Source organism: Hyphomonas neptunium ATCC 15444, from assembly GCF_000013025.1.
In the GTDB taxonomy this organism is placed as follows: Bacteria; Pseudomonadota; Alphaproteobacteria; order Caulobacterales; family Hyphomonadaceae; genus Hyphomonas; species Hyphomonas neptunia.
Window position 1 is genome coordinate 2,715,345 of record NC_008358.1, and the last position, 228,618, is coordinate 2,943,962.

The window sequence follows — 228,618 nt, forward strand, 5'->3', positions numbered from 1 at the left end:
AAGGTCTCAACACGCTGATCGACTTCCGCTACCAGCAGCACTTCAAAGCTGCGCGCGGCGGCCACGGCATGGGCAAACAGCGCACAGGCGCGCGCGGCGAAGATGCTGTTCTGAAAGTGCCCGTCGGCACACAGATCTATGAAGAAGATCAGGAAACGATGATCGCAGACCTCACCGAGGTCGGCCAGCGTGTCCTGCTGGCGCCCGGCGGCAATGGCGGCTGGGGCAATCTGCGCTTCAAATCCTCGATCAACCAGGCCCCGCGCCGCTCCAATCCCGGTGAAGAAGGCGAGGAGCGCTGGATCTGGCTGCGCCTCAAACTCATCGCGGATGCGGGCCTCGTCGGCCTGCCGAACGCGGGCAAGTCCACCTTCCTCTCGGTCGCCACAGCGGCCAACCCGAAGATTGCGGACTATCCGTTCACGACCCTTCATCCCGGCCTCGGCGTCGTCGATCTGGGTACCTCCACGCGCTTCGTGCTGGCAGACATCCCCGGCCTCATCGAGGGCGCCGCCGAAGGCGCGGGCCTCGGCCACCGCTTCCTCGGCCATGTCGAGCGCTGCAAGGTGCTCCTCCACCTGATCGACTGTACGCAGGACGACCCCGCCGGCGCCTACCGCACCATCCGGTCAGAGCTTGAAGCTTACGATGCTGACTTCGCCGACCGCCCCGAGATTGTCGCCCTCAACAAGATCGACGCCCTGACGCCCGAACTCGTCAAGGAACAGCTCAAGCAACTGAAAAAAGTCTACAAGGGCAAACCCCTCCTCATCTCCGGCGTCACCGGCGCCGGCGTCAAGGATGCCCTCTACGCCATCGCGCAGCACCTCGGCTTCAACAACGACGACATCCCCCTGCCCAAACCTTCAAACGCCGACGAAGAAGATCCCGACACGGACCAACCCTGGAGCCCGGTGTAACCGCTCCCCTGCCCCAAACGCCCGCTTCAGGAAAATCTGCTCAATACAGAAACGCCCACGGATGAAACCGTGGGCGCCTGAATAATACTGGCCTGAGAGACGGTCGCCCCGTTTATTCGGCAGGCACGGACCGTTTGGCGCTGCGTTTGGGCTTGCTGACATCCTGAAAGGTCAGCATTTCAAAAAGGCGAAGCGAGGCGCCGTCATGAAAGCCCGCCTCCTCGGGCGCTCGCTCGGGATTGCGGAACGTACCCAGCAGCATGTCAAACCAGGGCACATCGCCATAGTTGAACGCATGGACGTCCCGGCCATGGTGCAGCACATGGCTCTCCGGCCGCGTGATGAAATATCCGAGCCAGCGCGGAGTGCGCAGGTTGGCATGTTGGAACATCGCGCAGAAGGCCGCCATCAGGCTGATGGTGATCGCAGCCGTTACCTCCAGGCCAATTCCGCCCACCAGCGCCAGGCTTCCGATGAACGCAAATCCGGCGGAATCGAGCGGGTGGAACCAGAACGCGCCCCATATATCAACGCGCTCAGCGCTATGATGCATCTGGTGGAACACGCGCCACAAAGGCGTGATTGCGTGCATTGTCCGGTGCCAGACATAGATTCCAAATTGCAGCGCTCCAAATCCCAGAATAATCTGTATCCAGAGTGGAAAGGCCGATGCGTCGAACAGCGTATGCTGGCTGAGCAGGCCATCCCACATCATTGGCGCAGTGAACGCGACGGCGACATAGAGCGCAAAGGAGAGCATACCGCGTACCCGCCAGGCAGGGGATGGAGCAAGTTTCCGGGCGGGGGCAAAGGTATCAATGAGCGCAAATGCCAGAAACATGCCGGCAAAGCATAAGATGAGAAAAGTCACGGGCAGGGTTCCTTGTGAGGGGTTATTCCGGATCAGACCACCAGGGTCGCGATCAGGACGATCTGCTCTGAGGCGCCCAAGGCGAAATCGAACTGGATCGGTATGACCTGCAATGTCTGCAGGATCACGAGCCCCGCAGACGCTATGGCCACGGCTGTCTCTATCCATTGTTTCAGCTTCCGCATGACGGGCTCCCGGAGTAGGATCTGTTCTGCCGCTGCCCGAGAATTCGGGATCAGCGACGCACCAAGGAATGCGCCACCTTGGAATCTGGCGACAGGACCACAGCCCGATGATCTGCCGATGGTTTCCCGATGATGACCTCAGACCCGTCCGAACACCTCCCCCGTATTGACCTGGCCAGTATGCCGAGGTGCCGGATTGGCGCGCTGACCCTTGCGCCGCCGCTTCGGGAAGTCAGCGGACCGGACTGGACAGAGGTTCTCGAGCCCCGCGTGATGCAGGTTCTGATCGCGCTGGCGTCCCCCTCCGCAGAAGTGGTCACAAGAGACGAGCTGATCGCGCGTTGTTGGAATGGCCTCGCCGTCAGTGAGGACGCGATCCAGCGCTGCATCGGCAGGCTTCGGCGCCTCGCGCGGGATCGGGGCAGCTTTGAGATCGTCACCGTCCCGCGGGTCGGGTACAGGCTGCTGCCGGACGCGGCCCCAATGCCGCGGGAAACCTCAGACCGGCTCAAGGGTCATACGCGCAGCCCGGCTCCGCAGCTGCTGGTCGATGTTGAGCCTTTCTCAAATCTCACCCCGGATGAAACCGTCTCGCGCTTTGCCACTCTGCTGTTCGATGACATCGTGATCGCCTTGACCCTGCACAGGGATTTTGTCGTTCGCCTCGCAGGCCCGGCGCAGACGGATGCTTATCGGCTGACAGGAAATCTCCGGCCGGATGGAAACCACATTCAGGTTTCCCTGCGCATCGTGAATTCAGACGGCGCCGTCATCCTGGCGCGCAGATTTGAAGCGGATTGGAACGGGGAGGCGCCGCCCTCCGACGATTTTGTCCTTCAGGTTTCCGGCGCCCTCAGCAGCGAAATCCTCCGTGCTGAGACCGACCGTGCCTTGCGTAAATCAGCCGACCTCACCGCCTGGGAAGCGGTCGTGAGGTCTGTCTCTGCCTATTCCAGCATCAGCGTCGGCAATCTCGACTTCGCGATCTCCGAAGCCCGGCGCGGCCTTGAAATCGATCCCGCCTACGCAGAGGCCCATGCTGCGCTCGCTAATGCGCTGGCCGGAAAATTCGAAGTGGGCGGCGGGCTCGATCAGGCACTCGCCGAACAGGCTGCCCGTGAAATAGATCTGGCCCTTACGCTCGGCCGCGACCGGCCAGATGTTCTGGCCCGCGCCGCAACGGCGCTCTCCATGATCGGCCGCCCTGCTGAAGCATTGCCGTATGCGGAAGATGCTGTCGCGATGAACCCCGGTGGCGGTATCGGCCATCTCTATCTCGGCCGCGTGCTCATGCGCAACGGCGAGCCAGAGAAAGCCATCTTTCACCTGTCCCGGTTTGAACAGCTTTCACCCAGCTCCCCGCTCCGGTACTTTTCCACATTCCAGAAAAGCGTTGCCCTATTCATGCAGGGTGATCTGAAGGGCGCCGAAACAGCACTCGAAAGCACAATCCGGCTCAACCCCAGCTATCCGTTTGCCTGGTTGTCAAAAGCGGTATTGATGAGCCTTCAGGGACGCTCGGATGAGGCCATCGCCGCCGCAGAGCGCCTGATCGGAATTGAAGGCCCCGATGCCCTCCCCCTTCACCTCGCGCGCATACGCGTTGGCTATCCCGGCGGAGGCGATGCAAATCTCCTCACCTCTGCTTTTGAACTCGCCTGGGCGTCGGCGCTCGCGCCAAGGTCCGCAAACCACTGAGGCGCAGCGGAGTGTTCAAGCCCCCGCACTCTCCCGCGCGCTCACCCGCTCATGCCACGCCTTCACATGCCCCGCCCCGTCCGGCACCGGCAGCCCAATCCAGCCGGCAAAATCCACCGTCGACAGCGCGCAAATATCGGCAATCGTAAACCGCTCGCCGGCCACATAATCCCGCCCGGCCAGTTCCCCATCCAGCCACATCAGCGCGCGCTCATAATGCCCGCGGTTTGACGCGCCAAACTCCTGATACTGAGGAACCACCACCTTCGCCGTGAACGGATGAGCATGCCGCCAGAACATGCCCGCCGGGCTCATCAGCTGAAATTCCACCCGCCGCACCCACATGTCGATCAGCGCCGCTTCCAGCCCATCCATTCCAAAGAGGTTCGGCTCAGGATAAACGCTCTCCAGATACCGGCAGATCGCCACTGTCTCGCTGATGCACGTCCCGTCATCCAGCTCCAGCACCGGCGTCTGCCCCAGCGAGTTACGCGCCACGTGATCGGCGCTCTTATGCTCCCCCTTCACCAGCGCCACGTCCACCAGAGGGACCGAAACGCCCTTCTCAGCCAGAAACATGCGCACCCGGCGCGGATTGGGCGCCGGCATCGGCGTATTGTAAAGTTTCAAGGCGTTTCCCCGCTTTTTGATGTTATTTCCCACAGCTTGAAACGCCCGCTTGCGTCCGTCAACCGGCCCGCAGCGCCCCACGCAAAAAGACCTCTCCCTACGGATCAATCCAATTGCAGGATTTAAAATGGAACGATCCGTTCTAAGACGCGTTGGTAGGGTGAGACGCACCTCACAAAGAAGGAGCAGACACATGCAAACTGAGCTTAAAGAGCAACAAGAAGCAGAACATCGCCAGCATATGACCACTCAGGAAGTTACCCAGGCTAAGAAAGTTGGCCTCTGGAAAATACTTGCTGCGTCACTGGTGATCGTCGTGATTGGCTTCATTGCCATTGCCCTGTTCGGCACGCCTAACGGTGCCGGCAGCTGATTTGAGACAGAGCGTATCGCTCGCCACTGAACAATGAATACGCCCCGAAATGCCCTTCCGGCTCGCCGCCGGGAGGGCATTTCGCCGTTTCATAACCTCTCGCCATGGCGTCTCTGGCCGTGTATCGCGGTCAGCCATGACTGCTGACACCCTCTCCCGCGCCAAGCGCATCGTCGTGAAAACCGGCTCTGCCCTCATCGCGGAGGCAGGCGCTCCGCGCCGCGAATGGCTCGCCGCCCTCGCCGCAGACATCGCCGCCCTGCGCCAGCGCGGCAAGGAAGTCATCCTCGTCTCCTCCGGCGCCGTTGCCCTTGGCCGCTCAGCCCTCGGCGCGCCCTATCAAGGCCGCCTGGAACAGAAACAGGCCGCCGCCGCCATCGGCCAGCCCCGGCTCATGGCCGCGCTGGGAGACGCCCTCGCCCCCCACGCCATCGCCTGCGGCCAGGCCCTCCTCACCCCCGGCGACACCGAAAATCGCCGCAGATGGCTGAATGCCCGCGCCACGCTGGAAACCCTGCTGGAAGCCGGTGTCGTCCCCGTCATCAACGAGAACGATACCGTCGCCACCGAAGAAATCCGCTACGGGGATAATGACCGCCTCGCCGCCCGCGTCGCCCAGATGATGGCCGCTGATGTCCTGATCCTCCTCTCGGACATCGACGGCCTCTACACCGCAGACCCGCGCTCAAACCCCGGCGCCCCCCACATCCCCTTCCTCGAAGCGCTCACCCCTGAGCATGACGCCATGGCCACCGGCGCCAACGCCGCCGCCGGTGTCGGCTCCGGCGGCATGGCCACCAAACTCGCCGCCGCCCGCATCGCCCATGCGGCGGGCTGCTCCACCCTCATCACGCTCGGCAACCGCCCCCACCCCCTCGGCGCCATCGAGGCCGGCGAACGCGCCACCCTCATCGCCTCCCGCATCAGCCCCGCCAAGGCCCGCGCCGCCTGGCTCGAAGGCCACCTCAAGCCCGAAGGCGAACTCCTCATCGATGACGGCGCCGCCGCCGCGCTGGCAAAAGGCGCGAGCCTCCTCGCCGTCGGCGTGCGCGGCGTCACCGGCCAGTTCGAGCGCGGCGCCGCCGTCGCCATCCGCGCCCCCGATGGCCGCATCATAGCCAAGGGCGTCACCGCCTACGGCACCGAAGACATCCGCCGCATCGCCGGCCGCCGCACCGAAGACGCCGAAGCCATCCTCGGCTATCGCGGCCGCCCCGCCATCATCCACCGCGACGACATGGTGCGCCTTTGACTGAGCCGCTGATCCGGCCCGCCACGCAGGCTGACATCGGCGCGCTCACCGCCCTGGAAGCCAGCTTCCCCGAAGAAGACCGCTTCGACCGGCGCACCTGGCGCCGCCTCCTCGCCGGCCATGCCAGCGTCCTTGTCTGCGAGGCGCCCCGCGATGGCCTCCTCGCCGCCGCCGTCATGCTCTACCGCAAGGGCGCGCGCGTCGCCCGCCTTTACTCCATCACCGTCGCGCCAGAGGCCCGTGGCATGGGGCTAGCCCGCGCGCTGATGGCCGCGTGTGAAGCAGATGCAACAGAACGCGGCGCCCGCGCCGTCCGCCTGGAAGTGCGCGCCTCAAATAGTTCAGCCACCCGGCTTTACGAGGCAGGCGGTTATCGCGTAATTGCGACCCTTGAGTCCTACTATCCGGACGGAGAAGCGGCGCTGCGGATGGAGAAGTATCTCGATGCGCCCTCTAATGGAGCCCCATGACAGATTGGGTCGTGCTTGTTGAATCGGCAAGCGACATCTCTCAAGCCGAGACGCCGCACAAGGTTCTGCGTATTTCAGACTATATCTCAAAGCCTGCGCTGTTCACCGGCCGCAGGCCCTACATCCTCAATCTTGCGCGCTCCTATTCCTACCAGTCGGAAGGCTATTACGCCTCCCTCTTGGCTGAGGCGCGCGGCCACCGGATCAGCCCCAGCGTCCAGACGATGGTCGAGCTCTCAAAGAAGACGCTCTACAACCACGCCCTGCCAGATCTCGGCGAAACCCTGCAGGAAGCCCTCGCCAAGGGCGCCCCGAAGGTCGAGACCCTGTTCGTCGCCTTCTCGCGCACCGAACTCCCAGCCTATGAACGCCTCGCCCGCGAAGCCATGGACTGGTTCCGCACCCCCGCCCTCGAAATCGAGTTCGACGAGGAAGCCCCCCACGGCATCGGCCGCATCCGCGCCGTCCCGCCCCACAAGCTGAAAGACCAGCGCCGCCAATTCTTCCTGGACTCGATGGAGGCCTACACCAAAGGCCGCGTCAAAAACGAGAAGACCCGCACCCCCGCCAAATGGGCCCTCGCCGTGCTGGTCGACCCCAATGAGAAGACCGCGCCGTCAAAGCCCGCCTCCCTCAAACGCCTGGCCGATGTCGCTGAAAAGATGGGCGTCGAGGTCGAGCTGATCGACCCGACCGACCTGCCATCGCTCGCCGAATTCGACGCCCTCTTCATTCGCGCCACCACCTCGATCGACAATTTCACCTACCGCTTCGCCCGCCGCGCCGAGCAGGAAGGCATGCCCGTCATCGACGACACCCATTCGATGATCCGCTGCACCAACAAGGTCTATCTCAAAGAGATTCTAGAGAAGGCCGGCCTGCCCATTCCGCGTACGGAAATTGTGGACGAGAAGACAGACCTCTCCGGCCTGTTTGACCGCCTCGGCAGCCCGGTCATCCTGAAGACCCCCGATGGCAGCTTCGGCATCAATATGGTCAAGGCCCAGTCGCTCGACGAGCTGAAAACCGGCGCCAAGAAAATGTTCGAGGACACCGCCCTCATTATCGCCCAGGAATTCCGCCCCACGAAATTCGACTGGCGCATCGGCGTCCTGAATGGCGAGCCCCTCTACGCCTGCCAATACCGCATGGCCCGCGGCCACTGGCAGACGGTGAAATATGGTGAGGGTGGCAAATCCACCGAAGGCGGCTTCACCACCATGCCGGTGGAAGACGCGCCGCCTGAAGTCGTCAACGTCGCCGTCCGCGCCGCCAGCCTCATCGGCGACGGCCTCTATGGCGTAGACCTCAAAGAAACCGAAGAGGGCGTCATCATCATCGAAATCAACGACAACCCGTCGATTGACCATGATGTCGAAGGCGCCGTCCTGAAAGATGAAATCTGGAGACGGATCATCTCCTGGTTCTCCACGCGCCTAGAGCGCCGCATGGGCCGCGCGGGCTGAAGAGCCCCCCGGCGAACGCGTTCGCTCTCACCCGCACAACCTGATCCCCTCCCCCAGACATGGGGGAGGGCTAGGGTGGGGGCGCTCTCAACCCGGCAACCCGTCAAAAGAATATAGGGATTTCGTCTAAGCCTTAAAACTTAAACCCACCCGCCAGCAGCTTCTCATACCGCGCTGGCGTCACCGGCGCATAGCCGCCCTCAGCGGGATCATACATCCACACAGCGTCGCCTTCGACCTTGGACGGATCAAATCCCTCGGCCACCAGCTCCACTTTGCGATACTTGAACGTGCCGGTCGTTTCCGCTTCCGGCTGCACACGAATGAAGATCGGCACCGAATAAGACGGCAGCAGCGCGGCAAGGCGCTTGTAAACGCCCGGCATATCCACTGCCCCGTCGAGCGTCACCGCCGCCATACCGGCCTTGCCGTCCGTTCCCGGAACAGGCACGCCATAGACGTTGGCCGTGGCGATACCGTCAATCTTCGACAAGGCCTCGCCCACTTCATTGGTCGAGACATTCTCGCCCTTCCAGCGATAGGTATCGCCGATCCGGTCCACGAAATAGATATAGCCGGCCTTGTCCTTCTTCAGCAGGTCCCCGGTGCGGAACCAGAGATCGCCTTTCTCGAACACATCGCGCAGCAGCTTCTTCTCGGTCGCCTTCTGGTCGTTATAGCCTTCAAAGCGCTGGCGCACATCGTCGCCGATCTTGCCAATCGCTTCGCCCGGCTCATCATCCGCCGCCGGAATACAGAAACCATCCGGCCCTCGCACAGGCTGCTCCGTCTCGATGTCGAATTTCACAAAGCCGACATGCGCAAACTGGCTTTTCAGCCAGCCCGGAATACGCCCGATAGCGCCGGGCTTGCCGTCAAAATTGATGAAGCTGACATTGCCTTCCGTCGAGCCGTAAAACTCTGCGAGATGGGGAATGTTGAACCGCTCGAGAAACTCTTCCCACACTTCCGGGCGCAGGCCATTGCCAAAGCCAGTGCGGATATGGTGCGCGCGCTCCTTCGGGTGGGGCGGCGAGTTCACGAGGTAGCGGCAAAGTTCCCCGATATAAACGATGGCGGTCGCGCCCTCGTCCGTCGCGTCGTCCCAGAAGGCGCTCGCAGAAAACTTCCGTCTCAGGATAATCGTTGCGCCCGTCATCAGCGCCTGGCCAACCCCGCAAAGTCCGCCCGTGCCATGATACAGCGGCAGGGTGATATAAACCCGGTCCTTCGGCGTGATGCGGCACGGCGCAATGAAGCTTTTCATCATGCCCTGCGTGCGGGCCTGCGTCAGGCGCGCGGCCTTGGGCAAGCCGGTCGTGCCGGAGGTATAAACATAAAGGCAGAGATCCTTACCCAGCAGCCCGGCCCGGTGCGACCGGTCCGGCCGCGCAGACGACGCCCCCGCCAGCGCCCCGCCAAGGTCTTCACCCACAGCCCCGCCCAGAGACCACACCTTCGGCGCGTCCTTGAAGAGTCCCGCCGCCCCGGTGATCGCCGCGTCCTGGTCCGCCCCCGTCACGATCAGCTTGGCCTCGGAAATATTCACGCAATGGGCCAGCGCGTCGTTTTCAAGATTGTGATTGATCAGCGCCGTGACGACACCGATCTTCGCAAAGCCCGCCCAGGCCGCCACATATTCCGGGCGGTTTTCCATGAACAGCGCGATACAGTCGCCCGCCTTCAGGCCCTGCGCCAGCGCCCAGTTGGCAAACCGGCTCGCCGTTTCGTCAAACTCCGAATAGGTGGTCGATTTGCCCTCGAAGCGGAACGCGACATTGGCGGAAAACTTGTCCACCGCCTGTTCGTAATCATCCGCCACCAGATGGTCAGAGTCCGGGGAAATGTCCCCCGTCCATTTCTTGACGAGCAGAATATCCTGAAACAGCCGGTATTCGCGGCCAAGTTTGGCAAAAAGGTTCATGTGCGGCGCCTCCCAACGCAGAGGGTCGGATAAGATTTTCGGGTTTTATCAGAAATTAACAGATGGGAGTTTCGCAGACATTGTCAAAGATTTCGCTAACCATAACAGGGAATTTCCGGCAGGTTTGCGTTCTGCGCGAGGTCTGGTAAATGCTGCGCCGCACAAGAGAACAATAAGGAACATAGGCCCATGGCGAAGGACCCGGTTGGAGATCTCCTCACCTTGCTCGATCTCGAGCGCCTCGAACTCGACCTTTTCCGCGGCCAGAGCCCGGACGAGGAAGAGAGCCAGCGCGTCTTCGGCGGCCAGGTCATCGCCCAGTCGCTGGTCGCCGCCTACCGCACAGTGCCCGATGACCGTCTCTGCCACTCGCTGCATTGCTATTTCATCCGCCCGGGCGATCCATCCGTGCCGATCATCTATCAGGTCGACCATTCCCGCGATGGCGGCTCCTTCACCACCCGCCGCGTCGTCGCCATCCAGCATGGCAAGCAGATCTTCAACCTCGCCGCCTCCTTCCATGTCGTCGAAGACAGCTGGCACCACCAGCACGAGATGCCCGAAGTCGACCCGCCCGAATCGGTGGGCGACCGGATCGAATGGCGCCGCAAATTCGCCGAGCAGGTGCCAGAGCGTCATCGCGGCCACTTCCTGCGCGACCGCCCAGTGGAAATGCGCGAGATCGACCCGCTCGATCCCCTCAAGCCCGCCAAGGCCAGCGACCAGCAGAACCTCTGGTTCCGCGTCGCCCGCCCCATCGATGAAGCGCCCTGGCTCCACCATTGCCTGATGGCTTATGCGTCCGACATGGCCTTGCTCGGCACCGGCAACCGCCCCCACGGCATCTCCTGGATGACCGGCGAGTTGATGTCCGCCAGCCTCGACCACGCCATGTGGTTCCACGCGCCCACCAAGTTCGATGAGTGGCACCTCTATTCGATGGACAGCCCCTATGCCGGCGGCGCGCGCAGCTTCAACCGTGGCTCGATCTATGACTCGACCGGCCGCCTGGTTGCCTCCGTTGCCCAGGAAGGCCTGATGCGCCGCGTGGAGCGCAAACCGCGCAAAAGCTGACCGGATCTGTCCCGTTCTGTCCGAATGTGTCCGGATTTGTCCGGGAAGTGTCCCGCGCCTGACCGGCCTTAACCGGCCCTGACCTCGCGCCGGTACGCCCCCGGCGACACCCCGTGCCAACCCCGGAACGCCCGCACAAACGCGCTCTGATCGCTATACCCCGTCGCATGCGCAATCTCGGTCAGCGTCAGCTTTCCCTCGCGCACATAAATCTCCGCCGCTTCCTTCCGCGCCCCCTGCAACAGCTGGGCAAAGTTCACCCCCTCTTCGGCCAGCCTCCGGCGCAATGTGCGCTCCGAAAAGCCCAGCAGCTGCGCCGTTCCTGCCATGCTTGGAGGCACCCGGCCCATCTGGCTGTGCAGGCAGTTGCGCACCTTCTCCGGCAGGCCCACCCCCTCGTGCAGCGCCGCCAGCCGCTTATCCAGCCGCTGCGTCAGCAGGCGCACCAGCTCCCGGTTCTCCCCCGGCAAAGGACGCACCACCAGGTCGGCGCGGAACACCATCATGTCCTCGCGCGCCCCAAACTTCACGCCCTTGCCGAACAGCGTTTCATACACTTCCCGGCTACCCGGCCCAGGGTCACGGTGGCGGAACTGCATCGCCTCAATCGGGCTGCCATGATCGCGCAACAGCCAGAACCCGATGGTCGCATACCCGGCATACACCGCCTCCATCACCCGCCGCATCTCCTCCACCCCCGGCAGCGCCGGCGCGCAGCGAATGCGGGCAAACCCGCCGCTGATCTCCAGGCTCGTGCGCACAACCTCCTGCGTCAGCGCCTGATAATGGGCGTTGATCTCCAGCGCCTGCTTGATCGTACCGGCCGAAGACAGCGCGTAGCCGACATCCAGAAAACTCGCCGGCCGGAACTGCATACCCACCCGCAGCCCGACCGTGTCATGGCCCGTCATCTCGGCGGCCGCGTCCAGCACCCGCACCACAACGTCCCCTGCAAACCGCTCGTCGGGCTGGTCCAGCGCGGCCCGCCCGCCTGGCACCAGCGCGTACATCTGCGCCGCTGGCGCCCCCAATGCGATGCAGGTTTCAACGTAATTGGACAGATAGGCCGAAGATACAGTCGGCACCGGGTCTCCTGTTCTGTTCCCCGCCAGCATCCGCCCCCACGCGGGTACAAGCTGCGCTCTGGCCGCAAAAGACACCGGCCGTGGCCGCAAATGTCAAGACTTGTCCCTAACCAGATGTTTATCTGCCCTCGGGGACGCACGCGGAACCCGGCGGCGCTGACATCGGCGCAGCGGCCACGTGCAAATGGCGGGAGCCAGCGACAGAAGGGGCTTTTCAGCTCAAAATGCCGCTGGCTCCTTCTTTTCCCCCAAAACATCACAGTTTCAGGCCCTAAACACAGCGAAAAGCGCTTGCACGCTGGCCTCATCTGATTACACCGGGACTCCGGAGCGTAGCGCAGTCTGGTAGCGCATCTGGTTTGGGACCAGAGGGTCGTAGGTTCGAATCCTATCGCTCCGACCAATCATTTTTGGGTGCCTCGGGAGGCTCTTGAATGGAAGCGCGGATCTATCGGCCAGCTAAAAGCGCCATGCAGTCCGGACGTGGCAACACGAAGGAATGGACGCTGGAACTGGTAAACCCGGACGCGCACCGCAGACCCGACCCCCTGATGGGCTGGACCAGCATCGACGACACGTCGGGCCAGATCCGGCTCCAGTTCGACACCCGCGAACAGGCCATCGCCTATGCTGAGCGCGAAGGCCTGAATTTCCGGGTCGAGGAACCCCGCGAGCGCAAGCGCCTCGTGAAATCCTACGCCGAGAACTTTTCGGCCGACCGCAAACAGCCATGGACTCACTGAGGCCTGCCGCGTAATCCCACCGGTCACGGCCCCGTAGCTCAGCTGGATAGAGCACTCGCCTTCTAAGCGAATGGTCGCAGGTTCAAGTCCTGCCGGGGTCACCATCCGCTTTGCTCAATCCCCACCGCTCCACCGCGCGGCCCTAACCCCTCTCTCTCAAACAAAAGAGCGCGTAAGCACAACGCCAAACCCCTTGTATGTCATCTTTTGCCCGGCCTGTTATATTTCCGCGGTCGGCAGCGGATGAGAGCACCCCACCCCTGAGGGACACCAAGCCCGTGGGAGAGCGTGTCGCCTCATCCGCCTTGGTCATCAACCCGGACAGTCGCTTGGGCCGGCGAAAGCGAAGCCCGCATGCGCAAGGTCGGGACATGAGCGAGAGATTTGTTGGAATTGATGTGTCGAAGGAGACATTGGACGTCCATGTATTGCCGGAGGGGCGTGCCTTTGCCGTCGCGCGCACTCCAGCGGGGATAGACAGCCTTCTGGCCGCGTTGTCGGAGCTGGGCGCGGACCTGGTGGTGCTGGAGGCCACCGGCGGGCTGGAACGGGTGGTCACCGCCGCCCTGGCCGGGGCGCAGATCCCGGTTGTTGCGGTCAATCCCCGTCAGATCCGGGACTTTGCCCGCGCCACCGGGCAGCTAGCCAAGACGGATGCGATCGATGCGGCGGTAATCGCCCGGTTCGGACAGGCGATCCGGCCGGCCCCGCGAGCCCTTCCGGACGCCGCGGCCCAACAGTTGGCAGAGCTGGTCACCCGGCGGCGGCAGGTCATCGACATGGCGGTGGCCGAACGCAACCGCCGCCGCCTGGTGACGGCCAGGCCGGCCCTGCGCAGCATCGACCGGGTGCTGAAGGTTCTGGAAGCCCAGCTGGCAGACATCGACAGGGAGATCGGGGACCGCATCCATGCCAGCCCGGCCTGGCGGGAGGCAGAGGACCTGCTCAAATCCGTACCCGGCGTTGGCGACCAGACGGCCCGCACCCTGATTGCGGCCCTCCCGGAACTAGGCACCCTTGGCCGCCGTCAGATCGCGGCCCTCGCGGGGCTTGCCCCCTTCAACCGCGACAGTGGCCAGTGGCGCGGCCGCCGCTCCATAACCGGCGGCCGCGCCGATGTGCGCAGCGTCCTCTACATGGCTGCCCTGGCCGGCATCAGGTTCAACCCAGCCCTGAAAGCCTGCTACCAGCGCCTCCGGACCGCCGGAAAACCCGCCAAGGTCGCCCTCGTGGCCGTCATGCGAAAACTTCTCACAATCCTCAACGCAATCCTCAGAGACAAATCCCCATGGCAAACACAAAACGCTTGAAAGCGAACACAGTCGCTCTCCCTCTGGGAGAGGCTGCGAAGGATCAGCGTTTGCACTGCAAACGCCCGGAGCAGGCCATCGCGCAGCGATGGGAGGTGAGGGCTGCGGCAGCGAGGATAAGGCCCGCCCTATCCAACACCCGCCCATCCCTCCCCCCGTCATCCCGGAATTTGCGGAGCAAATGTCCGGGACCCAGAAAGCCCAGCAATACCAAGTCCTCCCTGGGTCCCGGTCTTCGCCTATGGCGAAACCGGGAGGACGCGCGATGAGTTTTCGCAAAGAACTTATCCGCCCCAGTCCCCCTACCGGCATACTCCCCCACATCCTCCTCACAGGAGCCGCGCCGGTACCGTTCGGTTTGTGAGGAGGTCGCCCCGGAGGATGGGACGTTGTGGACGTTACGGCCCACCGCATCTCTAGGGACGTTGATCCAGGCAAGCCGGACCAAAAAGCCGGTAGAGAATCCCCACTGGCCCGCCTTGGTGTTTATCCAAGGTCACGAGAGTTGATGGTAAGTGGTCAAGGCCTGGCAGCGCCGAAGTCATCCCGAATCCTACTGCCCGAAACTCCGGCGGCAGTGCGCGGCGGGCGAAAGCGCCCAAACCGCAACACAACAAAGTTTTCCGGGCGCTGCGGCGCCCGCCGCGCACAGGCTCCAACTGAGGGAGCCACCCGAACACCCCGCAAACCCGGATGGCCCCGCCAGTCCGGCTAAAGGCGTATGGAGAGGGCCCATCCCCTGATGACATCGCCCGCGCATCATCCTAAATGCTCATCATGAGCAATAATCTTCGCATTCTGGCGGCCCAGCTGAACCCCGTTGTGGGCGACATCAAAGGCAATCTGGCGCTTGCGCGGGAGGCCTATGGCGAGGCCCGCGCCAAGGGTGCCCATCTTCTCGTGCTGAGCGAGCATTTCCTGCTGGGCTACCCGGCCGAGGACCTCGTGCTGAAACCGTCGGCGGTCGAGCAGTCGATGGACGCCGTGCGCGCGCTGGCACAGGAAACAAAGGATGGCCCGGCCATTCTCATCGGTACACCCTGGTCTGAAGAGGGCCGGCTCTACAACTCCGCCTGCTTCCTCGGCGGCGGCCTGATCAAGGCGCGCTACGACAAACGCGAACTGCCCAATTACGGCGTGTTCGACGAGAAGCGCCACTACACGCCCGGCGAAGGCCCGCCTCTGGTGGTGGAGCTGCACGGCGTGCGCGTCGGCGTGGCAATCTGTGAGGACATCTGGCTGGAGCGCGTGCCCCGCGCCACCCATGCAGCCGGCGCCGAGCTGCTGATCGTGCCCAACGCCTCGCCCTGGCGCCGTGCCATCCAGGCCGAACGCGCCAACGCCTTCGACCGCTGGGCCGACCTGAAACTGCCCTACCTGTTCGTCAACCAGATGGGCGGGCAGGACGAGCTCGTTTTCGATGGCGCCTCCTTTGCCACCAACGGAACGCATGGCGAGCGCTGCGGCCTCGTCGGCCAGTTCGAGACCGGCACAGCGCTCGTCGAATTTGATCCGTCCACGAAGCAATTCTCCGGTCTCGGCCAGAGCTGCGCGGCAGACCTTGAAGGCTGGCCCGCCGAATATCGCGCCGCCATGCAGGGGCTGGGCGATTATGTGCGCAAGAACCGCTTCCCCGGCGTCGTGCTTGGCATGTCGGGCGGCATCGACAGCGCCATCACCGCCGCCATCGCCGCCGATGCTCTGGGCCCGGACAAGGTCTGGTGCGTGATGATGCCATCGAAATATACCAGCAATGACAGCCTCGAAGACGCCAAAGCCTGCGCGCAGGCGCTCGGCTGCCGCTATGACACGATCAATATCCATCCGGGCGTCGAGGCGCTGGACACGATGCTGGGCGACGTCTTTGCGGGCAAGAAGGCAGACATCACCGAAGAGAACATCCAGTCCCGCCTGCGCGCGGTCACCCTGATGGCGCTGTCCAACAAGTTCGGCCAGATGGTCGTCACCACCGGCAACAAGAGCGAGATGGCCGTTGGCTACGCCACGCTCTATGGCGACATGTGCGGAGGCTACAACGCGCTGAAGGATTTCTACAAGACCGAAGTGTTCGAGCTGTCGAAATGGCGCAATGCGGTGCACCCCAAAGACGCGCTCGCGCCCGCCGGTGAAGTGATCCCGGAACGGATCATCACCAAACCGCCCTCGGCCGAACTGCGCGAAGACCAGAAGGACGAGGATTCCCTGCCGCCCTATGAAGTGCTGGACGACATCCTGCGCGGGCTGGTGGACCTGGAAGAAGACGTGGACGACATTCTCGCGCGCGGCCATGACGCGGCCACCGTGCGGCGGATTGAACATCTCGTCTACATCGCCGAATACAAGCGCCGCCAAGCTCCGCCGGGCGTGAAAGTCGGCGGCAAGAATTTCGGCCGCGACCGGCGCTATCCGATCACCAACCGCTTCCGGGACGATTGAGGCGTTATTCTACCGTTGGCGGCTCGATGGTCGACGCGGTCGGGTCCAGCCCGAAAGAATCGATCGCCATCATTTCGCGCACCGTCTCGACCTCTTCGGGCAGAATATCATGCGCGTCGCCATAGCCTGTGATCGGCGAGGGATAGACGCCCGCTTCCTGCACGACTTCATCAAACAGGAGCCAGGCCTGCTTGCCGCCGAGACAGTTCACGCGGACCCACAGATCCTCTTCATTCTCCAGCGCGCCGATGTCGGTAATCTCGCGCAGCTCGCCTTCGTTGATGTCAAACTCGCGGCCATTGAAGCTCATCACCGTGAAGCCTTCGCCGATATAGCGCAGATAGGTCAGCTGTTCGCCGGCCTTCAGAGGCAGCTTCTCGATGCCGGCCTCGCCCACAAACTCCACCTCGGTGTCCTCCAGAACGGTGACCGGAAGCTTCTTGGTGGCAACGAAATAATCGAGATCGTCGGCCTCGTTGCGAATGTTATTCCACAGCTGGTAATTGGCGTATTGCGGCAGGTGACAGGTGATGTCCTGCGGGTCGGTCGGGTTGGGCCGGGCCCGTGCTGGCACGCGCACATCTGCGTCCAGCACGGCAAAGCCGGGGGGATATTCGCCGGGCCAGCCGGGGCTGAGGAACCAGTTATCGTCATAGCCTGAGAGGGCCGCGTAATCTGTGGGGGGCGCTTCTGCGACCACGTCGCCCGCAGCGCCAGCAGCCGCCGTTTCGGCGCCAGGCACGCCCTCGGCGCCCGATTGATCAGGGGCCCCGCCCTGACCACAGGCCGCTACAAAAAGAGCCGCCGAGAGAATCCAGCCGAATCGCATTTCCTGCTCCCAAACCTTCCGATAGAAATGGAGGTGAACCACAACAATAGCAAGAATATGACCGTGACGCTTGGCTTTTGCCGCGATTTGATGTCTCAAGCCGCTTCCCGGAACGAGAAAGCCGCCGACCATGACCCATCCTGTTGTTCGCTTTGCGCCCTCGCCCACTGGCCGGCTTCATGTCGGCAATGTGCGTACCGCCCTGATTAACTGGATGTTTTCACGCGGGCAGCAGGGTAAATTCATACTGCGCATCGATGACACGGACCTTGAACGCTCCACCGCCGAGCATGAGGAGGCCCTGAAAGTCGACCTCACCTGGCTCGGATTGACCTGGGATGACAGCTTCAGCCAGTCGCACCGTTTCGCAAACTATGACGCCGCGGCCGACAAGCTGCGCGCCCTGCACCTGCTCTACCCCTGCTACGAGACGGCCGAGGAACTCGACGTCAAACGCAAGATCGCCCAGACGCGCGGCCGCCCCCCGGTGTATGACCGCGCCGCTCTCAGCCTTACGGCGCAGGACCGCGCTGATCTTGAAGCCAAAGGGCGCAAGCCTCACTGGCGCTTCAAATTGTCAGGCGAGCGGGTCGAATGGAACGATCTTGTGCGCGGGCCCCAGAGCATCGACACGGCATCGGTCTCAGACCCGATCCTCATCCGCGAAGATGGCAGCTATCTCTATACGCTCCCCTCGGTCGTCGATGACATAGAGGCGGGCATCACGCATGTCGTGCGCGGCGAAGACCATGTGACGAACTCCGGCGCGCAGATCGAGATCTTCATGGCGCTCGGTGGCAAGGCGCCAGAGATGGCGCACACGCCGTTGCTGATCGGCGCGGATGGCGCAGCGCTCTCCAAGCGCATCGGGTCGCTCTCGATGGGCGAGCTGCGCGCACGCGGTTATGAGCCGATGGCCATCTGCAGCCATCTCGCCAAGCTCGGCACGTCCGACAATATCGAGGCGCGCGCCACGCTGGAGCAGCTGTGCGAAGAGTTTTCCTTCTCCAAAATTGGCCGCGCGCCCGCCCGCTTTGATGACAATGACCTCAACGCCCTCAATGCCGCGCTGGTACATGCCATGCCGTTTGAGGCTGTCCGTGAACGGCTGATCACGCTGGATGCGCGCGCAGCCTCCGAGCCGTTCTGGCTGGCCGTGCGCGAGAACTGCACCTTCGTGGCCGATGCGATCTCCTGGGTGGATATGGTCTATGGATCACCCGCCCCCTTAGTCGCCGAGGAAGACCGTGAGTTCATCTCGGGCGCGGCTATGTACCTTCCGGAAGGCGAACTGACCACCGAGAGCTGGAGCGCGTGGACCAATGCCCTGAAAGCCGCCACGGGCCGCAAGGGCCGGGGCCTGTTCATGCCCCTGCGCAAGGCCCTCACCGGCGCCGAGCACGGCCCGGAAATGAGCGCCGTGCTGCCCCTCATCGGCCGCGAGAAAGTGCTGCAGCGTCTCAGCTGACCGCTCAATCGCAGCTGGAGTCCGTCTCGCAGGAAACGCTGGAGCCAGCGCGCCCCTCTGCCAGATCACGCACCCAGTCTGAGAGCCGCACGCCGGCTGTCTGCTCTGTGTAGAAGTGATCAAAGCGAAGCGCGGTGTGCCCGTCTCCCGGTGCCGAGAAGGTCCGGATGCCGGGAATGTCCCTCGCCAGATCCGCATTGTTTGCCGCCAGCAATTCGCGCACCGGCTTGCCTGTGCCCAGAAGGCCGAGGAAGTCCTGCTGCACCTGATCGTCCACATTATCAAATCGCGCCATCTGCATCTCGGGATGGCGCGCCGCCGTTACCCGGAAGAAATCTTCGGTACTGGCCGCCGCGCGATCAAGGGCAGAGAATTCCGGCCAATCGGGCGTTCCCTCAAAAGCGCCCCAGGTTTCCAGCACCTCAGCGATCCCGGCCGCGCGATAGCCGCCTGAACCATCCGCCAACTGCACAATTTCCGCTTCAGGATACTGGTCTGCCACAAGCCCGGCATAATAGGGAGAACCAATGCCCCCGGCACTGCCACCGGTTACAAAAACGCGCTGAGCCGCGGGCCGGTTTGCGTATAGCCAGTCCAAAGCCGCCTGAACGTTGGCCTTGCCCCGGTGATGGATCGTCACCGCCTCTCCGGCCGAGGTCTGGTAGACCACATCTTTCGATCCGAGATGCGAGTCGCCAGTGCAATAGGGTACGAATAACTGTGTCCAACCGGCGAAGGGGTTGGCGGCGTTGGCACTGTCAAACACGCCCTCCAAAAGCTCTGGATCATTCGACGCCATATCAGCAAAGGGCGTGTAGGGTGTCGGCTCGGTGGCCACATCGCAATGATCGCCGCTCCAGCAGGCGCCGCCGCCATTCAGGAAAAGCATCACACGGGACATATCCCCTCCCCGCACATGGAACCGGAACGGCGTACCCGTGGCGCAAAGCGTGTCGCCGCCCGGCTCGATCATGGCCCATTCGGTAGCCGGGATTGCCGGGGCAGTATCTGGCTGCGCGGAGATCGCTTCCTGCGAAAGCCCAGGCCCCGCGCAACTGGCAACAAGCGCAAGCAAAACCGGCGCTGCGGCCAACGCAAAATTTCGTACAGACATCTGTTTCCTCCCCATGGCTCTGCGGCCATCGGGAGGAAGCTTAGGCGGGCACAGGAAGACTGGCAATCGCGATGGTCGCGCCCGCCGTCAGCGCGTCACCACATCCCTCTGCATCGGCGCCAACGCAGCAAGCAGTTTATTCTGCGCACGGAAAGGCACGCTTTCGGCATTCATGGCGTGTTGCAGATTCTCAACCAGCGCATTGAATTCGCGGTTGGTGATGCCGTGGTCCTTGTGGGAAGACGCCATGTCCATGCCGGTATAATCGCACGGACCGGCAAGGATAAAGCAGAACTGCTCCTTCAGTGTCCGACGCAGGCGCACCAGGTCGCTGGCCGCGAAGATGTCGGCGATGCGCGGATCATTGAGGCTGCGCTCCACCAGATCGTCGACAATGCGGCTGACACCTGCTTCGCCGCCGAACACTTCATAGAGGTCTTCATCCGGCAGCGGCGCCGCGCCGGCGTTCTCATTGCTTATCACATAGGGATCGACCGGCAGCTCGCCTGGCGGAACATCCGCCTCCTGAGAGAACGCCGGAGCCGACAGGCAAAATGCTGCGGCGAGCAGGATACGCAGTTTCATGTGTCAGAATCCGATCTGTGCGCTGAGATAGAGCCCGCGCTGATTTTCAAAGGTCGCAATCGAGCCGAGGTCAACATAGCCTGCGGTGAGCGTCAGGTTCTTGTTCAGGGCATAAGCGCCGAAGACGTCAAAATAATCGTCCTCCTGCGCAAAGGCGAGATTGTCTGGCTTGAAGCGGTATTCCCCGCCCACAATCAACTTGCGGCTCAGCATATAGCCAAGCGAGACTTCCGGCTGGAGCTCCATTTCGGTATCGCCCATAAAGCCAAGGAGGCCGGTCTGATTGGCACTGGTGTAGCGCAGAGTCGCATTCGCCAGGATGCTCTCGGAAAGGAATAGCTTGGTCGCGGACGCATAGACATCAATACCCTCATCCTCCTGCGCGCCCAAGGCCTTCACAAGGTCGCCCCGATCAGAGGTCTTGTACTGCAGGCCAACCGCAATCTGTGGCAGCCAGGTGTCCTGTCCGTATACCGCGTCGCCCGCAATCCGCAGCTTGGCGCCCCATATGTCCTGGCCGATCTCATAACCTTCCCCCAGCCCCAGCGCCGCGCCGGCCTCGCGCGTATCCAGTGTCATCTGCGACCAGGAAAGTTCCAGACGGTCGTAGAGGCCGACCGCCGCGCCAAAGCTCTCGACATCAAAATCGGCGACCGCCGCATAGCTGTAATGGGCGCTCGTTCCGACACCGCGATCTGTTCCGTTGCCGGTAATCAGTGCCCAGGGCGTTAACCCACCGCCGCCTGATCCTTCAACGTTAGATATTCCGCGTGTTAACAAAAGTTTTCCGCCCGGCTCAAGCGTCTGCGATGCTGCAACTGGTGCAACGACTACAGTCATGCCCACAGCCGCACAAAGGATAGATGGCGCCCATTTCATTTACGTGTCAGCTCCCCGATAAACCTTCGAGTGTTTTTAAGTTTGTCGCCAAAAAATCACTATAAGCCCATGATGATATTATTATTTTTCCAAGTGATTAATGTGAGCGAAACCATGTTGTGTTTTTAATCGCGCGCATGAAAACGCTTCTCTTTCCGCTGATCTTCGCTCTTTGTTTCCTGATGCTGCCAGCCGGTATGGCCCAGGCGGGGACTGTAACATTCAAGATTGTTGATGCGTCCGGCCATCCGGTTGAAAACGCAGTGGTCATGTCGGCGCCAGGCGCGAAGCCTTCCGTATCCGGCACGTATGAGATGCGCCAGGAGGATCTCACTTTCGATCCTTACGTTCTGGTTGTGCCGGCCGGGGCGGACGTCGTGTTCCCCAATCTCGACCGCGTCCGTCACCATGTGTATTCCTTCTCAAAGGGCAATCGCTTCGAACTGAAACTTTACGGCAAGGAAGACGCCCGCTCCGTCACCTTCGAAACGCCCGGCATCGCGGCCATCGGCTGCAACATCCATGATGAAATGGTAGCGTATATCCGCGTGGTGGACAGCGCCGCCTATGGCAAGACGAACGCGAAAGGCGAAGTGACGCTGAATATACCCGCCGCCGGAAAAGTCACGGTCTGGCATCCCGATGCGATGGGCCGCGAGACCAGCGTAGACGCCCCCGCAGCAGCAGCTGCGCCCATTGCCGTGACCCTGAAGATGAAACCGAAAGCTCATGCCCATTAGGAGCTGGGTCAGCGCCTCCCTCAGGCGGAAGCTTACGGTTATATACTCAGCCCTCTTCGGGCTGATCCTTCTGCTTGTGGCAGGCGCCGTATATCTCAGCATCAAGATCAATGCCGAGCGCACGGTGGAGCGCGAGCTGGCAGCGAGCGTTGCGATCTTCGAGCGCCTCTGGAACATGTCCAGCGAGAATATGACGGCGCGCGCCGAAGTGCTTGCTTCTGATTACGGTTTCCGCGAAGCGGTTGCCACAGAAGACTACCCCACCATCGCGTCTGCCATCGGCAATGTCAGCGCGCGCGCCGAAGGGCTCAATGCCATCGTCGCGTTCCCTGACGGGCGCTATGTTTCTCCAGACGGCACGGAGGGCTCCCTCCCCGACGACATGCTCGAAGCCATGTTCACCATGGGCAAAACCAGCGGTGTGGTGACCCATGAAGGTGCCAACTTCCAGTCAGTCGCTGTGCCGATTGAGGCGCCCGTGCTTGTTGGGTGGGCCGTATTCTGGTCCGATCTCGATGAAGCCCGAATGCATGCGCTGGAAGAACTCTCGCCTATTCCGGTGAAGGCTGAAATCCGCCGGAGCGCAGAGTGGGACGGCGAGGACGGAGAGATTCACAAAACCCGCGGCTGGATCGGTGCGTCCCGCCACATCCGGAATTTCGGCGCGGGCGAGCAGATGAGCCTCGTCATCACCTATCCTTTGCAGGCCGCCATGGCGCCCTACCGGCCAATGATGTGGGCCATCATCAGTTTCAGCATCTTTGGTGCGGGCCTCCTTGTGGTTTCCGGCGGGTTGGTTGCCCGCTCGTTGACACAGCCCATCGCGACCCTAGATGAAGCCGTTCACGCCCTTGCAGCCGGCAACCGCCAGCCAGTTGCCGTGACTGGAAAAGACGAATTCGGCCGGCTCGCCAGCAGTTTCAACATGATGCTGGAAGACCTGGAAGCACGCGAGGCCGCCATTGTCACGCTTTCTCGCGAAGACATGGAAACCGGATTGCCAAACCGGCGCGCGATGAACGATGACATTGACGCGCGGGGGGGAGACGTTGCGGTCCGTATTGCGGTCATACGTGTACTGCGTTTCCGTAAAGTACGCGCGTCCATTGGTCATGCCGCTACGGCCCAGGCGATGAAAATCCTTGCGGGACGCATTCAGGAATTCACAGGCGCGCTGCCTTACCGGATCAACGGCGCCGATCTCGGCCTGATCTTCGAGCCTGGCAGCCGCTTTGCGACGCCCGAGGCCTTGACGCATATCGTGGGCGCCTGCTCGCAACCGGTCATGATCGAGGATGCATCCGTTGACCTGATGCTGTGCAGCGGACTGGCGATCCCCGACGCTGCGGAAGTGCGCCCGCTTGGGCTGATCGACCAGGCCGTTATCGCTGCGGATATGGCGGAAGCCAATCAAGCCCCTTCCGCAGCCTTCGACCTTGCCAGATATGGCAACCCCGCAAGCACGCTCTCTCTGATGAGCGAAATGCTCAAAGCCACCCGCGACGGCGGCTTGTCACTTCATTATCAGCCGAAATTCAGCCTGAAGACGAACACTGTCTGTGGCCTTGAAGCGCTGATCCGCTGGGATCACCCTCAGCAGGGACGCATTTATCCCGACACGTTCATTCCGCTTGCGGAAGAGACAGGCCATATACGGCAGCTTACCGAATGGGTGGTCATCCAGGCCATTGAAGACCAACGCGCGTTGCGTCAAAACGGCTACGAATTGCCCATTTCGGTGAATATCTCCGGCCGCCAGCTGAATGAAGACAGCTTTGCACTTTGGGCCATCGGCAAGATCCGCAGTTCGGGCGCCAAACTCTGTTTCGAGATTACCGAAACCGCCGTGATCAGCGATCCCGACAAAGCCTTGCGGTTAATCAATCTGTTCCGGGCCGCCGGGATCTCGATTTCGATTGATGACTATGGCGCGGGCCTGTCTTCTCTCTCCTATCTGAAACAGATCCCGGCGCACGAATTGAAGATCGACAAATCCTTTATCCTCACGGTGGAGGACGGGAAATCCGATCAGCTGATGATCCAGTCCACCATCGATCTCGCCCATGCCATGGGCATGTCCGTCGTGGCAGAAGGCGTGGAAAACGAACGCGTTGTCGAGTTACTCCGGGCAATGGGCGCCGATACGGTTCAGGGCTATCATATCTCGCGTCCCCTGACTTTGGAGACGACGCTCAGCTTCCTGCGCGCACAAAATCCTCAGCGCGACATCGCCTGAAATGTGTCGTTGCCCGAATTTGAGGCAGCCAGACCTGGCGCAGCATAGTTTCTGAGGCCACGCGCCAATATCGGCATGCACAATGTTGTGTTTCTCGAAACACAAGTTATTCTATCGCGATGAGCGAAGAACTTTCGATATTTGATATCAAGATCCTTGAGCAACTCCAGAAGGATTGCTCGGTGTCGACCGTTGAGTTGGCGGATATTGTCGGCCTGTCCCAGTCGCCCTGCTGGCGCCGCCTGCAAAGGCTGAAGGATGACGGCTATATCCGGCAACAAGTCGCCATTCTGGACCGGGAGAAACTCGGCTACGGGCTCCACATCTTTGCCTATGTAAAGGTGGCGCGCCTTTCGGAGAAAGACCGCGAGGTATTCCTGCGCAAAGTTCAGAATACGCCGGAGATTCTCGAATGCTATTCCATCTTTGGCGAGATGGACCTGATGATGAAGATCCTCGCCAAATCCATGAAATGGTATCAGGAATTCCTGATGGACTTCCTTCTGAACCTTCCGGGTGTGGAGAATGTCAACTCTACGGCAACGCTAGGCGAATTGAAATCGACCACCGCCATCCCCGTGCGCGGCAACATCGCGCTCTGAGGTGAGATTACGGTCTGCTTACGGATTTTCCGCGTAGGCCATGCATTCCACTTCTACAGATGCACCAAGCGCCAGGCCATCGGCGCCGAAAGCGCTGCGCGCGGGCATACGCCCCTTGGTGAAGTAGCCGGCATAGACTTCGTTGAAGGCAGGCCAGTTGCTCATATCCTCCAGCATGACCGTGCACTTGAAAATCTGATCCATGTCTGCGCCTGCCGAAGCGGCAACCTGGCGAACCGAGTCCATCACTTCAACCGCATGATCGCGAAAATCGCTGGAACGGCCGCCTTCCGCGCCGCCGATCTGGCCGGAAAGGTATATGATGTTCCCGACACGCACGGCGCCGGAAAAGGGCAGGTCTTCCGCCTTGATGGGCAGGCCCTCCACGATCATCGGATAATGCTCCACCATTGACGGTGCGTCTGGCGCCGCATCCGGCGATGCTTCAGCGGCAGCAGGCTCAGCCACCACCTCCGGGCCAGCGCGAAGCTGTTCCGGCGGCGAAGCAAAAGGCTTCACGCTGAGCGCCTCGTAAATCTCGGACGGGAAGTAGACGTCACCATTGCGCACCACCATGCGCGGCGCGCGAATTGCGTTGATGTCTTCCAGAGGATTGCCGGACAGGAGAATGAAATCGGCAAGCTTGCCTGTCTCGATCGACCCGAGCGTGTCAGAATATCCCATATATTCAATGGGATTCCACGCCGCGATACGCAGCGCATCAGCTACCGGTATACCGGCGAGCGTATAGAGTTCGATCTCGCGATGCACGGTGAAGCCCGTTCCATCATCCGTTCCCGGCAGAATCGTGATCCCGTCTTCATGCAGCATCTTGAGGGTTTCCAGAACGCGCCGGAACCCTTCCTGATAAGCCTCGTCCTCAGCGGTGTCCGCCAGAGAGACAAAGCTGCGGCGGCGGTAACGCTGATAGGCGATCGGCATGTGATCAAGATAGGCCGCATCCCCCTGCGCAACAGTTCCCGCGCGGCTCAGCATCAGACGCTCAAGGATCACGGCCGTCGGATCGATCGCGGTGTCGTTCTCCTGCATCCGGCGCACCGTAGACTGAACTTTATCCGAATCCAGATCGAGCGTTGCGCCCCGTGCCATACCCGTCAGGCGCAGCGGCGTCCTTGTATCTTCCGACACATCCAGCAGCCAGCCCAGCATCAGCTGATTGATATGGGTTACCTCGTCAAATCCGGCATCAATCATGGCGTCGGCATTGGTAAAGGCCGGAATGTGGCCAATCATGCGCATGCCTTTGGCATGTGCACGTTCTGCAACGGCGGGCATCCATGCAGGGTTCATCGAGTTGTAGGATTTGACATACCCATACCCCTGCTCCGCATACCAATCTACGGCGGCCAGGGCCTCTTCTTCAGACGCCGCAATGATGCCATGGCGCGCCGAGAAGGGGCTGCGCCCTTCAATGAAGCCAGCTGGCGTAATACGCGGCCCGGCAACCTTGTCGGCCTTCATGCGGTCCAGAAGGCTCGCAAGGAAAGTATTTTCATTGCCCATGTCGCGGGTGGAGGTCACACCGGCGGCCAAATAATAAAGGCCTGAATTGGCGGAGGCGTGGGAGTGCATGTCCGCAAGACCCGGCATCAACGTACCGCCTGCGGCATCAAACACAGCGCCTTCTCCTTCGGGCATAACGCCCTCCACATAGGGCGCGACTCCGGTGATCACGTTGCCGCTTACTGTCACCACCGACGGCGCGCTCAGGCTGCCATCGCGCACGTCCAGCACGCGAACATTGAGGATCGAATAGGGCGCGCCGTAACGATGCAGCAGGCGCTGGGCGAGTTTTTCCGTGCGCTCGGCATTCAGATCTCGCGCAAGATTGAGCAGCGGCTCGACACTTCCTTCATGTCCCTTTCGCACAACGGCGGACGATTCCGAAAACGTCGCGAAAAGAGCCCCGTCCGCGTCCAGTGCCAGAAGGCTCGGGCTCATATCGATCCCGGAAAGGCGATAGACCGTAACCGCCTCCACAGACTTGCCGGAAGGCACGTCCATTTCCTGCACGGTTTCGAGCGAAATCTCCCCGCCCGGCAGAACAGGCATGCGGTGGTCCTCATCGCTGAGCAGGGCCCGCGCATACACATAGTCCGCCCACGGGCTTCCATCATTGACCGCATAGAGCGCCGGCGCCGAAAGCTCCTTGCGCCCAGAATCGGCCTGGCTGAGCCAGCGCGCAACACCGTCCGTGATTGCGAAGGACTCCTGTACGCTGGCGCCCATCAGCGAAGTGCCTTCAATCAGCCAGCTGACCGGCACACCTGTCTCATTAATCGTGAGTTCTTCCTGGTGTTTGGGGCCGCGCCCATTGGAATCGACATAATAGTCGATCTCTGCCGAAAGGCCGTTTTCCTCAACCTTCAAATGGCCAACAGATTCGCCATTCTGGATGATGGCATACTCATATTCAGCGCCTTGACCAGAGGCCGCCGGAAAGGCGGAAATGAACAAGGCAGCAGCGCATGTTGCAAAAGCGCGAAAGGTCATTCTGCAGACTCCTGAGCATTTGAAGATGCCGTCATTGCGGCAGATTGAATGAAGGCAAAAAGTTGATCCGCCATACCCGCTTTCAGCGTTTCCTCATCATAAGGCGAATGGCCACCCGGCAACGCGGCGAGCGTTACCCGGTCCTGGGGCAGATCATTGTGGGTCAACGCATAGCGTGTTCCGAGCAGCGTCGTCGCGAGGTCGCGATAACCGGCGAATACGAGCAGCCGGACGCGCTCTTTCTCCTGCATGAACTGCGAGAGGACGGGCGCCGCGCTGACATAGAAGTTCGGCGATTTCGCCGAGGACCGCCAGTCCCAAGCAAAGTTGGCATCCAGATTGAGAGAGCGATACGCCTCGCCTCTCTGAACGCCGGTAACCTCTGAAAGATATTTCGCGATCTCTGACGACAGAATGATGTTCGACCGACCAAGACCCAACGATGGGTCGTTTGCGGCGGCGGGCCGGTGCGAATTGACGTCCGGTGAAGGCAGCGGAGAAGTCACGCCGGTATTCAGCCGGCTGACGAGCAGGCCGTCAGTCGAAAGCACATTCTCCAGAAAGAACTGGATATCAACGCGCAGATCGGCGCCAAGCACATCCCCGGCCGAAAGCCCCGTCATCGACGCTATGTCTGCGGCAACCGCAGCCTTCTCTTCTGGCGCGATAAGGTCACCCTGTTGCAACGCCAGCAGATATCCGGTCTCGGCATATTCCCTTGCGATGTCCCAGGCCTCTGCCTCACTCTCAGCCTCAATTCCCGACCGGCCAAATCGCCATGCGGTGGCCGCCATTGTCGGCAGCGCGAACACATGCCCCAGATCGGTCTGGCCCGCCCCGCTATCAAGCGCCGGCGACACCATCACCAGGCCGCGCACATCCAGATCGTCTACCTCGGCGACGAGATTGGAAAGCCGGGTCCCGCCATAGCTCTGCCCCGCCAGAAGAACGGGCGCCGCGCGGCGGCCGTTCCCGTCGAGCCAGGCGCGGATGTATCGATTTACGGCGTCGACATCTCCTTCAACACCAAGGTAGCGCGCCTTCCCGTCCTCGGAATGGGTCCGGCTGAAGCCGGTGTCCACCGGATCGATGAAGACGAGATCTGCGGCCCTTAGAACGGTGTACGGATTATCTGGAAACTCGCCCTCTTTTCCGCGCGCCTTGGGCCCCATGGAAAAATGCAAGGGAGATGACGAAGCGCCCGGCCCCCCATTGAACAGGAACATCACGGGCCGCTCTGTCCGGTCACAGTCGCAGGCAACCAGATAGGCCGTTCCGGAAATGGTCGCGCTTGTTTCTCCCTGCTCCGGATCAAGTTTCAACTCGCTCCAGGCAACCGAATAGGCGAGCGGCGCCTCGCCAAAGCGGTCCTGCACGCTCTGCGCTGGCCCATCGGCAAATACTGTCCAGACAGGCGCTGCAGGCTCTGCCGAAGAGGCGCAGGCTGCAATCAAGGTGGCCATCGCGGCGGCGGGCAGACGGGTGCAGATTCGAGACATCATACGCATCCTTTAAACTCGCCCCTGTACCGGAAAAATCCTATGCCTATAGGCTGCGCCGATACACCCCAACGGGCACATTCATGCATAATCGCGCCGAGGAATGCATGATCCATTCTCGCCGCGCCGCTATAATGGAAATATGGATCAAGCCGGACTTCAAGCGTCCGGGGCGGAGAAACACATGTCTCAGATCACCCGTCGCAACTGGCTGGCCCTTGGCGCCGCAACGCTCGCCGGAGCCGCTGCCTGCCGCAGTCCGGCTGCTGCCAGTCCTGCCGCGTCTGTCTCGCCTACCGCGGGCAACTTGCCAGATCGCACGAGCTTCAATCTTGGCTCCTCTGTCTATCTGAATGCCGGATCGCAGCACCCAATCAGCCGCCCGGCCCGCGCGTCCATTGACGCCTATCTCGACCACCGCGCCGATCACGCCCCTGGCAGTGATTATGAACTCGGCAGCAGCAACATCATCGAAAAGTTCGCCCGACTCGTAAACGCCGATCCGGACGAAATCACGTTCGTGCAAAGCACCACGGCCGGAGAGCAGATGATCGTCCGCTCGCTGAAGCTTCCTGCATCCGGCGCGCGGATTGTCACCGATACGCTCCACTTCTTCGGCTCAATGCCGATGTATGGAGAATTGGCCAAAGCTGGCTGCGATGTCGCCTGGGTGAAACACCGCGACGGCCGCATCTCTCTGGAAGACATGGACCGCGCGATCACACCGGGAACGCGGCTTGTCGCGCTGTCGCTCGTCTCCACGGTCAATGGATTCCAGCATGATCTGAAGGCTATCTGCGACCTTGCCCATTCGCGCGGCGCGCTGGTGTATGCCGACATCATCCATGCAGCCGGCTGCATTCCGGTCGACCTCCATGCCAGCGGTGTCGATTTTGCTGCCTGCGCCAGTTACAAATGGCTGATGGGCGATTTTGGCCTCGGCTTTCTTTATGTCCGCAAAGGCGCGCGCGACGCCCTGACGCGGACGCAATACGGCTATTATGGCGTCAGCCGCTTCACCAGCCATGTCTACCCCTTCGATCCTCCGGGAGACGACGTGGCAAGCTACGCTTTCGAAGACACGGCCACAGGACTGTTCGCACTGGGAACATATTCCCACACCACGATTTCGCTGCTCAACGCCTCGCTTGACTATATCGCCAGCCTGGGCGTTGAAGCCATTCAGCGACACGCCATCACGCTCACATCGCGTCTCAAGGAAGGCCTGAAGACCCAGGGATATGAGCTGATGACGCCGGAAGAAAGCCAGACACCGCTTGTCGCCTGCGTCTATCAGGACGCGCGCACGCGGCTCGGCCCAAAGCTGAAGGCGGCCGGCATCACGACCACCGTATCAGCTCACCGCTTCCGCCCGTCCGTCTCCGTGTTCAACACGATGGATGATATCGAGCTGTTTCTGGCCGCCATTGGCCCGGCCTGAAGTTCTACTTTTCCAGAAAATCTCGCAGGTCGCTGGAAAACGCTTCAGAGGTTCCGCCCAGATAAAGCATGTGACCGGAGGCATAGTCCGTAAACGTCACGCGGTCCTGCGGCAGGCCCGCCGCCGCGATGGAGGCGCGCGCATCCGCAGGCGTCGTCACGAGATCATAATAGCCTGACGCCACCATCACGCGCAGGTCCGGATTACGCCGCATGGCCCAGGCAAGATCAGTGGCATAGCTCTGCCCCTCGGCGACGCCCTTGCGCTTCCAGTTCCATCCGAACAACAGCTCTCGCCAGCGAATGGACGCATAGGGGCGCCCAAGCCGGACATTGAGATCATCGCGAATCATCTGCTGGAAGGAGGCAATGAAGCCGGGCACATAGCGCGTCATCGCCGGATCATCCGCCACCGGATCACCTCCGCTATTGGCAAGCGGCAGCGTATAACGGCTGTCATACATGCCCACTTCCAGACCCCGTCCGCGCAGCGCCGCCTTCGCATAGCTGCGCTCATCAATATAGAGATCGTCTCCAATTTCACTTTCCGCCAGCCCCGTCATTCGGCTGAGGTCCTGCAACACCTGCGCGCGGGCCTGCGGTGTCAGCGTGCCGGCCAGATGCTGGCGCAATGCAGGCTCATAGCTTTCGCGCGCATACGCTTCTGCCGCCTTGTAGACCGCCGTCACCCCCTCTGCTGGCATATTCACCAGTCCGTGAAAGGCCGATGTAGCGGCGATCCCCGGCAGGGAACGCGCCTGCTTTGCTGCCAATTCGCCGGCAGGCAGATCGGCGCCGCCGGCTTGGCGCGCGTCAAGTGTCGTGCCGAGCAGCACGATGCCGTCCAGCGTAATCCCGCGCATCAGGCCGGTATAGATCGGACTGCCCATGAGCGCCCGAGGCAACACCGCCGCCCGAATGGAACCGTAGCTTTCACCCAGAATGTACTTCGGCGAATTCCACCGCCCATGTTCGCTGAGCCATAATTCGATGAACTGTGCGATCGACTCCGCGTCTTCATCCACCCCCCAGAATGTTTTCGGGTCGGTGCCCTTCAACGGCACACTGAAGCCGGTGCCAACCGGGTCAATAAACACGAGGTCTGCCACATCCAGTATGCTGTTAGGATTGTCTTCCAGTCCGAACGGCGGGACATTTGACGGGTTTACGTCTGCGTCCAGAACCACGCGGCGCGGACCAATCGCGCCCATATGAATCCAGAGCGAGGCTGAGCCCGGCCCACCATTGAACACGAACACGACAGGGCGGCGCGCATCCTGAACATCCGTGCGCAGATAGGTGAACGAGAAGACGCTGGCGGTCGGCTCGCCGTTCATATCGCGCAGCCAGGTATCTCCGGCAATGGCCGTATAGGAAACCGTCTCTCCATTGGCCGTAAAGCTGTGCTCCGTCACGCTGCGATAGGGTGCTGGCTCAATCGCGACGGGCTCGGGAGCCGGCCCCTCTGCCGCCAGGGGCGCCGGCGCCTCGGAGGGTTCGGATACAGTCGATCCTGTCTGCGCGCAGGCATTCAGCGCCAGCGCGACCACGGCCGCACACGCGCCTGCCAAAAGCCTGAACCGCATCATCCAGAATGCCTCCCATGGATCATCTGATAAACATGATAGCCCGAGGCAATATCCTGAACGATATGCCCCAGAGATTTGTATAGTGTTATGTTATCGGGCGTCATCCGGCCGGCCACCTTGCCGAGCACAACCTCACCGATTTCGCCCAGCAGGTGAGCTTCGGTCACGGCGCCGCTCGCAATGGCATGCCGGATCTCCGATCCCTGCGCCAGAACGGATGCCCGCGAGTCTGCGAAATAGCGCGCGGCTGATACCAGCGTGTCGTCAATTTCCCGCGGGCCATCAAAACTGGAGCCTACCACATTCAGATGCGTACCGGGGCTCACCATGGCCGCATCCAGTAGCGGGTCAGCCGCCCCGGTCACTGTACAGATCACGTCTGCACCGGCCACAGATTCGGCAACGTCAGAGTACGCCGCGCACACGATTCCCGTTTGTTTACGGACTTTATCCGCCAGCGCGTCTGCCCGGTCTCGGCTGCGTCCCCAAATCCGGATTTCATCGAAGGGGCGCACGGCGGGCAACGCGCAAGCATGATGCCAGGCCTGTTCTCCTGTACCGAGGATCGCCAGCGTGTGGGCGCCCTCCCGCGCCAGAACATCCGTTGCCATCGCGCTCGCGCTGGCTGTCCGGATTGCCGTGAGCATACCCGCTTCCAGCTGACAGAGTGGCGCGCCGCTGTCTGGGTCAAAAATGACCACAGCGCCCTGATGTGAAGAGGGCCCGCCTTCGGCGCGGTGGGGCATAACCGAAACCAGCTTTGAGCCAAACGGACCGCCGGGACCAAGCGTTCCGCCCATGATGCCGAACATCCGGCCGGCTTCCAGAGGCAGAATCTGGCGCAACATCTGCTGCGTTTTTCCGGCAGAAAGGCGCGCCATCGCCGTCCGCATCACTTCGATACAGCTCGTATAGCTCAGCGTCTGCCGGATTTCGTCTGCGCCGATGAAGATCACTCGCCTTCGCCCATCTCAGCCCAGCCGCGAATCCAGCTGCGTATATCCTCGCCGAATGCCTGCGCAGACCCGTCCACCGAATACGCCATGTGACCGCCGATATAATTGGCACTCCGTACACGGCTCTCCGGCCAATCGGACTGATCAATCAGATAGCTGGCCGCGCCTACAGTTGTCATTGTATCGTGATAGCCGGTGCCAACGAAAACACGGAAATCCGGATATGCCTTGAATGCGGCATCGATCCGCTCTGCATAGGCGAAATGCCCGAAGGGGGACGCCGCGCCCCAGTCCCAGCTGTCAAATCCAGGGCCCGCGCTGAAGGTTTCCTTGTAATCGGTCAGCGAAATATCCTCAAACGTCTCACTGAAATAGGCGGCAAACAGCTTGGAATAGGCCTGTTGCAGAATGCTCGACGGATCGCTCCGGCCATCACCGATGGGGCCGGTATAGCGCCCATCGCTCCGCCCAAGGATCAAACCCTTGTCCTTGAGCAGTTCTACCCGGAACTGCTCCTTGGAAATGCGCAGGCGGCTTTCGATGTAATATGCCGCCGGGATGCCGGTATAGCCTTCGAGTTTCGCGGCTACGTCCGCCAGCTCCTCCGGCGAAATCCGCTGCCCCTTGAACAGCGCGCCCAGATACTCAGTTTCGCCAAAAGCCTGCGCCTGCGCGATGAAGTCCTCAAAGCTACGTCCTCCTTTGTCGACTTCGCCCAAATCCCAGGCAATCGCGGCCAGCGTCGGCAGAGACGCAATATAGCTCAAAATATTCTGTTTACGTTGGGAATACTCGACGATGTTGACCGCCTGCCCCATCAGAAACACGCCTTCCAGGTTCAGCTTGCCCGCCTCGGCAATCTGCCCGGCCGCTTCGGCCGCCCGGTGGGTGCCGTAGCTTTCCCCAAGAATGAAAGCCGGAGCGCCCTCGCGATCATGCTTCTCCAGCCAGGCTTGGGCAAACGCGACAAATTGCGCGGCGTCTGTCTGTACAGAGAAATATTGCGACGCGTCGCCATCCCCGATCACACGGCTGAACCCTGTGGAAGCCGGATCAAAGAATACCATGTCCGCCGCGTCCAGCGGCGAATGAGGGTTTTGCACCAGAGCGTATTGTTCCAGTGGCGCATTCAGATCATCCGGCGCCGAAACCCGCTGAGGCCCAAGCGCGCCGATATGCAGCCAGAGGGAGGCTGAAATCGGCCCGCCATTGAAGACGAACAGGACGGGCCGCTCATCGGTCGCGGCTCCGGCTGCTGCCACATAGGAAATCGCAACAAGGTCTGCCGGCGGCAGCCCCCCGTCCGGCGTAACGCGGAAGGTTTCGATGGCTGCCGTATAGTCGATTTCCGCGCCGCCAAACATCCCGCGCCCTGGCACGGTCGTGTCCAGGACGGCCGCCGGTCCGGCAGAGACCGAAGCCTCTGGCAGAGAGGCATCCGCGGCTGGCGTTGCAGGCTGCGCACTGACGCAGCCTGCAACAAGTGTTCCCGCAGTCAGACAGTAAAGAAGGCGCCTGTAGGTATTTTTCATGGTGGCTGGCGCCTCCTTTTTTATGGCCTTGCGGATGCTACCCGCACATTAGAAGCGATAGTTCACACCAGCAAAGTAGCGGCGGCCGAGAATATCGCCATGCACGAAGGTCGGGTAGGATGGGCCTTCATCGAACATGTTGGTCACGCCCGCGCGCAGCGTCAGCCCTTCGCGAAGTTCGTAGAGCGCTGAGAGAGAGTGGACGTAGTTTGCGTCAATCTCCGGGTTGGGATCGTTCTCGATGGTCGCGTCCGGCCGTGCCAGCACGTCGTCGAGGTAATCCATCTGATAGCTCAGGCGCAGCGGGCCGGTGGAATAGGCCGCGTTGAAACGTGCCGTCCAGTCCGGGCGCTGAACAGTATTGTCCGACCGTGTGAAGCTTGTGCCCGTGACGGACGTATTGAGCTTCGCCATATGCGTAGCTTCCAGGCCGAGTGTCACGTCCCCGGTCGCGCCGCTGAAAAGGTCGTTCAGGTCGAAGCCGTAGTTCACGTAATACACTTCGCCGCGGAAGGTGATTTCACCCGCATTGAATGTCGTCGTTCGGCCGGTTGCTGTCGTGCCGGCCGGGTCAGATCCATCCGCAGCCTGAAGACGTGTGAACGCCGAACAGATAGCCGCTGGCTGAGGCGTGCTGTCATAGCAGGTCGCCATGAAATCAGCCGTGGTGAAAGCCGAGAGGCCGTCGGTCAGATCGATCTCGATCCGGTCTGCCGCAACGGTCAGGCCGGGCACAATGAAGTTGTCCAGAACAACGCCGAAAGTGGTCGTCTCGGAAACTTCGTTCAGCAGGTCGGCATTGCCGCCGGTCAGAACACTGGTCACCGAGAAGTTCTCAGCCGGGTTCTGGAAGGTGGCAAGATCGCCATACTGCGGATTGGCGGCCCATTCGGCTTCGCAATTGGCGCGGCGTGTGGCCGGGTTTGGCCCTGCATCAATGCGGTCTGCATCGCAGGGATCAAATCCGCCATTGGCCAGAACGGTGCTCTGGGGCGCAAACAGTTGCTCCAGTGTCGGTGCCCGGAAGTTCCGGCTGCGGGTCACGCGGAAGGTCACGCCATCGGTAACTTCCCAGCGGGAGCCGAGGCTCCAAACGGACTCTTCGCCCGCAATGGAGTTGTCGACGAAACGATACGTGCCGCTTACGTCGAGCGCCTGCACGCCTGGCAATGTCAGGTCACCGCCGATGATCGGCACAAGCACCTCAGCCGAATATTCGTTCGTGTTGTATTTGCCCGAGCTTGGCTCTTCCATCGAACCGGTGCCTACCAGGCCCAGCTGATTGGCCTCAAACGGGGTGAACGAGGCTTCCTCCCGGCGGTGCTCATAGGCCAGCACCACATCAACGGCGCCGGCAGGCAGCGTGAAGAGCTGGGTGCCGATGGTGGCGAGCAGATCGACCTGCTCGTTGTTGTACTCAAACCCGTTACGCGCCGAAACATAGCGCGAGGCAGCTTCGCTGATATTGCCCGCGCCGAAGGGGTTGAGCGGAGCACAGGAGGGGTCATCATTGGTCGTATCGGCGTCGGCGTTGATTGCGCAGACGATACCGCCTGCCCCATCGCTGACGGCATTTACGGCGCGGTTGAAGTTGGCGAAGTTGGCATCCCAGAAGCTTTCTTCACCACTCACATCCGCGTAGCTGGCCGAAGCGCTCCAGTAGAAGTTACGCCCTGCCGCATCGAAATCGCCTTCCAGGCCGGCAAGCGCGCGCCAGGTGGTCGTCTCATTCTCCTGAACATTGTCCGGAAACAGACCATTATAGAAATTGCGCGACAGCCAGAGCGGCGCGCCCGCGCCAAAGCCCGGATTGGCCGCGCTCAGCGTGTCAATCGCCGACTGCGTCAGGAACGGATTGTTCCGCGTGAACATGATCGCGCCCAGTGACGGGCTCGTCTGGTTCAGCACCGTGCGGGCATAGCCCTGCGGCACGCTTTCGCCTGTTGTCTGCGCATAAAGCAGCTCTGTGTTGAGGCGCAGATTGTCGGAAATGTCGTAATGGCCGATCAGGTTGCCGGTGAAGCGCTCAACGCCGGTCCGAAGACCAGCCAGATCGCTATAGCGCGTACCATCGCCGCCTTCGGCAAACGGAATACCCAGAATGTTGCCGGGATTGTAGGGGATGACCGAGCCGTCCGGCGCAAATTGTGCCGGAGCGCCATTCACCGTGGTCATCAGGAAGGGCGGCGGCGCCGGCGCGTTGAAGATGACGCCATTGCCGTTGAAATTCCAGAAATAGGCCGGGATCACTTCCTGCAGCGAGGGGATGCCGTCGTCGGGGCCGGTATCATCCGGATTGCCCTGTGTAATGCGCGAGCGATTGGATTCGGGGAAATCACTGAAGCGCAGAACCGGTGTCGTCGAAGCTTCCAGGTTCAGCGCAACGTTGCCGCGGCCGCCCCCGAAATTCTTGCCTGCCGTGATGCGGCCCGTGATCTGCTCGTAATTGCCAAGTTCATTGTCGCCATACTGAAGATCGAGCTCAACGCCGTCGAAATCGTCCTTCAGAATGTAGTTCACAACCCCTGCGATTGCGTCAGAGCCATAGACAGCCGCGCCGCCTGCCTGCACCACTTCGATCCGGCTGATGAGCCCGGTCGGAATGATGTTGGCGTCAACCTGCGCGTCACCGAGACCACTGGACGTCGTCGCAAAGCGGCGGCCATTGACCAGCGTCAGGGTACGGCCGGTGCCAAGACCGAAAAGCTCCGGATATTGCTGGCCTGAGCCAGAGCTGGTGCCATCGCCAGCCGCCTGGTTCAGCTGAGGCCGCAGCGAGGTGATCTCGTTGAGCGCATCGCCGGCGCTGACCAGGCCGCGCTCTTCAAACGCCGCTTCGCCAAAGGTCACAACCGGCGCGGGCGTCGAGGCCACATCGCGGCGGATACGCGAGCCGGTAATGACAACCGTTTCCAGCGTCGCGGTCTCGTCCTCGGTTACCGGCAAGGTCGCCGCTGGCTCGTCCTGCTCCTGCGCAACGCCGAGCGGTGCAATCAGGGCTGACGCCAGGGCGGCCAGAGCGCACGTATTCAACAGGCTCTTCACGATCACATTCTTCTCCATCGCTGATCTCCGACATCGCGCCGTGCTCCCCGGCCAGTCCCCCAATGGCGCTGGCTGCTGCACGGCTGTTCGTTGGATCTCACGCTAGGAAACAGATGACGGTTTTTTTATACTATTTGCGACAGGCCCGCCCCGCCTTCGGCAACAATTATTCTCCAACGCCCGGCTGGGGAATATTTCTGCCGGGCAGGGTTAAGGCGCTGTCCCGGCCCCGCGCGGACGCAGATAGAAGAGATAGTAGGCGATCCCCAGCGTGGCCCAGCCCCCCAACAGGACATAGGGGCGCCAGTCAGCCGAAATGCCCAAAAGGATAATCAGGAACCCCAGAACGATACCGGCCCCGGCCAGCGCATAAACAATGTTCGCTGGCAGGCTGAACGAAGCGGCGGCGCGCAGCTCCGGCTCCCGGCGGCAGAGACCAATCGCAGCAAGACAGGTCGCGGCATATTTCAGGATCGTCGGAATGTTCACCGCGAGGAACAGAAAAACGAGGTTCTGCGGCATAAACAGGCCGAGGCAGCAGAGACCAAAAGCGAGGAAAACGGCGTTCTGCGGAATACCCCGCGCCTCATTCGTCTTGCCCAGGAAGGATGGCAGCATCCCTGCCCGCGACATCGCATAGAGAAACCGCGTCATGATGACGAAAGTGGCATTGATCGAGCTGCCAATGGCCACAAAAGCGCAGACCAGAATGAGCGCCCGCCCGCCCTCACCAAGCGAGACCAGCGCCGCGTCCAGCAGCGGCGCAGACGACGCGCCCAGCGCAGCGGCGCCCAGAATGCCGATCGCGATGACCGCTACCCCGAAATAGATCGCCGCCGTCAGTGCCACTGAAATGCCGATGCCCAGCGGGATATTCCGCCGCGGATTGCGCACTTCCCCGCCCACTTCCGTCGCACTCTCAATGCCCAGGAACAGGGAGATCAGCAGGGGAATGGCGGCCAGAATGCCCAGAATGCCCTTGTCCGCGAAGGGCTGGAAATTGGCTGGCTCAACATGCCCCGCCCCGCCAAACACGAATACCGCGCACGTGGCCAGCAGGATCACCAGCATCACGGCCTGGCTGCGCGCCACAAACGAAACGCCTGCCAGATTTATCAGGAATATCGCGGCAAAAATGCCAAACATCACCAGCTTTGTGGGCAAGGCAATCAGGGACGACATGTAGGATACCAGCACCATTGTCAGCACGATCAGCGCTGCTGTGCTGCCGGCAATCCGCATCCAGCTGATGATAAACCCCGCGAAAGGATGCACAAACCGCCGGGGCCATTCAAATGAAGCACCCGTCGCTGGCGCCGCGGCGCCCATGAAGGAATAGATCAGCGCAAAGACAATCATCGGCACAATGGCAATCACCATCGACACCAGCATGGCTGGCCCAGCCACGGCGGCTGCCGGCGCCAGGATCGAGAAGATCGACACCCCCACCGCCGTCCCGAGCCCCAGCGACACAACGCCGAACAGGCCGACATTGCGCTTCAGGCCATCGGCAGCAGGCGGGGCATCAGACATGGTAACTTCCTCAGGCAATATGGCGCTTCTGGCCGCTGGCGCGATACGCCGCAAGTCCGCTGGCGAGGCGCCCAAGCCCTTCGCTCAGCCTTTCAGGCGGCAGACCATAGCCGACCCTAAGGTAGCCCGGCGCTCCGAAACATTCGCCCGGAACAACCACAACGCCCTGCTTGGCCGAAAGCCATTGGGAAAGCGCGCGCGTGTCTTCCACACCAATGAGCTGCGGGAAACAGGTGCACCCCTGCAGGGTAACGCCTGGCGCGATCAGCCCCTGCGCTGCCATCTCGCTCAACGCCGCCGCCACAATCGGGCGCGACGCGTTCATGATGTCATTGCGCCACCGGTCAAACACATCCGCCTTCGCCAGCACCTCGGCAGAAACACAATGAGACAGGCGCGACACGTTGAAATCGGCACGCTCCGAATAATCCCTGAGCCGCCGCAGCAGGCGGCGCCCGGCGATGATCCATCCACACCGCAGCGTGCTCAATCCGAAAATCTTCGTCAGGCTGCTGAGGCGCAGAACATTGTCATGCTGCACCGGGTCAAGGCCCGGCCCGGCATTGCCAAGATAGTCGCGGTAAACCTCGTCCAGCATCAACAGAACACCGCGCTCTGCCAGCGCCCGCGCCAGAGATCCCAGCGTCTCGTCGCTTACATAAGCACCGCTCGGATTGTGCAGGTTCGTCAGCACCACCATCCGTGTGTCGGCGTGCAGCGCCTCCAGAATACCTTCAACCGATATGCCAAAGCCCGGCGCCTCGCGGCGGAAGAAGTCGGCCTGCACACCCACATCGCGCGCCATGTTGGCAAAGATGTCAAAGCCCGGCGCCTCGACCAGTATCCGGTCCCCCGGCGACAGAAGCGCCGTGTAGATCATTGAAACGGCGCTGGTGGCGCCCGTCGTGCAGAGAATGGACTCTTCGGGCACACCATAGCGCGCCGCCAGGTGTTCGCCCACATCCGGATTGTTCCGCATAAAGACGCTTTTATAGGAATCCGGGAACCCGTCGCGAAATGCCGTGCGAATAATATCGCCCAACATGTCGACCGGCTCGGGCACCGAGCTTTCAAACAGAGGGATCGTGCCAGGCTCGCCCGACCGCATCAATGTCAGCATGTCCCGCACCCAATGGGCAAAGCTCAGGACATTTTCGTCGGAACTGTCAGATGCGTCCACTGTGAGATAATCCTTACCCTTTAAATCTTTTATGTTTTCAGGCCGTCACAGGCGCTTTAGGCCATCGCAGTGCAGCGCCATGCCAGCAAACTGACACCCTGAATCGAAATTGTTTATGCAAAGGCCGCGCTGGCGCCCGCCGCCAGCGCATAAATGTTCTTCCACAGCGCGTTCGCCCGCTGGAGAGCATTTTCCGGTCTGTGGCGCCTGGCGTCACGGGCTTCAGTCCGCCGCCATGCTGGCAAAACAGGCTTCCGGCGCCACGCCCTCAACCCGCTCCCACTGCATGCCCTCAAATGTATCGCCTTCGGCCTCCAGCGTCGCAGGCACACCGCGTACACACGCGCCAAACGCGTCGCTCGCCGGATAGATCATCTGCCCGTCGATATGCAGCGCGCGAACATACGCTTCCTCTTCAGCGCCCAGCTCGGCGGAAACGAAGTCGCTCCACGCCTCGATCGTCAGCTCCACATCGCCGCGCTCGCGCAGCGTGAATACCTCGCGCAGCAGCATATCAAGCGTGCGCGCCCCGCCGCTCGCGGCCCGGATGCGCGAATCCAGATCGGCAAAATAAAGCGCGCCGCGCTCATACGGCGCATGCCGGATGCGGCCGTCATTGAACCCCACCTGGCCAATTTCAATCGCAGACATTTCCCGCGCCGGATTGGTATAATATCGCTCGCTCAGCGCGTTGAGCTCAGAGACATATTCCTCCATCGGAACACGTCCCGCACGGAATGGCGCGGTATGCTCGTAATAGGTGGTGAGACCTTCGGAAAACCAGTTCGTCAGCACATGCTCGCCGCTCAATCCGCCCACCCACATATGGATCATTTCATGGGCAAGCGTCGAGCGCGGCGAGTGCCCGCCCATTTCTTCGGGCAAGGCAGGCCCGCGCGACAGCATGAAAGAATTGGCCAGCGCGGTGGCCCCGCCATAAGGCTCGGTATCCAGCTGGCGAAGGAACACACGGTAATCCGGCGCCGGATCGAGATAAGCAAAGAACTCGCCAAAAAAGTCATATAAATCTTTGGCGTAGGCCATCTCGGCGGCCACATCGAAGGGAAAATCGCCCAGCCAATAGGCGCGGAAATGGCTCTCCTCCTCCGCAGGTGGATATTGCCCGGCCTGCCCCGCCATCAGCCAGCCCTGCATCAGGGCGGCAGGCGGCCCGTTAACGGTCACGCGCCCCTCACCGAATGTGGTGACCCCTACCGCACCCGGCCCGAACTCCGTCAGGTCCCACTCAAGAACCGACTGGCTGGCCTCGGCATTCACCGGCACGATCATATAGCCCGCGCCCGAGCCACTGACCCCGCCTTTTGACGGCCGGATGCCAAAGGCCGGCCCGGAAGGTCCCCCCTCAGGCTGGACCAGCGCCCGGTAGCTGATGTCGAGAGGGAATTCGACATCACGGGTCGCCGTCCAGTGCCGGAAGTACGGGAAACCGCCGGGCACTGGGTCGTCCTGCTCAAGGGTGAACGCAACCGGGCCGGCCTCGTCCGTCACACGCAGATCAAGAATTCGATCCGCAATGCCCATGACATTCACATACACAACCGGCGCAGACAGCTTCAGGCGGGTTTCCCCGTCCTTCAGGTCACCATGCAGGCGAGACGTGACGGCGATGGCTTCCACCATCCCGTCCTCGCCCAGCTCGGGCCGGAGGGTTATTTCGTAGGAGGCTTCCGGCCCGGCAGGCGCCGCAGGTGCGGTCTCCCCCGGCGCTGCCTGGCAGGCAGCCGCAGCCATCAGCGTGCAGAAGACCGAGCCCGCCACGCGCAAGGAACGGACGCCACATGCGGCCACGCTCCCTACCCGATACCTCGCGTTTGCCATCGCCAGCCTCTCTCCAGTTCAAGGGGCAACTTTCTTGAAGGATGGCAGAATAGTCCTTTCGATAATGCGCCCGAATAGTGCGCCTCTGCATGAATGCCCCGCCATAGGCCCGCCACCGGGATAGATATTTCGCTGACTTCCACACGCCCCGCCCTATTCGATTAGAGTTCCCCGGGCGGCGCGCTAGTCTCTCCCTGACACGCCCCAGAGGAGCCCGCCTTATGATCCCCGCCCGCTCGACACCTGCCGCCTTCAGCGCCGCCGCGCTCCTCCTGGCCACCCTGCTCTCCGCCTGCGCCGCCCCGGCTGAAACGCCCACGCTCGCCCCCGCCGAAGTGGCGACTCCGACGGACATGGAAATCGCCCTCACCCCCCGCCGCCCCACCGGCGACAAGGTCGAGACCATCGACGTGACGCTCACCATCCGCGAGCCTGCCCTCGCAGCGGGCGACACCTTCCTCTCCATGGCCATCGTTCGCGTCATGGCGCCAGGTGCGCTCAATCGCCCCGAAACACTGATCGCAGAAGACGCCGCCGGCCCGCTGCCCCTCACCATCGAGGAAGACCCCGTCGACCCGTCAGACTTCCGCCAGGACCGACGCTGGCTCGCCGCCCGCGCCACGCAGGGCGACGTCACCGTCCGCTACACAATCGAGCCGCGCGTCATCACATCCGCCACCCGCCCCGGCCCGCTGATCGACACGCGCACAGAGCTCACCGGCTTTTACGGCTCAGGCAACACAATGCTTGCCCTTCCCGTCTCCGGTTGGCCGCGCGAGGTAGCGCTGGACTGGAACCTCGAAGACCTCACCCCCGGCGCCCGCGCTGCCTCCAGCCTCGGCGAAGGCGATGTCACCGCCACGGTCACCGCGCAAAATCTCAACAACAGCTTCTTCTTCGCCGGCCCCCTGCGCAGCCAGCCCGAAGACGGCGCCGGCGACTTTGCCATCTACTGGATCACCCCCGCCGCCTTCGATCTCGACGGCGCCGCCGCCTGGACCCAGGAAGCCTACGCCTATTTCAACGGCTTCTTCGGCGCCAGCGACACGCCCTTCCGCGTCTTCATGCGCACCACCGAACGCTTCCAGGGCGGCGGTGGCGGCGGCTTCAACTCCTTCATCTTCGGCACCGTCGAAGGCGAAGATCGCGACCCCGATGAAGTCCGCGGCCTTCTCGCCCACGAGGCGCTCCACCATTTCGTTGGTGGATATGGCGATGGCGGCGGCGCGGGCGGCCAGCAATGGTATTCGGAAGGGGTGACCAATTACTACACCGTGGTGCTGCCTTACCGCGCCGGCCTCACCAGCCTTGAACACTACATCAACGACTTCAACGGCTACGCCAAATCCTACTACACCAATCCGCAGTCGAACCTTTCCAACACCGAAGTCACCCGCCTCTTCTTTGCCGACGGAAACGCCCAGATCGTGCCCTATAATCGCGGGCCGCTCTATGTCGCCCTCACCGATGCCCGCATCCGTGCCGCGTCCGGCGGAGCGCTCCGCGTGGACAATCTCATCTTCGATTTCATTGACGCACAGAAAGGTGCCGAGGACGGCGTCGCCCTCTGGCATGATCTGGCCGAAGTCTATCTCGGCGAAGAAGGCGGCGCCGAATTCCGCGCCATGATGGAGGGCGCCCCGCTGGATCTACCCTCAGACCTCTTCGGCCCGTGCTTTGTGGCCGAAGACCAGATGTTGCAGAACTTCGTCGTCGGGTTCCGTCCCTATAAGGATGAAGACGGCCGCACACGGGCCGGCCCCATCGTGCCGGGCACCGCCGCCGAAGCCGCAGGCGTCGCGCGCTACGACATCATCACAAACCCCGAAGCCCTCGAAGCAGCCGAAACCGCCGCCCCCGGCACACCGCTCACCCTGAACCTTCAGCGCGATACCGAAACCCTCAGCCGCACCTATACGCCATGGACGTCCCCCACTCCCGGCAAGCAATGGGTCCGCACGCAGGTTCCCGAAACCGACTGCAATCTCTGAAATCAGGTCCGGCAGTCCGGCTACCGGCGCCCCACTCCGACAATGCGTTTGGCCAAACCCCCGATGAAACGGCTACCCGCATTCGTGGCGGTAAACACCCACCGGGCCACGCCCGTCCCGTCCCGCCCGGCGCGCATGCAGTAATCAAAGGCGTAGATCAGCACCATCAGCGACGACAGGATAATCAGCCCATCTGCCAGCGGCGGCAAAAACGGAAACCCGCCCCTGGGCCACAGAACAATGATCGCGTTGCCGATCCCGAATGCAAACAGCGACCGGCGGCCCATCGCCATCAGCCAGCGCGGCGCGCGGTTACTTAGCGGCGCCACCAGCAACACCCACAACAGCAGCACACAAATTCCGCCGAACACGAACACATAGGCCGGATGATTGAGGTTGCGCAGTTGCAAATTGGTCAGCGTATCCCAATCGACCGTGTATCCCGGAATCGAGAACGCATAGACCAGCGCGAGCGCAAACACCGCCGCGAGAGGCAGCTGCATCCTCGCAAAATGCCGCCGGGGGCTGGGGTGCTCACCGCTGCGCCGGATGCTGTCGCCGATCCAGATACCCGCCATCAGCAACACGAAGCTGTGCAGGATTGACGGCCCCGCGACCTCGGGCGCCGCGCCCGCGCCAACGACAAGATCCATGAGCCGCTGCAATATCGGCTGCCCGGCAACCTTGGGCGGTGTCGGCACCATCTTCAACGCCATGAACGCCGCATGGACTGCCAGAGACGCTGCAAACAGGGCCCAGAAATTGAACCGCTTCAGAGCGTAAACAATGGCAGGGATGAGCAGGAACATGATCGTGTAGAAAACCAGGATCTGCGCATAGGGCATGGCCCCAAGAAGCGCCAGAGACCCCAGCGCATACATCCATCCGGAAGGATCAATCACCCAGATAGCAAAAACATTGACCGCATACAGAGCGTAACACTGCAGAGACTTTGTCACATAATCCTGCAGCGTTTCTCCCGGATCGGTCTGAGACGAGCGCGGAATATACAGCAGCGGAATCATCGCCCCGAACAGCACGATCAGCATCGGCGTGGGAATCCGCGATATGAAGGATAACTCTGGCGGCAGGATATAGAACACCTGCGTGAAACTGTGCGCCATCAGCGCCAGGAAGATGGCAATCGTCCGCGCCAGGTCGAGACCCTGGATCGAAACGGAAGGATTGCGCTCCAGAGCGTCTTCGGCGCCCGGCGCCTGCCCCTCCTGCATCGCGACCAGATCGCCGATCGGCATATTGGCCCAGTTATCGGGCACATGTCCGAGAAATCTCTCCAGTGTAAGGACCATCTGGACATAATTGAGCGAGTCGCCGCCCGCTTCGGTAAAACTCCAGCGCGGATCAAGGTTGTCCCGCCCGAGGACTGACGCAATCGCAGCGCCAAGCGTCGTGGCCGCAATCGGTCCGGGTTCCGGGCGATAGCTCCGGATCGTTGCATAGTCGGTCTTGCCCGAAGGCAGGCGGGGGATTTCGCCGACCTCAACCGCCGTAATCAACGAGGCCGGAATACCCAGATCCTGCGCCAGCAGGCCAGGAACGCGCGCTTCGCTGCCCGGCGTCGTGCTGGCGACCACGATGCCGGAATCATCCCCGGAAACCGCCGCGCTCACGCCCTCTGCGGCCAGCCGCCGCTCAATATCGTCAAACCCCAGCCGCAGGCCAAACAGCTTTGCAAACCGGCTGATTCGGCCGACAATCCGGTAATAGCCACGCTCATTGCGCACGGCGATGTCACCGGTGTGGATTTCATCCGTGCCCTGGGGTTTGGCCAGATCGGCGCGGGTCACCGCATACCCCATCATCACATTGGGGCCTTTATAGACCAGTTCACCGGCGCCTTCGGGCAAGCCCTCGGCATCCTCAATCGGCTCAAGGTGAAAGCTGCCGCCCGGCACCGCAACTCCCACGCAATCGGGATAGGCCGCCGCGTCCGCCGGCGGCAGATACGCCATCCGCGGCGCCGCTTCGGTCTGGCCATACATGACATAGAACCGCTTGCCGGAGCGATCAGCCCACTGAGCAAATTTCTGAACGCTCTCGGGCGAGAGCTTTCCGCCCGCCTGGGTGAGGTATCTCAGGCTCTTATGGTCGCGCTCCAGAAATCCGCCAAGTTCAAGCAGCTGATAGCTGTGCGGAACCCCGGCAATGCTGGTCACGCCCTCCCGGTCCACGATGTCCCAGAACGCGGGCTCTGCCACAGAGCGGTCGGTCAGCACGAGCGTATGCCCCAGAAGCAAATGCGTATGCAGGACCGAAAGGCCGAAGGAATAATGCGCCGGAAGGGAGGTAATGGCCCGCTCCCCCGGCTGGAATTCCAGATACTCGGCAATCGCCAACGCGTTGCTGCGCAGGTTTTCATGAGACAGCCGGACGAGCTTCTGGCTGCCGGTCGACCCCGAAGTTGAAAGCAGAACCGCCAGATCGGGCGACATGTCGGCCCGCTCGCGGCTCAACGCGGTCAGCTTCCAGATGCCGCCAGCACAGACATACGCCGCGTTCGGCTTGAACGTCTGCTCAATCGAGTGAACGCCCTCGCCGGCGCTCGCAATGACGACATGCCCAGCGCGCAGAGCGCCAATGTAGAACGCAATCGACTGAACATCATTCTGCATCTCGACCGAGATGAGCGCCCGCTCAGGTCCGATTGCCTGCGCCGCTGTATCGGCCAGCTGGGCAAGCTCAGCATAGGACACGCTGGAGCCATCTTCACGGACAAGCGCGGTCGCGCTGCCAAAACGTTCGATTCCCTCGAACAAACGCCCTATCAGCCGGGCGCCATGCGCCGGTCCTGAGGCCTCGTCATGTCCAATGTTGGGAACCATGCATCGATCTTGTGAGACAAAGCAAACACTTAGCAAGACCTGTGCCGATGTGGGGCGAATTCCGGCTAAGGCCAGTCGCCTGCAACGAGCTGTGCTCAGCCGGGGCCGTCAGAATCAGGTCGGAAATTGCCCATCCGAAAGGCAAAGCTGGCCACCATTTGTGCGTGGCCCAGATCTCTGCATTTCATTTAACTTTGTCTGGAGCGGGCGAAGAGATTCGAACTCTCGACCCCAACCTTGGCAAGGTTGTGCTCTACCACTGAGCTACGCCCGCATCCGACTGGTATGTCCGCCTTCTCAGCGGAGCGGACGGAATATGCGGGAAGCGGCGCCTTTGCAAGAGCCAAATGAGCCCCCGCCTGCACAAATTGTGAGATAAAGCGGCGCGTCCCGTTTCAGCCCCGGAGGACCGCGCGGATCTGATCGGGGCGTACCTCGCGGCCGTCCGCGTCCACGAACGCGGCGCGGATGGCGCCCTTCGATCCGGCCTTGGTGAAGCTGATCGGCGCGGGCTCTCCCTGGCCCAGCCAGACATCGCCCCATTGGGTCAGCCCGATCAGGATCGGCCGCAGGGAAATTCCCATTGCCGAGAGCACATATTCAGGCCGCGCGCGCTTGCCCGGCACCTTGTAGGTCCGCTTGGTCAGCAGCCCGGCATCCACCAGAATCTTCAGCCGGCCCGACAGCACGGTCCGGGGGCATTTCAGCTCCGACTGGAAATCATCAAACCGGCGCACGCCATAAAGCGCGGCGCGCAGAATCAGCAGCGTCCAGCGGTCGCCGATCAGTTCGATGGCGCGGGCCAGGTTGCAGTTTTCCGGCGGAATGGGAGAGCGGCGGGCAAGGGGTATCTGACTCATGATGATAAACCTGAAAGGGTTCGCTTTCTAAATCCAGAGGGGACGGCACACCTTTTCACGAAATGGTCAGACCTTTGTCATCCCGTCGTCCGCATTCACCCCGATAGCCCGTGAAGCGATTCTCAGGAGTATGCCTATGCGTCTCAGCGTGGTTTTGACGGCCCTCTTTGCGGCAAGCCTGATCCCGGCCTGCGCGGCGCCCCAGGATGCCGGCGCAGGGGCCGCGCCCGTCATTGAAACTGTCCCGAAACGTCCTGAAGTGTCCCGATCTGTCCCGGAAGTGTCCGCGCGTGACGGGCTTTGGCGCGCCTCTGACCATGCCGAAACGCTGATTGCCGCCTCCTGCCCGGCGGGCACACGGCGCCAGCAGCCTCTGCCGATTGATCTGGCCGTAACCCCGGTTTCCCTCGGCCAACCCGATCAGATTGCGCGCCAGCTGCCCGAAACTGTAAGCATTTCAGGGGCCTGGGAACTCTCGTCCAGCAACTCCAATCTCGGCGGTCTCTCCGGCCTGGCCCTCTTGCCCGCCTCGCAAGGCGGCGGCCTGCTCACCGTCTCCGATGCGGGCGCCTTCGTCTGGATCGACCTGGAAAACGGCGCCCCCACCGCCGCAAAAATCGCCTATATGCAAGGCTCTGACGGCGCCCAGCTCACCGGCAAGGCAGAAGGCGACGCCGAAGGGCTCGTCTGGTCTGATGGTCTCGCCCTCGTCAGCTTCGAGCGCGCCTTCCGCATCGAAGCCTTCGCCCTGAGCGCCTGCGGATCTGCGGCCCGCGCCGCGCGCGTTGCCACCCTCCCGGATAAGCACGATAATCGCAATATCGATGAAAATCAGGGTCCTGAGGCAATTTTTCTCACGCCGGAAGGCGCCCTCGGCTTTGGCTATGAGGGCATGCTCAGCATCTCGCCGCTCGGCCAGGTAAACGCCAATGGCACCGCCGCCTGGACCGGTGAACGGGCTTCCGCTCCGGCCCTGTATGGCCTTGTCGCCCGCGAGACTGTCACCCTGCCAGACGGATCGCATCGCGCCGTGGAGATGTTCCGCGCCTGGGACCCGATCCGGGGCAACCGCATTCGTCTGACATGGGGGAAAAGCGACGCAGACTCCCTAACGCTCAGCCGCCCCCTGCTGGTGGATAATTTCGAGGGCCTCGCCGCAGAACCCCTGCAGAATGGGGCGATCCGCGTCTGGATAGTGTCGGACAACAACTTTTCGGGCAGCCAGCGAACCCTGCTCTATGCCTTCGATATTACAATCTCACAGAGCTGAGCAGTGTATGCCGCTTCCCAAAGGCATGGGGAGCCACTAGATTTGCAAAGCACAAGGGCTGCTGCGCCCGCATGGGACTGATCTCCGGCGACCTTACTTTCCGTCAGGGAGCTGGCATTCTGGCTGGGGCCGTGGCCCTGGCTCATCTGGCGCCCACCTAGTCTCTAGGTCGACGGGAGTGAAATGTGCCCGGCGGCGACGTGGTTCTTGTGCACTCTTGCCCTTTCTGCCGAGCCCAGCGAGGACTAGGAGGGCCTGTATGAGTATCGAAGCCGACAAGACTGCCCTGCGCCACCGGATGCGCACCCTTCGCGCAGAGGCCGCCGCCCGCGATCCTGACGCCGCAGAGCGCCTCGCAGACATTTTTCCGATGAAACTTCTGGAGCGTTACGGCCCGGTCGTGTCGGGCTATGTCGCCATCAATGAGGAACTTGATCCTTTCCCCCTGATGGAGCGCCTGGCCCGCGCCGGGGCCGAGCTTTGCCTGCCCCGCATGGAGGAAACCGGCATCAGCTGGCGGCTCTGGTCCCCTGGCGAACCGCTGGACCGGCGCCCGTTCGGCCTTTCCGAGCCCTCCGCTGACGCGCCGGAAGTGACCCCAACCCTCGTTCTGACGCCCCTCCTGGCCTATGACACGCTGGGAAACCGGCTCGGCTATGGCCGGGGCCATTACGACGCCGCCCTGGAAAAACTTCGCGCCAAGGGCCGCGCCTTCGCCTGCGCGATCGCCTATGCCGCCCAGCAGATCGACAAGGTGCCCTGCGAACCCCACGACCAGCCGCTCGATTGGGCGATCACGCCCATTGGCTCTGTTCCGCTGTTCATGATGCGGAACCGCAGCTCCCTGACGGCGCCCGCAACCGATGGCGGCGACGCCAGCTGACCCTCGGGGTTTTGCTTAACAAATAGTTGGCGCATAACTTGCTCTTCACGAAGGCTTAACCTTCGGAGGACGTCATGGGTGAGATCGGCAAAGCTGGGTCAAATTTCTGGACCAAGACAGGCCAAAACATCGACGCGCTGGTTGTTTCCTGCCTCATGGCGGTCGCGGCCGGGGGCATCACAGCTCTGACGCCCGCTCCCGCTCCATCGCCTTACACCGGCAAAGCGCCTCAGCAGATTGCCGCCGCCCTGCCCCAGGCGGCCCCGCGCACCTCCGGCACCATGTACTACCCCTGGACTGCGCCAAAGCCCTACACGCCCGACCTGCCCGAGCCCAAAGCGCCTGCTACACCGTTGAATTCTCAGGAATCCTTTCTGACGCGCCTGGAAACACCTGACGCAGACAGCATGCTGTACGCGTCCAACTATGACGTCAAAGACAGCCATTATGGCTGCCATTGGCGGGGCGAGAATGTCGAAAAGACCCCCAGCGGCGCCCTGCTGGCGATCCACCGCGTCAAAGGCGCGTCCCAACCCTGCACCGCCGCCGAAATGCAGACTGCCGGTCATTACAGCTATGGCCGCTATGAAGTGATCATGCGTCCGGCACGCGGATCAGGCCTGGTTTCGTCCTTCTTCACCTATACAGGCGGCTATTTTGGCGACCCCCATGATGAAATCGACATCGAATTCCTGGGCAAGGACACAACCCGAATTCACTTCAACTATTTTCGCAAAGGCAAGACCGGCGCCGACGAGATCTTCGATCTTCCCTTCGATGCCGCCGATGCAGACCGCCTCTATGCGTTCGAATGGACGCCTGAGGGCATCACCTGGTTTGTCGAAGGCGTGCCCTATTACACCACGCCGGCAGAAGATTCCGGCCTGCCGGTTGCACCCGGACGGGTCTACATGAACGTGTGGGCGGGCGAACCCTGGATCGAGCAATGGACGGGCACGCCGACATACCGGTCCGGCGCAGGCGCCCATTACAGCTGCGTCTCATTCGTACCGCTGGGCCAAAAAGGCGCCGGATGCGGCGACGATTATACGCCGCCTGCCGTCCTCAGCCCTTGATATCGTTGATGATCTGCTCGCGGGCGATCGGCAGCAAACGCGCCATTTCTTCCCGGACCTGGGCCTCCGTGCGGGTCAGCCCGGCCTTTTCGAGATCGCCGCGCACCTTGCGCACGACATCATCGTCTCCAGCCTCTTCGAGGTCTGCGATCACCACGGATTTCGCATAGACGTCGGCATCGGCGTCTTTCAGCCCAAGCAGCTCAGCGGCCCAGAGGCCCAGGAGCTTGTTGCGGCGCGCGTTGATCTTGAACTGTGTTTCCTGATCAAGGGCGTAGCGAGCTTCCTCTGCGCGTTCGCGATCATCGAATGTGCTCATGAAGGTGGCCCTTTCGCTTCTGCCGGTCTCTATCGGCGCTGATATAGGGTGGATCATCAGGTGTTCGCAATAATTGTTTCTGTCACGGGTTTCGCGTAACAGTCCGCGCTTCAGGGGAGCGGGGCGAATGATTCCCGTTGGCAACGCATTTCCCTACGAACGCGCAGGAAAGGCCGGACGAGATGAACAAGCGCCGCGTCATCTACGAAGGAAAAGCGAAAATCCTCTATGAGGGCCCCGAACCGGGCACGCTGATCCAGTATTTCAAGGACGACACCACCGCGTTCGATGCGACCAAGAAGGCCGTGCTCGATGGTAAAGGGGTTCTGAACAACCGCATCAGCGAGTTCATCATGACCCATCTGACGTCGGTTGGCGTGCCCAACCACTTCATACGCCGCCTCAATATGCGCGAGCAGCTGGTCCGCAAGGTCGACATCATCCCGCTCGAAGTGGTCGTGCGCAACATCGCCGCAGGATCGCTTTCCACGCGCCTCGGAATTCCCGAAGGCCAGTCCCTTCCGCGCCCGCTGGTGGAGTTCTACTTCAAGAACGATGCCCTGCATGACCCCATGGTCTCCGAGGAGCACATTGCCGCCTTTGGCTGGGCCACCGCCCAGGAATATGACGACATCATCGCCCTCGCCCTGCGCGTGAACGATTTCATGTCGGGTCTCTTCGCAGGCGCCGGCATCCGCCTGGTCGATTTCAAGATCGAGTTTGGCCGCTGGTTCGAGAATGACCACGACATGCCGCGCATCCTTCTGGCCGACGAAATCAGCCCGGACAGCTGCCGCCTCTGGGACGCCAAAACCGGCGAAAAGATGGACAAGGACCGCTTCCGCCGCGACATGGGCGGCGTAACCGAGGCTTATGCCGAAGTTGCCCGCCGTCTCGGCATCATCCGGGAATCAGGCGAAGAGACCGACAACGTCATCCACTTCACCGGCGGGAGCAAATAATGAAAGCGGTCGTTCACGTATCCCTTAAATCCGGCGTGCTGGACCCTCAGGGCAAGGCCGTTGCCGACACCCTCGCCCGCATGGGCTATAGCGAAGTCGGCAGCGCCCGCGTCGGCAAGGTGATCGAGCTGGACCTGACAGGCGCCCCGGACAAATCCGCTGCCGAAGCGCGCGTCAAGGAAATGTGCGAGAAGCTGCTGGCGAATACCGTCATCGAAAGCTACCGCATCGAACTGGTGTGAGCTGCCGTGCAGCGCGGATGTGAAGGGGCCCCTCCGGGCCCCTTTTTGTTTGTGGTTGCCGTCTGGGCCGTCTCAGACCAAAGATAAAAATTGATTAGTGAGCGATTGATCACTTGCTATTACTGCGCCCTCATGCTACATCCGGCCTGAACACACGGGAGCCCCTGCCTCATGGCCGCCAAATCCACCTCTACAAAAGCCAATGGCAAATCCGCAACCCCTTCCAAAGGTGGCGCAAAGAACGGCGAAAAGGCAACCGTCACAAAGCCTGAGGAGCCCATCCGCCGCCCCCGCGTGCGCGATGCCCGGCCGAAAATCGAGCGCGCGGCGCTGGAGCTGTTTGTGACGGTCGGGGTGGACGCTGCCACCACACGGGAGATTGCCGAAAGCGCGCAGGTCTCCGAAGGCGCGCTTTACCGCCACTACAAGGGCAAGGATGAACTCGCCCTTGCCCTGTTCATGGAAACGCACAATCGCCTCTCCGCGATGCTGGCCGAAGCCCTGGGTGGCCAGGGCGGCCTTGATGAAAAGGTCCATGCCGCCGTCGCTGCCTATTGTTCTCTGGCAGACGAGGATTTCCTTCTGTTCTCGTTCCACCTCGTCTCGCTGAACAAATACCTGCCCTATGACAAACGCCGCGCAGACGATCCGGTTTCCATCACGGAAGGGATCATCATGGACCTGATGGACGCTGCCGCCATCCCTAAGGGCGACCCCGCCCTGAAGGCCGCCATGGCGCTGGGCGTCGTCATGCAGGCGGGGCAAAACAAGATCTATAACCGCCTGCCCGGCCCACTCTCGCGCCACGCCCCGGCGCTGGCCCGCGCTGTTCTGGCCGTTCTCAAGTCCAACTGATCGTTCCCTCTACGGAGCATATCCACATGCGCGGCACTCTCTTCCAGGTGGCCTATTGGGTCCTCTCGATCTTCTATGTCCTCGTTTCACTGCCCTTCCTGGCCTGGCCGGGCCACAGCCCCGTGCGGGCGATCATCCGCAGCTACACGCGGGCGATGAACCTGGCGCTGCGCCATATTGCGGGCATCCGCAAGGAAGTGCGCGGACGCGAGCGACTGCCGCAAGGCGCCTTCGTGATCGGCGCCAAGCACCAGAGCTGGGGCGATGGCTTCCTGATCTATCCTGAAGTCAAAGACCTCGCCTTTGTCACCGGCGACCATCTTGAGCGCTTTCCGCTCGTCGGCGGCATCCTCAAGAAGCTCGGCGCCATCGTTATCGACACTTGCGGCGGCGGCGAGAAGAAGGCTTCCTCGCTCGCCGATGGCATGAACAAGGCCAAGGCCGATGGTCGCCGCGTGTTGATCTATCCGGAAGGCCATCTGGCGCCTGTGGGCTATCACTTCCGCTACAAAGCCGGGCTCTGGCACATGGCCGAAGCGATGGGTGTGCCCGTTGTGCCGGTTGCCACCAATATCGGCGTCTTCTGGCAGCAGCAGGAAGCCCCGCGCCGCCCCGGCACCGCTGTCATCGAATTCCTCGACCCCATCCCGCCGGGCCTGCCCAAGGCAGAGTTCCTCGCCCGGCTGACCGAGGCAGTGGAACGCCGCACGGCTGAGCTGGTGGCCGAGGCGACCGGCCAGCCATTCACACCAACAACCCTGATCCCGGACCCGCCCAATGGGTTTGAGGCCTCGCCGACAGCGAGTGATCTTGCCGCCTACAAGAAGGCTTGAGCTCTGCCCCAAACCGCCTATCTAACCTGCACAGGCAGGAGGACGGCCTCCCCCATATCGGGAACGCTTCGGGACGGCCCGTTTACGGGAGCCCCCCATGCCTTGGGTCTTTCTTGTTATCGCCGGTCTTCTGGAAATCGTCTGGGCAACCTCGATGAAGCAATCGGCCGGGTTCACCCGCCTCGGCCCCAGCCTCATTACCCTCGCCGCCATGCCTGCCAGCTTCCTGCTGCTGGCGCTTGCCATGCGCAGCCTGCCGCTGGGCACGTCTTACATGGTGTGGACGGGCATTGGCGCGGTGGGCGCGTTTATTGTGGGCATCCTGTGGATGGGCGAAGCCATAACGCCTCTGCGCGTGCTGGCGGCGGCGCTGATTGCCGGCGGTATGATCCTGATGAAAATCGCTGAATAATTCCGCATTTAATCCGGTCCGCGAGCCCCCGAGAATTTAGGCATATCCAAGTGAGGTTGAGCGGGGCGACGAAATGCCCGCTTTGCTTTGGATCAATTGGCCGCTCCATGGATGCTTGCCAACGCACACCAGGGATTGCAATCTCCTCTTTCAGAAATGGAAGGGGAGATTTTTTATGGTTCGGAAATCGGCTGCCTTGCTGGCCGCATTCGTTTTCTCGCAGGTTTCTGCGGCCGACACTGCCGCGCTTTCCTGGGAACAGCCCGCCGACACAATTTACGCGGTTGATGGCTCAGATGCAGGGACAGGAACCAACTTCTACAGTTTTTCCAGACTCATCAAGGTAAGCGGGGGCACTGGCCCAATTGTCACTTTGAACTGTCAAGCGATGTCCACGGGAGCTCACTCTCTGAACGTTGCTATCCAGATGGACCCGCAAAATACGTATGAGGAAGACCCAAAAGAGCGGCTGCGACTTTTGAACATCAATGTCGCTCTCACCGTTGATGGCAAACGGCAGTTCGAAAAATTCATGATGCACCCCAAATCCACGAAAATTATACCGATCGACAAAGCGGTAGGTAAGCGAATCTACAACGCTGCGGTCACTGGTTCATCCGTGAGCATCAAGGTGCAAGGCAGCACTTATGATCTGGAAATTCCGGACAAAGACGATGCATTCATCGCATTCGCTCGTATCTGCCCGACGACAAACGGTGGCACTTTCGACAACTCAATCTTCGAAAATGTACAAGCACCAACCTGAAGCCGTAACGCCTCTGCGCGTGCTGGCGGCGGCGCTGATTGCCGGCGGTATGATCCTGATGAAGGTGGCGAGCGAATAGGCTCAAGCCATCAGGGCCGCCCGCCACAGCGCGCACTTAGCTTCCAGATTGAGGGATGCGTAGGCGGGGCTCGTGGAGGGCAGGACGACCGCCTCTGCGCTGGCTGGCTGGTGCTGGGCGGCGTGTTTGCGGAAGCTGGCGGCTGCCTTGCCGCCATTGAGGCCTATATGGCGAATGTTTGGATGCGCGGCGAAGAAGGTGGCGAAGTCGTTTGGCACTTCGCCGCGGATAGCAGCGTCCAGGCTGCCCTCGCGCTGGCAGAGCTGCAGCACGTCCCAGACGGCCACCTTGCGCCGCGCCAGTACCCTCACACGGTCAGGATAGGACAAATCGGGACACGCGCCGAACAAAGCGCACATGATCGGCCAGAAGGCGTTGCGGGGATGGGCGTAATACTGGCCCGCCTCCAGAGAGGCGATGCCGGGCATACTGCCCAGGATCAGGATTTCAGCATCGGGGGCAGCAATCGGGGGGAAACCTCGAATCTGCATCGGCGGCGCCAGCGTTTTGGCTATTCAGCCGCTGCCGGCACGATCGTCACGCTCTCGCCGCAGCCGCAGGCATCGGTCTGGTTGGGGTTCCGGAACACGAATTTCTCGTGAAGCAGCGTGGTTTCGTAGTCGAGTTCACTGCCCAGCAGGAACAGCACAGCCTTGGCGTCGATCAGGATGGTGACGCCATTGTCCTCCACCACCTCATCGAGGGCAGCAGGCTCAGAGGCATAGTCCATAACGTATTCCATGCCCGCGCAGCCACCATTGGTGACGCCCACGCGCAGATAGCCCATGCCGCGTTCAGCCATGATGTCTTTGACCCGCTCGGCAGCGGCGTCAGACAGGCGGACAGGTTTCGGACGAGGTCTACGGGCCATGGTCTGTAGATAGGGGCGCGAAGCCCCTCCTTCAATCAAAGCATGTTCAGCGCGAGGCGGGCTTCATCCGACATGCGGGACGGGTCCCAGGGCGGATCGAATGTCAGGGACACCTCGACAGCGGTGATGCCTTCGACGCTCTTCGCCGCGTTCTCTACCCAGCCGGGCATCTCGCCCGCCACGGGGCAGCCTGGCGCCGTGAGCGTCATTTCGATGTCCACCTTGCGGTCGTCATCAACATCAACTTTGTAAATCAGGCCCAGTTCATAGATGTCGACCGGGATTTCCGGGTCGTACACCGTCTTGAACGCAGCGATGAGCTCGTCCGTCAAACGATCCAGCTCATCTTGCGGAATCGCGGAGACAGCATCCGGATCGCGGACGCCGAGCAGGTCTTGGGAGGTCATGTCATCGGCCATATACGTACTTATACCAGCATTTTGCGTGCCTTGGCGAGCGCCTCGGCCAGCGCGTCCACCTCAGCCTCAGTGTTATATAGGGCAAAACTCGCCCTCGCCGTAGCCGTTACGCCTAAATGCTGCATTAAGGGCTGCGCACAATGGTGGCCCGCGCGGATGGCAACGCCGTAGCGATCGACGATCTGGGCGATGTCATGCGGGTGGGCGCCTTCCAGGCTGAAGGCCAGCACGGCGCCCTTTCCGGGCGCTTCGCCATGAATGCGGATGCCGTTCACGCTGCGCAGGGCATTCGCGGCACGTTCATAGAGGCCGTGTTCATGGGCGGCGACCTCCGCCTTGTCGAACTCAGCCAGCCAGCGCAGGGCGGCGCCAAAGCCGATTGCTTCGAGAATCGGCGGCGTGCCCGCTTCGAATTTGTGAGGCGCCGAGTTGTAGGTGATCCGGTCCATCTCGACGATCTCGATCATCTCGCCGCCGCCCTGATAGGGCCGCGCGCGGTCAAGCGCCTGCGCCGTGCCGTAAAGCGCGCCGATGCCGGTCGGGCCATAGATCTTGTGGGCGGTAATCACATACCAGTCGCAGCCAATGGCCTGGACATCGACAGGCAGGTGCACCGCCGCCTGGCTGCCATCGATGAGGATTTCGGCGCCGGCGTCATGAGCGAGTTTTGCGACCGCGGCCACGTCGACCACCGTGCCGAGCACATTGCTCATATGGGTGATGGCGACCAGCTTCGTCTTCGGGCCGATGGCGGCGGCCATCGCGTCCATATCCAGCGATCCGTCTTCGGTCAGCCCCACCCAGCGCAGCACCGCGCCATGGCGTTCGCGCAGGAAATGCCAGGGCACGATGTTGGAATGGTGCTCCATGATGGAGAGCACGATTTCGTCGCCCGGCTGGATACGCGCGGCAAGTGCAGACGCGACGAGGTTTATCCCCTCGGTCGAGCCCTTGGTGAAGATGATAGTATCCGTGGACGGCGCATTGAGAAACGCGCGCACCGTCTCGCGCGCCGCCTCGAACGCCTCGGTCGTCTCGTTCGCCAGTGTGTGCAGGCCGCGATGGACGTTGGCATAGGCGGTCCGCATCTGGCCGGAGAGCGCGTCGATGACGGCGTTGGACTTCTGCGCGCTGGCGGCATTGTCGAGGTAAACCAGCGGATGCCCGTTCACTTCGCGTGAGAGGATCGGGAATTCGGCACGGATGGCGGGAAGGTCGAGCTTGCGTGGCATGGCATCAGACCTCTGACAGCCAGGCTTGCGCCTGCGCCCGCAGCGCATCTTCATGCACGCCCGCATCTTCCAAGGCTTCAGCGATGAAAGCCTCGGTCAGCATTGCCCGCGCCTGGACGAGCGGAATACCGCGCTGGCGCAGATAAAACAGTTGCGCCGCGTCGAGCGCGCCGGAGGTATTTCCGTGTGCGCACTGAACATCGTCGGCAAGGATTTCAAGTTCGGGCTTGGCGAACACTTCGGCGCCGTCTTCCAGCAACAGCGCGTTGTGCTGCATCGAGGCGTCCGTCTGCTGGCCCGCATTGCGGGGCACATGGAACTTGCCCTGGAACACGCCGCGCCCGCCATTCACCACAGCGCCCTTGGTGGCCTGACGCGTGATGCAAGCGCGCGCGCCATGGCGCACATGGCTGGTGAAATCGACATGGTAGCCATCGCCGGCCAGATAGGCCGCGTTCAGCGTAGCGTGAGAGCCTGTCTCCTGATGGACCAGTCGCGTTTCGATGCGGGAAACCTTGGCGCCAAAGGCCAGCACGGTCTGCTTCGTTTGGGCGTCCGTCTCCTGATGAATCAGCGCCGTGATGGCTTGCGCCTCGCCCTTGCCGCCGCGCTGGTAAACCACGCGGTTCAGGCGCGCGCCGGGCTGCAGTGTGAATTCGATCAGCGATGCGGAGAAAGCCGCGCCGCCCAGATGGCTCTCGGAAACCTGAAGCTCTGCCCCCGGACGGACAAGGAAAACAACCCTTGCCGCATTGATGGCGCCGGGGCCGGAAAAGACCATATGCAGGCGCACGGGCGTCTCGCCGCTCACTTCGGCCAGCAGCGTTGCAGGCGCATTCTTCGCGCCGGAAAGCGCAGCCGCCAATGCGCCCAGCGGGGCATCTTCGGCGCCGCTCATCGCCTGAACTTCCTCTTTCGGAAGCAGGCGCAGGCCCGGCGGGAGAGAGGCGGGCGCCTCATAGCCCTGCGGCGTGAATTTTAGCGTAGCGACATCATCTGATGCCAGAGGATCAGCTGCGGGCGGGGTGGCCGAAGCCTCCAGCGCGCCGACGGCGGCCTTGAAGTCCGACCAGCGCCATTCTTCGTTGCGCCGGTGGGGCAGCCCGGTGAGCGCGAAGGCTTCAAACAGGCGTTCCCGGCGCGGGTCCGGCTTCAGGGCGGCGTAGCGCGCGACCAGTTCAAGTTCCGCAACGGTTGGATTGCGGATCATATCCTTCAGGGCGGTGCTCACACAGCCTCCGCGAGCACGCCGTCATAGCCCTCTTTTTCAAGGCGCAAAGCAAGTTCCGGCCCGCCGGACTTGATGATACGGCCCTTGGCCAGAACGTGCACCTTGTCCGGTTTGATATAGTCGAGCAGGCGCTGATAGTGGGTGATGACGAGCATGCCGCGCTCTGGCGCGCGCAGCGCGTTGACGCCCTCGGCGACGGTGCGCAGGGCGTCAATGTCGAGGCCGGAATCGGTCTCGTCGAGCACCATGAAGCGGGGCTCCAGCATCAGCATCTGATAGATTTCGAGGCGCTTTTTCTCGCCGCCCGAAAAGCCGACATTGACCGGGCGCTTCAGCATATCGGCGTCCAGGTTCAGCATCTTGGCCACATCGCGCGACTTTTTCAGATAGTCCGGCGCGGAGATTTCCGGCTCGCCGCGCGCCTTGCGCTGGGCGTTCATGGCGGTGCGCACGAAGGTCATCACCGGCACGCCGGGGATTTCGATGGGGTATTGGAAAGACAGGAAGAGGCCGGCGGAGGCGCGGTCTTCCGGGTCCAGGGCGAGGATGTCCTGCCCGTCGAGCGTGGCGCTGCCGCCGGTGACCTCATAGCCTTCACGGCCGGTGAGAACATAGGAGAGGGTGGATTTCCCTGCTCCGTTCGGCCCCATGATCGCGTGAACTTCGCCCGCAGGCACTTCCAGCGAGAGACCATTGATGATGGTCTTTGCGGCGTCAGGCTCACCAACGGTGGCGCTCAGATTTTCGATCTTCAACATGGCGGGGATTTAGGGCGCCCCGCGATGATTTGAAAGCGCAAAGCGCGGAAAAGCCGCGCCTTAGGGCAGATGACTGCCATGCAGGCCGGGTTTGGCCGTATCAGCCGAGCGCCGAGGCAAGCCACGGCGCCGCAAAAATGGCCATCACCAGCAGCAGATAACCGCCGATTTCCTTGAGTAGTTCTGACATGACTGTGTTCCCTCTTGGGACCGCTCCGGCCCCAGCCATGCCTCAAAAAGCAAGTCTTGTGCCCGGCCTGAGCGGCGCGTCAGCGGGTCGAACAGAAGCGGCCGGGCTTGGCGCCCTTGGCAATCCGGACGACTTCACACCGCCCGCCCCGCTTGGGAGGCTGGCTGCCTGCGCCCTTTACCAGAGCGACTTCCTGGAGCTTGCCCGCCTCGCCGATGCTGTAATAGCCGACCGTCCAGTCTGATACGCCCACGCGCTGCGCAGCCGTAACCATGCCGCCCGATGCCCAGGACATCTGGCTTCCGGAAACCTCGCCGGCATGGGCGAAATCGCCGTCCTTCTGCTGTAGCCACAGGGAATAGGTGACGTTCATGCCATCCACAGAGCGCGGGATGACCACGTCCTGAAGGCCATCGCCATTGGCATCGTGGACTTCCGGATAGGCGTAGAGGCCGTGGGTGATCTCGGCAAAGTCACCGATAGACTGTCCCCGGCGGTTGGTGACGGAGACCGATACAAAGCCCGATGGCCCCAGCATTTCAAACTCGACCGGGTCGCTGGTGACGACGAGGTGCAGGCCCGACGGGCCCGCTTTCAGGCGGCAATCAGGGATATGCGCTGTGCGGTCTGCGGTGATGGTCTGGGCGCTCGCGCAGTCTGGCAGGCGCGAAATGGCCGACAGGCGGGCCTGACCCTGGGCCGATTCCTCAGGCGATAGCGGGGGGTTGGTGGCACACGCCGCGGCAAGCAACAGGGCCGCAAAGCCCAGTCCGGCTGTGAAATTTACCAATTTTACCATGACGTAACACCCTGCGAGCTGGCCGCGTTCCTTCTGCGGCCCTCAGCAAGTTCCATGCCTCTTGCTGCCCCAACACCAGATGAACCGGTCCTGGCGCCTAGCCGACGCTGCCCTCAAGGCTTACTTCCAGAAGCTTCTGGGCTTCGACGGCAAACTCCATCGGCAGTTCCTGGAGCACTTCGCGGACGAAGCCGTTAACCAGCAGGGCGACGGCCTGTTCTTCGGCGATGCCGCGCTGGCGGACGTAGAAGAGCTGGTCTTCGGAGAGCTTGGTGGTGGTGGCCTCATGCTCCAGCTGGGCGTCGGCGCGGCGGTTTTCGATATAGGGCACGGTGTGAGCCCCGCACCGGTCGCCGATCAGCAGGCTGTCACACTGGGTAAAGTTGCGCGCGCCTTCGGCTTTTTTATGAATGGAAACAAGGCCCCGATAGGTGTTGTCAGACTTGCCTGCCGAGATGCCCTTGGAGATGATCCGGCTTTTGGTGCGCTTGCCCAGATGGATCATCTTGGTGCCGGTATCGGCCTGTTGGCGGCCATTGGTGACGGCGATGGAGTAAAACTCGCCCACCGAATCGTCGCCGCGCAAGATGCAGGAGGGGTATTTCCAGGTGACGGCCGAGCCGGTTTCCACCTGCGTCCAGGAGATCTTGGAGCGCGCGCCGCGGCAATCGCCGCGCTTGGTGACAAAGTTGAAGATGCCGCCCTTGCCGTCCTCATCACCCGGCCACCAGTTCTGGACCGTGGAGTATTTGATTTCGGCATCGTCCAGCGCGACGAGTTCAACGACCGCCGCGTGCAGCTGGTTCTCGTCGCGCATCGGCGCCGTGCAGCCTTCCAGATACGACACGTAAGCGGCTTCGTCGGCGATGATGAGCGTGCGCTCGAACTGGCCGGTATTCTCGGCGTTCATGCGGAAATAGGTCGACAGCTCCATCGGGCAGCGCACGCCCTTGGGGATGTAGACGAAAGAGCCATCGGAAAAGACGGCCGAATTGAGCGTGGCATAGAAATTGTCAGACGTGGGCACCACGGAGCCGAGATATTTCTTCACGAGCTCGGGATGCTCATGCACGGCTTCGGAGATCGACATGAAGATCACGCCGACTTTCTTGAGTTCCTCGCGGAAGGTCGTGGCAACCGAGACGGAATCGAAGACGGCGTCGACCGCGACACGCGGCTTCTCGCGGGCAGCTGCGGCGGTATCGGCCGCGCCTTCCACGCCGAGCAACACTTCAGCTTCCCGAAGCGGGATGCCGAGCTTCTCATACGCCTCAAGGATTTCCTTGGGCACGTCATCAATGGACTTGTACTTCGCGCCCGCCTTGGGGGCGGCGTAGTAGTAATAAGCCTGGAAATCGATCTTGGGATAATGGACCCGCGCCCAGGAGGGCTCTTCCATGGTCAGCCAGCGGCGATAGGCCTCCAGACGCCATTCGAGCAACCATTCGGGCTCGTTCTTCTTGGCGGAGATGAAGCGGACGGTATCCTCTGAGAGCCCCTTGGGGGCCATATCCATCTCGATGTCGGTGATGAAACCGGCAGAATAGTTTTCCGATTCAAGGCGCTTTGCCGCCTCGACCGTTCTGGCATCGATGCTGTCCTTCACCTTCACTTCGGTGCAGTCATCCTCGTGCTCATCCATTCCGCCGCAGCAGTCCATCATACGGATTCCTTCAACACAGTTCTCCGGGCAGCCTCCAGCCAGGCGTCGGCGACGTGGCGGAAATCTTCCGGGCGGCTGTTCCAGCCAAAGCTGGTGCGGATCGCCGATTCCGCAAGGGCGTCATCTGCGCCCATGGCCATCAGCACAAGGGATCTTTTCACCTTGCCCGACGAGCAGGCCGAGCCTGCCGAGATGCAAACCCCCGCCAGATCAAGGGCCATCACCTGGGTTTCGGCGCGGAAACCGGCGCGGGCGAAGTTTGAGACCCCGGCGAGACGGGGGCTGCCCTCGCCTATGACAATGACGCCGCCTTCGGCCTTCAGGCGGGCCTCCATCGCGTCACGGTGGGTTCCCAGCGAGACATATCGGGACAAATCCAGGACAGCTTGGGACATCGCCGCGCCAAACCCGGCAATCCCGGCGACATTCTCGGTGCCCGAGCGCAGGCCCCGTTCCTGCCCGCCGCCATAAAGCACGGCTTTCAGCGGCGCGCCCGCCCGGTGCCACAGCGCGCCGGTGCCCTGCGGGCCGCCGACCTTGTGGGCGGAAAGCGCAAGGTAATCGACGCCCAGCAGCGCGACATTCACCGCCACCTTGCCGAGGCCCTGAACCGCGTCACACACGGTCAGCCCGCCGGCCTCGCGTATCAGCGCGGCAGCCTCAGCCACGGGCTGGAGGATGCCGGTTTCGTTGTTGGCCAGCATCAGCACGAGAATGGGGGTGCCTTTGAGGCCCCGGTCCCATGCCGCGAGGCGGACGCGGAGATCGTCCAGGTCCACCTGGCCGGTGGGAAGGATGTAGGCGGTCTCGACCGGTACGCCGGCATGGGCGGCAGCCTTGCTGGCGGCTTCATGCTCGATGGCGGACACAATAAGCGTCGCCGCCCCGTCGAGCCCGGCCACAGCGCCCTGGATGGCGAGGGCGAGGGATTCGGTGCCCCCGCTGGTGAAGACGATGTCTTCGGCGCGGCTGCCGATGGCGGCGCCGACCTCGGCACGGGCCTTTTCGACGACGGCGCGCGCAGCCCGCCCGGCCTTGTGGACGGAGGAGGGGTTCACCGGCCCCAGCTCATAGGCCGCCAGCATGGCCGCCCTGGCCTCTGGCCGCAGCGGGGCGGTGGCGTTGTAATCAGCATAAATCATGACCTCTCTAATATAGAGCCTTTCGATCAATCCCGCACCCTGCAGAAAAATTTGCATTTGAGGACCGACTTGGCCTATCTACGCGCCCTTCTGTGGAAAAAAGCCGAGGTTACCGATGGCCGAGATCATCATTCCGGGCCCCCAGGGCCGAATTGAAGCGCGCTATACGGAGCCGCCATATCCCGGCGCGCCGATCGCGCTGATCCTGCACCCCCACCCCAAAGCGGGCGGAACGATGCAGGACCCGATCACGATCATGCTCTACCAGCTGTTCGAAAAGCACGGCTTTGGCGTGCTGCGCTACAATTCCCGCGGCGTGGGCCGCAGCCAGGGCGCGTATGACCAGGGCATCGGGGAACTGGAAGACGCCGCCTATGTGCTCGACTATCTGGAGAACCTGTCGGAGTCGCCGCGTTTTGTCTGGTGCGCGGGCTATTCGTTCGGCGCCTGGATCACGCTGCAGCTGCTGATGCGCCGCCCGGAGATCGATGGCTTCCTCGCCATCTCGCCGCCGGCCAACCATTATGACCTCTCCTTCCTGGCGCCGTGCCCGGCCTCGGGCCTGATCGTGGCAGGCGACAAGGATTCCATCGCTTCGCCCGAAGACGTGGAGCGCGCGCTGACCAAGGTGCGCGTGCAGAAGGGCCAGAAGGTCGACCGCGCCAAGGTGGCCGGGGCCAACCACTTCTACCAGGACAGCCGCGAAGAACTGATCGCCGTCTGCGAAGCCTATCTGCTGCGCCGCCTCGAAGAAGCCGAAAACGAACTGCGCAAGGAAGCCGATGAGGAAGCCGGCGTAGATGTGATCGTCGAGGAAGAAGACTTCGAGGATTGATCCCAGACCCAGCGGCCCGCCCCAACCGGCGGGCCGTTTTTCTTTGCCGACAGGAACCTACCCCATGGCCAGCATCCGGTTTGCGGGGACGGCGGATACGCCGGTCATTCTCCGCTTCATTCGCGCGCTCGCAGTGTATGAAAAGCTGGAAGCCGACTGCGTGGCCGATGAAGCCAGCCTGCAGAGCACCCTGTTCGGGCCGAAGCCCTTTGCCGAAGTGTTGCTGATCGAAGAGGGCGGGCAGGCACATGGCTTTGCGCTGTTCTTCCATAATTATTCAACCTTCCTGGCCAAGCCCGGCATCTATCTGGAAGACCTGTTCGTGGACCCCGCTCAGCGCGGCAAGGGATACGGCAAGGCGTTGCTTGCCAGGCTCGCCGCAATTGCCGTTGAGCGCGACTGTGGCCGTCTGGAATGGTCCGTACTCGACTGGAACCAGCCCTCGATTGACCTCTACCTCTCTCTCGGCGCGCAGCCGATGGATGAATGGACGGTTTACCGGGTGGACGGGACTGCGCTGGAAACGCTGGCGCGCGCCGGCTGATCCGTATCCTGAGATATTTAGAGCGGTGTTGTCCCTGATGCGCGGCGTGCGTCTGGAGGGGGTAATTATACCTCACCGTGCCCCACCCCATCCCTCCCCACAGTCGTGGGGAGGGGGCCTGGGTCCAATCCGGTAAGATGGGTAACAAAACAGACCGGGGACATGGGTAACAGATTTGCGAGGATGACCATCTGGAGGAGATGGTCATGGGTTGGAGGCGGACAGATCCGATGAACGAGCGTGTTGAGTTCATCGCGGCGTGGCTGAAGGGTGAGGACAGTGTGACAGGGCTGTCTGTGCGGTTCGATATATCGCGCAAGACGGCCTACAAATGGATTGAGCGTTACAAGGCTGCGGGGCCAGCGGGGCTTTATGATGTGTCTCGAGCCCCGCTTTGCCCGGCGGGCGGCACGCCACCGGAGCTGGCGTCCCGTGTGGTGACGCTCCGGCGGGCGCATCCTGCCTGGGGGCCGCGCAAGTTGAAGGCGCGTCTGGAGATGGATGATCCGGGTGTTGCCTGGCCAGCGGCTTCGACGATCGGTGACATTCTCAAGCGCGAAGGGCTTGTATCTCCGCGGCGGTTTCGCCGGCGCGCGGCGCCGATGACAACGCCCTTTGCGCAGGCGCATGCCCCCAACGATGTCTGGTGCATGGACTTCAAGGGCTGGTGGCGTACGGGCGATGGCCAACGCTGTGAGCCGTTCACGGTCTCGGACGCCCTGAGCCGGTATCTTCTGGTCTGCCAGCCTGTCGCGCGCACGGGCTATGATACGGTCTGGCCGGTACTGGCAAAGGCGTTCCGGGACCACGGCCTGCCGCGCGCCATCCGGTCAGACAATGGTCCGCCTTTCGGGTCTGTGGCGGCCGGGGGCCTGTCCCGTCTGGCGGTCAACTTTGTGAAGATGGGCATCTTCCCGGAACGGATCACCCCTGGAAAGCCGCAGGAGAATGGGCGCCATGAGCGTCTGCATCTGACCCTGAAGCGCGAAGCGGCCGATCCGGTCTCCCGCACACTTCGGGCGCAGGCCGCGCGCCTTGTCCGGTTCCGGAAATCCTACAATCATGAGCGTCCGCATGAGGCGCTCGGCCAGAAACCCCCGGCGGCGGTCTATGTGCCAAGCCCGCGCGTATGGGACGGCAAGCTTCGCGCCCCGGACTATCCTGGCGCCACCGAAACCCGCGCGGTCAGGCACGCCGGCACCATTAGATGGCGCGGCGCGGAACCCTTCATCTCCGAAGTGCTGATCGGGGAGCGCGTTGGCCTCTTCCGGACCGGCGAAGACCAATACGACGTCTACTTCGGCCCCATCCTCCTCGGACACATCGACCCGAAAAAACGCATGAACCGCATCAAGCCTGGCAGACCACGGAACATACCATGAAAACTGTAACCCATCTCCCCGGTCTCAAATGTTACCTATGTCCCCGGTTGCACATTGCTTTGTGGGGAGATGTAAGATTTCGGCTTGGAGCGGCCTGACCCCTCCCCACGGATGTGGGGAGGGTTGGGGTGGGGTCGCTCTCGGCAGAGACGGATAGAGAAGCCGCTTAGCGACTTCCGGGATGACAGGGCTAGCCGAGCAGCTTTCCGCCCATTTGCGGCCCTGGCACGCCGGTGGTGCCGGGCCAGCTGAGGGGGAGGCCGCGCAGGGTTCGGGCCGCCAGGAGGGCGAAGGCTTCGGCTTCGATGGAATCGCCGCGCCAGCCGGCCTGTTCGGCGGTGAGGACGGCGCAGGGGAGCTGGCGGGCGAGCGCGGCCATGAAGGCGAGGTTATGCCGCCCGCCGCCGCAGGCGATGACGCGGGCGGGAACTTCCGGGAGCTGACGGATGCCGGCGGCGACGGCGGCGGCGGAGAATTCCGTCAGCGTGGCGGCGCCGTCTTCCAATGAGAGCCCACGCGCCATGGAGGCGTTGAAATCATACCGGTCGAGCGATTTGGGGGGCGGTTCGTCAAACCAGTCATGGGCGAGAAGCTGGGCCAGGAGGCCCTCATGCACGCGGCCGGCGGCGGCGAGCTTGCCGCCAGCGTCATGCGTGCCCTTGCCATGACCTTCGACCCATTCGTCGATGGGGCCGTTGGCGGGGCCGGTGTCGAAGGCGATGAGCGTGCCGTCTGCGGTGCGCGCGGTGATGTTGGCGACGCCGCCGAGATTGAGGACGACGGCAGGCTCTCCGCCGAGGCGGTTCATCAGGGCGGCATGATAGGCCGGGGCGAGTGGCGCGCCCTGCCCGCCTGCGGCGACATCGGCGGAGCGGAAATCATAGGCGAGCGGCACGCCGAGGGCGGCCTGCATCGCGGGCGCGTCGATCAGCTGGAGCGTGGCGCCGGGCTGGCCGGGCTTTGTGCGGCGATGGAGCACGGTCTGGCCGTGGACGCCGGCGAGGACGGGTTTGGGCGCGCCCGCCTGCCCGGTCATCATCGCCCAGGCGTCGCTATGGGTTTTGGTGATGGTTTCGCAGGCCGCCCGGAAAAGCCCCTCGGGGCGGGGGCCCTGCCAGTTCCAGGCGCGGGCCGCGTCGGTGGCGGCCTGGAGGACGGCGCGCTCCTCGGGGGTATATTTGCGCTCAGCGACCGGGCCGAAATCGAGGACATCGGTGCCATCTGTGAGGATCATGGCCGCGTCGACAGCGTCCAGCGAGGTGCCGGACATGAAGCCGGCGACCCATTGGGGGGCGGTTTTTTCAATGGCGGTGTTCAAGGCAGGCCCTTTCCATGCTAGGCGCGCGCATCTCATCGGAGACACGAGAACATGAGCGATTACAAGTCGGAATTCCTGCGCGAGCTGAGCTGGCGCGGCTTCATCAAGGACACGACTCACAAGGCTGAGCTCGACGCCTATTGCAGCAACGGAACGCCGGTCGCTTATGTGGGCTATGACGCCACCGCCGACAGCCTGCATGTGGGCCATCTGATGACGATCATGATGCTGCGCATTTTCCAGCGCCATGGCGGCAAGCCGATTGCCCTGATGGGCGGAGGCACGACCAAGGTGGGCGACCCGACCGACAAGGAAAAGTCCCGCCCCCTGCTGACCGATGACCAGATCAACGCCAACATTGCGGGCATCAAGACCGCGTTCGAGCCGTTCCTGCGCTTTGGCGACGGGGCCAATGACGCCATCATGGTCAACAACAATGACTGGCTGGGCGAGCTGGGCTATCTCGAAATGCTGCGCGCGATCGGCGTCTATTTCACCATCAATACGATGGTGAAGCAGGACACCGTGCGCCGCCGCCTGGAGGCCGAGCAGCCCTACACCTTCCTCGAATTCAACTACCTGCTGATGCAGTCCTACGACTTCCTCGAGCTGTTCCGCCGCCATGGCTGCCGGATGCAGCTGGGCGGGTCTGACCAGTGGGGCAATATCGTGGGCGGGGTGGACCTTGTGCACAAGGCCGAGGGCGGGGACGCCTTTGGCGTGACGGCGCACCTTGTGACCACCTCTTCGGGCGTGAAGATGGGCAAGACGGTGGGCGGGGCCGTGTGGCTGAACGCCGACCGCAAGAGCCCGTATGAATACTGGCAGTTCTGGCGCAACACCGAAGACGCCGACGTGGGCAAGTTCCTGCGGCTGTTCACCGACCTTGGCCGGGAGGAAATCGAGCGGCTTGAGGCGCTGGAAGGCTCAGCGATCAACGACGCGAAGATTGCGCTGGCGAACGCGGCGACGACGCTGTTGCATGGGGCGGCCGCTGCGGCGGAGGCTGAGGCGGCGGCGAAGGCGGTGTTTGCGGGCGGGGCTTCGGCCGATGCGTTGCCGACGGCGCTTGTTCCGCAGGCGGAGCTTGAGGCCGGAATGCTGGTGGCGGCGGCGTGCGCCGCGGCGGGGCTGTCCAAGTCCAATGGCGAGGCGCGGCGGCTGATCGAGCAGGGCGCGATCCGGGTGAATGACGCGCTGGTGTCTGATCCCAATGCCAAAGTCTCGATGGCCGACATGCAGGACGGGGCGATCAAGCTGTCGGCTGGCAAGAAGCGGCATGCGCTGGTGAAGGCGGGGTAAGACCCGCCTAGAACTCTTCTTCCTTCAGCGGGGGCAGCTCTTGCGGCAGGGCCTGGTCCGGCGCGCGCGGCGTTGCCTCCGGGATTTTGGTGTCGGACGGGTTTTCGAAGATGCGGCGGATGACGCCCGGCGCCAGCGCCGAGAGCGGGTTTACCGAGACGTTGGCTTTCTCCAGCGTACCGCGCACGCTGTAGGTGAGCGAGAAGACGCCCTCGCCATCGCGGCCGACGACCAGGTCTCCGATGATCGGGATTCCTCCGAGGGCGGAGTTTACGCCGAAGCTGGGCACCAGAACGCCGTCAATCTCGATGGCCTGGCTGGTCATGTCGATATAGCCGCTGGCGGTGAGGCCAAGGGCTGGCCCCTGCGCCTTGGCGCCGGAGACGATATAGCGCCCGCCCTGCACTTTCATCGGAATGTCGATGCGCGAGAACATGACGCCTTCGCCCGTCAGCGTATCGGCCAGGCCGCGCAGCGAGGCGAGCGAGAGAATCTGCGTCAGGAAGGGCGCATTGCTCATCCGCGCATTGGTGAGCTGCAGCAGGAGATCAGCAGGCGTGTCGGCGGTTTCCAGAGAGCCCGACAGGGCGAGCTCGCCACCGGTGATGAAGTCTGCGCCCAGGAACGCGCTGGCGATGAAGCCGGCATCGCCCGAGGTGACGTCGATCCTGATGGGCGCGGCGCCGCCGGCGGTGAGCTTGGCGCTGAGCGGCGCGCCGCCAAGGGCGAGGCCGCTGGCCTCCAGCGACTGCAGGCCGCGTGTGCCGGTGACAGCGAGCAGCTTTGCCTGGCGCAGGTCGAGCCCCTCGCGCAGGATCAGGCGGTCTACCTGCGCAGATATGGTCAGCGGTGTGCCTTCTTCGGGCTCGCCGCCAGCGGCGTCGGCCATGTCACCCAGGCTGGCGATGAGGCCGGAAATGTCGAGATATTTGCCGCGCAGGTTCAGCGTCAGCCGGTCGCCCGGTTCGCGCTGCACGGCGCCGGAGACATCCGCGATGTTCCGGAAGAAGGCTTCGCGCAGGTCTGCCGAGATCAGCCGGGAATCGGCGCCGAGGGTAAAGTCGCCATCAAGCCGCGCGGTGGGGCTGACGAATTTGATGCTGGAGGTCGACATTTCTCCCCGCTGGGAGAAGACGACATCGGCGCGCGCGGCGTCGCCGGCCGGTTTCACCCAGCCGATTTCCGACATATCGAGACGCGCCGGTGTAAGGTCGACGCCGATGGTGGAGGAGACAAGCGTTTCCCCGTCCAGCGTTGCGGTGACATCGAGGGGCGCCTCGCCCGTCATATAGGCGCGGCCGAGGAGGCCGAAACGGTTGAGCACATCGGCCGAGATTGTCCCGGTCGCGGTCAGGTCTGCCGGGGCGCCGTCATCGGTGAAGCCGTCATACCAGCGGAAGGTGACCGGGGACGGCCCCAGGCGCGCGGCGCCGGTCAGCTCGGCGCCCAGCTGGTCAACCTTCACATCGATGGTGCCGCTGGACAGGTCGATGCCGAGCGCGGCGCCTTTCAGCCCGGCATTGCGCAGCGTGCCAATCGCGGTGAAGCGAACGTCTTCATACGGCACATCATCGAGCGCCGGGCGGAACATCTCGAAGGTCAGGTCGCCCTGGCCCGACATCCGCGTGGGGTCGAAGTCGATATCGAGGCGGGACTCGACCAGCGCCTGCATCAGCGGCTGGGCCGGGCCGCGCCCCTTGGCGAACACCCGGAAATCCTCGCCGCGCGGATTGAAGGCAGGAAAGTCCACAAGTCCCTCGCTCAGCGTCCAGCCCGCAAACCGCCCTTGCGTGAGCTGAACCCGGAACGTGTTGCCGGTCAGGCGCCCGTCACCGAAGGCGTTCTCCACCGCCGGAAGGTCATCAAGGAACCGAACGGTGCCGTCTTCCACGCGGAAGGTCACCTCAAGATGGTCGTTGTTCAGATAACCGGCGGCGAAGCTGTCGCGGGCGAGCGTGATACGGCCGGCCGCGTCGAAGACAGTTCCGGTCTCGATCCGCTGCCGGGCAAAGTTGCGGGCGCCTTCGCCGAGTTTGACGGGCCAGAAGTTCAGCACCGTTTCCAGTTGCATCGGCCCCGGCACGAGCAGTTCCAGCTGGCCGATGACCGGAGTTTCGCCCGGCTGCCTGTCGGGGGTGCGGGCAATGTCGCCTTTGGCATCGAATTTCGCGCCGCCGGAAACAAATTCGGCCCTGGCGCCGCGCACGGCCAGCGCGTCCACATCCGCCTCACCGCTCAGCCGGACACTGGCCAGATCAATCGGGGCAGCGAATGTGGGGGTTAAGTCCAGCGCCAGGCTGGGGCTCTGAAGAACAAAGGGGCGGAAACCTTCTCCGGTAAGCGCCTTTTCAAGCGCGATGTCGGCCGTGCCCTTGAACGGCCCCGCGCCGCGCGAGGACACCTTGAGATTAAGCTGATCTTCGGCGCGATTGTAGAGAAGGGAGAGATCCAGGTCGCGAACCGGCCAAAGCTGATCTGCAACGGAAAGCTGACCCGCGCCGCTTTTGGCAACGAGCGTCACTTCATCAATGCCGCTGGCCTCGGAAAAGTCTGCGGCGAGATTTATGTCAGACGGCAGACCTTCGGTCAGCTCGCGGTCGAGCCCGAGGCGGGCGCCAAAATCACCCAGCGGCCAGTCTGCCAGCGCCAGTTCGGTGCGCAGCGTGCGGGCCTCTTCAGAACTGATGATCGACAGGATGATGCCTGCGGGCATACCCTCGCCAAGGCCCGCCCCGTTGAAATGGAGCGACACGCCGGAAGGGGAGAGGGCAAGGCGCCCGCTCGCCTGCTCGACGGTGCCGATCAGGGCGCGGCCCTGATTGCGCACGCGCAATTCGATATTCTCAAACCCCGCCGCCTCGAAACGCATGCCCGTGCGCGCCTCGCGCAGGGCGCGCAGCCAATCGGGCAGGACGCGGCCGAGATAGTCGATCCAGCCCTGGGGCGTGTCCGGGAGGGTGGTTTCGCGAAACTCCGGCAGCGGATCACCGGCAATCGACCATTGGCGCGCCGACAGCTGGTCAAACGCAATCCAACCATCGCTGAGATCAATCGCCAGAACTTCCACGCCGCCGAAGACGAGCGCCGAGCCCGACAGCTGGATCACAGCATGGTTGGCTTCTGCAGCCGGCCGGCCGGCGCCGTCCAGCAAGCGGACATCCTGAGCGGTGATCTGAACGCGGCGGTTTTCCGGCGACCATTCGAGCTGAAGCGTGCCCATTTCCACGCCCCGGCCATCGCGGGCGCCGGCAATCGCGTCTTCGACTTCATCCCGGAACGGGCCAAGATCAATCGGGCCGCTGGCCAGGCGCAGCATGAGGGCAGCCGCCAGCACAAAAGCCAGCAGGACCAATCCGCCGAGTATCTCGAAAACCACAATGGAAGCGGTCTGGCGGACCAATAGCGGGCTCCTCAGAAAAGTCTCATCTGCCGCAGGTCCACAGGCATCATAAGACTATAAACTTCGTGAACATCAGGCACCATAGGAGCATTACATGACCGACAGGCCGCAGGAAGGGCGCAAAGCCCCCGCCTTCACGCTCGAGACGACGGCAGGCAAACGCCGGCTGGCCGATTATGCGGGCAAGTATCTGGTGCTCTACTTTTACCCCAAGGATGATACGCCCGGATGCACCCAGGAAGCGCTCGACTTTACTGCACATGCGAAAGACTTCGAAGCGGCAGGCGCGGTCGTTCTGGGCGTGTCGCGCGATTCCCTCACCCGTCATGAAAAGTTTGCAACAAAGCATAATCTCACGATCCAGCTTGGCAGTGATGAGGCGGGCAAGGTTTCCGATGCCTATGGAACCTGGGAGGAAAAATCCATGTACGGACGGACTTATATGGGCATGGCGCGGCGAACCTTTCTGATCGGGCCGGATGGCAAGATCATCCGTGTGTGGCCTAAAGTGCGCGTCAAGGGGCATGCCGCCGAGGTTCTGGAAAACATTAACTCCCTGACAGAATAAGAGGCGCTGGCGCTGCAGCACCTGCAACAGATGCCCCGGTTAACAGCAGATTTACCTAATCCTGCTAACATTGCCGAAAAATGTGCTCCCAAGGGGTTTCCCGCCTACGCGAATTGGGTATGTATAACGCAGGGTATGGGAGCGCTGCGGAAACATTTTTCTGCGGTAATCGTAAAAAAGTTTCCAGCTGACAGGTAGCTTGTATGGCGAAGTGGAGTGCCAACCTTAAAGCGACGTTCGACCGCGCTTTTCCGGAACGCCAGATCTATCATCGCAGCGGTGGTACAGTCCGCTATATTTCCATCTCTCCCTGGCAACAGGCGATGATGGCGGCGGGCGTGACCGCCCTCGCCAGCTGGACCATGTTTGCCACGGCAAATTTCGTCGTCGGCGGCGGCCCCGGCACAGCGCAGGCTGGCGAAGGCAAGGAAGTCGCGAAATATGAGCGCTGGGTCCAGGACCTGCGCGCCCGCGAATCCCTTCAGCGCACCCTTCTGGAGGAGCGCAGCAAGGAAACAGCCGAGCTCGAGCAGAAACAGCGCGCGCTTGAAGAACTCCTCAATGAAATGCGCGACGAGGACGGCATGAAGATGTCGGCGCTCGAAGGCGATGGCGCCGCGCTGCTCGTGGAAGCCACCATCGAGGAAGCTGATCGCCGCCAGTCGCGCGATGCCTACCTCACCCTCGCCTCGATTGGCGTACCCGCCGCCCGCGGCACGCCCAAGGCCATCGAGTCTGACATGAACATGCTGTTCAATCAGATGGAAGACCTCGCCGCTGAGCGCGCCGAACGCGCCCGCGGTGTTCTGGAGCTGACCCAGGTGGCCACCGGCGACCGGATCGCTGCGCCACAGACGAACATCGGCGGCCCGCTGGTGTCCATCGGTGCACTGACCTCTTCGGCGTCGGAGCCCGCCATCGGCGGAGATCAGTCCTTCATGACGCGCCTGGCCCAGGCCCGCGCACGCATTGCCGAGATGAAGCATTACGAGCAGATCGTGAACGACCTGCCACTGGGCATCCCGATCAGCGTGCCCTTCCGCTATACCAGCCCCTATGGCATTCGCGTCGACCCCTTCACCAAGCGGCCCGCTGCTCACTGGGGCACGGACTTTGCCGCCTATCGGGATGCGCCGATCGTATCGTCCGGACCCGGCAAGGTGGTTCATGCCGGGCCGCGCGGCGGATATGGCCTGCTGGTCGAGATCGATCACGGCCACGGCTTCAAATCGCGTTATGGCCACCTTCGCTCATATACGGTGAAGAAGGGCGATGTTATAAAGGTTGGGGACCTGGTGGGGCGCATGGGTTCAACGGGGCGCAGCACCGGGGATCACCTTCATTACGAAGTGTGGTACAATGACAAGCCTTATGACCCTATGAAGTTCCTGAAAGCAGGCAAACATGTTCACAAAGAATAACAAAACCCCAGCGGCCCCGCCGCCTGAACCCCAGCAGAAGCCGGTGCCAGCCCAGGACGCCATTCGCGGCGCCGCAACCAAGCCGGCCGCCCGAGCAGCCTCGATCATCTGTGCCGACATGAAGATCAACGGTTCGGTGACCTCTGAGGGCGCCCTGCAGATCGACGGCATCGTGGATGGGGACGTCAGCGCGACCGACATCACCATCGGCGCAAGTGGCCAGATCACCGGCGAAGTGAAAGCTGAAGTGGTCAAGGTCAAAGGCCGCATCAAGGGCTCGATCCGCGCCCGCAAGGTGGAGCTGGAAACCGGCGCCCATGTGAAGGGTGACATTGTGCACTCGTCGCTGCAGATCCAGTCAAACGCCGTGTTTGAAGGCCAGGTGAAGCATGCGGATGATCCGCTGAAGGAAACCGGGCCTGTGGCGGCCGGGTCGTCGGCTTCGGCCAATGACAGCAAGGCCTCGTCGCTCGCTTCGGGCACGCCGGGCCCGTATGCCATCTCGAGTTCCTCGCCGCCGAGCTGATCGCGCGAGGGTCCTGAGGTATAAGAATTTAGGAACGCCGGTGGATTTTCTGCCGGCGTTTTTCTTTGGGCCGGAGCCGGGGGAAGGCTGATTTTTACAGGACTTTTCAGGGTCCCTGCGCGGCCAAACCCTGGTTCAGGCCGGACACTTGGCGGACAAATCTGGACAAAACCGGACAGATCAGGACAGGCCGCGCCGGCGGCATTACCCCGAAATGCAAAGAGCCCCGGACCGAAGTCCGGGGCTCTTGAAGGGTCATTGACACTGCCGTGTCAGCTGGCCGGATCAGACCGGCTGAGCTGCGCGTTTGCACTCTGGCGTGTCGTTGAACTTCGTCTCAGCTGCCTCGATGCGAGCGTCGACGGTTTTGCAGCCTTCGGGCATGTTGTCGCCGAGCGCTGCGAGCTTCTTGCAGATCTTCTCTTCGTTCTGGACGTTGAGAAGGGCTGCCTGAACCTCGAAGCAGACAAGCGCGTCGCTTGTGTACTCTTCGGAGTCCATGAAGGCGAGCCAACCGCGGCCACCGGCATTGTTTGCCTGGCGGAACGCTTCCTTGGCCCCTGCGCGGTCCTTGCGTTCAAACCGGGCTTGGCCGATCCGGACCCAGGCATTGCCCCGGTCTTTCACGCCGCCCATTTCGAGCGCCCGCTGAAGGGCTTCTTCGGTCTCCGGCCATTTGCCGATCTCGCTGTAGGAGGCGCCGAGACGCTCATACATCGCGCCGCCACCGCCCATTTCGGCCGCCTGACGGATCACCGGGATCGCTTTTTCATGCTCACGGGCCACCTGGTAGAAGTCAGCCAGCAGGGACATGCGCTCAACCGTCTTGGAAATACGGCCAGCATTCATTTCCTTCTCGAGCACGCGCGCCGCATGGTAGGGCGCGTTGAAGCGGTTGTAGAAGTTCACGATGCGCATCAGCTCATCTTCGGTCTTCAGCAGACCGGCGAGGTACATGGCTTTCTGGACTTCAAACGCCTTGCGCTCTTCATTGCCCGCGAAATAGTTGCCGGCGATGGCGTCCCAATACTTGCGTTCCTGGGGGTTGCGCTCGACGAGAGCTTCGAGAACCTCGGCGAGTTTCGCCTGGTTGCCCGTGTCGTTGTAGAGGAAGACGAGCAGGTCATAGAGCTGCTGGTCAAACTTGTTGCCATCTTCGCGGCGAACTTCCTCGGCCCATTTGACGGCCTCGGCATTGTTGTCCGCACGCTGGTAAAGCACCGCCAGCTGCCATTTCTGCGAACGGTCCGGCTTACCGCCAGCCTGCATCCAGCGCTTCATATAGTCGAGCGACTGGGTGAGGTTTTCGTCCTGCAGATAGATCTGGGCGATGTTGTAATAGGTCTGGGCGCGCTGATCTTCAGGGATATAGCCCTTGTTGATCGCGTCCAGAAGGTCGCGGACGGCGCCTGCGCGGTCGCCCTGCTCGATCTTGATGTAAGCAGAAAGGCGGATAACCGCGCCTTCTTCATAGCAGTTGAGTTCGCCGTTACGGAGCTGGTTCAGCTTGCCAATCGCTGTTGCCCAGTCCTTGTTCGCCATCGCTGCGGTTTCGGCTTCAAGATAGGTCTGACCCGTCTTGGCGCTGAACTGGGTTTCTTCACAGGCCTGCGCAAGCGCAGTTCCTGCACCCATGACCGCCATCGCCCCCGCTACGATCGCCCCTTTAAGGATTGCCTTGAGTTGCATCGTTTTTCTCTCCTCACCGCCTGGGCGGCATACTGGACCTGATGGGTCGCCGGACAAGCCCATGAGCCCGGACCGGCAACGCCTCCGAAGGGGCTGATGGCCGCCGCTGCCGGCCGCCATCACCCGATTGGGGGCCTACTGGATCTTGAATTCCAGCGGGTAGACCACGTTCCTGCGCTCAACCGCCTGACCGCGGACGATCTTCGGCGCAAACTCCACGCGCGACACCGCGCGTTCAGCTTCCGACTTGAAGATGTTGTCCGAACAGGTGGCCGAGATGTTGTACGGTTTGCCGCGGGTATCCACGTCAAAACGGACATCACATTCGCCCGAAAGACCCCGTTCAGCCGCACGCTGCGGGAACGAAGGTGTCGGCGGACGGATCGGCTGCGCATCCCGGTCGGACACGGCAACCGGATCAATCGCCAGCGAGTTCATCCGGCCCAGATCGAGGTTCTGCGGAACAGCGCCATCGATTTTAGGTGTGGGCAGGTTGATGCTCGACTTGGTGGCCGACTGTTTCGGCGGCGGTGGCGGCTTCTGCGCAGCGTCGATCCGCTTGGGCTGAGACCGTGAACGGGTCCGCACTTCGGAATCCTGCTTCTGCGGAGTGATGGCCGCCAGCGTCCGGTTTTCACCTTCAGCCAACTCGATCTCGTCAACCGAAATGAGCGCACTCATCATGAGGAAGAGGATCACCACGATCGGAATGGCAATGACCACACCAACCAAGAGGCGCATGAATGGATTGTTTAGCATACCGATCCTCCTTAGCCCGTCGTCTTCGCCGAGATGTTGATGACCGTATCCCCATCAATCTTGTTGATCGCTTCCATCACGTCAACCATCACCTGGGCTTCAGCATCGACATCGGTCTGGATTACAACCTCGCCGCGCGGGTTATCCAGGCGCATCTCCTTGATAACGAAGCCAATCTCGTCCTGGCTCACAATCTGTTTATCAATGTAGATTTCGCTGTTCTCGTTGATCGCGATGAGGATGGCGAGCGGCTTGGCCGCTGCCTTGTTATCCACATCCGGACGAACGATCGGCACTCCCGGTTCCTTGATGAACTGGGCGGTCACGATGAAGAAGATGAGCAGGATGAACACGACGTCCAACATTGGCGTCAGGTTCACGTCATCCTCTGCGCTGCCCCCACCCGCTGCCAGGCGTTTTTTTCTAGCCATTGGGTGTCTCCTAGGTCTGCGAAATGACGATGTTCACGCGGTCAGTGAAGCCCGCATTGTACGCTTCGTCCCGGATCTTCACCACAACGCCCGAGCGGGTTTTGGGGTGAGCCTGAATGATAAGCGCACTTTGCGGATTTTCTGCGACCACGCGCTCAATGTTTGCACGCACGGAGCTGATGTCCGTCGGGCGGCCGTTCACAGTGATAAGGCTCGACTCGTCAATGTAAATCAGGATCGCCTGCTGTGCCTCCTGGATCGGTTGATCCGGCGGCGGTGGAGGCGGCGGCGGCTCGAGGCCGATCGCTTCCTCACGTGCAAATGTTGACGTCACGATGAAGAAGATGAGCAGGATGAACACGACGTCCAGCATGGGCGTCAGGTCGACGTTTGCCTCTTCGGCCTGTCTCGATGTACGTCCACGCATCAGCTGATCTCCATATCATCTTCGACCGCCTGGACGGACCGGTTTACACGACGGTCCATGCCCGAGGTGAACAGGATGCCTGACAGAGAGGCAACCATGCCCGCCATGGTCGGGATTGTGGCGCGCGACACACCGGCCGACATGGCCTTGGCGTCCGCACCGGAGGTGATGGCCATGATATCAAACACGGCCACCATGCCCGTAACTGTGCCCAGCAGGCCCAGCAATGGCGCAAGGGCCACCATCGCTTTCGTCAACTGGACGTTCGCTTCTGCCTTGGCGCGCACTTCGGAGACGAGCTTGTCGCGGATCCAGTGAGCCGGCACGGACTTGCGGTCCGTGCGGGCATTCCACTGGGCAATCGCGTCAGCTGCCACCTGCTTGTGGGCAAAGCGGAAGTAGAACAGCCGCTCCAGGATCAGGGCCCACATCACGAATGTTGCGGCCATGATGACGATCAGAACTGGACCGCCACGATCAAGGAAGGCTTGTAGGTCTTGGAAACCCATACCGGGTTACTCCTCGAGCGCTCTGAGGGACGGGCTTATGCCCGGCCCCCGTGAATGGCTTCCATTTTCTCGGCAACAAGACCGGCGGCCTGCTCGTCGAGCAGCTGCTGGTTGGAGCGAGCCATGGCAGAAACGACGGCGTGGATCAGGAGCAGCGGGATAGCTGCAACAAGACCGAACACAGTCGTCATAAGAGCGACCGAGATACCGCCAGCCATCAGCTTCGGATCGCCGGCACCGTAGATGGTGATGGCGGTGAAGGTGATGATCATACCGACAACGGTACCCAGCAGGCCGAGCAACGGAGCAACCGCGGCCAGAACCTTGATGATGTCGTTGAAGCGCTCGATGCGGGGGCTTTCGCGCAGGATCTGCTCGTCCAGCTTCAGCTCGAGGGTTTCAACGTCCGCATTGCGGTTGTTCTCGTAAACTTCGAACACGCGGGCGAGCGGGTTGCCGGTGCCGGCCTGGCGGGTTTTCGCCGTACCGCGCATTGCGCCGCCGCTCGTGAAGAGCGTGAACATTTTGTAGAGACCGATCAGGATACCGATGATCGCGAGAACCGCGATGACGGCGCCAACCTGGCCACCCTGTTGCAGGCGGTCACCGAAGGACGGCAGGTCGCCAAGGATACCGAAGAGGTTGCCTTTGGACGGATCGACCGGAGCCTTGACGACTTCGCCTTCACCGGCGCGAACCAGCGATGCCATGGAGGAAGAGTAGTTGCCTGCAGGCTGCTTGCCGAAGACCTGAAGGAAGGTATCGGAACCCGAACCGCGGACTTCGACGAAGGCGCGGGAATCGGTGGTGGCAGCAGTGAACACGCCGACGCGGAGCAGTTCTGCTTCAGCGTTCGAACCCTCAGGGCCGATGCCGTTGACAGTGGTCGTGAAGGTTTTGACTTCCGACTGAGCGATCATTTCCTGCAGCATCGCCTTGGGCAGACGCTCCAGCTGGGCGCGGGTCGGCAGAACGCGGGCTTCGGCGATCTCGGCGATCGCTTCAACGCGGTCCGGATAGTCGAAGTTGGCGAAGGAATTGGCGATTTCCGGCATCGTTGCGCCGGCAGCCGAACGGAACTGACCGAGCAGCTCCTGGAAGTCGCCTGCCTGTTCGGAGACCTGGGCTTCCAGAGCGCCGAGCTGGGCTTCGTTTGCGTCGAACTCTGCGCTGAGAGCCGCGGCGCGGCCTTCAGCAGCGTTCAGGGCGCTGCGGCCTTCGGCCATGCGAGCGGCCTGGCTTGCGGTGTCCTGCTGGAACTCGCGCAGGCGAGCCTGGTCAGCAGCAGACATCTGCTCGGAGTCGCGTTTCACGGCGGCGAGCACTTCGGAAAGGGACTGGGCAACCGCCGGCGGCGCAGCGAGAACTGCCGTCGAAGCGAGCAGGACCGAAACACCCAGAGCCTTCAGAGAGGATTTGAACTTAGACATGTTTTAAAACCTTTGTTTCTGACGGTTCAGGCCGGTTACTGGACCGTGAACTTCTGGACCGGGGCGAACAGAACAACCTGCTGAGCTTTGCCCTGCGCAACGTTGATGGCACGCTGAACATCCTGGACATAGCTGCCTGGCAGCGCGACCCACTCACCGGTGGCACGGTCGAAACGAGCGGCTTTGCCGTTCGGCGTCAGATAGACGTAGGACACGCGGCCGTAGAGGAACATGTCAACCGTCGTCGGGTTACCGTCGATGGTGATCTCTTCCTGCCAGGTGTCGATCGTGCGGCCGTATTCCATTTCAGCCTGATAGGCTTCCATGATGAGGCGGTACTGCTCGGACGCCGGAACGTTCGGGCTGGCCATCACGCCGTCGAGGGCGTCGAGGCGCATCGTGCGCTCTTCCATTTTGAACGGAAGGTCAGCGGCAACGAAAAGCTTCAGGTCTTCGATCATGCCGAGGAGCATCGGAACCGTTTGAGCGGTGATGTCGTCGATCGAGCCGAGCTGTTCGGTGAGCGAGGCGATCTCTTCGCGCTGGCTCGTGACAACGAGTTCCTGCTGCTTGGCGAACAGCTCTGCTGCATCGCGGCGCTGAAGAAGGGTGCGGTATTCGCGAACCATGTCGGAGCGTTGATCATCCAGCTGGTTGATCTGGTCCTGAACCTGTTCAGCTCTCCGGGTAGCCTGCTCGCCCGTATTCAGTGCCTCGCGGAATTGAGCGTGGGCGGGGATTGCCAGCCCGGCGATCAGCGCAGCAGCGATCACACTGCGCGCGGGTGAAAGAAATTTGTTCATGAGGTCAGCCTCTCAACTCTCCAAACGGTGACGCGCCCTCAAGGGCGCGCAAATCCTGGTTGCGGGCGAACCTGCTTGCGAGGTCGTCCCGATTGTACTGGCTCGCACACACAGAGCCGAAAGTTGACCCGGAAGAATAAGGGAGAAAAACCCAAACACCTTCCCCTGCTTAATTACGGGGCGCTATCCGCCCTCTGTTTTTCTCGAGATGATCCAGCGGCATTCTGCTGCAGATCGCCGAAAGCACTTAGCTGTGAAGCCTAACGGTAACAATCCTATAATTACGGATCAATCAGGCTTTACCATTCATTCAGAAAATATCCTGACCCATCTGTAACGCAACCTGCCCCGCGCAGTTCCATCCGGCGGAAACAAAGCACCGCCGTGGCCCCTCTAGCGATCTAACATGACAGGTTTACGGTTGCCGGTGTGAAAGTTGCAGCCATTTGCGGCAGCGCTGCACCATTCATTGGCATATCTTTTGGCGCACGTCACATAGCGATGACGCAAGCGGCCGCGCGCGGGCGCTGCGGCGCGCCGACAACAGAAACAGCAGGACGGGAGAGAGTTGGCTGGGGTGCTAGGATTCGAACCTAGGGTGGCGGTACCAAAAACCGCTGCCTTACCACTTGGCGACACCCCAACAGTGGAAGCGCCAGATAGCCAACCTTTATTGCGCTGGCAACACCTGCTGCCAGCCTTTTGCACACGGATTTCACCAGAACGCCTGCGGCAAGCCCCCACAGCACAGCAGCTCTTTACATTTTATCGATTATCAACAATATCCATTTTGAACATATTCGCGCATCCTGCGCGCCCCTTATGGAAGGCCTCCCGGAAATGAAAACTTTTCTGCTCTCCATGGCAGGCGCCTTCACGGCGATGATCCTTTTCATCATCGTGGGCTTCTTTTTCCTCTTCACCCTTATCGGCGTCGCGGCGAGCTCCAAGCCGCCCCATCCCGATGACATTATTCTTACGCTTGATCTCAACGCCGCCTATCCCGACCAGGCGCCCGCCGGCGGGCTTGCCGCCCTGTCGGGCACGCCGGGCTTCATTGATCTGCTGCTCAAGCTGAAAGAAGCCGAATCGGACGATTCGGTGAAGGGCCTCTTCATCCGCGGCGCCGATTACGGCTTTGGCACCACCCGCGCCGAAGAACTGCGCGAAGCCATTCAGAGCTTCAAGGCGTCAGGCAAATTCGTCATCGCCCATTCGCAGGGCATGTTCGGCTCCAGCGGCCCGTCGGCCTTTCACTCGATCTCGGCGGCCGATGAAATCTGGATGCAGCCGGGCACCGACCTGATGGTCACCGGCGTGGTTTTCGAGACCGAATTCTACAAGGGCCTGTTCGAGAACATCGACCTGCAGCCGCAGGTCTATCCCTTCTATGAATACAAGAACGCGCCCAACTCTTATAATGAGACGAGCTATACCGAGCCCCACCGCATGGCGATGGAAGCCCTGGCCACCTCGATCTGGACCACGGCGCTGGAAGAGATTGCCGAAGATCGCGGCACCTCTGCCGGGCAGCTGCGCGCCGCGCTGGAAAGCGGCCCCAAGCCGGCCGAAACCGCGCTTGAGCTGAAGCTGGTCGACAAGCTCGGCTGGCCCGAAGACGCTGAAGAAGCCGCCATTGCCCGCGCCGGCAATGACGACGCTGAAATGATTGACCTCGCGGTCTATGCCGCGCCCACCAAATATAACAGCAAGGCTCCGCTGATCGCTGTTGTGGGCGGCGAAGGCCCCATCGTGACCGGCGGCGCCGATGGCGGCTCGCCTTTCTCTGATGCGCCCGCCTTTGCATCCGACACCGTCGCCCGCGCCATTCTGGACGCAGCCGAAGACGAAGACGTCAAAGCCATCGTCTTCCGTGTCGACAGCCCCGGAGGCTCACCGACTGCGTCTGACCAGATCTGGCGCGCGGTGGAACGCGCCAAGGAAGCGGGCAAACCGGTTGTTGTCTCGATGGGCGCCTATGCGGCTTCGGGCGGGTATTATGTCTCGACCGGCGCAGACGCGATCCTGGCCAACCGCGCGACGCTGACCGGCTCGATCGGCATCTTCGGCGGCAAGCTCGCCCTGGATGGCACCTTCAACAAGATCGGCGTCACCTTTGACTCGGTAACGGTCGGCGGCGATTTCGCCTCCGCCTGGGGCACCTCGCCCTTTACCGAAACCCAGGAAGCCGAAGTGAAGGCCAGCCTGAAACGCGGCTATGACCGCTTCCTCAACCATGTCGGCGCCGGCCGCGACATGACCTATGATGAAGTGCATGAAGTGGCCCGCGGTCGCGTGTGGACGGGTGAAGCCGCCCTGCAGCAAGGCCTGGTCGACGAGATCGGCACCTTCATGGACGCCATCGAGAAAGCCAAGGAACTGGCCGGCATCGAAGCCGATGTGAAACCGCGCCTTGCCTTCTATCCCTATCGCAAGACGGGCCTCGAAGCGCTGGAAGACCTGTTTGGCGTTTCCGCAGAAACCGCGCGCGCCGCCGCCGTGATCAGCACGATAGCCGGGGATGAGCGCACGCAGGCGATGCTTCAGGAGCTGGCCACGGCCGAGGCCATGAATGCCGGACAGGCCATGGCCCTTGGCCCGCGCATCCGCGAACGCTGATCGCGCCCGCAATTTATCTATCGCAGCACCCTCGCCGAACTGGCGGGGGTGTTGCAGTTTAAGGGGAATTGATACCCTGCCCTTCACTCCGGCCTCCTCCCGGCCTGCCAGCAGATGAGACTGACATGAAAATCCTCGTTACCGGCGCGGCCGGCTTCATCGGGAGCGAGATGGCGCTGCGGCTTCTCAAGGAGGGCCATAGCGTGACGGGCGTGGACTGTTTCACGCCCTATTATGATCCCCAGCTGAAAGAAGACCGCGCCGCGCGCCTGACGGCGTTTGACGATTTTCGCCTGGAGCGCATCCGCATCGAGGACAGCGAGGCGATGGAGGCGGTGTTCCAGCGCGATACCCCCGAGATGGTGCTCCATTTCGCCGCGCAGGCCGGCGTGCGCTACAGCCTCGACCATCCGCGCGACTTCATAGACGCCAACATCGTCGGCTCGTTCAACATCATTGACCTTTCGCGCCGCCACGGCACGCAGCATCTGGTGATGGCCTCGACCAGCTCTGCCTATGGCGCCAACCAGAAATTCCCATTCGAGGAGCGCGATTCAGCGCCCTACCCGCTGACCATCTATGCGGCGACGAAGCTGGCCAGCGAGTTGATCGCGCACAGCCATGCCCATCTTTATGGCGTGCCGACGACCGTGCTGCGCTTCTTCAGCGTGTATGGCCCGTGGGGGCGGCCGGATATGGCGTTCTTTCTGTTCACGGACAAGATATTCAAGGGCCAGCCGATTGACGTGTTCAATCATGGCGACCTGTTGCGCGACTTTACCTATATCGACGACCTGGTAGAGGCCATCCGCCGTCTGATGGATACCCCGCCGGTTGTCGGCAATCACATCATCCGGGGGGATTCGCTGTCACCGGTGGCGCCCTATCGCCTGGTGAATATCGGCAATGCCAGCCCTGTGCGCCTGATGGACTATATCGAGGCCATCGAAGGCGCCATCGGGCGCAAGGCCGAGAAGAACATGATCGACATGCAGCCGGGCGACGTGAAGCAGACCTTTGCCGATGTCCGCCTGCTGGACGCGCTGACCGGGTATACGCCGGACACGGATTATCGCACCGGCATTGCCCGCTTTGTCGACTGGTATCGCGATTATTTCAAGCCGGCCTGAAGGCCCGCCTTTTCGGCCGCCGCCCTGAAATCCTCCGGCACGGGCGCTTCCAGCGTGAGCGTGCCACCTTCGGGATGGGGCACTTCCAGACGCGCGGCATGCAGCATCACCCGCGGCGCGGTTGCCTGCCCTTCGCCATAGAGCCCGTCGCCAAGGATGGGGCAGCCAAGCGACATGAGATGCACGCGGATCTGGTGCATGCGCCCGGTTTCCGGCGTCAGCTGCATCAGGGCATGATCCTCGTTGCGGGCGAGAACGGCCCAGCCGGTGCGCGCGGGTTGGGCGCCCTTGCGGCTCGGCTTGGCGAGAATCATGCGGGGGCGCCCGCCTTCCTCGACCTTCACAAGCGAGGCATCGATTACCCCATGCTCCGCTGGCGGAAGTTTTCCCTTCACGAGGGCGAGATAGGTTTTCTGTGCGTCGCGCCCGGCAAAGGCGGCCGACAGGAACGCGGCAGCCGGCTGGGTGCGCGCGGTGAGCATGACGCCGGAGGTACCCTGATCGAGCCGGTGGACAAGGCGCGGGCGCTTGCCGTTGGATTTGGCAAACGCCCAGAGCAGGTCATCGAGCGACTGGCCCACGCTGCTGCCCCCTTGCGAGGCCATGCCCGGCGGCTTGTTGAAGCCGAGGATGGCGGCGTCCTCATGGATCAGCAGGCTGCGCGCAAGGGCGGCTGCCTCCGGGCTGAGGGCGGGGATGTCGCGATTGCGGGTCATGGGAAGTCTTTCATCAGGCGCTCGATCATCTTTTCTGACATGTCGCAGCGAAGGGCGTTTTCATAGGCATAGGGGAGGTAAATCACGGCCATCGACAATGCCCAACCCGCGCCGCGCAGCCAGTCTGCATCGTTTGCGCCCAGGGAGGCGCGGAAAACTTCGCGCGCGGGTTCGTCAAACATCGTCCACGCGCTGAGAAGATCGCAAGCCCCATCGCCGACGCCGCAGAGGCCCCAATCGATAATACCGGAAACTTGGCCATCCGTAACAAGAACATTTCCGGGGTGAACATCGCCGTGCAGCCAGACTGGGACACTGGCCGTTTGGGCCCGAAGAGCTTCAGACCAGAGACGCTTTGCCCATCCGGAATCAATATTCGGCAGGCGAGCGAGCGCCTTTTCAAAGGGAGCTGTGCGATAAGTAAGCGGCGCGCCGCGCCAATTATTGTCTGGACCGAACCGGAATTCATCATCGGGCGGAATGCTGCGCAGGAAGATGAAGAAGTCTGCGAGCCGGCAGGCGGCTTCCTGAGGATCGCTGAGCGCGCTGTCTTCAAGGGGCGCGCCGGGCAGCCATGTGAGCACCGACCAGGGATGAGGAAACACCTGACTGGGCGTGCCGGTCCCGTAGACCTCAGGCACCGCGATCGGCGCGCCGACAAAGCGTGGCAACGCGCGCGTCTCGCGCCTTGCGGTACCCACCGCCCACGGAGCTTTCGGGAAGCGGGCGCAAAGATCATCGCCAATACGGACGATATGATTGTCCGTGCCCTTGGAAACCTCAGGGCAGATGTGTCTGCCTGCGAGGCCGGGGAACTGGCTGGCGATCAACTGCCTGGCAGATTGCGGGTCCGGCGGAATCAGGGGCGCGGGTTCACTCATCGAGGCGGGATTTGCGAAGGGCGGCGATTTCTTTCAGCCAGTCAGCGATGGGGCGTTCGCGGCCTGCGCCCTTGGGCGTGTAGTACTGTTGGCGGCCCATGGCGTCGGGGAAGTAGTTCTGGCCGGAGACACCTTCTTCCGTATCGTGATCATAGACATAGCCGGAGCCATAGCCCTGATCTTTCATCATCGAGGTCGGCGCGTTGAGGATGTGTTTGGGGGGCATCAGGCTACCGGTTTCAGATGCGGCGCGGCGGGCGGCCTTGTAGGCGACGTAGGCGGCATTGGATTTGGGCGCGGTCGCCAGATGAATAACCGCGTGGGCGAGCATCAGCTCGCCTTCGGGCGAGCCGAGACGCTCATAGGACCGGGCCGCTTCCCCGCAGATCATCAAGGCGGTGGGATCAGCCAGGCCAATGTCTTCACTCGCCATGCGGATGAGGCGGCGGGCGATGAAGAGGGGATCTTCGCCGCCTTCCAGCATCCGCGCGAACCAGTAGAGCGCCGCGTCGGGATCTGATCCGCGCACGGATTTGTGCAGAGCGGAGATGAGGTTGTAATGTTCCTCACGGTCCTTGTCGTAAGCGGCGGCGCGTTTCTGGAGGCCGGTGGCGATTTCCTCCAGGCTGAGGAGGCCCGGCTCGCCGCGCATGGCGTAGGCCTGCTCGACGAGGTTCAGCAGGTAACGCCCGTCGCCATCGGCCATGCGAATGAGGGCTTCGCGCGCATCGGGCATGGCGGGCAGGCGGCGGCCCATGGCCCGTTCGGCGCGCGCCATCAACTCGCGCAGATCATCATCCTCGAGACGGCGGAGGACCATCACCTGACAGCGCGAAAGCAAAGCGCCGTTGAGTTCGAAGCTGGGGTTCTCGGTCGTGGCGCCCACCAGCGTGACCGTGCCGCTCTCCACGAAGGGGAGGAAGCCATCCTGCTGGGAGCGGTTGAAGCGGTGGATCTCGTCCACGAAGAGGAGCGTGCCCTTGCCGACGCGGCGGCGGGCCTCGGCCTTCTCGAAGGCGGCGCGCAGATCCTTGACGCCGGAGAAGATGGCCGAGAGGGCCTCGAACTCAAGGTCGGTTTCCTGCGCCAGCAGCCGGGCAATCGTCGTCTTGCCCACGCCCGGCGGGCCCCAGAGGATCATCGAGACGAGCCGCCCATTGCGCAGCATGGCGCCGATGGGGCCATCGGGCCCGATCAGATGCCCCTGCCCGACAACATCGGACAATTTCTTGGGGCGCAACCGGTCCGCCAGCGGGCGGGGCGCGTCATCCTCAAGGCCGGCGGCGGAAAAAAGATCGCTCATGGGTGTCTTCTAGGACTTTGGTGGCGGCGTGGTAAGGTGGGGATTGGGAGGAAATATAAAATGACCCTGACTGTTACACCCTCTGATATGGCCTGCGGCGCGCAGGTGCGCGGGCTGGATTTATCGAAGCCGGTTACCACGGACCTGGCGGCGGAAATCCGGGACATCTGGCTGAAGCATCAGGTGCTCTGCTTTCCCGAGCAGAACCTCAGCGATGATGACCTCGAACGCTTTACCCTCGCCTTCGGGCCGTTTGGCGATGATCCGTTCATTGCGCCGATACCGGGGCGCAAACACATCATCGCGGTGAAGCGGGCGGCGGGCGAGACCTCGCCGATCTTTGCCGAGAGCTGGCATTCAGACTGGAGCTTTCAGGTAAAGCCGCCGCAGGGCACCTGCCTTTATGGCATCACCATTCCGCCCGAGGGCGGGGATACGCTGTTCGTGAACCAGTATAAGGCTTTGGCCGAGATGCCGGAGGATCTGCGCCGGCGGATCGAGGGAAAGAAGGCGGTCCATTCAGCGAAGAATGCCTATTCCCCGAAAGGCATGTATGGCGCAGGCGATAAAGGCCGCAGCATGGACATCCGCGCCTCGGACGAAGCGGAGGCGGCCAATACGCACCCCTTCATCCGTACACACCCGGAAACCGGCCGCGAAAGCCTGTTTGGCTGCGCCGGCTATATCGTGGGCGTAGAGGGCATGGAGCAACAGGAGGGCTGGGACCTCATCACCGAGGTTTACCGCTGGCAGACGCGGCCGGAATTCCAATACCGCCACCGCTGGGAAAAAGGCATGCTGTTGATGTGGGACAACCGCTGCACGCTGCACATGGCCACCGGCGGCTATGCCGGGCACGACCGGCTGCTGCACCGCACGACGATCGGGTCCGCCTAAAACAAAAGGCACACATTATAACGAGCCAAGGTCCCGGATCGGCCCTTTGGGCCGTCCGGGATGACACTTCACGGGATCAGGTGCGCACTGTGCCTCGCACCACGCGGCCGTTGCGTTCGATTTCGATGTCCCATTCGCGGGTGTTGGCTTTCAGGACGTCCTGAATTTCCTTCACCGTCTTGGTCTGTTTTCCGTTCACGGAGCGAATGATGTCGCCGGGGCGGAAATAGTTGCGCGAGATGGTGCCACGCGTGACGGAGTGGACATAGATGCCCGAGCCGCGCGTGAAGGGATCAAGGCCATTCTCTTCGGCGAGGCGGGGCGAGAGCTCAATCACGCGGGCGCCGTTGAAGACCGAGCCGTTGGTGAGGAGGACAACATCGGCCTCTGTCGCGCCTGGTGGGGGCTGGACTTGAACATTGATCGTCTGGGCCTTGCCGCCGCGCAGCACGGAGAGCTTGGCGCGCTCCCCCGGATTGCGGATGGCGGCGAGGAATTTGAGGCCCTTTTCATCGAACACTTCGCGGTCGTCGATGGCGGTGACGAGGTCTCCGCGGCGCAGGCCCGCGCGCTCTGCCGGGCCATCAGGATAAACCTCGGTGACCATTACGCCCACCGGGCGATCAAGGCCTTGCGCCTTGGCGATGTCGAAGCTGACCGACTGGGCGGCAAGGCCGAGCCAGGGGCGCACGAAGGTGCCGCCATTGACGGCCGCATCAACGACGCGCTTGACCATTTCGGCGGGGATCGCAAAGCCGATGCCGACCGAGCCACCGGTGCGCGAGAAGATCGCCGTGTTGACGCCGACGAGTTCGCCGCGCGTGTTGACGAGGGCGCCGCCCGAATTGCCGGGGTTCACCGCTGCGTCGGTCTGGATGAAGAACGAGTAGTCGTTGATGCCAACATCCGTGCGGGCGGTGGCGGAGATGATGCCGTTGGTGACCGTCTGGCCGACACCGAAGGGGTTACCGATGGCGAGGACGAGATCGCCCACCTGCGCGTCGCGGGTATCAGCGAAGGGCAGCACCGGAAGGCTGCGGCCGTCGGTGTTGATCTTCAGGACAGCAAGGTCTGTGCGCTCGTCGCCCAGCAGCAGCTCGGCGGGATATTCACGCCGGTCGCTGAGGACTACGCGGAACGTGTCAGCGCCCTGGATGACGTGATTGTTGGTGACGATGATGCCGTCAGCGCCGACGATGACACCGGACCCGAGCGAGTTCTGCACACGGCTTTGTGGGGCAACGCCGAACATCAGCTGTTCCAGCGTCATGCCGCGCTGGGAGACATTCTTCTCTGTATAGACGTTGACGACAGCCGGAGACGCCTGGCGCACCAGCGGCGCGAAGGTGAGGCTGATCTCGGACGTGGAGGCGGGCACACGCTCAACCGGCGCGCCTTCGGGCATGCCTTGGGCAAACACAGGCATGATGGCCATCATCAATGCCATGAGCGCGGCGAGGAAGGCAGCCGCGAGCAGCTTGGAAACGTGTCGGGTCATGTTCATGAGATGGGTCATGATCATGGCTCTATTGCGGAGCGAATTATGGCGCAATCGCGCCCGCATGACATTTCAGACAGGTCATACCGCCGCAGGGAAGTGTTTCTGCTCCCTGCGGCGGCGATAGCCTGTCAGCCTGCATCCTGTTGTGCCTGCCGCACTTTCAGCTTTTCGAGGTTGTCGGCATGGCTCTCGCGGCTGATCCGGTAGAAGCTGATGCAGATGAGCATCAGGGTCCAGGCCGTGATCAGCGAGAGGCCATAGCCCCAGCCGAGCATGCGAATCTCATCCTGAGTCGCTGCCTCGACGCCACCGCCCTGGGACAGGCCGGCCACGGCCAGCACCATCGAGGCCGTGATAACCCCTGCCCCTTGCGAAAGTTTGCGGATGAAGCTGATGCCGGCAAAGAAAATGCCTTCCGAGCGCCGGCCCGTCTGCAACTCCGAATCTTCCACAATATCCGCCACCATGGAGCCCAGCAGCATCTGCGTGGCGATGATGAGGGAGAGGTCGAAGATCGTGATCGAGATGACGATCAGGAACAGCTCGTCCGAGCCATTGGGCGGCAGGAGGCCGAAGAGGCGCAGGAAGACCGGGAGCGGCGCGATGGTGAAGGCGAGCGCACCGATGGTCATGGCGCCGCGCTTCTTGCCGAAGGTCTTGCCGACGAGGGGCGCAATGATCAGGGCAAGGACCGCCGAGATGTAGACACCCATCGTGAGGTTGGCGATCTGGGTGTTATCGAACTCCCAGAAGATGGTGTTGATATACTGGTTAAGCGTCGCCGAGATGCCCGTAGCGATCAGGCCGCAGAGCGTGGCGATGAACAGCGCGCGGAAAGACGGGTTGGAGATCGTCTCGAAGATTTCCGCGAAGATGCGCCCGATGGTGAGATTGCGCGCCGGTGGGGCAGCTTTCAGGTTCGGAATGTGGCTGTGCGTGCCGCCTGCGCAGATGGCGACGGCCAGGAATATGCAGATCGCCGAGATGAAGCCGTAGGTTTTCCAGCCCTCAATGTTGAAGACGCCGACCGGGATTTCCTCCGTAGGCACCAGCAGGAAACGGAACAGCAGGATCTGGATCGTCAGGCCGCCGAACCAGCCGAAGAAATAGCGCAGCGACATCAGCGAGGTGCGCTCGTCATAGTCGGACGTCAGCTCGGCCGAGAGGGCGGAGCTGGGCACATCATAGAAGGTGAAGCTGAGGCGGACGAGGATGGTGGTGGCCACCAGCCAGGGGAAGAGATCGTTACCGTCCATGCCCGCGGGCGGGTTCCAGGTGAGGAAGTATGTCACCGCCGTGGGGATCAGCGCGGCATACATGAAAGGGTGGCGGCGCCCGAAGCGCGTGCGCATGTTGTCCGACCAGTAGCCGACGACGGGATCTGACACCGCATCAACGATCAGCGCAATCAGCAGCGCGAGGCCGACAAGGCCGGCATCGACGCCCATGATGTTGCTGTAGAAGAACAGGAGCGCGTAATCGAAGCCGTTATTCTTGATGCCATCTGCCGCGCCGCCGATACCGAACGATACGCGCGTAAATAGGCCCGGCTTACCGGACTGGGTCACCGCCATTGATTCCTCCCGAAATTTGCTGCGTGTTGCTTCGGCCCTCAGAGGCCGAGCACCATCTTCGCTATGATGTTGCGCTGGATCTCGTTGGACCCAGCGTAAATGGATGTCTTTCTGTAATTGAAGTAGCTTGGCGCGGCAGTCAGCAGATGCTCCGGGGTCGGAGCTTTCACGTTCGAGCCGGGTTCTGCCAGCGCGATTGTGTCCTGCATGAACGGGTTGCCATAGAGGCCGGCGGCCTCAAGCGTAAGTTCGGTGATTTCCTGCTGGCAGTCAGAGCCCTGATATTTCAGCATCGAGCTTTCCGGGCCGACATTCTGCCCTGCGGAGAGCGCCGAGAGCACGCGCTGCTCGGTGGCGTCTATGGCTTCGATGCGCATTTCCAGGAGCGCCAGCTTGCGGGCAAAATCCGGGTTGCGGATGACCGGCTCGTTGCCGTCCACCTCTTTGGAGGCGATCTTCTTGGTCTTGCGCAGCATATTGCGCAGGCCCGAAGCATAGGCGTTGCCGCGTTCGAATTCGAGCAGGTATTTGGCGTAGGTCCAGCCTTTGTTCTCTTCGCCGATCAGCGCATCTTTGATCTTTACCCGGACATTCTCGAAGAAAACCTGGTTGATCTCGTGCTGGCCTTCAGCCGGACCGTCCAGTGTGGGCAGCGCGCGCACGGTGATGCCCGGCAGCTTCATCGGGAACACGATGAAGCTGATACCTTCCTGGGGTTTGCCCTCCTTGCTGGTGCGCACGAGGCAGAAGATCATGTCGGCCCATTGGGCGAGCGTCGTCCAGATCTTGGAACCGTTGAGGACATATTCGTCCCCGTCGCGCACGGCGCTCATTTGCAGGCCGGCAAGGTCTGAGCCTGCGCCGGGCTCGGAATAGCCCTGGCACCACCAGACATCGGAGGTGAGGATCTTAGGAAGGTGTTCCTTCTTCTGCGCCTCATTGCCGAACGCCATGATGACCGGAGCCACCATCGAGACGCCGAACGGGGCAACGTTGGGCGTGCCCGCGCCGGAAAGCTCGGCATGGAGGATGTGGCGCTGGGTGGCCGTCAGGCCGGGGCCGCCATGCTCCTTGGGCCAGTTCAGGGCCATCCAGCCTTTCGCCGCCAGCTTCTTCTGCCACGCGACCTGACTTGCCTTGTCGACATAGCCATTCTTGGTCAGCGCCATTTTGGCGCGCAGCTCCGCGTCGAAGTTTTCCGCGATCCAGTCGCGGGCTTCCTGCTGGAATTTGAGATCGGACGGCGAAAGGGAGAGATCCATGACCGCCGCTCCGCCTATTCTACGATGTCGTAGTATTGAACATCCGGCGCGCCCGCGAGGACAGCGCCGAGCTTGGGACCGGCGGCCTTGAAGTAATCGGTCTGGCCGTGGGATTTCAGGGCATCTGCCGAGGCATACTGCTCCATGAAGATGTATTCGGTGGAGGAGCCCTTGGTCTTGTAGAGCTGATAGGTGAGACAGCCGGGCTCGTTCGCCTTGACCTTGGCCATCAGGTCTTTGGCGACCTGTTCGAACTCGGCCTGCTTGCCGTCCTGGATGTTGAGCTTAGCGACTACACCGATCATCGTTTCCTCCGAAGATTATCGTTCTTCGCTACACTATGGAGTCCCCGGCCTTCGGCAAGCCTCTCGCGAGGTCAGCCTGTTGTGAATTGCATTTGCAGGGATGCAGACGGCAGTTGTCATGGTTAACCGCGCCTTGCATCAACATGGAACGGAACTTGCTGGTTTCACCCATAACCTATGGCCCAAAAGACCGGACAGGCATGCTGACCTCGATCAACACCGCAAGTTTCAAGCCGGCCCCTCTGGGTGTCGATCCCACCTCCATCCTGGCGGTGATCCCGGCGCTGAATGAAGCGCGCCATATAGAGACATGCATCCGCTCGCTGATGCAGGGCAGCCCGCTGCTGCGGCTCGTCCCGCTGACCGTCGCCGATGGCGGCAGCACGGACGAAACCCAGGCAATCGTGAAGCGCCTGACGGCAGAGTTTCCCAATCTGCGCCTGATAGAGAACCCCAAACGGCTGAAATCAGCAGCCATGAACCTCGCAGCCGGCGCTCATTCAGGCCCGCAGACCCGCTGGCTGGTGCGGTGTGATGCGCATTCGGTCTATCCGCAGAACTTCATCCTGCATGTGGCCGAAGCGCTGCAGCGCACCGGCGCGGCCTCGGTTGTGATCCCGATGGACGCTGTGGGCGAGACCTGTTTTGAGAAGGGCAATGCCTGGGTTGTCGATACCCTGCTCGGCTCGGGTGGCTCGGCCCATCGCGGCGGACGCAAATCCCATTATGTCGATCATGGCCACCATGCCGGCTTTGACATCAGCTGGTTTCGCAAGGTCGGCGGGTATGACGAGACCTTCTCGCATAACGAAGACGCCGAGTACGACCACCGCCTTGGCGCCGCCGGCGGCAAGGTCTGGATGGACGCCGATATTCGCATTGAATACGTCCCGCGCGGGTCCATCCGGGCGCTGGCGCGGCAGTATTTCAACTATGGTAAAGGGCGCGCCCGGAACCTGCGAAAGCACAATCGCCAATTGAAACCCCGCCAGGCGGTGCCCATCTTTGCCCTTGTGGGCAGTGTTGGCGGGCTTCTGGCCGGCATATCCTTTCTGCCCGCACTGGCCCTGCCGATCGGCTATCTGAGCATATTGGCCGGGGCGTCTCTGGCAATCGCCGTGCAACGCCGGTCGGTCTGCGGACTGTTTGCTGGGGTGGCCGCCGGGACAATGCACATGGCATGGGCAGCGGGATTCATTTGGGAAAGTGTTTCCGCGAACCGTTAAATCCAACGGCGGATTTCTTGGTTTCATAAGGTTAATCGGGTAGGCTCTCTGCCTATCTGCGGATAAATGTAGAATGGCTCTGACAAGAGGAAAACTTACAGACGCCCTGAGGGCGCGCTTTGGCCAGCTGTCCCGCTCGGCCGATGCAGCGCGCCACAATCTGCTGTCCCAATTCCGCGCGATGCAAGGCGGCGATACGCCGGCAGAGACCCGCGAACCGGCTGTTGCCACCGCCAATCCCCATAGAATTACGCAGGCGCCGGAAGGGGTTTGTCTCTATGCGGTGGGCGATATTCACGGCCGGATGGACCTGCTGACGCGTCTGATCGAGCTGATCGACGCCGATGCGGCGACGCTGCCCGACGGCGTGAAGCCCCAGATCATCTTCCTGGGCGACTATATCGACCGGGGCCTGCAATCGCGCGACGTGATCGAATACTTCGCCAGTGGCGCGCTGGACCGGTATGACCCGGTCTTCCTGCTGGGCAACCATGAAGAGGCCTTGCTCCGCTTCCTTCAGGAGGCCAGCTTTGGCACCCAATGGACCCGCTATGGCGGCGGCGAGACACTTTACTCTTATGGCTTTGCTCCGCCCAATACGCGCGCCAGCCTGAACTCGCATGAAGAGATGGCCAAGGTGCGCGAGGCCTGGAACAAGCTCTGGACCGATTTCCGCGAGCGCCTGCCCCAACCCCATCTCAGCTTCCTGCAAGCGCTCAAGCCCTACCATGTTGCCGGCGATTATCTGTTCGTTCATGCCGGTCTGCGGCCCGGCCTGGCGCTGGATGAACAGACCCAGCGCGACATGCTGTGGATCCGGGAAGAGTTCCTGGATGATGGCGCGCCGTTTGAACACATGGTGGTGCACGGTCATACGCCGGAAGACGCAATCCATAGAGACGACCGCAGGATCGGGCTCGACACCGGCGCCTTCCTCACCGGACGGCTGTCGGCAGCCCGTCTTTTCGGTACAGATGTTGCTTTCCTTAACACCTGAAATCTAGTGAGTATGGCTCCGGGACCCCCGAGATCCTCGCAAACGAATACAGGAGACCCTGCAGTATGCTGACGCTTCGCTCGTTACTGGCCATTATGGCCCTAACTCTTGGACTGATGGTTTCGGCCTGCGGCACCAGCGGCGGGACCGTTGGCGCGCGCGATGCGGGCGTCGCCACACAGGCCCAGGTTGATACATCCTATGCGCTCGGCTCCAGCGACCGGCTCCGCGTTACGGTCTTCGGCCATCCGACTCTTTCGGGTGAATTCGAAGTCGATGGCAGCGGGTCGATCTCGATGCCGCTGATCGGACAGGTTCGCGCGCTCGGCCTCTCGACGGTCGAACTTGAGAACGCGCTCGCCGAGAGCCTCTCGGACGGCTACGTGCTGGACCCGCGCGTCAGCGTTGAAGTCATTAACTACCGCCCGTTCTATATCCTCGGCGAAGTCGGCCGGCCGGGTGAATATCCCTATACCAGCGGCCTGACAGTTCAGAACGCCGTCGCCGCGGCGGGGGGCTTCAGCTACCGCGCCAACAAGCGAGCCGTCTTTATCAAGAGCATCGATAGCAATGAGGAAATCGCCTACGATCTGACGCCTTCGACGGTTGTAAAACCCGGCGACACGATCCGAATCGGCGAGCGAATCTTCTAATTCGCGATTCTTTGGAAACTCTACTTAAAAACGCCGCGTTCTGCGGCGTTTTTTTTTGAAACTTGCCCGGTTTTGGGACACTCGTTGCGTTCCATTCATGTTTAACCAACGATAAACCATTGCAACTGCCTGACCGGGCGGCAGGTGGTGCTTATATTTGCTGAATACTTCGCCTCGATGGAGAAAGTTTCAGAAACCTCTTATTAGCCATTCGTGAAAGTGGTATACGAATTGCAAACGCCAATACATGAGCTCCGCACGGCCCGGTCTAAGGGGACTAAGGCTGAAGAAAAAGTCGCGCGGTCAACAAAGTGTAATCGGCGTAGAGTACAAAGGGGACTACCAATGGAATTCCGGATCACCGACGCGACTGGTGGTGTCGAGGGTGACAACTTTGTCATCAGCGAGCCGCGCCGGCCAAACCCGCGCAACTCTTTCACAGCAAAGCGCGCACTAGATATACTTGCAGCCTCGCTGGGCCTGATCTTCATCGCGCCGCTTCTTCTGATCGTCGGCCTCATGGTCCGCCTTCAGGATGGCCAGGCGGCGATCTTCTCGCACACTCGCTACGGCCAGCATGGACGCACGTTCAAATGCTACAAGCTGCGCTCGATGGTGCCAGATGCTGCCGAACGCCTCCAGGCGCTGCTCGATACCGACCCTGCCGCAAAACGTGAGTGGGACCTGACGCAGAAGCTGGCACGCGACCCGCGCATCACCCCGCTCGGCCGTTTCATCCGCGCCACCTCGATCGACGAACTCCCCCAGCTCATCAATGTGCTGAAAGGAGACATGTCGCTCGTCGGCCCGCGTCCGATCTCGCTTTCGGAGCGTGGCAAGTATGGCGAGAATTTCGCTGACTATTGCAGCGTCCGTCCCGGCATCACCGGCCTCTGGCAGGTCAGCGGCCGCAGCAATGTCAGCTATCCCGAGCGCGTGCGCCTGGATACGACCTATGCGCAGAGCCGTTCTTTCTGGGGCGATGTCGTGATTATCCTGAAGACCATCCCCGCCGTGCTGAAATCTGACGGCGCCTGCTGATCGGCGATAATTAATCCAAAAAAGGCGGCTGGGGGGCCGCCTTTTCTTTCAAAATTCATGTACTAATGGGAACAGGCCCTCGCAGAGCGGGCCTGTCTGAGGGTCGGCATTGATGGGTAGTTGGGCAAAAGCCTTGAGCAGCGGGACCAGCATGAGACTGGGCGCCGTGCTCGGCATCACCGCGATCGGTATTCTCGGCGCAGTGATTTTTGCCGGCCCTGTTTCAAGTTCCGAACAGGAAATCGGCGCCCCCCTGCCCGTCAGCGAAGTGCCCCAATATGAACATCCCCCGCAGATCGCTCCGGATGCGGAGGCAGGCGCCTCCTTCCTGCAGCATTTCAGCAAAGATCATGACCCGACCCGCTGGCACAAATCCAATCTGAGCTATCCGGGCGCCCACCCCGCCTGGCTGTCGCGCCAGATCCACTTCTTTGACGACCGGGTGGAGCTCGAACTGCGCCGCATGCGGGTGGGCGACAAAACACTCGCCGGCGCCGAATATCAACGCCGCGGTTTTTACTCCTTCGGCCGGTTTGAAGTGGTGATGACGCCTGCTCCCGGCTCGGGCACGGTCAGCTCCCTGTTCACCCACACCCATGCGCAGTTTGGCGACCCACATGACGAGATCGACATCGAGTTCCTGGGCAAGGATCTGCGCATGTTTGCGGCCAACTACTTCACCGATGGCGCGCCCCACGACACGATCCCGGTCCGCCTGCCCTTCGATGCCAGCGAGGAAATCCACCTCTATGCCTTCGAGTGGGAACCCGACGAGATCCGCTGGTTTGTGAATGACGAGCTGGTGCATACGGCAACCGCCAAGGACCACCCCATTCCCCAATCGCCGAGCCGGATCATCATCAGCCTCTGGAGCGGCAGCCCCGCCCAGTATGACTGGCATGGCAAACCGACCTTCGAAGACGGAACGCGCGCGGCCTTCTATTGCGTCAGCTTCCAGAAAACCGGCGACACGACCCCACAATGCTCCGACACCTTCGACCCCGTTGCTGCCAATGCAGCCAAAACGGCGAACTGAAGCGGGCGCTGCCTCGGGCACGGCAGGATTTGCCGCGCCTGCGCGCCGTAACGGCGCCCAATCCCGTGTGACACGCCATGACGGGCAGTGATCTCGGCCTCGTGCTTCTGGGTTTCCTGATTGGCGCCGGCATTGAAGGGGCTGCCAGCCGGTTTGCCGGGGAGAGACGCACACTTCGAGACGTCTGGTTGAGCGCGCGCACGGTTTTCACAGCGATTGCCGGGGCGCTGGTGGCCCTCGCCGCCGGGCTCTACGGCTCCAACAACCTCCCGATCTTGAGTTTTACACTGCTGTTCGGGTGGGCGCTTCTTGCTTTGGCCGCCATTGACCTGCGCACTTATCTGCTGCCCGACAGGCTGAACCTTGCCGTGTTTCTGTTGGGCGCGGGAATGATTGCGTTATACCGGCAGGAGGTGTGGCCCTGGCATCTGGCCGGCGCGATCACCGGATATGGTCTGCTCTGGCTGGTGGGCGTGGCGTACCGCCGATTGCGCGGGGTCGACGGGCTCGGCCGCGGTGATGCCAAGCTGCTCGGCGCCATTGGAATGTGGGTCGGCCTGCAAGGCATTCCGCCCGTCCTGTTGATTGCATCGCTGAGCGGCATACTGGCGGTTCTTGCCGGCTCCGCCATCCGGCGCGAGTCTGTCTCCGGACAATCCATGATCGCCTTCGGCCCCTGGATCGCGCTGGCCGGATACATCGTCTGGCTGATGCCGGCGCTTCTGCCGTATTGACCCGCGCAGCGCAGGCTGCGGTATAGCCCCACTCCGCTGAACCTCTTCGCTGAAACTGGCGCCAATCCTGCCCGCTCAACAGGTGTCGGAAGGAAACGCAGGTGCCTCTGGCCATGAAGCCGGCAGCCAGCGGCTCTCCACCCGCCCGGATGCTCGCCAGGATCGCCGCGCATACCCCAAACGCAAAAAAGCCCCCGGTTCCGTTTCCGGAACCGGGGGCTTCTTTAGTTGGGTGCGGGAACAGGATTTGAACCTGTGACCTTCAGGTTATGAGCCTGACGAGCTACCGGACTGCTCCATCCCGCGTCAATTCCGTCTTGTTACCGGTGCATCGCTGCGCCTGAAACAAAAAACCGGCCCGCCGGTATGGCTGGGGCCGGCCCGAGCCACCCTGGTCGTGAGACCGTGATGGCTGACCGCCCGAAAGCGGCCTTCGTGTAAGAGAAAGACGTGTCTGCAAGAATTACAATCAGCTTCTGGTCTCTGCAGACCCGGCAGCGACCTACTCTCCCACGCCTTAAGACGTAGTACCATCGGCGCAAGGGGGCTTAACGACGGAGTTCGGGATGGGATCCGGTGGGGACCCCCTGCCATTACCACCAGGTCGGCGGAAACCAGCTAGCGATTGTAAGAAACCAAAAGTGTCTGTGACTGAACAGTGGAGTGAAAGTCTGAGCTTTCAACTACACATGAGTTTCAGTGATCAAGCCTATCGAGCAATTAGTATCAGTTAGCTTCATGCCTCGCGGCACTTCCACACCTGACCTATCGACGTCCTGGTCTTGGACGGCTCTCAGGGATACCTGGTTTTGAGGTTAGTTTCCCGCTTAGATGCTTTCAGCGGTTATCTAGTCCACACATAGCTACCCTGCAATGCGGCTGGCGCCACAACAGGTCCACCAGAGGTGTGTTCATCCCGGTCCTCTCGTACTAGGGACAAATCCTCTCAAGTATCCAACACCCACGGCAGATAGGGACCAAACTGTCTCGCGACGTTCTGAACCCAGCTCACGTACCACTTTAATCGGCGAACAGCCGAACCCTTGGGACCTTCTCCAGCCCCAGGATGTGATGAGCCGACATCGAGGTGCCAAACGATGCCGTCGATATGGACTCTTGGGCATCATCAGCCTGTTATCCCCGGAGTACCTTTTATCCGTTGAGCGATGGCCCTTCCACTCGGGACCACCGGATCACTATGACCGACTTTCGTCTCTGCTCGCTCCGTCGAGCTCGCAGTCAGGCAGGCTTATGCCATTGCACTCAACGAGCGATGTCCGACCGCTCTGAGCCTACCATCGCGCGCCTCCGTTACACTTTGGGAGGCGACCGCCCCAGTCAAACTACCCGCCACACAGGGTCCCGGCCCCATCCAGGGGCGCGGTTAGACATCAAAGAAGACAAGGGTGGTATTTCAAGGTTGGCTCCACTCCAGCTGGCGCCGGAGCTTCAAAGCCTCCCACCTATCCTACACATATATTCTTTAATGCCACTGTGAAGCTGTAGTAAAGGTTCACGGGGTCTTTCCGTCTGACCGCGGGTACCCCGCATCTTCACGGGGAATTCAATTTCGCTGAGTCTATGTTGGAGACAGTGGGGAAGTCGTTACGCCATTCGTGCAGGTCGGAACTTACCCGACAAGGAATTTCGCTACCTTAGGACCGTTATAGTTACGGCCGCCGTTCACCGGGGCTTCAATTCAATGCTTGCACATCTCCTTTTAACCTTCCGGCACCGGGCAGGCGTCAGACCCTATACGTCATCTTACGATTTCGCAGAGCCCTGTGTTTTTGATAAACAGTCGCAACCCCCAGTTTTGTGCCCCTCAGTACTGGTTGCCCAATATGAGGCCTCCTTCTCCCGAAGTTACGGAGGTAATTTGCCGAGTTCCTTCAACATAGTTCTCTCAAGCGCCTTGGTATGCTCTACCAGTCCACCTGTGTCGGTTTAGGGTACGGTCTAGTGGGGAGGCTATTTCCAGGGACCCCCAGGCTGCATTCACAATCCAATAAGTGAATACAGCTTTCGGAATCCGTCACTCATCCCCTGGCCCACGAATATTAACGTGGTTCCCATCGGCTACGCCTTTCGGCCTGACCTTAGGGGCCGGCTAACCCTGCGCAGATTAGCTTTACGCAGGAACCCTTGGACTTTCGGCGAGAGGGTCTCTCACCCTCTTTATCGCTACTCATGTCAACATTCTCACTTCCGATACCTCCAGCAAACCTCACGGTTCACCTTCATCGGCTTACGGAACGCTCCGCTACCGCTCATTACTGAGCCCGCGATTTCGGCGCATAACTTTAGTCCCGATACATTTTCCGCGCAGGATCGCTTGATCAGTGAGCTGTTACGCTTTCTTTAAAGGATGGCTGCTTCTAAGCCAACCTCCTGATTGTCTCAGCAATCCCACATCGTTTCGCACTTAGCTATGACTTGGGGGCCTTAATCGGCGGTCTGGGTTGTTTCCCTTTTCACGACGGACGTTAGCACCCGCCGTGTGTCTGCCACGTATAACTTCCAGGTATTCGGAGTTTGAGAAGGTTTGGTAATCCGGTAAGGACCCCTAGCCCATTCAGTGCTCTACCCCCTGGAGTCTTAACCGTGACGCTCTACCTAAATAGATTTCGCGGAGAACCAGCTATCAGCAAGTTTGATTGGCCTTTCACCCCTAGGCACAGGTCATCCGAGAATTTTTCAACATTCAACGGTTCGGCCCTCCAGTGCGTGTTACCGCACCTTCAGCCTGCCCATACCTAGATCACTTGCCTTCGGGTCTAATGCTACGTACTCAATCGCCCTATTCAGACTCGCTTTCGCTGTGCCTACACCTAACGGCTTAAGCTTGCACGCAACACTAAGTCGTTGACCCATTATACAAAAGGTACGAGGTCACTCCGAAGAGCTCCCTCAGCTTGTAGGCATCCGGTTTCAGGATCTGTTTCACTCCCCTCATCGGGGTTCTTTTCATCATTCCCTCACGGTACTTGTTCACTATCGGTCGGTAAGGAGTACTTAGGCTTGGAGGGTGGTCCCCCCATGTTCAGACAGGATTTCACGTGTCCCGCCCTACTCTAAAAGGTCTTCATTTTACGGATACGGGGCTATCACCCACTACGGCGTACCTTCCCAGGTACTTCTCCTTATTTCAGACCAGGCCTGGTCCGCGTTCGCTCGCCACTACTAACGGAGTCTCAATTGATGTCCTTTCCTCCGGGTACTTAGATGTTTCAATTCCCCGGGTTCGCTTTTTAACCCTATGTATTCAGGTTAAAATACCTCACTATTGAAATGTCAGACAAGTTGAGCACCGAAGCGCTCAAATTATCCAACATCTCGGAGGTGGGTTTCCCCATTCAGAAATCACCGGATCAAAGGGTGCTCTCGCCTCCCCGGTGCTTATCGCAGAGTGCCACGTCTTTCATCGCCTCTTACCGCCAAGACATCCCCCGGATGCCCTTTTGACGCTTGATCTCATAAAACCCATGTGCAGTGGAAAGCGCAGAACGCTTCACACACACAGAGTTTCAGTCAGACATTTGTTGGTTTCTTGCAGACTGAACCTTTGAAGCGTCCCTGTTGCCAGGCACACTCTATCGGCTGAAGCAGCAACGCCAAAACCCTTGTGAGGCTCATGAGGCGCGCGGCCGGCTCAGTCTTTCCCTTACGATAACAAACATCCCGGAACCCCAATGGGCTCCGGAAACCAGAATACTTCTTTCGTTCGTGAGACAGGTTGGTGGAGCCAGACGGAGTCGAACCGACGGCCTCCTGAATGCAAATCAGGCGCTCTCCCAACTGAGCTATGGCCCCGTGGTCCTGTCGCTGGCTTCCGCCAGTCTTGCGTGCCCCTCATGCCATCATTTCCAATTGGCAGGTTTCGATGGTGGGCCGAGGAAGAGTTGAACTTCCGACCTCACGCTTATCAGGCGTGCGCTCTAACCACCTGAGCTACCGGCCCTTCAGCCAAGCAGGCCAAGGCGGCCGCCGCAGCCAAAGTCGAATACAGGCGCGAGGCGCCCGCGGGGCTCGCTAATTGCCCGCCAGCAACATGCTGCCAGGCATTACGAACGAAGGAAGAGAAACGAAGACGGCGCGATAGCCGCATCTGTTTTGCCTTCAATTAAGAAGGCTTGTCTTAAAGAGCATCAGAGTTTCACGTGAGTAAAACAATCTGTTGCATCCTTAGAAAGGAGGTGATCCAGCCGCAGGTTCCCCTACGGCTACCTTGTTACGACTTCATCCCAGTTACTGATCCTACCGTGGCTCGCTGCCTCCGAAGTTAGCGCACGATCTTCGGGTAGAACCAATTCCCATGATGTGACGGGCGGTGTGTACAAGGCCCGGGAACGTATTCACCGTGGCATGCTGATCCACGATTACTAGCGATTCCACCTTCATGCCGTCGAGTTGCAGACGACAATCCGAACTGAGACAGCTTTTTGGGATTATCCCATTGTCACTGCCATTGTAGCACGTGTGTAGCCCTACCCGTAAGGGCCATGAGGACTTGACGTCATCCCCACCTTCCTCCGGCTTGCCACCGGCAGTTTCCTTAGAGTGCCCACCCAAACGTGATGGCAACTAAGGATGAGGGTTGCGCTCGTTGCGGGACTTAACCCAACATCTCACGACACGAGCTGACGACAGCCATGCAGCACCTGTGTTCTAGCCAGCCGAACTGAAGGAATCCGTCTCCGGAAACCATACTAGACATGTCAAGGGTAGGTAAGGTTCTGCGCGTTGCTTCGAATTAAACCACATGCTCCACCGCTTGTGCGGGCCCCCGTCAATTTCTTTGAGTTTTAACCTTGCGGCCGTACTCCCCAGGCGGAGAGCTTAATGTGTTAACTGCGTCACCGACAGGCATGCCTGCCAACAACTAGCTCTCATCGTTTACGGTGTGGACTACCAGGGTATCTAATCCTGTTTGCTCCCCACACTTTCGCACCTCAGCGTCAGTATCAGTCCAGTTAGCCGCCTTCGCCACTGGTGTTCCACCGAATATCTACGAATTTCACCTCTACACTCGGTATTCCGCTAACCTCTCCTGATCTCCAGACTTCCAGTTTCAAATGCAGTTCCGAGGTTGAGCCTCGGGATTTCACACCTGACTTAAAAGTCCGCCTACGTGCGCTTTACGCCCAGTAATTCCGAACAACGCTAGCCCCCTTCGTATTACCGCGGCTGCTGGCACGAAGTTAGCCGGGGCTTCTTCTTCAGGTACGGTCATTATCATCCCTGACGAAAGAATTTTACAACCCTAAGGCCTTCATCATTCACGCGGCATGGCTGCATCAGGCTTTCGCCCATTGTGCAAGATTCCCCACTGCTGCCTCCCGTAGGAGTCTGGGCCGTGTCTCAGTCCCAGTGTGGCTGATCATCCTCTCAGACCAGCTATGGATCGTCGCCTTTGTGAGCCATTACCTCACCAACTAGCTAATCCAACGCGGGCCGATCTTTCACCGATAAATCTTTCCCCCTAAGGGCGTATACGGTATTACCACCAGTTTCCCAGAGCTATTCCGTAGTGAAAGGTACGTTCCCACGCGTTACTCACCCGTCTGCCACTATATCGTTCGACTTGCATGTGTTAGGCCTGCCGCCAGCGTTCGTTCTGAGCCAGAATCAAACTCTCAAGTTGAGTTTTGATCTGACGAACCATCCATTGGAATATGGACGGTTACTTTGCTGTATAAGCATAAGTATTGCGTTCTTTGACGAGAACCCTTTTAAACAAAAGGAAGACCGAAGCCTTCCCGATGGAAAAAAGAATTCTCAAGAAACACATCGTCGTGATCGTTTTGGACTTCTTGCGAAGTCCGCAAGCCATCACGCCGCCTGCGTTTCTCTTCCTATCTCTTACGATGTCAAACAGCGTGGAACCGAAGCTCCGAATTTTGTGTCCCTCAGAAGCCGTGGCCCCGTCCGGAAGTGGCGGCTTATACAGCCGCCTTTTTTCCCGTCAACCACCTTTTTTCGCTCTTCTGCAGCTGGCCGATTAAGCATCGGTGGCTGCTTGGTTTTGAGCGAACAGAACTCTTTGGCCGATTGTCTCGGCCCAGAAATTCGGGCGTTCAGGAAGCGGCGGCTTATATAGTCGCCGTTTTCCTCGTCAACCTTTTTTATCCATCTTTCTCAGTTTTCTGCCCGGAGGCGGAAGGCTTCAAAAGAGAACAGAACTCCTAGACCGATTGTCTCGGCCCACTTGTTCGGGCGTTCAGAGGAACCGCACATATAGCCGCTGTTCGATGTAAAGGGCAAGCCCTTTTCTTCCGTTCGGCGGCCGCTGGGCGGCCATCGCTTGGCCAGACGTGTTGTCCAGTTCAGCGAAGGCCGCGATGTATCGGGGTCACCGGAGAACCGCAACCCTTTAATCTGCGAAATCCACAGCTTCACTGCGAATTGTGGAGAAGTCTCAGAACTGGGAGGAGAGGTAAGACTTCATCGCTTCGGCCTCAGCCTGGGTCTCCGCGATCTTCCATTTCACCAGATCCCCAATGGAAACAAAGCCCGTCAGCCGGCTGTTGCGGACCACCGGCAAGTGCCGGATGCGCCGGTCGGTCATCAGCTGCAGCGCTTCATCCACCTCGGCGTCTGCGCTGATCGTGATGACGGCGCGCGTCATCGCATTGCCCACCGGCATATCGAGCGCCCCTTCCCCCTGCCGGGCGAACTGGCGTACAATATCGCGTTCTGACAGCACACCGACGATCTCGCCGTCAGCGTCCAGCGTGACAACGGCGCCAATGCGGCGTTCGTCCAGCAGTCTGGCCGCTTCGCGGAGCGTATCATCCGCCCGCAGCGTGATGACCTCGCGGCCTTTGTCGTTGAGAATCTGTTCAATGATCATGTAGTCCTCCCATCAGGCGGCGGCCTTCGGGCCATCTCATCCTCCGTAAGGATACCATAGCGGGGCCAGCGAAGCGACTCCCGTGAAAGTTGCGTTAAATGGCCCTGTTTTGGCTCATATATCGAGCTTGCGTACCGCGTCCCAGATCACCAGGCGCCCGAAAACAGCCCCAGCAATATAGCCGCCCACATGCACTTCCCAGGCAATCGACGCGCCCAGCAGTGACGGGCCGACGAAGGCAAAGATCATGTTTGCGATGATGAAGATGGCGGTAACCGTCAGAAAAGGCCGGCTGCGCAGCCGCGCCGCGGCCCCGTCCCGCATCAGAAAATAGGCCCCCATCAGGCCGCTCAGGCCGCCGGATGCGCCAACCGCAATTGCGCCGGTGGGGTTGTTCAGCAGCAGGTAAACCACCCCGCCCCCGGCCTGCGAAATAAAGATCAGGACAAAGAGGGTTGCAATCACGCCCGCGCCATACCGGCCCTTCAGAACCGTGAGTATTTCAAGCACCGGCTTGCCTATGGCGATCAGGAATACGGCGTTGAGAATGACATGAAACCAGTCGCCATGCAGCAGCGCGCTGAGCACGAAGGGCGCCAGCGCCGCCAGCACACCGGGATAGGCCGGCACGCCGCTGGGCGTCATCACCTGGCCATCGGTCCATCCCCAGAATCGCTCCGGAAACAGCGCGCCATGATACAGCACCTCGATCTGAAAACTCTGCGGCGCGAACACCCGCAAGCCATGCAGCACCACCAAAACTACGGCAAACACCGTCAGCGGGAGGGGCGCATTGATGATCGGGGGGCGTTTTATCTGGCTGTCCATTCGGTTTCTCCGCTCATTGGCGCGCCGATTCGGGCAGCCCCTCGCCTCTTTTATGTAGGCGCGTTCGTTAAATTTGCCTCGCCCGGCGCTGAAACTAGATCTCTCTATATGTACGTGAAGCTGTTTCTCGGGGGCGTCGCAGCCCTTCTCGCCCTCTTCGGCGCGGTCGCGCTCGCCAATCCCATCGGTATGGCAGCCAGTCTCGGTGTGGAGGTCGGTGGCCCCAACGGGGCGTATGAGCTGCGGGGAATCTATGGCGGGGTCAGTCTGGCCGGCGCGGCCCTCTGCGCTGGCGGGGCCTTCAGGCCCTCCCTGAACCTCCCCGCGCTCTGGTTTCTCATTGTATATATGGGCGGATACGTCTTCGCGCGGGCCGCCGCCCTGCTGCTGGGCCCTCCGCCAACGCCTGATTATGTCGGTTTCATCGCTTTTGAGGTGGCCGTGCTTGCCGGGGCGATTCTCTCCCTCCGGGCCAGCCCGCCGCGCTGAGCCACAAAAAAAGCCCCGCCAGTGCGGCGGGGCTTTCCATATATATATATGTGCGACAGACGGATCAGAACGTCTTGCGGACCGTCACGCCATAGCTGCGCGGCGCGCTGGGATACCCCATGATCGAGCCAGCCTGCGCCACAGCCGGGAAAGCCGTGGTGATGTACTCGTCATTGAAGATGTTCCGGATCCACAGCGTCACGCCCAGGCCGTTCTCATTGGTGAAGCCGGAAGAGGCGTTGAACGTGCTGACTTCCTTCTGCTCGCCGATGAGGGCCTGATCGGCCGCGCTGTCGAAATGGTCGACCGGGCTCTCATATTGCCAGTCGCCGCGGACATAGGCGTCCCAGCTGCCGACATCAAAGAAGTAGGTCGCCGCTGTCGATGTGGCGACTTCCGGAATGCCCGCAGGCGTCTGGCCAGACAGGTCACCGCTCGCAGAGTTGGGGAACTCGTCATACACCGGGTCCTGAACCGAACCGGCAACAACCAGTTGCAGGTCGTTGATCGGGTTCCAGGACACGTCGAATTCCACACCCTTGTTGGACTGCTTGCCGGCGTTGGCCAGCGCAAAGCCCGTTCCGGTGAAGACGTTCGACTGGAAGCCTTCGATCGTCTGGTCGAAATAGGCCAGGTTAAAGGCCACGGTCGAATAGACGCCCTTCAGGCCGACCTCAAACACCGCCGAATCTTCCGGGCCGGCATAGCGTGTGCCGCTCGTCAGGTTTGGCAGGGCAAGGCCCGCATCGCGAATCGGCGAGGACGGCGGGTTCGTCACCGGCGAACCGGAGATGAAGTCCCGCGCAAATGGCCGCGAGTCGCGCGACAGGTTCCACGAGGTCGCCTTGAAGCCCGTAGCGTACGAGACATAGGTATTGAGGTTGTCGTTCACGTCATAGGCCAGACGCAGCGTGTACGTCGTCGAAGAGTCCTTGGTGCGGCCGTCTTCGACGACGTTCGGGAAGCCCAGGAACGGCGGCAGGAACTGCAAGGGCTGCAGCGCCAGCAGCGGATTGGAGGCAGGGTCCTGAACCGCCGCCTGGATGGCTGCGAACTCCGTCGGGAACGCCGCCGCAAACGCGCCGACCTGCGCCGGGTCTGTTGCGTCCACACCCACGCCGCCCAGCGCCTGGGCAAAGCCGATGGCCACCAGGTCCAGCGACGACAGCACATCGCTGGCCGCGATGTTGTTGTAAGCGTCCTTCTTGTCCTCGGTGTAGTTCAGGCCAACCGTCGCCGTCAGACGGTCAGTCAGGCGGTAATCCACCGTCCCGAAAAGAGACCAGGCGGTGTTGTCCTGCCCGGCATCATCGCGGAAGCCCTGGCCTTCCTGAGCGAAGGTCGTGCCCACCGGCAGGCCCAGCGCGCTTTCCAGCCCCGCCAGAATGTCGGTGATCGTGCCGGTTGCGGGGTTGAGCCCGCCTGCCAGCGCGTTGGCATAGTTGCGGTAATCATCGCCAAACAGCAGCGCGTTCTCGATCTCGACCGTCTCATCGAAATAGAAGCCGCCCACCATCCAGTCGAGGCGGTCGCCATCGGTGGAGGTCAGGCGGATTTCCTGGGTAAAGGTGTCGATGTCGGTCTTGTTGGAGTTCTCACCCAGCAGGTTGGCGCCGGTAAAGTCGGAGTCCTGATTGGTTTCCAGATTCGAAATCCGGTAAGCCGTGATCGAGGTCAGGCGCATGCCGGAGAAGTCAAAGTCGCCCTGCAGCGAAACCCCGCCATTATCCACCTTGTTCGTGGACGGAAGGTTATACGCCACGCGGTAGCTGTAGGGATCTTCCGGAACAAGCGTCCCGCCGATGGCCTGAATGATGCCGCCCGTCGGCCCATTGATGACATTGCCGGCCGCACAGCACAGCTCGTCGATATTGTCATAGTCGCCCAGCAGGCGGAACGTCGTGTTGACATTGGGTTCAAAAATCAGGTCGCCGCGGATGCCCCAGCGATTACGCTCGTTGGTCTCCGTGCCTGTGCCGATATCGTCCACATAGCCGTCGCGCTTGTTGTAGGTCACGCCCACAGCGCCCGCGAGGTTCTCCGCCAGCGGCCCGGTGACATAACCGTTCGCCCTGTAGCCATTCTCATTGCTCAGCGTCGCGTCGACCACGCCGCCCAGCTCGTATTGCGGCTTCTTGGTAACAACCGAGATCACGCCCGCAGATGCGTTCTTGCCAAACAGCGTCGATTGCGGCCCGCGCAGCACCTCAACCCGCTCGATATTCGGAAGGTCGGAAATCTGCGCCGCCGAACGCGAGCGGTAAACGCCGTCAATAAAGACGCCGACCGACGGCTCGATACCCGCATTGTTCGCGCCGTTGCCAAAGCCCCGGATGACGAAGTTGGTGTTGGCCGAAGATTGCAGCTGGCCCACGCGCAGCGACGGAATGATCGACTGCAAATCGTTGAGGTCAACAATCGCGGCCCGCTCGATGGTCGCTTCATCAACCACCGAAACGGCAATCGGCACATCCTGCAGCGTCTGTTCGCGCTTGGTCGCCGTGATGGTCACGGTCTGCATGGTGCGGGTATCTTCAGTCTCGCTTTCCTGGGCGAGGGCGGGCGCGGCGACAGCCGAAAGAGCTGTGAGGCCAACGCCAAGGCAGAGCATCGCGCGCAGGGCCGTGTGGCCTGCGGATGCCGGGTTCGTATTGGACACTTGGAATTTCCTTCCTGGGAGTTTGCTGGGCAGTTTCGCCATCGCTGCCCTCGGTGAAGGGCAAGGTCTGGCTCCGTTTCTTTTTATTATGACGTGATTGTAATCAGGCGATTCGCGGCTAGGCAAGCGTCTCGCTCAGGCACTGTCCTGGCCCGCTTGTGGTGCAGGGGCGACTGTTCCGGCCTGAAACGGTACCCCACGCCGCTGGCACAGGCACCGCCTGCCCCGGCATCGCCCCGCCCCGATTCTTCCCCCTCCGGGATACGAAACCGGGCTTTGACGCCCGATTATTCGCCAGCCGCGTGAATTCCGCGATCTGCCGCAAACTGGAACAGATATTGCGATTGAGGTTCCCGAACGGGCCGGTGCGGCCCCCCACTTACCGGGAGCAATCCACATTATGGTCGAGCACTCGATCCACCCGAATACCCGCGTTCTTCTGGACGCCTGGCGCCGTATGCAGGACGAGCCGGACGGCCACGCCGTCAATGGCCCCAGCGTTGCCGAACATGCCGACCTGATCGACCGCATCTTTGTGCTCGAACTGATGGACGACCGCGCCTGGCTCGTCCGCACCGCCGGTGACGCGGTCACCTCGCTGGTTGGCCGTCGCCTCTCGAATCAGAATTTCCTCGACCTCTGGACCGGTCCGGACCGCGTCATGGTCAGCGCCTGCCTGGAGGCTGTCCGCCTCGATGGCGGCCCCGGCGTCATTCGTGGCCGCGGCGAAACCATCTCCGGCGCCCGCGCCGAACTGGAAGTCACGCTGATGCCGCTCTCGGCCGGTGCCGCGCGCACCCGCATGCTCGGCCTGTACCAGACCCTCAGCAGCGAAGGTGTGCTCGGCGGCCAGCCGGTCTTCCGCCACCGCGTCTCGATGATCGTACCGCCAGACACCCGTCAGGTCGGCCCGAAACTCCGCCTCGTCGCCTCAAGATAAGCATCTGCCCGCAAGGGCAGGCTGAAGTAGATCTGGCCTTGCCGGGGGTCAGGGGGCTGAGCGCGCCAGAACGGCGCGCATCCCCGGACGGAGCGCTGAGACCTTATAGCCTCAGCGCTCCGTGCCAGGTTTCACACTCTATCTTATTGGGCTGCAGTAAGCGGCTCGATAAGCGAGACATCAATATCTGCCTCGGCCTTGAGCAGGTCATAGCTCATCTGAAGATTCATCCAGAACTCGACACTCGTGCCAAAAGCCCGGGCAAGGCGTTTGGCGGTGTCGATCGTCAGGGCCGTCTCTTCCTTTATCAGCCGCTCAATCCGCGTACGCGGCACGCGGATATGTTTTGCAAGCCGGATCGGGCTGAGGCCCATCGGCTCGAGAAACTCATAGCGGAGAATTTCACCGGGATGGACCGGCACTTTCAAGGTCGTCATCGCCATCTCCTCTCAATGATAATCCACGATCTCAACATCTTCCGGGCCAATGTCGCCCCAGATAAAACAGATGCGCCACTGGTCGTTGATCCGGATCGAATGCTGCCCTGTCCGGTTTCCCTTCAGGGCTTCCAGCCGGTTGGCAGGCGGCACCCTCAGGTCATCCAGCGCATGAGCTGCCTGAAGCATGGCCACCTTGCGCACCGCAACCCGGAACAGATTTGAAGGAAAGCCCTTGCCCGGCCTTCCTTCAAGCACCTGCTCAATCAGATTACCCTTGGTACTCTGTATCACGGAACACTCCGTATCACTCTATGATACATTGCGTCAAGTGGCCTGCAGATCACGCCCGCGCCAGCGCAACCTCTTCCCGTGCCATTGCCGCCCGGCCCAGGATCATGTCAGCGGCTTTCTCTGCCACCATGATCGTCGGCGCATTGGTGTTGCCACCAATCAGCGTTGGCATCACAGAGGCGTCCACCACCCGCAGGCCGTCCACGCCGCGCACGCGCAGTTCGCCGTCCAGCGGGCTGGTTTCATTCGGCCCCATCGAAACGCTGCCGACCGGGTGATAGATCGTCTCGCCCTTCTCACGGATGAACGCATCGATCTCCGCATCGGTCTTCACCGAGGCGCCCGGCAGAATTTCGCCGCCCGTATAGGCTTTCAGCGCGTTCTGGCGGCACACATCGCGCACCATCTTCACGGACTCGCGCATCACGCGGCGGTCTTCTTCCGTGGCCAGATAGTTCGGATCAATCGCCGGATGGGCAAACGGATCAGCTGACGCCAGCATGACGGTGCCCCGGCTCTCCGGACGCAGCTGGCAGGCATGTACCGTATACCCATCTTTCTCCGGGCCGGTATTGCCGTGATCCATCATGATCGCATTGACGAGGTGAAGCTGGATGTCCGGCATCGACAGCCCGCTGCGCGACGACAGGAACGCGCCTGCCTGAAGGAAGTTGTCCGCGCCCGCGCCGGTCTGGTTATAAAGATACTGCATGCCCACGGCGAGCTTCTTCAGGCCCTTCTGCAACGAATAGGCCGACAGCGGCAACGGCATGTCATGGATCACCGTCACGTCCAGATGGTCCTGAAGATTGCGGCCCACGCCGGTGGACTTCACCTTCGTCTCGATGCCGTGGCGCTTCAGTTCTTCTGGATCACCCACGCCCGAAAGCTGCAGGATCTGCGGCGACTGTACGGCGCCCGCCGAAAGGATCACCTCACGGTCTGCGCGGATCTGGCGGGCAATGCGGCCTTTGCCTTCCACCACTTCAACGCCAACCGCCTTACCCTTTTCGATCAGCACACGGGTTACCACGCCCGTCGAGACGATCTTGAGATTGGGGCGCTGGGTTTCGATGGGGCGCAGATAGGCAAAAGAGGCGCTCCAGCGTCCGCCCTTGAAGATCGTGCGCTGATAGCGGCCAAAGCCTTCCTGCTCTGCCCCATTGAAATCATCCGTGACCGGATAACCTGCTTCCTTGCCGGCATTGATGAACGCCTGATAGACCGGCCCGGAAAGCGGGCTCTCGGTCACATTCAGCGGGCCCTGCGCGCCGTGAAACTCGTTCGCCCCGCCCTCATAGTTTTCCGACTTGCGGAAATACGGCAGCACGTCGGCAAAGCTCCAGCCCTTGAGGCCCATCTGGCCCCACTGGTCATAGTCGCCCGCATGGCCGCGAATATACACCATGCCGTTGATGGAGGAGGAGCCGCCCCAGCCCTTGCCGCGCGGCCAGTAGAGGCGCCGGTTTTCCATATGCTGCTGGGGCTCGGTGAAGAAGCCCCAATTGTGATCGTTTGCCTGTTTGATCAGGCCGCCGACGCCCGCAGGCATCTTTACCATAAGGGAGGTGTCTTTCTTACCCGCCTCGATCAGGCAGACCTTGACCGAAGGATCGGCCGAAAGCCGGTTGGCCAGAACACATCCAGCGCTGCCCGCGCCGACAATCACATAATCATAGGCTTCCATAGGTAGTTCCTCCCGCCGGCTCATTCTTTCAGCCCGGCTTTTAACCAGGTCATTGCTAACTGGTTCACGGGCTTGAGCAACCAATTGTCAACATTCATGAACTATCTGAAAGGCGTGACATTTTGCCTACAAAAGCGCTGGGGGGCGCGGTCGGCTAAGCAGGAAGTAGCGACATGACGCGACCGCTCGCCCAATCCCCCGACACCGAAACGGGCAAGAAATCGGGCCGTGACCGGCGCGGCTTCAAACGGATCGAACTCAAACTGGCCGGCCGGTTCCTGATCGGCGACAGCGAAGATCACGTGCTCAGCACGGCCGACATCTCCTGCGACGGCGCCTTCATCGTCTCCTCCGAGCGCCCCGGCCTCGACCAGCAGGTCGTCTGCTATTTCGATGAAGTCGGCCGGGTCGTGGCCAATGTGGTGCGCGTCTCGCCCGAAGGCTTTGCCGTGCGCTTCCACACCTCCCCCCACAAGCGCGACAAGCTCGCCGACCGCCTCACCTGGCTTCTCAACCGCGACAAGCTCGGCCTTGAGGAAGAGCGCGGCGAAGCCCGCTACCAGGCCAGCGGCGAAGCCACCGTGAACCTCTCCAATGGCGGCCACATCCAGTGCAGCGTCACCGACATCTCCCTCACCGGCGCCGCCTTTGAAACCGGCGGCAAGGCCCCCTTCGTCGGAGAGCGCGTCACGGTCGGCAATCTCGTCGGCGAGGTCGTGCGGGTGGCCGGCAACAAGTTCGCCGTCCGCTACATCCACGGCCAGAAGCCCGCCAGCACGAACTGACGCCCTGGGCGTTCGCGTCCCGGCCTGTCCGAGTTTGTCCCCGCTTGTCCGGGCGCTGTCTCAGCCCAGGCGCTTCATGCCCCTGGCGTGACGCTGCCAGTTCTCGACATAATGGATCGCGGACATCTTGATCACCTGAAGCTGCATCTCTGATACATCTTTGACCACTTTTCCCGGCGCACCCATCACCAGCGAGTTGTCAGGGATCTCTTTCCCTTCCGGAATCAGGGCGTTAGCCCCAATGATGCAATTTCGGCCAATCTTGACCCGATTGAGGATCGTCGATCCCATCCCGATCAGCGTGTCATCGCCGATTTCGCACCCGTGCAGGATCACCCGGTGGCCCACGGTCACATTCTTGCCGATCGTCACCGGCGCGCCGATGTCGGTATGGATCACCGTCAGATCCTGAATGTTGGAATTTTCTCCAATGATAATAGGGTCATTGTCGCCGCGCAGCACACAGCCATACCAGACCGAGGCATTCTCTTTCAGCACCACATTGCCCATCACCTCGGCGCTCCCGGCAATCCAGAACTTCCCCTCGTCCGGCAGCTGCGGCGCCACCCCGTCAATCTCGTAAATCGCCATTTCAATCTCCTCCTGCCCCGCAAATCGTTACGCTCACGGAATGTCACTTAATCGTCCGATAATACTGCTATTGTATAGTCAACGTAGATTCGGAGAGGCAATGGCTCGGCTGACGCCCATTTTCACCTCACCGCCGGAAGTGCTCCTTCCGGATACGGGCTCGCCGCCTTCAAGGCCGGCTCCTTTTCCTTCCTACGTTTCACCGGGCCGCTGCGCATTTCTGCCAGCGGCTTTTTTCATGCCTGCAACCAAGGAGGCCTCCCATGGGTAAACGCAATCCTGCCAAACGTCTGAAAGCCGCATCAGAAGTGCGCGGATCAGCCTGGTTCGACGAGCCGGCACGCAGCAGCAAGGGACCCCATCTCCACGCCATCGAAGGCGGCCGCGGCTGGCACCCGGACGACGCCCACCCCGTCACCAACATGGCCCCCCAGCAGGACCGCACCCAGCGCTACCAGAAAACGGTGAAGCCCCGCTCCGAAAACCAGGCCCAGCTCATGGCCGCCATGGACACCCACGCCCTCGTCTGCGCGCTGGGCCCCGCCGGCACCGGCAAGACCTACCTCGCCATCTGCAAGGCGGTCGAAGCCCTGCAGAAAGGCGCGGTCTCCAAGATCGTCCTCTCCCGCCCCGCGGTTGAGGCCGGTGAGCAGATCGGCTTCCTGCCCGGCGGCATGGAAGACAAGCTCGCCCCCTATCTCCGCCCGCTCTACGACGCGCTGTCAGACCGGCTCTCCCCGGCTCAGCTCAAGCACATGCTGTCGGAAGGCGTCATTGAGATCGCCCCCATCGGCTTCATGCGCGGGCGCACGCTCAACAACGCCTTCATCGTTATCGATGAGGCCCAGAACTGCACCTACACCCAGCTGAAAATGCTGCTCACCCGCCTTGGCTGGCACTCCACGATGGTCATCACCGGCGACCCGAACCAGACCGACCTCTTGCCGGAATTCTCCGGCCTGGCCAAAGCTGCCGACAAGCTCGAAGCGCTCTCGGGCGCCTCGGTCATCCGCCTGGAAGCGGCCGATGTGGTCCGCCATCCGCTGGTCGCCGAAATGCTGGACGTTCTGTAACGCCCAAACGGCCCCTGATCGGTTAACCTTGAAGCCGGGTCTCACAGCGAGGCCCGGCTTTTTGATTGGCCTGTTTCTTGCCTGCGGATGAGGCATAGACGTCCCCAGGAGGGAAATATGATCAGATTTAGACCCGAAATCGCGGCCGCCCTGTCGATTCTGGCCCTTGCGGCCTGTGCTCAAACCGGCACAGCAGCGCCCCCGGTCGTCCCGTCCAGCCCCCAGCAGATCGCCGAAGCCGCCCAGGCCCCGGCCGGTTGGCGCCCCTTCTCGGCAGACAGCCCCTGGAACACCAAAATCCCGTCAGACGCGCCGGTTGATCCGGGCTCGACCGAGTTCATGGCCCAGGTGGCCAGCGACAACGCCCTCTATATCAACATCCGGGAATGGACGGTCGCGACCTATTACATAGACGCCAAAACGACGCCCAAGCGCCGCGTCTTCCCGATCTTCCAGACCGTTCAGGGCCGTGGCTTTGAGCCGGGCACGCGCATTCCGGCGCCGGATTTCGCCACGCCCTCCGGCCCTGCCGGCGGCACCGAATTCCTCGCCATGATCGACCCCGAGGCCGGCAAGGCCTGGGAAATGCACCAGCCGCGCATGAACGAAGAAGACGGCAACTGGCTGACCACCTTCGGCGCCGTCATCGACCTTGAAGGCACCGGCGTTCCCTCTCCGTGGATGAAGGCGGAAACGCCCGCGGATGCTGTCGCCTCGCGCCCCTCGGCCATTCCGCTGATCGCGGGCCTGATCCGTCTTGACGAAATCAAGGCCGGCCGCATCGACCATGCCCTCGCCTTCGCCTATCCCACGCCGCGCACGGACCGCTTTGTGGCCCCGGCCGGCGGCGCGCTGGAATCTGGCCCTGACCGCCCGGAAAACCATTTCGGCCTGCCCATGGGCGCCCGTATCCAGCTCGACCCCAGCTACGACATCGAGAACACGCGCCTCTCGGCCAATGCCAAGATCGTGGCGCGCGCGCTTCAGGAATATGGCGCCATCCTCGTTGAGGAAGCGGGCGCAACGACGCTCTTTGCGGAAGGCTCTCCGGCCCAGATCGATGCCTGGAAGGGCGTGCTCTCGCCCGGTGATCTCCAGCTTCTGTTCACGCCGGAAATGATGCGCGAGAATTTCCGCGTCCTCGAACTCGGCGAGCAGATGCCCGGCCGGCCCGAGGCGATGCGCTAGACCAGGCGCTAAGTCTGGTTCAGCTCGGCCGCGACGTATCGTACGGGCTGTCGAGCGAGAAGGCGGGGATCATCGCCACCATCTCTTCGCCCGCGTCATCGACGAGGTCATAGGTGCCCGTCATCATGCCCGAAGGCGTCGCCAGCGGCGCGCCGGATGTATAGCTGAAACGCTGCCCCGGCCCGACCGTCGGCGTCTGCCCGATCACGCCTTCGCCATCGACCGCCTGAAGCCGCCCGGCCGAATCCACGATCCGCCAATGCCGGCGGATGATGGTCCAGGTCCGGTCGCTCTCATTCTCGACCTCCACCGTATACTGCCACATGAACTTGGCCCGCGTCGGCTCGGATTCGTCGTGCAGGAATTTGGGGCGCACACGAATGCGCACGCCATCGGTGATGGCCTCATACTGTGGAGGAGCGGGGCGTCTTGCCATGGGCCAAGCCTTCCCCGGCATAAGTTCACAAGCTGTTAAGCGAAGCGAGAAGATCAGCTTCCAGATCATCTGCGTCTTCAAGACCAACAGAGAGCCGGACCCAGCTGCGGTCAAGCCCCATCGCCGCCTGATCCTCATCACTCAACGCGCGGTGCGTCGTGGTGGAGGGATGACAGGCCAGCGATTTCGTATCGCCAAGGTTGTTGCAGATGTCGACCAGCTGCAGCCCGTTGAGGAAGCGGAACGCCGCGTCCTGCCCGCCCTTGAGCGACAGCGCGAGCAGCGTGCCGCCCGATTTCATCTGGCGCTTGTGCACCTCATAATGCGGGTGATCCTTGCGGTGGGGATAGCGCACGGCATTGACCGCCGGATGATCGGCCAGAACATCCGCCAGCCGCGCCGCCGTGCGGCTCTGCGCTTCCACGCGCAGCTGCATCGTCTCAAGGCCCTTCAGCACTACCCAGGCGTTAAACGGCGAGGCCGCCGGCCCCATATGGCGCAGCCACGGATCATACACATCACTCATCCGCTTGGCGTCCGTCAGGATCGCGCCCAGCAGAACGCGGCCCTGCCCGTCCATATGTTTGGTGGCCGAATAGGCGATCACATCGGCGCCCATTTCCAGCGGCCGCTGAAGCACCGGCGTGGCAAACACATTGTCCACCACCAGCAGCGCGCCCGCCGCCTTGGCGAGCCTGGCGACCGCTTCGATGTCCACGCCGTCGAGCAACGGATTGGCCGGGCTTTCGATCAGCACCAGCTGGCAGCCCTTGTCGATCTCGCGCTTCCAAGCATCAAGATCGGCCCCGTCCACGAACACTGCCTCGATGCCAAACTTCGGCATCTGGTTGGCAATGATCCAGCGGCACGAGCCAAACAGCGCGGTCGCCGCCACCACCCGGTCGCCCGCTTTAAGCGGCGCCAGGATGGCCGACGAAATCGCGCCCATGCCAGAGCCCGTCACCCGGCACGCTTCGGCGCCTTCAATCAGCGCGAGGCGCTGTTGCAGCATCTCATTGGTCGGGCTGCCATAGCGGGAATAGACGAAGCCTTCTTCCTCGCCCGCCATCCGGCGCATCGCCTGCTCGGCCGAGTCGTAAGCGTAGCCGGAGGTCAGATACAGCGCCTCGGAAATCTCCCCATGCTGGGACCGCATCAGGCCGCCGCGTACCGCCTGGGTCGCAGGCTTCCAGCCCTTCTTGTCGCCGCCGGGTGCATCCGCCATGGCTCTGATCCTTGTGTTTCCAGCAGCGGGTCTTATGCCTGAGACCCACAGGGTGCAAGTGATGGCTGATATGAGCGGGGTTATCCCCGATTTCGAGATTGAGGCGCTGCTTCAGAGCGGCGCCATAAGGTGCGATGAGGCGCCCGAGCCTGGCCAGATCCAGCCGGCGAGCCTCGACCTGCGCCTGGCGGTCGATGCCTACCGCCTGCGCGCCAGCTTCCTGCCCGGCAAGGACCGCACGGTCGCCGAGATGTTGCAGGAGCCCGGCATCCATCTCCACCGGGTCGACCTGACCCAGGAAGGCGCAGTTTTAGAGACTGGCTGCGTCTATCTCGTGCCCTTGCAGGAATCCCTGCGCCTGCCCGCCGGCCTCTCGGCCCGCGCCAATCCCAAAAGCTCCACCGGCCGCATCGACGTGTTCACCCGCCTCGTCACCAATCGCAGCCGCGCCTTCGATGAAGTGCCCATGGGCTACTCCGGCCCGCTCTATCTTGAGGTTTCCCCGCGCACCTTCCCGATCAAGGTCCGCCCCGGCGACCGGCTCGCCCAGCTGCGCTTCAAGAAGAAGAAGCCCGAAACCCTGCGCGAGAAGGTCGTCTCGATTGACCTGGAGCCCCCCGCAGGCCAGCCCGCCGGCTACCGCGCCAAGGCCCATTCCGGCGTCGTCGATCTGCGCGGCCTCGGCGCCCATGAGGTCAGCCAGTTCTGGGAACCGGTCTATCCCAAGTCCGGCCGCATCGTGCTCAACCCCGAAGAGTTCTACATCCTGGTGAGCCGGGAGACCGTGAAGGTTGCCGCCAATGAGGCCGCCGAGATGGCCGCCATCGCGCCCGAGCTCGGCGAGTTCCGCGCCCATTATGCCGGCTTCTTCGATCCGGGCTTCGGGACCAACAAGGCGGGCAGCCGCGCCGTCCTCGAAGTGCGCTCACGCGACGTGCCGTTCATCCTCGAACACGGCCAGCCGGTCGCCAAGCTGATCTATGAGCCCATGACGGAAAAGCCCCGGCACCTCTACGGGGGCCAGGGCTCAAACTATCAGGGTCAGGGTCTGAAGCTCTCCAAACACTTCGCCGAGTGACCCCGGAACGCGGTTTCCCGCGTCCCGGTTTGTCCTGAAGTGTCCCGATTTGTCCAAGTTTGTCCAAAGGCTGCCGGGATATGTCCGGCAAATGTCGCCTCTAGTCGCGGATTGGCGGCACCGGTTGAGGCGGCGCATCCGGGTCATCCTCGTGCACATCGATAATGCCCCGGCCAACATGGCTCTTGCCCCGGCTATACAGGAAGTAGACGACCAGACCGATCGATCCCCACACCGGCAGCACCAGTTTCGCCTCGGTCGGCAGGTTGAGGTAGAGCCCCAGCGTCCCGAAAATCGCCAGCGGCGCGACGATCCAGACCATCGGCGTCCGGAACGGGCGATGCCGCTCAGGCTGTTTCCGCCGCAGGATCAGCACCGCAATCGCCACCATGAAGAACGCAAACAGCGTGCCCGAGTTGGAGATGTCCGCCAGCTGCCCCACCGGCAGGAAGGCCGCAAACACGGCCACCACCGAGCCTGTGATCATCGTCACGATATGCGGCGTTTTCCATTTCGGGTGGATTTTAGACAGGAACTCCGGCAGCAGGCCGTCGCGCGCCATCACGAAGAAAATCCGCGTCTGTCCAAACAGCATGATCAGGATCACCGACGGCAGTGCCAGGAAGGCCGCAATGCCGATCATGTCCCCCAAACGCTCATGCCCGATCTCCCGCAGCACATGGGCAAGGGCTTCGCGCGAACACACCAGCGGCTCCTGTCCCATCGCCAGCAGGCTCTGGCACTGGGCGGCAAGGGCGGGCGTTCCCGGCGCCAGGATTTCCCCGGCAGGCCCGTTCACGGGCTGTGAACCCATAGCGCCAATCGCGCCGGCGGCCACCAGCAGGTAGAAAATCGTACAGATCCCCAGCGACCCGATCAGGCCGATCGGCACGTTCTTCTGCGGGTTCTTCGTCTCTTCAGCCGCCGTCGAAACGGCGTCAAAGCCCACATAGGCAAAGAAGATCGAGGCTGCCGCGCCAACAATGCCAAGCCCCGCGCCGTGGCCTGCGCCAAACCAGCCATTGGGCGTAAAGGGCTCGAAATTGGCGCCCTTGATGACGGGGAGGGTCAGGACGATGAACACCGTCAGCGCCGTCACCTTGATCGCCACCAGCACGGCATTGACGCGCGCGCTCTCGGTTGTGCCGATCATCAGCAGGCACGTGATAAGCAGGGCAATCAGCAGCGCGGGAAGGTTCATGATCCCCCCGGCATATGGCCCCATCACCAGCGCATCGGGCAGAACGATCCCCCAACTCGCCAGCAGGCCGACGAAATAGCCCGACCAGCCGACTGAAACGGCCGAAGCCGCCACGGCATACTCCAGGATCAGCGCCCAGCCGACCATCCAGGCCAGCAACTCGCCCATCACGGCGTATGTGTAGGTGTAGGCAGAGCCCGACACCGGCACCATCGAGGCCAGTTCCGCATAACAAAGCGCCGCCACGGCACAGACCGCAGCGGCGATAAGGAAGGAGATCATCATCCCCGGACCGGCTTTCTGGGCCGCTTCCGATGTCAGCACGAAAATGCCGGTGCCGATAATGGCGCCAATGCCCAGCATGGTCAGCTGGAAGGCGCCGAGGGTCCGTTGCAGGCCCTTCTTCTCCGCAGTCGCAAGAATGGCGTCCAGCGGCTTAACCCGATCAAAGATCATGTAAATTGTCCTGAAGTGTCCGAGTTTGTCTTCGAAATGCGCGGTTCGCGCCAATACCTGTCCAGCCGCAGACATTATCATTCCCGTAATCCCGCACAAGATCGTTCCCGCTCAGCGCTACACCGCGGAAAAAAATCCCTGAAAGAAGGGAACAAGCGCACGTAACCTGCGTTAACAGTACGACCCGAAGTGTTTCGGGCTCGCCGTCCCGGCTTGCTTTCTTTCTCCCCTTGGGAGTGCAGAATTGCTTCCGGGATGTTGCGTCAATTATGAAGAGGATTGCCCATGAAACTTCGCGTTCCCGCCGCCATCGCTGCAAGTCTGGCCCTGTCGCTTGCTGCCCCCGTGGCCTTTGCTCAAGAAGCGCCGTCCCCTTTCCGCAGCGTTGAAGCCCAGTCCTTCACCGCCAATGACCTGCAGCGCTACGGCCTCTCCGATGAGCAGATCGCCACTGTCGAGAGCTATCAGCAGCAGGGCTATGAAGTTCAGGTGATGTCGCCCGAAGAAGCAGCCGAATACACCGGCGGTATGACCACCAACAACGTTCTGGCCATTGTCGGCCTGGTCGCCATCGTCGTGGTTGTGGCGTCCGTTCTGTAAATGAGAGTGCAGGCGTTGATTGCGGCGACGCTGACACTCAGCGCCTGCGCCATACATCCCAGTACCGACGCGGCAAGCTTTGCGGCGCGGACAGACAGCAACAGTTTCGAGATGTTCAGCGGCGCCGTTTCGCCGCCTGAAACGCTCCTGCTTCCTGTCGAGCATGACCAACAGATCAACGGCATAGCCTGCGGCGCCCACGCGCTCGCCAGCCTCGTGAATTACTGGCACGGCGCGGGCACGGTCGCCGGAACCGAAATCTTCGCCACCTATCCGCCCGCTGATCAGACAACGGGTTATGCGATGTCGGAGCTTTTACAGCTGGCCGAAACCCAGAATCTCGTGAGCAGTGCCGTCCGCCTGCCAGACGAAGGCCTCAAGGCCGAGCTTGAAGCCGGCCGCCCTGTGCTGGTGCCGGTCGAAGTGCCCTCGATCTTCGTCCAGACATGGCAACTGCCCGGCATGAACGTGCCGGTGCTGGGCCTGCCCGCCGAGTTCATTACCTCACGCGCTGCCTGGCTGTCGGAGAAGACCAACAGCAATCTGCTTAATCACTATGTGCTGGTGTCCGGATATGACGGCGACACCTTCATCGTGATGGAGCCCGTGATGGGCCTGCGCACGATCAGCGCCGAACGCCTCGCGCGTTACCGAGCCCCCTTCGGCAACGCCGCGATCGTGTTCAGCAAACCGGCCTAGCCGCCAAACGCATAGACCAGAGACACACGCGTTGCTGTATCGGTCGGCTCAAAGCCGGACTGTGGGTCGGTCTCATGGCGCACCTCAAACGACACCCGCGCCGACAGGCTCTTGGTCAGCAGCGCCGTCAGGGTCGTCTTGTTGCCGATCTGCGTCGAGGTGTCGGCATAGATGACATTGGTGTCGTTGCCGAACTTCACGGCCTCATTGAACGTATACCCAAACTTCGATGTCGCGATGGCCGAGAAGGATTCTTCAGATTCAGCCGGAACGACCACGGGCGGTGTCCCGGTTGTTGACGCCGAAATCCGGTCAAACTTGATACCGGGGCCCCCTTCAACCGACCAGATCGCCGGCCCATCCTGGAATATTTGCCAGCCAAGACCACCACCGGCAAAGGAGCGGCTGTCGAAGCCCGAAAACTCGTCAACTTCATGCGACAGCCGGCCGAATGCGAACAGCCGGTCACTGAGTGTGCGATCGGACTGACCGGCAAAAAACACACGGTTTTTGGTCTCGTTGCCATCCTCGGTGCCATAGTCTGCGACCAGCTCGACACTGTTGCGCCAGATCTGGCTCTCATGGCTCATCTTCACACCGATCCCCAGATCACTGGTTTCGGTGTTGCCTGTGTTCAGGCCCGCGCTGAGCGACCCTTCGCCTTTCAACTGGCTTTCCTGTTCCTGTGCCTGGGCGGACAGCGCCAGAAAACTACCGGCGGCGATGGTGGCAAGAATGGTCCTCATAGAGGCTCCTCCCTGTTCTGTTTCGACTCATGCGGCAGGCTTTTCCCGCCACACAGGTGTCAGAACTTGAATGGGGGCAGAGAGTCGAACGCTTTTTTCAGTGCATCGCCCCAGCCACTGGAGATTTGTCCGAAATATGGGTCATCTGCCTCGATCCGTTTCGATGCGCCAAGGCAGAGGGCATCTTTTTCGATGAACTGCAGATCGAGCGGCAGGCCCACCGAAAGGTTCGCCTTCACCGTTGAATCGAACGACACCATGAGCAGCTTCACGGCTTCTTCCACGCTCATCGACGGATGATAGGCGCGCACGAGGATCGGGCGCCCATATTTGGTCTCCCCGATCTGGAAGAAGGGGGTATCGCTGCTGGCTTCGATGAAGTTGCCTTCCGGGTAGATCAGAAACAGGCGCGGCTCGATCCCCTTGATCTGCCCCCCCAGGATCATGGTCGAATTGAAGGAGGAGTCCGCTTTCTGGCCGGTCGCAGCGTTGGACTGGATCACATCCCGCAAGGTATCGCCCACGAGCCGGGCGATCTGGAACATTGTCGGCAGCTCGAGGATCGACGGGCGGCGCTCCGAAGGCGCCTTTGTACGCTCTTCAAGGATGCTCACCACGGCCTGCGTGGTGGCAAGGTTTCCCGCCGTCATCAGGACAAGGGAGCGCTCACCTGGCGTTGTCCAGGTAAACAGTTTCCGGAACTTGGACACATTGTCGACGCCCGCATTGGTGCGAGTGTCCGACATGAAGACAAGTCCGCGATCAAGCTTCATTCCGACGCAGTAAGTCATGGGAGAGCCGCTTCAAGCGCCTTCTTATTGTTGTTGTACCTGGATCATGACATCCATCGATTCGGTTGATGCGCCGAACCGCATACCTGAAACAGGCGAGGTCTCTGCATAGTCAAGACCTGTCGCCACGCGAACGTAACGTTCATCGGGAGAGATGGCGTTGGAAATATCAAAGCCAACCCAGCCCAGCCCCGCGACATGAATCTCCGCCCAGGCATGGCCTGCTTCCTGCTCCACCCGGTCGTTCATCATCAGGTATCCGCCAGCATAGCGCGCCGGATAGCCCAGCAGCCGCGCCGCAGCGATGAAGATGTGTGCATGATCCTGACACACCCCATGCCCTGCCTCGACGGCTTCTTCCGCCTTGGTATCAGCATCGGTGCGTCCCGTCTCGTAAGTCACTGCGCCGCGTATGATTTCGGCCAGCGCATGCAGGCGCGGAATGTCACCAATACTGGCATCGGGCACGGCTTTGGCCAGGCGCCGGATATGCGGGCCGGGCCGCGTTAAGGGCGTGGCCCGGCGGAACAGCCATAGCGGCGCGAACCCCGAATGCGGGCCGACCACGCCGGCGGTATCGCGCACGTCGACTTCCCCCTCGCAGGTGATCGTAACCTCTGAATGCCCCGGCTCGATGCTGACGAGATGCACATGGTTTGTGTGCTGATCATCAAACTCGGCCTCGACCTTGCCCCCTTCAATGGTCGTTTTCCACTTCAGCACCTGCTGGCTGGGTCTTGGCTTCGGTGTCATGCGAAGCTGCAGCAGGCCGTAGCCAACCGGATTATCGTAGACCGAACGGGTCCTGTGCAGGATTCGGAGAAGCATCGCCTTGTCCTTAGCTGTTAAACCGGAAGTCCTGCTCGACCTGTTGGGCGAGCATGTTGTTGTTCTGGATGAATGCCAGCAGGAATTCGTGCAGGCCGGTATCCATGATCCGCTCTATGCTGCGATCTTCCAGATCATCGCGCATGGACAGGGCCATTCCCAGGCTCGGCACGCGTGTATTGTAATCTGCACACAGATGTCCAAGATTTCCGGCAATCTTGCGCAGGCAATAAAGAAGCGAGCGCGGCATGCGCCGGTCCAGGATCAGAAAGTCGGCAATCGTGCTTGCCCTGGCCTCTCCGCCATGCAGCCAGCGGAACGCCCGTTCCGCCGACGCAGATCGCAGGATGGTTTCCCATTGCACATTGTCCAGCGTGGACCCCACCAGCGTCACCGAAGGGAGAAGCACGTAGTATTTGACGTCCAGAATACGGGCGATGTTATCGGATCGCTCAATGAACGTTCCGATGCGCGCAAAATTATAGATGTCGTTGCGCAGCATCGTGCCGACAGTTGCCCCCCGCACGAGGGAGCTCTGCCGGCGGATTATTCCCAGAACTTCGGGAAGCTCGGTCTCCTTGATCGGGCGCGCCAGAACATCCTTCAGAACGATCCAGGATTCGTTGACCGCTTCCCACACTTCCCGCGTCAGCGCGGTGCGCACAAGCCGGGCATTGTTGCGCGCCGCTTCGGTGATGGAGATGACCGATGACGGATTGGCCGGGTCGCGCAGCAGGAAGTTCACCACGCTCTGGCCGTCAAACTTGCCGCCAGCGTTGAGGAAGCTCTGGCGCACCGACGCGGTGTCGATGATGGAGGCCCATTCGTCCTCGGCATGGTCGGAACGCGTCAACGCCATGCGGAAGCCCGCATCGACGAGACGCGCGGTGTTCTCACTGCGCTCAAGATAGCGGAACATCCAGAAGAGGCCGCCTGCGGTTTTGCCCAGCATCGCCCTATTCCTCCAGAACCCAGGTGTCTTTTGTGCCGCCGCCCTGGCTCGAGTTCACAACGAGGGAGCCTTTTTTCAGCGCAACGCGCGTCAGGCCGCCCGGTGTGATCTCGACGCCATCGGGCGACACGAGGACAAAGGGTCGAAGGTCCACATGGCGCGGGGCAAGGCCCGCGCGGCTGAGGATGGGCACGGTGGAAAGCGCCAGCGTCGGCTGGGCGATATAGGCTGCGGGCCGGGCCTGAAGCTTGGCGCGGAAGGCCTCGATCTCTTTCTTGGAGGCGGCGGGGCCAACCAGCATGCCATAGCCCCCCGAGCCGTGAACCTCCTTCACGACCAGCTCGCTCAGATGTTCCAGCACATAGGCAAGCGATGAAGGCTCCGAGCAGCGCCAGGTCGGCACATTCTTCAGGATCGGCTTTTCGCCGGTATAGAACTGCACGATCTCGGGCATGTAGGAATAGATCGCCTTGTCGTCGGCGATGCCGGTGCCCGGCGCGTTGGCAATGGTGACGCCGCCTGCGCGATAGACGTCGAATATGCCCGGCACGCCCAGCATCGAGTCCGGACGGAAATTCAACGGATCGAGATACTCGTCGTCAACGCGCCGGTAGAGCACATCAATCGGCGTGTAGCCGAGCGTGGTGCGCATCGCGATCCGGCCGTCGACCACGCGCAGGTCGTGCCCCTCCACCAGTTCGGCCCCCATCTGATCGGCCAAGAAGGCGTGCTCATAATAGGCCGAGTTGTGAATGCCGGGCGTCAGGACCGCGACGACCGGCCGGCCGTTGCAGGCAGCCGGCGCGCAGGCAGAGAGCGAGCGGCGGAGAGATTTGGGATAATCGCTGACCGGCCGCACACGGATCTTCGAGAACAGCTCCGGAAACATGTGCAGCATCGTTTCGCGGTTCTCCAGCATATAGGAGACACCAGAGGGCGTGCGGGCATTGTCCTCCAGAACGAAAAACTCGTTCTCAGTGGTGCGGACCAGATCAACCCCGACGATATGGGTGTAGACCTTGCCAGGCGGCACCACGCCGATCATCTGGGGCAGGAAGGCATCATTGTTCTGGATCAGCTCCACCGGAATGCGCCCGGCGCGGAGAATTTCCTGGCGGTGATAGATGTCGTACAGAAAGGCATTGATCGCCCGGACACGCTGCTCGATGCCCTTGGTGAGCTTCGCCCATTCCTTGGCCGAAATGATCCGCGGCACGATGTCGAACGGGATCAGCCGCTCGTCTGCATCGGCGGCGCCATAGACATTGAAGGTGATGCCGGTACGCCGGAAAAAAGTCTCCGCCTCCCGCGCTTTCCGGCGGAGCCGTTCGGGCGGTTCCTCCGCAAACCAATCGCAATAACGTGAATAAGGGGCGCGGGGTTTTTCACCGCTGCCGTCCATCTCGTTGAAAAACCGTGGAGTTTCAGCCATTGGCGTATCCTTACGCCGTATTTTCTAGCACTCAACGCCCTTCTCTTGGGCGTTTGTTTGCAGCCAAAGCTGCCCAATATTCATGCAAACGCTGCATTGACTGCACAAAGCACCGGCTTTTGCCCTATTGAGCGACCGGAACCAGCGGCCAGAAAATCGGAATCACCACTGCCGCGACCCCGACAAATATCCAGTTGAGCGGCGAACCAAACTTCACGAAGTCCATGAACTTGTAGCCGCCCGCCCGGTAAACCAGCGTGTTGGTCTGATACCCGATAGGCGTCGCAAAGCTCGCGCTGGCCGCAAACATCACCGCCACAACGAACGGTCTGGGATCGATCCCCGCCTGGTTGGCCAGGCCAATGGCCAGCGGCGTGATGAGGATAGCGGCCGCATTGTTGCTCATGATCTCCGTGATGACGGACGTAAACGCATACACGATCACCAGCAGCACCAGCGGCCCAAACCCGCCCGAGACCTGTGACAGCAGCCCGACGACCACTTCGCCCGCTCCTGTCTTCTCCATGGCCGTTCCCAGCGCCAGCATGCCGAAAATAAGCATCAGGATGTCCCACTGGATCGACCGGTAGGCTTCCTGATGGTCAAGGCACCCAAAAGCCACCACAGCCGTCGCCGCGATCAGCGCCAGCCCGGCAATCGGCATCAGCTCGATCGCCGCCAGTCCCATCACCATCAGCACCGCCGCAATGGCGACCGGCGCCTTGTCGCGGCGGATCGCGCGGTCAGAACTTTCGGTGAGGTTGTTCAGCAGCCCCTCGTCAAACATCTCGCGCATGCCGCGCGGCGGGCCTTCCAGCAGCACCGTATCGCCGACCTCAAAGCGCAGCTCGTTCATCTGCGTCGCCATGTTCTCGCCGCGCCGGTGAATGGCCAGAACGTAGACGCCATAGAGGCGCGCCAGGCCCAGCCCCGCCAGGCGGCGCCCGATCAGACGCGAATGCGGCCCGATCACGCCCTCCATGATGACCGTCTCGGTCGTCTGCACCGGCTCGAACGACGCCTGATCGCCCCCGCGCGTCCCGATGGCGATGCTGCCCGCTTCTTTCAGCGTCAGCATCTCCGCCACCGGCGAACGCAGCACGATCCGGTCGCCCGCCTGCAGCACGATCTTTTTCAGATCGGCCCGCAGCGAAACACCCTCGCGGAACACGTCGATGACCGTGAACCCCTTCTCCGCCGTGAAGCCGGTCTCCGCGATGGTTTTCCCGATCAGGTCCGAATTCAGGGGGATCAGGATCTGCGCGATGAACCGCCGCTCCTTATGGTCGGGCAGCATCGCCGCGAGCGTCTCGCGCTTGGGCAGCAGGAAGGGTCCGAGGATCGAGGTATACAGCACGCCGACCCCGGCAAAGATGAGGCCCGCCATCGTGATCTCGAACATGCCGAACGCCGCCATGCCCTGCTTCTGGGCAACGCCGTCCACGAGGATGTTCGTCGAGGTTCCGATCAGGGTGGTCGTGCCGCCGAATATCGCCGCAAAGGACAGCGGCATCAGCAGTTTGGACGGGGCCACATTGATCGCCTTGGCCAGGCGGATCGCCACGGGGATGAGAATGATCACCACAGGCGTGTTGTTGATGAAGGCGGAGAGGAAAATGACCGCCGCCATCATGACGATGACTGCAATGGCTGGAGACCCCGCATTCGCCAGCCGCACAACCACCCGGCCGACATAATCGATCACCCCGGTTCGCTCGAGCGCAGCCGACAGGATGAACATGGCCGCCACAGTGATCGGCGCCGAGTTGGAAAACACGCCAATCGTCTCGTTGACCGACAGAATGCCCGTCAGCATCAACGCGCCCATGGCCAGCAGAGCGACCACATCGGCGGGCATCTTCTCGCGGATGAACCCGAAAAATACAAAGCCGACAAGGATCAGGACAAAGCTGATCTGGAAAACCGAACTCTCGAGGATCGGAGCGAGCATGCTTTGGACCGGGGCTGTTGCAATTGCCCGCAGACAAGCCGGAACTGCGCCAAAGCGCAACCGCCTTACACGTTTGCAATTATGACAGGACTGTTGAGATAAGCGTATGTCACGGCTGGAGCGGGTAGACGGAATCGAACCGACATACTCAGCTTGGAAGGCTGCTGCACTACCATTGTGCTATACCCGCCCGCTGCCGGGGATCGTCATATGGGCGATTATCTATTCAAACAAGCACGACCCGCACATTTTTGCATTGTAAATTTACCCAACTGATAGATGGCACATGTCTTGCTGAAGATGAAGATTAGCCGGCCGTCTGAGGAACCCCGTTAAGTATGGACGATAGTAAACCCGCCGGTATTCTCCACACTCAGGCGCTGAATTCAGCACCGCAGGGGCCGAGATTCATTGTGCTCGATGCAGTGCGTGGGATCGGCGCTTTGCTGGTGATTTTCGGGCATTATCACTTCGAACTCTGGCCGGAAGTGAACAGTTTCATCATCAGCTCCAGCGGTCACCTGGTGGTCGATGTCTTCTTCCTGCTGTCCGGGTTCGTTCTGGCACACGCCTTCTATGACAAGCCGAGCTTCAATTTCTGGGAATACGCCAAAAAGCGCGTTTTCCGTCTCTGGCCCCTGCACGTTGTCACTTTTATCGCCTGCGCCGTCATCATGTTCTGGGCCGGCGACCCGATCAGTGAAAAAGGACTGCTGCTGAACTTCGTCCTGCTCCACAATATCGGCATCGGCGACTGGTCCACGAACAGCTTCAACTACCCTTCCTGGTCCCTGTCGGTTGAGCTTGTGGCAAATATGGTGGTGGGCCTGATCATCCTGGCGATCCCCAATCGCCGCTGGAACAGCGCCATCCTGGCGGGGCTGATCCTCCTCAGCGCCACAATTCTTTTCTTTACGGTCGAAAACCTCGATCAGCATGCCCGCAATGTCCTCGGCGTGGTGAATACGGGCCTGCTGCGCGGCTTCATATCCTTCCCGCTCGGCATTCTGGCCTATCGGTTCTTTACCACTCACAGGGCGTGGTTTGACCGCACGTCCGTCCTGCGCAGCATATGGATCGGCTTTCTGGCCGTCGTCCTTCTGGCAACATTCTGCCTGCCGGTCGCAAACCGGGTCGATTTCCTCTACCTGCCATTCTACGCGTTCATGATCATGGTTCTCGCCAGCCCCGGCGCTTTCTGGGAAGGCGTTCTCAGCCGCTTCAGAATTCTCGGCACGCTGTCCTTCGCCATGTATGTGGTTCACATGATCGTTTTGAAGATCATGGAACAGATCCCCTTCTGGCCGCAGGAATATGTCGCCGGGCTGTTCGTCGCCTGGGCGCTGTCGATCGCGCTGGCCGCGTTTGCCCACTACAAGATTGAGCGGCCCAGCTACGCCTGGCTGACCCGGCATATGTCGAACCCGCCTGCCGGAAACAGCCTGCCGGAAATCCTCCAGCGCAAGCTTGCGCGGCCCACCCCTTCGAGCGCCGAATAAAGTCCGGATTGGAAAAGCACCCCTGCGGGGTAAAGAGGCCGCCGCCGGCGGCGTGCTGCAGGGGTGGTGGAGGGAGCTGGATTCGAACCAGCGTACGCTAGGCGGTCAGATTTACAGTCTGATGGATTTAACCACTCTCCCATCCCTCCACGGGCCCCCGCGAACACACGCCGTTTGACGCCGCCGCGCAGTCGCTTCACAAGGGCAGTTTACCGGCCCCGGCTCCACGCTGGAAGCGGCCTTATAAGGACGAACATCATGGCGCGCAACCACCCAAAGCGGCCCCCGAACACCGATGTGGCAACACGCCCCGGCCGCCCCGAAAACCAGCGCTTTTCGCGCCGCGATGAGGAAGGCGGCCCCGTCTGGCTGTGGGGAACCCATGCCGTAATGGCAGCCCTGGCCAACCCGGCCCGCAAATTCCACACCCTGCTGGCGACCGAAAATGCCGCCCAGAAGCTGCCCGCTGGCGTGATCTCGCCCCAACTGGCAACCGCCAAGGAGATCGACAACCGCCTGCCCCCCGGCGCGGTCCACCAGGGCATTGCCCTGCGGGCAGACCCGCTGGAAGAAGCAATTCTGGAAGATGTCATCGCCGCAGGCGCCACGCGAATCGCCGTGCTTGATCAGGTGTCTGACCCCCACAACCTCGGCGCCATCTTCCGCTCCGCCGCCGCGTTCGGCTTTGAGGGGCTCGTGCTGCAGACGCGCAACGCCCCGCCGATCACCGGAATTGTCGCCAAAAGTGCGGCCGGCGCCATCGAAACGGTCACCGAGATCCGCGCGGTAAACATCGCCCGCGCGCTCGAACAGCTCGCCGAGGCTGATTTCCACACCGTTGGCCTCGCCGGCGAAAGCACGCGGTCTCTGGATGAGGCCGTCAAAGGCGCAGCGAAAGTCGCCATCGTCCTGGGCGCCGAAGGCTCTGGCCTGCGCCCGGCCGTGGCCAAGGCCTGCTCCGAACTCGCCCGCATCCCGATCGCCGCGCAAATGGAAAGCCTCAACGTGTCCAATGCTGCCGCAATTGCGTTTTATGAGGCGAGCCGGGGCAGTTTCCCTGCCCGCTGACTCTGTTACACTGCTCCACACTACGGGCCGGGAGACGCGAGCATGATGCGCTTTATTTCAATCCTTCTGGTGATCGCAGGTCTCCTTGCAGCCGGCATCGGCGGCGCGGCCCTGATGGACACCCATTTGCCTCGGGGTGAGCCGCTCGCCACTGCCTCTGCCCCCGCGCCCGACACGACCGAGACTGCCGCGCCGCCGGACGTCACCTCCGCTGAAGCGCCCCGAACAGAGGCTGCCCCGCCGCCGCCTGCGCCCCTGCCTGAGCCGGTGGTAGAGCCTGATGCGCCGATGCAAGCCGAGCCGGAAGCGCGCAGTGAAACAGCCCCGCTGACCGAAGAAGAATTGAACTTCGAAGTCATGCGCGAAGAGGCGCCTGCCCCAGAAGCTGAAGGCCCGGCCATGCGCTCCATGCGCTCTGCCCCGGAGGGCGCCGAAGAGGCAACCGCCGATACCGCGCCCGAAGCGGTCGACATCGACGACCCCAACGTTACCACGGCCGTCTCCGAATCCTTCATCGACAAGCTGAAGACCGTGCCCGTCGCCCATGAGACGCCGCCCTCGGCCGAATACAAGCGGGCGTTCGACGTCACCTTCGCCATCGACGCCACCGGCGACACCACCGCCGTTGACGCCCTGCCGGGCCGCGGCGTCATCCAGGAAGGCGAAGCGCGCGTGTCAGACCGTGTGGAAGTGCGCGTTTCAGGCGCCGCCTTCACCATCGTGCCCACATCACCGCCCGTTCAGTCGCTCTCGCCGTTGACGGAAAACACCTGGCGCTGGTCGGTCACCGCGCTCAGCGCCGGCGACCATGACCTCACCTTCGAGATCTTTGCCGTCGATGATAATGAAGTGGTGCCACTGCGCACCTATCGCGACACGGTCACCGTGCGCGTCTCCGGCCTCAACCGCGCCATCGCCTTTGCCGATCAGGCAAACCCGCTCTTCGTGCTGCTCGGCGGTCTTGGCTCGATCCTCGCCGGTGTGCTCGGCGTCGCGCGCTTCGTCCTCAAGAAGTAAGCTGCTTTACTTCAGCTCAATCCAGAGCTGCTCGGTCTGCGCCAGGAGTTCGCCGTCAGCGGTGAACAGCGCGCTCGCCGCGCCATGCTTGCGGCCATCGTCGTATAGATGCCAGGCGGCCACGATCAGCGGCGCGCCTGCTTCAGGCCGGCGCAGCACCTGCCCCTTGATCCGCCCCAGGACCATCGGGCGCTCCTGAAAGCCGATGGCAAATGCGCCGGGGCAGTCCAGCGCGGCCCAGATCACCGCCTCGCGCACAAGGCCATCTGCCTCGGCATAGTCGCTACCCGGCGTCCACACATCCGTCACGCCGTCATAGCCATGTGGGCGCCCGGTAAAGATGCAAAGCCCGTCTCGCGTCCGTGATGGTCCGCACACGAAGCAATAGGGGAATGCATGATCGGCCACCGGCGGAAAATTCTCCCGCCCCTGCGCGGCCACCGCCAGCGTAGGCGCCGCAGGCACTGCCCCCAGCGCCTCCACGCCCCGCGCCGTGCCCACCACTGCGTCGCCATGGCGGCACTCACACGCCCCGCCTGCAATCACCAGATCCATCGCCGCCTCAACCGGCGGCGGCGCCCGCAGCGATACTTCAATCGCGCCCTCAATGCCCGCCTTGCGCATCTCGCCGGCAATCAACCCGGCCACATAGCCGCCATTGGCCGTATCGGGTGGCCCGTTGAAACGTTGGGGAATGAATATCTGCGGCATAGAAGGATCGCCTCGCTTTGAATTATCCCCCGCCGCTTACCCGCCCCGCCCGCACGGGGTCAATTGCGCGGCCCGCCTCCTCTCGCGGCAACCGCCGCAGAACTCGCGAGTATGAGGCCGGAAACAGCCGTGTTATGCCTGTGTCAGCACACTATGGGGGAAACATCATGTCACTCGCCGTCATCAGCGCCGGCTTTGGCCGCACGGGCACCATGTCCCTGAAACTCGCGCTCGAACAGCTCGGCCTCGGCCCCTGCCATCATATGAAGGAAGTGATCGAGAACGGACCTGTGCAGGTACCGCTCTGGAACGCCGCGGTGGCCGGCAAACCTGACTTTGACGCCATCTACAAAGGCTACAACGCAGCCGTCGACTGGCCGACGGCGGCCTTCTGGCGGGAACTTGCCGTGGCCTATCCAGACGCCAAAATCATCCTGTCAACACGCTCGGCCGAGAGCTGGTATGACAGCATTTCCCAGACCATCCTTTCATCGGTCACCGCCCCTGAAAGCTGGCCGCCGCCAGCGGTGGAATGGTTTAACATGGTGCTGAAAGTCCTCCACCGCAGTCTGGGACCAGACTTCGACAAGGAGCGCATCATTGCCGCTTTCCACGCCCAGGAAGCCGCTGTCAAAGCCGAGATTCCGGCAAGCCGGCTGCTGGTTCATTCGGCCAAAGACGGTTGGGAGCCGCTGTGCGCCTTCCTCGGCGTGCCGGTCCCGGCCACACCCTATCCGCGCACCAACAGCAAGGAAGAATTCTTCGAGCTGATGAAGGGCGCGGACGGAATGTAGTCCGCCTCCAGATCAATAACTCTTGGGCAGCCCCAGCACGCGCTCGGAGATAAAGTTCAGGATCATCTCGCGGCTGACCGGCGCAATCCGCGCCAGCATCGCTTCACGCATCATCCGCTCAACATGATATTCCTTGGCATAGCCCATGCCGCCATGGGTCAGCACGGCCGTCTCGCATGCGGTAAAGCCAGCCTCAGTCCCCAGATATTTCGCGGCGTTGGCTTCCGCCCCGCAATCCTGCCCGGCATCATAAAGCGAGGCGGCCTTGTAGGCGAGCAGCTCAGCGGCTGAAAGCTCCGCCCACGACTTGGCGAGGGGGTGGGCAATGCCCTGGTTCTGGCCAATCGGCCGGCCAAACACCACCCGCTCATTGGCATAGCGCGTCGCCCGCTCCAGCGCCGCAAATCCAAGGCCGACAGACTCAACAGCAAACAGAACCCGCTCAGGGTTCAGCCCCTGCAGCAGATATTTGAACCCGTCGCCCTCATTGCCGATCAGGTGTTCCTTGGGCACTTCCAGCCCGTCAATGAACAGCGTGTTACACTCCACCGCCTTGCGGCCCATTTTCGGGATCACATTGGCTTCGATCTTGTTGCGGTTGAGATCGGTGTAGAACAGCGACAGCCCCATATAAGGCTTCGCGCACTGGTCCTTCGGCGTCGTCCGCGCAATGATCAAGATCTTGTCCGCACGCTGAGCACCCGTCGTCCAGATCTTCCGCCCATGGATCATATAGCCGGTATTGGTCCGCTCTGCCTTCGTCTCGAGGCTGGAGGTGTCGAGGCCGGAGTTGGGCTCGGTCACGGCAAAGCACATCTTCTCTTCGCCGGAGATGATCTTGGGCAGGCTCTCGCGCTTGAGTTCCGGATTGCCGAATTTCTCCAGCGGCTTCGGCCCGAAGATGTTGAGGTGGATCGCCGAGGCGCCCGAATAGCCCGCGCCCGTGCGCGTCACGGTCTGCATCATCAGCGCCGCTTCGGTCAGGCCAAGGCCTGCCCCGCCATACTCTTCGGGAAACGCAATGCCGAGCCAGCCGCCCTTGGCCATCGCGTTGCAGAATTCTTCCGGCCAGTTGCCCGTCTCGTCGGTCTTGGCCCAGTAAGCGTCGTCAAACGGCTCCAGCGTCTTGGCCACCGCGTCGCGGATGGCGGCCTGATCTTCGGTCATCGGCTGGATAACATGCATGGCGTAAGCTCCCTTTGGCGCCGAGACTTAAGGCGCGAGAGGGGGCACGTCCAGCGTCAGGCCGTCGCGGAATAGGCCCGGCGCGTGGTGAACGCAGCGGCAAGCTCGCCCGTATCCTGCCCGAAAATCTGATCTGCAAGGATCTGGGCGGTCACCGGCGCCAGCAGGATGCCGTTGCGATAATGCCCCGCCGCCACATAAAGCCCCGGCGTCACGGTCTCCCCAAGGAACGGCGCATGGTCAGGCGTGCCCGGCCGCACCCCGGCCCAGCTCTCCGTCACCGCCGCCCCCGCCAGCGCCGGGCAGAGCTTCACGCCCTCCAGCCGCAATGCCTCGATCACGTCGGCTTCGGGCGCGTCAATCACCCGGTCAGGCTCCATCGTTGCCCCGATCACAACATGCCCCTCGCGCGGCACCAGATACACATGCCCCGCGCGCACCACCCGCTGCGGCGCCCCCGGCCCGGCCACCACCGACAGCATCTGCCCGGCATGGCAGTCGATATCGTCCAGCGCCGTGTCCCAGTTTACGAGGCTGTAAAGCTGCCCGCGCTCGTCCACCTTGATGACAGACGTTTCCCACCCCGCCGCCGCCACGATCGCGTCATGGCCCTCAAGATGCACGCGGCCATTTCGGGATTTCAGCGGCGCAGGCCCGCTCACGAAGGTCACGCGCGGGCTCGCCTCCAGCGCCGCCAGCAGCGCGCGCACCGTGCGCCGGTTGTCCACCCGCGTATCGGTCTCCAGCTCCAGCCCGCCCAGCACATCGGGCGACAATGCCGGCTCCATCTGCGCCAGCTCGCCCGCGTTCAGCGCCCTGTGCGCCACGCCGCGCGCCGCCAGCACCTGGCTGATCGCGGCCAGATGCGTCGCCTCGCCTTCGTCCAGCGCCACGGCCAGAGCTGGCGCCGCCTCAAATCCCGATGGCAGGCCCGACAGCCGCTCGATGTCGGCGGCAAAGTCCGGCCACAGCTTCGCGCTTTCCAGGCAAAGATCAAACAGGCGCGGATGCACGCCCTCTTCGGCGGCGGCCTCAAACGCGGGCGCAATCATGCCGGCTGCGGCCCAGCTTGCGCCACGCCCGCGCGTCCGTGTGTCAAAAAGGGTGACCCGTGTGCCGCGCCGGAACACCAGCTCGAACGCCAGGCTCAGGCCGATAATGCCTGCGCCGATGATGGCGACGCGCGGCTGAGAGGATGGTTTGCGGGGAAAACCTCTGAACATGGCCGCCTTCTAGGCGCCCCTTCAGAGGCGGGAAAGTGGCTCAGTACGGAAAATGGGCGACCTGAAGCCCGGTCTCGGTCATCCAGAATGCGCAGAAAGCTTCCGCCATCTCCCGGCTCTGGAAGATCAGCTGCTTCAGCCGCTCGCCTGCTGGCCCGAACGCCGTGCGCACCATCAGGTCCAGCGATGAGGCGTCCCACTGGCCCATGGCGTCCTGCATTTCCACAAATGTATCGATCAGCGCGGTCAGGCGCATATCTTCGTCCGAAGACGCTACATCGAAGTCGACGATGACATCCGTCATTCCCACCACCCGTCTATTCGTTACCAACTCTTTAACAGAGAGGTACACAGCCATGAAAGTCTTTTCGCACTTGCAACAATCCTGCCACGCGAATTCCGGCGGCGTGTAGATCACTGGAAGGGCTGTTTTCGGCAGGTCTGTGCAATTTCCGGGCAAAACGTCGCGACAGGCAATTCTTGCGATTCATTCTCAAACATGGTTTGGTCCCGCCAACCTTGAAGGAACCTCGCTCATGAAACGCATCCTGGCTGTTGCTGGCCCTGTACTTGGCCTGGCGCTCGGGCTCGCGGCCTGCGGAAATCCGGCCCCTCCTGCTGCTACCCCTGAAGCACCCGTTGCCCCCGCCGAAGAGGCGCCCGCCCCGGCCGGCGCCGCGGGCACGATCAATGTTTACTCCGCCCGCCACTATGATTCCGACAAGGCCATGTATGCTGCCTTTGAGGCTGAAACCGGCATCCGCGTGAATGTCCGCGAGTCCGGCGCGCCCGAACTTCTGGAAACCATGCGGGCAGAGGGCGAACGCTCCCCGGCCGATGTCATCATCGCGTCCGATGCCGGCGCGCTCTACCGCTTCCAGGATGCCGGCTTCACCCAGGGCGTCACCTCCGACAAGCTCTCCGCGGTGATCCCGGAAACCCTGCGCGAAAAGGATGGCAACTGGTTCGGCCTCGCCAAACGCGCCCGCATCATCGTTTACGATCCCCAGGTCGTCTCTGCCGATGAAGTCGATACGTATGCAGACCTCGCCGATGCCCGCCTCAAGGGCGAAGTCTGCGTGCGGTCTTCCACCAACATCTACAACCTCTCCCTGATGGGCGAGATCATCGGACGCAGCGGCGCTGAAGCGGCTGCCGCCTGGGCCGAAGGTGTCGTCGCCAACATGGCCCGTGATCCGCAAGGCGGGGATACCGCCCAGATCGACGCGGTCGCCGCCGGTGAATGCGCCGTTGCCCTCGTGAACCACTATTACTGGGTGCGCCTTGCCGCAGGTTCACCGGAGGACCGCCTCAAGACCAACCGCACGCAGCTCTCCTTCCCCGATCAGGAAGGCAATGGCACACATGTGAACGTCACCGCAGCAGCGGTCGCCGCCCATTCCAAATCGCCGGAGCTTGCGATCCAGTTCATTGAATACCTTGCGACCCCGCATGGTCAGGAACTGCTGACGGCAGAAACCAAGGAATTCCCTGTCGTATCAGGCGCCGCCGTTCCGGCCGGTCTGGAACAGATCCCCGGTTTCAAGGAAAGCGACTTCCCGCTGAGCGAGCTGGGAACCCATCAGCCAGAGGCGCAGGCGATCTTTGATCGTGCGGGCTGGAACTGAAACAGGCCACCGCCGCCTTTCCACTCTCCAGACAGATGCCGGCGCTCGTCGCCGGCATCGTCATTGCTGTGCCCGTCGTCATGGTGCTGCTCGCCGGCCTGTTTGACGGCGCGGGCGACGCCTGGACCCACATTCGCGAAACCCTGCTCCTGCGCTATCTCGGCGGCACGCTGTCGGTTCTGGCACTGACCGGCGCGCTCTGCCTGCTGTTCGCCGTGCCATCGGCCTGGCTTGTCACCATGTTCCGCTTCCCGGGCCGCGCCGTCTTTGAATGGCTGCTGATCCTGCCGCTGGCCGCGCCGGGCTATGTGCTCGCCTATGCCTGGGCAGACCTTGCCGGCGTTGGCGGGCCGGTTCAGTCGGCCCTGCGCGAAGCCACCGGCTGGTCGGCGCGTGACTACTGGTTCCCCGACATCAACTCCCTGCCCGGCCTCGCCTTCGTACTGGCTTGCACGCTCTACCCCTACGTCTACCTCACCGCCCGTTCGGCCTTCGTCTCCCAGTCGGTCTGCGCGCTTGAGGCGGCCCGCAGCCTTGGCGCTGGCCCCGGCCGCAGCTTCTGGTCGGTCGCGCTGCCTGCGGCCCGCCCAGCCATCGCCGCCGGCCTCGCCCTCGCCCTCATGGAAGCGGCGGCCGACTATGGCGCCGCCGAGTTCCTTGGCGTGCCCACGCTCACCTTCGGCATCGTGCGTGCCTGGAAAAGCTTTGGTGAGCCGGCCGCCGCGGCCCGTCTTGCCTTTGTGCTGATCGGCTTGATCGCGGTCCTGATCGTCACCGAGCGCTGGGGGCGGGGCCGCGCGGGCAGCCAGCAATCCTCCATCCGCTGGCGCCATGTTTCGCGCACGCAGTTGACCGGATTGTCCGCGATTGGCGCGAGTGTGTCCTGTCTTGTCCTGTTTCTGGCAGCCTTTGGCCTGCCTGTGGGACGCCTTGTCTGGCGCAGTGTCGAGACTGGCCCCGGCGCCGCGCCGATCTGGGACGCGCTCGGCAACTCCATCATCCTCGCCGGTTCGGGCGCTGTCTTTGCCTTTATCCTCGCCCTGATGATCGTGCTGGCCGCCCGCGCCAAAGGCCCCGCCGCCTTCTTCGCCCGCGCCAGCGCCATCTCGGGCTATTCCATCCCCGGCGCCGTCCTTGCGCTCGGCGCCCTTGCAATCATTGGCCTTTTGCCGCTGACACTCTCCGGCGGCGTTGCCCTCATCGCCCTCGCCTGGGTCTATGCCGCCCGCTTCACCGCCGCCGGCACCGAGCCGATGGCCGCCGCCCTCGCCCGCGCGCCCGCCTCCCTCTCCCACGCCGCCCGCAGCCTTGGCGCCAGCCCGTCCCGCCAGGCCTTTGAAGTTGACCTCCCCATCGCCCTTTCCGGTGCTGCGGTCGCCGCCCTCATCCTCTTCGTCGAGGCCTTGAAAGAACTCCCGGCTACCCTGATGTTGCGACCCTTCAACTGGGATACCCTGTCCGTGCGTGCCTATGCCTATGCCAGCGACGAGCGCCTCGCCGCCGCCGCGCTACCCTCGCTGCTGATCACCCTTGCGGGCCTTGTGCCGGTGATCCTCCTGTCCTGGCAGCTCTCGCGCTCCCGTCCCGGTGAAACCCAGTGAGCGCTGCCCTTTCTGCCCATCAGGTGACCCGCCGCTATGGTGACCGCGCCGTCGTTGACGGGGTGAGCCTCACCCTGCCGCCCGGCCAGATCACAGCCCTGCTGGGCGGTTCCGGCGCGGGCAAGTCGACGCTCCTGCGCCTTTTCGCGGGCCTGGAAGGTGTCGATGAAGGCGAAATCCGCATCGGCGAGGAAGTCCTCTCCGCCCCCGGCCGCACCGTGCCCGCCGAGAAGCGCCGCATCGGCCTGATCTTTCAGGACTTTGCTCTCTTCCCCCATCTTACCGCCGCCCGCAACGTCGCCTTCGGCCTCAAACACCTGCCAAAAACCGAAGCCGCTGACCGGGCGCAAGCCTGGCTTGCCCGGCTGGGCCTTGAGCCACGCGCGGGTGCCTATCCTCACGAGCTCTCTGGCGGCGAGCAACAGCGCGTGGCCATCGCCCGCGCCCTGGCGCCGGAGCCTTCCGCCATCCTGATGGACGAACCCTTCTCGGGCCTCGATCCCAGCCTGCGCGACAGCGTGCGGGACGCCGCCCTCGACGCCATCCGCGCCGCCGGCATTCCCGCCCTCCTCGTGACCCATGATCCCGCCGAAGCCCTCGAACACGCCGATCGCATCGCGATCCTCAGCCAGGGCAAGCTGCTTCAGGAAGGCCCCGCCCACGAGATCTACACCCGGCCGGCCAGTGCCGCCGTCGCCGGCGCGCTCGGCCCGGTCAACCGCTTCCGCGCAAGCGCTGTTCCGCCAGGTCTTCTCCACGGGCAAGCGCCGGAGGCGCTGATCCTCGTCCGTCCGGAAGGCGTGCTGATCGACACGGCCTCTCCAGTTCGCGCCACCCTGCTTTCGGCGCGCATGACGGGGCCGCTGATACGGTTGAAACTGGACCTCAATGGCCTCCGATTGACCGCTCTTGTCCCGCCCGTGACCGGAATTGTCCCAGGAATGGAGACCGGCGTCCGCCTCGATCCGGCCCTGACGTTCACTTTCGCGTCAGGCGAACTCTGACAAATCCGTTAGACCGCAGACGGCGCCTCGCCATACGCTTGGCAAAGTCCTAGTCTAAACCGGTCATCGTAATGACCACAGGAGCCGCTTCGTGGCACATAAAGTCATCAAGATTGTAACCGCTGTTGCCGCTTCGGCGATCATGGCGCTCAGCGCATCGGCGCAGAGCATCATCCGCGACGCGGAGATCGAAGAGACAATCCGCGAGTGGACCGACCCGATCCTGGAAGTGTCGGGCCTCGTGCCTGCCGATGTTGGCATCTACATCATCAACGACCCGTCTCTGAACGCCTTTGTCGGCAACGGACAGCGCATTCACATCCACACCGGCCTGATGATAGCCGCCGAGACGCCCGGCCAGATCAAAGGCGTCATCGCCCACGAAACCTGCCACATTGCCTGCGGGCACACCGTCTCGCGCGCCCGCGCGGCGAGCGTGGCCATGCGGCCGGCGCTGCTCTCTATCGGCTTGGGGATTCTCGCCATTGCCGCAGGTGAAGGCGGCGCCGGCGCCGCCCTGATCGGCAGCTCGCAGCAATTTGCCGCCGCGAACTTCTTTACCCACACCCGGCCGGAAGAAGCCTCCGCTGACGCCCACGCCGTCAAATACCTGGCCGCCCTTGGCCAGTCCCCGGCGGGCATCGTCGAGTTCTTCGAGAACTTCCGCTATCAGGAAGTGATGTCGGAAGCGCGCCGCTATCCCTATTTCCGCGCCCACCCGCTGGCATCTGACCGTATCCGCACAACCCGCAGCCTTGCCGAAGCGACCGGCTTGATGGACGTGCAGCCGACTGAGCGCGAGCAGAAGCAATACGAGATGCTGCGCGCCAAGCTGGTCGGCTTCCTGGATTCGCCTCTCAAGGTGCGGCGGGACTATCCGGCAACCGATACGAGCCAGCCTGCCCGCTATGCCAGGGCCATCGCCGCCTATCTGGCAGCAGACATCCAGAGCGCCATGAAGGACATCGACTCGCTGCTCGCCGAGGAACCGGACAATCCGTATTTCCATGAACTGAAGGGCCAGATCCTGTTCGAGAGCGGCCGCGTCGCCGAATCGGTCGAGCCGCACAAACGGTCCCTCGAGCTGAAACCTGGCCAGCCCCTCCTGCTCATCAACTATGGCCGCTCCCTCAATGCCCGCGGCGAAGAGGGCGATTTCAAGCTGGCAGAAACGGCGCTGCGCGACGCGCTCATCGCCGAGCCGGACAATGCCTTTGCCTGGGCACAGCTGGCGATCACGATGGAAAAGCAGGGCCAGCGTCCTGAGGCTCAGTTGGCGACCGCCGAGTCAGCTTACTGGGTCGGCGATATTGTCCGCGCCAATGCATTTGCCCGCCGGGCCGTCGACCAACTTGATCGGGGGACGCCGAATTTCCGCCGGGCCGACGACATTCTGCTGATCACAGATCCGAGCAATCCCGAGAACCGTCAATTCTATGAGCGGTATAACCGGGGGCAGCGCCTCTCGATCGACACATCCGCCAGAGAGATGCCGTTCGGCGACTTTTCGCGCCAGCAACCCTGGTAAAAGGGCGGGTAAACCCTCTGTGAGGATGGGTGGACGCGCCCGGCCCGGTGCCTATAGTCCGGCGAGCTGAAATCAGGGATTCTTCACTATGAACCGTATGCTCCGCTTCACACCCTTTCTCGCGCTCGGCTTTGCGGGCCTTGCCCTGCTGCCTGCCTGCGCGCAGGGCGGCGGTACACCCGACAAGGCCGAAATCGAGACAATCGTGCGGGAATACATCCTCGCCAATCCCGAGATCATTGAGGAGGCGCTGGTCGCCCTCACCGAGAAGGAACGCCTCGCCCAGGCCAGCGCCACACAGGCCGCCATCGCCGACAGCAAGGACGCCCTCTACAATGACAGCAACGATTATTTTGTCGGCCCGGAAGACGCCGCCGTGACGGTCGTCGAGTTTTTTGACTATCGCTGCGGCTATTGCAAACGGTCTGCTGAATGGACTGCAAACCTGCCCGAGACCTATGACGGCCAGGTCCGCGTCGTGTTCAAGGAATATCCGATCTTCGGCGACATCAGCGAGACCGCCGCCCTTGCCGCGCTCGCCTCCGGCCGCCAGGGCAAATACATCGACATGCACCTTGCCCTGATGGCCCTCAAATCAAACGATGAGCTGACAGAGCAGAAGATCGACGAGCTTGCCATGCAGCTCGGCATCGATGTCCAGCGCATGCGCGCAGACATGAAATCGGACAGCGTGAAGAACCAGCTTGCTGACATGCAGGCGCTCGGCCGCACGCTGAATGTTGGCGGCACACCTGGCTATTTCGTCGGCGATCAGGCCATCGAAGGCGCCAATCTTCCCAAGATCGACGAAGTTATCCGCGCCGAAATCGCCGGCTGATCAGACCTTCATATTCCGGTCTGCCAGCAGCGTATCGAAATAGGCGATGGTCTTGGAAAGGCCGTCGCGCAACTCGACCGACGGCTCCCATTTCAGGATTTCGCGGGCCTTGGTGATGTCAGGCTGGCGCTGCTTCGGGTCGTCCTGAGGCAGCGGCCGGAATACGAGCTTTGACCGGGCGCCCGTCAGGTCGATGACGGTTTCGGCCAGCTGACGGATGGTGAACTCCCCCGGATTGCCGATATTGATGGGGCCGGTCACGCTGTCGGGGGTTTCCATCAGACTTATCAGGCCGCGCACAAGATCATCGACATAACAGAAGCTGCGCGTCTGGGAACCATCGCCATAAAGCGTGATGTCTTCGCCCTTCAGGGCCTGAACAATGAAGTTGGAAACGACCCGCCCGTCATTGGGATGCATCCGCGGCCCATAGGTATTGAAGATACGGGCGACCTTGATCCGCAGCGCATGCTGGCGGTGATAATCGAAGAACAGCGTTTCGGCGCAACGCTTGCCTTCATCATAGCAGGAACGCGGCCCGATGGGGTTCACGTTGCCCCAATACTCTTCCGTCTGCGGATGGATTACGGGATCGCCATAGACTTCCGATGTGGAGGCCTGAAGAATTTTGGCTTTCAGGCGCTTGGCCAGGCCCAGCATGTTGATGGCGCCGTGAACGCTGGTCTTGGTCGTCTGCACCGGATCGAACTGATAATGCACCGGGCTTGCCGGGCAGGCCATGTTGTAGATTTCGTCCACCTCGACATAGAGCGGAAAGCACACATCATGGCGCATCAGCTCAAACCGGGGATGGCCCATCAGATGCGCCACATTCATCCGTGTGCCGGTGAAGAAATTGTCGAGGCAAAGCACCGTGGCGCCCGCCTCCAGCAGCCGCTCGCAGAGGAATGAGCCGATAAACCCGGCCCCGCCCGTAATCAGAACGCGCTTCTCAAGATGCATGGTCGTCCAATCCCGAATTCAAACAAATCAACTCTGCGAAAAATTGCGTTTAGTCGATAAAGCAGAGCACAGGAACACAGATCGCCGCAATTCCCTGCGCGCGGGCCGATGCCGGCCTATTCGTCCCCATCCACACTGCCCCTCAGTGATTTGACTTCACTGCGGCGCTTCTTGGCGGCAATGCGGCGGCGCACGCTGCCGGCGGTCGGCTTGGTTTTTACGCGCCGCTTTGGAGGTACGGACGCCTTCAGGATCATCTCGGCCAGACGCTCACGCGCGGCGGTCCGGTTGAGGACCTGACTGCGATGCTCGCTCGCCTCCAGCATCAGGCGCCCGTCAGCCGTGATGCGGCTGGCAAAGAGCTTGGCAAACCGCTCCTTGACCGGCGCCGGCAGGGACGACGCCTGGACATGCCAGGTCAGTTGCACAGCGCTGGACACCTTGTTCACATTCTGGCCGCCCGGTCCGGACGCGCGGACAAACGCTTCGCTCAGCTCCCAGGCGGGAACCGTTATTGCGTCTGAAATCCGCAGATCGCCGAATTCTGCCATGACCCGATTCCTGAAGGCTATGTTCAGCGGGAGTTCAGGCAAACTCCCGCACAAATCAACCTGCAATGCTGGATATCCCAGCTCGCCTGTCACTGGCAAAGGCCTGTGGCCGGAACCCGTAAGATGGAGCAAGCGCCATGCGCCTGAACAAATCCTTTACGCGCCTCATCGCGGCGACCACGGCTGCCAGTCTCATGATCGCGCCGCTCGCTTATGCTGATCGCGACGATCGCGGCCGGGGCAAACGCGGTTATGACCGTGGATACGATCGCGGATATGATCGGGATCATGATCGCGGCTACAAGCGTGGCCATAAGCGCGATCACAAGTATCACTACCGGCACAACTACAAGCCGCACTATCATTACAGCCCGCCACCGCGCGCCTATTATGCGCCGCCGCGTTCGTCTGTGACCGTCACCTACGGGCGCACCTATGGCCCGCATTACTATCGCGGCTATTCCCCGCGTTATGATGTCGGCGGCTATTACGGCTATGCCCCGCGCACGGTGTATATCAACCAGTATGACCGGCATGGTCTTTACGCGCCGCCGAGCGGCTATCACTGGGTTCGCGACAATGACAGCGGTGACGCCATCCTCGCCTCCGTGGCGACCGGCGCAATCATCGGCCTGGTCGTGGGCGCCATCGCGGCAGATTGATACCTGACCCCTCGCCTCGTACCCCTGAACCGAGGCGAAGACATCCGGACCTGGGCCTGCATAGCCCGGTTCCGGGTGTCTTTTTTTGTGCCCGATTTTGTACCTGACACCCGACAGGAGATGTCATATCCGGGACAGATCAGGACAAAACCGGACAGTTCAGGACATCGCCATGACAAAACCTGTCGAAGCCGGCTGCGGCGCGGCCATTCTTGACGCGCAGGGCCGCCTCCTCCTGATCCAGCGCCTGAAACAGCCCGAAGCGGGCGCCTGGGGCCTGCCCGGTGGCAAGATCGATTTCGGCGAGCGGGCCGAAGATACCGCCCGCCGCGAGATCCTCGAGGAGCTGGGCATCGAGATCGAGCTGACAGGGCTCGCCTGCATCGCGGAGACGATTGACGCCGGTGATGGACGCCATTGGGTGGCCCCCGTCTATTCAGCGCGGATCATTTCGGGCGAGCCTGAGGTGATGGAGCCGGAAAAGCATGGCGGCTGGGGCTGGTTTGACCTCGCTGACCTGCCCGATCGACTGACAAGTCCCATCAAAGACTGGCTGAGGGCGCAGGGCTGATCCCATTTCGTAAAGGATAACGCGGGGCCTTCAATTTTGCCCCTTTGTTGTTGAACTTAAAAAACATTCCAATTTCTAATAGATATTTCGGGCTAATCCCTTGCTTCGGAACGTTCCACCAGAAGCTGATGATTCAAATGGCTTTTTTTGCGTGATGCGCTGCAATATATGGGCGCTTGGTAAAAAAAAACAACAAAATCGACCTAAGCACGGCCAAATTTAGGAAATATCATTCTCTGCAAGATAGGAATGCTGGCGTCGGAGCATTAGCCAAGCAGTTTCCTTCTCCGGCTGGGCCAGCGTGTCGATCCACGGAGGAGTGATCAATGCTTAAAATGCCCATGACAGCGATTGCGCTTGTTGCCCTTGCAGCAATTGCGGCCTGCGAATCCAACGGCCACACCCGTTATGCCAGCGTCGGAACCGTCGGTCCCGGCGGCTCAAACGGCGGAAGCGGCCAAAACGGCGGTGACGGGAGCGACGGCTCAAATGGCGGCTCGGGTGTCCCTGTCCCTGGCCCTGCCGGACCGTCTGGTCCTTCTGGCCCAACGGGCCCCACCGGCGCGCAAGGCGAGCAAGGTGAGCCCGGCGGCAACTTTGCCCTTGGAAATACAGGACTGATCGCGACGGGCGGCCTTGTCGGCCCCTCGGGCGTTGGCGGCACCGGCCTCCTTGCCAATCTTGGCGACCCTTCCACCAGCCTCCCGGTCGTGTCTGATGTCAGCGCATCTGGCGGCAACCTCATCACGTCGGTCAGTGCCGGCCTCGATGGCGCGCTCGGCCAGGCAAACCTTCCCACCGAGCTTGCCAGTGTTACCGGCGCGGTGACGCAGACGCTGACGGGCGTTGGCGGCGCGCTTGAAGCGTTCGGTACCGATGGCACCCCGCTTATTGATGGACTGGCCTCGTCGGTGTCTCCGCTCCTGACGGCGGGCCTTGGCGGCGGCACACTTGCTGGCGACGACAGCGGCAGCTCCCTGATCGGGCTCAGCCTTCTGTCACCCGATCAGCAAATGGGTTCGCTGGCTGAAGTCGGCATTGCGTCTGGCACCTCTCTGCTGAACGCCGACCTGTCTCCCGACAGCGACACCGCCCTGAACGTTGCTAACCTGGCAAGCGTTGATCTCGGCCCGGTTACCGGCGCCGTGAACGGCGCGCTGGGCGATGCCGGTCTGTCGGATGTTACCGGTGTGATCGAAGGCGTCCTTGGCGGCGGCGGCGATCTCGGAAGCGTTACAGCCCCGGTTGAAGGGCTGCTCTCCGGCGGTGGTCTGCTGACCGGCGTGACCGAGCCTGTTGAAAACCTGCTTACAGGTGAAGGTGCACTCGGCGGGCTGACAGAGCCGGTCGAAGACATCCTTTCCGGAAATGAAGAAGCCCCCGAAACGCCGCTCGATCCTGTTGTCTCTGGTGTCACCGGAGTTCTGGGTGGGCTGCTCGGTGGCGGTTGGAACTAACCCCCTGACAAAACGGAAGACCCTATGAAGAAGCGCCACGTTCAACTCTCGCAATTCCTTTTGATGAGCGTGGCGCTTTCTTCCCTTTACAGTCCTGCCGGCCTGGCCGCGCCGCAGACACTGCCCGATGAGCGGCTCAATCCCGGCTCGCGCCCTGAAACGCCTGTCATCCAGCCCGATGGCACCGCAGAACCCGAACGCGGCGTGACCGATGTCGCCGCCTCTGCCCCGAGCGCGACCGCCGTTCCCATTCGCGGCATTCAGTTCAAGGGCGCCGACGTGCCGTCTGTGGTCGCCGATGCGACCCAGCCCTTCCTCGGCAGACCCGCAGACACCGAAACCCTGCAACAACTCGCCGCCGTCATGAGCGAGGCGTACAAGAAGTCCGACGTGGCCCTGTTCACGCTGGCCATCCCGGCGCAAGACCTTTCAGACGGCGTGGTCGAGGTGCTGATTGCCGAGGGGCATGTGGCCGAAGTCATTACACGGACAGATGAAGAAATTTCCGACCGCCGGCAGCTGCGCGGCTATCTTCGCCCGTTGCTGGTCGAGCGCCCCGCCACGCGGGAAAGCTTTGAACGCGGCATGACGCTCGCCCGCCGGGCGGAAGGCGTAAAGGTGACGCCGGGCCTGCGAACGTCAGATGTGCCGGGCGCCGTTATCCTGGTGCTGGATGTGGAAGACAAGAAGGACGGCTTTGCGGTCGGCTATGATAACCGCGAATCCCGTCTGATTGATTCCGGCCGCATCAGCGCGTCGGGCTTTCTCTACAGCAAGCTGCGCGCCGGGGACGCCCTGCGCGGACGCATCTCGTCCACCCCGGACGGGAGCCAGTCGCGGTCTGCCAGCCTGCAATACACAACGCCGATCGGTACAGACGGCCTGACGCTGGCCGCCGCCGGCGCCTATCAGGACACCCGCCCCGACGCGATCCCCATCAAGGGCGACGCCAACTTCCTGACGGCGAGCCTGTCCTATCCGATTATCCTGAACTTCAAACAGGAGCTTTCCGTCAACGCCGCGATTGACCGCACAGAGAGCACCAATACCGCCCTTGGCTCGGTGATCGCCAATGAGAACATCTCCGCAGCCCGCCTCGGCGCCAAGGCGTCCTGGGTAGAGGCCAAACGGTCTGCCAGCGCGAACCTGTCGCTCGCTCAGGGGCTGGATTTTGCCGACTCCACCTCCTCCGTCTTCGGATCAGACATTCAGTTCAGCAAGCTCAACGGATCGGGCAGCCTGGTGCAGGTGATCGGAGAAAGCCTCTACCTTCGCCTCAAGGCGTCCGGGCAGTGGACAGATGATATTCTGCCCGCGAACGAGCGGCTGATCATCGGCGGCATCGAATATGGCCGGGGGTTCAGCAACGGCCTTCTGGGCTTTGACAAGGGATACGCCGTCTCGTTCGAGCCCGCCTGGCGCCCGCTGGACGACGGCCTGTTCTCCCGCAGCGAGATTTACGTGTTCGCCGATTATGCCGACGGCACCCTGCTGACCAATGGCGGGTTCGATTTCGATCTCAGCTCGGCAGGCATCGGCACCCGCATCGCTTACAAGGATTTCGCCACGCTGGGTCTGGAATGGGCCGAGCCACAGGCTCTGCCGGTCCGGGGTCTGGACGATGACGGGATCTTCACGGTCACCTGGGCACTACGCTACCAGCCCGACTGAGCCCGGCCTTCTGCGGGCCGGTCCCTGTGCCTGAATGAACCAGTCCCGCACAGGCAGCTTGCCCCGACGCAAGCCAATTTCCGAATGACACCGGTGCCAAAATTTGACAACGGCGGACATCCCTGCCGTTACATTCGTAACTATGCGAAATGCTGCGCCGCAGCCAAATTCGCATGGGCACGGATGTTGCAAAAGCTTCTCACCAAGCGCTAATGACCCCTATGGTGGCAGGGCCGGGGCGCCCTAAGAGTTCGCAAAAATTCGAGGACAGCGTAATGAGCGATACCGTAGCAATCCTGGCCGAGCTGGGTGTGCAGACAAAATCCATTAAGAAAAACTGGAACGAGGCACGCCTGTATGAAACGGCCGTTGCCAGCGGCGAAGCCCGCGTTGCCAAGGGCGGCGCGCTGGTGGTCGAAACCGGGCAACACACGGGCCGCTCCGCCAAAGACAAGTTCACGGTGCGCGACGCGACGACCGAGAAAACCGTCTGGTGGGACAACAATGCCTCGATGACGCCCGAGCAGTTCGACGCTCTGTGGACGGACTTCAAAGCGCACCTCGCCAAGCAGGACATGTATTCGCAGGACCTCTTCGGCGGCGCAGATCTCGACTATCGCCTGCCCGTCACTGTGGTGACCGAGTTTGCCTGGCACTCTCTCTTCATTCGCCACCTTCTGCGCCTTCCGACAACGGATGAGCTCTCTGGCTTCAAGACCGAATTCACGATCATCAACTGCCCGAGCTTCCGCGCCGATCCGGCCAAGCATGGCTGCCGCAGCGAGACCGTGATCGCGGTGAACTTCGCCAAGCGCCTCGTGCTCATCGGCGGCACCTCCTATGCTGGCGAAACGAAGAAGTCGGTCTTCACGATCCTCAACTACCTGCTGCCCAACCAGGGCGTGATGCCGATGCACTGCTCGGTCAACACATCTGACAAGGACGATGCGGCGATCTTCTTTGGCCTTTCAGGCACCGGCAAGACGACGCTTTCGGCAGACGCTTCGCGCACACTGATCGGCGATGATGAGCATGGCTGGTCGGAGAACGGTCTCTTCAACTTTGAAGGCGGCTGCTACGCCAAGATGATCAAGCTGTCGGCCGAGGCCGAGCCTGAAATCTTTGCCACCACGAAACAGTGGGGCACGGTGCTCGAGAACGTCGTGATGGACGCGACAACGCGCGAACTCGATCTCGACTCGGCGGCGCTGGCGGAAAATTCGCGCGGCGCCTATCCGATCGAAGCGATTCCGAACGCGTCGCTGACGGGCCGTTGCGGCCAGCCGAAAAACCTCATCATGCTGACGGCTGACGCCTATGGCATCATGCCGCCGATCGCCAAGCTGACGCCGGCGCAGGCGATGTATCACTTCCTCTCCGGCTATACCGCGCGTGTCGCGGGCACCGAGAAAGGCGTGACCGAGCCTTCGGCCACCTTCTCCACCTGCTTTGGCGGCCCGTTCATGCCGCGTCACCCGTCGGAATATGGCAACCTGCTGCGCGAGCTGATCGCGCGTTACAATGTGGATTGCTGGCTGGTCTCCACCGGCTGGACCGGCGGGCCTTATGGCCAGGGCAACCGGATGCCGATCAAAGCAACGCGCGCGCTGCTGAACGCCGCGCTTGATGGCTCGCTCAACACGGTCGAGTTCCGCAAGGATGAGACGTTCGGCTTCCTCGTGCCGGTTTCTGTGCCGGGCGTGGACGCCAAGATCCTCGATCCGCGTTCGACCTGGGCTGACCCGGCCGCTTATGACAAGCAGGCGGCGAAACTGGCCGAAGAGTTCGTCGAGAACTTCAAGAAGTTCGAAGCCTATGTGGATGAGGCGGTGAAAGCCTCGGCGCCCAAGCCGAAGGTTACCGCGTAACCCCACACACTGCCTCTCGCAAAACAAGAGCCCGCCCGGTAAAACCTGGCGGGCTTTTTTTGATCTGAACTGCCCGTTTACGTCAACGGAAGGCTGGCCTTACGGAAATTCACTCACTAGGGTGCGCCGCACAAAGACGTAAGCATCATCCAGGAGGAAGCCAATGCGTGAAGCCGTAATCGTTTCAACAGCCCGTACTGCCCTGACCAAAGCCGGTCGCGGCGCCCTCAATGACACCCATGGCATCACCATGGCTGGCCACGCCATCAAGGGCGCGCTCGAGCGCGCCGGCGTTGAAGCCGCTGCGGTTGAAGACGTGTTCCTCGGCTGCGCCGCGCCGGAAGGCGCTACCGGCCACAACGTTGCCCGTAACGCCGCGCTCGCCGCTGGCTGCCCGTCCAGCACGTCTGGCGCCACCATCAACCGCTTCTGTTCCTCGGGCCTGCAGGCCATCGCAAACGCCGCGCACACCGTGATCCATGAAGGCGCAGCGGTCACCGTTGGCGGCGGCGTGGAGAGCATCAGCCTCGTTCAGGGTTCGGGCCAGTCCAACCGCTACAAGTATTTCGAGCCGGAACTGGCCAAGACCTGGCCGGCCATCTGGATGACGATGATCGAAACGGCCGAGATCGTTGCCGAGCGTTACAATGTCAGCCGCGAACACCAGGACCAGTATTCTGCCGAGAGCCAGCGCCGCACGGCCGAGTTCCAGCAGAAAGGCTACATGGCACAGGAAATCGTGCCGATGAAAACCAAGATGCGCCTCGTCAACAAAGAGACCAAGGAAGAAACCTTCCAGGACGTGATCGCTGACCGTGACGACTGTAACCGTCCCGGCACGACCTATGAGAGCCTGGCTGGCCTTCCGCCGGTGTTCTCCGGTGGCCAGGTCATCAAGCAGGGCAAGTTCGTCACTGCCGGTAACGCCTCGCAGCTCTCCGATGGCGCCGCGGCTGTGGTCGTCATGGAAGCCAAGGAAGCGGCAAAGCGCGGCCTGAAGCCGCTCGGCCGTTTTGCTGGTTTCAACGTTGCCGGTTGCGATCCTGACGAAATGGGCATCGGCCCGGTCTTCGCAGTGCCGCGTCTGCTGGAGCGTCATGGCCTGAAGGTCGACGATATCGACCTCTGGGAACTGAACGAAGCGTTCGCCTCGCAGTGCCTCTACTCGCGCGATCGCCTCGGCATTGATCCTGAGAAGTACAACGTGAACGGCGGCTCGATCTCGATCGGCCACCCCTTCGGCATGACCGGCGCACGCTGCACCGGATCCATCCTGCTCGAAGGTCAGCGCCGCGGCGCAAAATGGGGCGTTGTCACCATGTGTATCGGTGGCGGTATGGGCGCAGCCGGCCTGTTCGAAATCTACAGCTGAGCCTGATTTCCGGTCTCCGCCGGAAGCCAGACAGACACGTATTGCGAGGGGCGGCTCATTCGGGCCGCCCTTTTGCTTATGGGTGGGTTCAGAATTGCTGCCTTCTTACCGCCAGCCATTGATGGCAGCGTAACCGGCATTACTGGAGTAAAGCCGATGAAGCGTTTCCCCCTCATTCTCGCCGCCGCCCTGATGCTCAGCGCCTGCGGCCCGGCGCCCTCAACCGAGAGCGCGCCCGCTGCAGCTTCGGCGCCCGCAGAAGAAACCGATACCGGCCCCAAGGCGCAGGGCTTCATCACCCAGAACACCGCCCCGCCGACCGGCGCAGCCGATACGAAGGGCGATGGCGTTTACCGCGACAGCTATGGCCGCCCGTTCCAGTATGCGCTCCTCGGCCAGAAGCTGCCGGAGTTTACGGCGCCAACGTCCGATGGTGGCACGTTCAGCTCCGCCAGCATCAACCGCTGGACGGTGATTGATGTGTGGGGCGCCTGGTGCGCAGATTGTGTGGCCGATGGGCCGTATGTCGACGCGCTCGCCCGCGCCATTGCGCAGGACCCGGACCTCGATTTCGTCTCGATCCATGTTCCGGCCAACGCCAACCGGGCAACACCGGAAGAACTGTACGGAAAGTACGGTTCGCTGGAGGCTTATTTCGCCTCCGCCGGCTACACGATCCCGTCTGTCGTCCTCGATACCGATGCCAGCCTTCGCAGCCTGCTGCAGATCAGCTGGACGCCCAGCTATCTGCTGGTCTCTCCGGACCGCGTCGTGCGCGGCTTCCGGACCGACCTGCGTGTGATCGAGGACCAGCCGGTGAAGACCTTCATCCAGGACATCGCCGAAGTGAGAAAAGACGTGAGAGACCTTCTCTCTTCGGAGCCTTCCGACATAGACTGAGGGCATGACCCGCCCGGTATCGCTTGCCCTTGCCCTGATCCTTGCTGCCTGCGGCACGCCCGAAGGCCGGGCCGGGCAGGATGAGACGGGCGCCCCGGCCCACACGATCGGCCCCGAAGGCGCAGGGGGCTTAAGCGCGCAGACCCCCTTCACCGTGCCCGCGATGGAGCGCGCCTTTCCGGAGCTGGAGGTAATCACCCTTTCCGATCCGGATACGCCTGCCTTCCACATCCGCGAAACGGGCGGCGCCGCGCCGCTCTATATCGTGACGCCGGACTGGACGCGGGGCTATGCCGGGGCGGTGGCGACAACCTCTCCCGATGTCAGCGGCCCCGGCCAGCTACGCGCGGGACGCAGCCGCCTCAGCGATGCTCCGGCCGAGCTGACAGCCACCTGCGCCGCGCCCGAGACCGCTGGCGAGATTACGCTCATCTGCGAAGCGGACCGCTTCCGCCTCGAATTCAGCGGGGCCGGAGATAACCCCCTGCTGGCCCGCCAGACATTCCTGCCTCCGGTGCCCTGAAATTGCTCGCCTGTGACGCGAAAGATGGTTGATGAAAATGTAATGCACACGCCTCGCCCTCTGGCGTGGATGCAAGGTTTGAATCTTCTGCGCTGACCGGCTAGTCCTAGGCGCGGTGATGAACAAAAACGGATGAGAAGGCGGGAAAAGAATGCTGCATCCTTCGACCAAGAAACTGATCGACAAGCTCAGCGAGATGACGCGCAAGCAGCGCGTCTCCTGGATCGAGGGCGAGAACGGCACCATCGTGCATGACACCGAGGGCTACCGCGTCGTGCTGACGCCCGAGCCGCACGGCGTGGTGCTGACCGATGCTGTGGGCCGCGAAATCGAGACCTGCAGCCCGGAAGAAATCGCCGACGAGAAAGACAGCGCCGGGCGCCCCTATGCCCAATTCATCGGGGAACTTTTCCGCGAGGCCCACCGCCATGCGCGCGGCGCCGAGAAGGCGATCCGCACGTTGCTCGCCGGGCTGGAAGCGGCTGATGAGCCCCCGCCGGAGGCTGCAGCGCCTGAACCCGAAGCTGAGCCCGAGCCCGAGACACTGACCGATGAGACCGTCTCGATGGACGGCGAAACGGCGATCACGGCGGCCGTTGCCACGCTGGCCGACCAGATCAACAACACTGCGCCCATGGCCGGGCCGGAGATTGCCGCGGCCCCTGAACCTGACCTGATTGCTGCAGAACCAGAGCCGCAGCCGGAACCAGAGCCCGAGCCTGAACCTGAACCGGAGCTTGTCTCTGAACCCGCACCTGCGCCCCTGCCGGCGGCCTATGCCGAAACCGAGGAGAGCGGTGAGGAGGAAGCTGAGCCAGAGGCCGAGGCCGAGGCGGAGGCCGAGCTTGAGGCGGCGCCGGAGGAGACGATGGAGGAGGCCGCTGCGCTGGTGGCGCCTGAAGCTGCACCAGAGCCTGAACCTGTTGCGTTTGCGGCAGATCCCGAGCCTGAACCTACCCCTGCGCAGAGCCCGATGCAGCAGCGGTTTTCGCTGTCGGGCATCCCCTATGGGGTGGGCTTTGCGGGCACGCAAACGATGACGCCGCCAGAAGAAAAGCCTGTAGAAACAGCGCCTTCGGAGCCGCGCGCGCTGGTCATCGACGGGACGGAAGACCTGCCCGAGGGCATGCCGCATCTGGACGATGAGCCGGAGCTGCCGCCGCTGCCGGAAAGCCGGGATGAGGGCGATGAGGAGGGTACGCCGCCGGCGATTCCGCGGCGGTTTAATCCCTGGAATTAAACGGGTTTTTCCGCAGCCTTTTTCGGCGGGCGCGGGCCGACATGGGCCTCTCCCCGCGCTTTGGCGAGGTCGATCTGTTTCTGGCGCTCGGCGAAGCGGGCGCGCTGGGATTCTGTCATCTTATCAAGGCAGTGCGGACACGACACGCCCTCGACATAAGCCGGGTCAGCCCGCGCCGCTTCCGAGACAGGATGGCCGCAGGCATGACACAGGACGTGACTGCCCGGTGACAAATCGGGACAAACCGAGACACGTTCGTCAAACACGAAACATTCCCCGCGCCAGAGGCTGCCCTCCGGGGGCACGGTCTCGAGATATTTGAGGATGCCGCCTTCCAGGTGGAACACGTCGTCGATGCCCTCGGCCTTCACAAAGCTCGTCGCCTTCTCGCAGCGGATGCCGCCGGTGCAGAACATGGCGATCTTGGGCTTGCGGCCTTCGGCTTCGAGTTTGGCGCGGAACTCGCGGAACCAGTCTGGAAACTCGCGGAAGGTTTCAGTCTGTGGGTCGATGGCGCCTTCAAAGGTGCCGATGGCGACTTCGTAATCGTTGCGGGTGTCGATCAGCACGGTGTCGGGGTCTGAGATCAGCGCGTCCCAGTCCTGCGGCTTCACATAGGTGCCGACGAGATCATTGGGGTCGGTGCCGGGCACGCCCATGGTGACGATCTCGCGCTTCAGGCGCACCTTGAGGCGCAGGAAGGGCATCTCGTCGGCTTCGGAGAACTTCGCCTCCAGCGTTTCGGCGCCCGGCAAGGTGCGCAGGGTGTCGAGGGCTTTGCCGATGGCTTCGGGGGTGCCGGCGAGGGTGCCGTTGAGGCCTTCCTCGGCCACCAGCAGCGAGCCCTTGATGCCAAGGCCGCACAGCGTCTGCGCGAGCTCCTGGCGGCGCGTGGCATAGTCCGGGAAGCGGAAGAATTTGTAGAGGGCGGCAATCTGGACGGTCATGGCCCGCCTTATGACAGAAGGCGGCGGGCGGGAAAACGGGGGAATCCCCTATGGGCGCAAAGCCCCTGCCGGTCAGTAAAACTTGGGCCCGGCGTGGGGCGGCGCCTTCGGCTCAATATTATAGCGCTCCAGTATCTTCATCACGACGTCCACCATTTCGCGCGTGCCCTCGTCGCCTTCCATAGACGTGCGGGACAAAGCGTATCTCTTCTTCACCGTTCTGGGAGCGGTGCGGAGGGCCACGTAAAGATCAATGCTCAAATCTGACATGCCGCCACCATAGCGCAGCATTTGCGCGAATGGAACATATGATGAACAAAATTCACAGAAAAAGAATCTCAACCAGCACCAGAAGCCGGACAGGGCGGCGCCCTTCCGGTTTTACCTCGATGTGGCAGGCGGAGGCGGAATGCGCCGCGTGCGATGATGGATCAGTTGGGTTGAGAGATCGCGACGCTCTCCACCTCCGATGCCGGGGCCGGGGAGGCCCCCGCCCCGCGCCGGGGTGATGAACCGGCGTGGGACGACAGAACGAAGCTCGCATGGCGCGCACCCCCGGCGGTTTGGCGCGGCGGGATGGGCGGCGGGCGCGGGGTTTGGGGCGTGGAGAGGCGGAGACTTAAGCCCCTTCTCCCTCGGGGGAGAAGGGGTTGGGGATGAGGGGGAGCCAAGCAGACCACCGCCAGCGTTGCGCCCCCTCACCCCCAGCCCCTCTCCCCAGGGGGAGAGGGGAGCAGAAGGTGACACTCTCCCCGCCCCGCCCTATCCTGCCCCCATGAAACACCTTCTCATCATCTGGCATTCACGCACCGGGGCGGCCGAGGCGATGGCGCGGGCGGCCTTTGAGGGCGCAAGCGGTGATGAGGCCTGCACGCCGCGCCTCTTGCGCGCGAACGCGGCGCAGCCCGGCGACCTGCTGGGGGCGGATGGATACCTGTTCGCGGCGCCGGAAAACCTCGCCAGCCTCACCGGCGAAATGAAGGAGTTCTTTGACCGCTGCTACTACCCCGTCCTCGGGCGGATCGAGGGGCGGCCCTATGCCCTGATGATCGCGGCGGGCTCAGACGGCACCAATGCGGCCCGCCAGGCCGCCCGCATCTGCAAAGGCTGGCGCCTGAAGGAAGCCCAGCCGCCGATGATCCTCTGCACCCATGCTCAGACGACGGAGGAAATTCTCGCGCCGAAGGTGCTGGGGGTGGATGCGCTGGAGAAGTGCCGCGAGTTGGGTGCGGGGATGGCGGCAGGCGTTGGCGCGGGGATTTGGTGAGGGTCCATAGTACGCCGACGTGAACTTAACGTTCTTTGTGCCGGTAACTAACTTAGTTAAGCGTCCTATTTATATGCTCGCTCATTGATCGGTGGATTCGTCATCTGCCTCAGAAGAAGTTGAGCGACCTTTTGCTCGTGTATTGATTTCATCTTCAATCGGCTTCCAGTCTGTCAAAAGAGGGAGGCAGGTAATGTGAAAAATGAACCAGCAAGCGTAGACTACATCCGCACCGTAACAGTGACCGACGGTTAATTTGCCGTGCGCTTGCTCGTGACGCAACGCGGGTCCGAGCCTAGACGCGAACAAAAGATCAAGTTCAAATATGATTTCTTGGCCAAAAATTTCTTCCAGCGAAGAGCGCGAATGTTCAATTAGATTCGAGAGAGACCGGTCTTCTTGGGTCATGTCAGCTTCGATCTTCGAAGTGTCTTTCCCAGAAAGCTTCAATACATGTCGGAGAGAGTTCTCGAGCAACGGCAAAAGAATGCTGCTCGCGGAAATCATGTCGCCTTGAAAAAGTCGTGCAAAACCGAGGGAAAAGACTTCTTCGAAACCGTTTGGAACAAACGGACTGGAATCGCAAATCACCTGAAAATCTTCTTGCTCGATTGTCGTTGCCGCTTGGATGGCACGACGAACTGGCAACCATGCTCCAGATACCATAACGGTTCTATGGTGAGTTAAGTTTTGTGCGACTGTCGAAAGTATCGCTGTTTCGTCGTCTCCGCCACCTATGCCTGGACGGCGAGCAACGGTTTTTCCCTCTCCATCTACTATTTCGCCTCCCATGATTGATGACAACGGAAATTCCGAGATCATTTCTCGGGCTTCTTGTTTTAACTCTTCCGGGTCTCGTGAGAAGGATAACGTAGCAATTTTTGCCAACGCCCGGCCCCAAGAAAGGCCGCTGACGCGGGCGAGATGATGATCAGCAATATCGCTGAGATCAATTTCAGTCGAATGTGATTGCATTTCGAAGTGAATGCGTTCCTGAGCCTCCCTTAGCTTCAGTCGCAGATCTTCGTGCATAAGTCTTGCTGCGGGGCCGCGAGCAAGTCGAACTTCTGAGATAGCAGTTGATAGCCACGATGCTGAAAACATCGCAGAGGTTTTACCTGCATTCGCAATCTCTACGGACTTCTCCGTCTTTGAAAAATGGCATCTATTTTCGTCATCAGGTAATTGAAATCGTCTGTATCCCCGAATTGCAACATCAAGGAGTTCTTTTGCTGCGTGTGGTCCAATGTCTTCCCATTGCGAGCCCGCCTCAGCTTTCTTCGCATAAGAGTGAACATCTCCAATGCTGTAGTCATATGCGAGATTTAGAATTCGAGCATACAGGCTAGCATCATTGTCCAGCTCAGCGCGCTCGGTTAGATCAAGCACCAACTTTACCAACACTTCAGGAAAAGCGTTTTTGCCTTTGACGGCCTTTGAAATTTGAAAAGCTCTTCGTAACAGAGAAATGGTTTGGAAGTTCAGCTCCCCCAATTCGCTAAATTCGTGTCGCCCAACACCCGAAAGAACAGAATTCACACACTCAGCATACGATGTAATTGCCAAGTCTGCCATTTGGCGGTGTCGCCGATTTTGTAGCCACGCAATATCAGAAACCCGAGCACGGATGCCTGCGTGCTCGAAAGAAGTCGCGACTTTGCCAAGTTCGATAACCTGTGCCAACGAAAGATCGTTTGGAATCATGGAGCGCCGGTTTTCTAACACCAACATTGCACCATAGGGAGAGGCAGGGTCTTCCGGGTGGAAACTCATATGCAAAATTGAATTTAGCAACTGGTAGGCTTTCAGTTCTTCAGCCGTTAGCTCTGCATCCAAATTCTTCAACTCCTGAGTTTTGGAGTGAGCGTCTACAACTTCCAAATCCGAGATAAATCTCTCGAAATTGAGTGAGCCGAACGTCTCCGCGGAGATGGTTTCTGCCTCATCTGATGGGCTGGGGTCTTTATCGGTCATGTTTACAGTCTTGAACTTGCTGCCACCGCGTGTGCGGTATTTTTTATTTATCCCGCCAGCACTCTTGGCAATTTAAACGTCACGGTTTCATCCGCCGTCTTCACGGTTTCCACCGTTACCTCGAAGCGGTCGCGGCAGGCTTCGATGACGCCTTGGACGAGGTCTTCGGGGGCGGAGGCGCCGGCGGTGAGGCCGAGGGTGGTGATGCCGTTGAACCAGGACCAGTCTATGTCGTCGGCGCTGGCGATGAGCTTGGCGTCTTGGGCGCCGGCGCGGAGGGCGACTTCGACGAGGCGGACGGAGTTTGAACTCGTCCTTGCACCGATCACCAGAACAAGCTCTGCGCCCGGCGCAAAGACTTTGACCGCCTCCTGACGATTGGTGGTGGCGTAGCAGATGTCTTCCTTGTGCGGCGTGGCGATGCCGGGGAAGCGGGACTGGAGGGCGGCGACTATGTCTGCCGTGTCGTCTACGCTCAAGGTTGTCTGCGTGATGAAGGCGAGGTTGGCGTGGTCGCGGGGCTGGAACGCGCGCGCATCCTCCACGGTCTCGATAAGGGCGACGGAGCCTTCGGGGAGCTGGCCCATTGTTCCGATGACTTCCGGGTGGCCGGCATGGCCGATGAGGACAATCTCGCGCGCGGCGTTGAAATGGCGCTCGGCCTCGACATGCACCTTGGAGACCAGCGGGCAGGTCGCGTCGACATAGATCATGTTGCGGCGGCCGGCCTCGGCGGGGACGGATTTGGGCACGCCATGGGCGGAGAAGATGACCGGGCGGTCATCGGGGCATTCTTCCAGCTCCTCCACGAAGATGGCGCCGAGGGCTTCCAGACGCTCCACCACATGCCGGTTGTGGACGATTTCATGGCGCACATAGACCGGGGCGCCCCACTTTTTCAGGGCCTCCTCGACGATCTGGATGGCGCGGTCCACGCCTGCGCAGAAGCCGCGCGGGGCGGCCAGGCGGAGGGTAAGCGGGGGTTTCGTCGTCATCTGGGGTATTTCTCCTGCGCCGAATGCGTTGCGCGGCGCCCGCAAGGCCTTTAACACGGGCAGGCTTATTAGATGGACAGGCCTTTACACAAGGCCAAGATGGACACGCCGACGCATGCGCAGAATTGCCCTTCTCCTCGCCGCTTCCCTCCTGGCCGCTACGGCGGTGACCGGCTGCCGCAGCCGCCTCGCCCAGAGCCTGGACACAACGCCGAATGCCGGCCCCTGCCCCGTGATCGGGTCAGTGTATGACGCCGCCCGGTATGTGAAATTCGTGGACGGGGCGGGCGAGCTTTACTCCGACATCGAGTTTACCGGCGAGATCACCGATGTGCGCATCTTCTGCCGCTATACCGATGACAACCCGCTGGACGCCGAAATCGAGATCGATTTTGCCTATGGCAAGGGCGCCGGCGCGCGCGGCGACAGCCATGTCTATCCGTATTTTGTCGCCGTCACCCGCCGCAATGGCAAGGTTCTGGCGCGGGAAACCTTCGCCAGCCAGGCTGAGTTTGGCGGCAAGACCCTGACGGCGAAGTCCGAGCGCGTGAACCGCATCACCATTCCGCGCGCCGATGCGTCGATCTCGGGCGTGAACTTCGAGATTGTGGTGGGCTTCGAGCTGACGACCGAGCAGCTGGAATTCAACCGCGCCGGCAAGCGATTCCGCCTCGATGCGGGCACGGGCGTGTCGGAGTAGGACATGACGAGCCTCGCGAAGAACCTGTCCGCGGCCGCTGGCGCCGCCTTTGAGGCAATGGGGCTTGAGGCGCGGTTCGGCGAGGTGCGCCGGAGCGACAAGCCGGAGCTGGCCGATTTTCAGTGCAATGGCGCGATGGCGGCGGCGAAGGCGGCCGGCAAGAACCCGCGCGAGATTGCCGGGGAGATTGCCGCGCGGCTGAAGGAACATGCCTCTGTGCTGTCGGCGGAAGTCGCCGGGCCGGGCTTTATCAATCTGCGGGTATCGGACGCGGCGCTGTCTGCGCGCGCCGAGCACGTGCGCGGGGACGCGATGGCGGGGGCGGAGAAAGCCGCAGACGCCGCCGTGACCGTGATCGACTTTGGCGGCGCGAATGTCGCCAAGCCCATGCATGTGGGGCATCTGCGTTCCGCCGTGATCGGCGATACGCTGCAACGGATCTGCCGGTTTGCGGGTGATGAGGTGACCTCTGACGTGCACCTCGGCGATTGGGGCCTTCAGATGGGGCACCTGGTTACCGAGCTTTATGACGAACAACCCGGCCTCATCTATTTCGACGCCGCCTATACTGGCCCCTACCCGGCTGAGCCGCCTGTTACCATTGACGATCTGGGCCGGCTTTATCCACAGGCCAGCAACAAGGCGAAGGCCGACGCGGCGCGCAATGAGCGCAGCCAGAAGGCTGTCGCCGAAATGCAGGCCGGGCGGCCGGGCTATCGCGCGCTGCTGCGCCATTTCATCGAGGTGTCGATCGAGGCGCTGAAGCTCGACTATGGCTTCCTCAATGTGTCGTTTGACCTCTGGAAGGGCGAGAGCGATGTGGACGGGCTGATCCCCGGCCTGGTGGAGCGCTTCAAGCAGGCGGGCCTTGCCGAGGAGAGCGACGGCGCGCTGATCGTGCATGTGGCCCGCGAGACCGACAAGAAAGAGATGCCGCCGGTGATGCTGGTCAACAGCCGCGGCGGCACGGGCTATCACACGACCGACCTTGCGACGATCCTCGACCGGATGGACACGCTGACCACCACGCCCGAGCGGATGCTCTATGTGGTGGACCAGCGCCAGGCGCTGCATTTCGAGCAGGTGTTCCGCGCCGCCGGGATGCTGGGGCTGATCGCTGAGGACAAGCTGGAGCATATCGGCTTTGGCACGGTGAACGGCGCCGATGGCAAGCCCTTCAAGACGCGCGAAGGCGGCGTACTGCGGCTGGCTGATCTTCAGGCGATGGCGATGGAAGAGGCGGAGAAGAAACTTTCCGCCGCCAACCTGCCCGCAGATATGGGCGATGCCGAGCGCTTTGATGTGGCGAAAAAAGTGGCCGTCGCGGCGCTGCGTTTCTCGGACCTGATGAACACGCGCACGACCAATTATGTGTTCGACCTGGAACGCTTCACCAGCTTTGAGGGCAAGACAGGGCCTTACCTGATGTATGCCGCCGTGCGGGTGAAATCTGTGCTGCGCAAGGCCGCCGAGAACGGCCATTCTGCGGGCAAGGTGGTGGTTACCGAAGACGCCGAACGCACGCTGGTGCTGCAGCTCGACGGCTTTGGCGCGGCGCTTCTGGGCGCGCGCGAAAAGCGGATGCCGCATATCCTGTGCGAACATCTCTACGGCCTCGCCCAGGCGTTCAGCAGCTTCTATGCGGCGTTGCCGATTGCGGCGGAGGCCGATGGCGAGAAGCGCGCGAGCCGGTTGGCGCTGGCCGATGGCGTGCGGCACCAGTTGGAGACGGGGTTGGAGCTGCTTGGGATTGCTGTGCCGGAGCGGATGTAGGGCGGATAGACCCCGGACTTGTTTCAGGCGAAATCTGCCATTGTTGGATATTTGGGTGCGCGTCGGATTCCGGCCTGCGGTCTCAATCCAACCTATGATGCGTATAGCAATCCAGTCAGAGACCAACAATCCAAACAAAATCACCTCATCTGATAGAGTGTCCCGTCATAGCAATCCCCGTCCGGATACTCTTCAAGCGCTTCTTCAAGGTCTCCTACGCAAAGCTTGCTTTTGCCATTAACTTCTAGAACGGTCATTTCTCCATAGTGGTATGTGTAACCATACTCCGAACACTCCCACACATAACCGTTCTTCAGGTTGATGATCTTGTCGTAGTCGCAACCCTCAAAAGTGATGCCGTACCCGCTTTCCATGTAGCTGATGTCGGCGCTTGCACTGCCTGCGACGAACATAAAGCTGATGCTCAAGATCATAGTTCTCATGGACCTGCCCCCAGCTGAAACAAACATAACCGTTAAGCGGAAGTGGCATCGCCAGCAACCCAAAGCAGGAGTACCGAGTCACTTCGCGACTCGTAGGGCGGATAGAGCGAAGCGAAATCCGCCATCCCGGAACACCGCGCTCGTGGTTGTCGGATTTCGGCCTTTGGCCTCTATCCGACCTACGGGGGGTGGCGCTTAATGTGCCCTGCATTCTGGAGGACATTGCTCATGGCCAACCTTCCTGTTCCGGTTCCGGCCTCAACGCCTGCCGTCAAACCTGCCCAGAGGTGGGAGCTGGCGGCGCAGTGGGCGCAGGGGTGGCGGATTTTGAAATGGTCGGTGAGCGCGGTGGTGGTGATCGCGGCGCTGATGGTGATTGGGCAGGGATACCTGTTTTACCGGCTGTTTGATGATGTCCATCCGCTGCTGGGCTATGCGTATATCCTGCTGCTGACGGCGGGGCTGGCGCTGCTGGTTGTGCGGCCGGTGATGGCGTTTCTGTCGATGCCCGTGGCGGCCAAACCGCCGGATATTCTGATTGATCCCAAAGCCCCTGATCCCAAGGCGCTGGTGGCGCGGGTGCGCTATGACATCCGCTATCTGCAGATGCTGGCGGCAAACCCCGAAGTGCAGGCCGAGCGCGCCGCCATTGAGGAGAGCATCGCCAAGGGCCGGGCTCTGATGGCGCGCGCGGGACGGGCGACGCCGCAGGAGGCGCTGGGGATTTCCTCCGAGCTGGAGACATTTGAGCGCGCGCATATCGAGGCGCTGCTCGGCCCGCTGGACCGCCGCGTGAACCAGATCATCCATGCCGAGGCCGTCGGCGTGGGCGTCGCCACAGCGCTTTCGATGAATGGCACGGTGGACGCGTTCATTGTGCTGTGGCGCAATGCCAATCTCATCGCCCGCATCTCGCGCATCTATTTCGGGCGGCCGCATCTGATGGGCAGCCTGCGCATTCTGCGCGATGTGGCGGCCATCGTGGTCGCCGCCCGCGCGCTGGAGGATGTGACCGATCTGACCGGCGATGTGGTGGGCAGCCTGCTCGGCCGGATGGGCGGGCTGATTGCCGGGCCGGTGATGGATGGCGGCATCAATGCGATGATGACGCTGAAGCTCGGCTATCTCGCCAAGCGCCGCTGCCGCAGCTTCAAGGGCTGGACGGCGGGCCAGGCGGCGGCGATTTCCGAGGGCGCGTTGCGCGAAGTGAAGGCCGAATCGGGCTCGGTCATCACGGATCTTCTCAAACGCGTCGGCGGGCTCACCACCCACGCCACCCGCGCCACCGAGCGCGTGCTCGCCGGATCGCGCAGCACCTGGGAGCTGATCCGCAGCTGGTTTGGCGGCGGGCGGCCGGTGGGCAGCTGACGCCATCGTGATCACTGCGTCAGCGGCGCGGATGGACAGCCCTGCCCGGCTCAGTTCAGATGGGGATGGGTGGGACCAAGGCTGACCGGGTGGGTGCACATGTGGCTGCGCAGAAGTCTCGTCTATGTCTCATTGTTAGTGATGCTGGCCGTGCTGTGGCTGGGCGTGGCAATCTTCGTGACGCTGAATGATCGCGGGATACCTGAGCGAAGGGTGGAGGTGGCAGAGCCCCTGCCCGCGGCCGAGGCGCCGCTCAAGCTGATGATCTGGAATATCGGCTATTCGGGGCTGGGCGAGGAATCCGATTTCCAGACCGATGGCGGCAAGATGCTGCGCCCGCCGAGCCGCGAGGCGGTGGAGAAAAACCTCGCCGGCATTCAGGCCGTGCTGCGCGAAGAGGCGCCGGATATTCTGATGATGCAGGAACTCGCCGCGCCGGGTTTCCTCACTCACACTGTCGATGTGCTCTCCGGCGTGAAGGACGCCCTGCCGGGTTATGGCATGGTGTTTTCCTCCGACATCCGCACGCGCCTGCTGCCCGGCCCGCTGGGCCTGCGCCATGGGCTGGGCACGTTTGCGAAGGTGGCGGGGGAGCGCACGAAGCTGGTGCGCCTGACCGAGGAGCCCGAGCCGATCATGGGCTTCATCCAGCGGCGCTATCATGTGCAGGTGACCGAGCTGGAAGTGTCCGGCGCGCCCTGGGTGATCATCAATGTCCACCTCTCCGCCTTTGATGAGGGCGCGGGCACGCGGATGCAGCAGGTGCGCGAGGTGCTCGACCTAGCCCAATCCCATTATCAGCAGGGCAAGGCCGTGGTGCTGGGCGGGGATTGGAACATGCGCCTGGCCGCGACCGACTTTGCCTATCAGAGCGACGAGAGCGCCCTCTTCTGGGTGCATGATTTTCCGCGCGATGCCCTGCGGCCGGGCTGGCAGATTGTCATCGACCCGGCGGTGGCGACCACGCGCACCAATGAGCAGCCCTACAAGAGCGGCGTGAACTATACGACGATCATCGACGGGTTCATTGCCTCCCCCAACGTGACGGTGGAGGCGGTGCGCGGGCTGGATCTCGGCTTTGCGATTACCGATCACCAGCCGGTGGTGGCGACCTTCCGCCTGGCCGGGCCGGAAACAGAAGAGCCCGCTGCGCCGGCTGAGTGAACCTTTCACGGTCGCGGCGTGCAGATTTGCCCGGACGCGCAAGAGACGCGCAAGAATCGGGTCGCAGGTGGCGCGGGCCTCTGGCATCCCCCGCCGCAACACATATGCCAGCTCAAGAGGACGCCCGACATGCCCACCCAGACCGAGAAACTTGCCCAATTTGCCAGCCTCCATGGCGGCGCCCAGCCTCTCGTGCTGGTGAACATCTGGGACGCGGGGTCTGCCCGCACAGTGGCCGCTGCGGGCGCCCGCGCGCTGGCGACGGGCAGCGCCTCGGTGGGCGGGGCGCTCGGCTTTGCCGATGGCGAGGCTGTGCCGCTCGATCTGGTGCTCGATCATGCCGCGCGGATCGTGGCGGCGGTAGACCTTCCCGTCTCGCTCGACTTTGAAGCCGGATATGCCGCATCGGCAGACGGCGTGGCGGCCAACATCCGCCGCGTTGTGGGCACAGGCGCTGTCGGCATCAACCTTGAGGATGGCTATCCCGCCGGCGATGGCGAGGGGGTGCGCGCTATCGGAGACGCCACCGCACGCATCGAGGCTGCGCGGGCCGCCGCCGACAGCCTCCTGCCCGGCTTCTGGATCAACGCCCGCACCGACATCTGCCTGCGCGCCAAGGCCGAGGACCACGCCGCCCATATCAATGACGTGATCGCCCGCGGCAAAGCCTATGCCGAGGCGGGCGCCAGCAGCTTCTTTGTGCCCGGCCTGCGGGATATGGCGCTGATTGCAAAGGTCTGCGCGGCGTGCCCGCTGCCGGTGAATGTGATGGCCGGGCCGGAGGCAGGCGGCTTTGGCGCGCTGGCAGAGGCGGGCGTGCGCCGTATCAGCTATGGCCCCTTTCCGTGGCGCGCGGCGATGGCAACGCTCACTTCTTTTGCAGAGCGCGCCGCCAAGGCAGGCTGACGTGCGGCAGCCCTTGCCGCGCCTCAGAATCCGGGCTAGCTGACCGTCATATATTCTCTTCCGGGAGAGAGCGGCATTCGGTAGCCGCCGCCGAAGGCGCAACCGCCCCGGAAACGCTCAGGCAAAAGGGCCGGAAGAGGATCAACACGCTGGAAAGAGGCTGAAACACGCCTCGCCGAAGGAGCAAGCCTGTCTTTGACGGGCGGAATCTCTCAGGCGCCCGGACAGCGGGGGCGACGGACCAAGGCAGCGCCCTCGCGCGCTGCGCCGTCACTCTATGAAAGGGCGCCATGTCAGAGGCCTCGACTGAAAACCTGAAGCGCACGCCGCTTTTCGACTCCCACGTCAAAATGGGCGGCAAGCTCGTGGCCTTTGCCGGCTATGAAATGCCGGTCCAGTTTGAAGGCGTGATGGCCGAACATATCTGGACACGCACGCAGGCGGGCCTGTTTGACGTCTCGCATATGGGCCCGTGCTTCCTCACGCTGGAAGCGGGCATCGGCGGCGGCGACGCGGCCCATGCCGAGATTTCCGCGCTCGTTGAAACGCTCGTGCCCTCCGACATCACCAGCCTCAAGCCCGGCCAGGCGCGCCTCACGGTTCTGCTGAACGAGGATGGCGGCATCCTCGATGATCTGATCATCACGCGACCCCTCGGCGAGGATGCGCAGGGCACGCTCTACATCGTCGTCAATGGCGCCATGAAGGAACAGGACTGGGCAATCTTCGAGAAAGCGCTGGCCGGCAAGGCCGTGCTGACCCGCGCGGACGACCGCATCCTTTTCGCGCTGCAAGGCCCCAAGGCCGTCGATGTGATGGCCGACTTTTTCCCCGGCTGCGAAGAGCTGACCTTCATGCAGCACATGCCGTTTGAAGTGAATGGCCAGCGCTGCATCGTCTCGCGCTGCGGGTATACCGGCGAGGATGGCTTTGAAGTTCTGATCCCGGCAGAAGCCGGCCTGCCGCTGATCGAAGAGATGTATACGGACGAGCGCGTGAAACCGATCGGCCTTGGCGCGCGCGACTCGCTGCGCCTGGAAGCCGGGCTTTGCCTTTATGGGCATGATCTTAATCCCGAAATCTCCCCCATCGAGGCAGACCTTGCCTGGGTCATCCAGAAGCGCCGGCGCGAGGCGGGTAACTTCCCCGGCGCCGAACGCATCCTCCGGGAACTGAAGGATGGCCCGGCGAAAAAGCGCGTCGGCATCCGCCCGCTGGAGCGCGCCCCGGCCCGCGAAGGCGCTGAAATCCAGATCAATGGCGAGACCATCGGCGTTGTCACCTCCGGCGGCTTTGGCCCGACTTATGACGCGCCCGTTGCCATGGGCTATGTGGCCGCCGCGCATGCCGCGCCGGGCACGAAGATCGACCTTATCGTCCGCGGAAAGGCCCGGCCCGCCGAAGTGGCCGCCCTCCCGTTCGTTCCACAAAACTATAAACGCTAGACCTGCAGGGGCACGCACATGACCACCTACTACACCAAAGATCATGAATGGGTTCGCGTCGAAGGCGACACCGGCACTGTGGGCATCACCTCCTACGCCGCCGGACAGCTCGGCGATGTTGTCTATGTTGAGCTTCCTGAAGCCGGCGCGAGCCTTGCCAAGGGCGACGGCTTTGCCGTTGTCGAAAGCGTGAAAGCTGCTTCGGACGTGTATGCGCCAATTTCCGGCGCCGTTCTGGAATCCAATACCGGTCTTGCCGACGCGCCTGAAAAGGTCAGCGAAGCGGCCGAGAGCGATGCCTGGTTCGTCCGCGTCAAGATTTCGGACACTGCCGAGCTTGAAGGCCTGATGGATCTGGCCGCCTACACTGAATATTGCGAAGGGCTCTGATTACATGCGCTATCTGCCGCTCACGCCTGAGGACCGCGCCAACATGCTGGCGACCATCGGCGCGAAATCCGTCGATGATTTTTACACAGACGTTCCAGACGCCGCCCGCCTGAAGGGCAAGATTGCCGGCCTGCCCGACCATCAGGGCGAACTGGCCGTCGAGCGGCACCTGACGAAGCTCGCGGCGAAGAACCGCTCGGCCTCCTCCGGGCCGTTCTTCGTCGGCGCGGGCGCCTACAAGCATCATGTGCCCGCCACGGTGGACATGATTATCCAGCGTTCGGAATTCCTGACGACCTACACGCCCTACCAGCCCGAAATCGCACAGGGCACGTTGCAGACGCTGTTTGAATTCCAGACACAGGTGGCCAGCCTCACCGCAATGGATGTGGCCAACGCCTCGATGTATGACGGCTCCACCTCCTGCGCCGAGGCCGCCGTGATGGCCGCCCGCGTCACCCGCCGCAAGAAGATCATCCTCTCGGGCGGCCTGCACCCGCATTATGCCGCTGCTACCCGCCTGCTGGCCGAGGCGCAGGGCCTGACGGTGGTTCAGCTGCCCGTCGCCATTGATGGCGAGGGAGAGCTGGCAAAGGCCGTGGACGGAGAAACTGCCTGCGTCATCGGCCAGAGCCCGAACGTCTTCGGCACGGTGACCGATCTCTCTGCCGTGGCGGACGCCGCCCATGGCAAAGGCGCGCTGCTCGTCTCGGTGTTCACCGAAGCCGTCAGCCTCGGCCTCGTCACCCCGCCCGGCGAAATGGGCGCAGACATCGCTGCGGGCGAAGGCCAGTCGATTGGCAATGGCCTCAATTTCGGCGGGCCATATGTGGGTCTCTTCTCCTGCCGCGAAAAGCTCGTGCGCCAGATGCCCGGCCGCCTCTGCGGCGAAACGGTGGACGCCGATGGCAAGCGCGGTTTCGTGCTGACGCTCTCGACCCGCGAGCAGCATATCCGCCGCGACAAGGCGACTTCCAACATCTGCACAAACTCCGGCCTCTGCGCCCTCGCCTTCACGTCCCACATGACGCTGCTGGGCGGGAAGGGTCTGAAACAGCTCGCTGAGCTCAACCATGAAGCGGCCATTGAACTCGCCGATGCGCTCGGCGCCGTGAAAGGCGTCGAAATCCTCACCCCGCGCTTCTTCAACGAGTTCGCCATCCGCACACCGATGGACGCCGAAGCCGTCCTCGCGATGCTGGACGAAGCCGGCGTGGTCGGCGGCGTGCGCGCCTCGCGCCTCTTCCCCGGCGACCATCTGGGCGACGTGATCCTCGTCGCGGCGACCGAATGCACGACGGCAGATGATATTGCTGCCTACACCGACGCTCTGAAGGAGATCATCTGATGTCCATGAACTCCACCGGCCGCCCCACGGCGCCCACCTCCGTCTCCGCCGCCGCCATCGAGACCATTTCCGGCTCGCGCGGGCTTCTTCAGCATGAAGATCTTCTCTTCGAGATCGGCACGCCTGAGACCACCGGCGTTGACCTGCCCAAACCCAAGGGCCTGAAAAGCCGTCTCGGCGGCGTGGCCCGCAAGGTGGATACCGGCCTTGCCGGCCTCTCCGAGCCTCAGGCCGTGCGCCACTATATGCGCCTCTCCCAGAAGAATTATGCCATCGATCTTGGCCTCTTCCCGCTGGGCAGCTGCACGATGAAACACAATCCGCGCCTCAACGAAAAGATGGCGCGCCTGCCCGGCTTTGGCGACATTCACCCCCTCCAGCCACAGGCGACCGTTCAGGGCGCGCTGCAGCTGATTGATGAACTCGCCACCTGGCTGAAAACGCTGACCAATATGCCGTCCGTTGCCATGAGCCCGAAAGCGGGCGCCCATGGCGAGCTTTGCGGCCTGCTGGCCATCCGCCAGGCGCTGATCGCGCGCGGCGAGGGCGATGTGCGCAAGCGGATGCTGGTGCCAGAGTCCGCCCACGGAACAAACCCTGCGACCGCCGCCCAGTGTGGCTTCACGGTGGACGAGATCAAGGCCAACAAGCGTGGCCGCGTGGATATGGCAGACCTTAAAGCGAAGCTGGAAAAGTCCGAGGATGTTGCCGGCATCATGCTGACCAACCCGAATACCTGCGGCCTCTTCGAAACAGACATCCGCGAGATCGCCGACCTGATCCACAAGGCTGGCGGCTATTTCTATTGCGACGGGGCAAACTTCAACGCCATCGTCGGCCGCGTGCGCCCCGGCGACCTTGGCGTCGATGCGATGCACATCAACCTGCACAAGACCTTCTCCACGCCTCATGGCGGCGGCGGGCCGGGCTCTGGCCCCACGGTGTTCTCTGACGCACTGGCGCCTTATGTGCCCGTGCCGTTCGTGACCAAGGATGATGATGGCATCTACCGTCTCGTCGAACAGGTGGACGGGGAAGCCAGCGAGAGCTTTGGCCGCATGGTCGCCTTCCATGGCCAGATGGGCATGTTCGTGCGCGCCCTTGCCTATATCCTGAGCCATGGCGCCGACGGCCTGAAACAGGCGGCCGAAGACGCCGTCCTCAACGCCAACTACATCCAGGCCCGCCTCAAACACGTCATGAGCCCCGCCTTTGACGGCTATTGCATGCACGAGGCGCTCTTCTCCGACGCCTTCACCGCAGACGGCATCGAAACCATCGACATCGCCAAAGCCCTCATCGATGAAGGCTATCATCCGATGACGATGTATTTCCCGCTGGTGGTGCATGGCGCGATGCTGATCGAGCCGACGGAGACCGAGTCCAAGGCCGAACTTGACCGGTTCTGCGACGCGCTGGAATCCATCGCCCGCCGCGCCGCGCAGGGCGACGACACGCTGAAAGGCGCGCCCTACCTCGCCCCGATGCGCCGCCTGGACGAGACCCGCGCCGCGCGCAAGCCGGTGCTGAAATGGACCGCTGAAGACACCAGCAAGGTGGCCGCCGAATAGGCAGCACCTTCTGGCCTCACTCAGACTTCACGAGCACGGCGGCTGTCAGGAAACAGCCGCCGTCTCACAATCCGGAACAGGGTAAGCGCCGGACGCTCGACCAGCATGTAGCCGGTCCAGCCCGCCATCAGCGCGCCGAGGAAGACCGCCACAATGTAGAGAAGGTCGTCCGCAATGCCGGGGCTGCCGAGAACGAAAGGCGCGGCCCAGTCGCCCGCCCCCGCCAGCCATCGCTGCGCGAAGATCACTCCGCCGATGGCAAAGATGTGCCCCAGATAGATGGAGTAGGACCAGTCGCCGATATGCACGCCGCCTGTGTAGAGCGCCTCCAGCGGCCGGCGCAGGCGGTACATCAGCCCCGGCGCGCGTTGCCCGCCCAGCCAGCCGAGCCCCAGCACGCCCGCAGCTGCCACCAGCCCGGCAGCCACCGCCACCAGCGTTGCCCCGCCGCGCAGCGACGCCGCGCTGGCCGGTGAAAGCCCGTGCATCTGGAAGACCGCCGCACACACGATCACCGCCGCCGCCACCGGCACCAGCCAGATCAGCCGCCCGTGATGTTCCAGCCCCGCAATGCCGTAGATCAGCAGAGCGCCGGGTATGCCAAAGGCCAGCACCCGGCCCCATTGATAGGCATAGGGCGTCAGCTCTCCCTGCAGGCAGAGATTTGCCGTGAACCAAAGCGCCGCCCCAAGCGTTATGAACCCAGACCGGGCGACAAAACCCGAACTGACCATCAGGCCGATCATGGCCCCGAAGATGAATTCCATCGTCAGGGGGTGGAGCGCCAGCGTGAGCAGGTCGACCGCGTAGGGCTGAGACAGGCCGGCGAGCGACGCGCCCACGATCACGATGCCCCATGCCAGCAGCGCAAAGGGCAAGGCCGCGCGCGGCAGCAGAAGCAGCCCGGCAAAGACGAGGTAGAAATACATCTCGTGCATCAGCGTCCAGCCAAGGCTGAGCACCGGCAGGTCTATCTGGGGCACGAGGAAAAAGGATTTGAGCAGGAACAGATGTCCGCTGCCATCCTGGATCGCGGCGCGCCAGGCCGGATCGTTCGCATCCGGAACATGAAGGAAAATATAGTAAGCCGCCGCCAGACCCGCCGCCGCCCACCAGAGCGGATAGATGCGTGTTACCCGTGAGAACAGGAACTCGCCCACCCCGGCCATACCCGGCCCGGCGCGCCGGGTAACCCAGACCATGATGAATCCGGAGATAACAAAAAACAGGTCCACCCCGGCATATCCGCTCGCAAATATGCCGCCCAGCAGGGCAGATGCGGAATTTTCAGGGCCGGCAGTGAGGAGCTGTAAACCCCAGGCGTGATAGAACACGACGAGCAGAGCCGCGATGCCGCGCAGAAGCTGGATAGACTGAAGCTTCATGTCCGGCGGGGCCAACTCTCTGTGCGTTCAAGGCTGAAATTATCGAAGGTGTAGCAATGAGGTCACGCCCTTGCCAGACTTTCGACACATCTGATGCGTTACTCTGGTATCCAACAACTCCAAACCTATGTTGATCGCCATGACCCACGAAACAGCGCCCCTCCTCAGCCAACCGGTATATCTGCCGCCCAAGCCCATCCATGTCCTGCGCAACGGTGTGAACGTTGCTGCGCGTCAGGTGCTTGCGGTTTCCGGTCTGGGCATGATCGCGCTGGCCATCCCGGTGGGGGTCGCCACGCCGTTCATTCCGGTGGGTCTGCCGATGGCGATCGTCGGCGTCGTGCTGCTCGGCCGGAACGCCGTCTGGGGCCGCCGCTGGATGGAAGGCGTGATGGCTCGCCATCCGCGCCTGGAACGCATGGCGCCCAACTGGCTGATGCGCAGCGTGTTCGGTCGCGAAAAGCGGGTTGTGTCAGAATAATCTGCATCCGGGCCAAACCTGCCCTCAAGACCTTGCAAGCCTGAGCAAACTTTGCCCTCATAGGGGCTAGGGATTAGCTGACTTGCGGGGCATTCATGAACAAGTTGCTGTTGAGCGCGGGCGCAGGCCTCTGCCTGGTGTTGAGCGCCTGTGGAGGCGCGGGCGGCGGAAAGAAGGATGAGGCGGCCTCCGGCATCTTCGATCCGTTTCCGTCCACCTACGCTGCCTACCCGTCCGGCGCGACGCTCATCACCGGCGCCACGGTGCTCGATGGCAAAGGTGGCCTCATTGAAGGCGGCAAGGTTCTCATCGAAGGCGGCAAGATCACGGCGGTCGGCGCAGACGTGACCGCCCCGGACGGCGCCGCCACGATCGACGCTGCGGGCAAATGGGTCACCCCCGGCATCATCGACAATCACAGCCATTTGGGCGCCTACCCGTCACCGGGCGTGGAAGCCCACGGCGATGGCAATGAAGTCTCCGGCCCGGTAACTGCCGAGGTCTGGGTCGAGCATTCCGTCTGGCCGCAGGACCCCGGCTTCACCCGCGCGCTGGCAGGGGGCATCACCTCGCTGCAGATCCTGCCGGGCAGCGCCAACCTCTTCGGCGGGCGCGGCGTGGTGCTGAAGAACGTTCCTGCACGGACAGTCCAGGACATGAAGTTTCCCGGCGCCCCGCACACGCTGAAAATGGCCTGCGGAGAAAACCCCAAGCGCGTCTATGGCTATGGCCGGGGCACATTCCCCGGCGGCGCGCCCTATTCCCGCATGGGCAATGTCGCAGGCTATCGCACGGCCTGGATACAGGCGCGCGAATACAAGAAGAAATGGGAAGCCTTCGCGGAAGGCGAAGGCGACGAGCCCCTGCGCGACCTGGAACTGGAAACGCTGGCAGGCGCGCTCTCGGGCGACATCCTCGTCCATATGCACTGTTACCGCGCCGACGAGATGGGCGTCATTCTCGATCTCTCCAAGGAGTTCGGCTACAAGGTGGCGGCCTTCCACCACGCCGTGGAGGCCTACAAGATTGCCGACAAGCTGGCAGAGTACGACACCTGCTCATCCATGTGGGCCGACTGGTGGGGCTTCAAGATGGAGGCCTATGACGGCATCCGCGAGAACATCCCGATGGTCCACAATGCCGGCGCCTGCGCCATCGTCCATTCCGACAGCGACATCGGCATCCAGCGCCTCAATCAGGAAGCCGCCAAAGCCTGGTCGGATGGCAAGCGGGCAGGCATCGACATTCCCATCGAAGTGGCCTGGCAATGGCTCTCGCTGAACCCCGCCAAATCCCTGGGCATTGATGACAAGACCGGTACGCTCGAGCCCGGCAAGATGGCCGATGTGGTCGTCTGGTCGGCAAACCCCTTCAGCGTCTACGCCCAGGCCGAGAAGGTCTATATCGACGGCGCGCTGATGTATGACCGCGACGATCCTGCCATCCAGCCCGTCATGGACTTTGAACTCGGCCAGCCTGGCGAAGGAGACCGTAAATGATCCGCCCCCTGATCCTTTCCCTCGCCGCGCTCGCCCTTGCCCCAATTGCATTGGCCCCGGCGGCCCTCGCCGAGCCTGTCGCCATCCTCGGCGAAAAGGTCTGGACCGGAACCGCGCAAGGCACCCTCACCAACGGGGTCGTCGTGATTGATGAAGGTGAGATCGTCTCGGTCGGCACGGGCACAGCCCCCGCCGGCATGGCGACGATCGAGGCCGAATGGGTCACCCCCGGCCTGATCTCCGCCTTCTCGCGCACCGGCATCACCGAAGTGCCCGGCGAACGCTCCGCCAACGACACCGGCGCCAGCGCGTCGCCTTTCTCCGCCGCCCTCAACGCCGCCGATGGCTTCAACCCTGACGCCACCCCGATTGCCGTCACCCGGCTTGAAGGCTTCACCCGCATCGCGGTTGCGCCGGACGCACGCGCGAAACTCTTCGCCGGGCAGGGCTTCCTGGCTGACACCAGCGGCCTGCCCGGTTCGGTCTTCGAGGAACGCGCCTTTGCCTTCCTCGTGTTGGGCGAGCGCGGCGCGTCGCTCTCGGGCGGCTCGCGGCCTGCGGCCTGGACCGCCCTGCGCGGCGCCTTTGACGACGTGCGCTTCTTTGGCGCCCGCTACATGACCCATAATGACGGCAACGTGCTGACCCGCATGGATGCCCAGGCTCTGATGCCGGCAGTTAAGGGCGAGCAGCTGATCCTGATCGAGGCCCGCCGCGCCAGCGACCTGGAAGCCGTCATGGACTTCAAAGAGGAAAACCCGATGCTGAAGGTTGCCATCGTCGGCGCCGATGAAGGCTGGCGGGTAGCCGACCGGCTCGCGGCAATGAACATCCCGGTGATCGTCGACGCGTTCTCAAACCTTCCGGCGAGCTTTTCCCAGCTGGCGGCAACCAGTGAAAACGCTGGCCGACTGGCTGAAGCCGGCGTCACCGTTGCCATCGTGAACCTGGATGATGACAGCCATCAGGCGCGCCTCGCCACGCAGATTGCCGGCACGGCGGTGGCCAATGGCCTGCCCTTTGACACGGCCATGCAGGCCCTGACGACGGCGCCCGCCGAAATCTTCGGCATGGAAGGTCTCGGCGTTCTCGCCCCCGGCGCGCGCGCCGATGTGGTGGCCTGGGACGGCGACCCGCTGGAGGTGACGTCGGCGCCAACGGCCGTGTTCATCGACGGGGTGAGCGAGCCGATGGAGTCGCGCCAGACCAAACTGCGCGACCGCTATCTCAGCCTCGACACAAGCGAGCGCCCGCTGGCCTACAAACATTAAATCCGCCGCCGAAGGCTTCTTGTTCAACTCCCGTAAATGTTGGACGCGCAAGCTTGAGGCGGGTGGACGCTGAGATTGCCTGAAAATGCGCGGCCGGGACTGGCCGCCGCGAAGTTGCCGCAATCTGTCCAGATGAGTTGCCACCGGTAGTGACGGGACGAGTAAATGCTGCTGCACGTTATCCTTGCCTCTCTGTCGATGGCGACAGGCACCGGGCCAATGGATGCCGCGCTGGAGGCAACCGAAGCGCCCGACACGCTGCGCGCCGCGTTCACCGTGGAGCTGCGCTCGCAAACCGCCCGGCACGTCTATTCCTTCGATCCGCGAGACCCCAAAGGCGCCCGCTGGAAACTGCTCATGCGGGAAGGCCATGACGAGGAACTCGACGCAGTGGCCGCCAACTGGGCGAGCGAACCTGCCCCAGATGGCCGCCTCTTCCCGGATGATCTGCGCGCCTGCCTCGGCCAGACCGTTCAGGTGAACACCGAAGGCCATGCCTGGCGCGTCGGCTTCCGCCACCATCCCAATTACAATGACAACGAGTTCGACCGCTGGGCGGCCGAGCGCCTGCAAGCCAATGCCCTGCTCGATCCGGTCGGCGAGCGCTTCCTGCAGATCGACTATACGCTGCCCAAGGCCGTGAACGTGCCCAATGGCGGCAAGCTGACCCGCTATAACCAGACCTATATCCTGAGCACCGAGCCGCGCTGGGGCTTCTCCTACGTGTCCGGCTTTGCCATCGACCTGGAAGCCCGCGCGGCCTTCAAGCGCATCACCCGCAGCTATCAGGCCGAAGTGACCGACGTGCAGTTCTTCTTCGCCAGCCCGGAAGCCGAACGCGCCTTCCTCGACCGTCAGGCCCAGATCACCGAAGTGAGCCTGCCCACTGGATTTGGCGCGCCCCTCCGCTAGGTTGGGTTCATGACGATTCACATGGTGAAACTCTGCGTCGGCGCTGACGACATCGACGACCTGGCCGACTGGCAGGCGCGCCTGATGAAGAAGCTGCCTGCGCCGGTCCACCACACCCGCATGGCCCCCAAGCGCGCCGACGAGATGCTGAAAGGCGGCTCGATCTACTGGGTCATCAAACGCGCCATCCGTGTGCGCCAGCGCATCATCGACATCCGCACCGTCAAGGATGAGGACGGCAAGGACATGTGCGAGCTGGTCTTCGACCCCGAGCTCGTGCGCACCTATGCCCAGCCCAAGCGGCCCTTCCAGGGATGGCGCTATCTGAAACCGGAGGAGGCGCCGCGCGATCTCAATTCGGGCGAAGTGGCGGTTGACCTGCCGGCCGACCTGGATGCCGCGCTCAAGAATGCGGGCGTCTGGTAGCGGGCATTTGCCGGGTCTGATCTGTCCCGATTTGTCCGGTTTTGTCCGGTTTTGTCCGAGTTTGTCTGGGCCCTGACCCGGTTTGCCCCGTTTCTGCGCCTCTTAATGTGTGGAAGTTTGGGGACGTGACACATGAAAATCTGGACCGCACTGGCGCTTGGCGCCGCGCTTGCGCCGCTTCTGGGGGCCTGCGCCACGCCGCGCGCCACCTCGCCGATCACGCAGGATACGCTGACCTATTCCAACGAGGTCGCCACCGCCCAGCAGCGCCAGTTGCTGCTGAATATCGTGAAACTGCGCTACAACGACCCCGTCAGCTTCGTGGAAATCCAGACCCTGACCACCGAGGATTTCTCCGGCCGGGGCGGCAGCCTCACCAGCGCCATCGGCCTGGATGACGGCCCCTTCACCGAAGTGCTCGCCGGGGACGCCGGCTTCCAGCGCTCGGAAACCCCCACAGCCGTCTACAACGTGCTGCGGGGCGGGGCCTATGCCCAGCAATTGCTGCAGCCGGTGGCCCCGGAATCGATCTTCCTGCTCAGCCAGTCAGGCTGGAGCGTGGAGCGGCTGATGCTGTGCTGCGTCGCGCGTATCGGAGACGTGGACAATGCCCGCGCCGCCGCGGGGCCAACGCCGGAAACCGTGCCGGATAACTCTGCGTTCCGCGGCCTCGCCCGCCTGATGCGGCGCCTGCAATTGTCCGGCGATCTGCTGGTGCAGGTGATGAATGATGACGAGGACAAGGCCGCCCGTGTCGTCATCACCTGGCATACCGGATCAGACGATGGCGAAGCGCTGGCCCGCCTGTTCAAAGAACACGATGCGGCCGCCGAGTTCACGGTGGAAGACGGCCTCTATTCGGCAGAGCTTGCCACCCGGTCCACCCGCAAGGGCGACTCGCCCCTGCGCGGGCGCAGCGTGCTCGGCATGATGGCCGCCCTCTCCCACGCGGTGGACATTCCGCCGGAACACGAGGATTTCGTCATCCCTATCAACGGGCCCGATGCGGCGCCCACGCCCTGCGCGCCGGTCGGCGTGTGGACGCATGTTCTGGGCGACTATTTCGGCGTTTCCTGGAGCGTCGAAAAACCCCTGACGGCGGCGGTGTCCGTGCCCTATCGCGGTGTGTGGTTCTCCATCGACGACACCTGCAAATCTGCCAAATCCACGCTGGATCTGATCGGCCATCTCTACGCCTTGCAGGCGGGCCTCAGCGCGGAAGGCAGCCGGGAGACCCTGCTGCTGATCGGCGGGTGAGGCCTTGATAATGGAGCGCCCGTAGTTGAGAGGAGAGGATCAGAGTTTCCGCTTCAGAAAGGCGTTGCCATGCCCCAGTTCGACATGATCCTCCTCACCCCGCAGCAGGCCGAAGGCGCCGATGTTCTTGAGCACACCGCCGGCAAGCCGGTGCGGGAAGGCGGCGGCGACGAAACCCATCGCTGCGGCGCCTGCAAGACCAAGCTGATGATCAACGTCGCCCACCGTGATGTGCATGGCGTCGTGATCCAGTGCGGAAAATGCGGTCGCCTCAATACCGAGGCCCACCACCACCATCACTAGAGATCAGCGCGGCCGGTGCTCGGTTCCGAGGCCGGCCGTGATGAACAGCGCCGTTGCGCTGCCCTCGACATCTGCCGTGTGCCAGACGCCCGGCGCGTTGATGGCGTACTCGCCCGCCTCCAGCGTGACCGTATCTGTGCGCCCATCGGGCCATTCCTGGATCAGCGTCAGGCGGCCTGCCGTGCAGAGCACAACTTCATGGCCCTGCGGGTGCATCTCCCATGAAGTCCAGGGCTCGGTGAAGGTATAGAGGCTGACCAGCCGGCCTTCCCGGCCATCCTCGGCATCGTAACGTTCGCCGTAAGCGTCATACCAGGACATATCGGTCATCTCTGGCTGCGCTATGGCGGTGGCGCCCAGCCCCAGATGGACCGGATTGCGGAACAGGTTGGCTTTGGTCATGGCGCGCTCCCTTGCCTCTTGGCGGGAGTGTCGCCATGGCTGATGAGACGGTCAAGTTCTGGTCAGTCGACAGCGCCGCAACCGGGGGCTAAAGCGCGAGACATGATGGATTTTCTGAGCGCCTATGGCCCCATGCTGATCGCGCTGGCGATTGCGGGCCTGTTTGCAGGGCTCGCCGCCGGTCTGTTCGGGATTGGCGGCGGCGTGGTGATCGTGCCGGTGCTGTTCTTCCTGCTCGATAGTCTGGGCTATACCGAAACGGCAATGCATGTGGCCGTCTCAACCTCGCTCGCCACCATCATCCTCACCTCGGTGCGCAGCGTGATGGCGCACAACAAGCGCGGCGCGGTCGACTGGCGCATCATCCGCACCTGGTCGCCCTGGATCGTGCTGGGGTCGGTGATCGGCATTCTGCTGGCGGGGTACTTCTCCAAACAGGTCATGCTCGGCATTTTCGGCACCGTGCTGATCCTGTTTGCCGCGCAGTTCTATTTCGGCCGGCCCGGCTGGAAACTCGCCCCTGAAATGCCGGTAGGCATCCTGCGCGCCGCTATCGGCGCCTTCAATGGCGCGCTCTCCTCGATCATGGGCATTGGCGGGGGCACACTGGGCGTGACGCTGATGACGCTGTGCGGCATGCCCATGCACCGCGCGGTGGCCACTGCGGCCGGCTGGGGCGTGGCCATCGGCTTTCCCGGCGCGATCGCGGCCATGATTGTTGGCTGGGGGCGGGACGGGCTGCCGCCCTTTTCGGCCGGCTTTGTCAACCTGCCCGCCTTTGCGCTGATTTCGGTGTTCACCGTGCTGATGGCGCCGGTCGGCGCGGCGTTGGCACACAAGCTGGACGCGGACCGGCTGCGCCGCCTGTTCGGCATTCTGCTGGGGCTGGTTTCGCTGCGGATGCTCTGGCAGGCGCTCGGACTTTAGCCGCGCCAGAAGCGGCCTGTCAGCACCACGAACACCGCGACAAATTCCAGACGGCCCAGCAGCATGGCGGCCGAGCAGACCCATTTGGCAAAATCCGTCACCGAGGCGAAGTTCGTGGATGGGCCAACATCCGGGCCCAGTCCAGGACCGACATTCGACACCATCGTGGCGGACGCTGAAATAGCGCCCAAAGCATCCAGACCGGTAAAGGAAAGCAAGGCCGCAACCACCATGAAGGTGGTGAGATACAGGAACATGAACACCATGACCGATTGCAGCGTCTCTTCATCCACCGGCTTGCCCGCATAGCGCACCGGTGTGCGCCGGTGCGGCTGGACCATGCGCTGGGACCAGGCGATCAGTGCCTTGGCGGTAATCTCCAACCGGAACATCTTCATGCCGCAGGAGGCCGAGCCCGCGCATCCGCCCATGAAGGTCGCCAGCAGGAAGATGATGATCGCCGGCTGGCCCCAGGTGTCATAGGCGGTCGAGGCGTAGCCTGTGCCGGTCATGACGGAGACGATGTTGAAGACCGTCTCGGTTATACCGTGGAAGATATGATCAAAGATCGGCGGCTCGACCACAGCTTCATGCCAGATGACGATGGTGGCGGAAAAAAACAGCAGCAGCGCGAAATAAAGCCGGGGCTGGGGATCGCGCAGCATCGGACTGATGCGCCCCTGCAGCACCAGCATGGTGAGCAGCGCGAAGGGCAAGCCGGCCAGCGCCATGAAGAAGATGGCCGGCGCCATGGCGGGCTGAAGGTTTTCATGGCCGAATGAGGCGTCGTAATTGGCAAAACCCCCGGCCGACACCGTCGACATGGCATGCACGATCGCGTCGAACCAATTCATGCCCGCCAGGCTGTAGGAAAAGGCGCAGGCCGACGAGATGATCAGGTAGGTCAGGCCCATATAGGCCGCGATGTCCTTGATACGTGGCAGGAACTTGCCCGTGATGTCAGAGCTTTCGAGCTGGAACAGCTGCATACCGCCGACCCGGAGCTGGGGCAGGATCGCCACGGCCGTCACCACGATGCCGATACCGCCGATCCATTGCAGGATACCCCGCCAGAGCAGCAGCCCGCGTGGCATGTTATCCAGGCCCGAAAGCGATGTGGCGCCGGTTGTGGTAAGGCCCGACACGGACTCGAAGACCGCATCTGTGACGGAAATGCCCGAGACCACGAATGGCACCGCTGCCACCGCTGGCACCAGCACCCAGACCGCTACGGTCAGCAGAAATGTCTCCCGCTGGCCAATCTTCGGGTCCCCGCCACGGGCGAGCACCCAGAGCAGGCAGCCGACGAGTCCGGAGGAGAAGGATGAAAACCAGAAAACGTGGGCTTCGTCGCTTCCATCAGCCAGATCGAGCAGCGCGCAGGGCAGCATCGCCCCGGCAAGGAGGACCGTCATGATGCCGAGAGCAAGGAGGACCGGGCGAAGCTGCATTCGGCGGGCACCTTAAGCCCCAATCCCTGAAAAGGTGTCAATATGATACGGCCTGCGCTGGCGGCGCCAGTTGACGCTTCGGCGCCCACCCGGCTACAGCGCTGACAACCGTTTCAGTTGCAACCATTTCCGGCACATCATGTTTGATCACCCCTCTTTTGACGCCCATGAGGGCGTTCATGCCTTTCACGATGCGCAAAGCGGGCTGAGAGCCATTATTGCCGTTCATTCCACGGCGCTGGGCCCGGCGGCCGGCGGCTGCCGGATGTGGAATTATGCCAGCGGCGACGCGATGCTGACCGACGCGCTGCGCCTGTCGCAGGGGATGAGCTTCAAGAACGCCATGGCGGATCTGCCGCTGGGCGGGGGCAAATCGGTGATCTGGGGCGACCCGCGCAAGGACAAGTCCGAGGCGCTTTTCCGCGCCTTTGGCCGCGCCGTCGAAAGCCTTCAGGGCCAGTATTACACGGCCGAAGACGTTGGCATCGACACATCCGACATGGCGCTCGTGCGCAAGGAAACGCGCTATGTGGCCGGCCTGGATGAAGGCGCCGCCGCCAGTGGCGATCCCTCGCCGATCACCGCCATGGGCGTTTATCTGGGTATCAAGGAAGTGGCCAAGCGACTTTACGGATCAGATGACCTCTCCGGCCGGATCGTGGCTGTGCAGGGGGTCGGCTCTGTCGGCGCGCATGTGTGCGAGCATCTGGCCAAGGATGGCGCAAAGCTCATCATTTCCGACATCGATCAGGAGGCGCTGAAGGATGTGTCCACCCAGACCGGCGCCACAGTCGTTCAGCCTGATGACATCTATGATGTGGAAGCCGACATCTTCTCGCCCTGCGCGCTGGGCGCGGTCATCAACGAGAAGACACTGGAGCGGCTTCAGGTCAAAGGCGTGGCGGGCGCAGCGAACAACCAGCTGGTCGTGCCGGAAATGGGCGAACTGTTGCGCCGCAAAGGCATTCTCTATGCGCCAGACTATGTCATCAATGGCGGCGGGATCATCAATGTGGCCGCCGAAATCTCCGGCAACTATTCGCGCGAATGGGTTGATGGGAAGCTCGCCCGCCTGATCGAGACGCTGGGCGAGGTGCTCGACGAGGCCCTCTCCACCAACCAGCCCGCGAACGCGGTGGCCGACCGGATCGCCCGGAAACGTATTGCGGACGCCAAAGGCCTCGCGCCTAAGTAGACTTCCCTAGTCCGGAACCATGCCTCTGCTGTTACGTTCATGTTATAACTCCCGGCTGGGAGTGGTTGAACAGCAGGAGAGAGCCCATGTCAGTCGTTGCAATGCTTCAGGGCACACCGGAAACGGATGTGGAGACAACCCGGTCAGCGCTCGCCATGGCGCAAAAGCTTGGCACAAGCCTGGTCGGGCTGTGTGCGCTGCCTGATCCCCAGGCCGCCGTCATGCTGGTTACCACGCCGGAATCCACGGGGCTGACCGCAGCAGCGGCCACAAACATCATCGAGTTGCAGAAGGAAATGCTGGAGAAGGCCGAGGCCGCTTTCCGCCAGGGCGTGGGCGTGACGCCCGGCGTTGAGAGCGTATTCCTGCATCAGGTGGCCAATGCCGAAGCGGCCGCGGCGAGCGCCGCGACGCTGGCGGATGCCATCATTTTTCCCCGCAATGCCGCGCGCAGCGGTGAGCCGCTCTCCATCGCGTTTGATCATGTGATGATGGATGCCCGCCTGCCATTGGTTCTGGCGGGCACGGCCGCCTACACGCCCGGCCCGGTCATCATCGGCTGGGATGGCTCCAATGGCGCAGCCCGCGCGCTGCGTTTTCATATTCCGCTGCTGAAAGCGGCCGGAGAAGTCATTATCGCGCAGAACCGCAAGGACGCAGAGCGCGATGGCGCCCGGCCGGGCATCGAGCCTGGATCCCTGGAAGACTGGCTGAAACGTAAGGGCATCAAGTCCAGCGTTTCCCCGATTGAGGGCGAAGTATCTGCCGCCCTGCTGGCGCTGGCCAAGGGCAGTGGCGCAACGCTGATCGTGGCAGGCGCCTACGGCCATTCACGCATCGGCGAACGCCTGTTCGGCGGCACCAGCAAGCGCCTTCTCAGCGCCGATGAGGCCCCGGCCCTGGCGCTTGCCCGTTAATCCACACTGTTCCTGGAGCTTCCCATGTCGCTGATGCGCATATCCCTGCAACTGGCCCTCAACCCCGGCGCCGACGCCGTTTCCGGGCAAGGCTATACGCTGATCGCCCCCCTGGCGGCCGACGGGCGCCTGGATGTGGAGGGATGGCGCGAGAACCGCAAAGACTGCCGTGTCTTCCGGCTGCACCCCGATCCGGCGCAACGGGCCGACGGATGGCTGACCCATCGCGGCAATAACTGGTTCTTCCGCTATGACGAGGAAGAAGAAGGCGACGACGAAAGCGTTCACCGCCTGGGCGATCATATTTTCCGCGAAGGCGAATACATCACTGTCGCGTATCACGGCGAAACACCGCTGACTTACAAGGTGGTCGACATCGCCAGCATTTGACTTTCCCGCACTGGGCGAGCGGCGCGGGAGGGGCGCCCGGAAACCGCTTTTGCCCCTTGAAAAATCCCCGGCCCGGCGTAAACAGCCGTGCTTCGGGCTGGCCAGAGCCACCCGGCGATGGACGGCGGAGTGTAGCTCAGCCTGGTAGAGCACTAGCTTCGGGAGCTAGGGGCCGGAGGTTCGAATCCTCTCACTCCGACCATCGACCCCGATGCGCCAGCGCCGCCCCTAGAGCAGAAGCGACCTGTGAACCATTATGCCCGTCAAGGCACCGTCACCGACAGCCAATGAAACCGAGTGAGGCACATGCGCGGCGTCCCCGCACGCATACGTGCCAGGCACGCTTGTCTCCTTCATGTCATTTCGCCGGATCTGCGTTCCGAAAGGTGTTTCTTCGAGGGCGCAACCGAGTTGCTGCGCAATGGGCGTTGCCGGCGCATTTCGCGAGGCTGTGAAGAGGCCGGCAAACGTTAAGCGTTGCCCGCCTTCGATCACAACCTCTGCCCGGCCTTCGATCCGGATGATGGGCGCCGCCTCGATCCGCACACGGCGGGCTTCCAGCCTGGCGCGCGCCGCGCCGTCCGGCTCAAATACGCCGTTCAGGAACAAGGTGACATCGCCCCATTCCGTCAGGAATTCCGCCTGGTGGAGTGACATGGGACTGGTCGCAATGACGCCGATCTTGCCCTGCGCAAGCTCATAACCGTGGCAATAGGGGCAGTGGAACACATGCTGCCCCCAGCGCTCTGCCAGGCCTTCAATTTCCGGCAATGTATCGCTGACCCCTGTTGCGAAAATCAGGCGCGCGGCTTGATACCGGCCGCCGCTCCAGCTGCGGACATGGAAGCCGCCATCATCCTCAAGTTTAGCCGCCTCAAGCGCTACATCTTCCAGCCAGTCCAGCGTGGGATAGGCTTCAAGCTGTTTGCGGGCCTCTGTGGCAATCGCGGCGGGGTCGGCGCCGTCCTGTCCGAGAAAGCCGTGGGAGCTGCCTGCAAACCGGTTTCGCCGCTGGCCGGCATCAATCACCAGCACTTTCCGGCGCGCACGCAGCAGCTGGAGAGCAGCGGCCATACCGGCGTAGCTGCCCCCTATGACGATCACGTCATGACGCATGGGTCTATCCTTTTTGGAGTTTGTAATCCTTGAACCGCCGCGTGAATTCCGCCGCGAGATCAGCAAGCGTCACCGACGCGAACCGCTCGAGCAGCAGCGCTTCGGCTTCGGCAAAGGCGGAATCGAGCACGGAGTTGACCGATTGTTCGACAAGGCATTCGGGCGTTTCATGCCGGTTGCCGATGGCAAAGACCGTTGGCTCGCCAAGTGCCTCATGCAACTGGCGCAGCGTGAGCCTGGCGAGGTCTGCTTTAATCCGCCAGCCGCCGGAATGTCCGCGCTCGGAGGAGACGAACCCCGCCTCGCGCAGCAGGCCCATGGTGCGGCGGACGACGACCGGGTTGGTCCGCATGCACACGGCAAGTTCGTCGGAGGTCATCGGGCGGTCCTGCTCTGCCATATGCAGAATAGCATGCAGAACGGAGGAAAGGCGGCTGTCTCTTTTCATGTAACTTCATTTATTACTTATTCGGCGATCTTCAAGCCCGCACATGAAAAAAGGCGGCAGGTATCTCTACCTGCCGCCCTGATTTCAGAGAAACGGAGCCCGTTTATGGGCAATCAGCCTTTGAGGGCTGCCCTCACCGCTTCCAGCGCCTCATTGGCCTTGTCGCCATCCGGGCCGCCGGCCTGCGCCATGTCTGGCCGCCCGCCACCGCCCTGGCCACCGATGGCCGCCGCGGCAGCCTTCACCAGCTCAACGGCAGAGAATTTCTCCGTCAGATCTTTGGTGACGCCGATGGCAACGCCGGCCTTGCCGCCATCCACGCCGACGAACACGACGACGCCGGAGCCGATCTTTGACTTGGCCTCATCCACCAGCGCGCGCAGCTCCTTGCCGCCAACGCCTTCGGCAACGCGGGCAATCAGATTGACGCCATTGATGACTTCCGGGCCAGCGGGCGCGCCGCCGCCCCCGCCCATGGCCAGCTTGCGCTTGGCTTCGCTGAGCTCGCGCTCCAGAGTGCGGCGCTCCTCGGTCAGGGAAGCAACGCGGCGGGGAAGATCCTTGAGCGGAACTTTCAGGCTTTCGGCAACGTCCGCAGCGATCTGCGCGCGGCCTTTGAGATAGGCCAGAGCTTCTGCGCCCGTGGCCCCCTCGATGCGGCGGATGCCGGCAGACACACCGCCCTCCGACAGGATCGTGAAGACGGCAATATCGCCCGAGCGGGAAACGTGGATGCCCCCGCACAGCTCAACCGAATAAGGACGCCCACCTTCACCGGCGTCGCCCATCGACAGCACACGGACTTCATCGCCATATTTCTCACCGAACAGGGCAAGTGCGCCTGCTTCGATCGCCTTATCCGGCGTGGTGACCTTGATGCCGGTTTCGATATTGGCACGGATCTGGGCGTTGACCTCATCCTCGATGGCTTCCAGCTGGGCCGCCGTGACCGGGGCGCCGTGCGAGAAGTCAAAGCGGAAGCGGTCCGCCTCAACGAGGGAGCCCTTCTGCGTGACATGAGGCCCAAGCACCTTGCGCAACGCAGCATGCATCAGGTGGGTCGCCGAATGGTTTGCCATCACGGCCTTGCGGCGGGCGGCGTTGACGCTCATCTGCGCCTTCATGCCGGTCTTCACAGAGCCGGAAACAAGCTCGCCGATATGCACATGCAGATCGCCTGCACGCTTTTGCACGTCGCGCACGACGAACCGGGCGCCGTCTTCAAAGACGATCTCGCCATGGTCGCCCGCCTGGCCGCCGGATTCGGCGTAGAAGGGCGTGGCATCAAAAACGAGCTCAGCCGGACCCGCCGTGACCGTTTCAATCAACGCGCCACCCGCAGCGATGGCAATCAACCGGCCTTCGCCTGCCGTGCTGGAATAGCCGGTGAACTTCGTCGGGCCTTTTTCATCGCGGACGGAGAACCAGATTTCTTCAGTCGCCTGATCACCCGACGAGAAGCCGCCAGCGCGGCTCGTCTCGCGCTGCGCATCAAGGGCGGTTTCAAAGCCGTCCACATCCACTTCAATCCCGCGCCCACGCAGGATGTCCTGCGTCAGGTCCAGCGGGAAACCGAACGTATCCGACAGGCGGAACGCGACGTCACCGGGCAGCGCCTCGCCGGGAGACAGCTCCGAAGCGGCCTTGTCCAGCAGGCTGAGGCCGTTGCCCAGCGTGCGCTGGAAACGGGCCTCTTCCTGTTCGATGGCGGCCTCGATGGCCACCTGGGCGCGGCCAAGTTCGGGATAGGCCTTGCCCATCTCGGCGACCAGCGCCGGCACCAGCCGGTGCATCTGCGGCTCGCGCGCGCCCAGCATGTGGCCATGGCGCATGGCCCGGCGCATGATCCGGCGCAGCACATACCCCCGGCCCTCATTCGACGGAAGGATACCGTCTGCCACAAGAAAAGCCGATGTGCGCAGATGATCTGCAATCACGCGGAAGGAGGCGGTTTTGTCTCCGGAGGCCTTTTGTCCATAGACTTCTTCTTCGGCCGCGATCAGCGCCCGGAAGAGATCAATGTCGTAATTATTATGAACGCCCTGCAGAACGGCCGCGACGCGCTCCAGACCCATGCCGGTATCAATCGACGGCTTGGGCAGATTCGTCCGCTTGCCGCCTTCATGCTGTTCGAACTGCATGAAGACGAGGTTCCAGATTTCGATGAACCGGTCACCATCTTCATCCGGGCTGCCCGGAGGGCCGCCGGCAACCTTGTCGCCATGATCGAAGAATATCTCCGAGCACGGGCCACAGGGGCCGGTATCGCCCATCGACCAGAAATTGTCGCTGGTGGCGATGCGGATGATCCGGGAATCGTCAAGGCCGGCGACCTTCTTCCAGATGGCGGGGGCCTCTTCATCCTCGGCATAGACGGTGACCAGGAGGCGTTTGGCGTCAAGGCCATATTCCTTCGTCACCAGCTCCCAGGCGAGGGCGACCGCATCATCCTTGAAATAATCGCCGAAGGAGAAGTTCCCCAGCATTTCAAAGAAGGTGTGATGGCGGGCGGTGTAGCCGACATTGTCGAGATCATTGTGCTTGCCGCCAGCCCGGACGCATTTCTGCGAGGTGGTGGCACGCGGCGCGAAGGGTTTCTCCGCGCCGGTGAAGATGTTCTTGAAGGGGACCATGCCCGCATTCACGAACAGGAGCGTGGGATCGTTCTGCGGCACAAGCGGCGCGGAAGGGCGCCGGGCATGCCCGTTTTTCTCGAAAAAGCCGAGGAAAGTTTCCCGAATATCATTAACGCCGTTCATGTGTCGTTTCTGGCCCTTGCCGGTTCAACAGATGGATATGCCGGAATCAGACAAGAAACCGGCACAAGATTACACCGGCGATATAAAGCCCCCTTTGCGGCCCGCCAAGCTCAGGCGTACCGCAAAGGGGGGAATCTTCCGGTCAGGAGATCAGATAGGGACCGGAAGCTTCGAATGTCAGCCCTCGGCGGCCTCGGCGTCATCATCGCCTTCACCAGCCACCATACCGGCAGACAGGAGCTCTTCTGCGAGAAGACCCGCATTCCGGCGAACCGCATCTTCAATCTCGTTTGCGACCGCCGGGTTATCCTTGAGGAATTGCCGTGCCTTTTCGCGGCCCTGGCCAATACGCTCCCCGTTATAGGAGAACCAGGAGCCCGATTTTTCCACGACATTCGCCTTGACGCCGAGATCCACAAGCTCGCCCGTCTTGGAGATGCCCTCACCATAAATAATATCGAATTCGACCTGCCGGAAAGGCGGAGCCACCTTGTTCTTCACAACCTTGACGCGCGTCTGGTTGCCGATGACCTCCTCGCGGTCCTTGATCTGGCCGATGCGGCGGATGTCGAGGCGTACAGAAGAGTAGAATTTCAAGGCGTTACCGCCTGTCGTCGTCTCCGGGTTGCCAAACATCACACCGATCTTCATCCGGATCTGGTTGATGAAGATGACCATGCATTTCGACTTGGAGATCGAGCCGGTCAGCTTGCGCAGCGCCTGGCTCATCAGGCGGGCCTGCAGGCCGGGAAGCTGGTCGCCCATCTCGCCTTCAATCTCCGCACGCGGGGTGAGGGCCGCAACCGAGTCGATGACCACAAGGTCCACAGCGCCCGAACGCACGAGCGTATCGGCAATCTCAAGCGCCTGTTCGCCAGTATCTGGCTGAGAGATCAGCAGATCGTCCAGATCGACGCCGAGTTTCGAGGCATAGACCGGGTCAAGCGCATGTTCTGCGTCGATAAAGGCGCAGACGCCGCCATTCTTCTGGGCTTCGGCTACACAATGCAGCGACAGCGTGGTCTTGCCGGAGCTTTCCGGGCCAAAAATCTCGATGATCCGGCCTTTGGGCAAACCGCCAATGCCGAGCGCAATGTCGAGCCCCAGCGAGCCGGTCGAAACCGCCTCGATATCCAGGGTTTTCTTGTCGCCGAGGCGCATGACGGAGCCCTTGCCAAAGGACCGCTCAATGTTGCCGAGCGCCGTTTCGAGGGCCTTTTGCTTATCCACACCGGATTCCTTGTCCACGAGAATGAGAGCAGGTTTGGTCACGAGTCGTCTCCTTTGGTCTACCATGAGGGCCGGTTTGGCAAGGCCCCCGAATGCCATCTCAAACGTGGATGTACCATGTTTGTTCTGGAGAACAAAGCAGAAACTTATGAACAGTGAGACTTTCCTTAGCACGCTTTTTCAGGCAGGGTGACTTCATGCTCACACGACCCGGCTCCGACGGCGGCGAAGCCCGTCTCATTTATGGTGATAATGATTTCGAGCAGGTCTCTGCCGGAAGCTATGTGACCTGCGCGGTCACGGGCCGGAAAATCCCGCTGGGCGCCGTGCGCTACTGGAGTGTGGACCTTCAGGAAGCCTATTGGGACGCCGAAGCGGCCTCGCAGAGGCTGGCGCCCAAGCCTTGAGCAACCCGGCGGCGCGTAACGCCATTGCGCAGCATGTCGAAGACTGGATTTCCACCGCAATTACGGTCGCCCCCGCAGGCCATATTCCTCTGCTTTTCCTGTCGGGCGCGCAGGGGTCGGGGAAATCGACCGCGCTGAGACAAGCCGCCGCATCCCTCACCGCGCCTGTGGCCATCGCCAGCCTCGACGATTTCTACCTGACCCGGACTGCGCGCGCGCACCTTGCCAACACCATAAGCCCCCTGCTGGCCACGCGCGGGCCGCCCGGCACACATGATCTTCCCCTGCTGCGCGCCACGCTCGCCAGTCTGCGCGCGGCGAGCGACCGGTCGGCAACGTCCATCCCAGTCTTTGACAAGCTCGCCGATGATCGCGCCGCCTCCAGCGCGTGGCGCGTTTTCCAAGGCCGCCCGGCGGCCATCGTGATCGAAGGCTGGCTGATGGGCGCGCTGCCGGATGCGACTGCGCCATCGTCCGCGCCGCTCAATGAGGTGGAGGCGCAAGACCCTGCCGGCACATGGCGCCGCTTTCAGGAAGAGGCGCTGGCGGGCGGCTATGCCAGGCTATGGGATGAAGCTGATGGTTTCTTCCACATCCTTGCGCCCGGCTTCGATACGGTGCTCGGCTGGCGGCTGGAGCAGGAGGCGAGTCTCTGGCAGGCGCGTGGCACGCCCATGCCGGAAGACCGGCGCGCCTGGGCCGCCCGCTTCATCCAGTACTATGAACGTATCACCCGCCGCATGCTCGAGGGCGGACGCCGTCCGGGGACGGATCTTCTTATTGACGGGAACCGGTGCGGTCTGCCGCCGCCTCCCTGAATAGAAAATTATTGCGGCCTGGCACCGATGATCTCGGCCTGGGTTTGCGACATGGTCGTGGTGCCAGTGTAGATGCCGTTGGAATTGTAGGTGCGCACTTCCACCGTGTTCAGCGAAGATTGAAGCCCCGCCCGCCGCGCGGCGTCCACCCCGGCATTGTGGTCGGCCACATAGGCCGCCAGCGCCGCCGCATCCGCTGCTGCCTTGTTTATACGGTTGGTCTGATTCTGGCAGCGGGCGGTCGAGGTATCGACGATGCACAGACGGCGCAGCGCATAGTCGCTGGTGAGGCCATAATTGTCCGAGAACCAGATCAGCTTCTCGTCCTCGAAAGTGGCGGCGATATATTCCATCGAGGAGATGTCCTCCGGCGTGATAGCGCCGCTGAGATGGCGGCGGTAAAGATTGTCCCAGCTCCCCTGCAGGTCGCGGCGGCGGCGTTCGGCGTCTTGCGCCGCCATCTGCATACGGATGGCTTCGCCCTGCGCGATCGAGGCGTTCATCGAGTCGGTCAGGCCCATGGCTTCGGCATACTTGTTCAGCCAGTTGGCGTCGAGGTCGAGCAGTTTCTGCCCGCTCCGCCGCGTATTCACCAGCGTCTCATACCGCGCCCGTTCGACAGTGAAGCGGTATTGTTCCATCTCCACACTCGAGGCGGGCTCATGGGTGGCCAGCACGATGTCCGGCGGCGTTTTTGTATCGCCGAACGCATATTGGCTCAGCGCCTGCGCGTTGCTCTTGCCGTTGTAGGAGAGCGTGAAGCCGCAGTCATACTGATAGTGGCGGCCCTGGTTCGAGTTTGCACACTGGGTCAGCGCCATCGCCGCCTTGGGGTCGCCTCCGTGCAACTGCCAGTATTGCACCGCCCAGGGCATCGCCAAGGCGAGCGCGGTCGTTCTCTGTAGTGGCGTCGCCCCTGGGGTGCGCTCGCCGAAGCTCTGCGTGGCGCGTACCTTGTAGGGAAAATCCGCCGGCCAGTCCCGGTTATAGCCGAAGCCGGTTTCCAGAAGAATGTTGATCATCGCCTTCATCGCGGCCTTGTCGCCGGTGCGCGCGAGGGCGTCGAGCTTGCGGAAGTAGTCGAACGATCCGCCCTGGAGATAGGCCAGCTCCAGCCCGGCAATCTCGGCCTTTTCAGCCACCGTAAGCGCGCGCGGCGTGATCTTAGGCGCAAACTCGGCGACCACCTCCTCAAGCGATCTCCAGCGCAGCATCTCGTCGCCCGTCGGCGGCGCGACTTCCGCCAGCACCGGCGCTTCGCGCCAGGCCGAGACGGCGCGCTTGAACTTCACCTGCTCGCCAGCCCAGGCATAGCCATGGCAGCGCGCGGGATAGGACTTCTTTTCCGGATTGAACAAGGTCCAGGCCACGCATTGCCGGTTGCCCTCGCAGCTCGCCTTGCAGGCCTGCACATCCTCTGCCTTGAGGCTTCGGTCGATCACCACCGCGCCGGAGAAAGCCTTGCCCTTCACCTGCTTGCCGGGATCGGGAATGGGGGTCTGCTGCGTCTTCAACCCGGAATCGGTATAGATCAGCGGCTTGCGTTCGCCCACGGCGTCTTTGATCCAGCAATAGGACTGTTCATGATTCGGGGGTGAATAGAGGCTCCAGGCCTTGCAGGCGCCGTTCAGGTTGCAGGCCGCTTCGCAGGTCTTCCAGTCATCGCGGTCAACGCCGACGCTGGTGATGTCATTCTCCGAAAAGCCGTGGCCCTGGTCAGGTGCCCCGCCCGCTTTGACGAGAGGGGCTGTGCGCAGGCCACTGTCGATGGTGGCCCAGGGCTCAAACTTGCCTTCAGAATGCTTTAGATAGCAGACCGAATCCCGCTTGCCCTCATTCGACATGATCGACCAGACCCTGCAGGCACCGTTGCCATTACAGAGCTCCTGACAGGCTTTCCAGTCCCCGCGCGAGACCCGTTCGCTGCCATAGTCAAACCCGTGCACCACCTGGCCGGGATAGGGCGGCCCTTCGGCCAATGCCGGCGCCGCCAAGGACAGCAGCGCCAGAAGTGAAACCAGAACCACGCGAAGCAGCAACATGTCAGATCCCCCCAAGGCCGACCATCTGCCAGCGGCGCGCCATGAGGGATCAGCCCGGCAGTTTCGTCAACACCCCTGACCGGGGGGATATGAAGACCCGATCAGGAGTAAGGTCAGGGCGTCAGGATTGTTGCCCCGGTTGTCTTGCCGCTTTCGAGCGCCTTGTGGGCCTCGGCAACATCCTTCAGGGCAAAGCGCTGGCCGATGTCAGCCTTGAACACACCGGCTTTGAGCGCCTCGAACACGAGGCCTGCGCCCCGCGCCAGAGCGCCCGGTGGCTGCAGGAAGGTGAACACGCCGGGGCGGGTCATGATCAGGCTGCCGCCCTGCGCCAGACGTGCAGGCGGGATCGGATCGACCGGGCCGGAGGCATTGCCATAGGTGATGAACCAGCCGCGCGGCTTGAGGCTGCCAAGGGAGCCCTCAGCGGAAATCTTGCCGACGCTGTCGAACGCAATATCAACGCCCTTGCCGCCATTCAGGGCGCGCACCTTTTCCGCCACGCCGTCATAACCCACCACCACTTCTGCGGCGCCGAGCGCCTTGGCCTTGGCGGCTTTTTCCTCGCTCGAGGTGACGCCGATAACGCGCGCGCCCAGATGCGCCGCCCAGGGCGTCAGGATCGTGCCGACCCCGCCGACCGGCGCCCAGATGAGCACCGTGTCGCCCGCTTTCACCGGGCGGATTTCGAACAGCAGCATCCAGGCTGTCAGGCCTTTCAGCATCAGTGCGGCGCCTTCTTCGTCGCTGACGAAATCGGGCAGGCTCACCATCGAGGCGGCCGCGCCGGTGTAATGGGTGGCGTAGGTTCCGCCGGCCAGATAGGCTACGCGGTCGCCTGCTTTGAGATGCGTGACGCCCTCGCCGACCGCCTCAACAACGCCTGCGGCTTCGGAGCCGAGCGTCGCGGGCAGCTTCATCGGGTAAAGGCCCGAGCGGTGATAGGTGTCGATGAAATTGAGGCCCACCGCCGTCTGGCGCACCAGCGCTTCGCCCGCGCCGGGCGCACGCGGCGCTATCGCTTCGGCCGCCAGAACCTCTGGCCCGCCTGTTTTCTGTATACGGATGGCGTAGGCGTTTTGTTCGGTCATGGGGGTATCTCCTGTTTGCGCCGCAATGAAGCCGGTCTACCCGCTCGCGTCAATTTCTCGAAGGCTGCGCTGGACCAGGCTTTTTGTTCATGTTATGTTCAAGCCCTGCCGATTGAGGGAGGAAATCATGATTGGCTATGTAACCGTGGGTGTTCGGGATCTGGACCGTGCCGGCAAATTCTATGACGCGATCGCCGAAGAACTTGGCACGCCGCGCATGTTCACGACGGACACGTTTATCGCCTGGGGCACGCCCGATGGCGCGGCGGGCATTGGCGTGTGCTATCCCTATGACGGCAATCCGATGAGCGTCGGCAATGGCGGCATGGTCGCCCTTCAGGCGAAGGACAAGGCGCAGGTCGACCGGATCTACAATCTCGCCATCAGCCTCGGCGCCACGGATGAAGGCCCGCCCGGCCCCCGCGGCGACACATTCTATGCCGGCTATTTCCGCGACCCGGACGGCAACAAGCTCAATGCTTTCGTGATGGGGTGAAGCAGCTTCCACCGCTCCCGCCGGTTCTCAATTGTGAGATGCCGGTGGGGGCGGCAGGATCATGCCTTCATAGAGGTAAAGGTCGGGCCGCTCCGCATTACCGGGGCGGATTCGCGCAAGCCCGTATCGCGACAACGCAATGCGCCGGGGCGGCGCGAAGACCGTTCCGGGAATGGGATATATCGCTTCGGCAAACGGTTCTCCCTCGACCGATATGAGGCGGGCAACGGCAAACGTCACGCCGCCCGTCTCAACCGGCAGAGGGATCACCACCATGTCGTCCGTCATCAGGTGCCCGTAAACTTCGCCGGGCGTTTCTCGAGGAAGGAGGCAACCCCTTCCTTGTGATCGGCCGATTTGAAGCAGGCGGACAGCGCGGTGACATGGGCCTGCATGTGATCGGCAACGTCACGCTCAAGGCCCTTCCACACCAGCTCCTTCATCCGGCGGATGGAGAACGGCGAGGAGGTGAGATAGCGGCGCGCTTCGGCGCGGGCGGCGTCCAGCAGCGCTTCTGGCTCAGCCACGGCATTGGCATAGCCGATGGCGAGCGCTTCATCCGCCTCCAGGAAACCGCCGGAATACAAGAGCCGCAGCGCCCGGCTCGGCCCGATGATGCGCGGCAGCAGCCAGCTGCCCGCCCCGGTATCGGGCACCAGGCCGCGATGGGCAAAGTTCCAGGCAAAGCGCGTGCGCGGCGTGATGATGCGCACATCGCACTGGCTTGTGAATTCAGCGCCCATGCCGACGGCATAGCCATCAATCGCGCCGATCACCGGCTTCGGACAGGACACCAGCGGCCACCAGATGTCGTCCTGATGGGCTTCCCCGCGCACGCTGCGGGTTTCGCCGGGAATGGTGGAGAGATCGGAAAGGTCCGTGCCAGCGCAGAAGCTGCCGCCCGACCCGGTCACGATCAGCACACGGACGCTGTCATCCTTGCCCACTTCACGCACGGCGTCGATGAAGGTGTGCAGCATCAGATAGGTCATCGCCCCGCGCTTCTCCGGCCGGTCGATGGTGAGGATGGCGATGCCGTCTTCCTCTTTGGTCAGTTTGATATGGTGTGCTGTCATTCAATGTCCTCCCGGTTTTGCGGCGTTCCGGCTGGCCCGGATATTGAGCAGCTCTACCCCCAGCGAGAAGGCGATGGCGAAGTAGAGATAGCCGCGTGGAATGTGGAAGCCGAGCCCGTCGGCCACGAGCGCGACACCGACCAGCAGGATGAAGGCCAGCGCCAGCATCTTGGTGGTGGGATGCCGCCCGATGAATTCGGCGAGCGGATCAGCCGCGACCGCCATGACGAGGGTCGACAGGATGACGGCCGTCACCATGATCACCAGCACATCGGTCATGCCGATCGCGGTAATCACCGAGTCGAGCGAGAAGACGATGTTGATCACGAAAAGCTGGATGACCACGGCCTTGAAGGTGGATTTGGCGGCGGCCTCTTCATGCCCGGCGCCTTCCACGGAGGCGTGGATTTCCTGCGTGCCTTTCCAGAGGAGAAAGAGCCCGCCTGCCAGTAGGATTATATCCTTCATGGTGACCTCGCCGATATGTTCGGCGACCAGCGGATCGCCGCCCGCCAGCAGGATCGCAAGATCAGGCGGCACATGGAACAGGGCGTGGCTTTCGGCCTGGATGATCCAGAAGATCAGCCCCAGCATCAGGACGCGCAGAACCATCGCGCCCCAGATGCCGATGCGCCGGGCGCGCGCCTGCTCGGCGCCCTGCAGTTTGCCGGTGGCAATCGACACAAAGAGAAGGTTGTCGATACCGAGAACGATTTCCAGGAATGTCAGGGTTACCAGCGAGCCCCAGAAAACGGGCGTCATCATCAGTTCGATCATGTTCAGGGAACCTTGCCGATTGAATTCATGCGGGCAGATGACGCGCTGAATCCCTCTCTGGCAAGGGGTGACGCGAGGGTGATGCTTGCCAGACCCGCGCCCCTGACGCAGCTTTGCCGGCAAAGAACCAGGAGGGTAAGCGATGCCGGAATTCCGGATGATTGATGCGGGCGAAGCGAAGATCCGGGTGGCGTTGGAAGGCTCAGGCCCGCTGGCCCTGATGGTGCATGGCTTTCCCGAGAGCTGGTATTCCTGGCGCCACCAGATTGGCCCTATAGCGGCGGCGGGCTTCACCGCGGCGGCGATGGATGTGCGCGGCTATGGCGGCTCTTCCAAGTTCGATGGCGTGCCCGATTTCCGCATGGAAGCGCTGATCGGCGATATTTTGGGCGTCGGCGCAGCGCTTTCCCCGGACTCGCCCTTTGTGCTGATCGGGCATGATTGGGGCGCGCCGCAGGTGTGGAACACCTCGCTGATCCATCCCGATCGGATCGCCGCGGTGGCGGCGATGTCGGTGCCCTATTTCGGGGTGCCGCAGGTGTCGTTTGATCTGGTGATCAAGCAGGTGTGGGACGACAAGAACAAGTTCTTCTACCAGTCCTATTTCCGGGAGCCGGGCCGCGCAGAGGCCGCTTTCGAGGCCGAGCCGCGCCGGTTCCTGAAGGGCTTCTACCATTCGATTTCCGGCGAAGCGAAGACGGGCGATTTCCCTGTTGGCCAGCCATCGGACTTCCCGCTGCTCGAGGGCCTGAACCCGCCCGAGACGATCGGCGCCTGGATGAGCGAAGAGGACCTTGATTACTATACCAGCGAATTCACGGCGTCGGGCTTCTTCGGTCCGCTCTCGCGCTATCGCAACCATACGCGCGACTGGGAATTCCTGCTGCCCTACAAGGACCGGAAGATCGAGCAGCCGGCCTGTTTCATTGCCGGCGACAAGGACCCGGCCTATTCCGGCTTTGGCATGATCGAGGACCCGATTGGCCGCATGCGGAGCGTTGTGCCCAATCTGGAAACGGCGCTTGTGCTGCCCGGCTGTGGCCACTGGACCCAGCAGGAACGCCCGGCGGAAGTGAACGCGGCGCTGATCCCCTGGCTGACATCGCTGAAAGGCCGCGCTCTCTAGAGACGGGCTTGCACAAGTTCAAAAGATATACCAAAGTCTGCAAAGGATATATCAAAGCCCCTGGCCTGCTTGCGTAAGCCGGGGGGCTCAACTTGCTGCAGAAAGGCTCCTCCCATGGCATCTGGTCCCAAGCACCGCGAAATTTCCGGCATCATCAGCTACCAGATCGACGGCCATCCGGATTTTCCTGACCGCACCTGGGGCATCGAGCGCTTTCACATGACCCATCATGGCGACGGGCACCGCGTGATGCGCGCCTATTGCGAGTTGCATGATGTGGCGCTCACACGCGATGTTGTTGCCACCGTGGACGCTGACTTCCATCCCCACGACACCTTCGTGCGCCTGACCAAGGACAACAAATTCTATGGCAGCACCTGGTATCGCTGGACCGACACCGAGGCCGAATATCAGGGCTTCAATGTCGAGCGCGGCCGCATCAGCGAAACGGTCGAGATCGACCGCAATATCCGCGGGTTTGGCACGCACAATCTGACGGGCGATGCCTGGCTGGCCGCCCGCGTTGACCTTACCAAAGGCGAAGGCATCCAGACCTTCAAGAACAACCTCCTGAGCTCGATCGACCATCGCGGGGCGACCGGGCCGGACTTTCAACGCACCACGACCAGCAGCCTGCAATATTCGGGCGTCGAGACCGTGACCGTTCCGGCGGGCACGTTCGAATGCTATAAATTCGCCTTCGTGATGACGAGCAATGACCACCCGCCCTATGAATTCTGGGTGACGACGGACGGCGATTTCCTGTTCGTCAAAGGCACCGTGGCCGAGCCCTATAACTGGACGTTCGAGCTGGAAGAGCTGAACATCATCCGCTGAGGGCTAGTTTTCCAGCAGCTTTGCCCGGCGCAGCCCTTGGGCTGTCCGGCGAAAGCTCTGATCCCCGGTGATCCGGGGGCGGAAAATTGCTTTAAGACGTATCGGGGTGGGCCCTTCCCTTTTGTGAGGGGGCCTGCCCCGATTGCGTTTCGGGCAGGGCGAGGGAGAGCGCCGGAGCGGGCGCGCCGGATGTTTCTTCTTCCGCGCAGGTGGCAGCGAGCAAGTCGCGCGTCAGGCCGGCGGAATAGTCTTGGCCGAAAATTTCGTAAGAGACAGGCGCAGCCTGGCTGCTGGCAAAGTCCGCAGGCAGATGGCGCAGGCGCACGCGGCCGAATTTCGAAATGGTGATCCAGTACGGCACGCCGCGCCCGTAATGCGCGCGCACCCAGTCGCGCAGGGCAATCAGCTGCACGAAGATCAGCGGCCAGAGGAGGCGCTGAAGGAGGCTGAGGCCGGGGAGCGGCGTGGCGAAGGCGTAGTCCATCGCGTGAGGATAGCGGGAGCGCTGAGGGGGGCGGATTGGGTGGGGGGATTTGGGGCGTGTTGTGGTGGAGGTGTGGGGTTTCGGGGGGTGGATAGGGCGAGGTTTGTGCGCGGGTTTTCCGGATGTGATGGCGCGTTTCGCGGAGAGGTGCCCCACCCCGTCATTCGGGCAATCGCAATGCGATTGCTGATCCTCATGACCCCCATAGTCATGGGGAGGGGACAGGTTGTGCGGTTTGAGAGCTGTCATTTCCCAGCAGAGCGACAGCCCCCTCCCCATGACTATGGGCAGGGTTGGGGTGGGGCACGCTGAGGGGCGCGCGCCGTTGGAGTTTTTTTCCGGAAAACTCCAGAAAAACTCCAACGGAGCTCCAACCGTATGAGAGGTTTTACGCGCTCAGCGCGTCTGGCCGCCGTCTACGGCGATGACTTCGCCATTGATGAAACTGGCCCGTTCGGAGAGGAGGAAGGCGGCGGTGTCGCCGATTTCGCGCGGCGTGCCGAAGCGTTTCATGGGGACTTCGCGGCGTATCCAGCGGGCCCAGGCGTCGCCGCGCGGGCCGTTGGCGTTTTTCTCCCAGGTGCTGCCTTCGAAGATGATGTTGCCGGGCGCGATAGTGTTTACACGGACGTTCGTGTCGGCCGTGAAACGGGCAATCGAGGTGGAGAGGTGATTTACTGCCGCCTTGGTGGCGCCGTAGATCAGCGGCGTGCCCAGCGCGGCGAGGCCGGCGATGGAGGAGATGAAGAGGAAACTGCCCCCGCCCGCTTTCGAGATGCGCGGGATGGCGCCGCGCGCGAGGCGGAAGGCGGAGTTGAGGTTCTGATCGAGGCCGGCCTGCCAGTCATCATCGGACACATCGACGCCCAGCGGCGAGGGCGAAAGGCCGACATTGGCGACGGCGGCGTTGATCTGGCCGAAATCTGCGTCGCAGGCGGTGAGCGCAGCTTCGATACCGGCGGTCTGGGTCAGGTCGCCGGCGAAGGACCAGACTTTGTCACTGCCAAATTCGGCAGCGAAATCGGCGCGGGTGGCCTCCAGCGCTTCAGCGCCGCGCGCGGTGAGGGCAACCTTGGCACCCTCTTCCAGCAGGCTGCGGGCGATGCCGTGGCCGATGCCCCGGCTGGCGCCGGCGATGAACACGATTTTGTCTGTGAGGCCGAGATCCATGATGTTTTTCCTTCCCTATGTGGCGCGCATGCTGACCGAGGCGGGGGAAGATGACCAGCCCTTCCTCCGCGCGAGGCCAATGCAGCCCCGATATTGGCAGGCAGTGCCGACTCCTGTTGGGATAATGGGATGAGCGCGTTTCCCCTCATCATCGGCGTGGACGAAGCCGGGCGTGGCCCTTGGGCGGGGCCGGTGACGGCGGCGGCGGTGATCCTGGACCCGGCCCAGCCTATCGAGGGGCTGACTGATTCCAAGAAGCTTTCGGAGAAGGCGCGCGACCGGCTGGCACCGCTGATCCGGGAGCGGGCGCTGGCCTGGTGCGTGGCCGAGGCGAGCGTGGAGGAGATCGACACGCTGAACATCCGGCAGGCGACATTCCTGGCCATGCGGCGGGCAATTCTGGGACAATCCCGGACAGATCAGGACAGATCGGGACAGTTTGAGACAGTTTCGGCCACCGCGGGCCTGATCCTGATTGATGGTAATGCCCTGCCCGGCGACCTGCCCGCGCCCGCCCGCGCGATCATCAAGGGCGACCTCACCGAGCCCGCGATCTCAGCTGCCTCGATCCTGGCCAAGACGCACCGGGACGCGCAGATGGCCTCGCTCTGTAATTTGTACCCTGGCTATGGATTCTCGGGACATAAGGGCTATGGCACAGCGGCGCATGCGGCGGCGCTTACCCGGCTTGGGCCCTGCCCGGTTCACCGGCAGAGCTTTGCGCCGGTTCGCGCGCTTTTAAGACCTTGTTAACCGGGACACCCGAATTTCGCCGCGGGATATTACGGGACGCGGCAGTATGTTTCTTCTGAACTGGTTTCTGTTTGGCTGGCACACCTGGTATGGCGAAAGCGGCCAGGCCTACCGGTTCAAGATCACCCTGACGCGCAAGGGGATCACCGAGGGCAGCGGCGTTTACATCTTCGTGCGCCGGCGCTTCGCGTTCTTTCTGTTCCCGCTTTACATCGGCAAGGCGACGAACCTGAAATCGCGCCTCTACGGCCATGAGCGCTGGTGGGAGGCCTGGTGGAACCGGGGGGCGACGGAGCGGCATGTGCTGATCGTGCGCGGCGGGAGCGACCGGGCGCGCGTGGAAGAAGACCTGATCCGGCGCTATCAGCCCAAGATGAACAACATTCTGGTCCCGCGCGGAGAGCATGACGCGCCCCGCCATGCGCACCTGCGCAAAGCCTGGCGCTGGCGCCGGTGGTGGGCGGAGTTTTTCGCCGGCTTCTTCAGCTTCGGGCGGCAGCGGCGGAATGCGCGCTGAGGCGCGTTAAGGCAGCAGCAGGCAGGCGTCGCCGTAGGAATAGAACCGGTATTTTTCTTCGATGGCATGGGCGTAGGCCGCGCGCATGAGGCTCGTGCCCATCAGGGCGCTGACGAGCATGAAGAGGCTGGAACCCGGCAGGTGAAAATTCGTCATCAGCGCGTCGGTGGCGCGGACGGGATCGCCGGGCTTGAGGAAGATGTCGGTGGGGCCGGTGGCCGCGTGGATCTGGCCGTCTTCGCCCGCGCAGCTTTCCAGCGTGCGCATGGCTGTGGTGCCGACCGGGACAAGACGGGCGCCCGCAGCACGGGCGGCGTTGAGGCGGTCTGCCACCTCCGGCGTGATGCGGCGCCATTCCTCATGCAGACGGTTTTCGCTGAGGTGTCGGTCTTCCAGCGGTTTGAATGTTCCCAGGCCCACATGCAGGCGGACGGTTTCGCGCTTGAGGCCGGCAGCCTCGACCTCCGCCAGCAGGCGGGGGGTGAAGTGGAGGCCGGCGGTGGGGGCGGCGACGCTGGCGGCGTCTTCGCCGGCAAAACGGGTCTGGTAGGTTTCCCGGTCCTCGGCATCGGCCGGGCGGCGGCGGGCGATATAGGGCGGCAGCGGCATGGCCCCGTGGGCGTCGAGCGCGGCGATCATCGCTTCGCCCTCGCAGTTGAAGTCCAGCAGGATTTCCCCGCCTTCGCGGCGCGACGCTATCCTGGCTGAAAAGCCTTCGGCGAAGAAAATCTCGTCGCCATCCTTCAGGCGGCGGCCGGGCCGGGCGAGCGCGAGCCAGAGACAATCGCCCTGACGCTCGACCAGGTTTACATCGACCTCGACATCGCGGCTGGCCCCGTCGCGCGCCGGGCGCACGCCCTTGAGCGCGGCGGGCAGCACGCGCGTATCGTTGAAGACGAGGACGTCGCCGGTGTTGAGATATTTCGGCAGATCCCGGACGGTGGCGTCAATCAGGCGCCCGTCGCCATGCACCACGAGCAGGCGCGCGGCATCCTGCGGCTGGGCGGGCCGCAGGGCGATGAGATCTTCAGGCAGATCAAACTGGAATACCGAGAGGTCCATGTACGGTCACCGGATCAGGCCGGCGATGCCCCCTATTCCCCGGTGGTTTCAGAGTTGGATTCGGGGGCGGATTCTGGAGCAGCGTCATCAGCGGCTTCGTCGTCAGCTTCGGGGGCTTCTGCGCCTGTGCCAGCTGGATCGATGATGATGGCCGGCACCGGCGCCAGATCGCAGATATTGGGCTCGCCCTTGGCTTCCAGCGCGGTCTTAAAGGCCTCGCTGTCGGTGCGCAGGACATAGGCGCGCGGACGTTCCGCCTCCGGAAGGTCTGCGGCGATTTTCGCCGAGGTGAGGATGTCGGGATTGGTGACCGAGCCGTTATTCTGGGGCGAGCCGGACTTCAGCGAGAGCACGACATCCTGGCCTCCGATGACGCGGCCCCAGGACGTATAAAGACGGTCGAGATGGGCCGAGTAGCCGCGCATCAGGAAGAACTGGCCATTGGCCGAGTCCGGATCGCTGGTGCGCGCGGTGGAGACGACGCTGGCGCAATGGGGGATATGGCTTTCGACCAGGCCATCGACCGACATTTCAGCGAAGAAGGATGGCTGGGTCTGGATCGGGAAGCCGTTGAAATAGCCATGCTTGGCGCTGTCTTCCGGGCCGATGGTGGCCTGCAGCGGCATCTTGGTGACATCGCGGCGGAAGGTGAATTCGCCCTTCACGTCCGGCTCTGCCGACGGGCGGCCCTTGAGGGCCTGAATGTCGCCGCCCTGGGCCATGAAATCGTCGATGACACGGTGAAAGCTGGTGCCGTCATAATCGCCCGACCGCGTGACAGAGGTGAAATGGGCAAAATGGTTGGGCGCCACATCCGGGAACGCCTCGATCAGGACGCGGCCTTTATTAGTCTGGAAGATGAACAGGCGCTCGGGATCAACCGGGCGCCAGGTTCCGGGGCTTGCAGCGACATCTTCAGGCGTCTCGAACGACCAGCCGCCATCGGTGGTATCGGCGCAGGCCGGCAGGAGACATCCCGCCAGAGCCACGACCGCTGCAAAGCCACGAATTTTCATTGTTTATACTTCTCCAGCAGAGCCTTTTTCACCGACGGTGTTACGAACGGCGTGATGTCGCCGCCGAGGCTCGCGATCTCCTTGACCAGACGCGAAGCCACCGCCTGATGGCGAACATCGGCCATAAGGAAGATGGTTTCAATGTCGGGATTCAGTTGCTCGTTCATAGCGGTCATCTGGAACTCGTATTCGAAGTCCTGAACCGCGCGCAGGCCGCGCACGATGATGTTGGCATTGCACTTCTCTGCAAAATGCATCAGCAGGCCGCGCATGGGCAGGATCTTGATCTCAGCCAGCCCTGTGCCCTTCAGATTGGCACATTCATGCTCGACCATGGCCACCCGCTCATCCAGGCTGAACAGCGGCTTTTTGGCCTCGTTTATGGCCACGCCAATGATCAGCGTGTCGACGAGCTTTGCCGCCCGGCTGAAAATGTCGATATGACCTGCGGTCGGCGGATCGAAAGTGCCAGGGTAAAGGCCAATACGATGCACGGGGGCGCCTCCTCTCAAAACTTACGCCGAGAGCCTGTTGCCGCGCCGCAGCATCAACCCTCCGCCTTATCCATACCGCCTTCGCCGTCATCGACAAGCCGCGCCGCAGAGACAACCCGTTCGCCGTCTCCCGTCCGCAGGACCCAGACGCCGCCCGTGGAGCGGCCGGCAATGCGGATCTGGTCGACCGGGGTGCGGATCAGCTGGCCGCCATCGGTGACCAGCATGACCTCGTCGCCATCGCCCACCGGGAAGGACTGGGCGACCTTCTTGACCGGCCCGCCTTTCTTGTCGCGGCCCCAGATATTCTGGGCAACAAGGCCCTTTCCGCCGCGTCCGGTGACCCGGTAGTCATAGGCGGAGGAGCGTTTGCCCATGCCGTCATCGGCGACGGTGAAGATGAACTCCTCAGCGGCGCCCAACTCGGCAATCCGCTCGGCCGACAGGGCGGCCTCGGCGACGACTTCGTCCTCGTCGTCAGAGATTTCCTCTTCCTCGCCGGTGACCGCGCGGCGCATGGCCGCAGCGTGTTTCAGGTAAGCCCGCGCCTCTTCGGAGGTGACCCCCATATGGCGCAGGATGCCCATCGAGATGACGGTATCCTCCGCGCCGAGGCGGATGCCCCGCACGCCGGTGGAATCGCGGCCCGCAAAGACGCGCACATCGGTGACGGCAAAGCGGATGGCCTGGCCGAGCGCGGTGGTGAGCAGGACATCGTCCTTCTCTGAACAGAGCTGGACCGAGACGATGCCATCGCCTTCGTCCAGCTTCATCGCGATCTTGCCGGCGCGGTTGACGCGCGTGAAATCTGCCAGCCGGTTGCGGCGGACATTGCCCGAGCGCGTGGCGAACATGACATCGAGATGCTCGGCCGCCTCTTCGCTGTCTGGCAGCGGCATGACGCTTTCGATGCGCTCGTCGGCGGCCAGCGGGAAGATGTTGACCAGTGCCTTGCCGCGCGAGGTTGGCCCGCCGATGGGCAGGCGCCACACCTTCTCCTTGTAGACCATGCCGGCCGAGGAGAAGAACAGGATTTCTGTATGCGTCGTCGCCGAGAAGACGCGGACAATGAAATCCTCGTCCTTCATCGACATGCCCGAGCGGCCCTTGCCGCCCCTGTTCTGTGTACGGTAGGTCGACAGCGGGGTGCGCTTCACATAGCCGCCATGGGTGACGGTGACGACCATATCCTCGACCTCGATGAGGTCCTCGTCTTCCATGTCGACGCCGCCATCGACGAATTGCGAGCGGCGGGGCACGGCAAACTTTTCCTTCACCTCGGCAAGCTCGGCCTTGATGATGCCGAGGATGCGCGGACGTGAACGGAGGATTTCGAGATATTCGGCGATCTTGTCGGCCAAGCCTTTGGCTTCATTGCCGATTTCATCGCGGCCAAGACCGGTGAGCCGGTGGAGCGGCAGATTGAGGATCGAGCGGGCCTGCTCGTCGGAGAGGTAGATGGTGCCCTCCTCCGAGCCACGGCGCGTGCGCCGGTCTGCGATCAGATCGATCAGCGGGCCCATGTCCTGTTGCGGCCAGGCCTTGTCGAGCAGGCGCTGGCGGGCGGTGGCCGGATCGGGCGATGTGCGGATGAGGCGGATGACCTCATCGATGTTGGCAACGGCGAGGGCAAGGCCGACGAGGACGTGGGCGCGGTCGCGCGCCTTGCCGAGATCGTGCTTGGTGCGCCGGACGATCACTTCCTCGCGGAAGGTGATGAAGTATTCGAGAACCTTGCGCAGGTTCATCAGCTCCGGCCGGCCACCATTGAGGGCGAGCATGTTGACCGCGAACGAGCTTTGCAGCTGGCTGAAACGGTAGAGCTGGTTGAGCACGACATCCGCGCTGGCGTCGCGCTTGAGTTCGATGACGACGCGGATGCCGTTCCGGTCGGACTCGTCGCGCAGATCGGAGATGCCTTCGATCTTCTTTTCACGGACAAGTTCGGCGATCTTGGTGATCATTGCCGCCTTGTTGACCTGATAAGGGATCTCCGAAACGATGATCGCCTCACGGCCATTCTTGGCTTCCTCGATCTCCGTTTTCGAGCGCATGATGACGCTGCCCCGGCCGGTCATCAGCGCCTTGCGGCTGCCGGACTGGCCCATGATCAGCGCGCCGGTTGGAAAGTCCGGCCCCGGAACGATTTCACACAGCGCTTCATCGGTGATCGCCGGGTCTTCGATCATGGCCAGGGTGGCATCAATGATCTCGCCCAGATTGTGCGGCGGAATGTTGGTGGCCATGCCGACCGCGATGCCGCCGCCGCCATTGACCAGAAGATTCGGGAACTGGGCCGGCAGGACGACGGGCTCTTTTTCCTTGCCGTCATAGTTGTCCTGGAAGTCCACCGTGTCCTTGTCGAGATCGGCAAGGAGGTGGGTGGTGACCTTGGTCATCCGGCTTTCGGTGTAGCGCATGGCGGCCGGGGGATCGTTGTCGATCGAGCCGAAATTGCCCTGGCCATCGACCAGCGGCACGCCCATCGAGAAGGGCTGGGCCATGCGCACGAGAGCGTCATAAACCGCCGAGTCGCCGTGAGGGTGGTACTTACCGATCACGTCGCCGACGATACGGGCCGATTTGGAATAGGGCTTGTCGGGCGTGTTGCCGCCTTCGTTCATCGCAAACAGGATGCGGCGGTGAACGGGCTTCAGGCCATCGCGCACATCGGGCAGCGCGCGGCTGACGATGACGCTCATCGCATAGTCGAGATAGGAGGATTTCAGCTCCGACTCGATCGAGATGCCTTCGATGCCGTCCTGCGGCGGCGGTTTTCCCGCGCCATTTTCCGGGGTTTCCGGCTCGTCCGGAGGGGTGGTCGGATCGCTCATGGAAAGGCCTTCTGCAGTCTTGAGTCCGGGTTCAGGACGGGGACGTCCGAATCGCCATTTTTGCTGGATATGAGACTAGCAGCCGCGCCGCGCCGGGGCTACCATCCAGATGCCTTTATTTGCAGTGAATTCCGGGCTTTCCGGCCGATTTCCGCCCCCGCCTGAACGGAGCCTAACATGCCAGAATCATTGAAGTTTCGCCTGTCGAGACGTGAGGTCTGGCTGGGGATGGGGGCGGCCCTTGCGGCAACCGCCTGCAAAGGCCCCGACGAGGCGATCGCGGGCGGCTCTGCCGGGCTGCCCGGCGGCTGGTCGATGGGGGAGGCGCTGCCCTTCCCCGTGCAGGAGATTTATCCCTGCCTGCATGACGGGGCGATCCATCTGGCAGGCGGCTTCATCGCAGAAAATGGCCAGATTACAGGGCCAACTGCCCGCCATCATGCCTGGCGCCCCGATGGGCAGGGCTGGCGCGCGCAGGCGGCCTTGCCGGTTGCCCGGCACCATCCCCACCTCGTCAGCTATGCCGGTCAACTCTACGCCATCGGCGGATTTCAGGCCTCGTCTCCCGCCGCGATGTGGGAAATGCAGGGCACGGGCTGGCGGCTCGACGCTGCGGCAGGCCGCTGGGACGCGGCGCCGGCCCTGCCCCGGCCCTGCGCCGAGGCAGTCGTTCTGGCAAATCGCAGCGGCGGGCTGCATCTGATCGGCGGACGCTCCCCGGCCGGCACGGCGAACGCGGCCTGGGGCGACCAGACCGATCAGGCGCATCATTTCGTGCTGACGAGCTCCGATGGACGCTGGCAAAAGGCCGCCCCCTGCCTCACCGCGCGCAACAGCGCGGCGGGCGCGGAGATCGGCGGCAACCTGCATGTGGTGGGCGGACGCAGCGTGGCAGGCGGCAATACGGCCGCGCATGAGGTATATGACGCGCGCGAGGACAGGTGGCGGAACGCTACGCCGATGCCTCAGGCGCAGGGCGGGCTGGCGGCGGCGGCGCTGGGCGGGAAGCTCTACGCGTTTGGCGGGGAATTCTTTGACAATGGCGGCGGGGTGTATCCGGAATCCTGGGTCTATGATCCGGCGTCTGACGCCTGGGCCGCAATTGCCCCGATGCCCCATCCCCGCCACGGGCTGGGCGCGGTGGCGCTGGGCGGAGCGATCCATGTGATCGGCGGGGCGCTGAAAGCCAGCGGCACCGACACCAGCGCGCTGGTCGAAATCTACCGGCCCTGAATTTGGCGAAAAACGCTCAAAGGAGCTCTGCAATGACTCTCGCGCTTTATGGTCACCTCTTCTCCTCCTACACGCAGAAGGTGCTGATCGCCCTTTATGAAAACGCCACGCCGTTCGAGTTTCGCGCTGTGGGGCCAGAGACGCCCGAGCATGAGCAAAGCCTGAAAGCGCGGTGGCCGCTGGGCAAATTTCCGGTGCTTGTGGACGGGGACCGGAACGTCGCCGAGACGAGCATCATCATCGAATACCTGCAGCTTCACCATTCCGGCCCTGTACGCCTGTTGCCGGATGATCCGGCAGCGGCGCTGGGGGTGCGGTTTCTGGACCGGTTTTTTGACCTGCATGTGATGGACGCCGCCCAGCATGCGGTGAATGGCGCGCTGACGGGCGATCCCGTGAAACGGGCAGACGGCGTGGCGCTGTCAAAAGAGAAGCTGGAGCGGGCCTATGGCTGGCTGGAAGGCCAGTTGGCGGGGCGGACATGGGCAGCGGGCGAAGCGTATACGCTGGCGGACTGCGCGGCGTCGCCTGCCCTCTTCTATGCCGATTGGGTGCACGAGATTTCGGGTGACTATCCGGTGCTGCGGGCTTACCGGACACGGCTTCTGGCGCGGCCATCTTTTGCGCGCGCCGTGGACGATGCGCGCTATTTCCGGCCGTATTTTCCGCTCGGCGCGCCGGAGCGGGACTAGGCGGAAAGTTACTGGGCTACCGGAAGGGCGCCAATCGCGCGAAGCGCGCGTTCCACGGCTGCGCGGCGTTTGGGGGCCTCGTCCATGCCGCCGGGCATGTCCATGTTGAGGGCGAAGGCGTAGGTGCCCGGCGCCTCGCCGGAGGACTGTTCGACCCAGCCGACATACCAGCCGATGTCCATCTGGCCTTCGACGCTTTTCCAGCCGGTCTTGCCGTAGAGCGTCCAGCCCTCGCCGCGATCGACTTCCATGACCGGCACCGCCAGATCATAGGTGCGGGCCGAGAGGGGCAGCGTGCGGCGGGCAAGGCGGGAGAGGAATTCCACCTGCTCGGTCGCCGAAATGGCGAGCGGGCCTTCCAGCCAGTAGCGGGTGATCATTTCCGGCCCGCCGATGTCGGCATTGCCATAGCCGAAGGCCTCAAGGCCTTCGGTGAGGCGGGCCGCGCCGATGCGGGGCACAACGATCTGATAGATCCAGACGGTAGAGCGCTGGAAGGCGGCCGCGAAATCCTGATCTTCATTCCAGCTGTCGACAAAGCGGGTTTCCCCGTCCCACTCGAAGCTTTCCTCCGGCCCTGTGACGGCGCCGGTTTCCAGCGCCAGAAGGGTGTGGGGGATTTTCGAGGTCGAGGCGGGCGTAAACCGCTCGCGAATGCGCGCGCCGCCGCTCGCCCAGACCTTTTCATCCTCAAGCCGATAGATCACCAGCGCCGAATCCGCCGGGCTAACCCCCTCGGCAAGCAGGGCCTGCTCAAGCAGGCGGGGTTCTGCCACGGGGATGCTCGCCGCCGGGCTGGCGCAGGCCGCCAGGACCGCGACTGCCAGCATCAGCAAGGCGCCCCACGGGCCCGTCCTCGAAGAAGCGGAAGCAGCGGTCATGCAGTCCTCCTCAGAACGGGATCTCGTCGTCGAGATCCTGGCTGAAGCTTTCTTTCGGGCCGCTCATCTGCTGGCGTCCGCCGCCATTGCCGCCGCCCGAATAGCCCATGTCACGGCCACCGCCGCCGGCACTGGCGCCGCCGCCTTCGCCGCGACCGTCGAGCATCACCAGCGTGGCATCAAAGCCCTGCAGGACAATCTCGGTCGTGTACCGGTCGTTGCCGTCCTTGTCCTGCCATTTGCGGGTCTGCAGCTTGCCCTCAAGATAAACCTTGGAGCCCTTTTTCAGATAACTCTGGGCAACCTTGACCAGGCCTTCGGAAAAGATGGCCACGGTGTGCCATTCGGTGCGCTCCTTGCGCTCGCCCGACGCCTTGTCGCGCCAGGTTTCCGAGGTTGCGATGCGCAGGTTGCAGACCTGCCCGCCATTCTGGAACTGCTTCACTTCGGGGTCAGCCCCGAGATTGCCCACCAGAATGACCTTGTTTACCGATCCCGCCATGTGGGGCCTCCGCGCTGAAATACTGTTTCGAGTCCGATTCGAGTTGTTCTACTCTTCCCCGGTCCCCATGTCGCCTCATCGGGACGAAATTCCACCGCCCCGCCTGCCCTTAAAAGCAGCTGACTGCAGAAGTTCACATTTTGTTCTTGTCGTCAAGCTGGACTCACGCCTACATATGACCATTCAGATTTTCCCCCTCTTTCAGACCTGCTGAGCGACTCCTCCCATGGCCGAATCCCCCTTCATCCGCGTTCGCGGCGCCAAGGAACACAATCTGAAGAATGTCGATGTCGACATTCCGCGCGGCGAACTGGTCGTGATGACGGGCCTGTCGGGCTCGGGCAAATCGTCCCTCGCGTTCGATACGATCTATGCCGAGGGGCAGCGCCGCTATGTCGAGTCGCTGTCGGCCTATGCGCGCCAGTTTCTGGAGCTGATGCAGAAGCCGGACGTGGAGAGCATCGAGGGTCTCTCACCCGCCATCTCGATCGAGCAGAAAACGACGAGCCGTAATCCGCGCTCCACCGTCGGCACGGTGACCGAGATTTATGACTATATGCGCCTCCTCTGGGCGCGCGCTGGCATCCCCTATTCGCCCGCCACCGGCCTGCCGATCGAAAGCCAGACGGTCAGCCAGATGGTCGACCGGATGATGGAGCTTGAGGAAGGCACGCGGCTTTACCTGCTTGCCCCGATGGTGCGCGGCCGGAAGGGCGAGTTCCGCAAGGAATTTGCCGAACTGCTGAAGAACGGCTTCCAGCGCGTGAAGGTGAATGGCGAATTCCATGAGCTGGAAGACCCACCGAAACTCGACAAGAAATTCAAGCATGACATCGATGTGGTGGTCGACCGGATTGTCGTGCGCGCGGGCATGGAGCAGCGGCTGGCGGAAAGCTTCGAGACGGCGCTCGGCCTCGCCCAGGGCATTGCGGTGGGCGAATATGCCGACATCGCGCCGGGGGAAACCGAGCCCAAGCGCATCACGTTCAGCGCCAATTTTGCCTGTCCGGTTTCCGGCTTTTCCATTCCGGAAATCGAGCCGCGGCTTTTCTCGTTCAACAATCCGTTTGGCGCCTGCCCGTCCTGCGATGGGCTCGGCGAACAGCTGAAGATCGACCCGGCCCTGATTGTTCCGGACAAGGATCTTGATCTGCTGAACGGCGCGATTGCTCCGTGGGCGAAATCTTCCTCGCCCTACCAGACGCAGACGCTGCAAGCGCTCTCGACGCATTACCGGTTTGATCTGGGCAAGCCTTGGAACAAGCTGCCGGAAAAGGTGCAGGACATCATCCTGCATGGCACCGGGGATGAGGAAATCCAGTTCGTCTATGATGACGGGATGCGCAGCTACAAGGTCAAGAAGACCTTCGAAGGCGTGATCCCCAATCTCGACCGGCGCTACCGGGAAACGGACTCGGCCTGGGTGCGCGAAGAGATCAGCCGTTTCCAGTCGGCCGCGCCCTGCCCGGCCTGTGGCGGCAAGCGCCTGAAGCCTCAGGCGCTGGCGGTGAAGATTGCGGGGCTGGATATTTCCGATGCCGGCGAGTTTTCCATCCGCAAGGCGGGCGAGTGGTTTGGCAAGGTGCACAAATCGCTGACCAAGCAGCAGAACGAGATTGCCAGCCGCATTCTGAAAGAGATCAACGACCGGCTGATCTTCCTCAATGATGTGGGGCTGGATTATCTGACCCTCAATCGCGGCTCGGGCACGCTGTCCGGCGGCGAGAGCCAGCGCATTCGCCTTGCTTCGCAGATCGGCTCTGGCCTCACGGGCGTGCTCTATGTGCTGGATGAGCCCTCCATCGGCCTGCACCAGCGGGATAATGAGCGGCTCCTGGAAACGCTCAAACGCCTGCGCGATCTGGGGAACTCCGTGATCGTGGTGGAGCATGACGAGGACGCGATCCTGCTGGCCGATTATGTGATCGATATGGGGCCGGCCGCCGGCGTGCATGGCGGGGAGATCATTGCATCGGGTACGCCTGAAGAGGTGATGAAAAACCCCAAAAGTCTGACGGCGGACTATCTCAACGGCACGCGCGAGATTGCCATTCCCAAGCGCCGCCCCGTGGCGAAAGGCTCGCGCCGCATCACGCTGAAGGGCGCGACGGGGAATAACCTCAAGAATGTCACTGCCTCGATCCCGCTGGCCACATTCACGGCCATCACAGGCGTGTCGGGCGGGGGCAAATCCACGCTCATCATCGAGACGCTTTACAAAGCGCTGGCGCGCAAGCTGAACGGCGCATCAGACCCGCCTTCGCCGTATGAGAGCCTGGAGGGCCTGCAGCATCTCGACAAGGTGATCGACATCGACCAGTCTCCCATCGGGCGCACGCCGCGGTCCAACCCGGCAACCTATACCGGCGCCTTCGGGCCGATCCGCGACTGGTATGCCGGCCTGCCCGAAGCCAAGGCGCGGGGCTATGCACCCGGCCGGTTCAGCTTCAACGTCAAGGGCGGGCGCTGTGAGGCATGCCAGGGCGACGGCGTCATCAAGATCGAGATGCACTTTTTGCCGGACGTCTATGTCACCTGCGAGACCTGCAAGGGCAAACGCTATAACCGCGAGACGCTGGACGTTCTCTTCAAAGGCAAGTCGATTGCCGATGTGCTGGACATGACCGTGGAGGACGCGGCGAAGTTTTTCTCCGCGATGCCGGCGATTTTCTCAAAGCTCGACACGCTGAACCAGGTGGGCCTTGGCTATATCAAGGTTGGCCAGCAGGCGACCACGCTTTCGGGCGGCGAGGCCCAGCGGGTGAAGCTCGCCAAGGAACTCTCCAAACGCGCGACGGGCCGTACACTGTATATTCTCGACGAGCCGACGACCGGCCTGCATTTCGAGGACGTGAAGAAGCTGCTGGAAGTGCTCCATGAACTGGTCGACGCGGGCAACACGGTCGTCGTCATCGAGCATAATCTGGACGTGGTGAAGACCGCCGACTGGGTGCTCGATCTTGGCCCTGAGGGCGGCGATGGCGGCGGCAAGCTGGTGGCCGAAGGCACGCCGGAAGACATCGCCGCGATCACCGAAAGCTGGACGGGAAAATTCCTCGCCGAAACCTTCCGCCGTCAGGACGAACGCCGCGCGGCCCGAAACAAGCGGGAGAAGGCAGCCGCGAAAACGGCGGCTGCGCCCGCCCCTGCCCCAAAGGCCAAGAAACCGGCGAAAAAAACAAAGGCCGGCGCCAGCGCGAAATAGCGCAGGCGCGCGGCGGCTCAGGAAAACACGTCGACGCGTTCGGCTTCGCTGGGGTCGTTGCGGGGGTCGTGGCGCGCGGCGAGTGAGGCCGGGGCGGCCACGAAATGCTGGGTGAGGCCCTGCACGAACAGGATCATGAAATAGATCAGCGCCATCGGGATGATGAAACCCGGTGAGAGGAAAATGCCGGCCAGCGCTTCGGTTGGCACGTCCCCCTGCTCTGGCAGCGTCATCAGAATCGGCATCATCACGAGCTGCGCCAGCATCGACACCATCTGAGACACAATGCTGACGACGATGGCGATGATCACATAAGCGCCCAGGATCGGCCAGAAGCGCCCCCGCGAGACATTCCACGCGTCGAAAAAGCGGATTTCCCGCTCCTTCACCGTCAGCGCAAAGCAGGGTGCCAGCCGCGTGGCGATGAAGACATAGAGGAAGAAGAAGAGAAACATCAGGCCAAAGCCGCCGAAGAAATACGCCATGAAGCGGCCTGCGGTCTGATCATCCATCGGGGCGCTGAGGTCTGAGCCCATGATCACGCTGATGGCGGTAAACAGCAGGATGCCCGGTATCAGGAAGACGGCGATGCTCATCACGCTCCAGAGAAGGCCGACGACCATCATCCGCAGCTCGTCCCCGCCAAAGCCGAGCGAGAATTTTTCGCCGAACAGGTAGCGCTTCTGCGAGGCGACCTCGAACATCGCCCAGATGACCCAGCCCAGCAACGATGCCACGCCGAGGACCGGCAGCAAGCCGCCGAGCCCGCCGAACATCAGCGCGAAGACTTCATCCGGCGCCGGGTTGGGGTCGTTCTCGATCTGCTGCATCGCCAGGAACCATTCGGCAATGCCCTGCCAGCTCAGGAGACCGATCACCAGGAACAGCACCACCAGGATGGCCGCATAAGACAGGCCGAACATCCAGGGGAAGCTTTTGAAATGCGGCGCCTTGAAAGGGTAGGTCAGCGCGCGGTCAAAGGAAAAGGCAGTGTTCATCTCGGTCTCCCCGTCAGCCGTTCGGGAGAGAGTATGCCTGATTGGCAATCTGCATCAATCGCCTGAAGAGGGGGGCGGCGCGGCTGGCTCTGCCGGTTTCAGCTTTTCCCAGGCTGCCGCCGCCATACCGTGGCCCGCTAGCAGGAAGGGCGCGAACACGATCACCCCCGCCGCCCCGCCAATGAAATGGCCCAGCGGCGTATCCGGCAAGGCCCGGTGGAGGGCGCTATTGATCGCAACGCCGAGGGCAAACGGCAGGATATGTGTGGCAAGGCTCGCCGGGAGGAGCGCTTTCAGGTGCCCCTTGGTGAGGCCCCAGGTGCGGAAGACGTGCGCTTCGCCGCGCGCACTGGTGGCGGCGCCATAGAGGGTCAGCCGCAGCGCGATCCAGCCCAGCAGAGCGGCGCCCACCCCGCAGCAAAGCATAAAGACTGCCCCGTAAGGCGTTGCCAGCATTGACATAAAGGCTTCCTGCGCGACCGCCGGGTCGGTGTCCTTGTCGAGCTGATACTGACCCGCCTCCTGCATCAGGATGCCGGGCAGCATCATCAGGAAGAAGATGACGAAGAAACCGATGAACACAAACGCCGCATAGGCCGACAAATTGGCATGGGCGAGCGGCAGGAAGGGCGCTTTTGCGCCGGGCATCAGCGCGCGATAGATGCGCCGGGAAAGCTCGGTTCCGGCCAGAAAGGCAAGGATGGCCGCGCCAACAGGCATCCAGAAACCAGTTTCTGAACGCAGGGCTGCCGTGTAGAGCCCGCCCGCAACCGCAAACAGGATCAGCCACAGCGCGGCGGGCTTCAACGCGGCCAAAGCCCCGCCCCAGGCAGCGGAAATCAGGGGAAAAATGGCAAGGCGCGCCGTCATATCGTCTCGTCTCATCTCGGGGCGCACACCTAAAGCCTCCCGCCCGGCCCGGCAAACGCTATCTTGACGCGCCGGGGCAGCGGGCTCATGTCCGGCGCATGACCCTGAAACCCATCCATGTAATCGGCGGCGGCATGGCCGGCTCCGAAGCGGCCTGGCAGATCGCCTCTGCGGGCGTGCCCGTCATCCTGCACGAAATGCGCGGCGTGCGCGGCACAGACGCCCACCAGACCGACAAGCTGGCTGAGCTTGTCTGCTCCAACTCGTTCCGCTCGGATGATCACACGACGAACGCCGTCGGCGTGATCCATGAGGAAATGCGCCGGGCGAACGGCCTGATCATCACCACCGCGAAAGACCATCAGGTACCCGCCGGCAGCGCGCTGGCCGTAGACCGGGAAGGTTTTTCCGAAGCGATCACGGCAAAGCTGGAAGCCCACCCGCTCGTCACCATCGTGCGCGAGGAAATCGCAGGCCTTCCGCCCGAAGACTGGGACAGCGTGATCGTCGCGACGGGGCCGCTCACATCGATTGCGCTTGCCGAAGCCGTTCGCGCCCATACCGGCGAGACAGACCTTGCCTTCTTCGATGCCATCGCGCCGATCGTCTATTTCGAGTCCATCGACATGGACAAAGCCTGGCGCCAGAGCCGCTATGACAAGGCGGGCCCTTCAGGTGATACGGCCGCTTACATCAACTGTCCGATGACGGAAGAGCAGTACAATGCCTTCCTCGATGCGCTGCTCGCCGCGCCCAAGACAGAGTTCCGCGACTGGGAAAAGGACACGCCCTATTTCGAAGGCTGCCTACCCATCGAAGTGATGGCAGAGCGCGGGCGCGAAACGCTGCGCTTTGGGCCAATGAAGCCGGTCGGCCTGACCAATCCACATAATCCCACGGTCAAGGCCCATGCCATCGTTCAGCTGCGCCAGGACAATGCGCTGGGCACATTGTGGAACATGGTCGGCTTCCAGACGAAGCTGAAATATGCGGCGCAGACGGACATTTTTCGGATGATCCCCGGCCTGGAAAAGGCCGAGTTCGCGCGCCTCGGCGGCATCCACCGCAACACCTTCCTCAACTCGCCCAAACTGCTCGACCGGCAACTGCGGATGAAGTCGATGCCGCGCCTGCGTTTTGCCGGTCAGGTGACGGGCGTCGAAGGCTATGTGGAGAGCGCGGCCATGGGCCTGCTCGCGGGCCGTTTTGCCGCCGCTGAGCGCCTTGGCCAGAGGCTCGAGCCGCCTCCGCCAACCACGGCCATGGGCGCGCTGATCAGCCATATCACGGGCGGGCACCTCGCCGAAAAACAAACCTTCCAGCCGATGAACGTGAATTTCGGCCTCTTCCCGGATATTACCGATTATTCGAAGACGGACGAAAATGGCAAACGCCTGCGCGGCAAGGACAAGGGCCGGGCAAAAAAAATCGCCCAGGCCATCCGTGCGCTGCAGGACTTTGACGCCTGGTTGGCAGGTGAAGCCGTGGTGGCTGCGGAGTAAAACAGATGGCTGACACCTCCCTCTCCCCCGTTTTGCCGCTGTTTGCGAACACGCCGTCGAGCGTCAGCTTCAAGAAGCTGCGCAAACGGCTGGTGCGCGGGGCGCTGGAGGTGATCGACACGTACGGTCTGGTGGACCGCCGCGCCATCGAAACCGGCGAAAAGCCACACCCTAAATGGCTGGTCTGTCTCTCCGGCGGCAAGGACTCCTATGGCCTTCTGGCTGTGCTGCTGGATCTGCAATGGCAGGGCGCGCTGCCCGTAGACCTCATCGCCTGTAATCTCGATCAGGGCCAGCCGGGCTTTCCCAAGCATATCCTGCCAGAGTGGCTGACGCAGAACGGTGTCACCCACAAGATCATCACCGAGGACACCTATTCCATCGTGACCGACAAGGTGCCCGAAGGGCGCACCTATTGTTCGATGTGTTCACGCCTGCGCCGGGGCATTCTTTACCGCGTCGCGCGCGAGGAAGGCTGTGAGGCCATCGTGCTCGGCCACCACCGGGATGACGCGCTCGCCACCTTCATGATGAACCTCATCCATGGCGGGCGCCTGGCCGCGATGCCGCCCAAGCTGCTGAACGATGACGGCGATGTGCAGGTGTTCCGCCCGCTGATCACTGCTGCGGAAGATGACCTCGCCAAATTTGCCGAGGCGATGGAATTTCCCATCATCCCCTGCAATCTCTGCGGCAGCCAGGATGGCCTTCAGCGCGTGGTGATGAACCGCATGCTGGACGAGTGGGAGCGCAAGAAGCCGGGCACGCGGCAGGTGATGGCCAAGGCACTTACCAATGTGCGCCCCAGCCATCTGCATGATCCGCGCGTCTTCGACTTTGCCGGCCTGATGCTCGGCGGCAAGGGCGAGGACGACCCGAACGTTCCTTTCTAGTTACACCCTCTCTTGCACCGGCGGCCAAGCAATGCCGGCCTCCGGGCGGTGGGCGGGATAGGCCGGTGCCTCGCGGTACTTTCTCACCTCATTGCGGGCAATCGCGCGCAGGTGCACCTCGTCCGGCCCATCTGCAAGGCGGAGCGTGCGGATACCGGCATAAAGTTCAGCCAGGCCAAAATCATCTGTCACGCCTGCTCCGCCATGGGCCTGGATTGCCTCATCAATCACCTTCAGAGCGGCGCGCGGGGCAGCCACCTTGATCATGGCAATCTCGTTGGCCGCGCCCTTGTTGCCGACCGTGTCCATCATGTAAGCGGCTTTCAGGGTTAGCAGGCGCGTCATCTCGATGTCGAGCCGGGCTTCGCCGATCCTCTGCTCCCAGATGGATTGCTGGGAAAGCGCCTTGCCGAAAACTTCCCGTGCCAGAACGCGGCGTGTAAGTTTTTCCAATGCCACTTCGGCCGCGCCGATGGTGCGCATGCAGTGATGGATACGCCCTGGCCCGAGACGGCCTTGTGCAATCTCAAAGCCCCGGCCTTCCCCAAGGATCAGGTTTGCAACAGGCACGCGAACATCTTTCAGCAACACTTCGGCATGGCCATGCGGGCTGTCATCATACCCGAATACGGGCAGCATACGGAGTATCTTGATGCCCGGCGCGTCCATCGGCACGAGGATCTGGCTTTGCTGTTGATGGCGCTCGGCGCTCGCGTCCGTCTTGCCCATCACGATGGCGACCTTGCAGCGCGGATCGCCCACACCGGAGGACCACCATTTGCGGCCGTTGATGACGTATTCCTCGCCCTCGCGGGTGATCGTCGTCTCGATATTGGTGGCGTCGGAGGAGGCAACCAGCGGCTCTGTCATCAGGAAGGCCGAGCGGATTTCACCGCGCAGCAACGGCCCGAGCCAGCGCTCCTTTTGCAGCGGCGATCCATACCGGTGAAGCACTTCCATATTGCCGGTATCTGGCGCCGAGCAGTTGAACACTTCAGACGCAAACGACACACGGCCCATGATCTCCGAGAGCGGCGCATATTCGGCATTGGTCAGTCCGGCGCCGCGATGGCTGCTCTCGTCGTGATCTTCGCTCGGCGGCAGGAACAGGTTCCACAGGCCTTCAGCCTTGGCCCGCTCCTTCAGGCGTTCCAGCACGGGGTTGACGCCCCAGCGGTCCTTTTCGTGGTGGGCCTTGTAGTCGGGCACGGCGGGATAGACATGCTGGTCCATGAATGCGCTGACACGCGCGATATAATCTTTCGTCTTTGGGCTGAATTCGAACTGCATCGTCTCTCTCCGGTCTCATCTGTCCGGGGAAAGCCTGCGCCTCTGGCAGAATGGGCGGAATACGGATGTTTGCGGATGCCCGCGCGGCAAGCGTCTCAACCGCGCGCAGTTTCCGGCGCAAGGCGCCCCATCAGGCGCGGCCAGTAGAGCGCCAGCGCGCCGGCGCGGTAGACATAGCTGAGAAGGAAAGCCGTCCAGACGCCCGCATTGTTGAACGCCGGGGCAAGCGTCAGGTCCGTTACAAGGTATGCCGCCATCGCCAGCATGCCGGCATTGCGCACGGCCGGCCCCTGCGTCGTGCCCAGAAACAGCCCGTCGAGTTGCCAGGCGGCGACCCCGATGAAAGGGACCGCCGCGCACCAGGGCAGATAGGCCAGCGCTGCGTCCCGTGCGGCCGGGTCAAGAATGAAGGCGTGGATAACCGCGCCCCCGCCCAGCCAGAAGACCAGCGAAAACAGCGCGCCACAGGCCAGCGCCAACTCGCTCGTCACCCGCATGGCCCGCACCAGCCGTGCCCGGTCCCGCGCGCCATAGGCCGCGCCCGCTTCCTTCTCCGCGACAAAGGCAAACGCGTCGAGCACGAAGGCGGAGACAGCGATGAATTGCAGCAGCACCTGATTGCCCGCCATGACGGCTATGCCCTGTTGAGCGCCGGAATTCACGAACCAGGCAAAGCTGAAAAGAAGCGCCAGTGTACGGATCATGATGTCGCGGTTGGCGCTGATGAGGGAGGTGAGCTTCGCCCGGTCCAGCAGCTGCCCGCCGGGGCCAAGGGCCGAGCGCACGATGACCAGGCCGAGCGCCAGCGCCGCCCATTCCGCCATCGCCGTCCCTACGCCGATCCCCGCCGGCCCCCAGTCGAACACCGCCACAAACAGGAAATCGAGCCCGCCATTGACGGCGTTCATGCCGATCTGCACGGCGAGCAGCGCGCGCGTGCGGCCCGTGCCGATCAGCCAGCCGGTGATGGCAAAGCCCATGAGCGCGGCAGGCGCGCCCCAGATGCGGCCCCAGAAATAGGCCGCCGCTTCGGCCTCCACAGGGGCGTCTGCCTGGAACAGGGCGAGGGAAAAATGCGAGACCAGCGGGAAGGTGATGAGGATGAGCAGGCCCAGCCCGCCGCCGAGCAGCAGCGCGCGCTTGAGAATGGCGTTTGTCTCGCCGGTGTCACCTGCCCCATCGGCCTGCGCGGTAAGGCCGGTGGTAGCCATGCGCAGGAAGCCGAAACCCCAATATAGAAAGTTGAACACAACCGCCGCCAGGCCTACGGCCGCCAGCTCCGCCGCTGTGCCGTAGCGCCCCATCACGGCAGTATCGACAATGCCGGTCGTTGCGGTCGCCACCTGCGCCAGCATGATGGGCCAGGCGAGCGCCAGCGCGCGCGAACGGGTGAGAATTGAGGTAGTCATGACCGGCAGGGCTTAGCGGGTTTCAAAGGCCGGCGCACGAAAAAACCCTCCCTGTGCGTACAGGGAGGGTTTCTTCAATCGTGTGGCAAAGTGCCAGGCTTATTTGCGCCAGATGGCGGCCAGCGCAGGATCTTCCACCCCGCCTTCATATTTGCGCAGTTCGCTGCGGCCGACGACCATGTGGTGGACTTCGTCCGGGCCGTCTGCCAGGCGCAGTGTGCGCTGGCTGGCATACATGCGGGCGAGCGGGGTCCATTGCGAAACGCCGGTTGCGCCGTGGATCTGGATCGCCTGGTCGATGATCAGGCACACGCGCTCAGGCACCATGGCTTTCACCATCGAAATCCAGACGCGGGCTTCCTTGTTGCCGAGAACATCCATTGCCTTGGCGGCTTTCAGAACCATCATGCGCATCGCTTCGATTTCAATCCGCGCGCGGCTGATGATCTCGGTGTTGCCGCCGAGTTTCGCCAGCGGGCGGCCGAACGCTTCGCGGGCCAGGCCACGCACGCACATCAGGTCGAGCGCTTTTTCAGCCGAACCGATGGAGCGCATGCAGTGGTGGATACGGCCAGGGCCGAGGCGCAGCTGCGAAATCTCGAAGCCACGGCCTTCGCCGAGCAGCATGTTTTCCTTCGGAACGCGGACATTCTCAAAGCGGATGTGCATATGGCCGTGAGGCGCGTCAGGCTCGCCGAACACGTGCATCGGCCCGAGGATCGTGACGCCTTTATAAGGCAGCGGCACGAGGATCTGGCTCTGCTGGCGGTTCACATCGTCGCCATTATTGGTTTTGCACATGACGATCATGATCTTGCAGCGCGGGTCGCCGGCGCCGGAGATGTAATACTTGTCGCCGTTGAGCACCCACTCATCGCCTTCCAGAACGGCGCTCATCGAGACGTTCTTTGCGTCCGAGGAGGCCATGCCAGGCTCGGTCATGGCGAAGGCGGAGCGGATCTTGCCTTCCAGCAGCGGCTTCAGCCACTGTTCCTTCTGGGCGGGCGTGCCGACGCGCTCGAGCACTTCCATGTTGCCGGTGTCAGGCGCCGAGCAGTTCATGGTCTCTGAAGCCAGCGAGTTCTTGCCGAGTTCAGCGGCAATGTAGGCGTAGTCGAGGTTCGACAGGCCTTCGCCGGTTTCGGCGTCGGGCAGGAAGAAGTTCCAGAGGCCCTGCTTCTTGGCTTCGTCCTTGGCTTTCTCCAGGCATTCCAGCTGGCCGGGAGCGTAGGACCAGATGTCCTTGTTGTTCTCGCCGAGGCGGTGGAACTCTTCGCTCATCGGCTGAACGGTTTCCGCAATGAACTTCTTCACATGCTCGTAAAGCGGGCGTGCGCCTTCGGACATGCGCAGGTCGTTGAGTTCCTCATAGGCGTCGGGGGTACGTTGGGTATCAGCCATGGCTGTGTTTCCTCTCTGGATGGGTGTTTGTCGTCTTCTTCCCTGAGTTCAGGGTAACTGAGATGGGGGGGCGCGTGCAAATTCTTTCGCCCCCTCGTGACACGCCGGAAAATGCGCTAAGGCGCAGGCCATGAGCCCGGTGATCGCCTTTGCGCTGCTGGTGACGGTGATCGTCACCTCCTTCATATCCGGCGTATTCGGCATGGCGGGCGGCCTGATCCTGATGGCGGCGCTGACTGCGCTGCTGCCGGTTGCCACCGCAATGGTCGTGCACGGCGCCGTGCAGATGGTCTCCAACGGCTACCGCGCGATCCTCTGGCGCAAGTTCATCGACTGGACGATCTTCCGCCGCTACGCGCTCGGTTCGGTTGCCGCCATTGGGGTTCTGTTCCTGGTCTCCTGGCGCCCGGAGGCGACAGCCGTTTACATCCTCCTGGCGCTCGCCGCCTTCACGGTCTGGATACCCAAGGCCTGGATCGACATAGATGTTCAGCGACGCGGCCAGGCCGAATTTGCCGGCTTTGCCCTGCAAGCCATGAACACCCTTGCCGGGGTCACCGGTCCGTTGCTCGACATTTTCTTCGCCCGCAGCGTGATGGACCGGCGCGCGGTCGTCGCCACCAAGGCGATCACGCAGGTGCTGGCGCATCTGGTGAAGATCGCCTTCTGGGGCGCCGCCCTGCTGGCCTCCACCCGCGAGAGCCTGATGCCGCCGCTCTGGTTCTTTGCCGCCGCTGTGCCGCTGTCCATGCTGGGCACCACACTGGGCGGGAAACTGCTGGAGAAGATGACCGACATCGACTTCCGCCGCTGGATGCGCTGGCTGGTGACCGCGGTGGGCATATTCATGCTGATACGCGCTGCAGGCTGGCTCTGAACCAGCCTCAGCCTGCCGGATTTCCGGCTCTGGCGTCAGGCGATCATGTAAGGATGTGCATTTCACGCCCCACACATGGCGCATGCAAGACTATTCGGCTACTTTATTTTATGAAACAATATCATCACTCGCCGTGATAATACGTTCCTGTTCCTCCCACAGGCCCTGCCATGAACCTCCGGTCTCTTGATCTCAATCTCCTGCCTGTGCTGGAGGCGATTTACGCCGAGCGCAGCCTGACGCGCGCCAGCGAAGTGCTTCACATCACCCAGCCCGCCGTCAGCAACGCGCTCTCGCGCCTGCGCCTGCATTTTGAAGACCCGCTCTTCGTGCGCGAGGGCCGCGGGGTGAAGCCCACCGCGATGACCGAAGCCCTGATGCCGGCGATCCGGGAATCCCTCGACAAGCTGCGCAACGGGCTCGAGCCGCGCTCGGTGTTTGAGCCCTCGCGCTCCACCCGCGTGTTCAATATCTCCAGCCGGGACGCGAGCGCGCACATTCTCGCCCCGCCGATTGCCCGCCGCCTGGAAGTGCAGGCGCCCGGCGTGCGTATCTCCTGGAGCCAGCCCCAGCGCTCGGCCATCGCCAGCGAGCTGGCTTCAGGGCGTCTCGACCTTGCCATCGACGTGCAGGACCTGCGCGGGGCAGACCTTGAACGTGTGCTGCTCTCCTCCACCAAATATGTCTGCGCGCTGGCGAGCGACCATCCGCTGGCAAACGAACCGCTGACGCTGGATAAATTCTTCAGCATGCGCCATATCGCCGTCTCCAGCCGCCGCGAAGGGCGCAGCCTGATCGAGGAGATGGCGCGCTCTCTGGGACACCGGATCACGCCCGTTCACCGCCTGCCCCACTATCAGCCTGCCCTGGAGGTTGTGCGCTGTACGCATCTCGCCCTCGCCGCGCCCCAGCCGGTCACCGAAGGCTCTGGCCTGGCCGTGATGAAGTTGCCGTTTGATTTTCCCTCGCCCGGCTCGATGCTCTACTGGCATCGCGAATATGCACAGGACCCGGCCCTGATGTGGCTGCGCGGGCTTATCCGGGATGTCTCCGTCACGCTTTAATCTGTGCACGCATCAGCAATGCATCAGGCGCGCCGGTATTCCTCGTCCCGCACAACCGCGAGAATGTCCCGCACGGTTTCGGTTTCATAGCCGAAGCCTTCCAGCGCCATCCCAGCCATCTGCAACCCGGACTCGACCGCTTCGGGCACCACATGCGCGGCGCCGGCTTTTTCAAGCTCGGCGGCATGTTCGCCGTCATGGGCGCGGGCAAGGATCAGAATGTCGCGATGCAGACTGCGCGCGCTGCTCACCATATCTCTGGCCCGGTTCGGATCATCCACCGTGACGATGAACTGCTCGGCTTTCGCAATGCCCGTCAGGGTGAGGATTTCCGGCCGCGCCGCATCGCCGACATAGGCTGTCAGCCCATCGAGGCGCGCCTGATGAACTTTCTCCGGGTCCCGGTCGATCGCCAGAATGGACACTTCCTCATCCTTGAGCACCCGCGCGACAGCCCGGCCAACCCGGCCATAGCCGGCCAGCACGACATGGTTTTCCATCTCTGACGGATCGGTCAGCTGCATGCCTTCGGGGTCCACCTTTGCCGGACGCCGCGCCGCGAGCTTTCGGCCAAGCTGGCCCAGCAGCGGCGTCAGCAACATCGACAGTCCCGCCACCGCCGCGGCAAAGGTCGCCACTTCCCGTGTCACGGCATTGCCCGCCTGCGCCGCCGTCAGAATGATGAAGGCAAACTCCCCGGCCGGCGCCAGCAGCAGCGCTGCCTCGATCGAGATCGGATGCCCCCCGGCAAACAGGCGGCAGGCAAGATAGGCAATCCCCACCTTGGCCACGATCAGCCCCGCCAGCACGGCGAGGATCGGGCCAAGCTGACCGGCGATGGCCGGCAGGTCGAGGCTCATGCCGACCGTCATGAAGAAGAGGCCCAGCAACAGCCCCTTGAACGGTTCAAGGTCTACTTCCGTCTGGTGTTTGAACTCCGTCTCCCCCACCAGCAGCCCGGCCAGGAACGCGCCCAGCGCAACCGACAGACCCGCGCTGTAGGTGATGGCCGCCGCGCCCACGACCGTCAGCAGCGTCAGCGCCATCAGGAAGTCGCGGCCCCCGCTCGCCGCCGCCAGCCGGAAAACCCGGCCCAGCAGGAAGTTGCCGATCACCCAGATCACCGCAATGGCAATCAGTCCCCGGATCAGCGCGTCCAGCAGCACGCCGCCCAGATTGGCGTCGCTCTTGAGGCCGACAAAGCCGACAAAGATCAGGATCGGCGCAACCATGATGTCCTGAAACAGCAACACACCCAGCGAAGTGCGCCCCACCGGCTGGGCCGCGCGCTTTTCCTCCACCAGCACCTGCATCACGATAGCCGTGGAAGACAGCGCCAGCGCGAGGCCAAGGATCAGCGATACCGCCGGATCAAGCCCGAGCGCCCAGCCCGCCACCGCGATCACCGCTGCGCTGAGCAGCGTCTGCATCCCGCCCGCGCCCAGCACGACCTTGCGCAAGGCCCAGAGCCGCTGGAAGGAAAACTCCACCCCCAGCAGAAAGAGCAGGAACAGCACGCCCAATTCGGCCAGCGGCAAGGCCGCTTCCGGTTCGGTAATCGAGAAGAAAGTGAGGACAGGATAGTCTTCGGCAAAATGGCCCAGCGCGTAAGGGCCAAGCCCGACCCCAGCCAGCATGAACGCGATGATGGTCGGCATCTTCAGCCAGCGCATGGCAGGAACAAGAATGCCCGCGGCGATGAGGAAAACCAGCAGATCCTTGATCAGGGTCGGGCTTGGCCCGTGCGCGGCATGCTCCATGGGCAAATCGTCCCCTTCAGATGTGAAGACCAGTCATGCAGCCTGATTACGGCTTTGTCAGCCCCGGCGGGTGCGGAAGAAGTCCCGGAGCAGGTCGGCCGCCTCAGCTTCGTGCAGCGCGTCCTGGCGCCATTCGGGCCGCCAGTGGCAGGTCGGCTGCTCGAAGAAGCGCGGCCCGCTCATCACCGCCCCGCCCTTGATGTCGGCCGCCGCAAAAACAAGCCGCCCGATCCGCGCAAAGCTGATCGCCCCGGCGCACATCGCACACGGCTCCAGCGTCACATGCAGGTCCAGCCCCGTCAGCCGGTAATTGCCAAGCTTCTGCGCCGCCGCGCGGATGGCAATGATCTCGGCATGGGCGCTCGGATCATGTGTGCCCACGGGGCGGTTATACCCCTCGCCAACGATCTCCCCGGTCTCCGGGTCCACCACCACGGCGCCCACCGGCACCTCGCCGGCCTTCGCCGCTTCACGCGCCAGTTCCATCGCGCGGGCCATTGCTTCAATCTGCATATTCATCGAACAGCAGATTGCGTCTCAGCCCCTGAAAGTAAAGGTAAATCCGTCAACGGATTACAGCCCCGCGTCTAAATTTCGAGCGTCGGCGCAATCAGATCAATTGCCGGCTGGCGGGCATACTTCTTGTTCCGGCCATAAGCGTAGTTGGCAATCGGGAGCAGCCGCTCGGCCTCCGCCATCGCCGCGCCCAGCACTTCGCCCGGCTCCACCACCTGGTCCACCCAGCCCACGGGCAGCGCTTCATCGGGCGTGTAGAGCTTCGCCTGCGCCAGCGCCTGCGTCAGATACATCGGGTTGAGCCTCGCCCGCGGCAGCTCCACCCCGAAGCCTGGCAGCGTCATGCCGTTCACCGTCTCATTCGCGCCGATCTTGTAGGCGCCCCGCGCCGCAATCCGCGTATCCCCGGCCAGCAGGATGAACGCCCCCATGGCAATGGCATGTCCCGTACACGCAATGACGACCGGCTTGTCAGAGGTAAACAGCCGGAACGCCAGCTTGCCCCCGCCCATCACCAGCTTGCGCACCTGATCGGGCTCGGATGAAGCGAGAAACTTCAGGTCAAACCCTGCCGAAAACCGCTCCGGCCGCCCGGCCAGCACGATCACCTTCGCCGCCGTCTCCGCCTCGTCCAGCGCCGCGTTCACCGCTTCCAGCATCGTCAGGCTGATGGCGTTGGCCTTGCCATCATCCATAGTGACGACAGCAATCTCATTCTCGATTTTCACGGTGGCGGTCACGGCGGGAAAGCTCCTCAGTTGCAGGCCTCAGAGAAACTCTAGCGTGAGTAGAAATCAAGCCCTCGCGCGGCGTCATCCCGAACGGTTGTCATTCGCGCGGCGCGGCCCTAGAGGCAGGGCGCACTCATAACGGAACACCCCTGCCATGCGCATCATCGCCGGACAGCACAAAGGCCGCAGCCTCACCGCCCCCAAGGGCATGACCACCCGGCCGACCAGCGACCGCACGCGCGAAAGCCTCTTCAACATCCTCGCCCATGCCCCGTGGGCCCCGCCGCTCGAAGGCGCCCGCGTGATTGATCTCTTCGCCGGCTCCGGCGCGCTTGGCCTGGAAGCAATGAGCCGCGGCGCCGCCTTCTGCCTGTTTGTCGAAACCGACCACGGCGCACGCGGCGCCATCCGCGACAATATCGAAGCCCTCGGCCTCTTCGGCCACACACGCCTCCACCGCCGCTCGGCCACCGACCTGGGCGAAAAGCCCGCCGGCGTCGGCGCCCCGTTCACCCTCGCTTTCCTCGACCCGCCCTATCACAAAGGCCTCGTCCAGCCTGCGCTCGACGGCCTCATCAGCGGCAAATGGCTCACCGAAGATGCCATCGCCATGGTCGAAACCGGCTCGGATGAAACGCTGATGTATAGCGGCTGGGAAGCCATCGACACGCGCGACTTCGGCGCCGCCCGCGTGCAGTTTCTGAAGCAGACCTAGCCGATCAGATCACTCGCAATGCATTTCTTCACGCCGCGCTCCACCTTGGTGGCGTGAAACGTGCCGCCCCCGCCGATGGCATAGAACATATAGCCCCTCGGCGCCCGCTGCCCGCGAAAGCAGGACGTGCCGGTGCCCGGATAGGTGAAACAGGCTTGGCCACCCTCGGTCACCTCCATCACACCTTCGGATATGTAATCGCCGATCTCATAGAGCGTCCGCCCGCCCGGCTCGACACATTCAGACCAGCGCTCCCCGGTCTGCACCACCACCCCGGCCATCCGCACCCCGAAGAGTTCAGCTTTCATCACATCCGCCGTGAGGGGCTCATTGCTGCCAAGCTTGGGATCGGCAAAGGCGCTGGTGGCCACGAGGCAGGCGACAAGCACGGAAACGGGAAAACGCTGCATGGAAGTATCCTTTCCGCGCCAAATCTACCTGAAACCCGCCAACCGCCAACGCGAATGTTCAGTCTGCGCGCGGCTCTAAACCTCCAGAAACTCTTTCCGGATATCAAAGCTCGACTGTTTCGTGCCCACATCCTTGGCGCACTCGGCCAGCCACCGGTCCGCCGCCCCCCGGCCCAGATCGCGCACCTCTGTCAGGAAGCGCCAGCGCGAGTCATATTTCGTCGCCAGCCCATAGCCGAGCAGATCCTGCCCGCCGCGAATGGCGTGGATATTCAGCCTGCGGTATTTCTTCATCAGCGGCTCTTTCAGCATCCCGTCATCAATCAGGCGCTGCACGAAGGCAATCGCGCGCAGCTCGCCGATGAGCGAGGCATTAAAACTGATCTCGTTCAGCCGCTCCTGGATCTCGGCGGCACGTTTGGGAACGCCCGGCCGCACCAGAGGATTGAGCAGCACAAGGAGCACATCCTGCGGCGCGCCCGAATAGATCAGCGGGAAGAGACTGGGATTGCCCATGAAGCCGCCATCCCAGAATGCCTCCTCGCCGATCTCCACCGCCTGAAAGGTTTGCGGCAGGCAGGCCGACGCCAGAACGGCATCGGCGGTAATCTCCGCTTTGGAAAACACCCGCACCTTGCCCGTCTCCACATTCGTGGCCGACAGGAAAAGCTTCAGCCCCGACGCATGCACCGCGTCAAAGTCCACCTGATTTTCGACAATCCGGCGCAGCGGATTGAAGTTGAACGGGTTGAAATCATAAGGGCTGGCAAAGCTCTGCAAGGCGCTGGCCATCTGAAAGCCCGCCGCGCCGAACACATTCATGCCGGAGCCCGCGTCCGACACCGCCCGCCACAGCTGCTCCATCGCCGCCCGGGCGCCTGCCGGCCCGCCTGCCGCCAGCCCGGCAGCATAGGCCACCGCATTGATGGCCCCGGCGGAGGTCGCTGAAATCGCCTCGATGTCGAGCGTCTCATCCTCGCTCAG

General features: G+C 62.4%; 206 protein-coding genes, 10 tRNA genes, 3 rRNA genes and 1 riboswitch (2 of these 220 running past the window's edge). Of the genes, 106 read left to right on the top strand and 113 right to left on the bottom strand.

The annotated features are described in order from the left end of the window. Nucleotides 1-920 carry the 3' portion of a GTPase ObgE gene (obgE, locus tag HNE_RS12665; protein WP_011647552.1) on the top strand. Its footprint begins 151 nt before the window's first position, so 920 of the gene's 1,071 nt are visible here — the last part of the coding sequence; its start codon lies off the left edge, out of view; it ends in the stop codon at nt 918-920. A 112-nt stretch (nt 921-1,032) separates the two neighbouring features. Here the strand turns inward: obgE and HNE_RS12670 are convergent, their stop codons facing one another. Next, nucleotides 1,033-1,791 (bottom strand): sterol desaturase family protein, encoded by a 759-nt coding sequence (locus tag HNE_RS12670; protein WP_011647553.1) that lies wholly within the window; start codon nt 1,789-1,791, stop codon nt 1,033-1,035. 32 nt (nt 1,792-1,823) lie between these two features. Next, nucleotides 1,824-1,976 carry a hypothetical protein gene (locus tag HNE_RS18750; RefSeq protein WP_011647554.1) on the bottom strand — a complete coding sequence of 51 codons (153 nt, stop codon included), beginning with the start codon at nt 1,974-1,976 and terminating at the stop codon, nt 1,824-1,826. 129 nt (nt 1,977-2,105) lie between these two features. Here HNE_RS18750 and HNE_RS12675 point away from each other — a divergent pair, with 129 nt between their 5' ends. Next, nucleotides 2,106-3,674, top strand: coding sequence for a tetratricopeptide repeat protein (locus tag HNE_RS12675; protein WP_011647555.1), 1,569 nt, complete (start codon nt 2,106-2,108; stop codon nt 3,672-3,674). A gap of 15 nt (nt 3,675-3,689) precedes the next feature. Here the strand turns inward: HNE_RS12675 and HNE_RS12680 are convergent, their stop codons facing one another. Beyond that, complete coding sequence (locus HNE_RS12680) at nt 3,690-4,304, bottom strand: glutathione S-transferase family protein (protein ID WP_035591130.1); 615 nt, start codon at nt 4,302-4,304, stop codon at nt 3,690-3,692. 193 nt (nt 4,305-4,497) lie between these two features. Here HNE_RS12680 and HNE_RS12685 point away from each other — a divergent pair, with 193 nt between their 5' ends. From HNE_RS12685 to HNE_RS12700, 4 genes are all read left to right on the top strand, one after another. Then, a complete protein-coding gene (locus HNE_RS12685) occupies nt 4,498-4,677 on the top strand; it encodes a hypothetical protein (protein ID WP_035591028.1) in 180 nt (59 codons plus the stop codon). A gap of 136 nt (nt 4,678-4,813) precedes the next feature. Then, on the top strand, nt 4,814-5,929 hold the full coding sequence (gene proB, locus HNE_RS12690) for a glutamate 5-kinase (RefSeq protein ID WP_011647557.1): 1,116 nt from the start codon (nt 4,814-4,816) through the stop codon (nt 5,927-5,929). Then, the gene (locus HNE_RS12695; RefSeq protein WP_011647558.1) at nt 5,926-6,399 is read left to right on the top strand and encodes a GNAT family N-acetyltransferase; all 474 of its coding nucleotides are present in this window, start codon (nt 5,926-5,928) and stop codon (nt 6,397-6,399) included. Before proB ends, HNE_RS12695 begins: the two co-directional genes overlap by 4 nt. Further along, nucleotides 6,396-7,865, top strand: a complete 1,470-nt coding sequence (locus HNE_RS12700) for a RimK family protein (RefSeq protein WP_011647559.1) — start codon at nt 6,396-6,398, stop codon at nt 7,863-7,865. Before HNE_RS12695 ends, HNE_RS12700 begins: the two co-directional genes overlap by 4 nt. A gap of 133 nt (nt 7,866-7,998) precedes the next feature. On the opposite strand, the gene HNE_RS12705 is transcribed toward HNE_RS12700, so the two are convergent. Continuing rightward, nucleotides 7,999-9,789 (bottom strand): long-chain-acyl-CoA synthetase, encoded by a 1,791-nt coding sequence (locus HNE_RS12705; protein WP_011647560.1) that lies wholly within the window; start codon nt 9,787-9,789, stop codon nt 7,999-8,001. A 189-nt stretch (nt 9,790-9,978) separates the two neighbouring features. On the opposite strand from HNE_RS12705, the gene HNE_RS12710 reads away from it, so the two are divergent. Further along, nucleotides 9,979-10,863, top strand: a complete 885-nt coding sequence (locus HNE_RS12710; protein WP_011647561.1) for an acyl-CoA thioesterase — start codon at nt 9,979-9,981, stop codon at nt 10,861-10,863. Between the two features lie 68 nt (nt 10,864-10,931). Here the strand turns inward: HNE_RS12710 and HNE_RS12715 are convergent, their stop codons facing one another. Then, nucleotides 10,932-11,948 (bottom strand): AraC family transcriptional regulator, encoded by a 1,017-nt coding sequence (locus HNE_RS12715; protein ID WP_011647562.1) that lies wholly within the window; start codon nt 11,946-11,948, stop codon nt 10,932-10,934. Nucleotides 11,949-12,274: 326 nt separating this feature from the next. On the opposite strand from HNE_RS12715, the gene HNE_RS12720 reads away from it, so the two are divergent. The 5 genes from HNE_RS12720 (at nt 12,275) to HNE_RS12740 (ending at nt 16,437) form a co-directional block, all read left to right on the top strand. Then, a tRNA-Pro gene (locus HNE_RS12720) sits at nt 12,275-12,351 on the top strand. Between the two features lie 31 nt (nt 12,352-12,382). Further along, nucleotides 12,383-12,691, top strand: coding sequence for an ETC complex I subunit (locus tag HNE_RS12725; RefSeq protein ID WP_011647563.1), 309 nt, complete (start codon nt 12,383-12,385; stop codon nt 12,689-12,691). Between the two features lie 27 nt (nt 12,692-12,718). Further along, nucleotides 12,719-12,795: transfer RNA gene (locus HNE_RS12730), tRNA-Arg, on the top strand. Between the two features lie 267 nt (nt 12,796-13,062). Beyond that, the gene (locus HNE_RS12735; protein WP_011647564.1) at nt 13,063-14,001 is read left to right on the top strand and encodes an IS110-like element ISHne3 family transposase; all 939 of its coding nucleotides are present in this window, start codon (nt 13,063-13,065) and stop codon (nt 13,999-14,001) included. Nucleotides 14,002-14,778: 777 nt separating this feature from the next. Further along, on the top strand, nt 14,779-16,437 hold the full coding sequence (locus HNE_RS12740) for an NAD+ synthase (RefSeq protein ID WP_035592587.1): 1,659 nt from the start codon (nt 14,779-14,781) through the stop codon (nt 16,435-16,437). Nucleotides 16,438-16,441: 4 nt separating this feature from the next. On the opposite strand, the gene HNE_RS18090 is transcribed toward HNE_RS12740, so the two are convergent. Then, the gene (locus HNE_RS18090; protein ID WP_011647566.1) at nt 16,442-17,266 is read right to left on the bottom strand and encodes a putative lipoprotein; all 825 of its coding nucleotides are present in this window, start codon (nt 17,264-17,266) and stop codon (nt 16,442-16,444) included. Nucleotides 17,267-17,396: 130 nt separating this feature from the next. Between HNE_RS18090 and gltX the strand changes: the two genes are divergently transcribed. Then, complete coding sequence (gltX, locus tag HNE_RS12750; protein ID WP_011647567.1) at nt 17,397-18,734, top strand: glutamate--tRNA ligase; 1,338 nt, start codon at nt 17,397-17,399, stop codon at nt 18,732-18,734. A 4-nt stretch (nt 18,735-18,738) separates the two neighbouring features. Here the strand turns inward: gltX and HNE_RS18095 are convergent, their stop codons facing one another. The 3 genes from HNE_RS18095 to HNE_RS12765 form a co-directional block, all read right to left on the bottom strand. Continuing rightward, on the bottom strand, nt 18,739-19,848 hold the full coding sequence (locus HNE_RS18095; RefSeq protein ID WP_011647568.1) for a pectin acetylesterase-family hydrolase: 1,110 nt from the start codon (nt 19,846-19,848) through the stop codon (nt 18,739-18,741). An 87-nt stretch (nt 19,849-19,935) separates the two neighbouring features. After that, nucleotides 19,936-20,433 carry a group I truncated hemoglobin gene (locus tag HNE_RS12760; protein WP_035592563.1) on the bottom strand — a complete coding sequence of 166 codons (498 nt, stop codon included), beginning with the start codon at nt 20,431-20,433 and terminating at the stop codon, nt 19,936-19,938. 3 nt (nt 20,434-20,436) lie between these two features. Continuing rightward, nucleotides 20,437-21,273, bottom strand: coding sequence for a DUF3034 family protein (locus tag HNE_RS12765; protein ID WP_198022933.1), 837 nt, complete (start codon nt 21,271-21,273; stop codon nt 20,437-20,439). 176 nt (nt 21,274-21,449) lie between these two features. Here HNE_RS12765 and HNE_RS12770 point away from each other — a divergent pair, with 176 nt between their 5' ends. The 3 genes from HNE_RS12770 (at nt 21,450) to HNE_RS12780 (ending at nt 24,890) form a co-directional block, all read left to right on the top strand. Next, nucleotides 21,450-22,052 (top strand): plastocyanin/azurin family domain protein, encoded by a 603-nt coding sequence (locus HNE_RS12770; protein WP_035592566.1) that lies wholly within the window; start codon nt 21,450-21,452, stop codon nt 22,050-22,052. Further along, on the top strand, nt 22,042-24,288 hold the full coding sequence (locus HNE_RS12775) for a putative bifunctional diguanylate cyclase/phosphodiesterase (RefSeq protein ID WP_011647572.1): 2,247 nt from the start codon (nt 22,042-22,044) through the stop codon (nt 24,286-24,288). The genes HNE_RS12770 and HNE_RS12775 overlap by 11 nt, the downstream gene beginning before the upstream one ends. 119 nt (nt 24,289-24,407) lie before the next feature. Then, a complete protein-coding gene (locus tag HNE_RS12780) occupies nt 24,408-24,890 on the top strand; it encodes an Lrp/AsnC family transcriptional regulator (protein ID WP_011647573.1) in 483 nt (160 codons plus the stop codon). An 18-nt stretch (nt 24,891-24,908) separates the two neighbouring features. Here the strand turns inward: HNE_RS12780 and HNE_RS12785 are convergent, their stop codons facing one another. Further along, entirely contained in the window at nt 24,909-27,404 is a 2,496-nt protein-coding gene (locus HNE_RS12785) for a Rid family hydrolase (RefSeq protein WP_148205892.1), read from the bottom strand. Beyond that, complete coding sequence (locus HNE_RS12790) at nt 27,401-28,903, bottom strand: S10 family serine carboxypeptidase-like protein (RefSeq protein ID WP_035592568.1); 1,503 nt, start codon at nt 28,901-28,903, stop codon at nt 27,401-27,403. Before HNE_RS12790 ends, HNE_RS12785 begins: the two co-directional genes overlap by 4 nt. Before the next feature lie 184 nt (nt 28,904-29,087). Here HNE_RS12790 and HNE_RS12795 point away from each other — a divergent pair, with 184 nt between their 5' ends. Then, nucleotides 29,088-30,344 (top strand): aminotransferase class V-fold PLP-dependent enzyme, encoded by a 1,257-nt coding sequence (locus tag HNE_RS12795; protein ID WP_011647576.1) that lies wholly within the window; start codon nt 29,088-29,090, stop codon nt 30,342-30,344. A 4-nt stretch (nt 30,345-30,348) separates the two neighbouring features. On the opposite strand, the gene HNE_RS12800 is transcribed toward HNE_RS12795, so the two are convergent. The 7 genes from HNE_RS12800 to HNE_RS12830 form a co-directional block, all read right to left on the bottom strand. Then, entirely contained in the window at nt 30,349-31,932 is a 1,584-nt protein-coding gene (locus tag HNE_RS12800) for a S10 family peptidase (protein WP_011647577.1), read from the bottom strand. Then, complete coding sequence (locus tag HNE_RS12805; RefSeq protein ID WP_011647578.1) at nt 31,929-32,888, bottom strand: ornithine cyclodeaminase family protein; 960 nt, start codon at nt 32,886-32,888, stop codon at nt 31,929-31,931. The genes HNE_RS12800 and HNE_RS12805 overlap by 4 nt, the downstream gene beginning before the upstream one ends. Then, nucleotides 32,885-34,420, bottom strand: coding sequence for a S10 family peptidase (locus HNE_RS12810; protein ID WP_011647579.1), 1,536 nt, complete (start codon nt 34,418-34,420; stop codon nt 32,885-32,887). The genes HNE_RS12805 and HNE_RS12810 overlap by 4 nt, the downstream gene beginning before the upstream one ends. Nucleotides 34,421-34,468: 48 nt before the next feature. Next, on the bottom strand, nt 34,469-37,483 hold the full coding sequence (locus tag HNE_RS12815; RefSeq protein WP_011647580.1) for a TonB-dependent receptor domain-containing protein: 3,015 nt from the start codon (nt 37,481-37,483) through the stop codon (nt 34,469-34,471). A gap of 192 nt (nt 37,484-37,675) precedes the next feature. Next, nucleotides 37,676-38,998, bottom strand: a complete 1,323-nt coding sequence (locus HNE_RS12820) for an APC family permease (RefSeq protein ID WP_011647581.1) — start codon at nt 38,996-38,998, stop codon at nt 37,676-37,678. Between the two features lie 10 nt (nt 38,999-39,008). After that, a complete protein-coding gene (locus HNE_RS12825; protein WP_049755134.1) occupies nt 39,009-40,178 on the bottom strand; it encodes a pyridoxal phosphate-dependent aminotransferase in 1,170 nt (389 codons plus the stop codon). Nucleotides 40,179-40,400: 222 nt separating this feature from the next. Then, nucleotides 40,401-42,017 (bottom strand): putative lipoprotein, encoded by a 1,617-nt coding sequence (locus HNE_RS12830; RefSeq protein ID WP_011647584.1) that lies wholly within the window; start codon nt 42,015-42,017, stop codon nt 40,401-40,403. A gap of 221 nt (nt 42,018-42,238) precedes the next feature. Between HNE_RS12830 and HNE_RS12835 the strand changes: the two genes are divergently transcribed. Continuing rightward, on the top strand, nt 42,239-44,008 hold the full coding sequence (locus HNE_RS12835) for a lipoprotein (protein ID WP_011647585.1): 1,770 nt from the start codon (nt 42,239-42,241) through the stop codon (nt 44,006-44,008). Nucleotides 44,009-44,028: 20 nt separating this feature from the next. Here HNE_RS12835 and HNE_RS18100 read toward each other — a convergent pair whose 3' ends face one another. The 3 genes from HNE_RS18100 to HNE_RS12850 form a co-directional block, all read right to left on the bottom strand. Beyond that, nucleotides 44,029-46,851 carry an AMP-binding protein gene (locus HNE_RS18100; protein ID WP_049755135.1) on the bottom strand — a complete coding sequence of 941 codons (2,823 nt, stop codon included), beginning with the start codon at nt 46,849-46,851 and terminating at the stop codon, nt 44,029-44,031. 199 nt (nt 46,852-47,050) lie between these two features. After that, a tRNA-Gly gene (locus HNE_RS12845) sits at nt 47,051-47,125 on the bottom strand. A gap of 121 nt (nt 47,126-47,246) precedes the next feature. After that, a complete protein-coding gene (locus tag HNE_RS12850; protein ID WP_011647587.1) occupies nt 47,247-47,711 on the bottom strand; it encodes a winged helix-turn-helix transcriptional regulator in 465 nt (154 codons plus the stop codon). Between the two features lie 136 nt (nt 47,712-47,847). Between HNE_RS12850 and HNE_RS12855 the strand changes: the two genes are divergently transcribed. From HNE_RS12855 to HNE_RS18105, 3 genes are all read left to right on the top strand, one after another. Further along, nucleotides 47,848-48,981 (top strand): esterase-like activity of phytase family protein, encoded by a 1,134-nt coding sequence (locus HNE_RS12855; RefSeq protein WP_035592581.1) that lies wholly within the window; start codon nt 47,848-47,850, stop codon nt 48,979-48,981. Nucleotides 48,982-49,240: 259 nt separating this feature from the next. Beyond that, the gene (locus HNE_RS12860) at nt 49,241-49,864 is read left to right on the top strand and encodes a 5-formyltetrahydrofolate cyclo-ligase (protein ID WP_011647589.1); all 624 of its coding nucleotides are present in this window, start codon (nt 49,241-49,243) and stop codon (nt 49,862-49,864) included. Between the two features lie 74 nt (nt 49,865-49,938). Beyond that, nucleotides 49,939-50,940 carry a glycoside hydrolase family 16 protein gene (locus HNE_RS18105; RefSeq protein WP_049755136.1) on the top strand — a complete coding sequence of 334 codons (1,002 nt, stop codon included), beginning with the start codon at nt 49,939-49,941 and terminating at the stop codon, nt 50,938-50,940. On the opposite strand, the gene HNE_RS12870 is transcribed toward HNE_RS18105, so the two are convergent. Next, nucleotides 50,930-51,259 (bottom strand): DUF1476 domain-containing protein, encoded by a 330-nt coding sequence (locus HNE_RS12870; protein WP_011647591.1) that lies wholly within the window; start codon nt 51,257-51,259, stop codon nt 50,930-50,932. The two genes, HNE_RS18105 and HNE_RS12870, sit on opposite strands and share 11 nt — an antisense overlap. Nucleotides 51,260-51,441: 182 nt before the next feature. Between HNE_RS12870 and purC the strand changes: the two genes are divergently transcribed. The 6 genes from purC (at nt 51,442) to HNE_RS12900 (ending at nt 55,329) form a co-directional block, all read left to right on the top strand. Continuing rightward, a complete protein-coding gene (purC, locus tag HNE_RS12875; protein WP_011647592.1) occupies nt 51,442-52,221 on the top strand; it encodes a phosphoribosylaminoimidazolesuccinocarboxamide synthase in 780 nt (259 codons plus the stop codon). Then, nucleotides 52,221-52,463 (top strand): phosphoribosylformylglycinamidine synthase subunit PurS, encoded by a 243-nt coding sequence (gene purS, locus HNE_RS12880; protein WP_011647593.1) that lies wholly within the window; start codon nt 52,221-52,223, stop codon nt 52,461-52,463. The genes purC and purS overlap by 1 nt, the downstream gene beginning before the upstream one ends. 171 nt (nt 52,464-52,634) lie before the next feature. Next, a complete protein-coding gene (locus tag HNE_RS12885) occupies nt 52,635-53,318 on the top strand; it encodes a TetR/AcrR family transcriptional regulator (RefSeq protein ID WP_011647594.1) in 684 nt (227 codons plus the stop codon). Nucleotides 53,319-53,344: 26 nt separating this feature from the next. Then, nucleotides 53,345-54,151 (top strand): lysophospholipid acyltransferase family protein, encoded by an 807-nt coding sequence (locus HNE_RS12890; protein WP_011647595.1) that lies wholly within the window; start codon nt 53,345-53,347, stop codon nt 54,149-54,151. Between the two features lie 97 nt (nt 54,152-54,248). Then, nucleotides 54,249-54,563, top strand: a complete 315-nt coding sequence (locus tag HNE_RS12895; protein WP_011647596.1) for a DMT family transporter — start codon at nt 54,249-54,251, stop codon at nt 54,561-54,563. Nucleotides 54,564-54,738: 175 nt separating this feature from the next. Beyond that, nucleotides 54,739-55,329, top strand: a complete 591-nt coding sequence (locus HNE_RS12900) for a hypothetical protein (RefSeq protein WP_035592584.1) — start codon at nt 54,739-54,741, stop codon at nt 55,327-55,329. 81 nt (nt 55,330-55,410) lie between these two features. On the opposite strand, the gene HNE_RS12905 is transcribed toward HNE_RS12900, so the two are convergent. The 9 genes from HNE_RS12905 to HNE_RS12945 form a co-directional block, all read right to left on the bottom strand. After that, on the bottom strand, nt 55,411-55,899 hold the full coding sequence (locus HNE_RS12905) for a DNA-deoxyinosine glycosylase (protein WP_011647598.1): 489 nt from the start codon (nt 55,897-55,899) through the stop codon (nt 55,411-55,413). A gap of 20 nt (nt 55,900-55,919) precedes the next feature. Beyond that, complete coding sequence (locus HNE_RS12910; RefSeq protein WP_011647599.1) at nt 55,920-56,279, bottom strand: HesB/IscA family protein; 360 nt, start codon at nt 56,277-56,279, stop codon at nt 55,920-55,922. Between the two features lie 35 nt (nt 56,280-56,314). Continuing rightward, nucleotides 56,315-56,698 carry an SUF system Fe-S cluster assembly protein gene (locus HNE_RS12915; protein ID WP_011647600.1) on the bottom strand — a complete coding sequence of 128 codons (384 nt, stop codon included), beginning with the start codon at nt 56,696-56,698 and terminating at the stop codon, nt 56,315-56,317. 8 nt (nt 56,699-56,706) lie between these two features. Next, a complete protein-coding gene (locus HNE_RS12920) occupies nt 56,707-57,930 on the bottom strand; it encodes a cysteine desulfurase (protein ID WP_011647601.1) in 1,224 nt (407 codons plus the stop codon). Nucleotides 57,931-57,934: 4 nt separating this feature from the next. Then, nucleotides 57,935-59,161, bottom strand: a complete 1,227-nt coding sequence (locus HNE_RS12925; protein WP_049755137.1) for a SufB/SufD family protein — start codon at nt 59,159-59,161, stop codon at nt 57,935-57,937. Further along, nucleotides 59,158-59,919, bottom strand: coding sequence for a Fe-S cluster assembly ATPase SufC (gene sufC / locus HNE_RS12930; RefSeq protein WP_011647603.1), 762 nt, complete (start codon nt 59,917-59,919; stop codon nt 59,158-59,160). Before sufC ends, HNE_RS12925 begins: the two co-directional genes overlap by 4 nt. 269 nt (nt 59,920-60,188) lie before the next feature. Continuing rightward, on the bottom strand, nt 60,189-60,908 hold the full coding sequence (locus HNE_RS12935) for an FG-GAP repeat domain-containing protein (protein WP_011647605.1): 720 nt from the start codon (nt 60,906-60,908) through the stop codon (nt 60,189-60,191). A gap of 97 nt (nt 60,909-61,005) precedes the next feature. Continuing rightward, complete coding sequence (gene sufB, locus HNE_RS12940; RefSeq protein ID WP_049755260.1) at nt 61,006-62,550, bottom strand: Fe-S cluster assembly protein SufB; 1,545 nt, start codon at nt 62,548-62,550, stop codon at nt 61,006-61,008. Nucleotides 62,551-62,567: 17 nt separating this feature from the next. After that, the gene (locus HNE_RS12945; RefSeq protein WP_035592585.1) at nt 62,568-63,713 is read right to left on the bottom strand and encodes a cysteine desulfurase family protein; all 1,146 of its coding nucleotides are present in this window, start codon (nt 63,711-63,713) and stop codon (nt 62,568-62,570) included. Between the two features lie 115 nt (nt 63,714-63,828). Here HNE_RS12945 and HNE_RS12950 point away from each other — a divergent pair, with 115 nt between their 5' ends. The 3 genes from HNE_RS12950 to HNE_RS12960 all read left to right on the top strand — a co-directional run bounded on the left by HNE_RS12950 (nt 63,829) and on the right by HNE_RS12960 (nt 66,474). Further along, nucleotides 63,829-64,548 carry an alpha/beta hydrolase gene (locus HNE_RS12950; protein WP_011647608.1) on the top strand — a complete coding sequence of 240 codons (720 nt, stop codon included), beginning with the start codon at nt 63,829-63,831 and terminating at the stop codon, nt 64,546-64,548. Nucleotides 64,549-64,612: 64 nt separating this feature from the next. After that, entirely contained in the window at nt 64,613-65,092 is a 480-nt protein-coding gene (locus HNE_RS12955; protein WP_011647609.1) for a GNAT family N-acetyltransferase, read from the top strand. Between the two features lie 206 nt (nt 65,093-65,298). Then, on the top strand, nt 65,299-66,474 hold the full coding sequence (locus tag HNE_RS12960; protein WP_011645512.1) for an IS481-like element ISHne2 family transposase: 1,176 nt from the start codon (nt 65,299-65,301) through the stop codon (nt 66,472-66,474). Nucleotides 66,475-66,664: 190 nt separating this feature from the next. On the opposite strand, the gene HNE_RS12965 is transcribed toward HNE_RS12960, so the two are convergent. Beyond that, on the bottom strand, nt 66,665-67,792 hold the full coding sequence (locus HNE_RS12965) for an anhydro-N-acetylmuramic acid kinase (protein ID WP_233351913.1): 1,128 nt from the start codon (nt 67,790-67,792) through the stop codon (nt 66,665-66,667). A 51-nt stretch (nt 67,793-67,843) separates the two neighbouring features. Between HNE_RS12965 and tyrS the strand changes: the two genes are divergently transcribed. Then, nucleotides 67,844-69,094: a tyrosine--tRNA ligase gene (gene tyrS / locus HNE_RS12970; RefSeq protein WP_011647611.1), complete on the top strand. Its 1,251-nt coding sequence runs from the start codon at nt 67,844-67,846 to the stop codon at nt 69,092-69,094. 7 nt (nt 69,095-69,101) lie between these two features. On the opposite strand, the gene HNE_RS12975 is transcribed toward tyrS, so the two are convergent. Further along, a complete protein-coding gene (locus HNE_RS12975) occupies nt 69,102-72,494 on the bottom strand; it encodes a DUF3971 domain-containing protein (protein WP_035592105.1) in 3,393 nt (1,130 codons plus the stop codon). Between the two features lie 94 nt (nt 72,495-72,588). Between HNE_RS12975 and HNE_RS12980 the strand changes: the two genes are divergently transcribed. From HNE_RS12980 to HNE_RS12990, 3 genes are all read left to right on the top strand, one after another. After that, nucleotides 72,589-73,062, top strand: coding sequence for a peroxiredoxin (locus HNE_RS12980; protein WP_011647613.1), 474 nt, complete (start codon nt 72,589-72,591; stop codon nt 73,060-73,062). 203 nt (nt 73,063-73,265) lie between these two features. Continuing rightward, on the top strand, nt 73,266-74,483 hold the full coding sequence (locus HNE_RS12985) for a peptidoglycan DD-metalloendopeptidase family protein (RefSeq protein ID WP_011647614.1): 1,218 nt from the start codon (nt 73,266-73,268) through the stop codon (nt 74,481-74,483). Next, nucleotides 74,467-75,009: a bactofilin family protein gene (locus tag HNE_RS12990; RefSeq protein ID WP_011647615.1), complete on the top strand. Its 543-nt coding sequence runs from the start codon at nt 74,467-74,469 to the stop codon at nt 75,007-75,009. The genes HNE_RS12985 and HNE_RS12990 overlap by 17 nt, the downstream gene beginning before the upstream one ends. A gap of 285 nt (nt 75,010-75,294) precedes the next feature. Here the strand turns inward: HNE_RS12990 and HNE_RS12995 are convergent, their stop codons facing one another. The 8 genes from HNE_RS12995 to HNE_RS13030 form a co-directional block, all read right to left on the bottom strand. Beyond that, nucleotides 75,295-76,698, bottom strand: coding sequence for a tetratricopeptide repeat protein (locus tag HNE_RS12995; protein ID WP_011647616.1), 1,404 nt, complete (start codon nt 76,696-76,698; stop codon nt 75,295-75,297). Between the two features lie 135 nt (nt 76,699-76,833). Continuing rightward, entirely contained in the window at nt 76,834-77,457 is a 624-nt protein-coding gene (locus HNE_RS13000) for an energy transducer TonB (protein WP_035592107.1), read from the bottom strand. Between the two features lie 11 nt (nt 77,458-77,468). Beyond that, nucleotides 77,469-77,888, bottom strand: a complete 420-nt coding sequence (locus tag HNE_RS13005; protein ID WP_011647618.1) for an ExbD/TolR family protein — start codon at nt 77,886-77,888, stop codon at nt 77,469-77,471. Nucleotides 77,889-77,898: 10 nt separating this feature from the next. Next, nucleotides 77,899-78,315, bottom strand: a complete 417-nt coding sequence (locus HNE_RS13010) for an ExbD/TolR family protein (protein WP_011647619.1) — start codon at nt 78,313-78,315, stop codon at nt 77,899-77,901. Beyond that, nucleotides 78,315-78,824, bottom strand: a complete 510-nt coding sequence (locus HNE_RS13015) for a MotA/TolQ/ExbB proton channel family protein (protein WP_011647620.1) — start codon at nt 78,822-78,824, stop codon at nt 78,315-78,317. Before HNE_RS13015 ends, HNE_RS13010 begins: the two co-directional genes overlap by 1 nt. Before the next feature lie 35 nt (nt 78,825-78,859). Further along, nucleotides 78,860-80,254 (bottom strand): MotA/TolQ/ExbB proton channel family protein, encoded by a 1,395-nt coding sequence (locus HNE_RS13020; RefSeq protein WP_011647621.1) that lies wholly within the window; start codon nt 80,252-80,254, stop codon nt 78,860-78,862. A gap of 35 nt (nt 80,255-80,289) precedes the next feature. Then, nucleotides 80,290-81,057: a DUF3450 domain-containing protein gene (locus tag HNE_RS13025; RefSeq protein ID WP_011647622.1), complete on the bottom strand. Its 768-nt coding sequence runs from the start codon at nt 81,055-81,057 to the stop codon at nt 80,290-80,292. 569 nt (nt 81,058-81,626) lie between these two features. After that, nucleotides 81,627-81,700, bottom strand: a tRNA-Gln gene (locus HNE_RS13030). A gap of 197 nt (nt 81,701-81,897) precedes the next feature. Between HNE_RS13030 and sppA the strand changes: the two genes are divergently transcribed. Next, nucleotides 81,898-83,676 carry a signal peptide peptidase SppA gene (sppA, locus tag HNE_RS13035; protein ID WP_011647623.1) on the top strand — a complete coding sequence of 593 codons (1,779 nt, stop codon included), beginning with the start codon at nt 81,898-81,900 and terminating at the stop codon, nt 83,674-83,676. A 125-nt stretch (nt 83,677-83,801) separates the two neighbouring features. After that, nucleotides 83,802-84,806 carry an NAD-dependent epimerase/dehydratase family protein gene (locus HNE_RS13040; RefSeq protein ID WP_011647624.1) on the top strand — a complete coding sequence of 335 codons (1,005 nt, stop codon included), beginning with the start codon at nt 83,802-83,804 and terminating at the stop codon, nt 84,804-84,806. Here HNE_RS13040 and HNE_RS13045 read toward each other — a convergent pair. From HNE_RS13045 to HNE_RS13055, 3 genes are read right to left on the bottom strand one after another with little or no spacing between them, the layout of a single operon-like run. After that, entirely contained in the window at nt 84,788-85,522 is a 735-nt protein-coding gene (locus HNE_RS13045; protein WP_011647625.1) for an RluA family pseudouridine synthase, read from the bottom strand. The genes HNE_RS13040 and HNE_RS13045 overlap by 19 nt on opposite strands. Beyond that, nucleotides 85,519-86,403 (bottom strand): aminoglycoside phosphotransferase family protein, encoded by an 885-nt coding sequence (locus HNE_RS13050; protein ID WP_011647626.1) that lies wholly within the window; start codon nt 86,401-86,403, stop codon nt 85,519-85,521. The genes HNE_RS13045 and HNE_RS13050 overlap by 4 nt, the downstream gene beginning before the upstream one ends. After that, entirely contained in the window at nt 86,396-87,706 is a 1,311-nt protein-coding gene (locus HNE_RS13055; protein WP_011647627.1) for a replication-associated recombination protein A, read from the bottom strand. Before HNE_RS13055 ends, HNE_RS13050 begins: the two co-directional genes overlap by 8 nt. A 60-nt stretch (nt 87,707-87,766) precedes the next feature. On the opposite strand from HNE_RS13055, the gene HNE_RS13060 reads away from it, so the two are divergent. Next, complete coding sequence (locus HNE_RS13060; RefSeq protein WP_011647628.1) at nt 87,767-88,603, top strand: TauD/TfdA dioxygenase family protein; 837 nt, start codon at nt 87,767-87,769, stop codon at nt 88,601-88,603. Between the two features lie 76 nt (nt 88,604-88,679). Here HNE_RS13060 and HNE_RS13065 read toward each other — a convergent pair whose 3' ends face one another. The 4 genes from HNE_RS13065 to HNE_RS13080 all read right to left on the bottom strand — a co-directional run bounded on the left by HNE_RS13065 (nt 88,680) and on the right by HNE_RS13080 (nt 93,245). Further along, a complete protein-coding gene (locus tag HNE_RS13065) occupies nt 88,680-90,101 on the bottom strand; it encodes a Do family serine endopeptidase (RefSeq protein WP_011647629.1) in 1,422 nt (473 codons plus the stop codon). Between the two features lie 131 nt (nt 90,102-90,232). Continuing rightward, on the bottom strand, nt 90,233-91,678 hold the full coding sequence (locus HNE_RS13070) for an MFS transporter (RefSeq protein ID WP_011647630.1): 1,446 nt from the start codon (nt 91,676-91,678) through the stop codon (nt 90,233-90,235). 38 nt (nt 91,679-91,716) lie between these two features. Further along, nucleotides 91,717-92,940: an acyl-CoA dehydrogenase family protein gene (locus HNE_RS13075; RefSeq protein WP_011647631.1), complete on the bottom strand. Its 1,224-nt coding sequence runs from the start codon at nt 92,938-92,940 to the stop codon at nt 91,717-91,719. Between the two features lie 14 nt (nt 92,941-92,954). Next, nucleotides 92,955-93,245 carry a putative quinol monooxygenase gene (locus HNE_RS13080; RefSeq protein ID WP_011647632.1) on the bottom strand — a complete coding sequence of 97 codons (291 nt, stop codon included), beginning with the start codon at nt 93,243-93,245 and terminating at the stop codon, nt 92,955-92,957. A 143-nt stretch (nt 93,246-93,388) separates the two neighbouring features. On the opposite strand from HNE_RS13080, the gene HNE_RS13085 reads away from it, so the two are divergent. The 6 genes from HNE_RS13085 (at nt 93,389) to HNE_RS13110 (ending at nt 98,932) form a co-directional block, all read left to right on the top strand. Beyond that, nucleotides 93,389-94,471, top strand: a complete 1,083-nt coding sequence (locus tag HNE_RS13085) for a glycosyltransferase family 2 protein (RefSeq protein WP_233351914.1) — start codon at nt 93,389-93,391, stop codon at nt 94,469-94,471. Nucleotides 94,472-94,544: 73 nt separating this feature from the next. After that, a complete protein-coding gene (locus HNE_RS13090; RefSeq protein ID WP_049755139.1) occupies nt 94,545-95,468 on the top strand; it encodes a metallophosphoesterase family protein in 924 nt (307 codons plus the stop codon). Between the two features lie 95 nt (nt 95,469-95,563). Then, nucleotides 95,564-96,121 (top strand): polysaccharide biosynthesis/export family protein, encoded by a 558-nt coding sequence (locus HNE_RS13095; protein WP_148205893.1) that lies wholly within the window; start codon nt 95,564-95,566, stop codon nt 96,119-96,121. A 345-nt stretch (nt 96,122-96,466) separates the two neighbouring features. Further along, nucleotides 96,467-97,162, top strand: a complete 696-nt coding sequence (locus tag HNE_RS13100; protein ID WP_011647636.1) for a sugar transferase — start codon at nt 96,467-96,469, stop codon at nt 97,160-97,162. A 151-nt stretch (nt 97,163-97,313) separates the two neighbouring features. After that, the gene (locus tag HNE_RS18110) at nt 97,314-98,198 is read left to right on the top strand and encodes a glycoside hydrolase family 16 protein (RefSeq protein WP_011647637.1); all 885 of its coding nucleotides are present in this window, start codon (nt 97,314-97,316) and stop codon (nt 98,196-98,198) included. 77 nt (nt 98,199-98,275) lie between these two features. Beyond that, nucleotides 98,276-98,932 carry a prepilin peptidase gene (locus tag HNE_RS13110; RefSeq protein WP_011647638.1) on the top strand — a complete coding sequence of 219 codons (657 nt, stop codon included), beginning with the start codon at nt 98,276-98,278 and terminating at the stop codon, nt 98,930-98,932. A 229-nt stretch (nt 98,933-99,161) separates the two neighbouring features. On the opposite strand, the gene HNE_RS13115 is transcribed toward HNE_RS13110, so the two are convergent. The 8 genes from HNE_RS13115 to HNE_RS13160 form a co-directional block, all read right to left on the bottom strand. Further along, nucleotides 99,162-99,238, bottom strand: a tRNA-Met gene (locus HNE_RS13115). 183 nt (nt 99,239-99,421) lie between these two features. After that, nucleotides 99,422-99,536 (bottom strand): 5S ribosomal RNA (gene rrf / locus HNE_RS13120). A gap of 95 nt (nt 99,537-99,631) precedes the next feature. After that, a 23S ribosomal RNA gene (locus HNE_RS13125) occupies nt 99,632-102,406 on the bottom strand. Nucleotides 102,407-102,669: 263 nt separating this feature from the next. Then, nucleotides 102,670-102,745 (bottom strand) — tRNA-Ala (locus HNE_RS13130). Between the two features lie 71 nt (nt 102,746-102,816). Beyond that, nucleotides 102,817-102,893 (bottom strand) — tRNA-Ile (locus tag HNE_RS13135). Nucleotides 102,894-103,121: 228 nt separating this feature from the next. Next, nucleotides 103,122-104,576: ribosomal RNA gene (locus HNE_RS13140) — 16S ribosomal RNA — on the bottom strand. Together the 16S, 23S and 5S rRNA genes with 3 tRNA genes alongside form the textbook arrangement of a ribosomal RNA operon. A 774-nt stretch (nt 104,577-105,350) precedes the next feature. Further along, a complete protein-coding gene (locus HNE_RS13155; protein WP_011647639.1) occupies nt 105,351-105,785 on the bottom strand; it encodes a CBS domain-containing protein in 435 nt (144 codons plus the stop codon). A 114-nt stretch (nt 105,786-105,899) separates the two neighbouring features. Further along, a complete protein-coding gene (locus tag HNE_RS13160; RefSeq protein WP_011647640.1) occupies nt 105,900-106,613 on the bottom strand; it encodes a rhomboid family intramembrane serine protease in 714 nt (237 codons plus the stop codon). Between the two features lie 114 nt (nt 106,614-106,727). On the opposite strand from HNE_RS13160, the gene HNE_RS18755 reads away from it, so the two are divergent. Further along, nucleotides 106,728-107,102, top strand: coding sequence for a DUF4345 family protein (locus HNE_RS18755; protein ID WP_160162625.1), 375 nt, complete (start codon nt 106,728-106,730; stop codon nt 107,100-107,102). 64 nt (nt 107,103-107,166) lie between these two features. On the opposite strand, the gene HNE_RS13170 is transcribed toward HNE_RS18755, so the two are convergent. Then, nucleotides 107,167-109,761 carry a TonB-dependent receptor gene (locus HNE_RS13170; protein WP_049755142.1) on the bottom strand — a complete coding sequence of 865 codons (2,595 nt, stop codon included), beginning with the start codon at nt 109,759-109,761 and terminating at the stop codon, nt 107,167-107,169. 400 nt (nt 109,762-110,161) lie between these two features. On the opposite strand from HNE_RS13170, the gene HNE_RS13175 reads away from it, so the two are divergent. Next, on the top strand, nt 110,162-110,701 hold the full coding sequence (locus tag HNE_RS13175) for a PAS domain-containing protein (protein WP_011647642.1): 540 nt from the start codon (nt 110,162-110,164) through the stop codon (nt 110,699-110,701). 143 nt (nt 110,702-110,844) lie between these two features. Here the strand turns inward: HNE_RS13175 and HNE_RS13180 are convergent, their stop codons facing one another. The 3 genes from HNE_RS13180 to HNE_RS13190 are packed head-to-tail and all read right to left on the bottom strand — an operon-like array spanning nt 110,845 to nt 113,119. Further along, nucleotides 110,845-111,138, bottom strand: coding sequence for a HigA family addiction module antitoxin (locus tag HNE_RS13180; protein ID WP_011647643.1), 294 nt, complete (start codon nt 111,136-111,138; stop codon nt 110,845-110,847). Between the two features lie 12 nt (nt 111,139-111,150). Beyond that, on the bottom strand, nt 111,151-111,432 hold the full coding sequence (locus tag HNE_RS13185; protein ID WP_011647644.1) for a type II toxin-antitoxin system RelE/ParE family toxin: 282 nt from the start codon (nt 111,430-111,432) through the stop codon (nt 111,151-111,153). Nucleotides 111,433-111,481: 49 nt separating this feature from the next. Continuing rightward, nucleotides 111,482-113,119, bottom strand: coding sequence for a choline dehydrogenase (locus HNE_RS13190; RefSeq protein WP_011647645.1), 1,638 nt, complete (start codon nt 113,117-113,119; stop codon nt 111,482-111,484). Nucleotides 113,120-113,292: 173 nt separating this feature from the next. On the opposite strand from HNE_RS13190, the gene HNE_RS13195 reads away from it, so the two are divergent. Further along, nucleotides 113,293-113,904, top strand: a complete 612-nt coding sequence (locus HNE_RS13195; RefSeq protein WP_011647646.1) for a PilZ domain-containing protein — start codon at nt 113,293-113,295, stop codon at nt 113,902-113,904. A gap of 60 nt (nt 113,905-113,964) precedes the next feature. On the opposite strand, the gene HNE_RS13200 is transcribed toward HNE_RS13195, so the two are convergent. Beyond that, a complete protein-coding gene (locus tag HNE_RS13200) occupies nt 113,965-114,495 on the bottom strand; it encodes a gamma carbonic anhydrase family protein (protein WP_011647647.1) in 531 nt (176 codons plus the stop codon). Nucleotides 114,496-114,758: 263 nt separating this feature from the next. Here HNE_RS13200 and HNE_RS13205 point away from each other — a divergent pair, with 263 nt between their 5' ends. Together HNE_RS13205 and HNE_RS13210 are read left to right on the top strand one after the other, a co-directional pair. Continuing rightward, nucleotides 114,759-115,568: a PhoH family protein gene (locus HNE_RS13205; RefSeq protein WP_011647648.1), complete on the top strand. Its 810-nt coding sequence runs from the start codon at nt 114,759-114,761 to the stop codon at nt 115,566-115,568. A gap of 117 nt (nt 115,569-115,685) precedes the next feature. Then, the gene (locus tag HNE_RS13210; RefSeq protein ID WP_011647649.1) at nt 115,686-116,756 is read left to right on the top strand and encodes a hypothetical protein; all 1,071 of its coding nucleotides are present in this window, start codon (nt 115,686-115,688) and stop codon (nt 116,754-116,756) included. 19 nt (nt 116,757-116,775) lie between these two features. Here the strand turns inward: HNE_RS13210 and apaG are convergent, their stop codons facing one another. Both apaG and metZ read right to left on the bottom strand, forming a co-directional pair. Beyond that, nucleotides 116,776-117,192, bottom strand: a complete 417-nt coding sequence (gene apaG, locus HNE_RS13215; protein WP_011647650.1) for a Co2+/Mg2+ efflux protein ApaG — start codon at nt 117,190-117,192, stop codon at nt 116,776-116,778. Between the two features lie 25 nt (nt 117,193-117,217). Then, nucleotides 117,218-118,417, bottom strand: coding sequence for an O-succinylhomoserine sulfhydrylase (metZ, locus tag HNE_RS13220; RefSeq protein ID WP_011647651.1), 1,200 nt, complete (start codon nt 118,415-118,417; stop codon nt 117,218-117,220). A 61-nt stretch (nt 118,418-118,478) separates the two neighbouring features. Between metZ and HNE_RS13225 the strand changes: the two genes are divergently transcribed. Next, nucleotides 118,479-119,495, top strand: coding sequence for a 2'-deoxycytidine 5'-triphosphate deaminase (locus HNE_RS13225; RefSeq protein WP_035592120.1), 1,017 nt, complete (start codon nt 118,479-118,481; stop codon nt 119,493-119,495). A 100-nt stretch (nt 119,496-119,595) separates the two neighbouring features. Here the strand turns inward: HNE_RS13225 and HNE_RS13230 are convergent, their stop codons facing one another. Further along, nucleotides 119,596-121,152, bottom strand: a complete 1,557-nt coding sequence (locus HNE_RS13230; RefSeq protein ID WP_011647653.1) for an amino acid permease — start codon at nt 121,150-121,152, stop codon at nt 119,596-119,598. 285 nt (nt 121,153-121,437) lie between these two features. Here HNE_RS13230 and HNE_RS13235 point away from each other — a divergent pair, with 285 nt between their 5' ends. Both HNE_RS13235 and HNE_RS13240 read left to right on the top strand, forming a co-directional pair. Beyond that, nucleotides 121,438-121,752: a hypothetical protein gene (locus HNE_RS13235; protein WP_011647654.1), complete on the top strand. Its 315-nt coding sequence runs from the start codon at nt 121,438-121,440 to the stop codon at nt 121,750-121,752. A gap of 6 nt (nt 121,753-121,758) precedes the next feature. Beyond that, nucleotides 121,759-122,451, top strand: a complete 693-nt coding sequence (locus HNE_RS13240) for a papain-like cysteine protease family protein (protein ID WP_160162626.1) — start codon at nt 121,759-121,761, stop codon at nt 122,449-122,451. Here the strand turns inward: HNE_RS13240 and HNE_RS13245 are convergent. The 7 genes from HNE_RS13245 to HNE_RS13275 form a co-directional block, all read right to left on the bottom strand. Continuing rightward, nucleotides 122,448-123,197 carry a DUF481 domain-containing protein gene (locus HNE_RS13245; RefSeq protein WP_011647656.1) on the bottom strand — a complete coding sequence of 250 codons (750 nt, stop codon included), beginning with the start codon at nt 123,195-123,197 and terminating at the stop codon, nt 122,448-122,450. The two genes, HNE_RS13240 and HNE_RS13245, sit on opposite strands and share 4 nt — an antisense overlap. A 59-nt stretch (nt 123,198-123,256) precedes the next feature. Continuing rightward, entirely contained in the window at nt 123,257-123,988 is a 732-nt protein-coding gene (locus tag HNE_RS13250; protein WP_011647657.1) for a proteasome-type protease, read from the bottom strand. A gap of 24 nt (nt 123,989-124,012) precedes the next feature. Further along, nucleotides 124,013-124,816, bottom strand: coding sequence for a transglutaminase family protein (locus HNE_RS13255; RefSeq protein WP_011647658.1), 804 nt, complete (start codon nt 124,814-124,816; stop codon nt 124,013-124,015). Nucleotides 124,817-124,826: 10 nt separating this feature from the next. Next, nucleotides 124,827-125,768 (bottom strand): alpha-E domain-containing protein, encoded by a 942-nt coding sequence (locus tag HNE_RS13260; protein WP_011647659.1) that lies wholly within the window; start codon nt 125,766-125,768, stop codon nt 124,827-124,829. 4 nt (nt 125,769-125,772) lie between these two features. Further along, the gene (locus HNE_RS13265) at nt 125,773-127,200 is read right to left on the bottom strand and encodes a circularly permuted type 2 ATP-grasp protein (RefSeq protein WP_011647660.1); all 1,428 of its coding nucleotides are present in this window, start codon (nt 127,198-127,200) and stop codon (nt 125,773-125,775) included. A 124-nt stretch (nt 127,201-127,324) separates the two neighbouring features. Continuing rightward, nucleotides 127,325-129,151 carry an SLC13 family permease gene (locus HNE_RS13270; protein WP_011647661.1) on the bottom strand — a complete coding sequence of 609 codons (1,827 nt, stop codon included), beginning with the start codon at nt 129,149-129,151 and terminating at the stop codon, nt 127,325-127,327. Between the two features lie 116 nt (nt 129,152-129,267). Next, nucleotides 129,268-129,341: transfer RNA gene (locus HNE_RS13275), tRNA-Gly, on the bottom strand. 148 nt (nt 129,342-129,489) lie between these two features. Here HNE_RS13275 and HNE_RS13280 point away from each other — a divergent pair. Then, nucleotides 129,490-130,650 (top strand): acyltransferase family protein, encoded by a 1,161-nt coding sequence (locus HNE_RS13280; RefSeq protein WP_011647662.1) that lies wholly within the window; start codon nt 129,490-129,492, stop codon nt 130,648-130,650. Nucleotides 130,651-130,714: 64 nt separating this feature from the next. On the opposite strand, the gene HNE_RS13285 is transcribed toward HNE_RS13280, so the two are convergent. Then, nucleotides 130,715-130,799 (bottom strand) — tRNA-Tyr (locus HNE_RS13285). A gap of 109 nt (nt 130,800-130,908) precedes the next feature. Here HNE_RS13285 and HNE_RS13290 point away from each other — a divergent pair. Together HNE_RS13290 and HNE_RS13295 are read left to right on the top strand one after the other, a co-directional pair. Further along, on the top strand, nt 130,909-131,718 hold the full coding sequence (locus HNE_RS13290; RefSeq protein WP_011647663.1) for a TrmH family RNA methyltransferase: 810 nt from the start codon (nt 130,909-130,911) through the stop codon (nt 131,716-131,718). A 42-nt stretch (nt 131,719-131,760) separates the two neighbouring features. Continuing rightward, nucleotides 131,761-132,735 (top strand): hypothetical protein, encoded by a 975-nt coding sequence (locus tag HNE_RS13295; protein ID WP_035592123.1) that lies wholly within the window; start codon nt 131,761-131,763, stop codon nt 132,733-132,735. Nucleotides 132,736-132,741: 6 nt separating this feature from the next. On the opposite strand, the gene HNE_RS13300 is transcribed toward HNE_RS13295, so the two are convergent. Further along, a complete protein-coding gene (locus HNE_RS13300; RefSeq protein WP_011647665.1) occupies nt 132,742-133,446 on the bottom strand; it encodes a hypothetical protein in 705 nt (234 codons plus the stop codon). A gap of 167 nt (nt 133,447-133,613) precedes the next feature. On the opposite strand from HNE_RS13300, the gene HNE_RS13305 reads away from it, so the two are divergent. After that, on the top strand, nt 133,614-134,240 hold the full coding sequence (locus HNE_RS13305; protein WP_011647666.1) for a sulfotransferase family protein: 627 nt from the start codon (nt 133,614-133,616) through the stop codon (nt 134,238-134,240). Between the two features lie 12 nt (nt 134,241-134,252). Here the strand turns inward: HNE_RS13305 and HNE_RS13310 are convergent, their stop codons facing one another. From HNE_RS13310 to HNE_RS13320, 3 genes are read right to left on the bottom strand one after another with little or no spacing between them, the layout of a single operon-like run. Continuing rightward, nucleotides 134,253-135,425 (bottom strand): acyl-CoA dehydrogenase family protein, encoded by a 1,173-nt coding sequence (locus tag HNE_RS13310; RefSeq protein WP_011647667.1) that lies wholly within the window; start codon nt 135,423-135,425, stop codon nt 134,253-134,255. Between the two features lie 56 nt (nt 135,426-135,481). Continuing rightward, nucleotides 135,482-136,648, bottom strand: coding sequence for a glycine oxidase ThiO (gene thiO, locus HNE_RS13315; RefSeq protein ID WP_011647668.1), 1,167 nt, complete (start codon nt 136,646-136,648; stop codon nt 135,482-135,484). 40 nt (nt 136,649-136,688) lie between these two features. Next, nucleotides 136,689-136,952, bottom strand: a complete 264-nt coding sequence (locus tag HNE_RS13320) for a hypothetical protein (RefSeq protein WP_035592124.1) — start codon at nt 136,950-136,952, stop codon at nt 136,689-136,691. A 232-nt stretch (nt 136,953-137,184) separates the two neighbouring features. Between HNE_RS13320 and HNE_RS13325 the strand changes: the two genes are divergently transcribed. The 5 genes from HNE_RS13325 (at nt 137,185) to HNE_RS13345 (ending at nt 143,247) form a co-directional block, all read left to right on the top strand. Then, on the top strand, nt 137,185-138,276 hold the full coding sequence (locus HNE_RS13325) for an extracellular solute-binding protein (RefSeq protein ID WP_011647670.1): 1,092 nt from the start codon (nt 137,185-137,187) through the stop codon (nt 138,274-138,276). A 35-nt stretch (nt 138,277-138,311) separates the two neighbouring features. Further along, nucleotides 138,312-139,877, top strand: coding sequence for an ABC transporter permease (locus HNE_RS13330; protein WP_011647671.1), 1,566 nt, complete (start codon nt 138,312-138,314; stop codon nt 139,875-139,877). Next, entirely contained in the window at nt 139,874-140,881 is a 1,008-nt protein-coding gene (locus HNE_RS13335; protein ID WP_011647672.1) for an ABC transporter ATP-binding protein, read from the top strand. Before HNE_RS13330 ends, HNE_RS13335 begins: the two co-directional genes overlap by 4 nt. 91 nt (nt 140,882-140,972) lie before the next feature. Continuing rightward, entirely contained in the window at nt 140,973-142,409 is a 1,437-nt protein-coding gene (locus tag HNE_RS13340) for a M48 family metalloprotease (protein WP_011647673.1), read from the top strand. A gap of 88 nt (nt 142,410-142,497) precedes the next feature. Continuing rightward, complete coding sequence (locus HNE_RS13345) at nt 142,498-143,247, top strand: DsbA family protein (RefSeq protein WP_049755143.1); 750 nt, start codon at nt 142,498-142,500, stop codon at nt 143,245-143,247. Here HNE_RS13345 and HNE_RS13350 read toward each other — a convergent pair whose 3' ends face one another. Both HNE_RS13350 and arfB read right to left on the bottom strand, forming a co-directional pair. Beyond that, a complete protein-coding gene (locus HNE_RS13350) occupies nt 143,248-144,210 on the bottom strand; it encodes a UDP-glucuronic acid decarboxylase family protein (protein WP_011647675.1) in 963 nt (320 codons plus the stop codon). A 116-nt stretch (nt 144,211-144,326) separates the two neighbouring features. Next, on the bottom strand, nt 144,327-144,761 hold the full coding sequence (gene arfB / locus HNE_RS13355) for an alternative ribosome rescue aminoacyl-tRNA hydrolase ArfB (protein ID WP_011647676.1): 435 nt from the start codon (nt 144,759-144,761) through the stop codon (nt 144,327-144,329). Nucleotides 144,762-144,898: 137 nt separating this feature from the next. On the opposite strand from arfB, the gene HNE_RS13360 reads away from it, so the two are divergent. From HNE_RS13360 to HNE_RS13400, 9 genes are all read left to right on the top strand, one after another. Further along, nucleotides 144,899-145,423, top strand: a complete 525-nt coding sequence (locus HNE_RS13360; protein ID WP_011647677.1) for an RcnB family protein — start codon at nt 144,899-144,901, stop codon at nt 145,421-145,423. A gap of 172 nt (nt 145,424-145,595) precedes the next feature. After that, on the top strand, nt 145,596-145,994 hold the full coding sequence (locus HNE_RS13365) for an NUDIX hydrolase (protein WP_011647678.1): 399 nt from the start codon (nt 145,596-145,598) through the stop codon (nt 145,992-145,994). A gap of 326 nt (nt 145,995-146,320) precedes the next feature. Next, nucleotides 146,321-147,451: a collagen-like protein gene (locus HNE_RS13370; protein WP_011647680.1), complete on the top strand. Its 1,131-nt coding sequence runs from the start codon at nt 146,321-146,323 to the stop codon at nt 147,449-147,451. 24 nt (nt 147,452-147,475) lie between these two features. Next, nucleotides 147,476-149,122: a ShlB/FhaC/HecB family hemolysin secretion/activation protein gene (locus HNE_RS13375; RefSeq protein WP_011647681.1), complete on the top strand. Its 1,647-nt coding sequence runs from the start codon at nt 147,476-147,478 to the stop codon at nt 149,120-149,122. A 275-nt stretch (nt 149,123-149,397) separates the two neighbouring features. Next, nucleotides 149,398-150,990, top strand: coding sequence for a phosphoenolpyruvate carboxykinase (locus HNE_RS13380; RefSeq protein ID WP_011647682.1), 1,593 nt, complete (start codon nt 149,398-149,400; stop codon nt 150,988-150,990). A gap of 163 nt (nt 150,991-151,153) precedes the next feature. Beyond that, the gene (locus HNE_RS13385) at nt 151,154-152,362 is read left to right on the top strand and encodes an acetyl-CoA C-acyltransferase (RefSeq protein ID WP_011647683.1); all 1,209 of its coding nucleotides are present in this window, start codon (nt 151,154-151,156) and stop codon (nt 152,360-152,362) included. Between the two features lie 156 nt (nt 152,363-152,518). Next, nucleotides 152,519-153,262 (top strand): TlpA family protein disulfide reductase, encoded by a 744-nt coding sequence (locus HNE_RS13390; protein WP_011647684.1) that lies wholly within the window; start codon nt 152,519-152,521, stop codon nt 153,260-153,262. Nucleotides 153,263-153,266: 4 nt separating this feature from the next. Continuing rightward, on the top strand, nt 153,267-153,785 hold the full coding sequence (locus HNE_RS13395) for a hypothetical protein (protein WP_011647685.1): 519 nt from the start codon (nt 153,267-153,269) through the stop codon (nt 153,783-153,785). Nucleotides 153,786-153,936: 151 nt separating this feature from the next. Next, the gene (locus HNE_RS13400) at nt 153,937-155,025 is read left to right on the top strand and encodes a hypothetical protein (RefSeq protein WP_011647686.1); all 1,089 of its coding nucleotides are present in this window, start codon (nt 153,937-153,939) and stop codon (nt 155,023-155,025) included. Here HNE_RS13400 and HNE_RS13405 read toward each other — a convergent pair. Both HNE_RS13405 and HNE_RS19025 read right to left on the bottom strand, forming a co-directional pair. Next, complete coding sequence (locus tag HNE_RS13405) at nt 155,022-155,972, bottom strand: rhodanese-related sulfurtransferase (RefSeq protein WP_011647687.1); 951 nt, start codon at nt 155,970-155,972, stop codon at nt 155,022-155,024. The two genes, HNE_RS13400 and HNE_RS13405, sit on opposite strands and share 4 nt — an antisense overlap. A 72-nt stretch (nt 155,973-156,044) precedes the next feature. Further along, nucleotides 156,045-156,170 carry a hypothetical protein gene (locus HNE_RS19025; RefSeq protein WP_267878697.1) on the bottom strand — a complete coding sequence of 42 codons (126 nt, stop codon included), beginning with the start codon at nt 156,168-156,170 and terminating at the stop codon, nt 156,045-156,047. Between the two features lie 577 nt (nt 156,171-156,747). On the opposite strand from HNE_RS19025, the gene HNE_RS13410 reads away from it, so the two are divergent. Then, nucleotides 156,748-157,239 (top strand): flavodoxin family protein, encoded by a 492-nt coding sequence (locus HNE_RS13410; RefSeq protein WP_011647688.1) that lies wholly within the window; start codon nt 156,748-156,750, stop codon nt 157,237-157,239. Nucleotides 157,240-157,320: 81 nt separating this feature from the next. Here HNE_RS13410 and HNE_RS13415 read toward each other — a convergent pair whose 3' ends face one another. Together HNE_RS13415 and ispH are read right to left on the bottom strand one after the other, a co-directional pair. Further along, complete coding sequence (locus tag HNE_RS13415; RefSeq protein WP_011647689.1) at nt 157,321-159,213, bottom strand: DUF4209 domain-containing protein; 1,893 nt, start codon at nt 159,211-159,213, stop codon at nt 157,321-157,323. Nucleotides 159,214-159,260: 47 nt separating this feature from the next. Continuing rightward, on the bottom strand, nt 159,261-160,208 hold the full coding sequence (ispH, locus tag HNE_RS13420; RefSeq protein ID WP_011647690.1) for a 4-hydroxy-3-methylbut-2-enyl diphosphate reductase: 948 nt from the start codon (nt 160,206-160,208) through the stop codon (nt 159,261-159,263). A gap of 115 nt (nt 160,209-160,323) precedes the next feature. Here ispH and HNE_RS13425 point away from each other — a divergent pair, with 115 nt between their 5' ends. After that, on the top strand, nt 160,324-160,908 hold the full coding sequence (locus HNE_RS13425; RefSeq protein WP_035592130.1) for a hypothetical protein: 585 nt from the start codon (nt 160,324-160,326) through the stop codon (nt 160,906-160,908). 3 nt (nt 160,909-160,911) lie between these two features. Then, nucleotides 160,912-162,681: an arginine--tRNA ligase gene (gene argS, locus HNE_RS13430; RefSeq protein WP_011647692.1), complete on the top strand. Its 1,770-nt coding sequence runs from the start codon at nt 160,912-160,914 to the stop codon at nt 162,679-162,681. 140 nt (nt 162,682-162,821) lie between these two features. Here the strand turns inward: argS and HNE_RS13435 are convergent, their stop codons facing one another. Further along, nucleotides 162,822-163,109 (bottom strand): hypothetical protein, encoded by a 288-nt coding sequence (locus tag HNE_RS13435; RefSeq protein WP_148205895.1) that lies wholly within the window; start codon nt 163,107-163,109, stop codon nt 162,822-162,824. 243 nt (nt 163,110-163,352) lie between these two features. Here HNE_RS13435 and HNE_RS13440 point away from each other — a divergent pair, with 243 nt between their 5' ends. The 7 genes from HNE_RS13440 to gcvPB all read left to right on the top strand — a co-directional run bounded on the left by HNE_RS13440 (nt 163,353) and on the right by gcvPB (nt 171,316). Beyond that, complete coding sequence (locus tag HNE_RS13440; protein ID WP_035592135.1) at nt 163,353-164,492, top strand: YcjF family protein; 1,140 nt, start codon at nt 163,353-163,355, stop codon at nt 164,490-164,492. A gap of 99 nt (nt 164,493-164,591) precedes the next feature. After that, nucleotides 164,592-165,656 (top strand): endonuclease/exonuclease/phosphatase family protein, encoded by a 1,065-nt coding sequence (locus tag HNE_RS18120; protein WP_011647694.1) that lies wholly within the window; start codon nt 164,592-164,594, stop codon nt 165,654-165,656. Nucleotides 165,657-165,785: 129 nt separating this feature from the next. Then, nucleotides 165,786-166,562, top strand: a complete 777-nt coding sequence (locus HNE_RS13450) for an isocitrate lyase/PEP mutase family protein (RefSeq protein WP_011647695.1) — start codon at nt 165,786-165,788, stop codon at nt 166,560-166,562. 51 nt (nt 166,563-166,613) lie between these two features. Then, nucleotides 166,614-166,705: riboswitch (glycine riboswitch) on the top strand. Nucleotides 166,706-166,852: 147 nt separating this feature from the next. Beyond that, nucleotides 166,853-168,007: a glycine cleavage system aminomethyltransferase GcvT gene (gcvT, locus tag HNE_RS13455; protein WP_011647696.1), complete on the top strand. Its 1,155-nt coding sequence runs from the start codon at nt 166,853-166,855 to the stop codon at nt 168,005-168,007. A gap of 18 nt (nt 168,008-168,025) precedes the next feature. Then, the gene (gcvH, locus tag HNE_RS13460) at nt 168,026-168,397 is read left to right on the top strand and encodes a glycine cleavage system protein GcvH (RefSeq protein ID WP_011647697.1); all 372 of its coding nucleotides are present in this window, start codon (nt 168,026-168,028) and stop codon (nt 168,395-168,397) included. A 4-nt stretch (nt 168,398-168,401) separates the two neighbouring features. Continuing rightward, nucleotides 168,402-169,745: an aminomethyl-transferring glycine dehydrogenase subunit GcvPA gene (gene gcvPA / locus HNE_RS13465; protein WP_011647698.1), complete on the top strand. Its 1,344-nt coding sequence runs from the start codon at nt 168,402-168,404 to the stop codon at nt 169,743-169,745. Further along, nucleotides 169,745-171,316, top strand: coding sequence for an aminomethyl-transferring glycine dehydrogenase subunit GcvPB (gene gcvPB, locus HNE_RS13470; protein WP_035592138.1), 1,572 nt, complete (start codon nt 169,745-169,747; stop codon nt 171,314-171,316). The genes gcvPA and gcvPB overlap by 1 nt, the downstream gene beginning before the upstream one ends. Nucleotides 171,317-171,336: 20 nt before the next feature. On the opposite strand, the gene HNE_RS13475 is transcribed toward gcvPB, so the two are convergent. Continuing rightward, nucleotides 171,337-172,701: an acyltransferase family protein gene (locus tag HNE_RS13475; RefSeq protein WP_035592140.1), complete on the bottom strand. Its 1,365-nt coding sequence runs from the start codon at nt 172,699-172,701 to the stop codon at nt 171,337-171,339. A gap of 139 nt (nt 172,702-172,840) precedes the next feature. Here HNE_RS13475 and HNE_RS13480 point away from each other — a divergent pair, with 139 nt between their 5' ends. From HNE_RS13480 to HNE_RS18610, 7 genes are all read left to right on the top strand, one after another. Then, nucleotides 172,841-173,182, top strand: coding sequence for a hypothetical protein (locus tag HNE_RS13480; protein ID WP_193334331.1), 342 nt, complete (start codon nt 172,841-172,843; stop codon nt 173,180-173,182). 95 nt (nt 173,183-173,277) lie between these two features. Next, nucleotides 173,278-174,681 (top strand): amidohydrolase, encoded by a 1,404-nt coding sequence (locus tag HNE_RS13485; RefSeq protein WP_011647702.1) that lies wholly within the window; start codon nt 173,278-173,280, stop codon nt 174,679-174,681. Then, the gene (locus HNE_RS13490) at nt 174,678-175,952 is read left to right on the top strand and encodes an amidohydrolase family protein (RefSeq protein ID WP_011647703.1); all 1,275 of its coding nucleotides are present in this window, start codon (nt 174,678-174,680) and stop codon (nt 175,950-175,952) included. Before HNE_RS13485 ends, HNE_RS13490 begins: the two co-directional genes overlap by 4 nt. 165 nt (nt 175,953-176,117) lie before the next feature. Further along, a complete protein-coding gene (locus HNE_RS13495) occupies nt 176,118-176,864 on the top strand; it encodes a hypothetical protein (RefSeq protein WP_011647704.1) in 747 nt (248 codons plus the stop codon). Between the two features lie 9 nt (nt 176,865-176,873). Next, a complete protein-coding gene (locus HNE_RS13500; RefSeq protein ID WP_011647705.1) occupies nt 176,874-177,290 on the top strand; it encodes a DUF1489 family protein in 417 nt (138 codons plus the stop codon). A gap of 132 nt (nt 177,291-177,422) precedes the next feature. Continuing rightward, nucleotides 177,423-178,547 (top strand): hypothetical protein, encoded by a 1,125-nt coding sequence (locus HNE_RS13505; protein WP_011647706.1) that lies wholly within the window; start codon nt 177,423-177,425, stop codon nt 178,545-178,547. 69 nt (nt 178,548-178,616) lie between these two features. Continuing rightward, on the top strand, nt 178,617-178,850 hold the full coding sequence (locus HNE_RS18610) for a hypothetical protein (RefSeq protein ID WP_011647707.1): 234 nt from the start codon (nt 178,617-178,619) through the stop codon (nt 178,848-178,850). 3 nt (nt 178,851-178,853) lie between these two features. Here the strand turns inward: HNE_RS18610 and HNE_RS13515 are convergent, their stop codons facing one another. Then, nucleotides 178,854-179,252 carry a cupin domain-containing protein gene (locus tag HNE_RS13515; protein ID WP_035592146.1) on the bottom strand — a complete coding sequence of 133 codons (399 nt, stop codon included), beginning with the start codon at nt 179,250-179,252 and terminating at the stop codon, nt 178,854-178,856. Nucleotides 179,253-179,354: 102 nt separating this feature from the next. Between HNE_RS13515 and HNE_RS13520 the strand changes: the two genes are divergently transcribed. Then, nucleotides 179,355-180,179, top strand: a complete 825-nt coding sequence (locus HNE_RS13520) for a sulfite exporter TauE/SafE family protein (protein ID WP_035592148.1) — start codon at nt 179,355-179,357, stop codon at nt 180,177-180,179. On the opposite strand, the gene HNE_RS13525 is transcribed toward HNE_RS13520, so the two are convergent. After that, nucleotides 180,176-181,630 carry a TrkH family potassium uptake protein gene (locus HNE_RS13525; protein ID WP_011647710.1) on the bottom strand — a complete coding sequence of 485 codons (1,455 nt, stop codon included), beginning with the start codon at nt 181,628-181,630 and terminating at the stop codon, nt 180,176-180,178. The genes HNE_RS13520 and HNE_RS13525 overlap by 4 nt on opposite strands. A 139-nt stretch (nt 181,631-181,769) precedes the next feature. On the opposite strand from HNE_RS13525, the gene HNE_RS13530 reads away from it, so the two are divergent. The 4 genes from HNE_RS13530 to HNE_RS13545 all read left to right on the top strand — a co-directional run bounded on the left by HNE_RS13530 (nt 181,770) and on the right by HNE_RS13545 (nt 184,334). Then, nucleotides 181,770-182,825: a Glu/Leu/Phe/Val family dehydrogenase gene (locus HNE_RS13530; protein WP_011647712.1), complete on the top strand. Its 1,056-nt coding sequence runs from the start codon at nt 181,770-181,772 to the stop codon at nt 182,823-182,825. An 86-nt stretch (nt 182,826-182,911) separates the two neighbouring features. Further along, nucleotides 182,912-183,742, top strand: a complete 831-nt coding sequence (locus HNE_RS13535) for a universal stress protein (RefSeq protein ID WP_011647713.1) — start codon at nt 182,912-182,914, stop codon at nt 183,740-183,742. A 24-nt stretch (nt 183,743-183,766) separates the two neighbouring features. Continuing rightward, nucleotides 183,767-184,132, top strand: coding sequence for a hypothetical protein (locus HNE_RS13540; protein WP_011647714.1), 366 nt, complete (start codon nt 183,767-183,769; stop codon nt 184,130-184,132). Between the two features lie 125 nt (nt 184,133-184,257). Further along, a tRNA-Pro gene (locus HNE_RS13545) sits at nt 184,258-184,334 on the top strand. 26 nt (nt 184,335-184,360) lie between these two features. Here the strand turns inward: HNE_RS13545 and HNE_RS13550 are convergent. From HNE_RS13550 to recA, 4 genes are all read right to left on the bottom strand, one after another. Further along, nucleotides 184,361-185,248 (bottom strand): NAD(P)/FAD-dependent oxidoreductase, encoded by an 888-nt coding sequence (locus HNE_RS13550; protein WP_011647715.1) that lies wholly within the window; start codon nt 185,246-185,248, stop codon nt 184,361-184,363. Between the two features lie 4 nt (nt 185,249-185,252). Continuing rightward, on the bottom strand, nt 185,253-185,696 hold the full coding sequence (locus HNE_RS13555) for an RrF2 family transcriptional regulator (RefSeq protein ID WP_011647716.1): 444 nt from the start codon (nt 185,694-185,696) through the stop codon (nt 185,253-185,255). Nucleotides 185,697-185,809: 113 nt separating this feature from the next. After that, nucleotides 185,810-188,455 (bottom strand): alanine--tRNA ligase, encoded by a 2,646-nt coding sequence (alaS, locus tag HNE_RS13560; protein ID WP_011647717.1) that lies wholly within the window; start codon nt 188,453-188,455, stop codon nt 185,810-185,812. A 177-nt stretch (nt 188,456-188,632) separates the two neighbouring features. Next, on the bottom strand, nt 188,633-189,727 hold the full coding sequence (recA, locus tag HNE_RS13565) for a recombinase RecA (protein WP_035592150.1): 1,095 nt from the start codon (nt 189,725-189,727) through the stop codon (nt 188,633-188,635). Nucleotides 189,728-189,882: 155 nt separating this feature from the next. On the opposite strand from recA, the gene HNE_RS13570 reads away from it, so the two are divergent. Together HNE_RS13570 and HNE_RS13575 are read left to right on the top strand one after the other, a co-directional pair. Continuing rightward, nucleotides 189,883-190,092, top strand: coding sequence for a DUF2093 domain-containing protein (locus HNE_RS13570; RefSeq protein WP_035592152.1), 210 nt, complete (start codon nt 189,883-189,885; stop codon nt 190,090-190,092). Then, on the top strand, nt 190,089-190,910 hold the full coding sequence (locus tag HNE_RS13575; RefSeq protein WP_011647720.1) for a hypothetical protein: 822 nt from the start codon (nt 190,089-190,091) through the stop codon (nt 190,908-190,910). Before HNE_RS13570 ends, HNE_RS13575 begins: the two co-directional genes overlap by 4 nt. Nucleotides 190,911-190,918: 8 nt before the next feature. Here the strand turns inward: HNE_RS13575 and HNE_RS13580 are convergent, their stop codons facing one another. After that, a complete protein-coding gene (locus HNE_RS13580) occupies nt 190,919-192,952 on the bottom strand; it encodes a PAN domain-containing protein (RefSeq protein WP_011647721.1) in 2,034 nt (677 codons plus the stop codon). 113 nt (nt 192,953-193,065) lie between these two features. Further along, nucleotides 193,066-194,043, bottom strand: coding sequence for a quinone oxidoreductase family protein (locus tag HNE_RS13585; RefSeq protein WP_011647722.1), 978 nt, complete (start codon nt 194,041-194,043; stop codon nt 193,066-193,068). 127 nt (nt 194,044-194,170) lie between these two features. Here HNE_RS13585 and HNE_RS13590 point away from each other — a divergent pair, with 127 nt between their 5' ends. Then, complete coding sequence (locus HNE_RS13590) at nt 194,171-194,539, top strand: VOC family protein (RefSeq protein ID WP_011647723.1); 369 nt, start codon at nt 194,171-194,173, stop codon at nt 194,537-194,539. 27 nt (nt 194,540-194,566) lie between these two features. On the opposite strand, the gene HNE_RS13595 is transcribed toward HNE_RS13590, so the two are convergent. From HNE_RS13595 to HNE_RS13605, 3 genes are read right to left on the bottom strand one after another with little or no spacing between them, the layout of a single operon-like run. Next, the gene (locus HNE_RS13595) at nt 194,567-194,827 is read right to left on the bottom strand and encodes a hypothetical protein (RefSeq protein WP_011647724.1); all 261 of its coding nucleotides are present in this window, start codon (nt 194,825-194,827) and stop codon (nt 194,567-194,569) included. Next, entirely contained in the window at nt 194,827-195,615 is a 789-nt protein-coding gene (locus HNE_RS13600; protein WP_011647725.1) for an enoyl-CoA hydratase/isomerase family protein, read from the bottom strand. The genes HNE_RS13595 and HNE_RS13600 overlap by 1 nt, the downstream gene beginning before the upstream one ends. Continuing rightward, complete coding sequence (locus HNE_RS13605) at nt 195,616-196,392, bottom strand: TerC family protein (RefSeq protein ID WP_011647726.1); 777 nt, start codon at nt 196,390-196,392, stop codon at nt 195,616-195,618. Nucleotides 196,393-196,534: 142 nt separating this feature from the next. On the opposite strand from HNE_RS13605, the gene HNE_RS13610 reads away from it, so the two are divergent. Next, nucleotides 196,535-197,518, top strand: coding sequence for an alpha/beta fold hydrolase (locus HNE_RS13610; RefSeq protein ID WP_011647727.1), 984 nt, complete (start codon nt 196,535-196,537; stop codon nt 197,516-197,518). 114 nt (nt 197,519-197,632) lie between these two features. Then, nucleotides 197,633-198,355, top strand: a complete 723-nt coding sequence (locus tag HNE_RS13615; RefSeq protein WP_011647728.1) for a DUF3108 domain-containing protein — start codon at nt 197,633-197,635, stop codon at nt 198,353-198,355. 91 nt (nt 198,356-198,446) lie between these two features. Here the strand turns inward: HNE_RS13615 and HNE_RS13620 are convergent, their stop codons facing one another. Beyond that, a complete protein-coding gene (locus tag HNE_RS13620; protein ID WP_041298978.1) occupies nt 198,447-198,839 on the bottom strand; it encodes a hypothetical protein in 393 nt (130 codons plus the stop codon). Nucleotides 198,840-199,235: 396 nt separating this feature from the next. After that, nucleotides 199,236-200,009 (bottom strand): SDR family NAD(P)-dependent oxidoreductase, encoded by a 774-nt coding sequence (locus HNE_RS13625; RefSeq protein WP_011647730.1) that lies wholly within the window; start codon nt 200,007-200,009, stop codon nt 199,236-199,238. Between the two features lie 129 nt (nt 200,010-200,138). Here HNE_RS13625 and HNE_RS13630 point away from each other — a divergent pair, with 129 nt between their 5' ends. Both HNE_RS13630 and HNE_RS13635 read left to right on the top strand, forming a co-directional pair. Beyond that, nucleotides 200,139-200,762, top strand: coding sequence for a ribonuclease HII (locus HNE_RS13630; protein ID WP_011647731.1), 624 nt, complete (start codon nt 200,139-200,141; stop codon nt 200,760-200,762). 46 nt (nt 200,763-200,808) lie between these two features. Beyond that, on the top strand, nt 200,809-201,279 hold the full coding sequence (locus HNE_RS13635) for a GIY-YIG nuclease family protein (RefSeq protein WP_011647732.1): 471 nt from the start codon (nt 200,809-200,811) through the stop codon (nt 201,277-201,279). Between the two features lie 6 nt (nt 201,280-201,285). Here HNE_RS13635 and queA read toward each other — a convergent pair whose 3' ends face one another. The 4 genes from queA to gyrA are packed head-to-tail and all read right to left on the bottom strand — an operon-like array spanning nt 201,286 to nt 206,685. Further along, on the bottom strand, nt 201,286-202,341 hold the full coding sequence (gene queA, locus HNE_RS13640) for a tRNA preQ1(34) S-adenosylmethionine ribosyltransferase-isomerase QueA (RefSeq protein ID WP_011647733.1): 1,056 nt from the start codon (nt 202,339-202,341) through the stop codon (nt 201,286-201,288). A 32-nt stretch (nt 202,342-202,373) separates the two neighbouring features. Beyond that, nucleotides 202,374-203,357: a peptidylprolyl isomerase gene (locus tag HNE_RS13645; protein ID WP_011647734.1), complete on the bottom strand. Its 984-nt coding sequence runs from the start codon at nt 203,355-203,357 to the stop codon at nt 202,374-202,376. Continuing rightward, nucleotides 203,354-203,851: a pantetheine-phosphate adenylyltransferase gene (gene coaD / locus HNE_RS13650; protein ID WP_011647735.1), complete on the bottom strand. Its 498-nt coding sequence runs from the start codon at nt 203,849-203,851 to the stop codon at nt 203,354-203,356. Before coaD ends, HNE_RS13645 begins: the two co-directional genes overlap by 4 nt. Before the next feature lie 53 nt (nt 203,852-203,904). Beyond that, nucleotides 203,905-206,685: a DNA gyrase subunit A gene (gene gyrA / locus HNE_RS13655; protein ID WP_011647736.1), complete on the bottom strand. Its 2,781-nt coding sequence runs from the start codon at nt 206,683-206,685 to the stop codon at nt 203,905-203,907. Nucleotides 206,686-206,862: 177 nt separating this feature from the next. Here gyrA and HNE_RS13660 point away from each other — a divergent pair, with 177 nt between their 5' ends. Next, entirely contained in the window at nt 206,863-207,918 is a 1,056-nt protein-coding gene (locus tag HNE_RS13660) for a Kelch repeat-containing protein (protein ID WP_011647737.1), read from the top strand. Nucleotides 207,919-207,950: 32 nt separating this feature from the next. Beyond that, nucleotides 207,951-208,610, top strand: a complete 660-nt coding sequence (locus tag HNE_RS13665; RefSeq protein ID WP_011647738.1) for a glutathione S-transferase family protein — start codon at nt 207,951-207,953, stop codon at nt 208,608-208,610. 8 nt (nt 208,611-208,618) lie between these two features. On the opposite strand, the gene blaOXA is transcribed toward HNE_RS13665, so the two are convergent. Next, entirely contained in the window at nt 208,619-209,440 is an 822-nt protein-coding gene (gene blaOXA / locus HNE_RS13670) for an OXA-1090 family carbapenem-hydrolyzing class D beta-lactamase (protein WP_011647739.1), read from the bottom strand. A 61-nt stretch (nt 209,441-209,501) separates the two neighbouring features. After that, nucleotides 209,502-209,993 (bottom strand): single-stranded DNA-binding protein, encoded by a 492-nt coding sequence (locus HNE_RS13675; protein ID WP_011647740.1) that lies wholly within the window; start codon nt 209,991-209,993, stop codon nt 209,502-209,504. 226 nt (nt 209,994-210,219) lie between these two features. Here HNE_RS13675 and uvrA point away from each other — a divergent pair, with 226 nt between their 5' ends. Beyond that, nucleotides 210,220-213,198 (top strand): excinuclease ABC subunit UvrA, encoded by a 2,979-nt coding sequence (uvrA, locus tag HNE_RS13680; RefSeq protein WP_011647741.1) that lies wholly within the window; start codon nt 210,220-210,222, stop codon nt 213,196-213,198. Between the two features lie 17 nt (nt 213,199-213,215). Here uvrA and HNE_RS13685 read toward each other — a convergent pair whose 3' ends face one another. Together HNE_RS13685 and HNE_RS13690 are read right to left on the bottom strand one after the other, a co-directional pair. Continuing rightward, nucleotides 213,216-214,196 carry a hypothetical protein gene (locus HNE_RS13685; protein WP_011647742.1) on the bottom strand — a complete coding sequence of 327 codons (981 nt, stop codon included), beginning with the start codon at nt 214,194-214,196 and terminating at the stop codon, nt 213,216-213,218. A 54-nt stretch (nt 214,197-214,250) separates the two neighbouring features. Next, nucleotides 214,251-215,066: a hypothetical protein gene (locus tag HNE_RS13690; RefSeq protein WP_011647743.1), complete on the bottom strand. Its 816-nt coding sequence runs from the start codon at nt 215,064-215,066 to the stop codon at nt 214,251-214,253. A gap of 98 nt (nt 215,067-215,164) precedes the next feature. Between HNE_RS13690 and trmFO the strand changes: the two genes are divergently transcribed. Both trmFO and ttcA read left to right on the top strand, forming a co-directional pair. After that, entirely contained in the window at nt 215,165-216,568 is a 1,404-nt protein-coding gene (gene trmFO / locus HNE_RS13695) for a methylenetetrahydrofolate--tRNA-(uracil(54)-C(5))-methyltransferase (FADH(2)-oxidizing) TrmFO (protein WP_011647744.1), read from the top strand. Between the two features lie 5 nt (nt 216,569-216,573). Beyond that, the gene (gene ttcA, locus HNE_RS13700; protein ID WP_011647745.1) at nt 216,574-217,461 is read left to right on the top strand and encodes a tRNA 2-thiocytidine(32) synthetase TtcA; all 888 of its coding nucleotides are present in this window, start codon (nt 216,574-216,576) and stop codon (nt 217,459-217,461) included. Here ttcA and HNE_RS13705 read toward each other — a convergent pair whose 3' ends face one another. The 3 genes from HNE_RS13705 to HNE_RS13715 form a co-directional block, all read right to left on the bottom strand. Further along, on the bottom strand, nt 217,462-218,751 hold the full coding sequence (locus tag HNE_RS13705; RefSeq protein WP_011647746.1) for an acyl-CoA dehydrogenase family protein: 1,290 nt from the start codon (nt 218,749-218,751) through the stop codon (nt 217,462-217,464). Between the two features lie 95 nt (nt 218,752-218,846). After that, nucleotides 218,847-220,160: an MATE family efflux transporter gene (locus HNE_RS13710; RefSeq protein ID WP_011647747.1), complete on the bottom strand. Its 1,314-nt coding sequence runs from the start codon at nt 220,158-220,160 to the stop codon at nt 218,847-218,849. A gap of 99 nt (nt 220,161-220,259) precedes the next feature. After that, nucleotides 220,260-221,561, bottom strand: coding sequence for an acyl-CoA dehydrogenase family protein (locus HNE_RS13715; protein WP_011647748.1), 1,302 nt, complete (start codon nt 221,559-221,561; stop codon nt 220,260-220,262). 130 nt (nt 221,562-221,691) lie between these two features. Here HNE_RS13715 and HNE_RS13720 point away from each other — a divergent pair, with 130 nt between their 5' ends. After that, nucleotides 221,692-222,438: a sulfite exporter TauE/SafE family protein gene (locus HNE_RS13720; RefSeq protein WP_011647749.1), complete on the top strand. Its 747-nt coding sequence runs from the start codon at nt 221,692-221,694 to the stop codon at nt 222,436-222,438. Between the two features lie 170 nt (nt 222,439-222,608). After that, the gene (locus HNE_RS13725; protein ID WP_011647750.1) at nt 222,609-223,502 is read left to right on the top strand and encodes a LysR family transcriptional regulator; all 894 of its coding nucleotides are present in this window, start codon (nt 222,609-222,611) and stop codon (nt 223,500-223,502) included. A 23-nt stretch (nt 223,503-223,525) separates the two neighbouring features. Here HNE_RS13725 and HNE_RS13730 read toward each other — a convergent pair whose 3' ends face one another. The 3 genes from HNE_RS13730 to HNE_RS13740 form a co-directional block, all read right to left on the bottom strand. Next, a complete protein-coding gene (locus HNE_RS13730) occupies nt 223,526-225,262 on the bottom strand; it encodes a cation:proton antiporter (protein WP_011647751.1) in 1,737 nt (578 codons plus the stop codon). Nucleotides 225,263-225,319: 57 nt separating this feature from the next. Continuing rightward, nucleotides 225,320-225,775, bottom strand: a complete 456-nt coding sequence (locus HNE_RS13735) for a nucleoside deaminase (protein ID WP_233351916.1) — start codon at nt 225,773-225,775, stop codon at nt 225,320-225,322. 74 nt (nt 225,776-225,849) lie between these two features. Next, nucleotides 225,850-226,518 carry a crotonase/enoyl-CoA hydratase family protein gene (locus tag HNE_RS13740; RefSeq protein ID WP_011647753.1) on the bottom strand — a complete coding sequence of 223 codons (669 nt, stop codon included), beginning with the start codon at nt 226,516-226,518 and terminating at the stop codon, nt 225,850-225,852. A 145-nt stretch (nt 226,519-226,663) separates the two neighbouring features. On the opposite strand from HNE_RS13740, the gene rsmD reads away from it, so the two are divergent. Continuing rightward, nucleotides 226,664-227,224, top strand: coding sequence for a 16S rRNA (guanine(966)-N(2))-methyltransferase RsmD (gene rsmD, locus HNE_RS13745; protein ID WP_011647754.1), 561 nt, complete (start codon nt 226,664-226,666; stop codon nt 227,222-227,224). Here the strand turns inward: rsmD and HNE_RS18125 are convergent. Together HNE_RS18125 and HNE_RS13755 are read right to left on the bottom strand one after the other, a co-directional pair. Further along, nucleotides 227,221-227,634 carry a hypothetical protein gene (locus HNE_RS18125; RefSeq protein ID WP_011647755.1) on the bottom strand — a complete coding sequence of 138 codons (414 nt, stop codon included), beginning with the start codon at nt 227,632-227,634 and terminating at the stop codon, nt 227,221-227,223. The two genes, rsmD and HNE_RS18125, sit on opposite strands and share 4 nt — an antisense overlap. Before the next feature lie 75 nt (nt 227,635-227,709). After that, a protein-coding gene (locus tag HNE_RS13755) for a patatin-like phospholipase family protein (RefSeq protein WP_011647756.1) crosses the window boundary here: on the bottom strand, nt 227,710-228,618 show its 3' portion. 123 nt of this gene lie beyond the right edge of the window; 909 of the gene's 1,032 nt are visible here — the last part of the coding sequence; its start codon lies beyond the right edge, outside the window; its stop codon occupies nt 227,710-227,712.

Bases quoted from the DNA above. Each gene is read 5' to 3' on its own strand.
- HNE_RS13190 (WP_011647645.1), bottom strand. From the start codon at position 113,119: ATGGAAGCCTATGATTATGTGATTGTCGGCGCGGGCAGCGCTGGATGT.
- HNE_RS13550 (WP_011647715.1), bottom strand. From the start codon at position 185,248: ATGCGTCATGACGTGATCGTCATAGGGGGCAGCTACGCCGGTATGGCC.
- HNE_RS13260 (WP_011647659.1), bottom strand. From the start codon at position 125,768: ATGCTGGGCAAAACCGCAGGCGGCCTCTTCTGGATGTTCCGCTATCTT.
- HNE_RS13705 (WP_011647746.1), bottom strand. From the start codon at position 218,751: ATGCAGTTCGAATTCAGCCCAAAGACGAAAGATTATATCGCGCGTGTC.
- HNE_RS13515 (WP_035592146.1), bottom strand. From the start codon at position 179,252: ATGACCAAAGCCAACCTGTTCCGCAATCCGGTCCATCTGGGGCTGGGC.
- HNE_RS18105 (WP_049755136.1), top strand. From the start codon at position 49,939: ATGGGTGAGATCGGCAAAGCTGGGTCAAATTTCTGGACCAAGACAGGC.
- HNE_RS13345 (WP_049755143.1), top strand. From the start codon at position 142,498: ATGAACCGTATGCTCCGCTTCACACCCTTTCTCGCGCTCGGCTTTGCG.
- sppA (WP_011647623.1), top strand. From the start codon at position 81,898: ATGAAAACTTTTCTGCTCTCCATGGCAGGCGCCTTCACGGCGATGATC.
- HNE_RS13205 (WP_011647648.1), top strand. From the start codon at position 114,759: ATGGGTAAACGCAATCCTGCCAAACGTCTGAAAGCCGCATCAGAAGTG.
- HNE_RS13305 (WP_011647666.1), top strand. From the start codon at position 133,614: ATGTCACTCGCCGTCATCAGCGCCGGCTTTGGCCGCACGGGCACCATG.
- HNE_RS13385 (WP_011647683.1), top strand. From the start codon at position 151,154: ATGCGTGAAGCCGTAATCGTTTCAACAGCCCGTACTGCCCTGACCAAA.
- HNE_RS12885 (WP_011647594.1), top strand. From the start codon at position 52,635: ATGGCCGCCAAATCCACCTCTACAAAAGCCAATGGCAAATCCGCAACC.
- HNE_RS13100 (WP_011647636.1), top strand. From the start codon at position 96,467: ATGGAATTCCGGATCACCGACGCGACTGGTGGTGTCGAGGGTGACAAC.
- HNE_RS13245 (WP_011647656.1), bottom strand. From the start codon at position 123,197: ATGAGGACCATTCTTGCCACCATCGCCGCCGGTAGTTTTCTGGCGCTG.
- HNE_RS13720 (WP_011647749.1), top strand. From the start codon at position 221,692: ATGAGCCCGGTGATCGCCTTTGCGCTGCTGGTGACGGTGATCGTCACC.
- HNE_RS13500 (WP_011647705.1), top strand. From the start codon at position 176,874: ATGACGATTCACATGGTGAAACTCTGCGTCGGCGCTGACGACATCGAC.
- HNE_RS13490 (WP_011647703.1), top strand. From the start codon at position 174,678: ATGATCCGCCCCCTGATCCTTTCCCTCGCCGCGCTCGCCCTTGCCCCA.
- HNE_RS13555 (WP_011647716.1), bottom strand. From the start codon at position 185,696: ATGAAAAGAGACAGCCGCCTTTCCTCCGTTCTGCATGCTATTCTGCAT.
- HNE_RS13160 (WP_011647640.1), bottom strand. From the start codon at position 106,613: ATGGACAGCCAGATAAAACGCCCCCCGATCATCAATGCGCCCCTCCCG.
- HNE_RS13300 (WP_011647665.1), bottom strand. From the start codon at position 133,446: ATGCCGCAGATATTCATTCCCCAACGTTTCAACGGGCCACCCGATACG.
- purC (WP_011647592.1), top strand. From the start codon at position 51,442: ATGAACAAGCGCCGCGTCATCTACGAAGGAAAAGCGAAAATCCTCTAT.
- HNE_RS13525 (WP_011647710.1), bottom strand. From the start codon at position 181,630: ATGCAGCTTCGCCCGGTCCTCCTTGCTCTCGGCATCATGACGGTCCTC.
- HNE_RS13090 (WP_049755139.1), top strand. From the start codon at position 94,545: ATGGCTCTGACAAGAGGAAAACTTACAGACGCCCTGAGGGCGCGCTTT.
- HNE_RS13320 (WP_035592124.1), bottom strand. From the start codon at position 136,952: ATGACGGATGTCATCGTCGACTTCGATGTAGCGTCTTCGGACGAAGAT.
- HNE_RS12895 (WP_011647596.1), top strand. From the start codon at position 54,249: ATGCCTTGGGTCTTTCTTGTTATCGCCGGTCTTCTGGAAATCGTCTGG.
- HNE_RS13730 (WP_011647751.1), bottom strand. From the start codon at position 225,262: ATGGAGCATGCCGCGCACGGGCCAAGCCCGACCCTGATCAAGGATCTG.
- HNE_RS13155 (WP_011647639.1), bottom strand. From the start codon at position 105,785: ATGATCATTGAACAGATTCTCAACGACAAAGGCCGCGAGGTCATCACG.
- HNE_RS12685 (WP_035591028.1), top strand. From the start codon at position 4,498: ATGCAAACTGAGCTTAAAGAGCAACAAGAAGCAGAACATCGCCAGCAT.
- HNE_RS13330 (WP_011647671.1), top strand. From the start codon at position 138,312: ATGCCGGCGCTCGTCGCCGGCATCGTCATTGCTGTGCCCGTCGTCATG.
- HNE_RS13210 (WP_011647649.1), top strand. From the start codon at position 115,686: ATGATCAGATTTAGACCCGAAATCGCGGCCGCCCTGTCGATTCTGGCC.
- HNE_RS13595 (WP_011647724.1), bottom strand. From the start codon at position 194,827: ATGACGGACGACATGGTGGTGATCCCTCTGCCGGTTGAGACGGGCGGC.
- HNE_RS13475 (WP_035592140.1), bottom strand. From the start codon at position 172,701: ATGAAGCTTCAGTCTATCCAGCTTCTGCGCGGCATCGCGGCTCTGCTC.
- HNE_RS12960 (WP_011645512.1), top strand. From the start codon at position 65,299: ATGGGTTGGAGGCGGACAGATCCGATGAACGAGCGTGTTGAGTTCATC.
- HNE_RS12910 (WP_011647599.1), bottom strand. From the start codon at position 56,279: ATGGCCCGTAGACCTCGTCCGAAACCTGTCCGCCTGTCTGACGCCGCT.
- gltX (WP_011647567.1), top strand. From the start codon at position 17,397: ATGACCCATCCTGTTGTTCGCTTTGCGCCCTCGCCCACTGGCCGGCTT.
- HNE_RS12860 (WP_011647589.1), top strand. From the start codon at position 49,241: ATGAGTATCGAAGCCGACAAGACTGCCCTGCGCCACCGGATGCGCACC.
- HNE_RS12675 (WP_011647555.1), top strand. From the start codon at position 2,106: ATGATGACCTCAGACCCGTCCGAACACCTCCCCCGTATTGACCTGGCC.
- HNE_RS13600 (WP_011647725.1), bottom strand. From the start codon at position 195,615: ATGACAGCACACCATATCAAACTGACCAAAGAGGAAGACGGCATCGCC.
- HNE_RS18090 (WP_011647566.1), bottom strand. From the start codon at position 17,266: ATGCGATTCGGCTGGATTCTCTCGGCGGCTCTTTTTGTAGCGGCCTGT.
- HNE_RS13280 (WP_011647662.1), top strand. From the start codon at position 129,490: ATGGACGATAGTAAACCCGCCGGTATTCTCCACACTCAGGCGCTGAAT.
- HNE_RS13230 (WP_011647653.1), bottom strand. From the start codon at position 121,152: ATGATCTTTGATCGGGTTAAGCCGCTGGACGCCATTCTTGCGACTGCG.
- HNE_RS13180 (WP_011647643.1), bottom strand. From the start codon at position 111,138: ATGACGACCTTGAAAGTGCCGGTCCATCCCGGTGAAATTCTCCGCTAT.
- HNE_RS13380 (WP_011647682.1), top strand. From the start codon at position 149,398: ATGAGCGATACCGTAGCAATCCTGGCCGAGCTGGGTGTGCAGACAAAA.
- HNE_RS12915 (WP_011647600.1), bottom strand. From the start codon at position 56,698: ATGGCCGATGACATGACCTCCCAAGACCTGCTCGGCGTCCGCGATCCG.
- HNE_RS13370 (WP_011647680.1), top strand. From the start codon at position 146,321: ATGCTTAAAATGCCCATGACAGCGATTGCGCTTGTTGCCCTTGCAGCA.
- HNE_RS12765 (WP_198022933.1), bottom strand. From the start codon at position 21,273: ATGACTGTAGTCGTTGCACCAGTTGCAGCATCGCAGACGCTTGAGCCG.
- HNE_RS13735 (WP_233351916.1), bottom strand. From the start codon at position 225,775: ATGCAGATTGAAGCAATGGCCCGCGCGATGGAACTGGCGCGTGAAGCG.
- ttcA (WP_011647745.1), top strand. From the start codon at position 216,574: ATGGCTGACACCTCCCTCTCCCCCGTTTTGCCGCTGTTTGCGAACACG.
- gcvH (WP_011647697.1), top strand. From the start codon at position 168,026: ATGACCACCTACTACACCAAAGATCATGAATGGGTTCGCGTCGAAGGC.
- proB (WP_011647557.1), top strand. From the start codon at position 4,814: ATGACTGCTGACACCCTCTCCCGCGCCAAGCGCATCGTCGTGAAAACC.
- HNE_RS13270 (WP_011647661.1), bottom strand. From the start codon at position 129,151: ATGCTCGCTCCGATCCTCGAGAGTTCGGTTTTCCAGATCAGCTTTGTC.
- gyrA (WP_011647736.1), bottom strand. From the start codon at position 206,685: ATGAGCGATCCGACCACCCCTCCGGACGAGCCGGAAACCCCGGAAAAT.
- HNE_RS13390 (WP_011647684.1), top strand. From the start codon at position 152,519: ATGAAGCGTTTCCCCCTCATTCTCGCCGCCGCCCTGATGCTCAGCGCC.
- HNE_RS13505 (WP_011647706.1), top strand. From the start codon at position 177,423: ATGAAAATCTGGACCGCACTGGCGCTTGGCGCCGCGCTTGCGCCGCTT.
- HNE_RS12905 (WP_011647598.1), bottom strand. From the start codon at position 55,899: ATGCAGATTCGAGGTTTCCCCCCGATTGCTGCCCCCGATGCTGAAATC.
- sufB (WP_049755260.1), bottom strand. From the start codon at position 62,550: ATGGATGAGCACGAGGATGACTGCACCGAAGTGAAGGTGAAGGACAGC.
- HNE_RS12945 (WP_035592585.1), bottom strand. From the start codon at position 63,713: ATGATTTATGCTGATTACAACGCCACCGCCCCGCTGCGGCCAGAGGCC.
- HNE_RS13665 (WP_011647738.1), top strand. From the start codon at position 207,951: ATGACTCTCGCGCTTTATGGTCACCTCTTCTCCTCCTACACGCAGAAG.
- HNE_RS18095 (WP_011647568.1), bottom strand. From the start codon at position 19,848: ATGTCTGTACGAAATTTTGCGTTGGCCGCAGCGCCGGTTTTGCTTGCG.
- HNE_RS12780 (WP_011647573.1), top strand. From the start codon at position 24,408: ATGAGCGAAGAACTTTCGATATTTGATATCAAGATCCTTGAGCAACTC.
- HNE_RS13485 (WP_011647702.1), top strand. From the start codon at position 173,278: ATGAACAAGTTGCTGTTGAGCGCGGGCGCAGGCCTCTGCCTGGTGTTG.
- HNE_RS12830 (WP_011647584.1), bottom strand. From the start codon at position 42,017: ATGGCAAACGCGAGGTATCGGGTAGGGAGCGTGGCCGCATGTGGCGTC.
- HNE_RS13110 (WP_011647638.1), top strand. From the start codon at position 98,276: ATGACGGGCAGTGATCTCGGCCTCGTGCTTCTGGGTTTCCTGATTGGC.
- HNE_RS18120 (WP_011647694.1), top strand. From the start codon at position 164,592: ATGTGGCTGCGCAGAAGTCTCGTCTATGTCTCATTGTTAGTGATGCTG.
- HNE_RS18610 (WP_011647707.1), top strand. From the start codon at position 178,617: ATGCCCCAGTTCGACATGATCCTCCTCACCCCGCAGCAGGCCGAAGGC.
- HNE_RS13405 (WP_011647687.1), bottom strand. From the start codon at position 155,972: ATGACCGTCCAGATTGCCGCCCTCTACAAATTCTTCCGCTTCCCGGAC.
- HNE_RS13060 (WP_011647628.1), top strand. From the start codon at position 87,767: ATGACCCTGACTGTTACACCCTCTGATATGGCCTGCGGCGCGCAGGTG.
- HNE_RS12890 (WP_011647595.1), top strand. From the start codon at position 53,345: ATGCGCGGCACTCTCTTCCAGGTGGCCTATTGGGTCCTCTCGATCTTC.
- HNE_RS13580 (WP_011647721.1), bottom strand. From the start codon at position 192,952: ATGTTGCTGCTTCGCGTGGTTCTGGTTTCACTTCTGGCGCTGCTGTCC.
- HNE_RS13310 (WP_011647667.1), bottom strand. From the start codon at position 135,425: ATGCATGTTATCCAGCCGATGACCGAAGATCAGGCCGCCATCCGCGAC.
- HNE_RS13725 (WP_011647750.1), top strand. From the start codon at position 222,609: ATGAACCTCCGGTCTCTTGATCTCAATCTCCTGCCTGTGCTGGAGGCG.
- HNE_RS18110 (WP_011647637.1), top strand. From the start codon at position 97,314: ATGAGACTGGGCGCCGTGCTCGGCATCACCGCGATCGGTATTCTCGGC.
- HNE_RS13530 (WP_011647712.1), top strand. From the start codon at position 181,770: ATGTTTGATCACCCCTCTTTTGACGCCCATGAGGGCGTTCATGCCTTT.
- HNE_RS13065 (WP_011647629.1), bottom strand. From the start codon at position 90,101: ATGACCCGACACGTTTCCAAGCTGCTCGCGGCTGCCTTCCTCGCCGCG.
- thiO (WP_011647668.1), bottom strand. From the start codon at position 136,648: ATGTTCAGAGGTTTTCCCCGCAAACCATCCTCTCAGCCGCGCGTCGCC.
- HNE_RS13425 (WP_035592130.1), top strand. From the start codon at position 160,324: ATGCGCAGAATTGCCCTTCTCCTCGCCGCTTCCCTCCTGGCCGCTACG.
- HNE_RS12800 (WP_011647577.1), bottom strand. From the start codon at position 31,932: ATGATGCGGTTCAGGCTTTTGGCAGGCGCGTGTGCGGCCGTGGTCGCG.
- HNE_RS13005 (WP_011647618.1), bottom strand. From the start codon at position 77,888: ATGGCTAGAAAAAAACGCCTGGCAGCGGGTGGGGGCAGCGCAGAGGAT.
- HNE_RS12740 (WP_035592587.1), top strand. From the start codon at position 14,779: ATGAGCAATAATCTTCGCATTCTGGCGGCCCAGCTGAACCCCGTTGTG.
- HNE_RS13080 (WP_011647632.1), bottom strand. From the start codon at position 93,245: ATGATCGGTGTAGTCGCTAAGCTCAACATCCAGGACGGCAAGCAGGCC.
- HNE_RS13625 (WP_011647730.1), bottom strand. From the start codon at position 200,009: ATGGATCTCGGCCTCACAGACAAAATCGTGTTCATCGCCGGCGCCAGC.
- HNE_RS13520 (WP_035592148.1), top strand. From the start codon at position 179,355: ATGATGGATTTTCTGAGCGCCTATGGCCCCATGCTGATCGCGCTGGCG.
- HNE_RS13235 (WP_011647654.1), top strand. From the start codon at position 121,438: ATGAAACTTCGCGTTCCCGCCGCCATCGCTGCAAGTCTGGCCCTGTCG.
- HNE_RS12855 (WP_035592581.1), top strand. From the start codon at position 47,848: ATGCGTCTCAGCGTGGTTTTGACGGCCCTCTTTGCGGCAAGCCTGATC.
- HNE_RS12980 (WP_011647613.1), top strand. From the start codon at position 72,589: ATGACCGACAGGCCGCAGGAAGGGCGCAAAGCCCCCGCCTTCACGCTC.
- HNE_RS12820 (WP_011647581.1), bottom strand. From the start codon at position 38,998: ATGTCTGATGCCCCGCCTGCTGCCGATGGCCTGAAGCGCAATGTCGGC.
- gcvT (WP_011647696.1), top strand. From the start codon at position 166,853: ATGTCAGAGGCCTCGACTGAAAACCTGAAGCGCACGCCGCTTTTCGAC.
- HNE_RS13630 (WP_011647731.1), top strand. From the start codon at position 200,139: ATGAGCGCGTTTCCCCTCATCATCGGCGTGGACGAAGCCGGGCGTGGC.
- HNE_RS13615 (WP_011647728.1), top strand. From the start codon at position 197,633: ATGGCATCTGGTCCCAAGCACCGCGAAATTTCCGGCATCATCAGCTAC.
- HNE_RS12870 (WP_011647591.1), bottom strand. From the start codon at position 51,259: ATGAGCACATTCGATGATCGCGAACGCGCAGAGGAAGCTCGCTACGCC.
- HNE_RS13195 (WP_011647646.1), top strand. From the start codon at position 113,293: ATGACGCGACCGCTCGCCCAATCCCCCGACACCGAAACGGGCAAGAAA.
- HNE_RS13610 (WP_011647727.1), top strand. From the start codon at position 196,535: ATGCCGGAATTCCGGATGATTGATGCGGGCGAAGCGAAGATCCGGGTG.
- HNE_RS12850 (WP_011647587.1), bottom strand. From the start codon at position 47,711: ATGAGTCAGATACCCCTTGCCCGCCGCTCTCCCATTCCGCCGGAAAAC.
- sufC (WP_011647603.1), bottom strand. From the start codon at position 59,919: ATGTTGAAGATCGAAAATCTGAGCGCCACCGTTGGTGAGCCTGACGCC.
- HNE_RS13675 (WP_011647740.1), bottom strand. From the start codon at position 209,993: ATGGCGGGATCGGTAAACAAGGTCATTCTGGTGGGCAATCTCGGGGCT.
- HNE_RS13590 (WP_011647723.1), top strand. From the start codon at position 194,171: ATGATTGGCTATGTAACCGTGGGTGTTCGGGATCTGGACCGTGCCGGC.
- HNE_RS13570 (WP_035592152.1), top strand. From the start codon at position 189,883: ATGCTCACACGACCCGGCTCCGACGGCGGCGAAGCCCGTCTCATTTAT.
- HNE_RS12995 (WP_011647616.1), bottom strand. From the start codon at position 76,698: ATGCAACTCAAGGCAATCCTTAAAGGGGCGATCGTAGCGGGGGCGATG.
- HNE_RS13000 (WP_035592107.1), bottom strand. From the start codon at position 77,457: ATGCTAAACAATCCATTCATGCGCCTCTTGGTTGGTGTGGTCATTGCC.
- HNE_RS13540 (WP_011647714.1), top strand. From the start codon at position 183,767: ATGTCGCTGATGCGCATATCCCTGCAACTGGCCCTCAACCCCGGCGCC.
- HNE_RS13045 (WP_011647625.1), bottom strand. From the start codon at position 85,522: ATGACCCGCAATCGCGACATCCCCGCCCTCAGCCCGGAGGCAGCCGCC.
- HNE_RS12795 (WP_011647576.1), top strand. From the start codon at position 29,088: ATGTCTCAGATCACCCGTCGCAACTGGCTGGCCCTTGGCGCCGCAACG.
- HNE_RS13620 (WP_041298978.1), bottom strand. From the start codon at position 198,839: ATGGACTACGCCTTCGCCACGCCGCTCCCCGGCCTCAGCCTCCTTCAG.
- HNE_RS12950 (WP_011647608.1), top strand. From the start codon at position 63,829: ATGGCCGAGATCATCATTCCGGGCCCCCAGGGCCGAATTGAAGCGCGC.
- HNE_RS12955 (WP_011647609.1), top strand. From the start codon at position 64,613: ATGGCCAGCATCCGGTTTGCGGGGACGGCGGATACGCCGGTCATTCTC.
- HNE_RS13690 (WP_011647743.1), bottom strand. From the start codon at position 215,066: ATGACGGCGCGCCTTGCCATTTTTCCCCTGATTTCCGCTGCCTGGGGC.
- HNE_RS13350 (WP_011647675.1), bottom strand. From the start codon at position 144,210: ATGCATCTTGAGAAGCGCGTTCTGATTACGGGCGGGGCCGGGTTTATC.
- HNE_RS13440 (WP_035592135.1), top strand. From the start codon at position 163,353: ATGGCCAACCTTCCTGTTCCGGTTCCGGCCTCAACGCCTGCCGTCAAA.
- argS (WP_011647692.1), top strand. From the start codon at position 160,912: ATGACGAGCCTCGCGAAGAACCTGTCCGCGGCCGCTGGCGCCGCCTTT.
- HNE_RS12810 (WP_011647579.1), bottom strand. From the start codon at position 34,420: ATGAAAAATACCTACAGGCGCCTTCTTTACTGTCTGACTGCGGGAACA.
- HNE_RS13645 (WP_011647734.1), bottom strand. From the start codon at position 203,357: ATGAAAATTCGTGGCTTTGCAGCGGTCGTGGCTCTGGCGGGATGTCTC.
- HNE_RS13265 (WP_011647660.1), bottom strand. From the start codon at position 127,200: ATGGCTGAAACTCCACGGTTTTTCAACGAGATGGACGGCAGCGGTGAA.
- HNE_RS13375 (WP_011647681.1), top strand. From the start codon at position 147,476: ATGAAGAAGCGCCACGTTCAACTCTCGCAATTCCTTTTGATGAGCGTG.
- HNE_RS13450 (WP_011647695.1), top strand. From the start codon at position 165,786: ATGCCCACCCAGACCGAGAAACTTGCCCAATTTGCCAGCCTCCATGGC.
- HNE_RS13010 (WP_011647619.1), bottom strand. From the start codon at position 78,315: ATGCGTGGACGTACATCGAGACAGGCCGAAGAGGCAAACGTCGACCTG.
- HNE_RS13360 (WP_011647677.1), top strand. From the start codon at position 144,899: ATGCGCCTGAACAAATCCTTTACGCGCCTCATCGCGGCGACCACGGCT.
- HNE_RS13290 (WP_011647663.1), top strand. From the start codon at position 130,909: ATGGCGCGCAACCACCCAAAGCGGCCCCCGAACACCGATGTGGCAACA.
- rsmD (WP_011647754.1), top strand. From the start codon at position 226,664: ATGCGCATCATCGCCGGACAGCACAAAGGCCGCAGCCTCACCGCCCCC.
- HNE_RS13085 (WP_233351914.1), top strand. From the start codon at position 93,389: ATGGAACGGAACTTGCTGGTTTCACCCATAACCTATGGCCCAAAAGAC.
- HNE_RS13050 (WP_011647626.1), bottom strand. From the start codon at position 86,403: ATGAGTGAACCCGCGCCCCTGATTCCGCCGGACCCGCAATCTGCCAGG.
- HNE_RS12700 (WP_011647559.1), top strand. From the start codon at position 6,396: ATGACAGATTGGGTCGTGCTTGTTGAATCGGCAAGCGACATCTCTCAA.
- HNE_RS13225 (WP_035592120.1), top strand. From the start codon at position 118,479: ATGGCTGATATGAGCGGGGTTATCCCCGATTTCGAGATTGAGGCGCTG.
- uvrA (WP_011647741.1), top strand. From the start codon at position 210,220: ATGGCCGAATCCCCCTTCATCCGCGTTCGCGGCGCCAAGGAACACAAT.
- HNE_RS13395 (WP_011647685.1), top strand. From the start codon at position 153,267: ATGACCCGCCCGGTATCGCTTGCCCTTGCCCTGATCCTTGCTGCCTGC.
- HNE_RS12710 (WP_011647561.1), top strand. From the start codon at position 9,979: ATGGCGAAGGACCCGGTTGGAGATCTCCTCACCTTGCTCGATCTCGAG.
- HNE_RS13365 (WP_011647678.1), top strand. From the start codon at position 145,596: ATGACAAAACCTGTCGAAGCCGGCTGCGGCGCGGCCATTCTTGACGCG.
- HNE_RS13495 (WP_011647704.1), top strand. From the start codon at position 176,118: ATGCTGCTGCACGTTATCCTTGCCTCTCTGTCGATGGCGACAGGCACC.
- HNE_RS12790 (WP_035592568.1), bottom strand. From the start codon at position 28,903: ATGTCTCGAATCTGCACCCGTCTGCCCGCCGCCGCGATGGCCACCTTG.
- HNE_RS12775 (WP_011647572.1), top strand. From the start codon at position 22,042: ATGCCCATTAGGAGCTGGGTCAGCGCCTCCCTCAGGCGGAAGCTTACG.
- HNE_RS13020 (WP_011647621.1), bottom strand. From the start codon at position 80,254: ATGTCTAAGTTCAAATCCTCTCTGAAGGCTCTGGGTGTTTCGGTCCTG.
- HNE_RS13480 (WP_193334331.1), top strand. From the start codon at position 172,841: ATGACCCACGAAACAGCGCCCCTCCTCAGCCAACCGGTATATCTGCCG.
- HNE_RS13415 (WP_011647689.1), bottom strand. From the start codon at position 159,213: ATGACCGATAAAGACCCCAGCCCATCAGATGAGGCAGAAACCATCTCC.
- HNE_RS12835 (WP_011647585.1), top strand. From the start codon at position 42,239: ATGATCCCCGCCCGCTCGACACCTGCCGCCTTCAGCGCCGCCGCGCTC.
- alaS (WP_011647717.1), bottom strand. From the start codon at position 188,455: ATGAACGGCGTTAATGATATTCGGGAAACTTTCCTCGGCTTTTTCGAG.
- queA (WP_011647733.1), bottom strand. From the start codon at position 202,341: ATGGACCTCTCGGTATTCCAGTTTGATCTGCCTGAAGATCTCATCGCC.
- HNE_RS12935 (WP_011647605.1), bottom strand. From the start codon at position 60,908: ATGGTAAAATTGGTAAATTTCACAGCCGGACTGGGCTTTGCGGCCCTG.
- HNE_RS13075 (WP_011647631.1), bottom strand. From the start codon at position 92,940: ATGGATCTCTCCCTTTCGCCGTCCGATCTCAAATTCCAGCAGGAAGCC.
- HNE_RS12785 (WP_148205892.1), bottom strand. From the start codon at position 27,404: ATGACCTTTCGCGCTTTTGCAACATGCGCTGCTGCCTTGTTCATTTCC.
- HNE_RS13325 (WP_011647670.1), top strand. From the start codon at position 137,185: ATGAAACGCATCCTGGCTGTTGCTGGCCCTGTACTTGGCCTGGCGCTC.
- metZ (WP_011647651.1), bottom strand. From the start codon at position 118,417: ATGGCGGATGCACCCGGCGGCGACAAGAAGGGCTGGAAGCCTGCGACC.
- HNE_RS13295 (WP_035592123.1), top strand. From the start codon at position 131,761: ATGATGCGCTTTATTTCAATCCTTCTGGTGATCGCAGGTCTCCTTGCA.
- HNE_RS18100 (WP_049755135.1), bottom strand. From the start codon at position 46,851: ATGGTTCCCAACATTGGACATGACGAGGCCTCAGGACCGGCGCATGGC.
- HNE_RS13070 (WP_011647630.1), bottom strand. From the start codon at position 91,678: ATGGCGGTGACCCAGTCCGGTAAGCCGGGCCTATTTACGCGCGTATCG.
- HNE_RS13095 (WP_148205893.1), top strand. From the start codon at position 95,564: ATGGCCCTAACTCTTGGACTGATGGTTTCGGCCTGCGGCACCAGCGGC.
- HNE_RS13040 (WP_011647624.1), top strand. From the start codon at position 83,802: ATGAAAATCCTCGTTACCGGCGCGGCCGGCTTCATCGGGAGCGAGATG.
- HNE_RS13660 (WP_011647737.1), top strand. From the start codon at position 206,863: ATGCCAGAATCATTGAAGTTTCGCCTGTCGAGACGTGAGGTCTGGCTG.
- HNE_RS12900 (WP_035592584.1), top strand. From the start codon at position 54,739: ATGGTTCGGAAATCGGCTGCCTTGCTGGCCGCATTCGTTTTCTCGCAG.
- HNE_RS12705 (WP_011647560.1), bottom strand. From the start codon at position 9,789: ATGAACCTTTTTGCCAAACTTGGCCGCGAATACCGGCTGTTTCAGGAT.
- HNE_RS13255 (WP_011647658.1), bottom strand. From the start codon at position 124,816: ATGCTTCTCCGAATCCTGCACAGGACCCGTTCGGTCTACGATAATCCG.
- arfB (WP_011647676.1), bottom strand. From the start codon at position 144,761: ATGGCAGAATTCGGCGATCTGCGGATTTCAGACGCAATAACGGTTCCC.
- gcvPB (WP_035592138.1), top strand. From the start codon at position 169,745: ATGTCCATGAACTCCACCGGCCGCCCCACGGCGCCCACCTCCGTCTCC.
- HNE_RS12735 (WP_011647564.1), top strand. From the start codon at position 13,063: ATGAGCGAGAGATTTGTTGGAATTGATGTGTCGAAGGAGACATTGGAC.
- HNE_RS12815 (WP_011647580.1), bottom strand. From the start codon at position 37,483: ATGGAGAAGAATGTGATCGTGAAGAGCCTGTTGAATACGTGCGCTCTG.
- HNE_RS13585 (WP_011647722.1), bottom strand. From the start codon at position 194,043: ATGACCGAACAAAACGCCTACGCCATCCGTATACAGAAAACAGGCGGG.
- HNE_RS13410 (WP_011647688.1), top strand. From the start codon at position 156,748: ATGAAACACCTTCTCATCATCTGGCATTCACGCACCGGGGCGGCCGAG.
- HNE_RS13685 (WP_011647742.1), bottom strand. From the start codon at position 214,196: ATGAACACTGCCTTTTCCTTTGACCGCGCGCTGACCTACCCTTTCAAG.
- HNE_RS13535 (WP_011647713.1), top strand. From the start codon at position 182,912: ATGTCAGTCGTTGCAATGCTTCAGGGCACACCGGAAACGGATGTGGAG.
- HNE_RS13250 (WP_011647657.1), bottom strand. From the start codon at position 123,988: ATGACTTACTGCGTCGGAATGAAGCTTGATCGCGGACTTGTCTTCATG.
- HNE_RS18125 (WP_011647755.1), bottom strand. From the start codon at position 227,634: ATGCAGCGTTTTCCCGTTTCCGTGCTTGTCGCCTGCCTCGTGGCCACC.
- HNE_RS12770 (WP_035592566.1), top strand. From the start codon at position 21,450: ATGAAAACGCTTCTCTTTCCGCTGATCTTCGCTCTTTGTTTCCTGATG.
- HNE_RS13710 (WP_011647747.1), bottom strand. From the start codon at position 220,160: ATGACTACCTCAATTCTCACCCGTTCGCGCGCGCTGGCGCTCGCCTGG.
- HNE_RS13715 (WP_011647748.1), bottom strand. From the start codon at position 221,561: ATGGCTGATACCCAACGTACCCCCGACGCCTATGAGGAACTCAACGAC.
- HNE_RS12760 (WP_035592563.1), bottom strand. From the start codon at position 20,433: ATGAAACTGCGTATCCTGCTCGCCGCAGCATTTTGCCTGTCGGCTCCG.
- tyrS (WP_011647611.1), top strand. From the start codon at position 67,844: ATGAGCGATTACAAGTCGGAATTCCTGCGCGAGCTGAGCTGGCGCGGC.
- purS (WP_011647593.1), top strand. From the start codon at position 52,221: ATGAAAGCGGTCGTTCACGTATCCCTTAAATCCGGCGTGCTGGACCCT.
- HNE_RS13175 (WP_011647642.1), top strand. From the start codon at position 110,162: ATGGTCGAGCACTCGATCCACCCGAATACCCGCGTTCTTCTGGACGCC.
- HNE_RS12725 (WP_011647563.1), top strand. From the start codon at position 12,383: ATGGAAGCGCGGATCTATCGGCCAGCTAAAAGCGCCATGCAGTCCGGA.
- HNE_RS13015 (WP_011647620.1), bottom strand. From the start codon at position 78,824: ATGGGTTTCCAAGACCTACAAGCCTTCCTTGATCGTGGCGGTCCAGTT.
- HNE_RS13200 (WP_011647647.1), bottom strand. From the start codon at position 114,495: ATGGCGATTTACGAGATTGACGGGGTGGCGCCGCAGCTGCCGGACGAG.
- gcvPA (WP_011647698.1), top strand. From the start codon at position 168,402: ATGCGCTATCTGCCGCTCACGCCTGAGGACCGCGCCAACATGCTGGCG.
- HNE_RS13635 (WP_011647732.1), top strand. From the start codon at position 200,809: ATGTTTCTTCTGAACTGGTTTCTGTTTGGCTGGCACACCTGGTATGGC.
- HNE_RS12990 (WP_011647615.1), top strand. From the start codon at position 74,467: ATGTTCACAAAGAATAACAAAACCCCAGCGGCCCCGCCGCCTGAACCC.
- ispH (WP_011647690.1), bottom strand. From the start codon at position 160,208: ATGACGACGAAACCCCCGCTTACCCTCCGCCTGGCCGCCCCGCGCGGC.
- HNE_RS18750 (WP_011647554.1), bottom strand. From the start codon at position 1,976: ATGCGGAAGCTGAAACAATGGATAGAGACAGCCGTGGCCATAGCGTCT.
- blaOXA (WP_011647739.1), bottom strand. From the start codon at position 209,440: ATGCTGGCAGTCGCGGTCCTGGCGGCCTGCGCCAGCCCGGCGGCGAGC.
- HNE_RS13025 (WP_011647622.1), bottom strand. From the start codon at position 81,057: ATGAACAAATTTCTTTCACCCGCGCGCAGTGTGATCGCTGCTGCGCTG.
- HNE_RS12920 (WP_011647601.1), bottom strand. From the start codon at position 57,930: ATGCCACGCAAGCTCGACCTTCCCGCCATCCGTGCCGAATTCCCGATC.
- HNE_RS12985 (WP_011647614.1), top strand. From the start codon at position 73,266: ATGGCGAAGTGGAGTGCCAACCTTAAAGCGACGTTCGACCGCGCTTTT.
- HNE_RS13400 (WP_011647686.1), top strand. From the start codon at position 153,937: ATGCTGCATCCTTCGACCAAGAAACTGATCGACAAGCTCAGCGAGATG.
- apaG (WP_011647650.1), bottom strand. From the start codon at position 117,192: ATGGCAAGACGCCCCGCTCCTCCACAGTATGAGGCCATCACCGATGGC.
- HNE_RS13055 (WP_011647627.1), bottom strand. From the start codon at position 87,706: ATGAGCGATCTTTTTTCCGCCGCCGGCCTTGAGGATGACGCGCCCCGC.
- trmFO (WP_011647744.1), top strand. From the start codon at position 215,165: ATGACCCTGAAACCCATCCATGTAATCGGCGGCGGCATGGCCGGCTCC.
- HNE_RS13605 (WP_011647726.1), bottom strand. From the start codon at position 196,392: ATGATCGAACTGATGATGACGCCCGTTTTCTGGGGCTCGCTGGTAACC.